The 230,686-nt window shown below is 71.9% G+C and carries 173 protein-coding genes, 11 pseudogenes and 2 riboswitches (1 of these 186 running past the window's edge); of the genes and pseudogenes, 63 read left to right on the forward strand and 121 right to left on the reverse strand.

The features are described from left to right. Positions 1-196 precede the first annotated feature (196 nt). The 3 genes from BS75_RS43240 to BS75_RS06785 all read right to left on the reverse strand — a co-directional run bounded on the left by BS75_RS43240 (position 197) and on the right by BS75_RS06785 (position 2,069). Positions 197-541: an NUDIX domain-containing protein gene (locus BS75_RS43240; RefSeq protein WP_052069249.1), complete on the reverse strand. Its 345-nt coding sequence runs from the start codon at positions 539-541 to the stop codon at positions 197-199. 155 nt (positions 542-696) lie between these two features. Then, complete coding sequence (locus BS75_RS06780; RefSeq protein WP_034087554.1) at positions 697-1,851, reverse strand: SPFH domain-containing protein; 1,155 nt, start codon at positions 1,849-1,851, stop codon at positions 697-699. 29 nt (positions 1,852-1,880) lie between these two features. Next, positions 1,881-2,069, reverse strand: a complete 189-nt coding sequence (locus BS75_RS06785) for a hypothetical protein (RefSeq protein ID WP_034087555.1) — start codon at positions 2,067-2,069, stop codon at positions 1,881-1,883. 205 nt (positions 2,070-2,274) lie between these two features. Here BS75_RS06785 and BS75_RS06790 point away from each other — a divergent pair, with 205 nt between their 5' ends. Then, positions 2,275-2,691 (forward strand): SHOCT domain-containing protein, encoded by a 417-nt coding sequence (locus BS75_RS06790; RefSeq protein ID WP_034087556.1) that lies wholly within the window; start codon positions 2,275-2,277, stop codon positions 2,689-2,691. 24 nt (positions 2,692-2,715) lie between these two features. Here BS75_RS06790 and BS75_RS51360 read toward each other — a convergent pair whose 3' ends face one another. The 3 genes and pseudogenes from BS75_RS51360 to BS75_RS06800 all read right to left on the reverse strand — a co-directional run bounded on the left by BS75_RS51360 (position 2,716) and on the right by BS75_RS06800 (position 4,951). Beyond that, positions 2,716-3,909: a class I adenylate-forming enzyme family protein gene (locus BS75_RS51360; protein WP_052069250.1), complete on the reverse strand. Its 1,194-nt coding sequence runs from the start codon at positions 3,907-3,909 to the stop codon at positions 2,716-2,718. 149 nt (positions 3,910-4,058) lie between these two features. Further along, positions 4,059-4,430: pseudogene (locus BS75_RS51365) on the reverse strand (AMP-binding protein); the annotation flags it as partial. A gap of 134 nt (positions 4,431-4,564) precedes the next feature. After that, positions 4,565-4,951, reverse strand: coding sequence for an MmcQ/YjbR family DNA-binding protein (locus BS75_RS06800; protein ID WP_034087557.1), 387 nt, complete (start codon positions 4,949-4,951; stop codon positions 4,565-4,567). A gap of 88 nt (positions 4,952-5,039) precedes the next feature. Between BS75_RS06800 and BS75_RS06805 the strand changes: the two genes are divergently transcribed. After that, complete coding sequence (locus BS75_RS06805; protein WP_081982147.1) at positions 5,040-5,549, forward strand: MarR family winged helix-turn-helix transcriptional regulator; 510 nt, start codon at positions 5,040-5,042, stop codon at positions 5,547-5,549. Then, positions 5,542-7,320, forward strand: a complete 1,779-nt coding sequence (locus BS75_RS06810) for an MFS transporter (protein ID WP_042440260.1) — start codon at positions 5,542-5,544, stop codon at positions 7,318-7,320. Before BS75_RS06805 ends, BS75_RS06810 begins: the two co-directional genes overlap by 8 nt. Positions 7,321-7,356: 36 nt before the next feature. On the opposite strand, the gene BS75_RS06815 is transcribed toward BS75_RS06810, so the two are convergent. Both BS75_RS06815 and BS75_RS06820 read right to left on the reverse strand, forming a co-directional pair. Continuing rightward, positions 7,357-7,956, reverse strand: coding sequence for a TetR/AcrR family transcriptional regulator (locus BS75_RS06815; protein ID WP_034087558.1), 600 nt, complete (start codon positions 7,954-7,956; stop codon positions 7,357-7,359). A gap of 49 nt (positions 7,957-8,005) precedes the next feature. Further along, a complete protein-coding gene (locus BS75_RS06820; protein WP_052069252.1) occupies positions 8,006-8,857 on the reverse strand; it encodes an alpha/beta fold hydrolase in 852 nt (283 codons plus the stop codon). Positions 8,858-9,187: 330 nt separating this feature from the next. Here BS75_RS06820 and BS75_RS06825 point away from each other — a divergent pair, with 330 nt between their 5' ends. Beyond that, entirely contained in the window at positions 9,188-10,591 is a 1,404-nt protein-coding gene (locus BS75_RS06825; RefSeq protein ID WP_034087559.1) for a family 2B encapsulin nanocompartment shell protein, read from the forward strand. Between the two features lie 65 nt (positions 10,592-10,656). On the opposite strand, the gene BS75_RS06830 is transcribed toward BS75_RS06825, so the two are convergent. Further along, on the reverse strand, positions 10,657-11,508 hold the full coding sequence (locus BS75_RS06830; protein ID WP_034087560.1) for a geranyl diphosphate 2-C-methyltransferase: 852 nt from the start codon (positions 11,506-11,508) through the stop codon (positions 10,657-10,659). 627 nt (positions 11,509-12,135) lie between these two features. Between BS75_RS06830 and BS75_RS06835 the strand changes: the two genes are divergently transcribed. Beyond that, positions 12,136-13,323, forward strand: a complete 1,188-nt coding sequence (locus tag BS75_RS06835; RefSeq protein WP_231607697.1) for a phosphotransferase enzyme family protein — start codon at positions 12,136-12,138, stop codon at positions 13,321-13,323. A gap of 15 nt (positions 13,324-13,338) precedes the next feature. On the opposite strand, the gene BS75_RS06840 is transcribed toward BS75_RS06835, so the two are convergent. From BS75_RS06840 to BS75_RS06850, 3 genes are all read right to left on the reverse strand, one after another. Then, positions 13,339-13,917 carry a DoxX family protein gene (locus BS75_RS06840; RefSeq protein WP_034087561.1) on the reverse strand — a complete coding sequence of 193 codons (579 nt, stop codon included), beginning with the start codon at positions 13,915-13,917 and terminating at the stop codon, positions 13,339-13,341. A gap of 119 nt (positions 13,918-14,036) precedes the next feature. Then, on the reverse strand, positions 14,037-14,534 hold the full coding sequence (locus BS75_RS06845) for a GNAT family N-acetyltransferase (protein ID WP_034087562.1): 498 nt from the start codon (positions 14,532-14,534) through the stop codon (positions 14,037-14,039). Between the two features lie 22 nt (positions 14,535-14,556). Then, complete coding sequence (locus BS75_RS06850; RefSeq protein WP_042440264.1) at positions 14,557-14,979, reverse strand: ankyrin repeat domain-containing protein; 423 nt, start codon at positions 14,977-14,979, stop codon at positions 14,557-14,559. Positions 14,980-15,323: 344 nt separating this feature from the next. Here BS75_RS06850 and BS75_RS06855 point away from each other — a divergent pair, with 344 nt between their 5' ends. The 4 genes from BS75_RS06855 (at position 15,324) to BS75_RS06870 (ending at position 19,886) form a co-directional block, all read left to right on the forward strand. Next, entirely contained in the window at positions 15,324-15,518 is a 195-nt protein-coding gene (locus tag BS75_RS06855; protein WP_034087563.1) for a hypothetical protein, read from the forward strand. A 100-nt stretch (positions 15,519-15,618) separates the two neighbouring features. Further along, the gene (locus BS75_RS06860; RefSeq protein WP_042440267.1) at positions 15,619-17,256 is read left to right on the forward strand and encodes a membrane protein; all 1,638 of its coding nucleotides are present in this window, start codon (positions 15,619-15,621) and stop codon (positions 17,254-17,256) included. Positions 17,257-17,678: 422 nt separating this feature from the next. Further along, positions 17,679-19,232, forward strand: a complete 1,554-nt coding sequence (locus BS75_RS06865) for an amino acid permease (RefSeq protein WP_081982148.1) — start codon at positions 17,679-17,681, stop codon at positions 19,230-19,232. 279 nt (positions 19,233-19,511) lie between these two features. Continuing rightward, positions 19,512-19,886, forward strand: coding sequence for an RNA polymerase-binding protein RbpA (locus BS75_RS06870; RefSeq protein WP_034087564.1), 375 nt, complete (start codon positions 19,512-19,514; stop codon positions 19,884-19,886). Between the two features lie 135 nt (positions 19,887-20,021). On the opposite strand, the gene BS75_RS06875 is transcribed toward BS75_RS06870, so the two are convergent. The 5 genes from BS75_RS06875 to BS75_RS06895 all read right to left on the reverse strand — a co-directional run bounded on the left by BS75_RS06875 (position 20,022) and on the right by BS75_RS06895 (position 26,091). Beyond that, entirely contained in the window at positions 20,022-20,588 is a 567-nt protein-coding gene (locus BS75_RS06875; RefSeq protein WP_231607698.1) for an FxsA family protein, read from the reverse strand. Positions 20,589-20,726: 138 nt separating this feature from the next. Further along, positions 20,727-21,512 (reverse strand): polyprenol monophosphomannose synthase, encoded by a 786-nt coding sequence (locus tag BS75_RS06880; RefSeq protein WP_042440271.1) that lies wholly within the window; start codon positions 21,510-21,512, stop codon positions 20,727-20,729. Further along, complete coding sequence (gene lnt, locus BS75_RS06885; protein WP_231607699.1) at positions 21,509-23,203, reverse strand: apolipoprotein N-acyltransferase; 1,695 nt, start codon at positions 23,201-23,203, stop codon at positions 21,509-21,511. Before lnt ends, BS75_RS06880 begins: the two co-directional genes overlap by 4 nt. A gap of 672 nt (positions 23,204-23,875) precedes the next feature. Then, positions 23,876-25,543 carry an amidohydrolase gene (locus BS75_RS06890; RefSeq protein WP_034087565.1) on the reverse strand — a complete coding sequence of 556 codons (1,668 nt, stop codon included), beginning with the start codon at positions 25,541-25,543 and terminating at the stop codon, positions 23,876-23,878. 104 nt (positions 25,544-25,647) lie between these two features. Beyond that, a complete protein-coding gene (locus BS75_RS06895) occupies positions 25,648-26,091 on the reverse strand; it encodes an Lrp/AsnC family transcriptional regulator (protein ID WP_034087566.1) in 444 nt (147 codons plus the stop codon). A gap of 260 nt (positions 26,092-26,351) precedes the next feature. Between BS75_RS06895 and BS75_RS06900 the strand changes: the two genes are divergently transcribed. Both BS75_RS06900 and BS75_RS06905 read left to right on the forward strand, forming a co-directional pair. Further along, positions 26,352-26,741: a hypothetical protein gene (locus BS75_RS06900; protein WP_034087567.1), complete on the forward strand. Its 390-nt coding sequence runs from the start codon at positions 26,352-26,354 to the stop codon at positions 26,739-26,741. 783 nt (positions 26,742-27,524) lie between these two features. Then, positions 27,525-29,510 (forward strand): AAA family ATPase, encoded by a 1,986-nt coding sequence (locus tag BS75_RS06905; protein WP_081983224.1) that lies wholly within the window; start codon positions 27,525-27,527, stop codon positions 29,508-29,510. 109 nt (positions 29,511-29,619) lie between these two features. Here BS75_RS06905 and BS75_RS06910 read toward each other — a convergent pair whose 3' ends face one another. From BS75_RS06910 to BS75_RS06925, 4 genes are all read right to left on the reverse strand, one after another. After that, positions 29,620-30,840, reverse strand: coding sequence for an ABC transporter permease (locus BS75_RS06910; RefSeq protein WP_034087569.1), 1,221 nt, complete (start codon positions 30,838-30,840; stop codon positions 29,620-29,622). After that, a complete protein-coding gene (locus BS75_RS06915; RefSeq protein ID WP_042440273.1) occupies positions 30,837-31,781 on the reverse strand; it encodes an ABC transporter ATP-binding protein in 945 nt (314 codons plus the stop codon). Before BS75_RS06915 ends, BS75_RS06910 begins: the two co-directional genes overlap by 4 nt. A gap of 98 nt (positions 31,782-31,879) precedes the next feature. Then, entirely contained in the window at positions 31,880-32,911 is a 1,032-nt protein-coding gene (locus BS75_RS06920) for a hemolysin family protein (RefSeq protein ID WP_034087570.1), read from the reverse strand. Continuing rightward, positions 32,908-34,257 carry a hemolysin family protein gene (locus BS75_RS06925; protein ID WP_034087571.1) on the reverse strand — a complete coding sequence of 450 codons (1,350 nt, stop codon included), beginning with the start codon at positions 34,255-34,257 and terminating at the stop codon, positions 32,908-32,910. Before BS75_RS06925 ends, BS75_RS06920 begins: the two co-directional genes overlap by 4 nt. Positions 34,258-34,504: 247 nt before the next feature. Here BS75_RS06925 and BS75_RS06930 point away from each other — a divergent pair, with 247 nt between their 5' ends. Beyond that, on the forward strand, positions 34,505-38,374 hold the full coding sequence (locus BS75_RS06930; protein ID WP_063771592.1) for a glycosyl hydrolase 2 galactose-binding domain-containing protein: 3,870 nt from the start codon (positions 34,505-34,507) through the stop codon (positions 38,372-38,374). Between the two features lie 99 nt (positions 38,375-38,473). Here BS75_RS06930 and BS75_RS06935 read toward each other — a convergent pair whose 3' ends face one another. The 9 genes from BS75_RS06935 to BS75_RS06975 all read right to left on the reverse strand — a co-directional run bounded on the left by BS75_RS06935 (position 38,474) and on the right by BS75_RS06975 (position 46,088). Continuing rightward, positions 38,474-38,941 carry a PH domain-containing protein gene (locus BS75_RS06935; protein WP_034087572.1) on the reverse strand — a complete coding sequence of 156 codons (468 nt, stop codon included), beginning with the start codon at positions 38,939-38,941 and terminating at the stop codon, positions 38,474-38,476. A gap of 15 nt (positions 38,942-38,956) precedes the next feature. Next, positions 38,957-39,805 (reverse strand): ATP phosphoribosyltransferase, encoded by an 849-nt coding sequence (gene hisG, locus BS75_RS06940; protein WP_034092552.1) that lies wholly within the window; start codon positions 39,803-39,805, stop codon positions 38,957-38,959. A gap of 115 nt (positions 39,806-39,920) precedes the next feature. Continuing rightward, the gene (locus BS75_RS06945; RefSeq protein WP_034092553.1) at positions 39,921-40,190 is read right to left on the reverse strand and encodes a phosphoribosyl-ATP diphosphatase; all 270 of its coding nucleotides are present in this window, start codon (positions 40,188-40,190) and stop codon (positions 39,921-39,923) included. Between the two features lie 89 nt (positions 40,191-40,279). Further along, positions 40,280-40,765, reverse strand: a complete 486-nt coding sequence (gene ribH, locus BS75_RS06950) for a 6,7-dimethyl-8-ribityllumazine synthase (protein WP_034087573.1) — start codon at positions 40,763-40,765, stop codon at positions 40,280-40,282. Between the two features lie 83 nt (positions 40,766-40,848). Then, entirely contained in the window at positions 40,849-42,288 is a 1,440-nt protein-coding gene (ribB, locus tag BS75_RS06955; RefSeq protein ID WP_081982150.1) for a 3,4-dihydroxy-2-butanone-4-phosphate synthase, read from the reverse strand. Further along, on the reverse strand, positions 42,285-42,977 hold the full coding sequence (locus BS75_RS06960) for a nicotinamide mononucleotide transporter family protein (RefSeq protein WP_042440278.1): 693 nt from the start codon (positions 42,975-42,977) through the stop codon (positions 42,285-42,287). The genes ribB and BS75_RS06960 overlap by 4 nt, the downstream gene beginning before the upstream one ends. Beyond that, positions 42,974-43,708, reverse strand: a complete 735-nt coding sequence (locus BS75_RS06965) for a riboflavin synthase (RefSeq protein ID WP_081982151.1) — start codon at positions 43,706-43,708, stop codon at positions 42,974-42,976. The genes BS75_RS06960 and BS75_RS06965 overlap by 4 nt, the downstream gene beginning before the upstream one ends. 173 nt (positions 43,709-43,881) lie before the next feature. Continuing rightward, a riboswitch (FMN riboswitch) is annotated at positions 43,882-44,012 on the reverse strand. Between the two features lie 115 nt (positions 44,013-44,127). Next, on the reverse strand, positions 44,128-44,799 hold the full coding sequence (locus BS75_RS06970; protein WP_034087574.1) for a response regulator: 672 nt from the start codon (positions 44,797-44,799) through the stop codon (positions 44,128-44,130). Then, a complete protein-coding gene (locus BS75_RS06975) occupies positions 44,796-46,088 on the reverse strand; it encodes a sensor histidine kinase (protein WP_052069253.1) in 1,293 nt (430 codons plus the stop codon). The genes BS75_RS06970 and BS75_RS06975 overlap by 4 nt, the downstream gene beginning before the upstream one ends. Before the next feature lie 127 nt (positions 46,089-46,215). Here BS75_RS06975 and BS75_RS46150 point away from each other — a divergent pair, with 127 nt between their 5' ends. Next, the gene (locus BS75_RS46150) at positions 46,216-46,506 is read left to right on the forward strand and encodes a transposase (protein WP_081982048.1); all 291 of its coding nucleotides are present in this window, start codon (positions 46,216-46,218) and stop codon (positions 46,504-46,506) included. Here the strand turns inward: BS75_RS46150 and BS75_RS50010 are convergent. Further along, complete coding sequence (locus tag BS75_RS50010) at positions 46,500-46,733, reverse strand: hypothetical protein (protein ID WP_231607700.1); 234 nt, start codon at positions 46,731-46,733, stop codon at positions 46,500-46,502. The genes BS75_RS46150 and BS75_RS50010 overlap by 7 nt on opposite strands. Between BS75_RS50010 and BS75_RS52145 the strand changes: the two genes are divergently transcribed. From BS75_RS52145 to BS75_RS46165, 3 genes are read left to right on the forward strand one after another with little or no spacing between them, the layout of a single operon-like run. Further along, positions 46,719-46,976 carry a hypothetical protein gene (locus tag BS75_RS52145; protein ID WP_408022586.1) on the forward strand — a complete coding sequence of 86 codons (258 nt, stop codon included), beginning with the start codon at positions 46,719-46,721 and terminating at the stop codon, positions 46,974-46,976. The two genes, BS75_RS50010 and BS75_RS52145, sit on opposite strands and share 15 nt — an antisense overlap. Continuing rightward, entirely contained in the window at positions 46,868-47,137 is a 270-nt protein-coding gene (locus tag BS75_RS46160; RefSeq protein ID WP_052069254.1) for a DDE-type integrase/transposase/recombinase, read from the forward strand. The genes BS75_RS52145 and BS75_RS46160 overlap by 109 nt, the downstream gene beginning before the upstream one ends. 30 nt (positions 47,138-47,167) lie before the next feature. Further along, positions 47,168-47,410, forward strand: coding sequence for an IS3 family transposase (locus BS75_RS46165; RefSeq protein WP_081983226.1), 243 nt, complete (start codon positions 47,168-47,170; stop codon positions 47,408-47,410). 322 nt (positions 47,411-47,732) lie between these two features. Here BS75_RS46165 and BS75_RS06985 read toward each other — a convergent pair whose 3' ends face one another. The 3 genes from BS75_RS06985 to BS75_RS46175 all read right to left on the reverse strand — a co-directional run bounded on the left by BS75_RS06985 (position 47,733) and on the right by BS75_RS46175 (position 50,882). Beyond that, positions 47,733-48,566, reverse strand: a complete 834-nt coding sequence (locus tag BS75_RS06985; protein ID WP_052070548.1) for an IS3 family transposase — start codon at positions 48,564-48,566, stop codon at positions 47,733-47,735. 192 nt (positions 48,567-48,758) lie between these two features. Further along, complete coding sequence (ltrA, locus tag BS75_RS06990) at positions 48,759-50,012, reverse strand: group II intron reverse transcriptase/maturase (RefSeq protein WP_034087255.1); 1,254 nt, start codon at positions 50,010-50,012, stop codon at positions 48,759-48,761. Between the two features lie 582 nt (positions 50,013-50,594). Further along, positions 50,595-50,882 carry a transposase gene (locus tag BS75_RS46175; protein WP_081982155.1) on the reverse strand — a complete coding sequence of 96 codons (288 nt, stop codon included), beginning with the start codon at positions 50,880-50,882 and terminating at the stop codon, positions 50,595-50,597. A 348-nt stretch (positions 50,883-51,230) separates the two neighbouring features. Here BS75_RS46175 and BS75_RS06995 point away from each other — a divergent pair, with 348 nt between their 5' ends. Both BS75_RS06995 and BS75_RS47880 read left to right on the forward strand, forming a co-directional pair. Continuing rightward, on the forward strand, positions 51,231-51,677 hold the full coding sequence (locus BS75_RS06995; protein ID WP_034087575.1) for a hypothetical protein: 447 nt from the start codon (positions 51,231-51,233) through the stop codon (positions 51,675-51,677). Positions 51,678-51,837: 160 nt separating this feature from the next. After that, positions 51,838-52,539, forward strand: a complete 702-nt coding sequence (locus tag BS75_RS47880; RefSeq protein ID WP_156164222.1) for a hypothetical protein — start codon at positions 51,838-51,840, stop codon at positions 52,537-52,539. Here BS75_RS47880 and BS75_RS52150 read toward each other — a convergent pair. The 7 genes and pseudogenes from BS75_RS52150 to BS75_RS07030 form a co-directional block, all read right to left on the reverse strand. After that, positions 52,529-52,712, reverse strand: a pseudogene (locus BS75_RS52150) (ISKra4 family transposase); the annotation flags it as partial. The gene BS75_RS47880 and the pseudogene BS75_RS52150 overlap by 11 nt on opposite strands. 24 nt (positions 52,713-52,736) lie before the next feature. Then, the gene (locus tag BS75_RS07005; RefSeq protein WP_052069255.1) at positions 52,737-53,870 is read right to left on the reverse strand and encodes a tyrosine-type recombinase/integrase; all 1,134 of its coding nucleotides are present in this window, start codon (positions 53,868-53,870) and stop codon (positions 52,737-52,739) included. Positions 53,871-53,932: 62 nt separating this feature from the next. After that, positions 53,933-55,696, reverse strand: coding sequence for a transposase (locus tag BS75_RS07010; RefSeq protein ID WP_197091908.1), 1,764 nt, complete (start codon positions 55,694-55,696; stop codon positions 53,933-53,935). Between the two features lie 156 nt (positions 55,697-55,852). Beyond that, on the reverse strand, positions 55,853-57,091 hold the full coding sequence (locus tag BS75_RS07015; protein ID WP_156164223.1) for a hypothetical protein: 1,239 nt from the start codon (positions 57,089-57,091) through the stop codon (positions 55,853-55,855). Positions 57,092-57,222: 131 nt separating this feature from the next. Further along, positions 57,223-58,452: a tyrosine-type recombinase/integrase gene (locus BS75_RS07020; protein ID WP_034086849.1), complete on the reverse strand. Its 1,230-nt coding sequence runs from the start codon at positions 58,450-58,452 to the stop codon at positions 57,223-57,225. Positions 58,453-58,520: 68 nt separating this feature from the next. Continuing rightward, positions 58,521-59,885 (reverse strand): annotated as a pseudogene (locus BS75_RS07025) (ISKra4 family transposase); the annotation flags it as partial. A gap of 75 nt (positions 59,886-59,960) precedes the next feature. Next, positions 59,961-60,506 carry a hypothetical protein gene (locus BS75_RS07030; RefSeq protein WP_034087578.1) on the reverse strand — a complete coding sequence of 182 codons (546 nt, stop codon included), beginning with the start codon at positions 60,504-60,506 and terminating at the stop codon, positions 59,961-59,963. A 191-nt stretch (positions 60,507-60,697) separates the two neighbouring features. Between BS75_RS07030 and BS75_RS07035 the strand changes: the two genes are divergently transcribed. Then, a complete protein-coding gene (locus BS75_RS07035) occupies positions 60,698-61,024 on the forward strand; it encodes a hypothetical protein (protein WP_034087579.1) in 327 nt (108 codons plus the stop codon). A gap of 118 nt (positions 61,025-61,142) precedes the next feature. Here BS75_RS07035 and BS75_RS52155 read toward each other — a convergent pair. Both BS75_RS52155 and BS75_RS49160 read right to left on the reverse strand, forming a co-directional pair. Beyond that, positions 61,143-61,634: pseudogene (locus tag BS75_RS52155) on the reverse strand (transposase); the annotation flags it as partial. After that, positions 61,520-61,879 (reverse strand): IS5 family transposase, encoded by a 360-nt coding sequence (locus BS75_RS49160; protein ID WP_034087580.1) that lies wholly within the window; start codon positions 61,877-61,879, stop codon positions 61,520-61,522. The gene BS75_RS49160 and the pseudogene BS75_RS52155, both read right to left, overlap by 115 nt. Positions 61,880-62,717: 838 nt before the next feature. Here BS75_RS49160 and BS75_RS07045 point away from each other — a divergent pair. Then, positions 62,718-63,941 (forward strand): IS701 family transposase, encoded by a 1,224-nt coding sequence (locus BS75_RS07045; protein WP_081982125.1) that lies wholly within the window; start codon positions 62,718-62,720, stop codon positions 63,939-63,941. 180 nt (positions 63,942-64,121) lie between these two features. Here the strand turns inward: BS75_RS07045 and BS75_RS47885 are convergent, their stop codons facing one another. From BS75_RS47885 to BS75_RS47890, 4 genes are all read right to left on the reverse strand, one after another. Continuing rightward, positions 64,122-64,577 carry a DUF4265 domain-containing protein gene (locus tag BS75_RS47885; RefSeq protein ID WP_152646422.1) on the reverse strand — a complete coding sequence of 152 codons (456 nt, stop codon included), beginning with the start codon at positions 64,575-64,577 and terminating at the stop codon, positions 64,122-64,124. A 108-nt stretch (positions 64,578-64,685) separates the two neighbouring features. Further along, positions 64,686-65,285, reverse strand: coding sequence for a hypothetical protein (locus BS75_RS07050; protein WP_034087581.1), 600 nt, complete (start codon positions 65,283-65,285; stop codon positions 64,686-64,688). Positions 65,286-66,202: 917 nt separating this feature from the next. Beyond that, positions 66,203-66,445, reverse strand: coding sequence for a DUF7848 domain-containing protein (locus tag BS75_RS07055; RefSeq protein ID WP_152646420.1), 243 nt, complete (start codon positions 66,443-66,445; stop codon positions 66,203-66,205). Next, complete coding sequence (locus BS75_RS47890; RefSeq protein ID WP_156164224.1) at positions 66,442-66,615, reverse strand: hypothetical protein; 174 nt, start codon at positions 66,613-66,615, stop codon at positions 66,442-66,444. The genes BS75_RS07055 and BS75_RS47890 overlap by 4 nt, the downstream gene beginning before the upstream one ends. Before the next feature lie 107 nt (positions 66,616-66,722). Between BS75_RS47890 and BS75_RS50015 the strand changes: the two genes are divergently transcribed. Continuing rightward, positions 66,723-67,202, forward strand: a complete 480-nt coding sequence (locus tag BS75_RS50015; RefSeq protein WP_231607701.1) for a helix-turn-helix domain-containing protein — start codon at positions 66,723-66,725, stop codon at positions 67,200-67,202. Continuing rightward, entirely contained in the window at positions 67,192-67,917 is a 726-nt protein-coding gene (locus BS75_RS50020; protein ID WP_231607702.1) for a hypothetical protein, read from the forward strand. Before BS75_RS50015 ends, BS75_RS50020 begins: the two co-directional genes overlap by 11 nt. Positions 67,918-68,422: 505 nt before the next feature. On the opposite strand, the gene BS75_RS07065 is transcribed toward BS75_RS50020, so the two are convergent. The 4 genes from BS75_RS07065 to BS75_RS07080 form a co-directional block, all read right to left on the reverse strand. Next, entirely contained in the window at positions 68,423-68,743 is a 321-nt protein-coding gene (locus tag BS75_RS07065) for a hypothetical protein (RefSeq protein WP_081983227.1), read from the reverse strand. After that, entirely contained in the window at positions 68,736-69,032 is a 297-nt protein-coding gene (locus BS75_RS07070; protein ID WP_034087584.1) for a hypothetical protein, read from the reverse strand. The genes BS75_RS07065 and BS75_RS07070 overlap by 8 nt, the downstream gene beginning before the upstream one ends. Positions 69,033-69,350: 318 nt before the next feature. Continuing rightward, positions 69,351-71,120, reverse strand: coding sequence for a transposase (locus BS75_RS07075; protein ID WP_197091910.1), 1,770 nt, complete (start codon positions 71,118-71,120; stop codon positions 69,351-69,353). Between the two features lie 143 nt (positions 71,121-71,263). Further along, positions 71,264-71,572, reverse strand: a complete 309-nt coding sequence (locus BS75_RS07080) for a winged helix-turn-helix domain-containing protein (protein WP_231607703.1) — start codon at positions 71,570-71,572, stop codon at positions 71,264-71,266. Positions 71,573-71,921: 349 nt separating this feature from the next. Here BS75_RS07080 and BS75_RS07085 point away from each other — a divergent pair, with 349 nt between their 5' ends. From BS75_RS07085 to BS75_RS07110, 7 genes and pseudogenes are all read left to right on the forward strand, one after another. Next, positions 71,922-73,643 carry a replication initiator gene (locus tag BS75_RS07085; protein WP_034087586.1) on the forward strand — a complete coding sequence of 574 codons (1,722 nt, stop codon included), beginning with the start codon at positions 71,922-71,924 and terminating at the stop codon, positions 73,641-73,643. After that, on the forward strand, positions 73,640-73,825 hold the full coding sequence (locus BS75_RS07090; RefSeq protein ID WP_034087587.1) for a helix-turn-helix domain-containing protein: 186 nt from the start codon (positions 73,640-73,642) through the stop codon (positions 73,823-73,825). The genes BS75_RS07085 and BS75_RS07090 overlap by 4 nt, the downstream gene beginning before the upstream one ends. Then, positions 73,825-74,256, forward strand: a pseudogene (locus tag BS75_RS07095) (tyrosine-type recombinase/integrase); the annotation flags it as partial. The gene BS75_RS07090 and the pseudogene BS75_RS07095, both read left to right, overlap by 1 nt. A 53-nt stretch (positions 74,257-74,309) precedes the next feature. After that, complete coding sequence (locus BS75_RS46190) at positions 74,310-74,597, forward strand: transposase (protein WP_081982159.1); 288 nt, start codon at positions 74,310-74,312, stop codon at positions 74,595-74,597. 582 nt (positions 74,598-75,179) lie between these two features. Beyond that, entirely contained in the window at positions 75,180-76,433 is a 1,254-nt protein-coding gene (gene ltrA, locus BS75_RS07100; protein ID WP_034087255.1) for a group II intron reverse transcriptase/maturase, read from the forward strand. 93 nt (positions 76,434-76,526) lie between these two features. After that, on the forward strand, positions 76,527-77,459 hold the full coding sequence (locus BS75_RS07105) for an IS3 family transposase (RefSeq protein WP_081982160.1): 933 nt from the start codon (positions 76,527-76,529) through the stop codon (positions 77,457-77,459). A 33-nt stretch (positions 77,460-77,492) separates the two neighbouring features. Further along, a pseudogene (locus BS75_RS07110) lies at positions 77,493-78,398 on the forward strand (tyrosine-type recombinase/integrase); the annotation flags it as partial. Positions 78,399-78,490: 92 nt separating this feature from the next. On the opposite strand, the gene BS75_RS47895 reads toward BS75_RS07110, so the two are convergent. Both BS75_RS47895 and BS75_RS44010 read right to left on the reverse strand, forming a co-directional pair. Further along, positions 78,491-78,871 carry a hypothetical protein gene (locus BS75_RS47895; RefSeq protein ID WP_152646405.1) on the reverse strand — a complete coding sequence of 127 codons (381 nt, stop codon included), beginning with the start codon at positions 78,869-78,871 and terminating at the stop codon, positions 78,491-78,493. Position 78,872: 1 nt separating this feature from the next. Continuing rightward, entirely contained in the window at positions 78,873-86,393 is a 7,521-nt protein-coding gene (locus tag BS75_RS44010; RefSeq protein ID WP_052069257.1) for a polymorphic toxin-type HINT domain-containing protein, read from the reverse strand. Between the two features lie 206 nt (positions 86,394-86,599). On the opposite strand from BS75_RS44010, the gene BS75_RS07120 reads away from it, so the two are divergent. After that, a complete protein-coding gene (locus BS75_RS07120) occupies positions 86,600-87,949 on the forward strand; it encodes an IS701 family transposase (RefSeq protein WP_034087588.1) in 1,350 nt (449 codons plus the stop codon). Between the two features lie 16 nt (positions 87,950-87,965). Here the strand turns inward: BS75_RS07120 and BS75_RS47900 are convergent, their stop codons facing one another. Next, positions 87,966-88,982: a hypothetical protein gene (locus BS75_RS47900; RefSeq protein ID WP_156164226.1), complete on the reverse strand. Its 1,017-nt coding sequence runs from the start codon at positions 88,980-88,982 to the stop codon at positions 87,966-87,968. Between the two features lie 356 nt (positions 88,983-89,338). On the opposite strand from BS75_RS47900, the gene BS75_RS07130 reads away from it, so the two are divergent. Genes BS75_RS07130 through BS75_RS07140 form a run of 3 tightly spaced genes read left to right on the forward strand, consistent with a single transcriptional unit; the run spans position 89,339 to position 96,135 of the window. After that, positions 89,339-92,161, forward strand: a complete 2,823-nt coding sequence (locus BS75_RS07130; protein ID WP_156164227.1) for a hypothetical protein — start codon at positions 89,339-89,341, stop codon at positions 92,159-92,161. Beyond that, entirely contained in the window at positions 92,145-93,905 is a 1,761-nt protein-coding gene (locus BS75_RS07135; protein WP_034087591.1) for a transposase, read from the forward strand. The genes BS75_RS07130 and BS75_RS07135 overlap by 17 nt, the downstream gene beginning before the upstream one ends. A gap of 55 nt (positions 93,906-93,960) precedes the next feature. Further along, positions 93,961-96,135 (forward strand): LamG domain-containing protein, encoded by a 2,175-nt coding sequence (locus BS75_RS07140; protein WP_034087592.1) that lies wholly within the window; start codon positions 93,961-93,963, stop codon positions 96,133-96,135. A 112-nt stretch (positions 96,136-96,247) separates the two neighbouring features. On the opposite strand, the gene ybaK is transcribed toward BS75_RS07140, so the two are convergent. Beyond that, complete coding sequence (gene ybaK, locus BS75_RS07145) at positions 96,248-96,745, reverse strand: Cys-tRNA(Pro) deacylase (RefSeq protein ID WP_034087593.1); 498 nt, start codon at positions 96,743-96,745, stop codon at positions 96,248-96,250. A gap of 133 nt (positions 96,746-96,878) precedes the next feature. Here ybaK and BS75_RS07150 point away from each other — a divergent pair, with 133 nt between their 5' ends. The 7 genes from BS75_RS07150 to BS75_RS07180 all read left to right on the forward strand — a co-directional run bounded on the left by BS75_RS07150 (position 96,879) and on the right by BS75_RS07180 (position 105,695). After that, entirely contained in the window at positions 96,879-97,685 is an 807-nt protein-coding gene (locus BS75_RS07150; RefSeq protein ID WP_034087594.1) for an SAM-dependent methyltransferase, read from the forward strand. Continuing rightward, a complete protein-coding gene (locus tag BS75_RS07155; protein WP_231607704.1) occupies positions 97,682-99,802 on the forward strand; it encodes a putative bifunctional diguanylate cyclase/phosphodiesterase in 2,121 nt (706 codons plus the stop codon). Before BS75_RS07150 ends, BS75_RS07155 begins: the two co-directional genes overlap by 4 nt. Positions 99,803-100,347: 545 nt before the next feature. After that, positions 100,348-101,097 carry a glycosyltransferase family 2 protein gene (locus BS75_RS07160; protein ID WP_042441010.1) on the forward strand — a complete coding sequence of 250 codons (750 nt, stop codon included), beginning with the start codon at positions 100,348-100,350 and terminating at the stop codon, positions 101,095-101,097. Further along, positions 101,094-102,539 (forward strand): glycosyltransferase family 2 protein, encoded by a 1,446-nt coding sequence (locus tag BS75_RS07165; RefSeq protein ID WP_052069258.1) that lies wholly within the window; start codon positions 101,094-101,096, stop codon positions 102,537-102,539. Before BS75_RS07160 ends, BS75_RS07165 begins: the two co-directional genes overlap by 4 nt. After that, positions 102,536-103,948, forward strand: coding sequence for a lipopolysaccharide biosynthesis protein (locus tag BS75_RS07170; RefSeq protein ID WP_052069259.1), 1,413 nt, complete (start codon positions 102,536-102,538; stop codon positions 103,946-103,948). Before BS75_RS07165 ends, BS75_RS07170 begins: the two co-directional genes overlap by 4 nt. Beyond that, a complete protein-coding gene (locus BS75_RS07175) occupies positions 103,945-104,883 on the forward strand; it encodes a glycosyltransferase family 2 protein (RefSeq protein WP_042441008.1) in 939 nt (312 codons plus the stop codon). The genes BS75_RS07170 and BS75_RS07175 overlap by 4 nt, the downstream gene beginning before the upstream one ends. Beyond that, on the forward strand, positions 104,880-105,695 hold the full coding sequence (locus BS75_RS07180) for a polysaccharide deacetylase family protein (protein WP_052069260.1): 816 nt from the start codon (positions 104,880-104,882) through the stop codon (positions 105,693-105,695). Before BS75_RS07175 ends, BS75_RS07180 begins: the two co-directional genes overlap by 4 nt. Positions 105,696-105,715: 20 nt before the next feature. Here BS75_RS07180 and BS75_RS07185 read toward each other — a convergent pair whose 3' ends face one another. From BS75_RS07185 to BS75_RS07195, 3 genes are read right to left on the reverse strand one after another with little or no spacing between them, the layout of a single operon-like run. Further along, positions 105,716-106,975, reverse strand: a complete 1,260-nt coding sequence (locus tag BS75_RS07185) for a glycoside hydrolase family 16 protein (protein ID WP_034087596.1) — start codon at positions 106,973-106,975, stop codon at positions 105,716-105,718. Positions 106,976-106,998: 23 nt separating this feature from the next. After that, a complete protein-coding gene (locus BS75_RS07190) occupies positions 106,999-108,849 on the reverse strand; it encodes a hypothetical protein (protein ID WP_052069261.1) in 1,851 nt (616 codons plus the stop codon). Continuing rightward, on the reverse strand, positions 108,846-110,084 hold the full coding sequence (locus tag BS75_RS07195; protein WP_042439442.1) for an NAD(P)-binding domain-containing protein: 1,239 nt from the start codon (positions 110,082-110,084) through the stop codon (positions 108,846-108,848). The genes BS75_RS07190 and BS75_RS07195 overlap by 4 nt, the downstream gene beginning before the upstream one ends. Before the next feature lie 163 nt (positions 110,085-110,247). Between BS75_RS07195 and BS75_RS07200 the strand changes: the two genes are divergently transcribed. After that, a complete protein-coding gene (locus tag BS75_RS07200; RefSeq protein WP_034087597.1) occupies positions 110,248-111,498 on the forward strand; it encodes a carboxylate--amine ligase in 1,251 nt (416 codons plus the stop codon). 78 nt (positions 111,499-111,576) lie between these two features. Here the strand turns inward: BS75_RS07200 and BS75_RS51370 are convergent, their stop codons facing one another. Further along, a complete protein-coding gene (locus BS75_RS51370; protein ID WP_034087598.1) occupies positions 111,577-114,957 on the reverse strand; it encodes a glucodextranase DOMON-like domain-containing protein in 3,381 nt (1,126 codons plus the stop codon). 466 nt (positions 114,958-115,423) lie between these two features. Between BS75_RS51370 and BS75_RS44015 the strand changes: the two genes are divergently transcribed. After that, positions 115,424-115,999, forward strand: a complete 576-nt coding sequence (locus tag BS75_RS44015) for a hypothetical protein (RefSeq protein ID WP_042439439.1) — start codon at positions 115,424-115,426, stop codon at positions 115,997-115,999. A gap of 61 nt (positions 116,000-116,060) precedes the next feature. Here BS75_RS44015 and BS75_RS07215 read toward each other — a convergent pair whose 3' ends face one another. Further along, complete coding sequence (locus tag BS75_RS07215; protein ID WP_034087599.1) at positions 116,061-117,485, reverse strand: uracil-xanthine permease family protein; 1,425 nt, start codon at positions 117,483-117,485, stop codon at positions 116,061-116,063. Between the two features lie 156 nt (positions 117,486-117,641). After that, the gene (locus BS75_RS07220) at positions 117,642-118,235 is read right to left on the reverse strand and encodes a GNAT family N-acetyltransferase (RefSeq protein ID WP_034087600.1); all 594 of its coding nucleotides are present in this window, start codon (positions 118,233-118,235) and stop codon (positions 117,642-117,644) included. Between the two features lie 203 nt (positions 118,236-118,438). Between BS75_RS07220 and BS75_RS47905 the strand changes: the two genes are divergently transcribed. Together BS75_RS47905 and BS75_RS07230 are read left to right on the forward strand one after the other, a co-directional pair. Continuing rightward, entirely contained in the window at positions 118,439-119,176 is a 738-nt protein-coding gene (locus tag BS75_RS47905) for a hypothetical protein (RefSeq protein WP_034087601.1), read from the forward strand. Further along, a complete protein-coding gene (locus tag BS75_RS07230; protein WP_052069262.1) occupies positions 119,169-119,861 on the forward strand; it encodes a class F sortase in 693 nt (230 codons plus the stop codon). The genes BS75_RS47905 and BS75_RS07230 overlap by 8 nt, the downstream gene beginning before the upstream one ends. A 160-nt stretch (positions 119,862-120,021) precedes the next feature. Here BS75_RS07230 and BS75_RS07235 read toward each other — a convergent pair. The 6 genes and pseudogenes from BS75_RS07235 to BS75_RS07260 all read right to left on the reverse strand — a co-directional run. Further along, positions 120,022-120,852 (reverse strand): annotated as a pseudogene (locus tag BS75_RS07235) (ABC transporter ATP-binding protein); the annotation flags it as partial. Beyond that, positions 120,849-121,871 carry an ABC transporter ATP-binding protein gene (locus BS75_RS07240; RefSeq protein WP_042439433.1) on the reverse strand — a complete coding sequence of 341 codons (1,023 nt, stop codon included), beginning with the start codon at positions 121,869-121,871 and terminating at the stop codon, positions 120,849-120,851. The pseudogene BS75_RS07235 and the gene BS75_RS07240, both read right to left, overlap by 4 nt. Beyond that, positions 121,871-122,752 carry an ABC transporter permease gene (locus BS75_RS07245; RefSeq protein ID WP_034087602.1) on the reverse strand — a complete coding sequence of 294 codons (882 nt, stop codon included), beginning with the start codon at positions 122,750-122,752 and terminating at the stop codon, positions 121,871-121,873. The genes BS75_RS07240 and BS75_RS07245 overlap by 1 nt, the downstream gene beginning before the upstream one ends. Then, on the reverse strand, positions 122,749-123,729 hold the full coding sequence (locus BS75_RS07250; RefSeq protein WP_267970525.1) for an ABC transporter permease: 981 nt from the start codon (positions 123,727-123,729) through the stop codon (positions 122,749-122,751). Before BS75_RS07250 ends, BS75_RS07245 begins: the two co-directional genes overlap by 4 nt. Beyond that, on the reverse strand, positions 123,726-125,414 hold the full coding sequence (locus BS75_RS07255; protein ID WP_042439431.1) for an ABC transporter substrate-binding protein: 1,689 nt from the start codon (positions 125,412-125,414) through the stop codon (positions 123,726-123,728). The genes BS75_RS07250 and BS75_RS07255 overlap by 4 nt, the downstream gene beginning before the upstream one ends. Before the next feature lie 92 nt (positions 125,415-125,506). After that, complete coding sequence (locus tag BS75_RS07260) at positions 125,507-127,216, reverse strand: amidohydrolase (protein WP_034087604.1); 1,710 nt, start codon at positions 127,214-127,216, stop codon at positions 125,507-125,509. 129 nt (positions 127,217-127,345) lie between these two features. On the opposite strand from BS75_RS07260, the gene BS75_RS07265 reads away from it, so the two are divergent. Continuing rightward, positions 127,346-128,209, forward strand: a complete 864-nt coding sequence (locus BS75_RS07265) for a TetR/AcrR family transcriptional regulator (RefSeq protein WP_052069263.1) — start codon at positions 127,346-127,348, stop codon at positions 128,207-128,209. Positions 128,210-128,400: 191 nt separating this feature from the next. Beyond that, positions 128,401-129,936 carry a flavin monoamine oxidase family protein gene (locus tag BS75_RS07270; RefSeq protein WP_052069264.1) on the forward strand — a complete coding sequence of 512 codons (1,536 nt, stop codon included), beginning with the start codon at positions 128,401-128,403 and terminating at the stop codon, positions 129,934-129,936. Between the two features lie 533 nt (positions 129,937-130,469). Here BS75_RS07270 and BS75_RS50040 read toward each other — a convergent pair. The 6 genes from BS75_RS50040 to BS75_RS07300 all read right to left on the reverse strand — a co-directional run bounded on the left by BS75_RS50040 (position 130,470) and on the right by BS75_RS07300 (position 133,300). Beyond that, positions 130,470-130,871: a nucleotidyl transferase AbiEii/AbiGii toxin family protein gene (locus BS75_RS50040; RefSeq protein ID WP_231607706.1), complete on the reverse strand. Its 402-nt coding sequence runs from the start codon at positions 130,869-130,871 to the stop codon at positions 130,470-130,472. Positions 130,872-130,919: 48 nt separating this feature from the next. Beyond that, on the reverse strand, positions 130,920-131,117 hold the full coding sequence (locus BS75_RS50045) for a nucleotidyltransferase domain-containing protein (RefSeq protein ID WP_034087605.1): 198 nt from the start codon (positions 131,115-131,117) through the stop codon (positions 130,920-130,922). Then, positions 131,117-131,437, reverse strand: coding sequence for a hypothetical protein (locus BS75_RS07285; protein ID WP_034087606.1), 321 nt, complete (start codon positions 131,435-131,437; stop codon positions 131,117-131,119). The genes BS75_RS50045 and BS75_RS07285 overlap by 1 nt, the downstream gene beginning before the upstream one ends. A gap of 94 nt (positions 131,438-131,531) precedes the next feature. Continuing rightward, positions 131,532-131,951, reverse strand: coding sequence for a hypothetical protein (locus tag BS75_RS07290; protein WP_034087607.1), 420 nt, complete (start codon positions 131,949-131,951; stop codon positions 131,532-131,534). Between the two features lie 50 nt (positions 131,952-132,001). Beyond that, the gene (locus BS75_RS07295) at positions 132,002-132,700 is read right to left on the reverse strand and encodes a class I SAM-dependent DNA methyltransferase (protein ID WP_231607707.1); all 699 of its coding nucleotides are present in this window, start codon (positions 132,698-132,700) and stop codon (positions 132,002-132,004) included. Positions 132,701-132,865: 165 nt separating this feature from the next. Beyond that, the gene (locus BS75_RS07300; RefSeq protein WP_034087608.1) at positions 132,866-133,300 is read right to left on the reverse strand and encodes a glycine-rich domain-containing protein; all 435 of its coding nucleotides are present in this window, start codon (positions 133,298-133,300) and stop codon (positions 132,866-132,868) included. 548 nt (positions 133,301-133,848) lie between these two features. Between BS75_RS07300 and BS75_RS47910 the strand changes: the two genes are divergently transcribed. Then, entirely contained in the window at positions 133,849-134,334 is a 486-nt protein-coding gene (locus BS75_RS47910; protein WP_156164228.1) for a hypothetical protein, read from the forward strand. A 12-nt stretch (positions 134,335-134,346) separates the two neighbouring features. On the opposite strand, the gene BS75_RS07310 is transcribed toward BS75_RS47910, so the two are convergent. The 16 genes and pseudogenes from BS75_RS07310 to BS75_RS07385 all read right to left on the reverse strand — a co-directional run bounded on the left by BS75_RS07310 (position 134,347) and on the right by BS75_RS07385 (position 178,120). Continuing rightward, positions 134,347-134,991, reverse strand: a complete 645-nt coding sequence (locus BS75_RS07310) for a 4'-phosphopantetheinyl transferase family protein (protein WP_034087610.1) — start codon at positions 134,989-134,991, stop codon at positions 134,347-134,349. Next, the gene (locus BS75_RS07315) at positions 134,988-135,926 is read right to left on the reverse strand and encodes a metallophosphoesterase family protein (protein ID WP_042439426.1); all 939 of its coding nucleotides are present in this window, start codon (positions 135,924-135,926) and stop codon (positions 134,988-134,990) included. Before BS75_RS07315 ends, BS75_RS07310 begins: the two co-directional genes overlap by 4 nt. Next, entirely contained in the window at positions 135,923-137,764 is a 1,842-nt protein-coding gene (locus BS75_RS07320) for a dipeptide ABC transporter ATP-binding protein (RefSeq protein WP_034087611.1), read from the reverse strand. The genes BS75_RS07315 and BS75_RS07320 overlap by 4 nt, the downstream gene beginning before the upstream one ends. Then, positions 137,761-138,654: an ABC transporter permease gene (locus tag BS75_RS07325; RefSeq protein ID WP_034087612.1), complete on the reverse strand. Its 894-nt coding sequence runs from the start codon at positions 138,652-138,654 to the stop codon at positions 137,761-137,763. The genes BS75_RS07320 and BS75_RS07325 overlap by 4 nt, the downstream gene beginning before the upstream one ends. A gap of 7 nt (positions 138,655-138,661) precedes the next feature. Continuing rightward, the gene (locus tag BS75_RS07330) at positions 138,662-139,600 is read right to left on the reverse strand and encodes an ABC transporter permease (protein WP_042439422.1); all 939 of its coding nucleotides are present in this window, start codon (positions 139,598-139,600) and stop codon (positions 138,662-138,664) included. A gap of 1 nt (position 139,601) precedes the next feature. Then, positions 139,602-141,275 (reverse strand): ABC transporter substrate-binding protein, encoded by a 1,674-nt coding sequence (locus BS75_RS07335; RefSeq protein ID WP_034087613.1) that lies wholly within the window; start codon positions 141,273-141,275, stop codon positions 139,602-139,604. A gap of 175 nt (positions 141,276-141,450) precedes the next feature. Beyond that, on the reverse strand, positions 141,451-142,191 hold the full coding sequence (locus tag BS75_RS07340; protein ID WP_034087614.1) for a chitinase: 741 nt from the start codon (positions 142,189-142,191) through the stop codon (positions 141,451-141,453). 349 nt (positions 142,192-142,540) lie between these two features. Then, positions 142,541-142,921, reverse strand: a complete 381-nt coding sequence (locus BS75_RS07345) for a hypothetical protein (RefSeq protein WP_034087615.1) — start codon at positions 142,919-142,921, stop codon at positions 142,541-142,543. Positions 142,922-143,136: 215 nt separating this feature from the next. Further along, entirely contained in the window at positions 143,137-143,544 is a 408-nt protein-coding gene (locus BS75_RS07350; RefSeq protein ID WP_052069265.1) for a nuclear transport factor 2 family protein, read from the reverse strand. A 76-nt stretch (positions 143,545-143,620) separates the two neighbouring features. Next, the gene (locus BS75_RS07355; RefSeq protein WP_034087616.1) at positions 143,621-144,049 is read right to left on the reverse strand and encodes an ester cyclase; all 429 of its coding nucleotides are present in this window, start codon (positions 144,047-144,049) and stop codon (positions 143,621-143,623) included. 59 nt (positions 144,050-144,108) lie between these two features. Then, the gene (locus BS75_RS07360) at positions 144,109-144,897 is read right to left on the reverse strand and encodes an SDR family NAD(P)-dependent oxidoreductase (RefSeq protein WP_034087617.1); all 789 of its coding nucleotides are present in this window, start codon (positions 144,895-144,897) and stop codon (positions 144,109-144,111) included. Continuing rightward, a pseudogene (locus tag BS75_RS07365) lies at positions 144,873-151,013 on the reverse strand (type I polyketide synthase); the annotation flags it as partial. The pseudogene BS75_RS07365 and the gene BS75_RS07360, both read right to left, overlap by 25 nt. Before the next feature lie 318 nt (positions 151,014-151,331). After that, positions 151,332-164,180, reverse strand: a pseudogene (locus tag BS75_RS51375) (type I polyketide synthase); the annotation flags it as partial. Positions 164,181-164,238: 58 nt separating this feature from the next. Further along, positions 164,239-173,631 carry a type I polyketide synthase gene (locus tag BS75_RS51380; RefSeq protein ID WP_081982169.1) on the reverse strand — a complete coding sequence of 3,131 codons (9,393 nt, stop codon included), beginning with the start codon at positions 173,629-173,631 and terminating at the stop codon, positions 164,239-164,241. Positions 173,632-173,775: 144 nt separating this feature from the next. Then, the gene (locus BS75_RS07380) at positions 173,776-176,625 is read right to left on the reverse strand and encodes an AAA family ATPase (RefSeq protein WP_034087618.1); all 2,850 of its coding nucleotides are present in this window, start codon (positions 176,623-176,625) and stop codon (positions 173,776-173,778) included. Between the two features lie 586 nt (positions 176,626-177,211). After that, positions 177,212-178,120, reverse strand: a complete 909-nt coding sequence (locus BS75_RS07385) for a helix-turn-helix transcriptional regulator (protein ID WP_081983231.1) — start codon at positions 178,118-178,120, stop codon at positions 177,212-177,214. A 201-nt stretch (positions 178,121-178,321) separates the two neighbouring features. Between BS75_RS07385 and BS75_RS07390 the strand changes: the two genes are divergently transcribed. The 4 genes from BS75_RS07390 to BS75_RS07410 all read left to right on the forward strand — a co-directional run bounded on the left by BS75_RS07390 (position 178,322) and on the right by BS75_RS07410 (position 183,450). Continuing rightward, positions 178,322-179,956, forward strand: coding sequence for a phosphodiester glycosidase family protein (locus BS75_RS07390; RefSeq protein WP_034087619.1), 1,635 nt, complete (start codon positions 178,322-178,324; stop codon positions 179,954-179,956). Between the two features lie 115 nt (positions 179,957-180,071). Next, the gene (locus tag BS75_RS07395; RefSeq protein ID WP_034087620.1) at positions 180,072-180,935 is read left to right on the forward strand and encodes an NAD-dependent epimerase/dehydratase family protein; all 864 of its coding nucleotides are present in this window, start codon (positions 180,072-180,074) and stop codon (positions 180,933-180,935) included. A 136-nt stretch (positions 180,936-181,071) separates the two neighbouring features. Then, entirely contained in the window at positions 181,072-181,791 is a 720-nt protein-coding gene (locus tag BS75_RS44020; RefSeq protein WP_052069267.1) for a DUF6542 domain-containing protein, read from the forward strand. Positions 181,792-181,797: 6 nt separating this feature from the next. After that, complete coding sequence (locus BS75_RS07410) at positions 181,798-183,450, forward strand: LCP family protein (protein WP_034087623.1); 1,653 nt, start codon at positions 181,798-181,800, stop codon at positions 183,448-183,450. A 69-nt stretch (positions 183,451-183,519) separates the two neighbouring features. Here BS75_RS07410 and BS75_RS07415 read toward each other — a convergent pair whose 3' ends face one another. Then, on the reverse strand, positions 183,520-183,969 hold the full coding sequence (locus BS75_RS07415; protein ID WP_034087624.1) for a carboxymuconolactone decarboxylase family protein: 450 nt from the start codon (positions 183,967-183,969) through the stop codon (positions 183,520-183,522). 82 nt (positions 183,970-184,051) lie between these two features. Here BS75_RS07415 and BS75_RS07420 point away from each other — a divergent pair, with 82 nt between their 5' ends. Then, the gene (locus BS75_RS07420) at positions 184,052-184,930 is read left to right on the forward strand and encodes a sigma-70 family RNA polymerase sigma factor (RefSeq protein ID WP_034087625.1); all 879 of its coding nucleotides are present in this window, start codon (positions 184,052-184,054) and stop codon (positions 184,928-184,930) included. A gap of 36 nt (positions 184,931-184,966) precedes the next feature. Here the strand turns inward: BS75_RS07420 and BS75_RS07425 are convergent, their stop codons facing one another. Next, positions 184,967-185,428 carry a hypothetical protein gene (locus tag BS75_RS07425; protein WP_034087626.1) on the reverse strand — a complete coding sequence of 154 codons (462 nt, stop codon included), beginning with the start codon at positions 185,426-185,428 and terminating at the stop codon, positions 184,967-184,969. 140 nt (positions 185,429-185,568) lie between these two features. Here BS75_RS07425 and BS75_RS07430 point away from each other — a divergent pair, with 140 nt between their 5' ends. Both BS75_RS07430 and BS75_RS07435 read left to right on the forward strand, forming a co-directional pair. Next, on the forward strand, positions 185,569-186,474 hold the full coding sequence (locus BS75_RS07430; RefSeq protein WP_034087627.1) for a phytoene/squalene synthase family protein: 906 nt from the start codon (positions 185,569-185,571) through the stop codon (positions 186,472-186,474). 77 nt (positions 186,475-186,551) lie between these two features. Continuing rightward, complete coding sequence (locus tag BS75_RS07435; RefSeq protein ID WP_034087628.1) at positions 186,552-187,283, forward strand: DUF5995 family protein; 732 nt, start codon at positions 186,552-186,554, stop codon at positions 187,281-187,283. Between the two features lie 108 nt (positions 187,284-187,391). Here the strand turns inward: BS75_RS07435 and BS75_RS07440 are convergent, their stop codons facing one another. The 5 genes from BS75_RS07440 to def form a co-directional block, all read right to left on the reverse strand. Beyond that, entirely contained in the window at positions 187,392-188,852 is a 1,461-nt protein-coding gene (locus tag BS75_RS07440) for a GuaB1 family IMP dehydrogenase-related protein (RefSeq protein ID WP_034087629.1), read from the reverse strand. Between the two features lie 206 nt (positions 188,853-189,058). After that, the gene (rpe, locus tag BS75_RS07445; RefSeq protein WP_034087630.1) at positions 189,059-189,745 is read right to left on the reverse strand and encodes a ribulose-phosphate 3-epimerase; all 687 of its coding nucleotides are present in this window, start codon (positions 189,743-189,745) and stop codon (positions 189,059-189,061) included. Between the two features lie 52 nt (positions 189,746-189,797). Then, positions 189,798-191,294: an RsmB/NOP family class I SAM-dependent RNA methyltransferase gene (locus BS75_RS07450; protein ID WP_042439414.1), complete on the reverse strand. Its 1,497-nt coding sequence runs from the start codon at positions 191,292-191,294 to the stop codon at positions 189,798-189,800. A 93-nt stretch (positions 191,295-191,387) separates the two neighbouring features. After that, on the reverse strand, positions 191,388-192,317 hold the full coding sequence (gene fmt / locus BS75_RS07455) for a methionyl-tRNA formyltransferase (protein ID WP_034087631.1): 930 nt from the start codon (positions 192,315-192,317) through the stop codon (positions 191,388-191,390). 83 nt (positions 192,318-192,400) lie between these two features. Further along, complete coding sequence (def, locus tag BS75_RS07460) at positions 192,401-192,946, reverse strand: peptide deformylase (RefSeq protein WP_034087632.1); 546 nt, start codon at positions 192,944-192,946, stop codon at positions 192,401-192,403. Positions 192,947-193,183: 237 nt separating this feature from the next. Between def and BS75_RS50065 the strand changes: the two are divergent. Continuing rightward, a pseudogene (locus BS75_RS50065) lies at positions 193,184-193,537 on the forward strand (hypothetical protein); the annotation flags it as partial. A gap of 333 nt (positions 193,538-193,870) precedes the next feature. Here the strand turns inward: BS75_RS50065 and BS75_RS07470 are convergent. The 6 genes from BS75_RS07470 to BS75_RS07500 all read right to left on the reverse strand — a co-directional run bounded on the left by BS75_RS07470 (position 193,871) and on the right by BS75_RS07500 (position 204,425). After that, positions 193,871-196,018, reverse strand: coding sequence for a primosomal protein N' (locus BS75_RS07470; protein WP_034087634.1), 2,148 nt, complete (start codon positions 196,016-196,018; stop codon positions 193,871-193,873). A 117-nt stretch (positions 196,019-196,135) separates the two neighbouring features. Continuing rightward, positions 196,136-197,791: an NRAMP family divalent metal transporter gene (locus BS75_RS07475; protein ID WP_034087635.1), complete on the reverse strand. Its 1,656-nt coding sequence runs from the start codon at positions 197,789-197,791 to the stop codon at positions 196,136-196,138. Positions 197,792-198,059: 268 nt separating this feature from the next. After that, positions 198,060-198,245, reverse strand: a riboswitch (M-box (ykoK) riboswitch). A gap of 96 nt (positions 198,246-198,341) precedes the next feature. Further along, positions 198,342-199,793, reverse strand: coding sequence for an APC family permease (locus BS75_RS07480; protein WP_052069268.1), 1,452 nt, complete (start codon positions 199,791-199,793; stop codon positions 198,342-198,344). A gap of 202 nt (positions 199,794-199,995) precedes the next feature. Continuing rightward, positions 199,996-201,819: a DUF7927 domain-containing protein gene (locus BS75_RS07485; RefSeq protein WP_052069269.1), complete on the reverse strand. Its 1,824-nt coding sequence runs from the start codon at positions 201,817-201,819 to the stop codon at positions 199,996-199,998. Between the two features lie 325 nt (positions 201,820-202,144). Continuing rightward, entirely contained in the window at positions 202,145-202,942 is a 798-nt protein-coding gene (locus BS75_RS07495; RefSeq protein ID WP_034087638.1) for a heparin lyase I family protein, read from the reverse strand. 535 nt (positions 202,943-203,477) lie between these two features. Continuing rightward, positions 203,478-204,425 carry a tyrosine-protein phosphatase gene (locus BS75_RS07500; protein ID WP_160312333.1) on the reverse strand — a complete coding sequence of 316 codons (948 nt, stop codon included), beginning with the start codon at positions 204,423-204,425 and terminating at the stop codon, positions 203,478-203,480. A 155-nt stretch (positions 204,426-204,580) separates the two neighbouring features. Here BS75_RS07500 and BS75_RS07505 point away from each other — a divergent pair, with 155 nt between their 5' ends. From BS75_RS07505 to BS75_RS07525, 5 genes are all read left to right on the forward strand, one after another. Further along, complete coding sequence (locus tag BS75_RS07505; RefSeq protein ID WP_052069270.1) at positions 204,581-205,189, forward strand: TetR/AcrR family transcriptional regulator; 609 nt, start codon at positions 204,581-204,583, stop codon at positions 205,187-205,189. Positions 205,190-205,821: 632 nt separating this feature from the next. Then, positions 205,822-207,819 carry a S53 family peptidase gene (locus tag BS75_RS07510; protein ID WP_152646327.1) on the forward strand — a complete coding sequence of 666 codons (1,998 nt, stop codon included), beginning with the start codon at positions 205,822-205,824 and terminating at the stop codon, positions 207,817-207,819. Between the two features lie 248 nt (positions 207,820-208,067). Beyond that, on the forward strand, positions 208,068-208,538 hold the full coding sequence (locus tag BS75_RS07515; RefSeq protein ID WP_152646328.1) for a hypothetical protein: 471 nt from the start codon (positions 208,068-208,070) through the stop codon (positions 208,536-208,538). A gap of 190 nt (positions 208,539-208,728) precedes the next feature. Further along, complete coding sequence (locus tag BS75_RS44025; protein WP_152646329.1) at positions 208,729-209,583, forward strand: helix-turn-helix domain-containing protein; 855 nt, start codon at positions 208,729-208,731, stop codon at positions 209,581-209,583. Positions 209,584-209,650: 67 nt separating this feature from the next. Next, entirely contained in the window at positions 209,651-210,019 is a 369-nt protein-coding gene (locus BS75_RS07525; protein WP_034087641.1) for a YbjQ family protein, read from the forward strand. Positions 210,020-210,118: 99 nt separating this feature from the next. Here the strand turns inward: BS75_RS07525 and metK are convergent, their stop codons facing one another. From metK to pyrR, 15 genes are all read right to left on the reverse strand, one after another. Next, complete coding sequence (gene metK / locus BS75_RS07530; protein WP_034087642.1) at positions 210,119-211,327, reverse strand: methionine adenosyltransferase; 1,209 nt, start codon at positions 211,325-211,327, stop codon at positions 210,119-210,121. Positions 211,328-211,522: 195 nt separating this feature from the next. Beyond that, positions 211,523-212,722, reverse strand: coding sequence for a bifunctional phosphopantothenoylcysteine decarboxylase/phosphopantothenate--cysteine ligase CoaBC (coaBC, locus tag BS75_RS07535; RefSeq protein WP_034087643.1), 1,200 nt, complete (start codon positions 212,720-212,722; stop codon positions 211,523-211,525). A gap of 112 nt (positions 212,723-212,834) precedes the next feature. Further along, positions 212,835-213,101 carry a DNA-directed RNA polymerase subunit omega gene (gene rpoZ, locus BS75_RS07540; protein ID WP_030248832.1) on the reverse strand — a complete coding sequence of 89 codons (267 nt, stop codon included), beginning with the start codon at positions 213,099-213,101 and terminating at the stop codon, positions 212,835-212,837. A 49-nt stretch (positions 213,102-213,150) separates the two neighbouring features. After that, complete coding sequence (gene gmk / locus BS75_RS07545; RefSeq protein ID WP_034087644.1) at positions 213,151-213,708, reverse strand: guanylate kinase; 558 nt, start codon at positions 213,706-213,708, stop codon at positions 213,151-213,153. Between the two features lie 59 nt (positions 213,709-213,767). Further along, positions 213,768-214,091, reverse strand: coding sequence for an integration host factor (locus tag BS75_RS07550; RefSeq protein ID WP_030248828.1), 324 nt, complete (start codon positions 214,089-214,091; stop codon positions 213,768-213,770). Between the two features lie 382 nt (positions 214,092-214,473). Next, on the reverse strand, positions 214,474-215,304 hold the full coding sequence (gene pyrF / locus BS75_RS07555; protein ID WP_034087645.1) for an orotidine-5'-phosphate decarboxylase: 831 nt from the start codon (positions 215,302-215,304) through the stop codon (positions 214,474-214,476). Between the two features lie 53 nt (positions 215,305-215,357). Then, positions 215,358-216,326, reverse strand: coding sequence for a dihydroorotate dehydrogenase (locus BS75_RS07560; RefSeq protein WP_034087646.1), 969 nt, complete (start codon positions 216,324-216,326; stop codon positions 215,358-215,360). Then, positions 216,327-217,178 (reverse strand): dihydroorotate dehydrogenase electron transfer subunit, encoded by an 852-nt coding sequence (locus tag BS75_RS07565; RefSeq protein ID WP_034087647.1) that lies wholly within the window; start codon positions 217,176-217,178, stop codon positions 216,327-216,329. A 4-nt stretch (positions 217,179-217,182) separates the two neighbouring features. Continuing rightward, positions 217,183-218,283: a quinone-dependent dihydroorotate dehydrogenase gene (locus BS75_RS07570; RefSeq protein ID WP_034087648.1), complete on the reverse strand. Its 1,101-nt coding sequence runs from the start codon at positions 218,281-218,283 to the stop codon at positions 217,183-217,185. Between the two features lie 101 nt (positions 218,284-218,384). Beyond that, complete coding sequence (gene carB / locus BS75_RS07575) at positions 218,385-221,690, reverse strand: carbamoyl-phosphate synthase large subunit (RefSeq protein ID WP_034087649.1); 3,306 nt, start codon at positions 221,688-221,690, stop codon at positions 218,385-218,387. Beyond that, a complete protein-coding gene (gene carA / locus BS75_RS07580) occupies positions 221,683-222,867 on the reverse strand; it encodes a glutamine-hydrolyzing carbamoyl-phosphate synthase small subunit (protein WP_034087650.1) in 1,185 nt (394 codons plus the stop codon). The genes carB and carA overlap by 8 nt, the downstream gene beginning before the upstream one ends. Further along, the gene (locus tag BS75_RS07585) at positions 222,867-223,493 is read right to left on the reverse strand and encodes a PH-like domain-containing protein (protein WP_034087651.1); all 627 of its coding nucleotides are present in this window, start codon (positions 223,491-223,493) and stop codon (positions 222,867-222,869) included. The genes carA and BS75_RS07585 overlap by 1 nt, the downstream gene beginning before the upstream one ends. Beyond that, positions 223,490-224,776 (reverse strand): dihydroorotase, encoded by a 1,287-nt coding sequence (locus tag BS75_RS07590; RefSeq protein WP_034087652.1) that lies wholly within the window; start codon positions 224,774-224,776, stop codon positions 223,490-223,492. Before BS75_RS07590 ends, BS75_RS07585 begins: the two co-directional genes overlap by 4 nt. Beyond that, positions 224,773-225,753 (reverse strand): aspartate carbamoyltransferase catalytic subunit, encoded by a 981-nt coding sequence (locus tag BS75_RS07595; RefSeq protein ID WP_034087653.1) that lies wholly within the window; start codon positions 225,751-225,753, stop codon positions 224,773-224,775. Before BS75_RS07595 ends, BS75_RS07590 begins: the two co-directional genes overlap by 4 nt. Next, positions 225,750-226,418 carry a bifunctional pyr operon transcriptional regulator/uracil phosphoribosyltransferase PyrR gene (gene pyrR, locus BS75_RS07600; RefSeq protein ID WP_269330731.1) on the reverse strand — a complete coding sequence of 223 codons (669 nt, stop codon included), beginning with the start codon at positions 226,416-226,418 and terminating at the stop codon, positions 225,750-225,752. Before pyrR ends, BS75_RS07595 begins: the two co-directional genes overlap by 4 nt. A 294-nt stretch (positions 226,419-226,712) precedes the next feature. On the opposite strand from pyrR, the gene bldD reads away from it, so the two are divergent. Beyond that, positions 226,713-227,216, forward strand: coding sequence for a transcriptional regulator BldD (gene bldD, locus BS75_RS07605; RefSeq protein WP_034087654.1), 504 nt, complete (start codon positions 226,713-226,715; stop codon positions 227,214-227,216). 205 nt (positions 227,217-227,421) lie between these two features. Here bldD and BS75_RS07610 read toward each other — a convergent pair whose 3' ends face one another. Together BS75_RS07610 and pip are read right to left on the reverse strand one after the other, a co-directional pair. Next, the gene (locus BS75_RS07610) at positions 227,422-228,093 is read right to left on the reverse strand and encodes a GntR family transcriptional regulator (RefSeq protein ID WP_081983233.1); all 672 of its coding nucleotides are present in this window, start codon (positions 228,091-228,093) and stop codon (positions 227,422-227,424) included. A gap of 259 nt (positions 228,094-228,352) precedes the next feature. After that, positions 228,353-229,315 (reverse strand): prolyl aminopeptidase, encoded by a 963-nt coding sequence (pip, locus tag BS75_RS07615; protein ID WP_034087655.1) that lies wholly within the window; start codon positions 229,313-229,315, stop codon positions 228,353-228,355. 81 nt (positions 229,316-229,396) lie between these two features. Between pip and BS75_RS07620 the strand changes: the two genes are divergently transcribed. Then, positions 229,397-229,912: a helix-turn-helix domain-containing protein gene (locus BS75_RS07620; RefSeq protein WP_034087656.1), complete on the forward strand. Its 516-nt coding sequence runs from the start codon at positions 229,397-229,399 to the stop codon at positions 229,910-229,912. Here BS75_RS07620 and BS75_RS52160 read toward each other — a convergent pair. Together BS75_RS52160 and BS75_RS07625 are read right to left on the reverse strand one after the other, a co-directional pair. After that, positions 229,897-230,058: pseudogene (locus BS75_RS52160) on the reverse strand (protein phosphatase); the annotation flags it as partial. The gene BS75_RS07620 and the pseudogene BS75_RS52160 sit on opposite strands and share 16 nt — an antisense overlap. A 6-nt stretch (positions 230,059-230,064) precedes the next feature. Continuing rightward, entirely contained in the window at positions 230,065-230,436 is a 372-nt protein-coding gene (locus BS75_RS07625; RefSeq protein ID WP_034087657.1) for a winged helix-turn-helix transcriptional regulator, read from the reverse strand. A gap of 92 nt (positions 230,437-230,528) precedes the next feature. Here BS75_RS07625 and BS75_RS07630 point away from each other — a divergent pair, with 92 nt between their 5' ends. Further along, on the forward strand, positions 230,529-230,686 hold the 5' portion of the coding sequence (locus BS75_RS07630; RefSeq protein ID WP_034087658.1) for an SDR family oxidoreductase. 682 nt of this gene lie beyond the right edge of the window; 158 of the gene's 840 nt are visible here — the first part of the coding sequence; the start codon lies at positions 230,529-230,531; its stop codon lies off the right edge, out of view.

Consider the following 230,686-nt stretch of genomic DNA (forward strand, 5'->3'; position numbering starts at 1 on the left):
CCGTAGCCCTGGGCGGCCGGCCCGGCGACCGGCCGCTGCCCGGCCCGGCTCCGTTTGCGGAGCCGGGCCGGGCCCGTTCTCAGCGCGGCATCGACACGAACGCCAGCAGGGCCAGGGCCGACCCGGACAACTTCACCCCTCCGTCCCGGACCGCCGCCACGGCCTTGTCCATCGGCCACCACTCCAGGGCCATGCCCTACGCGGCCTCGCCAGGCGTCAGGCTCGGGGAGCCGACCACCAGATCGACAGCCTCGAAGAGGTGCAGCAGCTGGGTCGAGCGTGGCATCGGTGCGAAGGTGCCCATGGACCGCCAGGTCCCGGCGGTCAGCCCGGCCTCCTCCTCCAACTCCCGTCGTGCGGCCTCCAACGGGTCCTCGCCGTCCTCGACCAGGCCGCCCGGCACGGACAGTACCTCGCCGTGGAGCGGCAGCGTGTGCCGCACCAAGGCCACGTTCCGCCGGTCGTCCACCGCGACGACCACGACCCCGTCCCGCATGGCGATGTGCTCGAACGGCTCGGTCAGGTAGGTGATCCTCGACATCCCGTCAGGTTGACAGGGCCACCGAGCCCTGCACCAATCAGCAGCTCGGACGACCCCCGGGGGGCGTATCCAGCACCCTGGGCGAGTCCGGCCGCCCAAGGCACGGGGCGAAGACGGTGTCCGGGATGCGCCACCAGCACTGGAACCGGTCGGGGCTACTCGATCTCGATCGGTCCCTCGCGGTGCTCGTCCCGCTCGGGGCGTCGGCCCTCCGGCTCGGTACGGCCCTGGGCGGGGCCGAGGTTCTGCCGGACCGAGTCCAGGATGGTCAGCCCCTGGCCGACCAGCCCGGCGGCGATCTCCCCCAGTCCGTCGGCGCCGTTGAGGACGTTGACATTGGCGCCGGCCAGTCCGGCCGCCGCCTCCTTGACGATCTGCGGCAACTGGTCGATCAGCATCCGGTCCAGCGCCACCCGGTCGTAGGAGGACGCGGCCTCGGCCTGGATCTTCATCCGGTTGGCCTCGGCCGTGGCCAGCACCCGGATCCGCTCGGCCTCCGCCTCGGCCGGCTTGACCACCTCCGCCACCAGCTGCTGCTGGCGCAGCTCGGCGGCCCGCTGGGCCAGCTCGGTCTGGGCGATCAGCACCTCGTGGGTGGCGTGGGCCTGGGCCAGCGGACCGGCCTGGGCGGCCTGCGCCTGGGCCCGGTCGACCTCCGCCGAGTACTGCGCCCGGACCACCGCGGTCTGCCGGGCGTACTCGGCCTGGTTCCGGTCCGCCTCCTGCTGCGCCTGTGCCGAGGCCTGGGTGGCCTGGGCCTGGGCGATGGCCGCCTGCCGCTGGATCGCGGCCTGGTGCGGCGCGGCCATGGCGGCGATGTAGCCGGTCTGGCCGTCGTCGATGGACTGGATCTGCAGCGAGTCGACCGTCAGCCCGATCGTCCCCATCTCGGCCTTCGAGGTCTCCAGGACCTCGGTGGCCAGCTTCTGCCGCTCGGTGACGATCTCCTCGACCGTCATCGAGCCGATGATGGAGCGCAGATGGCCGGCGAAGATCCGGCCGGTCAGCACCGACATCTGGTCCTGGTCGGAGAGGAACCGCTGACCGGCGTTGACGATGCTCTCCTTGTCGTTGCCGACCTTGAAGGCGATCACCGCGCGCACCGTCAGCGCGATGCCCTGGTGGGTGACGCAGGTCTCGTCGACCTCGGCCTCGCACATGGCCAGCGTCAGGAACCGGGTCTTGCGGAAAACCGGCAGCACAAAGGCCCCGTGCCCGGTGACCACGCGGAACGGTGCGGCTCCCATGCCGCGGGTGCCTCCCGAGATGAGCATTGCCTCATCCGGAGCGGGAACTCGATAGCCGAACATCCTAGAAGACTCCTCGGTCGGCGCCGCGGTCAGCCGCGACGGTGGGCGAACCAACCCCTGACCAGCAGCGCGAGTCCCAGCACCACGGCCACCGCGCCGATGACGGCGTACTGGACGTGCCCCGACATCGCCGAGCCGTGCACAGCCCCCGCGCCCTGCGCTATCCACACCGCACCAATGGCCACCAGGACGACCCCGACCACCCCGCGGATCCACATGCCGCACCTCGGTTCCAGCGTCCAGCGGTGGGCGCCGTCCAGCCTGTCCGACGCTCCTACCACCACCGTACGCGCCCGGGGCCCGGAGGGTTCACCGGTTGCGGTCCACCTGCGGTGACCATCCACATGCGGTGACCGGTTACCGGTGATATGTCTGGCATCTGCACCTTTTCTCGCCCAGGCGAGCCGACCAGTGGGAGCGGGAATGACGAACTACCCCTTGCTCAACCTGTTCTGGACCATGCTGGAGTTCTTCATCTGGATCCTCTGGTTCTTCCTGCTCTTCAAGATCCTCGCGGACATCTTCCGCAGCCACGACATGAGCGGATGGGCCAAGGCCGGCTGGATCGTCCTGGTGATCATCCTGCCCTTCATCGGGGTACTGGCCTATGTGATCATCCGTGGCCGCTCCATGGGCCTGCGCGACCAGGAGCAGGCCCAGAAGGCCGACGCGGCGTTCAAGCAGTACATCCGGGACGCCGCCGCGCCACCCACCGAAGGCGTCACGGCGAGCACCGGCACCCGCCATGTGGAGGAGCTCTCCAAGCTGGCCGATCTCAAGGCCAACGGGGCGCTGACCGAGGACGAGTTCCAGAAGGCCAAGGACAAGCTGCTCGGCTGAGAGCGGGAGCGGGAGCGGGACGGCTCAGACCCACTCCTCGCGCAGCCGGTTCTTGAGCACCTTGCCCGCCGCCGAGACCGGCAGCGCGTCCACCAACCGCAGGCCGCGCAACCGCGCGTAGGGGACGACCCGTTCGGCGACGTACGCGGTCAGCTGCTCCTCGGAGACCGGGCGGCTGGGACGCGGCACCACATAGGCGACCGGGATCTCGCCGACCCCCTCGACCGGGATCCCCACCACCGAGGCCTGCGCCACGTCCGGATGCCCGCAGAGCAGTTCCTCCAACTGCTGCGGGTAGACGTTGTATCCCTTGTAGATGAGCATGTCCTTGATCCGGCCCTCCAGGAAGAGGTAGCCGTCGTCGTCGAGGCGGCCGAGGTCCCCGGTTCGCAGCCAGCCCTCGGTGAACTGGCCGGAGCTGAGCTCGGAGTCGCCCTGGTAGCCGTCGGCGACCTGCGGTCCGCGCGCCCAGACCTCGCCGATCTCCCCGGGCGGCAGCGCCCGCCCGGGCTCGTCCAGGGCGCGGATCTGCACCTCGGTGTCGAAGACCGGCAGACCGACCGAGCCGAAGGGCGGCTGCGGGGTGGTCGGCCGGACCGGGCCGAGGGTGAGCGCCATGGTCGCCTCGCTCAGCCCGTAGCCCTCGGCCACCAGCGCGTCCGGGAACAGCCCCCGCAGCCGGTCCAGGGTGACCCGGTCGATCGGCGCCGCGCCGGAGCTGACCACCCGGACGAAGGAGAGGTCGCGCCCGGCCGAGGCGGCGTCCGCCAGCAGCGCCCGGAACATCGGCGGCGAGCCGACGACGGCGTTGGCCCGGTGCCGCTCGACCAGGTCCAGGTAGCGGCCGGGCTCGAACCGTCCGCACAGCACCATCGTCGTGCCCTGGACGACGGAGACGTTCATCGAGGTCAGGCCCATGGCGTGGAACAGCGGGGCAACCGCCACCACCACGCCCCGGCCGACCGGGATGTCGTAGCGGCCGGGCTCGGTGCCGAGCGGAGCCAGCCGGAGCCCGCCGGCCTCGTCCAGCTCCGGCAGCACGGCGCAGCGCCAGCAGGCGGCCTGCAGCGCGTTGGCCAGCGCGTTGCGGTGCAGCACCCGGACCGCCTTGGACCGGCCGGTGGTGCCGCCGGTGAAGCTGAGGTGCGCCAGGTCGGAGCCGTGGCGGGACGCGGCCGGTGCCGGGTCCGCCCGCAACAGCTCGTCCAGCGGCACCACGCCCGGCTCGGCCCCGGCCCGGCCCCGGCCCCGGCCCCGGCCCCGGCCCCGGCCCCGGCCCCGGCCCGGACCTCGGCCTCGGCCGCTGCCGTGGTCAGTACGGTCAGCCGGACACGAGGAGCGGCGGCCCGGCGCAGTACCAGCAGGCTGTCCGGCTGGGTGAGCACGGCGACGACGGCCGCCTCGTCCAACTGCTCGCGCAGCACGCCGGCCGGCTGCGCCGGATTGAGCGGGCTGACCACCGCGCCCGCGAGCAGCGCGCCGTAGTAGCCGACGGCGAAGCCGAGGCTGTTGGGCAGCAGCAGGCCGACGGTCTCGCCGGGCCGCAGTCCGCGCTCGCGCAGGCCCTGGGCCAGCCGGAGCGCCCGGTCGTGCAGACCGGCGAAGCTCAGCGCGGTCTCCCCGTCCAGCAGGGCGGTGCGTTCGCCGTAGGCCCGGGCAGCGCCCGCGAGCAGCGCGCCGACGCCCACGTCGGGGTAGTCGAGGGAACGGGGAAGGTCCTGCGGCCAGGCTCCGGACATGTGGGCGCTCCCAGCATCATCGCGACGGCGGGTCGAATGACCGGCAGACTAGGTCGAATACGGCCGACCCGCCAGATGTCGGACAGCGCCCCTTTCCGGATGCTGTCGACTTTCCGGATGCTGTCGACTCGGCGTCAGCCGGCCGCGAGGTAGTCCCGGGCCAGCCGCTTCGGCGCCCGGTCCAGCCAGGCCTCGACGATCAGCTCCGCCAGCTCCGAGGGGCCGATCCGGTCGAGCCGGACCAGGATCGCGGCATAGCCGTCGAAGTGCGGCGTGGTGAAGAAGACCTCCGGATCCTCGGCGACCAGGCTCCGCTTGACGCCCTCGTCGGCCACCCGGACCGCCAGCACCGGACCCTCCTGGGCGTCCAGCCCCAGCGCCTCCAGGTCCGTCCGCCGCAGCGGTCGCTCCCAGGCGAAGAGCTTGTCCTTGACCCGCCACTGCGCGGCATCGCGCTGCTCCCGCTCACTCGCCTCCGGCAGCGCCAGCGCCGCCCGGCGCACATCGTCCCAGGTCGCCATGGGCAAAAGCCTAGCCCTCCGGCAGCTGTTCGAAGCAGTCGGGAAAGGCAGCCCATAAGTATGAACTGATAAGTCTATACTGAGCATTGTGGACCCCCGCCGCAGTGCGCCGCCCGCCGACACCTCCCCCGCCGACGGGACCGGCGACGACGCGCCCGCCGCCGTCTCCCCCGACGGCTCCGCCCGCGTCGCGGCGGACCTCCGCGCCGCCCTGGGGCCCCTGTTCCGCCGACTGCGGCAGGTGCGCCCCGAGGGCGAGCTCACCCTCGCGCAGACCTCGGTACTGGTCCGGCTGGACCGCGAGGGTCCGGCCAGCGCCACCGAGCTGGCCTCCGGCGAGGGCATCACTCCGCAGTCCATGGGCACCATCGTCGCGGCCCTGCTGCTGCGCGGTCTGGTGGCCAGGGCCGCCGACCCGGACGACGGCCGACGGATGGTCCTCTCGCTGACCGACGCCGGTCGCGAGGGCCTGCTCGGGCTGCGCCGGGAACGGGCGCAGCGCCTGGCGTACGCCATGGAGGCCGAGCTCACCCCCGCCGAGCTGGAGCAACTGGCCGTCGCCATACCCCTGCTGGAGAGGATCACCCGCCATGTCTGAGCCCGCGCCGCCCGCTCCGACCGCGTCCGTACCCTCCCCGCCACCGCGCCCCGGGCACTACAAGTGGGTGGCGCTGTCCAACACCACGCTCGGGATGTTCATGGCCACGGTGGACGCCTCCATCGTGATCATCTCGCTGCCGGCCATCTTCCGGGGCATCCACCTGGACCCGTTCGCGGCCGGGAACATCAGCTACCTGCTGTGGATGATCATGGGGTACCTGCTGGTGACCGCCGTACTGGTGGTCACCCTCGGGCGACTGGGCGACATCGTCGGCCGGGTGCGGATCTACAACCTCGGCTTCGTGGTCTTCACCCTGGCCTCGGTCGCCCTGTCGTTCGACCCCTTCCAGGGCGGCTCCGGGGCGCTGTGGCTGATCGGCTGGCGGTTCGTCCAGGCGCTCGGCGGCGCGATGCTGATGGCGAACTCGGCGGCGATCATCACCGACGCCTTCCCCGCCGAGGAGCGGGGCATGGCCCTGGGCATCAACCAGATCGCGGGTCTGTCCGGACAGTTCATCGGCCTGGTGCTGGGCGGGGTGCTGTCGGTCTGGGACTGGCGGGCGGTCTTCTGGATCAACGTCCCGGTCGGGATCGTCGGCACCGTCTGGGCCTACCGCTCACTCCGCGAGACCTCCGTCCGCCAGCATGCCCGGGTCGACTGGTGGGGCAACCTGACCTTCGCCCTGGGCTGCGGGCTGCTGCTGGTGTCGATCACCTACGGCATCCAGCCCTACGGCACCGACACCATGGGCTGGACCAGCCCGAAGGTGCTGATCGGGCTCTCCTCCGGGGTCGTCCTGCTGGTGGTCTTCGCCCTGGTCGAGACCAGGGTCGCGCAGCCGATGTTCGAGCTCGCACTGTTCCGGATCCGGGCCTTCGCGGCCGGCAACGCGGCCTCGCTGCTGGCCTCGATCGCGCGCGGCGGGCTGCAGTTCATGCTGATCATCTGGCTGCAGGGGATCTGGCTGCCGCTGCACGGCTACGACTACTCGGACACCCCGCTCTGGGCCGGGATCTTCCTGCTCCCGCTGACGGCCGGCTTCCTGCTCGCGGGCCCGCTCTGCGGCTGGCTGTCCGACCGCTTCGGCGCGCTCTGGTTCACCACCGGCGGGCTGCTGCTCTACTCCTGCAGCTTCGTCGGACTGATGTTCCTGCCGATCACCTTCTCCTACTGGGCGTTCGCCCTGCTGATCGCGCTGAACGGGATCGGTTCCGGCATGTTCTCGGCGCCGAACACCTCCGCGATCATGAGCAGCGTCCCGGCCGCCTACCGGGGCGCCGCCTCCGGGATGCGCTCGACCTTCCAGAACTCCGGGATGTCGCTCTCGATCGGGGTCTTCTTCTCGCTGCTGATCGCCGGTCTGGCGAGCAAGCTGCCGCACGCGCTCAACGCCGGGCTGCAGGCCCAGGGCGTCCCGGCCGCCGTGGCCCAGCACGCCGCCTCGCTGCCGCCGGTGTCCACCGTGTTCTCCGCCTTCCTCGGCGCCAACCCGGTGCAGACCATGCTCGGGCCCAGCGGCGTGCTGAAGACCCTGCCCGCCCACAACGCGGCCGTGCTGACCGGCAACCAGTTCTTCCCCAACCTGATCTCGGCGCCGTTCCACCACGGGCTGATGATCGTCTTCGCCACCGCGACCGGGATGTCGCTGCTGGCCGCCGCGGCGTCGCTGCTGCGCGGGGGCTCCGGCGAGCGGACGGGCGCGGCACCGGCGCCGGCGCTGCCCTCCGGGCGCAAGCCCTCCCGCTCCGCGACCGAGCGGCGGTCCTGAGCGGCGCTCCTGAGCGGCCGGTCCTGAGCGGCGGCCTCAGCCGCCGACGGCGGACCCGCTGCGGGCTGCCAGGCGTCCCAGTCCGGCGGTGAGCAGGTCGGTGAGGAAGTCGAAGCTGGCGTCGAGCGGGGTCGGCAGCTGGTAGCCGGTGCCCTGTTCCAGGCTGACGAAGCCGACCACCACCACGCGCAGCGCGCGGACCGCGTGCACCAGCTCGTCGCCGTCCAGCCCGTAGCCGCGCACCGCCGCGTGGGCGGTCCCCAGCAGCCGTCCCACCGCCGCCGCCACCGCCGGATCGGTCTCCTCGCCGCCGACCGGCGGGCTTTCCAGGAGCGAGTGCCGGTACGGGAACTCGTCGGCGTAGCTGCGGTACTCGCGGAGGAAGGCGCGCAGCGCGTCGTCCCCGGCCAGGCCCATCACCCCGGCGCCGATCCGGTCGGCGGCCTCGTTCAGCACCTGCACGGTCATCAGCAGCCGCAGGTCGTCCAGGCTGCGCACGTGCTTGTACAGGGAGGGGGCGGCCACGCCCGCGCGCTCGGCCACGGCCTTGAGGGTCAGCCCGGCGGGTCCGGTCTCGTCCAGGACGGCGAGCGCGTGCGCGGTCACGATCTGCGGGGTCAGCCCGGCTCTGGCCATCGGTGGTTCCTCGTCCCTGCTCGTGGTGGCTGTCCAGTCTGTCCCATGGTCACGCGCCCGGCGCCGCCGGGTCGAAGCCGGCGATCAGGTCGGCGACCTGCCGCGCCGCGTCGACCTGCGGGTGGTGGCCGGAGCCCGCGAGCAGTTCGACCCGGGCGTCCAGCTGCTCGCCGACCCAGCGGGCCTCGGCGGCGGCGTCCGGGAAGTCCGCGTCGGCGGTGCCCATGACCACCAGCATCGGCACCCCGGAGACCCCGGTCCTGGCCCGCGGCAGCTTCGCCTCGGCCGGGGCGTGGGTGCCGGCGCACATCGCGGCGAAGGCCCGGGTGCGTCCCGGCTCCTTCAGGTTCGCGGTGACCTGCGCCAGGTACTCGCTGTAGTCGGCGGGGCGCTGCGGGAACATCTTCGGCCACCAGGTGAACCAGAGCGGGCGGGTGAGCACGGGGCGGGCGATCAGCGCCGCGCTGATCCGGCCGGCCAGGGTGGCCGGAGCGTCGCGGACGAAGGGTCCGGCGAGCACCGCGCCGCGCAGCAGTGCGGGCTCGTCGGCGGCGACGTGCACGGCGCTCGCCGCCGTGTAGGAGTTGCCGTAGAGCAGGGCCGGTCCGGCGTCCAGGTGCCGCAGCAGTGCGGCCAGGTCGCGGCCGGTGGCGGCGGAGCTGTGCTCGTCCCAGCCGGTGTCCGACTCGCCCAGGCCGCGCAGGTCGGTGCTGACCACCCGGTAGCCGGCCTCGACCAGCAGCGGGGCCAGGAAGCGGAAGGTGGCGCGGATGTCGCCCATGCCGGGCGCGAGCAGCACCAGCGGTCCGGAGCCCAGGTCGTCGTAGGCGATGCGCCCGGTCGTGCCGTCGGCGCGCGGGATTTCCAGGAACCGGGTGGCGGGGCGGATGGTGCCGGTCATGTCTTCCTCCGATTGGGGAGCGAGCTTGGCGAACTTCAGTAGCCATTAAGCTACTCAGATTAGCTTCTGGCGTCAACGGGCCCTCCGACCGAACCGCGGCTGTTAGCACGGCACATGCCAGCGGCAACAGACAGCCCCGATCGCACATTCGGATGAAACGGAGGCGGAACCCGTTCCGGCGCGCCTTTGTCATGCGCAGGTGCGCCATTGTCGGCGGGCGATCCGCTCCGCTTTGATCGACGGAGGAGGCTGGCGCACCGGCTGCGCACCGACCGGACCCAGCCCCACCGCTCGGTATCGCCACGCACCCGAATCGGGAGGGCACCGACCTTGACCACCGAAGCAGCACCGACCCCGGCAGCGGCCCAGGCCAGCCTCAGCACCGCCGCCGCCCGCAATCTCGCGACCACCACCAAGACCGAACCCCAGATGCAGGGCATCAGCTCGCGCTGGCTGCTCCGCATGCTCCCCTGGGTCAATGTGGCGGGCGGCACCTACCGGGTGAACCGCCGGCTGACCCACACCGCCGGAAGGGGCCGGGTCGCCTTCGTGCGGACCGGCTCCGAGACCGCCGTCCTCGCCCCCACCCTCCGCGAACTCCCGGCCCTGCACGGGCTGGAGGACGAGGCGCTGCTGGCGGAGCTCGCCTCCCGGTTCACCGCCAGGGAGTTCGCGGCCGGCGAGGTGCTGGCCGAGGCCGGGGCCCCGATCGGCGAGGTCCTGCTGATCGCCCACGGCAAGGTCGACCGGATCGGCACCGGCCCCTTCGGCGGAACCGCCGCCCTGGGCGTCCACGCGGACGGCGACCACCTCGGCGACGAGGTGCTCGGCCAACCGGACGCCACCTGGACGGGCACGCTGCGCGCGGGCACGGCCGGCACCCTGCTCGCGCTCCCGCGCCGGGCGTTCGAGGAACTGGCCGAGCGCTCCGAACCGCTGCGGGACGGGCTCGCCCGCCATCTGGAGGCCGGCGCCCGGCCGGCCAACCGGCACGGCGAGGCCGACATCGACCTGGCCTCGGGGCACAGCGGCGAGCCCGACCTGCCGGGCACCTTCGTCGACTACGAACTCGCCCCGCGCGAGTACGAACTGAGCGTCGCCCAGACCGTGTTGCGGGTGCACTCGCGGGTGGCCGACCTCTACAGCTCGCCGATGAACCAGACCGAGCAGCAACTCAAGCTGACCGTCGAGGCGTTGCGCGAACGCCAGGAGCACGAGCTGGTCAACAACCCGGAGTTCGGGCTGCTGCCCAACGCCGACCACGGCCAGCGGATCAGCACCCACTCCGGCCCGCCCACCCCGGACGACCTGGACGAGCTGCTCAGCCTGCGGGACGGCACCAGTCTGCTGCTGGCCCACCCCAAGGCCATCGCCGCCTTCGGCCGCGAGTGCAACCGGCGCGGCGTCTACCCGGACCGGGTCAACATCAACGGCCACGCCCTGCCGGGCTGGCGGGGCGTCCCGCTCTTCCCCTGCGGCAAGATCCCGGTGGACCGGGGCCACAGCTCCTCCATCCTGGCGATGCGCACGGGCGAGCAGAACCGGGGCGTGGTCGGGCTGTTCCAGACCGGCCTGCCGGACGAGCACGACCCCGGGCTCAATGTCCGGTTCATGGGCATCGACGAACGGGCCATCATCTCCTACCTGGTCAGCGCCTACTACTCGGCCGCCGTACTGGTGCCGGACGCGCTCGGCGTGCTGGAGAACGTCGAAGTGGCGCGCCGCGACGGCTGACCGAGGGGTCCGTGTCCGGTCCGCCCCGCCGTCGGGAGGGGCGGACCGGACACGGGTCGCAGGGGTCAGATCCGGTCGGCCGCGATCAGCAGGTACTGGAAGCTGCCGTCCTTGTAGGCCTCCAGGAACGCCTCCTCGATGCCGGTGGTCACCGAGGAGCGGGCGCGCAGCTCCCAGTAGGGGATGGTGGCCGGGGTCAGGTCGATCACGCTGACCGGCACCAGGCGGTTGGCCGCCATCTCCCGGAAGTAGGTGCTGCGCGGGTGGATGTCGCAGATGTAGTGCGCGTTGATCTGGCTGACGGCCCGGGAGGGCAGGCCGTAGGTGTCGTTGTAGCAGCCGGTGATGGTGACGTACCGGCCGCCGCGGGCGAGCAGCCGGGCGTGCTCCGCGAACAGCAGCGACAGGTCCACGTACATGGTGCTCTCGTTGTTCCAGATGCTGCGGAACGAGCCGGTCTCGAAGCCGGTGTCGAGCATGTTCTTCAGGTGGAACCGGACCTTGTCGGCCACTCCCGCCTGCTCCGCCTGCTCGTTGGCGAAGGCCACCTGCTTCTCGGAGATGGACACCCCGTCCACCCGGCAGCCGAACCGCCGGTTGGCCACGAAGCTGCCGCCGCCGCGCCCCGAGCCGGCATCCAGCAGCCGGTCATCGGGCGTGACCGCGCCGAGGTGGTCGGCCAGCAGGTCGGCCTGGGCGCACTCCAGCCGGTGCAGTTCCTTGATGGTCCGGTCGTGGCGCGTGTCCTCGGGACCTTCGAGGACCGACCAGTCGGCGTCGCCGATGCCGTAGTGGTGGTGGTAGGTGCCGTCCACCTCGCCGAGCAGGAGGTTGACCGGGTTCCGCTCGGCGTTCCAGTACGAAGCGACGGAGCGCTGGTAGGGGCTGACGACGGGCGAATCCTGAATGGCAGTCACGGCTTTTCCTTGTCGCGAGAAGAGACTGGTCACGAACTCAGTGGGACGAGGCGGCCCGGCAACGGGGGCAGGTGGCGGGAACAGCGCTGGGCCGTCCGCCCGTGCGGTCGTGTGCAGCGCACCGATCGGAACCCCTCCCCCATGGCCGCCAAGGCTTCCCGGGGGTATGGATTTCCCGGGCTCCGCCGAATGAACCGGAATGGGAAGGACGGAAAATCGCAGCGCCCGGCGCACCGGCGCGGGCCGGGGCTCGCGTCGCGGACTTCACCACCACTCGTGCAGCAGAGGCAGGTTGGCGATGGTCGAGCCCCGTTCCGACCGGAGCGACCGCCACCGCCGGAGCATTGTCCGGGGCCCGGCCCGGGGATTTCGCTTCGCGGTTCCGGTCGATCGATAGAAAACGAACAACGACACAATATGGCGATATCCGATGGGGCGATAATCCTATCGATACGGCAGGGTGCGACTCCGAATCGTCGGCACTCCGCCAGGCACTACGGGCCCGCAGGCATGAAAGCCGCGGGTGCGGGCATCACCCCCGGCCCGGTCGCCGATCCCCGCCGGGCCGATACTGGATCCTGCGCGGTCGGGAACGGTCCCCGAACGGTGGAGAGACAGGCGGATCCGATGAGCGGCACGACCCCCGTCGAGGTCTCCGACCCCTCCGGCGCCGGTCCGGAGCCGCTGCTCGCCCATGGCATGGGCACGGAGCCGGTCCCGCCGGACTGGCCGCCGCTGACCGGGGCCGAGGTCGCCGACCTGCTCGGCCGCTACCCGGGCGGCGGCCGGGCGCCGGTCCGGGTGCGCTGGCGCAGCCCGCGTCCGCTCTCGGCCGCCGCCCTGGTCGAGTCGGGTCCCGGGCGCACCCTGTTCGTGAAGCGGCACCATGTCTCGGTCCGCCGCCCGGCCGGGCTCGCCGAGGAGCACGCCTTCCTGGCCCGGCTGCGGGAGCGCGGCGCGCCGGTGGTCGAGGTCCTCCGGACCGCCGACGGCGGGACCGCGCCACAGCTCGGCGCGTGGGTCTACGAGGTCCACAGCACCGGCGCCGGTCTCGACCTCTACCGGGACGCGCTGTCCTGGTCGCCGTTCACCGCCACCGGTCACGCCCGCGCCGCCGGCGCCGCGCTGGCCCGGCTGCACCTGGCAGCGGCCGGGTACGACGCGCCCCGGCGCTCGGTGCAGCCGCTGGTGTCGTCCTTCACCGTCTTCGCCGCCGCCGATCCGCTGTCCGCGCTGGAGCGGTACCTCGCCGAACGCCCGGCCCTGGCCGAGGCGCTGGCGGAGCGCCCGTGGCGGGCGGACCTGGCGGCGGTGCTGCTGCCGTTCCACCGTCGGCTCGCACCACTGCTGGGGCGGCTCCGGCCGCTGTGGACCCACAACGACTGGCACGCCTCCAACCTGCTGTGGACCACGGAGGGCCCGGAGGCCGAGGTGGCGACGGTGCTGGACTTCGGGCTCAGCGACCGCACCACGGCGGTGCACGACCTCGCCACCGCCGTCGAGCGCAATGTCGTGCAGTGGCTGGAGCCGGGCTTCCCGGTCCGGCTGGACCATCTCGACGCGCTGCTCGACGGCTACACCTCGGTCCGCCCGCTCGACCGGGCCGAGGCCGAGGCGCTGCCCCGGCTGCTGCCGCTGGTCCATGCCGAGTTCGCGCTGTCGGAGCTGGGCTACTTCCACGGGATCACCGGCTCGGCGGAGAACGCGGAGCTGGCCTACGCCTACCTGGTCGGCCACGCCGCCTGGTTCGCCGGCCCGGACGGGACCGCGCTGCTGGAGCACCTGCGCCGGAGGCTCACGCCCGGCCTCGGCTGAGGAACTGCGGCCGGGTCAGACCCCGGCGAGGTCCCCGCCGCCGTCCTCGTCCCCGCCCTCCTCCTCCCGGGCGTCCGGGGCGGCGACCGGCGGGACCGGGGCGGTCCGGCTGGCCACCACCGCGGTCGCGGCGACCGCGCTGGCCGCGAAGGCGATGAAGACGTAGGCGGTGCGGTTGAACCAGTGCCGGGTCAGATGGTCGAGCGAGTAGCGGCCGGGACCGGCGATGCCCAGGAAAGCGGCGCTCACCCCGAGGAAGGCCGGGTACTCGTAGCCGCCGCCCATCGCGAAGAAGCCGTTGGGCCGGTGCACCGAGATCGCGCCGACCATGGTCCCGGCCGCGGCCGCGCCGGCCGCCGGGGTGGCCAGGCCGAGCGCCAGCAGCGCGCCGCCGCCGGCCTCGCCGACACCGGCCGCGAGCGCGCTCTGCCGGCCGGGGGTGAAGCCCATGTGCTCCATCGCCTGGGCGGTGGCGTCCAGGCCTCCGCCGCCGAACCAGCCGAAGAGCTTCTGGGTGCCGTGCGCCACCAGCACGCCGCCGGTGGCCACGCGCAGCGCGAGCAGACCGAGATCCTTGCGGTTCAGACGGGACATGCGGAGACCTCTCTCGGAGCCGTACCGGTCGCCGAGGTCCGGCGTCCGGCCGTGGCCCCAGTCTCCGTCGCGGCACCGGCCGCACACCGCTGCTGCTAGCCCATCCGGGAGCGCGGCGGTCAGCCGTCCGCCAGCGGCTTCGCCAGGCAGATGCACTGCTCGTCGTCGCGGTAGACGCCGAACCGCTCGGTCGGCAGGTAGCCCTCCGAGGCGTAGAGCGCCAGCGCCTCCGGCTGCTCGGTCCCGGTCTCCAGGACCATCCGCCGCCGGCCGGCCCGACGGACCTCCGCCTCCAGGTGACGGAGCATCCGCCGGGCGAGGCCGCGCCCGCGCGCGCTCGGCACCGTGTACATCCGCTTGAGCTCGGCGTCGCCGTCGGCGAGGCCGGGCTCGGTGCCCTCGCGGGCCCGCCAGGCCCCCGTCGCCAGCGCCGTGCCGTGCTGGTCGTAGGCGACCACGAAGAGGCCCTGCGGCGGCTCGAACTCCCCCGGGTCGACCGGGGTGGTGTCCATGTCGCCGTAGCGGACGACGTACTCCTGCTGCACCTCGCCGATCAGGCGCTGGGCGTCGGGGTGCCGGTAGCCCACGGCTCGGATGTCGATGGCGGATATGTCCATGGCGGCATGCTATCCGGGCTGGTCAGCGCGGTCCGAATCGCTCCAGCAGGGCGGTCCGCCGGAACATCTGGGCGGTGACGAAGGCCGAGGGCTGCCCGGCGAACGGGTCCGCGCCGCCGTCCAGCAGGGCGTCGATGACGGCGTCCTCGCCCTTGAAGACCGCGCCGGCCAGCGGGGTCTGCCCCCGGTCGTTCGGCCGGTCGGCCTCCGCACCGCGCCCCAGCAGGGCCCGGACGGCGTCGGCGTGGCCGTGGTACGCGGCGAGCATGACCAGGGTGTCGCCGCGGTCGTTGCACAGGTTGGGCGGCACCCCGGCGTCGAGATAGCCGGCCAGCGCGGACGCGTCCCCGCTCCGGGCCGCGTCGAAGACCCGCCCGGCGAGCTCCAGCACCTCCGGGTCGATCGCCTCCGGGTCGATCGCCTCCGACTCCGCAGCGTCACTCATGCCCGGTCCCTCCTGCCTCTGCTCCGCTGCCGCCACGGGTGTGGACGGCACCGTCATTCTGCCGGACCGGCCGGTCCCGGCAGCCGGCGAGGCCGAACCGGGAGACACCCGTACGGGCGAACGTGCCGCGCGCCGTCGGCCGGATCGGCGGGGGCCCGGTACACGATCGCTGACGGGGCGGCAGACGGCCGTCCCTGCGGGTCGGAGCGGCAGAACCACCCGTTTGCGCACTATGCCATCATCTTACTTTTTGTCACCGTTGAGATACATTCTGTGAGAATGCCTGGATCGGCCCGACCAGTCCCCCCGGGCCGGTCCCGTCCCGACAGCTTGAGGAGTTCCCCGTGATCCTCTCCATTTCCGGAGTCGTCCTGCTCGGCATCGTCGTCTTCCTCTTCTTCCGCAAGGACGGCCTCAAGGCCTCGCACGCCCTGGTGTGCGCGCTGTTCGGCTTCTACCTGGCCGGCACGGCCATCGCCCCGAGCATCAAGGCCGGCGGCGCGAGCGTCGCCAGCCTCCTCGGCGGCCTGCACTTCTGACGCGGAGTTCCGCCCCCGCGCCACCTGCCGCACCCGTCCCTCGGTGCCGGCCGCACCACCCGCCCAGCACCGCCGTCCCAGCACCGCCGCCGGAGAACCGATGACCTTCACCGAACATCTCGCCCGTGGGCGGGATATCGCACGCACCGCCGGCGACCACGCCACCGACATGTTCGGTCCGCTGATCACGATCGGCCGCGGGCTGCGCGCCCACAGCCGCTGGGTCGTGCAGAAGTGGAACGACACGCCCAAGGACAAGCGCGGCCCCGCCGTGCTGCTGACCGTGGCCATCGGGGCGGCCGTCGCCCTGCTCCCCTACGGGCCGCTGCTCGCACTGCTGGCGCTGATGGGCAGTGCCGCCTGGGTGGGCCGGGAGAAGGCCCCCGCCGCCGAGCCCGCGCCGGACACCTCGCACCTCAAGCTGGGCGCGATCTACACCGCGCTCACCCCCTACCTGGTGCACGAGTCCGACCCGAACCCGATCTACGCCCACGGCGGCGAGTTCAAGGACGCCTTCAGCAGTTGGGAGTTCGACGCGGACGGCCGGCTGGCCTCGCTCGACCTGCGCTACCCCGCCTACTTCACCGACACCGAGCCGCACGCCCGGGCCCGGGTCGAGCACGTGATCCACAGCAAGGCCGGACGCAGCCGTGAGTACCGCTTCACCTGGGACGAGGAGACCAACCACCTCCAGGTGGCCGCGCTGCCGCCGCTGCCGGTGGACATCGCCGCGCAGCGCTTCGTCACCGCCCACAACGAACTGGTCCTCGGCTTCACCGACACCGCCAGCACCAACCGGATGATCCCGGTGCACCAGGGCAGCGGGACCGCGCACCAGCCGCCCGTCCTCTGGCGGACCGGACCGCGCTCGGCCGAGCCGCACCTGCTGGCCCTGGGCACCCACGGCCACGGCACCTCCAGCCTGCTCCGCTCACTGGCGCTGCAGGTGCTGCCCTACGCGGACATCGTCGTCCTCGACGGGGCCGGCACCGGCGAGCACGCCTGCCTGGTCGGCCGGCCCGGCGTCTACACGGTGGAGACCAGCCTGCACGGCGCGCTGGCCGCGCTGGAGTGGGCGGCCAACGAGACCCAGCGCCGGCTGGACGCCCACAACCTGGCCAAGCGCACCGGCGCCACGCCGCCGCCGGACGCGGTCCGCCCGCTCTGGCTGCTGCTCGACCACCCCGCCGAGCTGAGCGAGCTGGCCCAGGCGGAGGGCAGGCCGGACCCGCAGGACCTGCTGGAGACCCCGTTGCGGCACGGCCGCAACGCCCATGTCACCGTCGTCGTGGCCGAGTACCTGGACGCCTTCGACCGGCTCCGGCCGACGCTGCGCAGCGCCACCCGGGCCCGGGTGGTCCTCGGACCGCTCGACCCCGACCTGGCCATGGACGTCCTCGGCGCGCCGCTCGACATCACCCCGTCCAGCCACACGCCGCCCGGGCGCGGCTACGCCCGGCTCGGCAACCACCCGCCGGTCCGGCTCCAGGTCCCGGCGACCCCGGACCCGCTGGACGAGGAGACCCCGCCGGAGCAGCGCGACGCGGTCATCGCCCTGCTGCCGCACGCCGACACCCGCACCGAGGCCCCGGCCCCGAGCCCGGCCCCGCTGTCGCTGACCAAGCCGGAGCTGACCGCGGCGGCGGTGGCCGCCCCGGCCGCGGCCCCCGCCGAGCCCGGCGAGGAGCGGACCGGCGACGTGCTCCAGCCCATCAAGCGGGCCCTGCGCTTCTTCTGACGCCGCGCCGCCGCCACCCCGATCCACCCGCCGGCTCCGCCGCGCAGCCCGGGCACCAGCCCCCGCAGCGGCGGAGCCGGCGCCGTTACCGGCGCCCGGCCACCCCGTAGTCCGCGAGCCCCGCTGTCGGCAGCCCCGCCGCGCGCCGGACGTCGAGCACCCGCAGATCCGGCTGCGGCAGGCGCTGATCCGGACCCTGCGGGTGCTGGTCCCGTGCTTCTACCTGCCCGCACTCGCCGCCTCCGTCGCCGTCACCGCCCTGGACGGCGGCCACGGGGCGGCCCTCGCCCTGAGCGTCCACGGGAACTGACACGGCATCGTCTTCACGAACCCTTGACGGCCGCCCGTCGGGGCGGGCTCAATAGTGCGCCAATGGACTGCTCTCATACCATTGAGCGGTCCGCACCCCAGCGGAGGTGCGTATGTCACCTGAGCCCGTCCCCGTCTCCCCAGCCTCCCCCACCGCCCCGGCGCCGGTCGGGGACGAACAACGGCTGCATGAACTCGGCTACGCCCAGGAGCTCTCCCGGACGATGTCGGGCTTCTCCAACTTCGCCGTCTCCTTCACCATCATCTCGATCCTCTCCGGCTGTCTGACCCTCTACGGCTACGGGATGACGACGGGCGGTCCGGCCCTGATCGTCTGGGGCTGGCCCTTCGTCGGGCTGATGACCCTGATAGTCGGCCTGGCCATGGCCGAGGTCTGCTCCAGCTACCCGACGGCCGGCGGCCTGTACTACTGGGCCGCCAAGCTCGCGCCCAGCCACGGCCCGTTCTTCAGCTGGGCGACGGGCTGGTTCAACTTCGTCGGCCAGGTCGCGGTCACCGCCGGGGTCGACTTCGGCGCCGCGCAGTTCCTCTGCGCCCTGCTGGACCTCCAGGGCTGGCTGACCGCCACCCCCGGGCACACCGTCCTGCTGTTCGGGCTGATCCTGGCCCTGCACGGGGCGCTGAACACCTTCGGCGTGCGGCTGGTGGCGCTGCTGAACAGCGTCAGCGTCTGGTGGCACCTGCTGGGTGTGCTGGTCATCGTCGGCGCGCTGGCCATCGCCCCCGCGCACCACCAGTCGGCCTCCTATGTCTTCACCCACTTCGTCAACACCACCGGCTGGCACAACTCGCTCTACGTCGCCGCCCTCGGCCTGCTGCTGGCCCAGTACACCTTCACCGGCTACGACGCCTCGGCCCACATGACCGAGGAGACCCACGACGCCGCCCGCTCCGGGCCGCGCGGCATCGTGATGTCGATCGTGGTGTCGCTGATCGCCGGCTGGGTGCTGCTGATCGGGATCACCTTCGCCATCCAGAACTACAGCGGCGAGCTGAACAGCTCGACCGGGGTGCCGCCCGCGCAGATCTTCATCGACGCGGTCGGCGCGACCGGCGGCAAGCTGCTGCTGCTGATCGCCATCGGCGCCCAGCTGTTCTGCGGGATGAGCTCGGTCACCGCCAACTCCCGAATGATCTACGCCTTCTCCCGGGACGGCGCGCTGCCGGGATCCCGCATCTGGCACCGGATCAACCACCGCACCCGGACCCCCACCAACGCGGTCTGGCTCGCCGCCGTCGGCGCCTTCCTGCTGGGACTGCCCTACCTGTGGAACGCGACCGCCTATGCGGCGGTCACCTCCATCGCCGTCATCGGCCTCTACATCGCCTATGTCATCCCGACCTTCCTGCGGCTGCGCCAGGGCGCGCGCTTCCAGCGGGGGCCGTGGCACCTGGGCCGGTGGAGCCGGCCGATCGGGATCGTGGCGGTGACCTGGGTGCTGATCATCACCGTGCTGTTCATGCTGCCGCAGGTCAGCCCGGTGACCGTGCACACCTTCAACTACGCGCCGATCGCGGTGCTCGCCGTGATGGCCTTCGCCGGGGGCTGGTGGCTGATCTCCGCGCGCCACTGGTTCACCGGGCCCAAGGTCCAGGGCAGCGTCGAGGAGCTGGCCGCCGTCGAGCGCGACCTCGGCACCATCTGAGCGTCCGAACGCCCGCACCCGAACACCTGTGCCCCGCCGGGTCCCGCCCGGCGGGGCACAGGTCCGTCACTTCGAGCAGATTTCCGACGACTTAGGGTGACATTCGCGCCTAGATGTGACAAATCGGTCAGCTATGGGTACAAACAGGGGCGGCAGGACGACGGACCGACCTCCCGGGGAAAGCCCCTCGGGAATCTTCGACGGCTGCCGCACGTTGCACAGACCGACGATGACAGCGACATCCAGTCCTGTGGGCCATAAGCCCGGGAGGCACGATTCATGAGTGAGCGAGCTCTCCGCGGCACGCGACTCGGGGCCACCAGCTACGAGACCGACCGCGGCATCGACCTGGCCCCGCGCCAGACCGTCGAATACGCATGCCAGAACGGACACCGGTTCGAGGTTCCGTTCTCCGTAGAGGCCGAAATTCCTACCGCGTGGGAGTGCCGCTTCTGCGGCAGCGAAGCACTAATGGTCGACGGCGACGAGCCGGAGGCGAAGAAGGCGAAGCCCGCCCGTACCCATTGGGACATGCTGATGGAGCGGCGGACCCGTGAGGAGTTGGAGGAGGTGCTCGCCGAGCGGCTGGCCGTGCTGCGGTCCGGACGCATGAACATCGCCGTCCACCCCCGTGACAACCGCAAGACCGCCTGAGGCCGACCGAAGGCACAGCGAGACCGGCAGGACCCGGGACGCCGCACTCGATCCGAGTGCGGCGTCCCGGGTCCTGCCGCGTCTCACCGGTCGACCCAGGCCCGGTCAGCCGAGCCCCGGTCGACCCGGTCCCGGTCAGCCGAGCTGGTCGCGGCGGCCGTAGTCGTAGGGCTGCTGGGCCCGGGACGGCCCGTCCTGGTCGACCACCTCGCCGACGATCACCTCGCCCGGGACCACCTTGCCGTCGGGGCGGTGGATGCGCAGCTGCTCCTGGAGCCGGTAGGCGTCGGCGATCGGGCCGGCGCTGCGGCGGATGAACCGGTCCGGGATCCGGCGCAGCAGCGCCGCCGTGGGCGGGAACAGGCAGGCCAGTCCGAGCAGGTCGGAGAGGACGCCGGGGATGATCAGCAGCAGCCCGCCGGCGATGCTCACCGCCGTACCCGCCTCGCCCTTGCCGGCGGTGGCGGAGCGCAGCGCGCGCAGCCCGGCTCGCTTGATCACCCAGCCGCCGACCAGCGCCGAGGCCAGCAGGTAGACGAACAGCCCGAACCAACCGACCCAACCGGTGAGCTGGATCAGCAGCCAGATCTCCAGCACCAGCCAGGCGGCGACCACCAGGGGCGCGTACCGCCACAGCCCGCGCCGCCGCTTCGGCACCGGCTGCCCCGTCCCGCTGCTCGCGTCTGCTCGTGTCCCGCTCACGGTGCCGCCCACTTCCTTCGCTCTCGCGCGGACCGCTCCTCGCACGGGTACGCCGCGCCGGTCCGCGCCCTGGTCAACGTGCGGCGGCCCGGGGGTGTTCCGCGCGGCCGTCCACCGACCAGGGTGCCACTCGCGGTCTCAGCCCTCGGGGTCCGGCACCGGGGCCGGGATCCGGCCGAGCCGGCTGAGCACGCCCCAGGCGGTGACCCGCTTGAGGGCCTCGCCGACGATGTTGCCGCTCATCTTGCTGGCGCCGAACTCGCGGTCCTTGAAGGTGATCGGCACCTCGGCCACCTTGAAGCCGGCCCGGACCGTGCGCCAGGCCAGGTCCACCTGGAAGCAGTAGCCCTGTGAGGCCACCTGGCTCATACCCAGCCCGAGCAGGGTCTGCTTGCGGAAGGCGCGGTAGCCGCCGGTGACGTCCCGGATCGGCACCCGCAGCATCAGCCGCGAGTAGGTGCTGCCGCCGCGCGAGATGAACTGGCGCCACCAGGGCCAGTTCACCACCTCGCCGCCGGGGACCCAGCGGGAGCCGAGCACCAGGTCCGCGTTGCGCAGCGCGGTCAGCAGCCGGGGCAGCTGCTCGGGGCGGTGCGAGCCGTCCGCGTCCATCTCGACCAGGATGTCGAAGCCGTGGTCGATGCCCCAGCGGAAGCCGGCCAGGTAGGCGGCGCCCAGTCCCTCCTTGCCCCTGCGGTGCAGCACCTGGAGGTTCGGGTCCTCGGCCGCCAGCACGTCGGCGGCGTCGCCGGTGCCGTCGGGGCTGTTGTCGTCCGCGATCAGGATGTGCGCCTCGGGGACGGCCGCCCGGACCCGGGCGGTGATCAGGCCGACGTTCTCGATCTCGTTGTACGTCGGGATGATCACGAGGATCTTGCCGAGGTCGCCGAAGGACTCGGCTGCCTCGATGGTGCTGTCGGTCACGGACCGGCCCCTTCTTCCACGTCAATCACTGCGTCACTCGACACCGTGCTGGCAGACCTACGATTTCGCCGTGCCGTGAACAATGCAAATGCCCATGCCAGCAGTCCGAGCACGGCCATGGCCCACTCGGGCGCCGCACCGACCCGGTCCGACACCGTCAGCGGGTCGCGGAGCGCGACCTTCGCCTCCAGCTCGGCGGCGGTGGCCAGCCGGCTGCGCTCCACCACCTGGCCGTCGGGGGCGATGACCGCGCTGATGCCGCTGGTCGAGGCGATCACCACGGACCTGCCGTGCTCGATCGCGCGCAACCTGGACATCGCGAACTGCTGGTCGGGCTGGTCGGTGTGCTCGTACGTCGCATTATTGGTCTGTACGACGATCACCCGTCCGCCCTTGGTGACCGCGTCCCTGACGATGCCGTCGTATGCCACCTCGAAGCAGATGACGTCACCGATCCTGGCCGGGCCCACCTGGAGGATACCGGTGGTCTTTCCGGCGTAGAAATCCCGTGGCACGCGCTTCAGTTCGGTGAAGTACTTGGTGAGCACCGAGCGGTAGGGGACGTACTCGCCGAAGGGCACCGGGTGCTGCTTGGTGTAGTGGGCGCCGGGGCCGCCGGTCGGGGTCCAGACGATGCCCTCGTTCTGGACATGGGTCGCGTCCGGGCCGTTGACCAGCGCGCCGACCAGGATCGGCACGCCGATGTTGTCCACCGTCTGCTGGATCAGGTCATAGGCCTGGAGGTCCTGGTACGGGTCGACGTCGGAGGAGTTCTCCGGCCAGATCACCAGGTCGGGCTTGGGCGCCTGGCCGGCGGCGATCAGTGCGGCGAGCTTGTCGGTCTCGTCGACGTGGTTCTGCAGCACCTCCATCGGGCGGCCCAGGAAGTCCATGCCGGCGTGCGGCACATTGCCCTGGATCAGCGCGATCTCGGCGGAGGCCGGCCCCCCGGCGGTGGTCCCGGCGGTCGGCAGCGGCACCGCGTAGCCGATCACCCCGACGACCACCGCCAGCGCGGTGGTGGCCAGGGCGAAGCCGCGAGCCCCCCAGCGCGGGGCCGGGCGGCGTCCGCTCAGCACCAGGACGGCGTGGGCGAGCAGCGCGCCGCTCAGCGCGACGCCGAAGGTGACCAGCGGGGCGCCGCCGATCGCCGCCAGCGGGGTGAACGGCGAGGAGGTGTTGGCGAAGGCCAGCCGGCCCCAGGGGAAGCCGCCGAGCGGCACCCGGTCCCTGGCCCACTCCTGGGCGACCCAGAGGCAGGCGGTCCACAGCGGCCAGGCCCGCAGCCGCGAGGCGGCGGCCTGCCCGGCGGCCATCAGGCAGACGAACAGGGTCTCGAAGAACGCCAGCAGCAGCCAGGCGTCCAGACCGATGACGTTCAGCCAGAAGAGCAGCCAGAGCAGGAACGGCGCGCCGAAGGCGAACCCGGTCCAGGCGGCCTGCCGACCGGTGCGCCGGTCGGTGAGCAGGGCGAGTCCGGCGACGGCGAGCACCGAGAGCGGCCACAGGCCGTACGGGGGGAACGAGAGCGCGAGCAGCACCCCGCAGACGGCGGCGAGGGCGGTGCGCGGCAGTCCGGCCCTGATCCGCGCCGACCGGGTGCGGAGCCGGCCGGGCGGGCGCGGCCCGGTGGGCTCCGGCTCCGGGGCCGGCGCCGCCTCGGGGCGTACGGGGTCGAGAGGCAAGGCCACGTTCGCCACTTTCACTCACACGGGTGTACGCGAGAGCGCGGACACCGGACTCGGGACCCGGGGGCGGGTCCGCGACGTGCCGTTCCGGCAGGCACGACGTGCGAAGACCGTACAGCGTGAACGGGCCCCGGGCGGAGTCCGGGGTCGCGGGAAGGGAAATCCACACCCGACCCCGAAGGTGCCCCACCGGGCCCGCAGCCGTGTCCACGGCGGCGGCAGCCACAGGACGCGGCCCGAACGCTCTTCGGTCCGACCTGGGATCCGCTGGCTGCGGATCGACCGAGAGCCGTTGTCTACTGAACGTTCGAGCCGTGTCCGGGTCGCACCTGCCGACCGGACCCGGTTGGCCTGCCGGCGCCCGCGCTCCCCGGGCCTAGGGCACTGGACCTGGCTGCCTGTCGGTGTCCAGCGGACGCCGCTCGTTGGCCCAGTCGTGGTCTCGGGTTTTGCGTGGAGGTGTTCCGGTCGGTCGGTCCCAGGGAGGACCCGGAAGGTGGACGCGGCCGAACCTACCCGCCTGCGACCACGTCCTGTCAACCCTCCCCCGACCTGCCACGATGGCACGTCGTTGCAGGTCAGGTCGGTGCGACCGGGGCCGGGGCGGGCTCCGGCACACCCATCGTTCGGCGGTATCCGGACACCGCACACCACTCGGACGGTCCAGGGGCCCGGTCAGTCCCGCTCGGCGAGGTACGCGGTGCGCCCGCGGACGACCGTGGCCAGGCAGCGCGGCAGCGGCCGTCCTGGGGTCAGGTCGGGCAGGCCGGGGACGCCGGCCCGGGGGTCGGTGGACCAGTTGGCGATCCGGTCGTCGGGGGCCTGGACCAGCAGCTCGGCCGGCGCCCAGACGGCGTAGGAGGCGGGCGCGCCGGGCACCAGCACGCCGGCGTCGTCCCGGCCGAGCGCGCGCCAGCCGCCGCGGGTGTGGGCGGTGAACCCGGCCCGGGCCGAGATCCGGTGCTCGGCGGTGCGGTGGAAGGCGGCGGCGCGGACGGTGCCCCAGGGGTCGAGCGGGGTGACCGGGGCGTCGGAGCCGAAGGCCAGCGGCACGCCGGCCTTGAGCAGTGCGGCGAAGGGGTTCATCGTCCGGGCGCGCTCCGGTCCTAGCCGGTCCACGTACATCCCCTCGGGTCCGCCCCAGGCGGCGTCGAAGGCCGGCTGGACCGAGGCGGTGAGGCCGAGCTCGGCGAAGGCCGCGACGGTGCCCCGGTCGAGCAGTTCCGCGTGCTCGACCCGGTGCCGCAGGGCGCGGACCCGGGCCAGCCCGACCTTGTCGGCGGTGGCGCGGACGCCCGCGACCACGGCGCCGAGGGCGGCGTCGCCGATGGCGTGGAAGCCGGCCTGGATCCCGGCCTCGGTGCAGGCGGTGACATGGTCGGCGATCTGCGCGGCGGTGAGGTACTCGGCGCCCTCGTCGGCGGTGTCGGCGTAGGGGGCGTGCAGGCAGGCGGTGTGCGAGCCGAGCGCGCCGTCGACGAAGAGGTCCCCGCCGGCGCCGACCGCGCCGAGCCGGCGGGCGGTGTCGACCGCGCCGAGCTCGCCCCAGTAGCCGAAGACCTCGGGCAGCGGCCGTCCGCCGGTGCCCGCTCCGGCTCCTCGGGCCAGGTCGAGCAGCGCGGTCAGGTCCTCGGGCGAGGAGATGTCGGGTCCGGCGCACTCGTGCACCGAGCCGATGCCGAGCTCGGCGGCCCGGTGCAGCGCGGCGGTCTGCGCGGCGCCCCGCTGGGCGGGGGTGAGGTGGGCCAGCGCGGCCCGGCGGACCAGGTGGTGGGCGTCGCGGGTGAGCGGCCCGTCGGGGTGGTGTCCGGGCGCGGCGGCGAGGTCCGGGCCGACCAGGGCGCGCAGGGCGCCGGACGCCAGTGCGGAGTGGACGTCGGTGCGCGAGAGGTAGACGGCGGCCGCGCCGCAGACCGCGTCCAGCTCGGCGAGCGTGGGGGCGCGCCGCTCCGGCCAGCGGGTCTCGTCCCAGCCGTGGCCGACCACGATCCCGCCCTCGGCGCGCTGTCGGCCGACGAAGTCGGCGATCCGGCGCAGGGCCTCGGCGAGGTCGGGGCAGCCGGTCAGGTCGAGGCCGGTCAGCGCGAGCCCGGTGGAGGTGGCGTGCACATGGGCGTCGACGAAGGCGGGGGTGACCAGCGAGCCGCCGAGGTCGACCACGGCGTCGGCGTCGCGGGCGTAGCTGTCGGCGGCGCTCTCGGCGCCGACCCAGGCCACCTGACCGTCCTGCACCAGCACCGCGGTGGCGAAGGGATCGGCGGGGCTGTAGACGTGGCCGCCGCGCAGCAGCAGGGTGCGCGGGGCGGACTCGTCCGGGGCGGGGAGGGAGGGGCGCGGAGTCATGGCTGACAGTCTGCCTCCTCGCGCTCCCGCCCCTCCGGTCCGGGTTCGGGCGCAAGCCCCTGCGGGAGGCGGGCGCACGGGGCGCGGACCCACGGGGCGCGGGGTCAGGGCAGGCGCGGGGGGCGGGACTCGTACGGGGTGCTGAGCACCACCGTGGTGCGGGTGGAGACGCCGGCCGCGGTGCGGATCCGGGCGAGCAGGTCCTCCAGGTCGCCCGGGCTGGGGACCCGGACCTTGAGGATGTAGTTCTCGTCGCCGGCGACGCTGTGGCAGGCCTCGATCTCCTCCAGGCCGACCAGCCGGTCCGGCACGTCGTCCGGGGCGCTCGGGTCGAAGGGCTTCACCGAGATGAACGCGGTCAGCGAGAGCGCCACCGCCTCCGGGTCGACGATCGCGGCGTAGCCGCGGATCACCCCGCGCTGCTCCAGCCGACGGACGCGCTGGTGCACCGCCGAGGTCGACAGCCCGGTGGCCTTGCCCAGGTCGGTGTAGCTCATCCGGCCGTCGGCGACGAGCAGCTGCACAATCTGTCGGTCCAGTTCCTCCACGACACGCGAGGCTATCCGACTCGGCGGCCCGGTGCGGGCCGGACGCCGGGCCTGCGCGGACGGGCGCCGGTGGGCACCACGGGCCGCGGCTCCGAACACCGGTCCACCTGTGACGAAGGCCACACGGTCCGAATGGCGGGATGCCGGGTCCCAGGGATTACCGGTCGTCGCGGTTGGGCAGTCCTGGCAATGACTCCTCCGCCGCCTGGGGACCGTGCCGCGGGGTGGAGCCGATCCGTCCGTCGTCGAGGGGGACCACCATGTCTGTGATCCAAGAACTTCAGCCTGCCGTCCCGGCCTACTCCGAGGCTCCGGGCACGGACCCGGGCGAGGGCGAGACCTGGGACATCGTCAGGCTCTGCTGCCCCGAGTGCGACCGTCCGATCGCCCTGCTCGGCGACGAGGAGCGGTTCCCCCAGCACGCCCTGCTGCCGACGGCCTGGGCCCCGTTCTCCCCCGCGATCTGCTCCGGCTCCGGCCTCTCGGTGGACGAGGCCGACGAGCTGGACGACGAGCCCGACTTCGACCCCGAGCCCTCGCTGGAGGCGCTGCTGACGCTGCCGCCGGAGCTGGACTGGCGCCGCCAGCCCTTCTCCCACGTCGGCGGCGCCGGCTCACGCCCGGTGCGGGTGGCCGAGCAGCGTCACTGACGGTTCGTCAGAACACCTTCAAGCAACCCGCCCTGGCGCCCGACCGGACCGGTCGACGGCGCGCTCCGGCGTCCGCGCGCCCTCGAAGTCGGCCCGAGCCGCCGAGGGCGCGCCGTCATGTGCGCCCGCGGGCGCCCACGCCCGTGCCGCGCAGCGAGTATGCCCCGTGGCGGGTTCCGCCTCCCGGGGCATACCCGCCCGAACACTCCGGCAGTAATCTGGGACGCCCCCAAGAATCCCCTTCGCACAGAGTCCGCCCATTTGCTGACTCAGGGTAATCGGGACAGCCTGGGGCACCTTGGCTGTCCGCGAGCCAATCTAGGCAAGTCCGCCCGGCCCGGCCGCCGTCGCGCTCCGGCCGCGATCCGCCGGATTCGACCCCGCCGATCCCCTTGACCTGCGGTGCGGACAGCTACTACGTTCGGTTCAGCGCACTACGGAGTGACAGTGCGCCACACGATCACAAGACGCCGGCCGTTCCCCCGTGGCCGGCGTCTTGTTCGTTTTTCGAACACCCACACAGATCATCTTCGTGACTCCCCGTGTTCGCACCGGTGACGTCCCCGCCCACCAGGGCCCACAACTACCAGCCAGAGTCCGGTTGTCCCCGCGTGACACCCTTTCGGATCAGCACTCCGCCGGTACGATGCCCTACAGGGCCTGGTGGCTCGGGTCGGGGGCGGCCGGTACGGCGACGTGCAGCGGGGGGACTGACCGGTGGTTAGTGACGACAGCGACAGCAGGGCCTCCCGCAGCCTGGCCGACCGCGCCTGGCTGCGGGCCATGGACGCGTACGCGGCCGGTGCCTACACCCGCGCCGAGGAGGAGTTCCGCGCCGCCGTGCGGATCGACCCCGGCATGGCCGACGCCTGGCTGGGACTGCACGCGCTGCGCTCGGACACCTCCGCCGCGCTGCTGGCCATGCAGCGCAACCGCGACCGCTTCGGCGAGCAGCGCCGCCGGCACCGCCGTCCGCTCAGTTCCTGGTACTGGCTGGGCTGGTGGGTCCAGCCGGTGCTGGAGGACTCCCGCGACCTGGCCCTCGCCCACGCCTCGCACTGGCTGGACGGACGCCACCTGCCGGAGCTGGAGCGGGCGCTGGCGGACTGCCGTCCGCCGGACCAGGACCGCTCGGTGCGGTTCCTGCACGCCTGCCGCTCCTACCTGTTGAAGGACTGGGAGCAGCTGATCCGGGACACCGACGGCCTGCTGGACGACCAGCTGCTGGGGATCGAGGCGGGACTGTTCAGCGGGATGGCCCGGGTCCGGCTGGACATGTGCGGCCAGGCCGAGCTGCCGCTGGCGACCTCGCTGGCCCGCTGCCGCTCCGAGCAGCCGCAGCGCAAGGAGCTGCGCTACTGGCTGGCCCGGGCGTACGAGGGCGGCGGGCGCAGCGCCGCCGCCGTGTCGCTGTACCGGGCGGTGCACCGGGTCGACCCGGGCTTCATGGACACCGCCGCCCGGCTGGCGGCGATCGCGGCCGAGGACGGGCTCGATCCGGCGCTGCTGGAGTCCCCCGCCCCGCCAGGCTTCCAGCGCCCGCGCCACGCGGGCGACCCGGTCGCGGCCGGGCCGCGCCCGGAGCCGGGCGGACCGGGTCCGGGCGCCAACTCCGTACCGGGCACCGCCGAGGGGCCGTACGAGGGCGACTACTTCGACGCGCTGACGGACCCGACCACCGACACCGGCGGCGCACTGCTGCCGGGACGGATCGAGCAGGGCCCGCTGCTGCCCGGCCAGGTGGACCCGGGACAGTTCCCCGGGTACCCGGAGCCGGAGGGCACGCCGGGCCTCGACAGCGGGCCCGAGGGCGACGCCGACGGGGAGGCCGGCGGCGGCCCGGTCGGCAGCGCCCGGCACCGCGCACTGTCCTCGGCGCTGCCGCTGCCGCCGGGCACCAGCGCCCAGCCGGACCGGCCCCGGCTGGAGGCCGCGCTGGCGGAGCTGGAGCGGATGGTCGGCATGGAGCCGGTGAAGCGTCAGGTCCTGGCGCTGTCGGCGCAGTTGCGGATGGCCCAGCTGCGCTCGGACCAGGGCCTGCCGGTGCAGCCGCCGAAGCGCCACTTCGTCTTCTCCGGCCCCTCCGGGACCGGCAAGACCACCGTCGCCCGGATACTCGGCCGGGTCTTCTACGCCCTGGGGCTGCTCTCCGGCGACCACCTGGTCGAGGCCCAGCGGGCGGACCTGGTCGGCGAGTTCCTCGGCCAGACGGCGGTGAAGGCGAACGAGCTGATCGACTCGGCGCTGGACGGCGTGCTCTTCATCGACGAGGCCTACAGCCTGGCCAACTCCGGCTACAGCAAGGGCGACGCCTACGGCGACGAGGCGCTGCAGGTGCTGCTGAAGCGGGCCGAGGACAACCGCGACCGACTGGTGGTGATCCTGGCCGGCTACCCGGAGGGGATGAACCGGCTGCTGGCCGCCAACCCGGGGCTGAACTCCCGCTTCACCAGCCGGGTCGACTTCCCCAGCTACCGCCCGGCCGAACTGACCGCCATCGGCCAGGCCCTGGCCGGCGCGGACGGCGACGCCTGGGACGAGGAGGCCACCGAGGAGCTGCGCAGCATCAGCGCCCACGTGGTCCGCGAGGGCTGGATCGACGACCTCGGCAACGGGCGCTTCATGCGCACCCTCTACGAGAAGTCCTGCGCCTACCGCGACCTCCGCCTCTCCGTCCTCAGCGAACCCCCCACCCGCCAGGACCTGGCCACCCTCCGCCTGCCCGACGTGCTCCAGGCCTACGGCGAACTCATCGACGGCCGCAGCTGAGCCGCTCCGCCCCTGGGACGCTCCTCGGCCCCGCCCCTCTGCCGTGGGGCGGCGCCGAGGGACGGGGCCGGTGAAGCGGGGCCGGTGAACAACCTGCGGGCGCGGCGCCTCAGGCGGCCTTGAGGGCCTCGCGGAGCGGGACCCGGGAGCCGCTGCGGAGCACGGAGTTGCGGTAGATCCGGGCCGCGAAGCGGAGCAGCAGGCCGGCGAAGCCGACGGCCAGCAGCGCCGACAGCAGGACCTGCCACATCGGGGCGACGCCCATCGCGATCCGCATCGGCATCAGCACCGGTGCGGTCGGCGGGATCATCGACAGCCAGGTCACCAGCGGGCTGCCGGGGTCGGTCGGCACCACCGAGATGCCGATGACCCAGGCGGCGATCAGCGGCATGACCGCCGGGAAGGTCAGCCCCTGGACGTCCTCCTGCCGGGAGACGGTGGCGCCGAGCGCGGCGAACACCGTGGCGTAGATGGCGAAGCCGAGGGCGTACCAGAGCAGCGCCCAGGCGACGCTGCCGACCGAGCTGGACAGGGAGATGTTCAGGGTCTTGGTCGCTATCCCGACGCCGACCCCGAGGACGGCCGGCACCAGCATCTGCAGCAGGCCGAGCAGGCCGGTGCCGATGACCTTGCCGGCCAGCAGCTGCCAGGGGCGGAGCGTGGCGAGCAGCAGCTCGACCACCCGGCTGGACTTCTCCTCGACCACGCCCTGCGCGACCATCTGCCCGACCAGCATCAGCGACATGTACATCAGCAGGCCGGCCGCGATGGCGATGGTGATGTGCTGGCCCTGCTTGGGGTCGGTCTGCTTCAGCGTGGTGACCTGCACCTGGGCCGAGGCGACGGCCGCACCGACCTTGGCCGGGCTGCCGCCCAGCGCGGTGATCTGGTCGCTGAGCGCCTGCTGCTGCTCCACGGTCTGGAACAGCTGGCGGACCGAGGTGTCCAGGCTGGTCTTGACGGTGGTCGCGATGCCGGTGCCGCCGGCGCCGGTCTCCGCGAGGGCGCTGACCGAGCCGTTGCTGACCTCGGCGACGCCGGCCGCGTGGTCGGCCACCGGGACGAGGGTGATCTTCCCGCCCAGCTCGGTGGCGGTGCTCTGCAGCGAGGCGGACAGGCTGGTGTCCGACCGGAGCACGGCGATCTTCGTCGGCCCCGAGCTGAGGTTGACGAAGTGCAGGATCAGCGGGAGCGCCACCGCCGCGAGGGCGGTGACGGCCAGGGTGATCAGGAAGGCCTTGGTCCGGATCCGGACGGTGATCTCGCGTCCGGCGACCAGGGCCACCGCGTCGCGGGAGCCCACCGGGAGCCGTTCTGCCGGGGCGGTCATGCCGTCGCTCCTTCGTTCTCGGCAGCGCTCGCGCCGGTCGGATCGGTACTCACCACGTGCCGGAACAGTTCCGTCAGCGAGGGCAGTCGGCGGGCGAACTCGCGGACCGGGCCGGTGGCCAGCGCGGCGCGGAGCACCGCCTGGTCGTCGGCGTCCGCGCCGAGGGCCAGCACGGTGCGGGTGCCCTCGCGGCCGGTGAAGCTGACGCCGGCCAGTCCGTCGGCCCAGCCGTCGGGCGCCTCGGGGGCGTCCACGACCAGCTCCTCGGTGCCGCTGCCGCGCAGCTCGGGGACGGTGCCGGAGGCCACCATGGCGCCGGCCCGGACGATGCCGACCCGGTCGCAGAGCCGCTCGACCAGCTCCAGCTGGTGGCTGGAGAAGATCACCGGGACGCCGTCGTCGCACTTCTCCCGGAGCACCGCGCTCATCACGTCCACCGCCACCGGGTCGAGCCCGGAGAAGGGCTCGTCCAGCACCAGGATGCTCGGGTTGTGCACCAGTGCCGCCGCGAGCTGCACCCGCTGCTGGTTGCCCAGGCTGAGGGTCTGCACCTCGTCGCCGATCCGGCCCGCCACGCCCAGCCGCTCGGTCCACTCGCGGGTGGTCCGGACCGCCTCCGCGCGGCTCAGTCCGTGCAGCCGGGCCAGGTACTCCAGCTGCTCGCCGACCCGCATCCTCGGATAGAGGCCGCGCTCCTCCGGCATGTAGCCGATGTGGCTGCGGGTCTCCAGGGTCACCGGGCGGCCGTCCCAGCGGACCTCGCCCGCGTCGGCGGCCAGGACGCCGAGCATGATCCGCATGGTGGTGGTCTTGCCCGCGCCGTTGCTGCCGACGAAGCCGAAGATCTCACCGGCCTTCACCTCGAAGGCCATGTCCCGCAGCGCGACGGTGTCGCCGTAGCGCTTGGAGACGCCGTCGACCTCTAGTTTTCGATCACTCATCTGTTTCGTGCTCTCCCCCGGGAGGAGGCGGTCTCCTCCACCGTGCCGATCCTCCCCCACACCCCGAACGGCTGTCCGGGACTTGAGGCTGTATTGAGCTACTGCTGGTGGTCGGGGTCGTGCACCTCCCCCACCAGTTCCTCCAGCACATCCTCCATGGTGACCAGCCCCAGCGTCACCCCTTGGCCGTCCACCACCGACGCCAGGTGCGAGGCCGCCCGGCGCATCGCGCCGAGCGCGTCGTCCAGCGGCAGCTCCTCCGGCAGGGCGATGATCGGCCGCCACAGCGCCCTCGGCACCGGGGCCTGCTGGTCCTCCAGCTCCAGCACGTCCTTGACGTGGAGGTAGCCGAGGAAGGCGCCGCCCGCGCCGCGCACCGGGAACCGGGAGAAGCCGGTGCGCACCACCAGTTCCTCGATCTGCCGGGGCGTCGCCCCCGGCTCGGCGGTGACCAGCTCGCCCGGCGGCAGCAGCACCTCCCGCACCGGGCGCAGCCCCAGCTCCAGCGCGTCCTCCAGCCGTTCCTGGACCAGGCTGCCGAGCAGGCCCGCGTCCCTGGAGTCGTGCAGCAGGTTGGCCAACTGCTGGCTGGTGTAGGCCGACTCGACCTCGTCCACCGCGCGGACGCCGAACAGCCGCAGCAGCAGGTTGGCGAAGGCGTTGAGCAGGTGGATCACCGGCCGCAGCGGTCGGGCCAGCCGGGCCAGCGCCGGGCCGAGCAGCAGCGCGGAGCGCTCCGGGCCGGCCAGCGCGATGTTCTTCGGCACCATCTCGCCGACCACCATGTGCAGGCTGACCACGATCGCCAGCGAGATCAGGTAGCCCAGCAGATGGGTGAGGTCGTCGGGGACGCCGAAGGCGTGGAAGGGGCCCTCCAGCAGGTGGGCGATGGCCGGTTCGGCCAGCGCGCCGAGCAGCAGCGAGCAGACGGTGATGCCGAGCTGCGCCGCCGCCATCATCGCGGAGACGTGCTCCAGCGCGTAGAGCACGCTGCGGGCCCGCCGGTCGCCGGCCTCGGCCTGCGGTTCGACCTGGCTGCGGCGGACCGACACCAGGGCGAACTCGGCGCCGACGAAGAAGGCGTTGCCGAGCAGCAGCAGGACGGAGAAGCCGATCTGGAGGAAGCTCATGCCTCGGCTCCCTCGGTGCTGTCCGCGCCCCGGTCCGCCCACTCAGCCGTGTGCACCAGCAGCACGCTCTCGGTGCGGTGCCGTTCGACCGCGAGCACCCGCAGCCGCCAGCCGGGCAGCTCGCAGCTGTCGCCCGGCTCGGGGAGCCGGCCGAGCAGGTCGGCGACCAGTCCGGCGACGGTCTCGTAGGGTCCGTCCGGCGGGTGCAGGCCGACGGCGGCGAGCTGGTCGATCCGGCAGCGGCCGTCGGCCTCCCAGGCGGGGTGGCCGTCGACCGGCGCGGCCGGGCCGAGGTCCGGGTGCTCGTCGGTGTCGTGCTCGTCCTGGACCTCGCCGACCATCTCCTCGACGATGTCCTCCAGGGTCGCCACCCCGGCGGTGCCGCCGTACTCGTCCACCACCACCGCCATCGGCTGGGTCCGGCGCAGCAGTTCCAGCAGCCGTTCCACCGGCAGCGTCTCCGGGACCAGCAGCGGCGGCGAGGCGAGGCTGTCCACCAGTACCGCGTGCCGCTGCCCGACCGGGACGGCGAGCGCGTCCTTGAGCGTGACCACGCCGATGACCTCGTCGATGCTGTCGTGGAAGACCGGGAACCGGGAGAACCCGGTGGCCCGGGTGAGGTTGACCACGTCGGCGGCGGTCGCCGAGTCGTGCAGGGCGGAGACGTCGACCCGGGGCGTCATCACGCTCTCCGCCGTCAGTTCGCCCAGGCCCAGGGCGCGGACGAAGAGGTCGGCGGTGTCCGCCTCCAGCGCGCCCTCGTGCGCGGAGTGCCGGGCCAGGGCGATCAGCTCCTCGGCGCTGCGGGCGGAGGCCAACTCCTCGGCGGGCTCCAGTCCGAGCGCCCGGACGATCCGGTTGGCGGCGCCGTTGAGCAGCACGATCAGCGGTCGGCAGACGGTGGAGAAGAGCCGCTGCGGCCCGGCCACCACCCGGGCGACCTGGAGCGGCTTGGAGATCGCCCAGTTCTTCGGCACCAGTTCGCCGACCACCATCTGCAGCACCGTGGCGACCAGCATCCCGACCACCACCGCCAGCGGGTGCACCAGTCCGGAGGGGACGCCCAGGTCGCCGAGGGGAGGGCCGAGCAGCTGGGCCATGGCGGGCTTGGCCAGCATGCCGACCAGCAGTGAGGTGACGGTGATCCCGAGCTGGGCGCCGGAGAGCTCGAAGGAGAGGGTGCGCAGCGAGGCCAGCACGCCCGCGGCGCGCCGGTCGCCGGCGGCTGCGGCCCGCTCGACCTCGCCGCGCTCGACGGTGACGAGGGCGAACTCGGCGGCGACGAACAGCCCGTTGCCGAGGATCAGCAGTACGGCCAGTCCGAGCAGCAACCAGGCGGTGGTCACGACAGTCCCATCAGCAGCGATTCATCATTTTATTACTCATAACCTACGTGATGAGTCATCAAAGATCGCGCCGCCGTGTCGTTGTCCGGTGCGCGGCGCCCCTTGAACGGGGCACATCACATCGTTACGCACCACTCGTTGACCGCGCCCTCACGCCGCCGTTACCGTCACCGATATCTAGTTAATTAACCTAACTAACGCGCTCGGTTGCTCCGCCCCCGGGCTTCGGGGCGCCGAAGGAGGCTCCGTGAGACACAGAACGGCGCACATCCGTCTAGCGATACCCCTGGCGGCCGCGGTCGCGCTGCTCGGCGCGACCGGTGCCACCGGCCGGGCCGCCACCCCTGCGAACACCCCGGCCCAGGCCCGTGCCCAGGCTCCCGCGAAGGCCGCCCCGGCCCGGGCCGCGGCGAAGGCCGCTGCGGTGCCGCAGACCACCTCGTCCGCGATCACCCTGGGCAGCGGCGGCTGGCAGGTGCTCAGCAGCGCCACCGCCACCCAGGGCGGCGCGGCCATCTCCGCGCCCGGCTTCTCCACCACCGGCTGGCTGCCCGTCACCAACGACGACGGCGGCGCGCCCGGAACCGAGATCGAGGCGCTGCTGCAGAACGGTGCCTGCCCCGACGTCTACTACTCCACCAACATGAAGACCTGCTTCGGGTCGATGACGAAGATCGGGGCCGACACCGTCGCCAAGTTCGACGTGCCCTGGTGGTACCGCACCGACTTCACCGAGAGCCTGACCAGTGGTCAGACCGCGAGCCTGGTGGTGAACGGGGTCGTCGGCCAGGCCGACGTCTGGGTGAACGGCACCGAGGTGGCCACCCAGTCCACCGTCGAGGGCGACTACACCCGCTACACCTTCAGCGTCACCAGCCTGCTGAAGTCCGGCGCCAACAGCGTGGCGCTGGAGGTCTATCCGAACAACCCGAACACCATGCTGACCCTGGACGACGTGGACTGGAGCCAGATCCCGCCGGACAACAACACCGGCATCCAGTTCCCGGTGCAGCTCCAGGTCTCCGACGGCCTGAGCAACGCCGACTCGCACGTGGTCGAGGCCAACGCCGCCAACCTCAGCTCCTCGGCGCTGACGGTCAGGACCAACGTCACCAACAACAGCTCCACCGCCGAGACCGGCACGGTGTCGGCGACGATCACCGCCCCGGCCGGCGGCGCCGCGCCGATCACCGTCTCGCAGTCGGTGACGGTGCCGGCCGACACCACCCAGACGGTCTCGTTCACCCCCTCCGCGTACCCGGCGCTGACCGTCAGCGACCCGCAGGTGTGGTGGCCCTACCAGATGGGCTCCTCGCCGCTCTACACCCTGGCCACCTCGGTGACCCAGGGCGGCGTGGTCTCCAGCTCGACCTCCGGCACCTTCGGCATCCGGACGGTGACCTCCTCGCTGGTCGGCTCGGGCCCGGTCGACTCGCTGGGCGTGCGCCAGTACGCCATCAACGGCGTGCCGTTCGTGGTGCGCGGCGGCGGCTTCACCGAGGACCTGTTCCTCCACTACTCCTCCGCGAGCATCGCCCAGCAGATCACCCTGTTGAAGAACATGGGCCTGAACATGATCCGGCTGGAGGGCCACGAGTTCCCGGACGACTTCTACGAACAGATGGACGCCGCCGGGATCATGATCGACTCCGGCTTCCAGTGCTGCGACGCCTGGGGCAACAACCTCAGTGGCAACCTGCTGACGGTGGCCACCCTGTCCTCGCTGACCATGGCCGAGAACCAGGTCGACCACCCCAGCGTGGTCACCTTCAGCTGGAGCGACAACGCCCCGGGCACCGCCAACGAGGCCGACACCCTGGCCGCGTTCAAGACCGCCGACTTCGACGTCCCGGTGGTCTCCTCCGCCGAGGAGAACAGCAGTCCGATCCTCGGCGACTCCGGTGAGAAGGAGGGGCCGTACGACTGGGTCCCGCCGAACTACTGGTACGACACCACCCACAACCAGCCCGACGACAACCAGACCAACGCGGGCGGTTCCTGGGGCTTCGACAGCGAGGAGAGCGCCGGGGACACCATCCCGACGATGGACTCGATCAACCGCTTCCTCTCCCCCGCCGAGCAGACCGATCTCTGGTCCTCCAGCACCTACAACCAGTACCACCTGAACTACGAGAACGGGCACGGCCAGTACCAGTTCGGCACGCTCTACAACTTCGACCAGGCACTGGACGCCCGCTACGGCACCCCGACCAGCCTGCCGGGCTACGTCGAGGAGGGGCAGGTAGCCAACTACGAGAACACCCGGTCGCAGTTCGAGGCGTTCATCGACCACTCGACCAACTCCTCGACCCCGTCCACCGGCACCATGTACTGGCAGGTCAACAAGGGCTGGCCGACCCTGCTCTGGGACCTCTACAACGAGGACGGCGACCAGGCCGGCAGCTACTTCGGCGCCAAGAAGGCCAACGACACCGTCCACGCCATCTACACCCAGGACAACGGCACGGTGACGCTGGACAACCTCGGCGGCACCACCCAGAGCGGGCTGTCGGTCGAGTCCAAGGTCTACAGCGCGGCCGGAACCGTGCTGGACGACCGGACCGCGAGCGGCCTCAGCCTGCCCGCGCAGAAGGTGACCAACTCGGTGCTGACCCCGAAGGTCCCGGCCGTGACCACCACCAAGTCCGCCGCACAGAGCTACTTCGTCGAGCTGACGATCCGTCAGAACGGCAGTGTGGTCGACCGCAACGTCTACTGGCAGTCCACCTACCCGGACGTCGTCAACTGGTCCTCGACCAACGGCAACGACAACGCCACGATGACCCAGTACGCCAACCTGACCGGTCTCAACTCCCTTCCGGCAGGCAGCGTCACGGCCACTGCGGCGTCCAGCGCCCAGGCGGGGCCCAACGGTTCGGACAGCGTCACCAAGGTCACCCTGACCGACACCTCGTCCACCGCCGTGGCCTTCTTCCTCCGCACCGACCTGCGCCGCGGCTCGGCCGCGGGCGTCCCGCAGACCGGTGACAACGAGGTGCCCTCGGCGCTGTGGAGCGACGACGACATCACCCTCTTCCCGGGCGAGTCGCAGACGGTCAGCGTCACCTACAAGTCCTCCGACCTGAACGGCGCCACCCCGGTCGTCAGCCTCTCCGGCTACAACGTGGCGGCGCAGGACGTCGCCGCCCCGCTCGGCGGCTCCACCAACACCCCGCCGAGCGTTCCGACCGGGCTGAGGACCACCTCGGTCACCGCCGGCGCGGTCGGCCTGGCCTGGACCGCCGCCACGGCCGGCAGCAATGCCGTGGCCGGCTACGACATCTACCGCAACGGCACCCTCACCGGGACCAGCGCGACCACCTCCTACACGGACAGCTCGGTGACGGCCGCGACCGCCTACAGCTACACCGTGGCCGCCTACGACTCGGCCGGCAACACCTCCGCACCGAGCACGGCGCTGGCGGTCACCACCCCCAGCGGCGGCACGACCAGCCCGCCCTCCGTCCCGACCGGACTCGCGAGCGGCACGGTCACCTCCGGCAGCGTCCCGCTGACCTGGACTGCGAGCACCGACAGCGGCGGCACCCTGGCCGGCTACGACATCTACCGCAACGGCACGCTGCTCGGCACCAGCACCACCGACTCCTACACCGACTCCAGCGTGGCGGCGTCGACGACCTACAGCTACACCGTCGCCGCCTACGACACGACCGGGAACACCTCCGTCCAGAGCGCATCGCTGTCGGTCACCACCCCGGCGGCGGCCTCCGGCGGCAACACCTACCTGGCCGCCTCGGCGGCCCTGGCCAACGGCGCCGCCGTGACCAGCTGCACCGCCTGCACCGGCGGCGAGAAGGTCAGCAGCATCGGCGGCGGCAGCGACGGCACCGCGACCTTCACCGGCGTCTCCGAACCCTCCGCCGGCAGCTACACCATGACGGTGTACTACCTGGCGGTCGGCGAGGCCAAGCCGGCCACCGTCACCGTCGACGGCGTCGCCCAGACGGTGAGCTTCCCGGAGACCTCCTCCAGCAGCTACTCCGTCATCGGCAGCTACACCGTCACCGTCAAGCTCAACGCCGGCAGCTCCAACACCGTCGAGTTCTCGGCCGACGGCACCAAGGGCGCACCCGACCTGAGCAAGATCACAGTCTGACCCGGCACAGCGCACAGGGCGCCCGGTCCGCCACGGACCGGGCGCCCTCCCCTGTACCGACCGTCAGCGCTGTACCGACCGTCAGCGCTGTGCCGACCGTCAGCGCTGTGCCGTCCCGTAGGCGTCGACGCAGGCGCGCAGTTCGCGGGCGGCCCGGATCGCCTGCCGCCGCCCCGAGCCCGGCTGGATCGCGACGACCGCGAGGGTCGTCCCGTCCGCCAGGTCCAGCAGCACCCAGGGATCCCCCTGGCGCAGGTTGACGCCGAGGATCTCCGCCCACTCCAGCCGCCGCTTGCGGACGAAGTTGACGACGGTGACCCCGTCCCGGTCGGCCCGCGCCACCGGCCGCGCCAGCAGCGCCAGCACCAGCGCGAACAGCAGCCCGACGACCGCGATGCCGACCCGGTCGTGCTCCTGCCAGTCGTCCGGGCCGAGCGCCGCCATCCCGCAGAAGAACACCAGGCTGACCAGCGCCAGGCCGAGCAGCACCGAGCAGGTCAGCAGCGGCCTCCAGGCAGTGGGGAGCGTCGGCGGGTCGACGCGGGTCCGGATCGGGTGAGCACTCATACGGGGCCCCGTTGACTACAGGCGGCAGGCGTGGATGTTGGTCACCAGGATGGCGCGCGCACCGATGGCCCACAGGTCGTCCATGATCCGCTGGGCCTCCTTGCGGAGCACCATCGAACGCACGGCGACCCAGCCCTCGCTGTGCAGCGGCGAGACCGTGGGCGACTCCAGTCCGGGCGTGAGCGAGACCGCTTCCGCGACCCGCTCGGCCCGGATGTCGTAGTCCATCATCACGTACCGACGGGCCACCAGGACACCCTGCAGACGCCGCAGAAACTGGTCGACCCGGACATCCGACTCGGCGCCGGTCGGCCGGACCACGACCGCGTCGGAGACCAGGATCGGCTCACCGAAGACCTCCATCCCGGCGTTGCGCAGGCTGGTGCCGGTCTCCACCACGTCCGCGATCACGTCGGCGACCCCGAGCTGCACGGCGGTCTCGACCGCGCCGTCCAGCTTGGTCAGCGCCTCCGGGGTGACCTGGTGCTCGGCCAGGTACTTGGCCACCAGGCCGGTGTAGGAGGTGGCGATCCGCTTGCCCTGCAGGTCCTTGACGCTGTCGGCGGTCCCGGCCGGAGCCGCGAAGCGGAAGGTGGAGCCGGCGAAGCCGAGCGCCAGCACCTCCTCCGCCTCGGCGCCGGAGTCCAGCAGCAGGTCGCGGCCGGTGATGCCGACGTCCAGCCGACCGGAGCCGACGTAGATGGCGATGTCGCGCGGGCGGAGGAAGAAGAACTCGACCTGGTTCTCCGGGTCGACCAGCACCAGCTCCTTGGAGTCCTTCCGCTGCCGGTAGCCCGCCTCATGGAGCATCGCGGACGCCGGCTCCGACAGAGAACCCTTGTTGGGAACGGCGATGCGCAGCATGGTCTGGTGCCTTTCGTGGGTGGGGCAGAGCTGGAGGAAGAAGTGTCCGAACATGCGAAGAGCGGGGCACCGATCGTGCTCGGTGCCCCGCTCCCGGAAAACTCAAGGGCGGGGTCTACAGATGGGCGTAGACGTCCTGCAGGGTGATGCCGCGAGCGACCATCATCACCTGCACGTGGTACAGCAGCTGGGAGATCTCCTCAGCGGTCTGCTGGTCCGACTCGTACTCGGCGGCCATCCACACCTCGGCGGCCTCTTCGACCACCTTCTTGCCGATGGCGTGCACGCCGAGGCCGACCAGCTCTGCGGTGCGGGAACCGGCAGCGCCGGTCGCGGCCTTCTGCTGGAGCTCGACGAAGAGCTCCTCAAATGTCTTCTGCGCCATGATGTGCCCCACCCTACGCCGTCCCTTTCGCACGCTGCGCAGCCGTCCCAGAGAACGGACGGCGAATGCTCACGGAACGGCTGCCCCGGCTAGCGGCGGTGGACGGCCAGGTCGCGCAGCAGCACGGCGGTGGCGAGCGCGGCGGTCACCGACTCGTGGCCCTTGTCCTCGTTGGAGCCCTCAAGGCCGGCCCGGTCCAGCGCCTGCTGCTCGTTGTCGCAGGTCAGCAGGCCGAAGCCGACCGGGATGCCGGTGTTGACGGAGACCTGGGTGAGCCCCATCGTCGCCGCCTCGCACACGTAGTCGAAGTGTGGCGTGCCGCCACGGATGATGACGCCGAGGGCGACGATCGCGTGGTAGCCGTGGTCGGCCAGCCCCTTCGCCGCCACCGGCAGCTCGAAGCTGCCGGGCACCCGCACCACGGTCGGGTCGGTGACGCCGTACTCCTTCAGCGCCCGCAACGCACCGTCGAGCAGGCCGTCCATGACCTTCTCGTGCCACTGCGCCGCCACGACCGCGACCCGCAGGCCCTCGCAGTCGGTCACGCTCAGCCTGGGTGCTCCCTCGCCGCTCACGGGCGTCTCCTTCTCGTACTCACGATGTTCGACAGGTCGTCAGAAAAAGCTGATCGCCGAATGGCTGTTCAGAAAGGGTGGGGCTAGGCGAGCCAGGGCAGGTCGTGCCCCATCCGGTCGCGCTTGGTGCGCAGGTAGCGCAGGTTGTGCTCACCCGCCGGGGTCTGCACCGGGACCCGGCCGGTGACCGCCAGACCCTGCTGCTCCAGCGCTATGTGCTTCTCCGGGTTGTTGGTCAGCAGTCGCAGCGAGCGCACGCCCAGGTCGTCCAGGATCCGTGCGGCATCGCCGTAGTCGCGGGCGTCGGCCGGCAGGCCGAGGTCCAGATTGGCGTCCACGGTGTCACGCCCGGCCTCCTGCAGCTGGTAGGCGCGCAGCTTGTGCACCAGGCCGATGCCGCGCCCCTCGTGGCCGCGCAGGTAGAGCACGACGCCGCGGCCCTCCGCGCTGACGCTGCGCAGCGACGCCTCCAGCTGCGGTCCGCAGTCGCAGCGCAGCGAGCCGAGGACGTCGCCGGTCAGGCACTCGGAGTGGACCCGGACCAGCACGTCCTCGCCCTCGGGCAGCCGCCCGTCGGCGCCCAGTCCGCCGGCCACCAGGGCGATGTGCTCGACCCCGTCGGCCGCGCTGCGGTAGCCGACGGCGGTGAAGTCGCCGTGGGCGGTGGGCAGCGCGGTGACGGCGGCGCGGACCACCGCGGCCGGGGCGGGGGTCCCGGCGGACTGCGGCGCCTCGGCGGACATCGGCACCTCGGCGGACTTCGGCACCTCGGCGGACATCGGCACCTCGGCGGACTTCGGCACCTCGGCGGGCTGCGCGGTCTCGGTCCGCCGCCGGTAGGCGATCAGGTCCTCGATGGAGACGATGGCCAGGCCGTGGCGGCGGGCGAAGGGCACCAGGTCGGGCAGCCGGGCCATGGTCCCGTCCGGCTTGGCGATCTCGCAGATGGCCGCGACCGGGCTCAGCCCGGCCAGCCGGCACAGGTCGGGGCCGGCCTCGGTGTGCCCGTTGCGGGTGAACACCCCGCCCTCCTTGGCCCGCAGCGGGAAGATGTGCCCAGGGCGGGCGAAGTCGCCGGGCACGCTCGCCGGGTCGGCCAGCAGCCGCATGGTGCGGGCCCGGTCGGCGGCGGAGATGCCGGTGGTGATGCCCTCCTTGGCGTCCACCGAGACGGTGAAGGCGGTGCCGTGGCTCTCGGTGTTGTGCTCGACCATCTGCGCGAGCTCCAGCCGGTCCAGGTCGGCGCCGGTCATCGGCACGCAGACCAGGCCCCGGCACTCGTTCATGGCGAAGGCGACCAGCTCCGGGGTGGCCAGCTCGGCCGCGAAGACGATGTCGCCCTCGTTCTCCCGGTTCTCGTCGTCGACGACCACGATCGCCCGCCCGGCGGCGAGTTCGCGGATCGCCAGCTCGATGCTGTCGAGGGTCAGGTCCTCGGCGCCGAGGCCCGCTTCGTCCAGGTCGGTGAGGTCCCCCGCCAGACCGGCGGTCAGCTCCTCGCTGGTTTCGATGACGACGCTCATGTCGTGATTCCTTCCGGGGTGGACGCGCGGCTCTTCCCGGACGGGGAGGACTGCGGCGGTGCGGGCGGCTGCGGGGCGCGGGTGCGCAGCCACCAGGCCCGCATCCCCGCGATCACCAGCAGGAAGTAGAAGACGTAGACCAGGCCGGAGAAGGCGAGCCCGCTGTTGAAGGCGAGCGGCACGCCGACCAGGTCGACGGCCAGCCAGGCGAACCAGAACTCGACCCAGCCCCGGCCCTGGGCGACCATCGCGGCCAGCGTCCCGACGAAGATGTAGGCGTCCGGCCAGGGCGCCCAGGAGAGGTTGTAGTGCTGGAAGAGCAGCGCCACCGCGACCGTGCCGACCCCGGTGCCCACGACCAGGAGGCCGCGCTCGCGCCAGGTCGCGAAACGGATGGCCAGCTCGCCGCCGGTGCGGTTGCTGCCGCGCCGCCACTGCCACCAGCCCCAGACCGAGACCGCGATGACGACCAGCTGCTTGCCGACCCCGCCACTGAGGTGCGCCGAACTGTAGGCGGCGACCAGGACCACCCCGGAGAGCAGCTGCACCGGCCAGGTGACCACGGAGCGGCGCCAGCCCAGGGCGAGGGCGGCCAGCCCGAGCAGGTTGCCGATCATGTCGGACCAGATGACGTGCTCGCCGAGGACGGTGAACGCCCGCCCGTTCAGGTCGTGGAGGAGGCTGCTCATGGCGTCTCGGCTCCCGTCCCCGCGCCCGTCCCCGCGCCCGTCCCGGCACCCGTCTCGGCTCCCGTCTCGGCGCCCTCGGCGCCGAGGATGCCGACGGCCCCCGCGCGGTCGCCGAGCAGCCGCTCGACGTACTTGGCCAGGACGTCGACCTCCAGGTTGACCTGGTCGCCGATCTCCTTGCCGCCCAGCGTGGTGTGGGTGAGCGTGGCCGGGATCAGGCTGACGGAGAAGGAGTCGGCGGGGGCGTCGACCACGGTGAGGCTGACGCCGTCCACGGTGATCGAGCCCTTCTCGACCAGGTAGCGCGAGAGCGAGGCCGGGAGGCTGAAGCGCAGCACCTCCCACTGCGGGATGCCGTCGGCGCCGGGCTCGCCGGGGCTGCGGGACAGCAGCACGGCGGTGCCGTCGACATGGCCCTGGACCAGGTGTCCGCCGAGCCGGGCGCCGAGCGCCATCGCGCGTTCGAGGTTGACCCGCGAACCGGGGCGCAGCGCGCCGAGACTGGAGCGGTGCAGCGTCTCGGCCATCACGTCGGCACTGAACTCGCCAGGCGCGTCGGCCAGTTGGGCGTCGGTGTCGAGAACGGTGAGGCAGACGCCGTTGACGGCGATGGACTGTCCCTCACGGGCGTCCTGGGTGGTCAGCGGGCCGCGCAGGCGGATCCGCGAGGAGTCCCCCAGGTCCTGGATCGAAAGGACCTCGCCCAGCTCTTCGATGATTCCGGTGAACATGCAGCTCTCCTCCGCGGGCCCGGTGTGCGGAACTCCGGGGCTCTGGGAAGAGAGGAGCGGACGGCGGGGTACGCCACGGGAGACGCCGCAGCGACGGCGGAAACGCAGCCCGGCCCACCACCGGACACGCCGGGGAGGCGGGAGCGCACGCCGGAACGGCACAACCCTGTCCGCCGCGCACTGCCTCCCATCCGGACTTTCACCGTCGGTCCAGGAATCTCACCTGGTCAACCGGCCGCTGGAAGCGGTCGGGTCGCGGACTATAACCGCCGGTTCGGAATTACACCGACCCCGGAGTGCGCAAACGTCTACTACGTCAGCCAGTCTGCCATGATCCAAGGCCGAAAAGGCAAGTCGTGGGCGCCCTTCCTGCTGTGGGGTGCGTCACGCCGCTCCGGCGTTTGGACGTCGCCCCCGCGTCAGCGCTCGCCCGCGCGCACCAGCCCGGTCTCGTAGGCGATGACCACGAGTTGGGCCCGGTCGCGCGCCCCGAGTTTCAGCAGGGCCCGGCTGACGTGCGTCTTCACCGTCAGCGGGCTGACCGCGAGGCCCTCGGCGATGTCGTCGTTGGAGGCGCCGCCGGCGACCAGGACGACGATCTCGCGCTCGCGCTCGGTGAGCACCGAGAGCTTCTCCGGCGTGGGCGCGGGGGTGCGGTCGGGCTGGGACAGGAAGCGGGAGATCAGGCTGCGGGTGGCGATCGGCGAGAGCAGCGACTCGCCCCGGGCGACCACCCGGATGGCGTCCAGCAGGTCGCCGGGCTCGGCGCCCTTGCCGAGGAAGCCGCTGGCGCCGGAGCGCAGCGCCTCGAACACGTAGTCGTCGACCTCGAAGGTGGTCAGCACCAGCACCCGGACCCCGGCCAGGTCCTCGTCGGCGGTGATCTCGCGGGTCGCGGCCAGTCCGTCCAGCTCCGGCATCCGGATGTCCATCAGCACCACGTCCGCGCGGGCCTCGCGGGCCAGCCGGACGGCCTCGCGGCCGTTCGCGGCCTCGCCGACGACCTCCAGGTCGGGGTCGGAGTCCACCAGTACCTTCAGGCCCGCCCTGACCAGGACCTGGTCGTCGGCGAGCAGCACCCTGATCGTCATACGTATCCGTTCGCCGTGCTCCGGACCGCGTTCGCGGTCGCGGTCGTGCTGGTACTGGTGCTGGTGCTGTTGGCACCGCTGCCGCCGTCCCTGCTCCCGGCCGGGCGGGGCACCCGGGCCAGCGGCAGCTCCACCCGGACCCGGAAGCCGCCGTCGGCCCCGGGCCCGGCCCGGAAGGTGCCGCCGACCGAGGCCGCGCGCTCGCGCATCCCGATCAGCCCGTACCCGCTGCCGCCGACCGGCTCGGCCGCGCCGGGCCCGCTGTCCTCGACCTCGATGCCGAGGCCGTCCCGGCGGTAGGTCAGCCGCAGCGAGGCGCTGGAGGTCCCGGCGTGCTTGCGGACATTGGTCAGCGACTCCTGGACGATCCGGTACGCGGTGAGGTCCACGGCGGTGGGGACGTTGGTGGGCTCGCCCTCCTCCACCCGGTCGACGTGCAGCCCGGCCCGGTCGAAGCTCTCCAGCAGCGCGTCCAACTGGTGCAGCCCGGGCGTGGGTTCGGTCGGCGCGTCGGTCTCGTCGCCCTGGCGCAGCACGCTGACCGTGGCGTTGAGCTCGGACAGCGCGGACCGCCCGGCCTCGCGGACGTGCGCGAGCGCGGCCCTGGCTTGGTCGGGCCGGCTGTCCAGGAGGTGCGAGGCCACCCCGGCCTGGATGTTTATCAGCGCGATGTGGTGGCCGACGATGTCGTGCAGCTCACGGGCGATCCGCATCCGCTCCTCGGCCACCCGGCGCCTGGCCTCCTGCTCGCGGGTGTGCTCGGCGCGCAGCGCGCGCTCCTCGATCGCCGCGACGAACGCGCGCCTGCTGCGCACCGCCTCGCCGACGGCGACCGCCAGCGCGATCCAGGCGAAGACGATGGCGTTGACCGACTTGTTCCACGCCTCGGTCGACCGGTCCCAGCTGGTGATCCCGAGCGCCAGCACCGACAGCCAGCCCACGGCCTGTGCCAGCCGCCGCTCCACCGTCGCGCAGACGGTGTAGACGGCGACGGTCGCACCGAGCAGGATCGGGCCGCGCACCGGGCCGATCACCATGTAGCCGATGGTCGCCGCCACCGTGACCGCGAGCACCGCCACCGGGTAGCGGCGGCGCCAGACCAACGGCAGGAAGACCGGCACCCCGGCGACGCCGAGAACCAGCCGGGGATGCAGCCCGGACCACTCCCTGAGCACCGGGTCCAGCGGCAGGTTGAACATCGTCACTGCGTAGAGCACGACGGCCATCAGCCCGTCCGCCCAGTACGGATGGGTGCGGGCCGCCGCGCGGCAGCGATCGAAGAGGTGCATGCCCTCTACCGTAGCCAGCCCCTGCAAACCACTCGTCCTACCGGACGGTGACCCGGTCGTACTGGACCCCGACCACTTTCGTGGACACTGGAAGTAGTTCATCGCAGTGTCAAGTGGGAAGTGCACGATGGTTTCAAAGCGGAAGAAGTACGCTCCGGAATACAAGGCAGAGGCCGTAGAGCTTGTAGTGAGCTCCGGCCGGCCCGTGGCTGAGATCGCCCGGGACCTCGGCCTGAACGAGGGAACCCTCGGGAGCTGGGTAAATGCCGCAAAGAGGAGCGGAAGCATCAAAGACAAGCCGCTTACTATCGATGAGCGCGTCCATATGAAGGAACTCGAAGAGGAAAACCGAAAGCTCCGAATGGAGCGGGATTTTCTAAAAAAAGCAGCGGCGTGGTTTGCGAGCCAGAATCAATAAAGTTCGCCTTTATCCTGCAAGTCAGAGACGAGCAGGCTGGCAAGCCGCGCCGCTTCAGGTATCCCATCAACTTCATGTGCCAGATGCTGCATGTATCTCGAGCCGGCTTCTATGCGTGGATCGACAGGGAGGAGTCCCGGCACGCGCGGCGCGATGTCGAGCTCACGCGACTCATCATCGCCATCGACAAAACGAATAAGGGAAGGTACGGAATCGATCGGATACACGCCCAGCTGGCCCGCCAGGGCGAGCGCGTGTCGCCCAAGCGCGTCCGGCGCCTGGCCAGGCTGGACTGGCCTGCGTCCACCCCAGCCCCTACAGGGCCACTACCCTCCAGGACCCCGCGAACCGACGGGGCCTGGTGGATCTCGTCGAGCGCAACTTCGTCCCGGAAAAGAAAGACCAAATATGGTACGGGGACATCACATATATTCATACCGCAGAGGGCTGGGCCTATATGGCCACGGTGATCGACGGATACTCGCGCAAGCTCATCGGCTGGTCCATCGCTGACAATATGCGTGAAGACATGGTGGTCCAGGCGATCGATATGGCCATCCGCAACCGCCGGCCAGGCCAGGGAGAAGCCGTGATGCACACGGATCGTGGCAGCCAGTACACCGGCAGTTGATTTCGCGACCGCTGCCTTGACAACGGGGTCATCCCTTCGGTAGAGAAGACGGGGATCTGCTTCGACAACGCTGCGGCCGAGTCCTTCAACGCAACCCTCAAGAAGGAACTCATTCACCTGCATGTATGGGCAACAATCAAGCAGGTCAAAACCGCCATATTTGAATATGTCGAGTCCTACTACAATAGAAGCAGGATTCAACGGGAACTTGGCTACCTATCGCCCTATGAATTCGAGAGCAGGTCTACATTTAGAGTGTGTCTCATGTGGTGAGTTTGGCCAGCTTCTTGTAGCAGGTCAGTGCGGCGGCGAGGCCGAGGAAGGCGAGGAAGTGGCTGCTTTCGCGTTGGGTGCGGCTCCTCTGGAGGGAAGGGCTGAGTTGCGAGGGCTGTGCTCGGGGCGGTTCCTCTCTACCGTGAAGGTGTGGAGGAGGGCGTCTGATGGGTTCGCTGTTCGAGGAGTTGGAGGCCCGCGAGGGGGCCGCCCGGGCGCGGGTGGAGGCGTTGGAGGTCGAGCTCGCCGAGGTGTCCGGGAGACTGGGTGCGGCTCGGGCGGGGCTTGAGAGTGGAGGCCGACCGATTTCGAAGACAGTCTTCTATGCTGCTAGTGCTGCGCTAAATGTAGACCTGCTCTCGAATTCATAGGGCGATAGGTAGCCAAGTTCCCGCTGAATCCTGCTTCTATTGTAGTAGGACTCGACATATTCAAATATGGCGGTTTTGACCTGCTTGATTGTTGCCCATACATGCAGGTGAATGAGTTCCTTCTTGAGGGTTGCGTTGAAGGACTCGGCCGCAGCGTTGTCGAAGCAGATCCCCGTCTTTCCTACCGAAGGGATGACCCCGTTGTCAAGGCAGTGGTCGCGAAATCTACTGCCGGTGTACTGGCTGCCACGATCCGTGTGCATCACGGCTTCTCCCTGGCCTGGCCGGCGGTTGCGGATGGCCATATCGAGCGCCTGGACCACCATGTCTTCACGCATATTGTCAGCGATGGACCAGCCGATGAGCTTGCGCGAGTATCCGTCGATCACCGTGGCCATATAGGCCCAGCCCTCTGCGGTATGAATATATGTGATGTCCCCGTACCATATTTGGTCTTTCTTTTCCGGGACGAAGTTGCGCTCGACGAGATCCACCAGGCCCCGTCGGTTCGCGGGGTCCTGGAGGGTGGTGGCCCTGTAGGGGCTGGGGTGGACGCAGGCCAGTCCAGCAGCCCTGGCCAGGCGCCGGACACGCTTGGGCGACACGCGCTCGCCCTGGCGGGCCAGCTGGGCGTGTATCCGATCGATTCCGTACCTTCCCTTATTCGTTTTGTCGATGGCGATGATGAGTCGCGTGAGCTCGACATCGCGCCGCGCGTGCCGGGACTCCTCCCTGCCGATCCACGCATAGAAGCCGGCTCGAGATACATGCAGCATCTGGCACATGAAGTTGATGGGATACCTGAAGCGGCGCGGCTTGCCAGCCTGCTCGTCTCTGACTTGCAGGATAAAGGCGAACTTTATTGATTCTGGCTCGCAAACCACGCCGCTGGTCGGGTGGCCCGGAGGAATCACACCTCCGGGCTCCCACAGATCCCGGCGTGACAGTCTCCCGTCACCGGGCTCCTATTGTCCTGGTCACCAGAACGAATGGACCCACTTCCACTGCGCGAACAGAAGCGGCCACATCTTGGTGGTCCCCTTCCACGCCTTGTGGAACTTCTTGAAGGTCTTCAACCGCCGGAACTTCTTACGGACCCAGCGCATCAGGTAGTGATTGATGCGCCGCAGGAGGGGATACAGCTCGGTGCGGTAGAACGCCCCGTAATACTGCATCCAGCCGCGCACGATCGGATTGATCCTGCGGGCCAGTTCTGCCAGCGTGAGGCCGATGAGCCGATGAAGCCGCCAGGAGCGGACCTCCGCGCTCATCTTCTTCAGGGCATCCTTGCTGACCGCGGGCAGGAACGAGGTGAACAACTCCCCGTTCCGGTCCTTGGCCGCTCGCGGCTGGAAAGTGAACCCGAGGAAGGTGAACGATCCGGCGGTCACTCCGCCGGCCCGCCTCCCGGTCCCGCAGTACACGATCCTGGTCTTGGCCGGGTGCAGTTGCAGCCCGACCTCCTCCATCCTGTGCGTCAGCGCCACCAGCACCTCGCGGGCCTGGTACTCACTCACGCAGTGCACCACCGCGTCGTCCGCGTAGCGCTCGAACTGCACGCCCGGATACTCCCGGGCCAGCCACATGTCGAACGCGTAGTGCATGAACAGGTTCGCGAGGACGGGCGAAACCGAAGACCCCTGCGGGGTTCCCAACGTCCGCTCGCGCAAGGTCCCGTCGGGCAGTTGCAGTGGGGCGGCGAGCCATCGCCGCACATACAGCAGCACCCAGCGGGCATCGGTGTGCGCCTCCACCGCCTTGACGATGAGGTCCCAGCGCACGGTGTCGAAGAATTTGGCGACATCGAGATCGATGACCCAGTTCTTCTTCCAGCAGCGCTCCCGGCAGGCCGCGACCGCGTCCAGGGCCGACCGTCCGGGGCGGTAGCCGTAGGAGTCGGGATGGAACACCGGTTCCACCCGTCTCTCCAGATGGGCTGCCACCACCGTCTGGGCGATCCGGTCCGCGACCGTGGGCACTCCGAGCAAACGAACCCCTCCGCCGTTCGGCTTGGGGATCTCCACCGCTCGCACCGCAGGCGGAAAGTAGCTTCCCGAGGACATCCGGTTCCAGATCTTGTAGAGCTTCCCCTTCAGATCCTTCTCGAACTCCTCGATCGAGCAACCGTCAACCCCCGGTGCACCCTTGTTGGCCTTCACTTTCAGATACGCCTCCCAGACTTCCCGCTTCGAGATATCGAACGGCCTGTCTGGAGACTTCAGCTCGCTCACGCAGCTCCTCCCAGGGAACTCCTGGTTGACCAAACAAACGAACCACGGACAATCCGGCCCCTTCGCTCCGCTCCCACCGCGCCCAGCAGGAGCTTCACCGCTACTACGAACCGGTCCGCCAACACGACCTGCCTCGGTACTCAATCCCTCACGAGGTCTTCGCTCGGGAGTCTCCCTTTCGCCGACCGTCCGCCGAAGCAGCCGGTCGGACGGCATCAGGCCGTGCCTTCCCACGTTCCGCACAGAAGCCGCAGATCAGGATCACGTCACCTCCACGCCGGGCACCACCTGGCCAATCGACGGGCACCCGCCAGGCTGATCCCGGGCCAAAAAGTAACACCCGGTTTTGATGCCGTTTCATCAATAACGACGCGTCAACAGTGGCCCCCCGAAAGGGGTTGCGCTCCGTCTTCCTGATCCCCACCTGACGCCTCTTGGACGCCTTTTCCACAGTCGCTCACCACGGTCGCGTCACCGCTTCCGCAGCATGTGGCGGTTTGAAGCCTCCCCCCGCAGGGCGGCTCCGAAGGGCCATCGGTCCTTCATCTCCTGTGCAGCACCGCGCTCAGCTACTTGACTACCTCAAGCCGCCTCCCGCGTTCGTGGCACACCTTTTTTTAGAAAATCCCGCTTCATTCGGAGCTTTCGGTTTTCCTCTTCGAGTTCCTTCATATGGACGCGCTCATCGATAGCAAGCGGCTTGTCTTTGATGCTTCCGCTCCTCTTTGCGGCATTTACCCAGCTCCCGAGGGTTCCCTCGTTCAGGCCGAGGTCCCGGGCGATCTCAGCCACGGGCCGGCCGGAGCTCACTACAAGCTCTACGGCCTCTGCCTTGTATTCCGGAGCGTACTTCTTCCGCTTTGAAACCATCGTGCACTTCCCACTTGACACTGCGATGAACTACTTCCAGTGTCCACGAAAGTGGTCGGGGTCCACTCATTGCGGGGTCTGTACGCTCAACGGTGGGACTCCACCGCTGGAAGGCAGCCCTCAACGCCTTCGACATCGCCTTCGACGGCCGCCTCACCACCAACCGCCGCTAACAGAAGTCCCACCACTCGCTGGACAGACCCCCCGTTCGCGGTATAGACCCATGCCTTACCCCTGCGGTCAAGAGCTGTGATCACTGTGTCCGAACTCGCCGGTTCAACCTTGAGTACGCCAGGATGGTGTGATGGCTTCCGTAGGAGGGGCTTTGGTACGAAGGGGTAGTGGCCGATGGCGATGACCTTGGTTTTGGGGCACGAGCAGGGACTGGAACGAGCGGCTGGGTACGCCATGGAGCGTTTCGGGGCGATAGAGGGCATCCGGTGCGCGTCGCGTGCGGAACTGATCGACGACCGGCGCCACCCGCGGCACCCTCGGCGCCTCTACTCGCGATACCTGGCCGGTGAGCTGGTACCGGTCGAGTTCGACGGGTATGTCGTTGACGTTGACGACATGGCCGACCTCGGCGGCGAGAACCAGTGCTTCGACCTGGCGCGGGACAGTATTGTCGACACCTTCGGCGTGGCCGGGGACATCGGCTACTACGCCATTGGAACCCGCGTCCTCGTACGATGGCTCGAAGATCCCCCCAACCGGGAAAGGGAATACCTAGAGATATGGGTGGACCTCAACAAGTGGGACAATCCCATCGTGACCAATCCCAACCTGGGGCAGTAAATTCATGTTCTCTTCTGGCCTAGCGGTGCCTGTATTAGGATACAATTTTTTCGACCACGCCGGCCCATTTTAGGACCCAGGCCATTGAAAAGAAATTCGATATGGTGCCATTGCCGCGCAAGTGGAAATTCAACTTAGTTGACCCCGGATCAGCCCAACCTTGGCGAGGATCGTCAGCGAGGCCCGCGCACGGGTCACCCGTCGCGCCGAGGCGAAAGGCCGGCCCATGGGCCGACGAACCCTTCTGGGAGGCGCTGCAGCAATTGGCGCCGGTACCGCCCTCGCCACCGCGGCGCCTACCGCGTTCGCCGCCGAGCGCCCGGCCGGCGGACTGGTTCCCGCTACCCCGGGCATCCGCGGTCAGGCCCTGGCCACCACAGTTGCCGAAGAGGCGGTGACGAAGTGGGGTGCCGTGGGAACGGCCCACGTCTTCACCACGCGGGACGCCGCCGGGGACGACTTCATCCTGCTCTTCCACCAGGGAACGGGAGCGATGACGGTCTACCAGCAGACGGCCTCCGGTCCGGAGGGAGCGGTGACCGTGACCGTCGACGTGCAGAAACAGGCACTTCTCTACCATCTGCCGACCGGGGAGGAGCTCGCCGAGCTCACAGTCGCCGACGGCAGGGTCGTGGTGAAGCCGGCGTCAGCCAGCGACTTCGCCTACTGCTTCGCGGCCTGCCTGGGCGGCAACGTCGACGAGGGCTGCGTCGTCAACTGCGCCACCTGCGCGTTGGGAGGGCTCTCGTCCTTGGTCGACTGCGGGCTCTGCGCCTACTGCGCCGGCCCCAAAGCGGTCGGCTGCGCAAGGAAATGCATCGGGTGCGGTTCGTTTCGAGTGAAGCTCGCGATCAAGCAGTGAGGGTGTAGCTCCGCTGGTCGGGGGGGGTAGAGCCGCTCCTGCTCGCGGGCGAGGTGGTAGCGCCAGTAGGCGTGAAGGTCGTTGTTGGAGACGAGGGTGCGCAGTCGCAGGACGGCTTCGGCGCCGGGCAGGCCCCAGCGGGCGCCGGTGATGTCGAGGCGGTCGGCGATCATTATCTGAACCAGCGCGTGGCCGTTTCAGGTGCCGGGATCGGGGTGCGGGCCGGTGTTCGGGGTGATGGTGTGCGGGGCGACGTCGTGGAAGCGGGGCATGCCGAGGTCGGTGGTCCGGTGTGCTGACTCTTGGAGTTGGGCGATCTTGTTGTTGGCGGCGGAGAGGCTGACGTTGAGGCCGTCGACCTCGCCGAGCCAGCCGTGTTCGCGGGCTTCGTCGATCCGGGCGAGGAGGTTGTCGCGGATCTCGATGAGCCGGGGCAGCTGGGCGGGGTCGGTCCGCAGAAGTGGGCAGCGGATGCAGGCGTGCTCGTGGATGCAGCCGGTGCCGTAGGCTCGCCCGCAGCTGCCCAGGGAGACTTTCCGGTGCTCGAAATGACCGAGGAATTCCTCCCACTCCTCATCCGTAGGGGACCGGTATTCGGTGGAGGGCCGCAGGTCACGGCGGCGGGCGAGGTAGGCCCGGTGGCCGGTGATGGCCTCCTCGGGGTAGACGGCCTTGTAGCCCATGGTCGTGTTGATGTTCGCGTGACCCATGATCAGCTGGCAGATGTGGGGCGGCATCCCGTTCATGATCGCTTCGGTGGCGAAGATCCTGCGGAAATCGTGGGGCTTGAAGTCCAGCAGCGCGCCCGAGGCATCCGTCACGCCCATGCTGTTGGCCGCGTCGGTGATCCAGCGGCGAAGGGTCGTCGCGCTGATGGGGCGGGCGTCGGCGCCGTGGCGGTGCTGGAAGAGGACGGGCATGGCCGGGGTGAACTCGTGCTCGTGGACGTCGTAGGGGACGACGATCGGGACGGCGCCGACCTCGTCGCGGATGCGGTGGATGATCGCGGCCAGGACGTCGGCGAGCTCGGGTGAGATCACAAGCAGCCGTTCGAGGTCGTTCTTGGACGGGGCGACGTGCAGCAGCGGCACGAGTTCGCCGGTGGAGGGCAGCCGGTATTGGACCAGGCTGTGGTGGGACAGTTCGGTGAGCTCCTCGATGCGGATCCCGGTGGCGTGCAGGACTTCCACTGCGGCCCAGGTCCAGAACGCGGTGTCGTCCTCGCGCGTGAGATCGCGGCGTGTGCCGGTGGCGGGGTCCTCGGCCCAGGTGCGGGAGGTGCCGGTGGCGATCCGGGCTCGTCGCAGCACGATGGTGGGGTGATCGATCATCTCGCCGGGTGGTGTCCGGTCGGCTGCTTTGAGCAGGGCGGCGACTCTGCTGCGCTATTCGGTTATGCGGTGAGTCGGTAGCTGAGGTGGGTGAGTCTGCTGGCGCGTGACAGTGCAGGTGGGGTTCCTTCGGTGCTCCAGTGGGCGTCGAGGCGGATGACGTTGAGTGCGGCGGCGGAGAAGGCGTGCTGGAGACGGACCTTGGGCAGGCCGCGGTAACGGGCCCGGCGGATTCCGGTGACGTCCAGGGCCTGGTTGATGGTGCCCTCGATCCCGGCGCGCAGGGCGTACTTGGCTTGCCAGGTATCGGTCTTCTGCTCGGTGCGGGCGGCGGTCAGTGCCTGGTGGAGCTCGCGGGGCTGGAGCGTGAGCATGCGGGTGCCGCGTCGCGAGGCGGTGCACTGCTCGCGTGCGGGGCAGGGCCGGCAGTCGCTGCGGGCGAAGTCGACGACGATCGCGTCGTGGCCGTGCTGCCGGACCGGGTACCAGCCGCTGCTTGTCCTGCCTTCGGGGCAGCGGACCTGGCGGGCCTTCCAGTCGATGCGGAAGGCGTCCTTGGCGTAGCCGGTGTCGGCCCTGGCCTGGGGCGAGGTGTCGGGCCGGAGCGGGGTGACCATGGTGATGCCCTGCTCGGAGGCGGCCCGGACCAGCGCGGCGGAAGGGTATCCGGCGTCAAGGTAGTGCTCGCCCGGTGCCAGGCCCCGCGTCGCCAGGTTCTCCTGGACCGGCGCGGTGGCGTTCACGTCCGGCACGGTCGCGTCGGTGGTGTACACATCCGTGATCAGCCGCACCGGCAGACGCCCGGGCGACGGCTCACCACCGGCTTCGGCTTCGGCTTCGGCTTCGGCTTCGGCTTCGGCTTCGGCTTCGGCTTCGGCTTCGGCTTCGGCTTCGGCTTCGGCTTCGGCTTCGGCTTCGGCTTCGGCTTCGGCTTCGGCTTCGGCTTCGGCTTCGGCTTCGGGAGGAGCATCGCAGCTCTCTGTCAGATGGATCTTGTATCCGCACCAGAACAGGTCCTCGCCTTTCGCCGCCCAGCGCGCGTCCGGGTCGTACGGAGAGGCGAGGCGCGTATGGCCGGGCGGGACGCCGTCACTGTCGGCCTCCCGCTTGCGGATCACCTCCCGTCCCCGGGTGTCGGTGGCAACCAGGTACGTTTGCACCGTGATCCGCCGCAGCAGCGCAACGGGCTCCAGGGTCCGCAGCACCGGAGGGGCTGTCGGTGCCCACACCGCCCGCAGCAGGGCGACGGCGTCCTGCCCGAACACCGTGGCCAGCCGTTCCCGCTTGACCTGGGAGGAAGGTATCTTCCAACCGTTCACCCGCTCGCCGTAGCGCAGCGCGAGCTCGGGCACGTTCACTGCCTGGGCCAGCCAGGCCGGAGCGACCACCGCCAGCGCTTCCAGCGCCGCGCGCACCGATTCCCCAGCCAGCTCGAGGCGGTTCAGGTCACGCACCGCGCTGATCACGTGCGTGGAGTCCGTGCGCTGCTTGCCCCCGGCCCCGACCAGGCCCTGCCCGCGGCACCAGTCCAGCAGCCGGTCGAAGACCACACGCTCCATCCCGTGCTCGACCAGCCGCGCCCGGAACCGGGCCAGCACACTGTCATCGAAGCCGGTCGCGCCCAGCTCCATCCCCATCGCGTACTTCCAGTCGATCGCGCGAACCGCCATCGCCGCCGCCTGCCGATCCGTCAGGTCCTCGGCGAACTGCAACACCGTGACCAGCGACAACAAGGCCGGCGACAGCCCCGGGGCACCCCGGACCCCGAACGCACCCGCGAACGGCTCGTCCGCGAAGACCTCACCAAGCCTGTCCCGCACGCTCATCGCCAGCGACCCCTGCGGAAACGCCGACCGTGCCACCCGGACCGTATCCGCCGGAATCTCCGGCAAGCCCCTAACCTGCAACGACATCGCACCACCCCCTGCGACCCCACGACAGGACAGTGGCCGCAGAAGCGATCATCCCCTCAACCATCATGCTCATGCAGCGAATTGCGCAGCAGAGTCGGCGGCCGCCTGGAGGCGGGCGTCGTCGACGTGGCGTCGCAGGGAGGGCAGGTGGGGCAGGCGCTCGCGGGTGCGTTGGTCCATCCGCGACTTGCGGCGGGCGGCGTCCTTGGTGGCGCCGATGTCGGTGCGGCGGATCGGGCATGGGACCGCCCAGGCGGCCCAGCGCTCGGGTTCCTCGCTGGCCCAGTGGGACAGGTCGAGGTAGAACGCGCGGACCGTGACCAGCAAGGAGGCGGCGTCGGTGCGGGGCTCGGTCGTCTCCACCCGGCGGCCGTCGGCGGTGCGGACGGTGACGGTCTTCCTGGAGGTGCGGCTCTTCCAGGCGGTGGCGACGTCCGGCGGCAGCCGCAGGGAGTCGATCCCGGGGTGGTGGTTCTCCAGGTCTTTCCAGAAGAGTTTCACCAGGTGGTAGGCGAGTTGCTTGAGCGTGGCGTAGTCCAGGCGGGGGCGGTGCTCGGCGAGGTAGGCGACCAGCAGGTCACGCACCGGTCGGCAGGCCGGTGCGTACTGGTCCACGAGTTCCTCGACGCTGAGCTGGTGGCCGAAGCGGCGGTCGAGCATGCGCAGGGTGGTCGGCGCGTCGGGCGGGAAGTGTCCGAGCGCGTAAAGGAGTTGGTAGAAACCCCATCCCGGATGGCCGGCGCCTTCGGCCTTGCGCTGGTCGCGCAGTTCGATCAGCTCCAAGCAGTCCCCGACGGCGATATCGGCGATGGTGCCGCCCTTGGCGGTCAGAATCACGGAGACCTGCTCGGCAGCGTGGCGGCGCTGGTCGAAACTCAGCCCTGCCGCGGTGGCCTGCACGGCGAGCGCGGCGAAGCCGCGCGGATCGCGCAGGCGAGGGATCTCCCGGCCCAGGGGGAACCGGATCGGGCTGGTCACGAGCCAGGCCATCGGTGGGCGTAGGACGTCGGCGTAGATGAGCTGGCCCAGGCCGGAGGTGAGCGCGGCGGCGAGTCCCTCGTGCCCGATCGTGCCGGTGCGTCCGCGGTCCTGGAGCCACTGTGCCGCAGCCGTGCGCCAGTCGGCGCGCGGGTCATCGGCGATTCCGCTGGACTGCCAGCGTTCCTGCCAGTTCCCGCCGGGGTGTTGCTCCAGCCAGTCCAGGAACAGGACGGCGGCACGTCGTCGGCGCCGCTGGTTCGAGGGCGTGCCCACCGTCAGCGGCGGGGCGGCCAGCCGGGACAGCACCATCGCGCGACTCCAGGACATGGCCGGCCAGCACGTCGGTGACGGTCGTGGCGGGAACCGGCGACGCAGATCCTGCGAATCCCGGCCCCGGGGCGATCGCTCCGGCGGCGGGGCGATGACTGGCGTGCCGAGCGGTGCCGGCGCCCTGCTCGTCACGCCGGTCCCCGACCGAAGAGGACGTCGAGTGACTCGCTCCGGTAGCCGGGGGCGGTCGGCGCCGGCGGCGCGGCGGCGCGGTCGGCTGCCCGGCGGTGGTGTGCCAGCACCGAAGCGATCACGTCCTCCGGAACAGGAGAGAGATAGAGCTGCGTGGTGGTCAACTGGGCGTGTCCCAGGACCCATTGAACATCGGTCAGCGGCATCCCCGGGTCCCTCGCCATCCGGTAGGCCGCGGTATGCCGAAGATCATGAAGGCTCCAGTTCGCTCCGATCATGGCGTTGACCCGCTGGAACATCCGATATGCCGCCGGATAGGACAGCGGCCGGAACGGGCGGCGCAACGTCCACCACAACGGAGCATCCACCCCTGTCTCGATGAGCCCGTCCATCTGCGCCTGGTAGAGGCGCAACCACACCAGCGCGTCCGGGGACGTGGGAAGCGCTTGCAGAGCCCGGCTGCCCTTGCGCACCACGGTCACCAGCTGCTGGCCCGGGTCCACTTCCCCGCCCCGCACCCCCAGCAGCTCCGACGCCCGGGCCCCCGTCGACACCCACAACGCCACCAGCGCCCGGTCCCGGTGCGAAGGCAGCCGGGAGAACAGCTCGTCGAACCGGTCGTCCGGGATCCGCCGCGGGGCCTGCTGGGAGATCTTCGGGCGGTAGAGACCGCTGCGGTCGAACCGCACCGGGGCCGTCGGAGTCCGGTGAGCCCCCGCTCGTTCCCCGTCTCTGCCTCTGACCAGCGGGAACGGGTTGACCAGCGGACCGCTCCCCATCTCCAGATGGAAGGCGTAGAAGCTGCGGAGCACCGTCTCGCTGTGTGCCCGCGTCCGCGGCGCGTACTGGCGCCCGGGACCGCTCTTGCCGGTCACCGGGTTCACGCGTCCCCGCGGGATCGCGCCGTCCCTCTTCGGCTTCTCGGCCACCTGCAGCCACCTGCTGAAGTCCCTCGCCTCCACCCTGGTGGCCTGCTGCCAGGGCACCTCGACCGCCCACAGGAACCGGAACCACCTCAGCAACGCCAGCGCATACGAGCGCTGCGTCGTCGCCGGCCGCCCGATCGCCTGCAAGTCCTTCAAGTACTCCGCGACCGGGCCGACCGCCGCCCCGGAAGCATCCAGCAGCTGGTACGGCTCCCAAGGATCGGCGGTCTCCACCACCGCCCCCACCGGCGGCACCACCAATGCCGCGACCTCACCGGAGCCTTCACGCGCCTCAGACATGCGTCCAGACGGTAGCCACAACAACACACCCCCATGCTGTGAACTGCGAAGATTGGAGTGGTAGTTCAGTCAACAGTCAGGTGGCGGCAGGCGCCCTCGACCGCGCCGGTGGCGATCGGCCAGCCCTGGTCGAGGGCGGTGTCGTAGTGGAGCTGGTCGAGGTGGCCGGCCAGGTAGCGGTGGCAGGCGGCGACGGCCTCGCGTCGGGCAGCCGGCAGGTGCTCCCGGTCGGCCTCGGCGGTCATCTCACCGGCGGTGCGGGCGGCGTGGCCTGCCAAGATCGCGGTCAGATGGTCGGCGGCCCAGGTCTCGGCCCCGGTGGTGCCGGGCTTGTGGAAGGCGTGGGCCGCAGTCCAGACGTACTCGGCGACGTGGACGAAGTCCAGCAGCACCTGCACGGTGACCCCGCGTCGGAGAGTCTCGGCGGTGATCAGGTCGAGTTGGTGGCGGGCGCCGTCGACCAGCACGACCCACGGTCGCCGATGCTGCGGGTCGCGGGCTTGGGCCTGATCGAAGGCGTCGGCGATGACCTGTTCGGGCGGGCGGACCAGGGAGGCGGTGCACCACTTGTTCTCGGCCCGCGGCCCCGGGCGGACGGCCCGCTCCTCGCTGCGGCCTCCGGGTGGGTGGATCACGTCATGGGGGCGTCTGGGGGCGGGGCGGGTGTCGAAGACGCAGGCCACCGTCGCCATCCGCTTCCGGTTGGGCTTCTCGCCCGGCGCGAGCCGGCCGCGATGGCCACCCCCGGCGGCGGCTTTCTCGGCGGCGCGTCGGGTGGCCTCGCGCAGGGCCTCGGGCCGCATGACCACGCCCTTGCCGTCCACCTGCAGGACCAGCGGCATGTCGCGGCTGCACGGGACCGGGATCCTGGTGCGGTAGAAGGCATCGACGTCGACGGCTGCGGCGACCACGAGTTCTTCCAGGCGCCGCTTGCCCAGCACGTTCCCGCAGCGGCGTGTCACCGCTTCCTGGGCCTGGTCGAAGGAGCCGCGCACCGCTTCGGTGACCGCGAGCCGGCGCAGGCCCATCGAGTGCCGGCCGGCGGGCAGGGACAGCGCGGCATCGGCGGGATGGACGTTGCGGGCACTGGGGCCGCGGTGGGCGACCCGGGTGACCCGGACCGGCCCGAACACGGTGGCGAGCCAGCGGGCATGGCCCGGTTCGCGCCAGGGCCTGGGCCGCCCCTCGGGTCCGACCACGACCGGTCGGGTGCCGGCGCGGACCTGGTCCTCCTCGCGGAGAGTGCGCAGGTCCAGGTGGTCCTGCAGCAGTTGCCGCAACAGGTCCCGCCCGGCCGCATCCAGGTGTTCCTCCAACTCGGCATGGGTCCACGTGCCGGCCTGGCCGCCCGACAGGGTGCCTGTCAGCGTCTCGAAGGCACTGACCGAGCGGGCAAACGGGTCAGTGGTGGCATGAGTGTCGTAACGTTTCATCTCCGGGGCTCTTCTCGTCCAGCATCCGATTGGGTCGCACCTTCGAATGTAGGCGGAAGAGCCCCACTGGCCCATCTACGGGCGAGAGTTGGGTGAAGTATCGGTCCGGCGACGGGCCGGGGTGAACAAGCCGGGGGCGTCCTCGTCCAGCCAGCCTCGCCCCACCAGCCGCTTCAGCTTCGCCCGCGTTCCCTCGATCTTCGCGGCCGAAGCAGGCAGCCCGATCCTGGGCACGATCTGCTTGGCGCGGACCGGCCCCGGCGCGTCGGCCACCACCTCCACGATGTCCCGGTAGTCCGACGGCAGCACAACCGCCCCCATCCCGGGCTGCCAGTGCGGCACCGTCAGCACCCCGATGACCTGCCGCTCGGCCCCCGCATACGTCGACACCACCCACTCAGCCGCAGGCGACTCACCGATATCGGCCGTCCCCGCGGGCATCTGAGGCGCCATCTCGGCGAGGACTTCGGCGACCGTCTCCCGCGCGATCCGCAACCTCTCAAGCCCCGCCCGAGCCGCACCCAGTCTCCCGGACACCTCGGCGAGCTCGACCTCCAACGCCTCCACCCGCGCCCGGGCGGCCCCCTCGCGGGCCTCCAACTCCTCGAACAGCGAACCCATCAGACGCCCTCCTCCACACCTTCACGGTAGAGAGGAACCGCCCCGAGCACAGCCCTCGCAACTCAGCCCTTCCCTCCAGAGGAGCCGCACCCAAAGGACATCCCGACCTGCTGAGCCCCTCGCCAGAGTGCCATGATCAGTCGCCGGCGGGCGCTGCCCGGTTCGATGGTTCGTCAATGCGAGGAGTTGCCGTGAAGCTCATGTACTGCGCGCACTGCCAGGACATCGTCCGCCTCTTTCCGGAGAAGCGATCATGCAAGTGCGGCAAGTCCTGGGGACACTACCTGGAGGACAAGTCCACGACCGTTCAGACCTGGCCGAGCCTTTCGATAGGCATAGCCAACCCCGACTTCGTACAGGCCGAACGGGCGTTCGCCTCCGCACCGAAGACCTTCTCGCCGGAAATCACCATGCGCTGCTGGATCAATCCCGTCTCCGAACCGGACGTGACCTTCGTCCAGGGCGTGCAGGCCGAGGAATCGCCGGCCGCCGCGGAGCAGACCGGTCCGCCCCAGTGAGCCGCAGGCGCCCAACCCGACGAGTCCCGCTGCCAAGCGCCGCGGCGTCGTGGGGGCAGGTCTTCTCAACACTCACTGCCTGATCAGCAGGCTCCCTGCAGAAGAGCCACACCCTTTCGCGTTCGTATCGGATGGTCAGGCGCCGGTAGCCGAAGGTCCAGGCGATGGTGCGTTCGATCTTCCAGCGATGGCGGCCGAGGCGGGTGGAGGTCTCGATGCCCGGTCTGGCGATGCGTGGGACGATTCCGCGTTCGCGTAGCCAGGAAAGGTGGTCGGCGGAGTGGTAGGCCTTGTCGCCGCGGAGTTTGGAGGGGCGTCGGCGGCGTGGCCCTCGACGGGAGCGGATCGCCGGCAGGCCCAGGACCAGGGGCTTGAGGGCCTGGCTGTCGTGGGTGTTCGCGGCGGAGACCCCAACGATCAGGGGTATGCCCTGCGCTTCGGACAGGATGTGCAGCTTGCTGCCGGGTTTGCCGCGATCGACCGGATTCGGCCCGGTCAGCGAGCCCCTTTTTTCGCCCGCACCGACGCACCGTCGATGATGGCCGAGGTCCAGTCGAGCTCGCCCAGCGCGCCTAGTCGATCCAGGACCGCTCGGTGCAGCCGCGGCCACACGCCGGCTCTGGTCCACGCCGCGAACCGGCGGTGCGCGGTCGCGGGCGAGACCCCGAACGACGGCGGCAGATGCCGCCAGGCACACCCGCTGGTCAGCACGTACACCACCGCCGTGAACACCGCCCGGTCGTCCAACGGCGCACTCCCACCACCCTGACGACGCGGTGAGAACACAGGCAACAACGGCTCGGCAAGCTCCCACAGACCGTCAGGAACCAGCCGCTGCGACAGATCAACCCCCATGAAGGTCAATCATGCCGCATGTCAGCCAGCCACCACATGAGACACACTCTTAGCGCAGCACTAGCAGCATAGAAGACTGTCTTCGAAATCGGTCGGCCTCCAGAGGCCCGCTGGAACTACGCCTTCTGGATCCAGAACCAACTGGTCGTAGTCGGTGACCTCACCAGCGACCCCGCAGGAGCCACGGCCCGCCGGGAATGGATCAGCGAACTCGGACTTTGGTACGACGAGCCGGCAGCCCCCGCAGACTGGATCACGACAGTCGGGCCGCTTGCCACACAGATCGAGGCCCACTTCAACCAAGCCTGCTGGCAGCTCGCCCGAACCCTCCACGAGACCGGCGTCGTCGAGAGGTCCCTGGGCAGACCCGTGCCCGTGATCGTCCACGAGTTGGAGTACTACGAGGGGATCGCGCGCCGAACCGAGCTGGCCAACCCGCCGGGACTCGCCGACGACTTCACCGCCTGGGTCCGCACCGGCTGAGGCATTCGGACGGTTCCAATACCCGACGTCACCATTACACGTCCGGCTCCGACTCCAGCGCCAAGCCATCGACACCCTCGGCGACGCACTTCGAGCGCCCGAAGTCCCTGACGACCCGCCAAGTGCAGAACCTGTCCGCTGACGTTGCCGTCAGCGTTGCCGTCAAGGCACTCAAGAGCCCCTCCGAGCAGCTGCTCGGAGGGGCTCTTGACGTCAGTTCGAGTTCTCTAATATTGACCTACCGAGGCGAATTTAGAAAGCCTTCTTACCTCGCGTCAAGTAGACCTACTAGTACTACAGCCGGTTGTTCACGTGACGTGATGGCGGCTGGCTCGTTACTCCATTCGTGGGAGTGATGCTGCCGCCAGGTGCGGTGCCGACGGGCGAGTTGAGCGAGGCTGATGTCCGTTCCATGGAGGGTGAGTTGGAGGCGCTGTGTGCCTCGGTGGACGATGTGTTCGCCCGCCCGGCCTCGCGGGAGAACCTGCGGGCGATGATGCGCGGGCTGCTGGCTGAGGTGCCGCGCAAGAACCTGTGGCAGCTGGCCGAGTTCGCCGGTCACCCCAACCCCGACCGGCTGCAGGGCTTCCTGGCCAAGGCGGCGTGGGACGCGGACGAACTGCGCGACCGGGTCCGGGACTATGCCGTCGCCGCCCTGACCGCCCCGGATGCGGTACTCATCGCGGACGAGACTGGTGACATCAAGAAGGGCACCAAGAGCGCCGGGGTGCAGCGGCAGTACACCGGAACCGCAGGCCGGATCGAGAACGCCCAGGTCAGCGTCCACCTGTCCTACGGATCCAGCCGGGGTCGGACACTGATCGACCGCGAGCTCTACCTCGGGAGGACATGGGCTGGAACCACCGCCGAACATGAACGGCGCAGTGCCGAGCAGGGCATCCCGCCCGAGCGCGCCACGCAAGTGGCCACCAAGCCGGAACTGGCCCGGCGGATGGTGGAACGCGCCGTGCGGGCAGGGGTCCCGTTCTCCTACTTCCTGGCTGACGAGGTCTACGGCCAGGCCCGCGCCCTGCGTGCCTGGCTGGAGGAACAACGCATCCGCTACGTGCTGGCCATCCCCAAGGACGAGGCGCTGCCACTGCCCGACGGGCGCACCCGCCAGGCCCGCGAACTGTACGCGGCCGTGCCCGAGGACGTCTTCGAGCGCCGTTCGTGCGCCGACGGCGCCAAGGGCCCGCGCGACTACGACTGGGCCATCGTCCAACTCGCCCACACTGATCTGGAGTTGGAGCGCCACCTGTTGATCCGGCGTTCCACCGTTCCGAACAAGGTGAACAAGAAGACCGGCGAACTGGTCCGCGAGGTCGCCTACTTCCTGTGCCACGCCGACCCCGGCACCACCCTGGCCGCCCTGGTGACCGCCGCCGGGCAGCGCTGGATGGTCGAGGAGTCCTTCCAGGTGGCCAAGGGCCAGGTCGGACTCGATGAGCACGAGGTACGCAAATGGTGCTCGTGGTACCGGCACACCACCGTATGCATGCTCGCCATGGCCTTCCTGGCCGACGTCCGGAGCCGGCTAATACCGCACCGTCCACCGACAGTCGACCCCCGACCGTGAACGAGATCCGCCGCCTGTACGACCGCATCGTCCAGGCACCAGTGCGCACCGCCCGCACCTGGCTGACCATGCACTGGCACCGCTGGCGCACCCGCCACCAAACCCGGGCCCGCCACAGCCACTACCGCACCCGAACCGCCCGCGCTCACTCACCGTAAAACCACCGGCTGTAGTACTAGTTCAATCTTTATTCCCAAACCACCAATGGGCTCCCCCTTCGGACTCCGCCCAGGAGTCAAGCAATTCCTCTAGGTCCTTGTTTGCCCCTGCGCGAGGGACTGTAACCACGGCGAATCGCCGATCAGACGGCGACTCAACCACTCCTCTTGCGCGGCTCGCAATTTCCGATAGCTTTTCGAGCGAAGCTTCCGAGAAAGGGCCACCGCGATATACCTGGATGCAGTAATTGGGCCCTCGGCGTTCCACAGAAAAGCGACCATCGGGAGCGCGGCGAATGACGTCGCCCGCTGCGCATCCCAAGGTCAATCCGGGACTGCCAGTGAGCTCGAAGAGATCAACGCCCAGCGGAACAGCCGGAAGGACTTCAAAGACAGGCTTTCCCGCTGCGGTCAGATCAGCCAACAGCGTGACGTGATCTTGCTTGGGGTCGGGCTGAGCTTGCGACATGCGCATCATGATGCCATACCTCCTCCAGGCGCGGCCCTTCGCCGGGCCAGCCGGAGTATCAGGAACCGATGCTCCGGCTGGCCCAGCATGGGAATCGTTAGCAGGGCCCACCGAAAATCAGCGCGAGCTCAGCGACTCTCGGGCAGCGGCCGCTACGTCATCCCTAGGGCCGGCAGCGCAATCCTCCAAGAAGCGAAGGGATACTTCACCCTCCCAGCGTCTTGCTGCAAGCGCGGCCCAATAACGCACGCCAGCATGCGGATCCTGGCTGAGCAAGTAGTCCACCAGCCAGCTGGAGAGATCGGGGTCAAGGCTGACCCCCTCGTCCCACATCGCCTTCATCGCGCCATCGACCAAGTCCGGCCGAGCCAGCTCAAGACACCAGCGCAGTTCTTCCTCAAGGCGACCATCGGCAAGCGAGATTCGGATAATGGAATCACCCACCGCGCCATATAGGGAATCAAATTTGAATCCCGCATCGGCGAGAGACTTAAGGAAGGGAACAGCGGCGCTGCACCTACAGGAGCCGAGCGCGACGATCATCTCATACTGAGTCTCCCAGGTTCGCGCATCTGCAGCCTCGACCTCAAGCACCTCCAGCAGGCTATAACCGGCCGCAGGATCTCCTAGCTTTCCGATCTGCTTGGCGGCAGAGCGGCGCCGAGCAGACCTGCTGTCGCGAAGCTGGTGAATCAGCCCATCGAGCTTGGCCGACAAGAATCCACCTCCTATTCGAATCGCCCAAACCCTGCACCACATCCACCACGTTCAGCACACGACTTCCCTGGTGATGGTGCACCTCTATTTTGCGCACTGCTATTGCATGCCGCGCCTTCGATGCAGAGATTGCGCGGATCAAGATTTCCGCCATTTGCGCGCGGGGTATTTACGTGCCCGATCTGCATGTCTGCAGGGTTAGTGCTGGTATGGCCGCACCGCCAGCATTGATAGTAGCCTCCGGTCCGATCCAATTCGTCCGCCAGCATCTGATCACGAATACTACTCGGGACACCTTGCCTCGCAGTTGGGCCACCAGTGCTCGCAGCCCTATCAGCGGCCGTCGAGAGCTCGCCATCCTTCAGTACAAACAGCGGCAGCTGGCATGCATCTGGAGAAACTCCATTCGCATTGTGAACGAGGACCGGCGTAGTCCCTGCCAGCACATAGTACGTGTGGCTTGCAGCCCCTCGCTACCTGCATTTTCACTGGTCAGGGGCTATTTGACGGTACATCGGGGTGTGCGGTTGTGCGCTGGTGTGCGTGGTTGTTGCCGTCACTACTGCCGTCATAGGTCTAGACCACTCGGTGCTCGACACCTCGCTGGTCAGCGCGGAGGGGGTCGTGCGTCAGCTGGCCTGGCGGCGCGAGGACCGGGGCGGGAGGGGCCGTTGGGCGGCGGGTCGGCTGGGAGCTTCGCTCCCCGTCCCGGCAGTGCCAGCCACCCGCCCACCGGTGGCTCCGGCGATGCAAGGCCCGCCCCCGGGTCGGCCCTCTTCCCGTTGGATAGCCCGTTGGGATATCCAACGGGACAACTTGCTGCGCCAGCAGCCCGGTTCCGGTCAGCCCGGCGAGCTTGCCGGTTACCCGGTCGGCTCGATGTCCAGCAGCGTCTGGCTTGGCCTTCTGGCGTCGGATCAGTGGAAGTCGCCGGGTTCTGCAGTGGCGTAGTCAGTGGCGGTGCGGCGGTAGCAGTGGTGTCCGGTCTCGGCGGCGTGCTTGGCGATCAGGGCGGTCACGTCATCGGCGCGGGTGCGCTCGCCGCTGGTCCACCGGCACTGCTCCTCGTCGGTGACGCAGACGGCTTCGCGGACCGGGGTCGCGGTCTGGTCGGTGCGGACGTGGTAGTCACGGAACCGCATCCGCTTGCGCACGCTCATGCCGCCTGCCCGTGCTCGGTCTGTCGGTGGCGGTTCTGCATGACGCGTACGTCGCTGAGCCGGGAGCGGTCCCCGCACAGCGAGGCGGCTCGGGCCTGTTCGCGGAGTCGGCCGCACTCCTGGCACACCGGGCCGGGGCGTTCCCGCCACATTGCCGTCTGCTCGTCCATCTCCCGCTCCTTCGCTCCCGCTCGGCTCTCTTCAGCCAGGGTCTCGTTTGGCTGGAACCTTCCGGAGGAGCCAGCGTGTCTGCCCTGGTGTCTGCCAAGCTGGCCAGGTGCGGGAGACGGTCGGGGAACTGGTGCGGCGGTTACGCCTGGCGCGCGGGTGGAGTCAGCAGCGGCTCGCCGACGCGCTGGCCCAGGCCGCCCCCGGCAGGGTTCCAACGACGCGCAACGACGTGTCCCGGTGGGAGATCGGCACGCGGTCCCCGCGCGAGTGGCTGCCTTTCCTCGCCCTGGTGCTGGAGGTCCCGCGCGAGCTGCTGGAGGCGGCCAAGGCCGTCGCAGCGGCCGAGCCCGCCCCGCGCGTCCTGAGCGTGGCCGACTTCCTGCCCGAGAGCGACCCGCTGGCTGCCAGGACCGGCCGGCGCATCGGAGCCGGGCAGGTCGCCGACCTGGCCCGGCGGGTTCACGGCCTGCGGCTGGCCGACGACGTGGTCTACGGCAAGGACCTGATCGGCCCGGCCCTGCGGGAACTGCGGGCGGCGGTCACGCTCTACCGAGGGGGCACCCAACACCGAGCAGGTGGGCCGTGAACTGCTAAGGGCCATTGGCGAGCTGGCGCAGATCGCCGGTTGGGTGGCCTCCGACGCGGGCGAGCACGCCGAGGCGGAGCGGATCTACCGGCTCGGGATCAGCGCTGCCCGCGCCGCCGGGGACGGCGTCCTGGTGGGCAACGTGGCGGGCTCGCTGGCCTACCAGTGGAGCAACACCGGACGCCCCCGCGACGCCGTCGACCTCGCTGCCGCCGCCGTGCAGGAGGCCGGTCCCGATGCTCCGGCGAAGGCTCGCGCGCTGTACTTGGACCGGGTGGCCTGGGCGCACACCCGCGCCGGGCAGGACCGACCGGCGATGGCCGCGCTCGGAGAGGCCAGTGAGGCCATGGCCCAGGACTCACCCGGTACCGAGTCGCCGTCGTACCTGTACTGGATGGACGCCGGGGAACTGCGGGTCATGGAGGCCCGCGTGTACACCGAGCTGCACCGGCCGCTGCGCGCGGTGCCGCTGCTGACGGACGTCCTTGGGCGGTACGACGCCAGTCACGCGAGGGAGTTGGCGCTGTACCTGTCGTGGCTGGCCGTGGCCTACGCCGACGCGAACGAGCCCGAGGCCGCAGCCGGGACCGCCGCCCGGATGCTCGCCCTGGGCCAGAGCGGCAGCGAACGCACCACCGAGCGCACGCGCATCGTGCTGGACCGGCTGCGAGCGTTCCGCGACGTTCCCGAAGTCGCCGAGCTGCTGGCGTCCTGATCGTCGCGATCGCGGGGGCTCGAGTTCGGACTGCTGATGGCGGGCGTCTCGGCACTCGGCGGCCTTGCGCACGGTCTGGTCGCTCGGCACGGGGAGCGGTCGGCGGTTCGGCGGGGCTCCTGCGCTGCGAAGCCGGGGCCACGTCGGACAGCGCCCTCGGCGGGTCCGACGGGAGAAACGGAGGGTCGGACCCCTGGCCGACCCTCTTGCCTGCGATCCGACCGTAGGACGGTCGTCGGCGACAACTTGCTCCGCCAGGAGCAAGGGAGTCCCTACCCCACAACTTGCTCCCACCGGGCAGCAGTCGAAGCTCACCCAGAACCTGACGGACCGCTGATCACCGACGCCGGTACAAGCCTCGGGTGCTGCCGCCGTCCTGGGCCGGTCGGCGACGTCGGGCCAGTTCCAGCGGGCCTGGCCCGCCTTGAACCTCGTAGAGAAAATCTGGACGCACACCCGCGACTGGCATGGTGGGGTTGGGAGCTCGCCTGTGTGGGGTGGACGGTCAGTAGAGCTGCACGCGCGTGATGACGCAGTGGGGTTCGGGGGCGTCGGCGACGATGACATACTCGGCGACGCCGAGGGAGCCACCAGGCCCCAGAGGGATACGCCTCTGCTGGGGCCAGCGCTCGGAGGCTGTGCTGCCGGGCACCAGGCCGCGCGTAGTGTTGATCCGCACGGTGGCGGAGACGATGGCACTGAAGACCTCGCCGGTCACGGCCGGGTCCTGCAACAAGGCCTCGACCTCCGGGGACAGGTAGCAGGGCCACCCGTCGTCGTCCACCCCGTCCTCGCCGTCGTCGTACGGGGTTCCGGAATCACTCAACGGGCAGCCCCGCCGCACGCCGGGCCTCGACCGCGTCGGCCACGCCTCTCAGGGGCAGCGTGCCGGCCAGGGCGGCAGCGGCGAGCTGGTCACCACGGGCTTGGTCGGCGTCGAGCACCGCCTCGCACCACCAGTGCCGCAGTACCGCCTCGGCATCCTGCGGAGCCGCTGCCAGCAGCTCGCGGTAGAACTCCATCCGCCGCGCCCCGGACAGCGCCGCAGCGATCCCCTCGGCGTTGCGCGGCACCGGAACGTCCGCGCCTTCTATGTGAACGGACTGCACCGACACGGCCGCCTCCCTATCTCTGCCAATACTCCGGCCAGTCTGCCTCCCCGGCGCCCCTGGCGTCGACACGACCACCATCCCGGCGGGGCCCTGAACCCGAGCCGACCCTATCCGGGTCACGCACGCGACGCGCCGAGGGCCGGGAATCTCACCCGATCCAGTGACCCGTGAACGGATATACCCAGGTCAAATCTGGTGTGTGCCGCTCAGCTCCAGGGCTTCGACGCGGTCGCGCAGACCGGCGAGCTGTTCGAGCGCCTCGGCCAGTGCCAGCTCCAGCACCTCGACGCGAGCCACCGTCGACTCTGCTGCGCTATTCGGTTATGCGGTGAGTCGGTAGCTGAGGTGGGTGAGTCTGCTGGCGCGTGACAGTGCAGGTGGGGTTCCTTCGGTGCTCCAGTGGGCGTCGAGGCGGATGACGTTGAGTGCGGCGGCGGAGAAGGCGTGCTGGAGACGGACCTTGGGCAGGCCGCGGTAACGGGCCCGGCGGATTCCGGTGACGTCCAGGGCCTGGTTGATGGTGCCCTCGATCCCGGCGCGCAGGGCGTACTTGGCTTGCCAGGTATCGGTCTTCTGCTCGGTGCGGGCGGCGGTCAGTGCCTGGTGGAGCTCGCGGGGCTGGAGCGTGAGCATGCGGGTGCCGCGTCGCGAGGCGGTGCACTGCTCGCGTGCGGGGCAGGGCCGGCAGTCGCTGCGGGCGAAGTCGACGACGATCGCGTCGTGGCCGTGCTGCCGGACCGGGTACCAGCCGCTGCTTGTCCTGCCTTCGGGGCAGCGGACCTGGCGGGCCTTCCAGTCGATGCGGAAGGCGTCCTTGGCGTAGCCGGTGTCGGCCCTGGCCTGGGGCGAGGTGTCGGGCCGGAGCGGGGTGACCATGGTGATGCCCTGCTCGGAGGCGGCCCGGACCAGCGCGGCGGAAGGGTATCCGGCGTCAAGGTAGTGCTCGCCCGGTGCCAGGCCCCGCGTCGCCAGGTTCTCCTGGACCGGCGCGGTGGCGTTCACGTCCGGCACGGTCGCGTCGGTGGTGTACACATCCGTGATCAGCCGCACCGGCAGACGCCCGGGCGACGGCTCACCACCGGCTTCGGCTTCGGCTTCGGCTTCGGCTTCGGCTTCGGCTTCGGCTTCGGCTTCGGCTTCGGCTTCGGCTTCGGCTTCGGCTTCGGCTTCGGCTTCGGCTTCGGCTTCGGCTTCGGCTTCGGCTTCGGCTTCGGCTTCGGCTTCGGGAGGAGCATCGCAGCTCTCTGTCAGATGGATCTTGTATCCGCACCAGAACAGGTCCTCGCCTTTCGCCGCCCAGCGCGCGTCCGGGTCGTACGGAGAGGCGAGGCGCGTATGGCCGGGCGGGACGCCGTCACTGTCGGCCTCCCGCTTGCGGATCACCTCCCGTCCCCGGGTGTCGGTGGCAACCAGGTACGTTTGCACCGTGATCCGCCGCAGCAGCGCAACGGGCTCCAGGGTCCGCAGCACCGGAGGGGCTGTCGGTGCCCACACCGCCCGCAGCAGGGCGACGGCGTCCTGCCCGAACACCGTGGCCAGCCGTTCCCGCTTGACCTGGGAGGAAGGTATCTTCCAACCGTTCACCCGCTCGCCGTAGCGCAGCGCGAGCTCGGGCACGTTCACTGCCTGGGCCAGCCAGGCCGGAGCGACCACCGCCAGCGCTTCCAGCGCCGCGCGCACCGATTCCCCAGCCAGCTCGAGGCGGTTCAGGTCACGCACCGCGCTGATCACGTGCGTGGAGTCCGTGCGCTGCTTGCCCCCGGCCCCGACCAGGCCCTGCCCGCGGCACCAGTCCAGCAGCCGGTCGAAGACCACACGCTCCATCCCGTGCTCGACCAGCCGCGCCCGGAACCGGGCCAGCACACTGTCATCGAAGCCGGTCGCGCCCAGCTCCATCCCCATCGCGTACTTCCAGTCGATCGCGCGAACCGCCATCGCCGCCGCCTGCCGATCCGTCAGGTCCTCGGCGAACTGCAACACCGTGACCAGCGACAACAAGGCCGGCGACAGCCCCGGGGCACCCCGGACCCCGAACGCACCCGCGAACGGCTCGTCCGCGAAGACCTCACCAAGCCTGTCCCGCACGCTCATCGCCAGCGACCCCTGCGGAAACGCCGACCGTGCCACCCGGACCGTATCCGCCGGAATCTCCGGCAAGCCCCTAACCTGCAACGACATCGCACCACCCCCTGCGACCCCACGACAGGACAGTGGCCGCAGAAGCGATCATCCCCTCAACCATCATGCTCATGCAGCGAATTGCGCAGCAGAGTCACCGTCCCGCCCAAAGGCGCGCTCCCCACCTCCGAGTCATCGGCGTCGGCGTCGGCGTCGAGGCGGGCGACGAAGGCTCCTTTGCCGGGGCGGGAGATCGCGTAGCCGTCCTGCTTCAGCAGGGCCATGGCCTTCTGCACGGACAGGCTGGAGGCCCCGAACTCCGCCATCAGTACCGCCTGCGTCGGCAGCGCGTCCCCCGGCTTCAGCCCACCGGAGCGGATCTGCCCCCGCAGGGCCTCGGCGATGACCTCGAACGTCAGCAGCACCGTGCTTCCCGCCGCTCTGCGTCCTTGCCGCCCTGTTGTCACCGCAGGTCACCTGCCCTCTCCACGCCACTACCACCGAAATCCGGCCCGTCCAAAACGGGAAACCGGGTCCACACTGCCCGCATCCCAACCGCCCACCGAAACAGATGAGGAGGGATGCACTTGAATGCGCGCTTGAAGCGATGCTACCTTCACGCACCGCTGGTGAACACCACCGCTGACCAGGCCAGACGTCCCCGGCCTATCGTCTGCGCCCGCTGTCAGCCACCCCGTTCCCCCGTGTGCTGACCATCCGGGTCCTCTCTCTGCCATCCCCTCTTCTCTCGACCCCTGCCGGAGGTCTGTCTCCATGCCCGCACAGCTCCAACTCCCCACCCCACCATCCGCATCCGCGCACTCGATCGCGCCGTTCACCGAACCAGCGCACGACAGGAAGGCCGACGCCTCCGCGAACAGCGGCTCGGCGCTGGAACGCCGGGCGCGGCTGACGGCCAGGCTGGCCAAGCTCGCCGCCACCGGACACCTCGCGCCCCTGGCCCGGCAGATCGGCTCACTCGGCGGCTGCGCCCGCCCGATCCGCATGACCGGACACCGCACCCGCCTGGACACCGCCACCGGCCAGATCCTCGACCACCTCGACACCCGCCGCCTGCCCGCCGGCCACCTCCTGGTGCGCTGCGGCAACCGCCGCGCCACCCGCTGCCCCGCCTGCTCCACCCTCTACCGCTACGACACCTACCAGCTCATCGCCGCCGGACTGCGCGGCGGCAAGACCGTCCCCACAACCGTCGCCACCCACCCCCGCGTCTTCGCCACCCTCACCGCCCCCGGCTTCGGCCCCGTCCACAACCAACCCGGCACCGCCCCCTGCACCTGCGGCACCCGGCACGGCGACGGCGACCCGCTCCTCGGCACACCGCTGAACCCGGCACGGTACGACTACACCGGCGCGGTGCTCTGGAACGCCCACGCCCCAGCCCTGTGGGCCCGCTTCACCACCCACCTACGCCGCGAGATCGCCCACGCCGCCGGACTCACCCAACGCACCCTGCGCCACCACGCCACGCTCTCCTACGCCAAGGTCGCCGAATACCAAAAGCGCGGCCAGATCCACTTCCACACCGTCATCCGCATCGACGGACCCACCGGCCCCACCAGCACCCCACCCGCCTGGGCCACCACCGAACTCCTCGACCACGCCGTCCGCGCCGCCGCCAAACGCACCCGCGTCCAGCACCTCTCCGGGGCCGGGGACGGCCACAGGGCACAACCCCCTGAGCCCACGGTGTTCCGGTTCGGGCGGCAGATCGACGTCCGCGCGATCCGCAGCACCGACTTCACCGGCGACGCCCCCGTCACCGACCGGCACGTCGCCGCCTACATCGCCAAGTACGCCACCAAGGGAGCCGAGACCACCACCGGCACCCTCGACCGCCGACTCCGCCTCCTGGCCGAACTCGCCCAGCACGACCTCACAGACCACGCCCGCCGCATGATCCACACCGCCTGGCACCTCGGCACCCAGCCCCAGCACGCCCACCTGCGCCTGCGGCAGTGGGCCCACATGCTCGGCTTCCGAGGCCACTTCTCCACCCGCACCCGCCACTACTCCACCACCCTCACCCACCTCCGAGCAGAACGCACCACCTGGCGCACCCGTCAACCCGCAGCCGCCGCCTTGACGGCGGCCGACCCGGCTCTGGTCGGCCGATCCGCCGAGCAGGGACCAGTGCGCGAGGGTCGCCCGGTCACTGACCGGCACGGTGACCGCGATGACCGCAGTGACCTGACCGCCGGTCACACCGACTCCGGCCCCGGTCACCGCACCGGTCAACACGACAAGCGCGGGCGATCCGGCGACGCGGACACGACCCTGGTGATCTCGCACTGGCAGTACGCCGGAACCGGCCTCCTGCCCGAACTCGCCCACCTCGCCGACCTCCTGGCCGCCACGCCGAAGCCCCAGCCCGAGCACCCGGACCGTCCTCGGCGCGCACGGCGCACCAGTGACCGGGCCGGTGACTGGTGCGGCCCGCTGACCGCCACCGTCCAGACGGAGGCGACCTCGTGACCACCGACGCCGAACTCCTCACCGTCCCCGAGGTCATGGCCCGCCTCAAGATCAGCCGCTCCACCGTCTACGACCTCATCCGCACCCGCCAGCTCGCCTCCATCACCCTCGGCCGCGCCCGCCGCATCCCCGCCCACGCCCTGACCGCCCTCATCCACCACCACCTCGAAGAGGCAGCCTGATGACCAACTCCGGCACCAACCCCGCCTCCACCCCCGGTACCGGCTCGCGCAGGGTCCGCGCCAACGGCGACGGCACCGTCTACCAGCGCAAGGACGGCCGCTGGGAAGCCGCCGGATACGTCCTCGCCACCGGCGACACCCGCAAGCGCATCCACGTCTACGGCACCACCCGCAAGGACGCCCTGGCCCAGCTCACCGAGAAGATCGCCACCAGCAACCGCGGCGTCCCCGCCCCCTCCGCTCAGGGCAGCCTCGGCACGTTCCTGGCCTACTGGCTGGAGACCGTCGCCGTCCACCGACTCCGCGAGAACACCCACACCCGCTACACCGCCGTCGTCCGCCTCTACCTCCTCCCGGGCCTGGGCAAGAAGAAACTCGCCAAGCTCACCGCCAAGGACGTCCGCACCTGGCTCGACCACTGGACCCCGACCACTTTCGTGGACACTGGAAGTAGTTCATCGCAGTGTCAAGTGGGAAGTGCACGATGGTTTCAAAGCGGAAGAAGTACGCTCCGGAATACAAGGCAGAGGCCGTAGAGCTTGTAGTGAGCTCCGGCCGGCCCGTGGCTGAGATCGCCCGGGACCTCGGCCTGAACGAGGGAACCCTCGGGAGCTGGGTAAATGCCGCAAAGAGGAGCGGAAGCATCAAAGACAAGCCGCTTACTATCGATGAGCGCGTCCATATGAAGGAACTCGAAGAGGAAAACCGAAAGCTCCGAATGGAGCGGGATTTTCTAAAAAAAGGTGTGCCACGAACGCGGGAGGCGGCTTGAGGTAGTCAAGTAGCTGAGCGCGGTGCTGCACAGGAGATGAAGGACCGATGGCCCTTCGGAGCCGCCCTGCGGGGGGAGGCTTCAAACCGCCACATGCTGCGGAAGCGGTGACGCGACCGTGGTGAGCGACTGTGGAAAAGGCGTCCAAGAGGCGTCAGGTGGGGATCAGGAAGACGGAGCGCAACCCCTTTCGGGGGGCCACTGTTGACGCGTCGTTATTGATGAAACGGCATCAAAACCGGGTGTTACTTTTTGGCCCGGGATCAGCCTGGCGGGTGCCCGTCGATTGGCCAGGTGGTGCCCGGCGTGGAGGTGACGTGATCCTGATCTGCGGCTTCTGTGCGGAACGTGGGAAGGCACGGCCTGATGCCGTCCGACCGGCTGCTTCGGCGGACGGTCGGCGAAAGGGAGACTCCCGAGCGAAGACCTCGTGAGGGATTGAGTACCGAGGCAGGTCGTGTTGGCGGACCGGTTCGTAGTAGCGGTGAAGCTCCTGCTGGGCGCGGTGGGAGCGGAGCGAAGGGGCCGGATTGTCCGTGGTTCGTTTGTTTGGTCAACCAGGAGTTCCCTGGGAGGAGCTGCGTGAGCGAGCTGAAGTCTCCAGACAGGCCGTTCGATATCTCGAAGCGGGAAGTCTGGGAGGCGTATCTGAAAGTGAAGGCCAACAAGGGTGCACCGGGGGTTGACGGTTGCTCGATCGAGGAGTTCGAGAAGGATCTGAAGGGGAAGCTCTACAAGATCTGGAACCGGATGTCCTCGGGAAGCTACTTTCCGCCTGCGGTGCGAGCGGTGGAGATCCCCAAGCCGAACGGCGGAGGGGTTCGTTTGCTCGGAGTGCCCACGGTCGCGGACCGGATCGCCCAGACGGTGGTGGCAGCCCATCTGGAGAGACGGGTGGAACCGGTGTTCCATCCCGACTCCTACGGCTACCGCCCCGGACGGTCGGCCCTGGACGCGGTCGCGGCCTGCCGGGAGCGCTGCTGGAAGAAGAACTGGGTCATCGATCTCGATGTCGCCAAATTCTTCGACACCGTGCGCTGGGACCTCATCGTCAAGGCGGTGGAGGCGCACACCGATGCCCGCTGGGTGCTGCTGTATGTGCGGCGATGGCTCGCCGCCCCACTGCAACTGCCCGACGGGACCTTGCGCGAGCGGACGTTGGGAACCCCGCAGGGGTCTTCGGTTTCGCCCGTCCTCGCGAACCTGTTCATGCACTACGCGTTCGACATGTGGCTGGCCCGGGAGTATCCGGGCGTGCAGTTCGAGCGCTACGCGGACGACGCGGTGGTGCACTGCGTGAGTGAGTACCAGGCCCGCGAGGTGCTGGTGGCGCTGACGCACAGGATGGAGGAGGTCGGGCTGCAACTGCACCCGGCCAAGACCAGGATCGTGTACTGCGGGACCGGGAGGCGGGCCGGCGGAGTGACCGCCGGATCGTTCACCTTCCTCGGGTTCACTTTCCAGCCGCGAGCGGCCAAGGACCGGAACGGGGAGTTGTTCACCTCGTTCCTGCCCGCGGTCAGCAAGGATGCCCTGAAGAAGATGAGCGCGGAGGTCCGCTCCTGGCGGCTTCATCGGCTCATCGGCCTCACGCTGGCAGAACTGGCCCGCAGGATCAATCCGATCGTGCGCGGCTGGATGCAGTATTACGGGGCGTTCTACCGCACCGAGCTGTATCCCCTCCTGCGGCGCATCAATCACTACCTGATGCGCTGGGTCCGTAAGAAGTTCCGGCGGTTGAAGACCTTCAAGAAGTTCCACAAGGCGTGGAAGGGGACCACCAAGATGTGGCCGCTTCTGTTCGCGCAGTGGAAGTGGGTCCATTCGTTCTGGTGACCAGGACAATAGGAGCCCGGTGACGGGAGACTGTCACGCCGGGATCTGTGGGAGCCCGGAGGTGTGATTCCTCCGGGCCACCCGACCAGCGGCGTGGTTTGCAAGCCAGAATCAATAAAGTTCGCCTTTATCCTGCAAGTCAGAGACGAGCAGGCTGGCAAGCCGCGCCGCTTCAGGTATCCCATCAACTTCATGTGCCAGATGCTGCATGTATCTCGAGCCGGCTTCTATGCGTGGATCGGCAGGGAGGAGTCCCGGCACGCGCGGCGCGATGTCGAGCTCACGCGACTCATCATCGCCATCGACAAAACGAATAAGGGAAGGTACGGAATCGATCGGATACACGCCCAGCTGGCCCGCCAGGGCGAGCGCGTGTCGCCCAAGCGTGTCCGGCGCCTGGCCAGGGCTGCTGGACTGGCCTGCGTCCACCCCAGCCCCTACAGGGCCACCACCCTCCAGGACCCCGCGAACCGACGGGGCCTGGTGGATCTCGTCGAGCGCAACTTCGTCCCGGAAAAGAAAGACCAAATATGGTACGGGGACATCACATATATTCATACCGCAGAGGGCTGGGCCTATATGGCCACGGTGATCGACGGATACTCGCGCAAGCTCATCGGCTGGTCCATCGCTGACAATATGCGTGAAGACATGGTGGTCCAGGCGCTCGATATGGCCATCCGCAACCGCCGGCCAGGCCAGGGAGAAGCCGTGATGCACACGGATCGTGGCAGCCAGTACACCGGCAGTAGATTTCGCGACCACTGCCTTGACAACGGGGTCATCCCTTCGGTAGGAAAGACGGGGATCTGCTTCGACAACGCTGCGGCCGAGTCCTTCAACGCAACCCTCAAGAAGGAACTCATTCACCTGCATGTATGGGCAACAATCAAGCAGGTCAAAACCGCCATATTTGAATATGTCGAGTCCTACTACAATAGAAGCAGGATTCAGCGGGAACTTGGCTACCTATCGCCCTATGAATTCGAGAGCAGGTCTACATTTAGCGCAGCACTAGCAGCATAGAAGACTGTCTTCGAAATCGGTCGGCCTCCACACCTCCGCACCACCTGCCAGTGCTGCGCACGCGGCCTCGACACCGCCCGCGACCAGCCCCAGTGCTGCGCGATCGACAAGTGCTGCCGCAAGCGGCTCTCCGCGCTGACGCTGGCCTACGTGCACTCCGTACTCAAGTCCGCCCTGGAGCACGCCGTCCGTGAGGAGGAGATCCCGCGCAACGTCGCCAGGAACGTCCGCATGGGTACGCCCCGACCCCGCCGGTTCGAGCCCCTCACCGCTGAGGAGGCGCGCGCGTTCCTGTCCGCCACGAGCGGCCACCGGCTGAGCGCGCTGTTCGAACTCGCCCTGCGCACCGGACTGCGCAAGGGTGAACTCCTCGGCCTGCGCTGGGAAGACCTTGACCTGGCCGGCGCAACCGCCAGCATCCGCCGCACCTTGCAGCGCACCAACTCCAGCGGCCTGACGGCCCTACCGACGAAGACACGGAGCTCGGAGCGGCGCATCGCCCTGCCCACCGAGTGCCTGCGCTCACTCGAACAGCACCGCGACCAGCAACGTCAGGAACGCGAAGCAGCAGGGGCGGGCTGGAAAGCGAGCGGCTACGTCTTCACCCGGCCCGACGGCTCCCCGATCGAGGGAGCAACACTCACCCGGCACTTCAACACCCTGCTCCGCCGGGCCACTCTCCGCCGCATTCGCTTCCACGACCTCCGGCACTCGGCGGCGACCCTGCTCCTGGAGCAGGGCGTCGAGCTCGTCGTGATCAAGGAATTGTTGGGTCACGCCCACATTGGCGTGACCGCGACGGTATACGCCCACGTCCGGCTCCGCCTCCAGCGCGACGCCATCGACCTCCTCGGCCGCGCCCTCCGCGAGCCCGCGCAGCCCACCAGGCGACGCGACGACGGCGACGAACCACCGCTTTGTGCAGCCCTCGTCCGCTGACGTTGCCGTCAACTACTGCCGTCAGACACTGCAGTGTCCCACCGGAAACCAGATCCCGGTGGGACACTGTGCGGCTTCCCCTCCCCGGGGTATTACTCGGGACCGGCGTTGGAGCCGCCTTCGGGGGAGGAGCCAAACCCTAGGCATCCGACTACTTTGAGCGGTTGTGGATCCAAGTAGAGGGGAAATAGGTATCCGGCACGTTCGCGATCGTCCACGTAGGCCACAAGAAGTCCCTGCTCGCCCTTTTCGGCAAGACTCGCAAGGCATTCAGTAACCCCGACAATCGGCTTACCACGCCGCTGCAGGCTTCTCACCCTCCCGCGAAGGATACCCCGAAGCCTCGACGCCGGAAGGGGATCGAGCCAGATCTCGAAAGGCGCTCCAGAAATCAATGCATTCTTGGCCTGGATGCCGGCCTCGGAATCGGAATCGAACGCGGCGATCAGTTCACTCGCGGAAACTTCGTTCATCTCATTGCCTCCTGACGGGCGACCAGGTCTCCCCGAAGTCGGTGCTTATATCGTCAGCCAGGATTTCACCAGAGATGAGATGTTCGTCTTCGAAGAACCTTTCATACTGGGTCCCGTGAATCTGAATGACTCTTGACGAATCGATACCTTCCACCCTGACGCGCAGCATCACACCTTCCCCGACATAGTTGTCCCCCAGATTTTCGGCGCCGAACTGGGCGACTTCGGGGTCGTCCGACCATGAAGTGTAGATGGTATCAGTCGCATTTCCACCCGTGTGAGCATCGATGTCCGTGCTGGTTCCGCGAGGCACCGCACGGCCTTGCGCAGCGGCGTCATATTCATGATGACCCTTAGCGAGTCCACGGTACAAATAGCCATCGTTGAGATCGCACATGCCGGAATTGGTATTGTGCACCAAGATCGGCGTGGTGCCCGCGAGTACATAGTACGTGTGGGTGAAGGCGACCGTCAGGTCGTGGGTGAGGTAGGCATGGTGGAAAGTGTGAATGGCAAGCACTGAGGTGGCGGTCCCGCCTGCGGTGAGCAGGGCCATGCCGGGCTTGAGGTTGCCGGCGTCGATCCACGCGTGGTAGCTGATCACCCAGAACGGGTGGGTAACGGTCGCCGTGAGGTGCGCAGGCCCCTTTGTGGTGGCGATGGTCAGGTCGGCGAAGTTCTGGTCCTCCGGAGTGGTGATCAAGTCTGTGACAGGTCGGGCGACGGACTTCCCTGTGAGCGGGTCTGTCGCGAGGACGTTGTCCCCGGGCTTGATGTTCTTGATTTCCCTGACTGTGCCATCCGCCATGAGGACTTCAGTGTCTGGCAGGAAGCTGTGACAGCCCGTACCCGCGGTGCTATCCACAACGGCGTCGGAAGTCTTGGTACTTCCTGTGCCTGTTGCCGGATCGGTCGGAGTAGTAGCCGGGTCCGTTCCAGTACCGCTCGAAGTAGTGCTATGCCCCGATGTAGTACTGTGCCCCGATGCACTTGGCGGCGTTCCACCATCATCGCTCGAGGTGAGCAGTTTTAGTTCATTTCTGAGCTTCGTTATCAAACGTGAACCCGTGATCGCGTCAAGGATGTCCCCGGCGACGGATGCGGCATCGACTGCAGCCCCGCCCCAATAGCCGAGCTTATACGCACCAGAATTCTTATCTACGCCAAGAACGTCGGCAAAGGGTGTCGAACTAGTCGACATGGTGGGCGAGGCTACGCCAATGGTGCCACTGACATTGGAGGTGTAGTTGGCCAGATTGGCACACGGATTGTTTTTGTTGAGCCATCCAATGGCCTGGTCCATGTAGCCGGCCACGACGCCCTTGAATTCGTGGCCTGTCGCCCCCCATGCCGCGGCGGTGCTGCTGCCACTGTACGAACCCGAATCAGCAGGGGGCGCGGGCTGGATTGGGCCGGAGGATGAGCCGTCCGATCCTTCCAATTCGAGGCCGGAGGGGTCGCTGCCGGTGGCTGGGTTGTCTCCGGAGTAGGTGTAGCCGCCCATCTGGTTGGGGTCACCGGCTTCGAAAACGGGGTCCGGGGTAAGGAAACGGCCCTGGGCGGGGTCGTAGTTGCGCGCACCGAGAAGGTCGAGGCCGCTATTGGTGTCGGTGGGCTGGCCGAGGTAGCCGTGGTTCTCGCCAGCCGCGATCCAGGTGGTGGGTTGGGCACCGCGGGGGTTGCCGTAGGGGTCGTAGGCACGACGGGTGACTGCGAGGGTAGTGGCGTTGATCGCGGTGGTGGCGGTGCCCTGGAGATTCGCTACCTGGTAGGCGATGGCGCCGGTGTTGGTGCGCGTAATGGTGGTGCCGTCTGGTCCGGTGTAGTTCCGCAAGGCGGTGCAGGACTTGTTGGGCACGGCTTGCGTGATCTGCTCGGCTCCGCCGAACAGATAGAGGATGAGGGTGCTGGCGGCACCGTTGACGCTGGAGCCCTGCTCGAGGAGGTCGCCTTCCGCGTCGTAGAGGTAGCTGCTGGTCTGTGTCGCTGCACCGTTGGCGGTGGTGACCGATGCGGTCGTCTCGTCGAGGTTGTAGGTCAGGGTCTGGTCGGTGCCGGGTGCGATGGCGCTGGTGGCGCCGATGGTGGTCCAGATCTGGCCGGCGGCACCGCAGGCGGCGATGGTCAGTCCCACGCCGTTGTTGGTCTTGCCCGACGGGTCTGTGAGGCAGAGGTTCGACGCGATGTTGACGAGTGTGTCGCCGGTCCCGACCTCCCACTTCTGGGTCGCGTCCGCACTGTTGCAGGTGTTGATGACCACGGCGGTGCCGGCACTCTTGGCTTCCCCGGCAGTGTCGACGCACATGCCGACAACCTTCAGGGTGCCGTCGGAGCCGAGGGTGTAGTTGTAGCTGGCACCCGGGTGGCAGGGCCAGGTGACCTGGACGGTGCCGACGGTGGCGCTGCCTCCGGAGTCCGAGGCGCACAGCGCCTGGCCGACGGTGCCGCTACTCGTGGACTTGAGTCCGGAGTTCAGCGGGCCGCTGGTGGCGGTGCGGGTCATGGTGTTGCCGGCGTTCTGGTTCGCCACCGGGGTGCTGCTGGGGTCGGCGTAGGTGGGGGTCTGCACCGAGGTACCCACGCTGGGGTTGGAGGTCGTGACTGCCCCGGCCTGATCGGGGTCGGACGCCGCGGAGGTGGTCGCGTTGCTACCGGCGTAGGTGATCGACTGCGTTGTGTCGTTCAGTGCGTTGCCGGTGGTGTCGTGGTTGACCATGCCGGTGCGGTCGCCGAGCAGGTCGTAGGTGTAGGTCTGCCAGTAGGCGTCCCCTGCTGTGTCGCCGACGCTGGTGGGGTTGATGGGGCTGGTCGTGGTGGTCTGCGGGGTGGCTGTGTAGCAACTGCCCACACCGCCCACGGGGGCGCTGGTAGAGCTGGTGATGCCAGCGGTGTCGGTCCACGCCTGGGTCAGGCGCTGGAAGGAGTCGTAGGTGAAGCACTGGGTGTCGGTGCTGGTGTTGTTCTGCACGTCGGAGACAGCGGTGATGTCCCCAGCCTGGTCATAGCGGTAGTTGGTGGTATCCAGTGCGGTTGTGGAGTTCTGCAGCAGGCTGCTGGTCTGGATGACCCGGCCGGTGGTCTGGTCGTAGGCGGCGTAGTTGGTCAGTTCGCTGCCGCTGTTGCCGTAGTTGGTCTGCACGACGCGGCCGAAGTCGTCGTGGTCGGTCTGGTCTAGGTAGTTGGTGGTGTTGGTGGAGGTGATGAACCCTCCGAAGCCGTTCAGGTCGCCCTGCTGGTTGTAGCCGTAGGTGATCCGCTCGGCGGGCAGCCCGCCATCGTTGCCGTAGGTGCTGGTGTCCAGCAGGCCGATGTTCGTTGTGTAGGTGAACTCGTTGACGAACAGCGTCTGTCCGGCCGGTACCTTGATCCCGGACGGGAGTGTGGGCTGCGGGAACCCGTCGCTCGACGGGACGCTCTCGCTCTCACCGGTGGGCTGGTAGGCGGTGTTGTAGCCCAGGACCGCCTCGGTGTATGCCTTGCCAGTCGTGCCGGATCCGCCCACGTACCGTGTGGAGGAGGTGGGGTAGCCGTCTACGAGGGTGTCGTAGGTGTATCCGGCCAACTGGTTGTTCGCGCTCGGGCTGCCCGTCCCCGTCCAGCCGTACTCCCCCACCACCCGGTTGTCCCAGTCGTACTGGTAGGACAACGTCTGCCCGCGCGGGTCGGTGGTCTGCTCCAGGTTTCCCATGTTGTCGTACGGTCCGTAAGTGGTCGTCCCCATGTTCGGGTCCGTCGCCGAGGTCTCCTGGCCGAGCAGGTTGTAGTTGTAGGTCCAAGTGTTCTGGGCCGCGTCCGTGACCGTCGCAACCTGACCTGCGGGCTTGTAGGTGTAGCTGGTCGTCGCGTCGGCCTCGGAGGCGTCGTTGGCGGTGTTGCTCGCCCACACGGATGTCCCGGCGCTGTTGTAGATGACCACGTTGGCGTCGTTCTGGATCTGCAGCACGGTGCCGGTGCCGGCCGCCAGGCCGCTGGACCACAGTTGCGTGCCAGTGGTGCTGTAGACCGCCAGGTTGCCGTCGGACCCGAACTCGGCCCAAGCCCCACTACTCGAAGTAGCGGATGACCACAGGACACTGCCCGAGACCAAGCCAGTCAGCACCAGGTTCCCGCTGGCCTGCATCGTGAGCCGCACCGTACCCGAGGTCAACGACGTCCCCGACGGAATGACCTGCCCGGGAGTCAACTTCACCACGGCGTCAGTGTCCTTGACCGTGGTGGCGGTGGTCTGCCCAAGCGCGTTGGTGAACGTGTCCGTGGTCGTGCTGCCAGCTGGTCCGGTGGCCTGGGTCTCGTCCGCGCCGGAGTAGGAGGCGGTGGACTGCCACTGCAGGATACCCGTGTGGTAGAGCTGATCGGCTGTGTCGCGGCCCTGGCCGTCGTACTGCGTGACCGTCTCCGAGGGGACGTCGGTCTCGTTCGCTGCGAATATCGTCGTGGACGGGCTGATGCTCGGCTCGTCGTAAGAGGCGTAGGAGACCTCGGGCCAGCCATGCGAGTCGTAGAAGTCATCCGACACCACCGTCCCCGAGTTCAGGTCGCCCTGAGCCTGGGTCTGGGTCTGCCTCGGCTGCAGCATGCCGTCGTAGATGGTGACCGATGTCGCGTAGGTACCGTCATCACGCAGAGTCCGTGTGGTCACCGCATTCGGGGCACCGCCGTTGGTGATCGTGCCGCCCGGAGCGGGCACGGCGCCAGGGTTGATCGAATAGGTGAACGTCTCGTCTGCGCTCTGCCCAGCCGCCTTCGAGCGCCCCGGCAGCCATACCGCAGTCCTGCGACCGAGCGCATCGTAGGTGGTATCGGTGATCCGGCCGTTGGGGTCGACGCTGTCGGTAGTCAGCCCGCGCAGGGGGTCGAGGGTCGAGGTGGTGGGCCAGCCCTGCGAGTTCGTGGTGATCATGGTGGTCGGGGTGGTGTTGCCGCCGGCGCTGGTCCACGCGGGTTCGAACTTGGTCGCGGTGGGCCTTCCGTTGCTGTCCAGGATCTGCGTTGTCCGGCCGGCACCGTCGTAGGTCATCGCGGCGGTGGTCTGCCAGGTCTCGGCCCCTGCTTCACTGATATTCGTGGCGGTCCTGCTTGCGGTCAGCTGCCCGGCCGCGGGAGCAGTGGGAGGGCTGGACTGGTCCAGCTGCCCGAAAGTTCCCAGAGCCGAGAGTGTGCCGTTGCCGTCGTAGTACATCTGCTTGTCCGACAGCAACGTGGAGCTGGTCGCGGCCACGCAGCCACCCGAGACACTGGTGACCTGGTCCGGAAAGCCCAGCATCATCGGGTTCATGGCGGAGGGCGCGGCGTAGGTGGTGGTGGTGCACTGCTCCTGGGACGGCACGCTGACGTCGCCCAGGTTGTCGACGGTAGACACACGGCCCTGCGTGTCGTAGTTGGTGACTATCTTCGTCTGGCGCCAGGTCTTACTGGCCAGGAGCGCGTAGCCGCTACTGGTGGTGGACTTGACGCGGTAAGCGGTCAGGTTGGGCAGCGTGGACAGGGTTGGCTGCGTTGCCGGCGGCGGGTCGTCGGTGCTGTTCCAGTCCGTCCACGGGGTCTGTGCGACGCTCGCAGTGGCGGCGAAAGCGAACGGGCCGGTCACGGTTTCGGCGTCGATCGTGCCGCCGGCGGCGGTGTAGGTATCGGTCTCCAGTGGTGTACCGGCCAGGTGGTCGGAGTCAGTGATCGATTCGACGGTGTTTCCGGCAACCTTTGCAAGCACGGTCACGCTGCGCTGGGACCCGTCGGCGAGGTAGTCGCCGTCCATACCCTGCAGGTAGGTGGTGACCGACTGGGTGACTGGATCCGGAGCTGCGCCGGTCTGGACCGTGACCGTACGGAACCCGCGGAACTGGTCCCAGGTCCGGTACTGGTCGTCGGTCTGCGCGGAGTCGTCGCGGTGCCAGGCCGCGCCGCTGTAGGCGTAGGTCGATACCTGTGGTGCGGAGCCGGCCGGGATCTTTGTGGAGTTCGGTGTGTACTGCGAGGCCAGGGTCAGGTCGGAAGCGATCACCGTGTGAACCGTGATCTTATTGAACCAGTCCGCGATCGGCTGGGATTCACCGGTCGGAGTCCAGTAGACCGGATAGCAGGAGTTGGTGTTGGTGTCCGCATTCGCCATGGACAACGTCAGCCCCTGGCAGGGCGTGAGGTTGTAGTTGACCGCGATGCTCTCACCGGTCTCGGTCTGGATCGTGAGGATCCGAGGGTGGTAGAGCGGAGGCGCGGAAGGTTCCACGTCGTTGACCCGATTGTCGATCTCGATGCCGGTGAAGGAGACCTGGTTGAGCGTGATCGGACTGCTGCCGCCGGCGGCGGCGTCCGCGTCGCCGGTGTGCTGAATGGACTGCAGCCACATCACTGCCTGCAGCGATCCCGTGTCCTTCGGGTCCACCGTCGTGCCCGTCACCGGGTCAACGGTGCCGCCGGCAGCGGAGTACACCTGCCCGAGCTGGTACGAGTCCACTGGTGTCAGGCCGCTGCCCACCACATTCACCTTGGTGGTGATTGAGTCCAGTCGCGTGGTGGACCAGAACGTCGGCGACGCCGTGACGCACACATTCGCCGGAACTGTGGTCGAACCCGACGGCAGAGTGGTGCTGTCGGTCGACGGGCAGTCCAGGTCGTACGGCACATCGGGCCAGTTGGGCGCTGTGGTCGCGTTCAGGTTGCTGGCGGCGCAGTCCGCTGCCGTGAACGTGGAGGAGGTCTGACAGCGCTGCGCGGAGGCAAAGTCCACCTGCGCCGCAGGGGTGCGTCCGGCCAGCTCGTCAGCCAGCCGATAGCCGTAGGAAATCGTGGTGAGCGTCCCGCCACGGGTGTAAGCGGTCAGGGTCCCCGATCCGTTGGACGCGGCGACCTGCCCGCCGCCCAGGTCGTAGTAGTTCGTCTCGGGAGAGTAGTCGTAGCGCTGCACGAACCCGGTGGGCGAGACCGTGAAGTCCAGGTTCCAGCGCCAGCCCTCGTTCCCTGAGCACTTCGACGCCGTCCCCGTGGACGAGCTGTAGCACGGGTCGCCTGTGACCGGGTGCATCACCGGCACACCCCATGCCGAGTTCGTCGACGCGTCGGTCGGCGTACCGGTCTGCATCGCAGCCTGCGTGCCGACCCCGGTCGGGGCGTGCTCCGCACCGAAGTACGCCGCGGTGCCGTCAGTAGTCAGTACACGGTAGTAGACACCCTGATACAGGCCGTTCTGCGCCCCCGTCAGCTCCTGCACCACCGTGCCGTCATCGGTCTGGAAGACCCACTGCTGCACCACGCTGCCGCCAGTAGGCGCCGCGATCGTGGTTGCCGTGGGAACCAGCACCCCCGAGTAGGCACCGAAGGAGATGGTGGCGTTGTCTCCGCCCCAGCACTCGTCGCCCGAGCCCTTGAGTACGTGGTTGCCCGAGGAGTCCAGCAGCGACCCGCACGAGCGGTAGGAGCGCTCGATGAACCCGGGAGCGTAGTCCCAACCGTCACCGATCCACGACGACTGTGAATTACGGGCTGAGGTCTCGCCGTCGACGGACTGCGAGTCGTAGTTCAGCGACACCGAAGGGCCCGATATGCCCAGCGCCGTTGGAACGTCGATGGGGTACGAGTAAGTGAACGCCCCCGCGCCTGTGGTCTGCCAGGTTCCCGACGCGTTCAAGGACGTACACGGCAGCTGTAGATCGTGATCTCGGTGGTGTTGCTCCTGGTCAGCGAGGCCGGGGCCGTCTGCGGGCATGAGGACAGCCGCCGCGATCATGACGAGATGTGACTCAACATCAGTACGCGGCGGCTGCCGCGCCGACGATAGCGCATGACTGGCACCGTGAGCTCTTCGAGGACCTCATGGGCGCTGTGGCCAGCGGTTTTCCCCGCCGGGAGACGCGTTCGACGTTCCGCCAGCTCGCCGAGGGGCTGCTGATGGAACTGGAGAACGTCAACTGCTGGACCCTGGCCGAGGCGATCGGCCACAGCGGCCCACACCGCCTGCAGCACCTGCTCTCCCGCGCGAGCTGGGACGACGAAGCGGTGCTGGACGCGGCCGCCGCCTGGGCCGTCGCCGCGCTGGACGACGGCGACGCGGTGCTGATCGCGGACGAGACCGGCGACGCGAAGTCCTCCACCGACGCGGTCGGCGCCGCCCACCAGTACTCCGGCTCGCTCGGCGGGATCGGCCTGTGCCAGGTCGCCGTCCACCTCACCTACGCCACCAGCCGCGGCCACACCATCGTCGACCGCGTCCACTACCTCGGCCGTCAGTGGGCCGCCGACGAGGAGCGTCGCGAACACACGGGCGTGCCAGAGGAGTTGATGTTCGCAACCAAGACCGCCCAGGCCCAGGCCATGCTGGAGAAGGCGCACGCCGCCGGGGTCCGCGCGAGCTTCTTCGCCGGGGACGAGGTCTACGGCGCCAAGGCCCTGCGGACCACCTGCCGCCGGCTCGGCCTCGGCTACGCAGTCGCGGTCCGCAGCAGCCACCACCTCACCCTGCCCTCGGGCGCCAGGCTGTCCGCCGCCAAGGCGAAAGCCCTGGTCCCCAAGGGGGCCTGGCAGCGGATGCGCACCGGAACCGGCAGCAAGGGCGCACGCGACTACGACTGGGCCATGCTCGACGTCCACCCCGACGACACCCCCGCCGACCACGCGGAAGGCGGGGTCTCGGTGCTGCTGGCCCGCCGCCACCGCTACACCGGAACCGTCTCCTACTACCGTTGCTGGAGCCCGATACCGGCGAGCCTGGCGCGGCTGGTGGGCATCGTGTGCCTGCGCTGGAAGATCGAGGAAGACTTCCAAGCCGCGAAGAACACCGTCGGCCTGGACAAAGGCCAGGTCACCACCTGGACCAGCTGGCACCGCTGGTCCACCGCCGCCCTGGTCGCCTACGCATTCCTCGCCGTCGCCACCGCCCTCGAAGCAGGCGAACCCACACCCGCCGGGCTCGAGCTGGTCCCACTCAGCAGCTTCGAACTCCTGCGCCTGCTCCGGCTACTGATCCTCCCCACGCCCCGCCGGGACGCCGGCCACGTCCTGCGCTGGTCCGCCTGGCGACGCCGCCACCAACACCGCGCCCGCGCCTGCCACCAACGCTGGCACGCCTACGCCGACAGCACCCCATGAACCCAAAGATCACGATCTACAGCTGCCGTGACGTAGCCGCATAGTTGCCCTGCGAACCCGACGTCCCCGAGATCACCTCCAGTCCCGTGCCAGCCGCCTGCGCGGACAGCGCCGACCGCGCCGACCCGGAGGAGAGAGGCGACTGTGCAGCCGTCGCGCTGGCCCGCTGGACGGACAGCGGAAGGGTGGCAGTGAGCTGGTCGGCATTGGCACGGTTACTGAAGGCGACCGGGGTACGAGTACGACAGGCCACGACCTGGGGCGTCGTCAGCGCGCAGGCCGGGACCACAACGAGTTCCAGCCGAGAGCCGAATCCGCCGCCGTATGCCTTGACCAGCGTTGAGTAGTCGATGACCACCTGCACCGATCCGGCCGCCGTCCTGCCGTCCGCGCGCGCAACCTCCAGCAGCATCCCGTCTGCGCCGGCCGCCAACGTCTGCGCGTGTGACGCGACCTGCACCCGCACCTGTGCCGGCGCCTGTGCCCCCACCAGAGTTGCACTGCGTTTGCCACCGGTCGCAGTTGCGGCAACAGGTGCCACCCAGACCGGAAGCGAGCCCGCCTTCACCGGACCAGACACCGGCACCACCTGCGAGACCACCGCGGACGGCAAAGGCGACGATGTGGCCGCAGGTGAAGCCGGCGAGGGGGAGAAGAGTCGGGCCGTACCTGTCTTCGCTCGGCTCCCTATGCCGGGAACTGACGGCGAGGCGGTCTTGGCGACTGCCGACGAAGGGGCGCCTGCGGACGCGGCGGTCCGCACTGCAGTGACGGTGTGGGTCAGGGCGACGGTGGCGGTTCCGGCGGCGGGCCACACCGGCGCGGTCGCCTGATAACTGCCCAGTGCCCTGTAGTCCTTGGGGTGGGTAGTCGCTGTCCGTTTGGTGAGCGCATGACCGCTCACGACCGGCGCTGCCGGCAGCGCCTTCGGATTCCACACCGTTCCCTTGAAGTGGTAGGGGCCCAGGTCCTGCGCCACCGCCGTCGGCGCGGTCAGCGCCAGCACCACGGTTGCGGTCGTGGCATAGGTCAACGCCCGCCCCCAGAAGCGGTACTGCGTACTCGCGAACCAGCGACGCCTGCCTGCCACCGAACAACCCCCACCCAGGCACGCACATGTGTCAGCGCGTGACGTACAAGGCCGTACGCGGTGTACGGCCACCGGGACGCTATTGATTCGGCAGGACTGGGCGCAATACCCTGTCCAGCCGCCATGACCTGGGCGTCTGCAAACTTAGTGTCAGTTATGTCCGCTCTATGCAGAGCACGAACAACAACACTCGCAGGCAAATCGGTCAGCGCGAACTCAATTGACTCCATCCGCATCCCAGTGAATGTGTCAAAGGTCACAAGTGCATCGTTCGCTGGAAAACCAAGGAGTACCGCCTCGTGTTGCCCCCGTATGCCGCCCGACGCCCTGCGCGTCGATCAAAACGGCGCAAACTCGCGCTGATCCCAGCCCTCGCCGGACTGCTACTGGCCGGCACCGCCGTTCCGGCCGTCGCCGACAGCGCGTCAGGCACCAACCCGACCAGCTCCGCGATGGCTGCCGCACAGACCCAGGCCCTCTCCACAGGGCAGGCAGTACCGGTCACCTCGCTGACCACACAGACACAGACCGTGACCGCCAACACCGACGGAACGTTCACCTCCACCAACAGCAACCAGCCGGTGCGCGTGCAACAAAACGGCGCCTGGACGCCGGTCAACGCCACCCTGGCCGCGAACCCCGGGAGCACCTACTCGCCGACCGCCACCCCCGACGCAATCGCCCTCTCCGGCGGCGGCAGCGGACCAGTTGTCACCATGACCGACCCATCGGGCAACACCCTCGCCCTGACCTTGCCGTTCACCCTGCCCGCGCCCGCCGTCAGCGGAGACACCGCCCTGTACTCGTCCGTCCTACCCGGAGTCGACCTCTCGCTCACCGTGACGAACCAGGGCGGGTTCAGCGACGTCCTGATCGTCCACAGCGCGGCAGCAGCGGCCAACCCGCTCATCACCCAACTCACACTCGCCGCCTCCACCAACGGTCTGACCCTGTCCGGCACACCGTCAGGTGGTTTCTCCGCCACGGCATCCGACGGCACCACGTCCTACACCAGCCCTGCTCCGCTCATGTGGGACTCCAACACCACGGCCAGCTCTTCCATCGCAAGCGCCACCGCATCCACAGCAGCGAGCAGCACAGCCGCTGGCAGCAGCGTCACTACGCGTCATCAAGCTCTGCGGGCCGACAACGCCGTCGCAAGCACCACCTCCAGTGCCAGCGCGACTGACGCACCGAGCACCAGTGCGACGTCCACCCCGGTCTCGGAGACCTCAGCCTCCTCGGTAGACGGGCCGGGCTCCGACGCACAGGTCGCCCCGCTCACGATGACCACCACCAGCACGGCCATCACCCTGACCCCGGACAACACGCTGCTCACCTCGCCGGACACCATGTATCCGGTCTACCTCGACCCCGGCGTCGCCACCAACGGTTCAGGCAGCTTCGACCAGGTCTACTCCAGCAGCACCTGCTCCGGCACCCCGCAGTACAAGATCGCACAGACGTGGGGACTGGGCGTTGGCTACCAGAGCCAAGGCGGCACCTGCGGCGACGGCTTCGAACGCGCTCTGTACAACGTCAGTACCACGAACCTCAACAGCACAATGAATGTGTCAAGCGCCCTCGTCACGGTCCAGGCCACCTACGCGGCTGACTGGGACTGCTCCCAGAAGGAGCCAGTCACCCTGCACACCGGCATCGGCCAGGTCGACTCAGGAACCGACTGGCACAATCAGCCGTCCCTCGACGACAAGAACTTCGCCGCAGTACCCACCACTGTCACAAGCGCCCACAACCCCAACAGCACCTGCAGCGACAATGACGCCAGCTTCACTGTCACCACCCAGGCCAGAACTATCGCCGGGAGCAATGCTCCGTACTGGACCATGGTCATGGTCGGCGACGAGAACACCAGCGACGGCAACAACTACTTGCGCCTGTCAACCACCCTGGTGCTGACCACCACCTACGACATCGCGCCGACCATCGGCGCTCTGACCATGAACCCCCTGCCCCAGACCAGCGCAACCAGCGCCGGTGTGTGCAGTCCCAGCAGCAGTGGCTGGATCGGTGCCAGCGCTGTCACCGGTAGCAGCAGTGACATCCACCTCAACGCCACCGTAACCGCCAAGGCACCGGGCGAGAACGTCGGCGCCTGGTTCAACGTATTCGACGACACCACCAATGACGGCGCCGGCAACCCGAAACTCATGAACGTCCCAACCAGCGGCCTGGTGGCCTCTGGCACCAGCGTCAACACCGCACTGGGCTTCGTCGTCCAGGACGGCCACACCTACCAGTGGGACACCTGGGCCAGAGACACGACCGGCCTGGTCTCCCCCACCGCAACCGGCTGTCACTTCTCCATTGACGCAACCCCGCCCAACACCCCGACCCTGACTCCGGATACGGCCACCAGTGCGTCCTTCCCACCTGTGGGCTCCGGCGCACCCAAGCCCGTGGTGTACGCCGGCACAGAGGTCAACGGCCAGCTCGTCACCCTGAATTTCGCAGTGACCGCCACAGACCCACTCCCGGCGAGCACCTGCACCCGTGGCAGCTGCACCGCCAGCGGCATCGACCACTTCGTCTACCGGCTCGACTCCGAACCCACCACCTCCGTCGGGCTCTCTCTCCCCACCACCAGCACCGGAACCGACGGCAGCAACGATCCCACCGCCAGCGCCACCCTCAACCTCCCCATTCCGAACTGGGGGGTACACACCCTGTACGTCATGGCCGTCGACAAGGCCGGCAACCCGTCACAGGCTCCAGCCTCCTATACCTTCACTGTCCCGTGGAACCCCAACTCCAAGGTCACCCCCGGTGACGTCACCGGCGACGGAGTCCCCGACCTGGTCTCCACCACCAGCACTGGCGATCTCGAGGTGATCCCGGGCAACACCGACACCGCCCAGAGCGCCACCGCCCAGACCCAGCCCCAGGCAGCCGCTGCCTACACCGCACCGGTCCTGGTCTCCGTCCCAACCGACAGCCCCACCAAAGACACCTGGAAGAACTACCTGGTCGCCCATCGCGGCAGCCTGAGACTCTGCTGCGCAATTCGCTGCATGAGCATGATGGTTGAGGGGATGATCGCTTCTGCGGCCACTGTCCTGTCGTGGGGTCGCAGGGGGTGGTGCGATGTCGTTGCAGGTTAGGGGCTTGCCGGAGATTCCGGCGGATACGGTCCGGGTGGCACGGTCGGCGTTTCCGCAGGGGTCGCTGGCGATGAGCGTGCGGGACAGGCTTGGTGAGGTCTTCGCGGACGAGCCGTTCGCGGGTGCGTTCGGGGTCCGGGGTGCCCCGGGGCTGTCGCCGGCCTTGTTGTCGCTGGTCACGGTGTTGCAGTTCGCCGAGGACCTGACGGATCGGCAGGCGGCGGCGATGGCGGTTCGCGCGATCGACTGGAAGTACGCGATGGGGATGGAGCTGGGCGCGACCGGCTTCGATGACAGTGTGCTGGCCCGGTTCCGGGCGCGGCTGGTCGAGCACGGGATGGAGCGTGTGGTCTTCGACCGGCTGCTGGACTGGTGCCGCGGGCAGGGCCTGGTCGGGGCCGGGGGCAAGCAGCGCACGGACTCCACGCACGTGATCAGCGCGGTGCGTGACCTGAACCGCCTCGAGCTGGCTGGGGAATCGGTGCGCGCGGCGCTGGAAGCGCTGGCGGTGGTCGCTCCGGCCTGGCTGGCCCAGGCAGTGAACGTGCCCGAGCTCGCGCTGCGCTACGGCGAGCGGGTGAACGGTTGGAAGATACCTTCCTCCCAGGTCAAGCGGGAACGGCTGGCCACGGTGTTCGGGCAGGACGCCGTCGCCCTGCTGCGGGCGGTGTGGGCACCGACAGCCCCTCCGGTGCTGCGGACCCTGGAGCCCGTTGCGCTGCTGCGGCGGATCACGGTGCAAACGTACCTGGTTGCCACCGACACCCGGGGACGGGAGGTGATCCGCAAGCGGGAGGCCGACAGTGACGGCGTCCCGCCCGGCCATACGCGCCTCGCCTCTCCGTACGACCCGGACGCGCGCTGGGCGGCGAAAGGCGGGGACCTGTTCTGGTGCGGATACAAGATCCATCTGACAGAGAGCTGCGATGCTCCTCCCGAAGCCGAAGCCGAAGCCGAAGCCGAAGCCGAAGCCGAAGCCGAAGCCGGTGGTGAGCCGTCGCCCGGGCGTCTGCCGGTGCGGCTGATCACGGATGTGTACACCACCGACGCGACCGTGCCGGACGTGAACGCCACCGCGCCGGTCCAGGAGAACCTGGCGACGCGGGGCCTGGCACCGGGCGAGCACTACCTTGACGCCGGATACCCTTCCGCCGCGCTGGTCCGGGCCGCCTCCGAGCAGGGCATCACCATGGTCACCCCGCTCCGGCCCGACACCTCGCCCCAGGCCAGGGCCGACACCGGCTACGCCAAGGACGCCTTCCGCATCGACTGGAAGGCCCGCCAGGTCCGCTGCCCCGAAGGCAGGACAAGCAGCGGCTGGTACCCGGTCCGGCAGCACGGCCACGACGCGATCGTCGTCGACTTCGCCCGCAGCGACTGCCGGCCCTGCCCCGCACGCGAGCAGTGCACCGCCTCGCGACGCGGCACCCGCATGCTCACGCTCCAGCCCCGCGAGCTCCACCAGGCACTGACCGCCGCCCGCACCGAGCAGAAGACCGATACCTGGCAAGCCAAGTACGCCCTGCGCGCCGGGATCGAGGGCACCATCAACCAGGCCCTGGACGTCACCGGAATCCGCCGGGCCCGTTACCGCGGCCTGCCCAAGGTCCGTCTCCAGCACGCCTTCTCCGCCGCCGCACTCAACGTCATCCGCCTCGACGCCCACTGGAGCACCGAAGGAACCCCACCTGCACTGTCACGCGCCAGCAGACTCACCCACCTCAGCTACCGACTCACCGCATAACCGAATAGCGCAGCAGAGTCGCCTGACCGGCCAAAGCGTCGACGACCTGTTCGCAATGGACACCGCCACTGTCCCCAATCAGCTGTACGCAGTCGAGAACGATGCCAACATCACTGCAGGCACCTACGGCTTCTTCGACCAGGACAACAAGTCCATCACCAAGCCGACCGCCTGCGAGACGATCGACACCAGCCGATGCGACCCGTCCACTTACCAGACCACCTGGGACAGTTCGGACCAAGTGGCCCAGATCGCAGCCCCCGGCTACGTGTACAACACCGCCGCTCACGATCCCGACCTGATCACCATTGAGAAGAACACCGCGACCAGTACCCACCAGCTCTGGCTCTATCAGGGCATGGGCGGAACGACATTGGCCAACCCCATTCTCCTGGGAACCGGCGACTGGTCCGGCAGCACCTTGATCGCCCCGGGCACCATCGCCGGTACCCCCACCCTCTGGGCACGACTCGACTCCACCGGCCAGCTCTACAGCTACTCCCTGGCCATCAACGCGACCACCGGGCTGCCACCCCTCCTGGTCCCACCGGGCGTCGCCCCCGTCTCGGGAGACGAGTCCGGAACCACCTTCGGCCCCAGTCTGCCCAAGTCCAACTACCCCTTCATCGCCTCCCCCGGCGACATCAACGGCACCATCAGCCAGACCAACCCCACTGGTACCCCCGACGGAATCCCTGACCTCTACGTCACCGACACCAACGGCCAGCTCATCGAATACCCCGGAGCCACTGACAACCCAGCCAGCACCATGGCCGCCCATGGCCCCGCCGCCCTACCCACTCACTGGTGGACCCTGACCGACGGCAACACCACTACTACAGCCAACGACGACGCCTACGCTCCGTCAACCAGCCTCCCGCTCACCCTGAGCAACTCCGGTGCGCAGTGGAGCACTGACGCAGCTCTGGCCACAGCAGACACCGCTCCAGGAACCAGCAACCAGAGCGGCACGGCCCTGACCTTCAACGGCAACGGCTACGCCGCCACCAACGGACCCGCCGTAAACACCAGTAACAGCTACACCGTGTCCGCCTGGGTCAAACTCACCACCCTGGGCACCACCGACCAATGGGCCGTCGCCCAAAACACCGCCAACCACCAGGCGTTCCTGCTCGGATACAGCGGAACCGCCAAAACCTGGGCCTTCGACACCAGCACCAGCGATACCGCCGGCCCCACCACCTACGCCGCAGCCACCTCAGGTACCCCCGCGACCGCCGGCACCTGGACACACCTCGTCGGCACCTACGACGCATCCACCGGCACGATGGACCTGTACGTCAACGACGCCCTGGCAGGTACAGGAAGCAACACCACCCCCACATACAACTCCAGCGGGATCGTCACGATCGGCTCCACCGCGACCGCCGGAACCACCCCGAGCCTCTACGGCCAGATCGTCGGTTCCGTCTCCGACGTCCGCGTGTACAACAGCGCCGCCAACGCCACCAGCACGCTGAGCAGCGCCGTCCCCCTGTCCCCCCTCAGCAGCACCGCCACCAACTGGTGGGAGCTGGACGACAACACAAGCCCCGCCGTCGACAGCATCAGCGGCAACAAGGCCACACTCACCACCACTGGAGCGATCTGGGCCACCGACCCGACCCTCACCACTGCCAACCCCGGCCTCCTCGCCGCCAACCCCACCAGCACCGTCCTCTCGCTCGACGGCACTACCGGCTACGCAGCCACGACCAGTCCCGCAGTCAACACAACGGGCGACTACACCGTCTCGGCCTGGGCCAAACTCAACAGCAGCTTCAACAGCAACGACTACTACACCGTCGTCGCCCAACGCGACACCGCCGGCGTGCGCAGCGGCTTCTACCTCCAGTACTCCGCCGCCTACAAGAGCTGGGCACTGGTCATCCCCAACACCGACTCCGCCAACGCGCCCGTCTACTACCATGCCAACGGCAGCACAACCGTCGCAAACCAGTGGTACCACCTGGTCGCCACCTACCAGGCCGCCACTGGATCCATGTCCCTGTACGTCAACGGAAACCTCGTCGGCACCGGCACCGACACCGGAACCCCCTGGGCCGCCACCGGCCCACTGCTCATCGGCGGAGCCGACGGCGGCACCACTCCGGGCAGCGCCGCTGATTTCCCGGGCCAGATCGCCGACCTCCACATCTACGACACCGCCCTGCCCGCCGCCGACGCGGCAGCCCTCGGCGACTCCACGCCCATCACCGGCCTGAACTGAGCTGAACTGAACTGAATACGCTGCTCTGCCCCGACGGGATGCATCCCGTCGGGGCAGAGCAGTTCCATCCACGGCCGAAAGACCCGCCTGCGGCGGTGCCCCGGCCGACCGGCTAGGCCCGCCCCACCTCGGCGGTGACCGCTGCGGTCAGCTCCACCAGCTGCTGCGGCGCCAGCTCGACCTCCAGGCCGCGGCGGCCGGCCGAGACGAAGACGGTCGGGTGCGCCAGCGCGCCCGTGTCGACCACGGTGCGCAGCCGCTTGCGCTGGCCCAGCGGGGAGATCCCGCCGCGCACGTAGCCGGTGCTGCGCTCGGCGGCGGCCGGGTCGGCCATGGCCGCGTGCTTCCCGCCGACGGCGGCGGCCAGCGCCTTCAGGTCCAGCTGCCCGGCGACCGGCACCACGGCCACCACCAGCACCCCGTCGACGTCGGCGAGCAGGGTCTTGAACACCCGCTCGGCGGAGACCCCGAGCACCCGAGCCGCCTCCTCCCCGTAGGAGGCCGCCGCCGGGTCGTGCTCGTACGCGTGCACCGTGTACTCCACCCCGGCCGCCTCCAGCACCACCGTCGCCGGCGTCCCCTGCCCGCCCCGCTTCGCCTTCTTCGCCATGGCCGTACGCTATCGGCCCCGCACAGCGCGCCACGCCCCGGGCAGGGCGGTTGCAGGCGGTTTGCAAGAGTAGGAGGCTTTTCATGGTTACTGTCATGAATTCTCCCGGCAGCTGGGAACGAGGAGGCGCAGCATGACGCGACCGCAGTGGGTTCCCCCGGGCACCGATACCGAGAAGCCGAACGCGGCCCGGGTGTACGACTACTACCTGGGCGGTTCGCACAACTTCGCGGTCGACCGGGAGCTGGCCCGGCGGGCGGTGGAGCTCTGGCCGGAGCTGCCGATGATCATGCGGGCCAACCGGGCGTTCCTGCGCCGGGCCGTGCACTACGCCGCCGAGCAGGGCATCACCAGGTTCCTGGACATCGGCTCGGGCATCCCGACCTTCGGCGCGGTGCACGAGATCGCCCGGGAGACCGCACCCGGGGCCGAGGTGGTCTACGTCGACCAGGACCCGGTGGCGGTGGCGCACAGCGAGCTGCTGCTGGCGGACGACCCGCTCAGCCAGGTGGTGCAGGCCGACCTCCGGCAGCCCGCCGACCTGCTGACCAGGCCGCCGGTGGCGGCGCTGCTGGACGCGGGCGAGCCGGTCGCGGTGCTGCTGGTGGCGGTGCTGCACTTCATCACCGACGCCGAGGACCCGGAGGGGATCGTCCGACAGCTGCGGGCGGCCATGCCGGCCGGCAGCATCCTGATCCTGTCCCATGCCTGCCTTGAGGGCCGCCCGGACCAGACCGGCCCGCACCAGGACCTCTACGCCCGGACGCCGACCCCGCTGACGATGCGCAGCCGGAAGCGGATCAGCGGGCTGTTCGACGGCTTCGACCTGGTCGAGCCCGGGGTGGTCTACCTGCCCGAGTGGCAGCCCGAGAACCCGGGGGCGGTGGGTTCCCACCCGGAGCGGTTCACCGGGATGGCGGGCGTCGGGCGCCTGCCGTGAGCGCCGCCCCGGCCCCGGCCCGCGAGCCCGCCGACTCCTTCGGCGAGGCCTGGGCGGCGCTGCTGCACGAGAGCCACGGGGGGATGCTGGCCCCGGCCGTGATCCGGAGGCTGGTGAACCGGACCACCGAGCTGCTGCGGGAGGCCAGGAACGGCGACCCGTTCGACCCCCGGCCGGCCGAGGAGGTCGGGGCGCTGCTGGTGCACGCCCGCTACACCGACCCCGGGGTGCTGGCCCGGGTGGTCACCCTGTTCCAGCGGCAGCCCCTGGACGGGCCCCGGGGCCCGGCCCTGGCCGGGGCCTTCGCGGCCGGCTGGGCGGTGGCGCTGCGCGAGAAGACGCTGCGCGAGCAGGAGAGCATCCGGCTGGCGGCGGACTCCGCCCGGAAGGGCGCGGAGCGGGCGCTGTACGCCTCCGAGGCGCGGTTCCGGGCGCTGTTCGAGAGCGCCGCGATCGGCATCGGGATCGGCGACCTGGAGGGCCGGATCCTGGAGGTCAACCCGGCGCTGCTGGAGCTGTTCGGCGCGCGGCCGGAGGACCTGGCCGGCCGGCGGGTGGACGACCTGGTCCACCCGGAGGACACCCCCGGCGTCTGGGACGCCTACGGCGAGCTGATCGCCGGCAAGCGGGACCACTTCCAGTTCGACAAGCCGTACTACCGGCACGACGGCGAGGTGGTCTGGACCCACCTCACGGTGACCCTGATCCGGGACCAGCAGCAGCGGCCGCAGTACCAGGTGGCGATGCTGGAGGACATCACCGACCGCTACCGGCTGCAGGAGCGGCTGCGCTTCCAGGCCACCCATGACGAGCTGACCGGGCTGCTGAACCGGGCGGCCTTCTTCGAGCGGCTGGAGGCGGTGTTCGAGGCGCCGGAGCCCGGCGCCCGGTTCGGGCTCTGCTACGTCGACCTGGACGGCTTCAAGGTCATCAACGACAGCCTCGGCCACGACGCCGGGGACCAGCTGCTGGCGGCCGTGGCCGCCCGGCTGGCCGCCGTGCTCACCCCGCTGGGCCATGTGGTGGCCCGGCTCGGCGGGGACGAGTTCGTGGTGCTGCTGGAGAACTGCAGCGGCGCGGAGGAGGCGGTGGCGGTCGCCGAGACCCTGCTGGAGGCCCTGGACGGCCCGGTGGTGGTCGGCGACCACCGGCTGTCGGTCGGGGCCAGCGTCGGGGTGCTGGAGCGGACGGTGGCGACCACCACCCCGATGGCCGCGGTCCGGGCGGCCGACCTCACCCTGTACCGGGCGAAGGAGGAGGGGCGCGGCCGGTGGACGCTGTTCGACCCCCGGCAGAACGCCCGCGCGGTCAACCGCTACGCCGTCTCGGTGCGGATGCCGGTGGCGCTGGACCGGGGCGAGTTCTTCATCGACTACCAGCCGCTGTGCTCGCTCGCCGACGGCTCGCTGGCCGCGGTCGAGGCGCTGGTCCGCTGGCGCCACCCGCAGTTGGGGGTGCTCGGTCCGGAGGAGTTCGTGGCGACCGCCGAGGAGACCGGTCTGATCATCCCGCTGGGCCGCTGGGTGCTGGAGCAGGCGTGTGCCCAGGCGGCCGACTGGTCGCGCCGGTTCGGCGCGGCGGCGCCGCAGCTGAACGTCAACCTGGCGGCCCGTCAGGCCCGGACCGCCGGGCTGGTGTCCGATGTCGCCGACATCCTGGCGTCCACCGGCCTGGACCCCGGGCTGCTGCAGCTGGAGATCACCGAGAGCGCGGTGGTGGGCCGTGACGACGAGTCGCTGCCGGCCCTGCACGCGCTGGTCGGCATGGGCGTGTCACTGGCAGTGGACGACTTCGGCTCCGGCTGGTCCAACCTGGCCTACCTCCGCGACCTGCCGGTCTCCGGGCTGAAGATCGCCGGCTCCTTCGTCGCCGACCTGCACGACCCGGAGAAGGACGAGCAGCTCGGCTGGCGGATCGTGGGCGCGATGGTCTCGCTGGCGCACACCCTGGGCCTGGTCGTCACGGCCGAGGAGGTCGAGTCCGAGAAGCACGCCGAGCGGCTGCGTTCGATGGGCTGCGACTGGGCGCAGGGCTGGTACTTCGGCCGACCGGTGCGGCCCTCGGAGATCACCGTCCGCATCGCCGACGGAATCGCGCAGCGCGGCTACCGGCAGTGACGAGTGTTCGCCGGACCGACCTGCAGAACAGGGCAAATAGCCTTATTAGCCGGAAAGTTCCGGAAAGCACTTGACTCTGCGTGAGGAATCCACAGATGATGGGGTCCTGGCGCCCCACTGGTCACTAGTGCGGACAGTACATTTGCCAGTCGTTTTGTTCGACGCTTCGGCGTCCGAGATCGAGCGTCGCCTCCGGGCGGACGCGGCAGTGCCCCGTCACGGGTCCGCCGCTCTCCTCGATCGTTTCCCCACCCAGACGAGGGTCCGGCCTGCGTCCAGCAGCGGCCGGTGCCCGGCCGGTCCTCCGGCCCGGGGCACACTCTCGTCCCGGGCGTGATGCGCTCTCCCCCCGCGCGTCCGCCGCCTCTGGAGAGGCCTCACTCGATGAGTACCACCGTTCCCCCCGCCCCTCCGTCCTCCCCTTCCCCGCCGCCCCGTTCCCCATCGCTCCCCCCGAGCGTCGGCGCGGCAACCGCGACGGCCGGCCCGGACGCCGGGCCACCGACTCCGCGCCCGCCCCGGCCTCCGCCGCCGACCGCCACCCGCTGCGCCGGGCCACCGACACCGCTCCGGTCCGACACACCGTCAGCCTGGTGGTGCCGGCCCGGAACGAGGCCCGGAACATCCCCTGGGTGTTCGAACAGATCCCGTCCTGCGTGGACGAGGTGATCCTGGTCGACGGCGGCTCCGTCGACGCGACCGTGCGGATGGCGGCGGAGTGCCGGCCGACCGTGCGCAGCGTCCGGCAGCGCGGTCGGGGCAAGGGCGACGCCCTGCGCACCGGCTTCCGCGCGGCCACCGGCGAGTACCTGGTGATGCTGGACGCCGACGGCAGCATGAGCCCCGGCGAGATCCCGCACTACCTGCACTTCCTCGACCACGGCTTCGACCTGGTCAAGGGCTCGCGCTACGTCGCGGGCGGCGGTTCGCAGGACCTCACCCTGACCCGTTCGCTGGGCAACCGGGCGCTGCTGGCGGTGGTCAACCTGCTCTACGACGCCGCGCTGACCGACCTCTGCTACGGCTACTGCGCCTTCCGCCGCAGCTTCCTGGACGAGCTCGACCTGCGCGCCACCGGCTTCGAGATCGAGGCCGAGCTGATCGCCCACGCGCTGCGGTCCGGACTTCGGATCGCCGAGGTCCCCAGCCTGGAACTGCCGCGCCGCAACGGCCGCTCGCACCTCCACGCCGTCTCCGACGGCCGCCGGGTGCTGCGGACCCTGCTGACCGAGCGCCCCGGCGCGCGGCCGGCCCGGACCGCCGGCGCGGGTCGGCCGGGAACGGCCCCACGATGAACGGCCCCACGGTGAACGGCCCCACGATGAACGGCTACGACCGGCCCGCCGACGCGGCCTGCCCCTGCCTTGTCGCCCGCGACTCGCCCTACACACCCGTGCGGATCGCCGAACTGGACCTGGACGAGCCCGGTGCGCCGCGCTCCCCCGGGGACACCGGTCCGGTCGATGCGGAGGGACGCGTGTTGGCGTTGGTGCGACTGCACGGACACCCGCTCGGACTGGTGACCGCCGACGGCGCGACCGGCGACACCGCCGGACTGCGCCGGGCGCTGGTCGACGCCGCCCACCGCGATCTGGCCGACCCGATCGCCCGGCACCTCGCCGCCGACGCGGCGGCCGCTGCGAAGGCCCCTGCGGAGGGACGCGCGGCGGCCGGTACGGAGCCCCGCGCCGATGCGGCGCCGTGCCGGGCCGGCCGGTCCCGGCTGCTGGCCGACCCGCCCGCCGTGAGCGTGGTGGTGGCCACCCACAACCGGCCCGAACTGCTGCGGCAGTGCCTGGACTCGCTGCTGCGGACCGGCTACCCCCGGCTGGAGGTGCTGGTGGTGGACAACGCCCCGGCCGACGACGCCGCCGAGCGGCTGGTGCGCGGCGGCCGCTACCCGGCCCGGGTCCGCTACCTGCGGGAGCCGGTCGCCGGGCTGGCCCGCGCCCACAACCGGGCGCTGGCCGAGGTCCGGGGCGAGATCACCGCCTTCACCGACGACGACACCCTGGTCGACCGGGACTGGCCGACCGCACTGGCCGCGGCCTTCGCCGGGTCGGCCGGGATCGGCTGCGTGACCGGGCTGATCCTGCCCGCCGAGCTGGAGACCAGGGCGCAGGCCCGGCTCCAGCAGCACGGCGGCTACGACAAGGGCTTCGGGCCGCGCAGCTGGTCGCTGGCCGACCCGCCGGCCGACCCGCTCTTCCCGTTCACCGCCGGGCGCTTCGGCTCCGGGGCCAACATGGCCTACCGGACCGGTCTGCTGCGGCGGCTGGGCGGCTTCGACCCGGCCACCGGCACCGGCACCCCGGCCCGGGGCGGCGACGACCTGCTCGGCTTCTTCCGGGTCCTGGTCGCCGGCGCCACCCTCGCCTACCGTCCGGACGCCCTGGTCTGGCACCGGCACAGCCGCAGCCCGGACGCGCTGCCCGCACAGGCCTTCGGGTACGGCGCGGGCTTCGGCGCGTTCCTGGCCGCCGCCGTCGCCGCCGAGCCGGGCATGCTCCCGGCCCTGGCCCGCAGGCTGCCGCGCGGCGCGGTGTTCGCGGCCACCCGCCGCAGCGGTGCGGCCGGGGCCGGCGGGACCGGAACCGACGCCGGGTCCGACACCGGCGACTGGAACCGCCGGCTCACCGCGCTGGAGCTGCGCGGGCTGCTCTACGGCCCGCTCGGGTACCTGCGCAGCCGGCGCCAGGACCAGCGGCTGCGGCACGCGGAGCCGAGCCCGCCATGACCACCCGGGTCGAGGCAGCACCCACGACGCAGCTCCGGCCGAGCCGCGCCCCGGCCGGGGACGCCGACGTCCGGGTCACCCCGGCCGTCCTGTCCGCGCCGTCCGTCCAGACCGCGCCCGCCACCGCGCCCGCCGTCCCCGGCACCGCCCGGGACGGCGCCCGGCTGCTGCGCAACGGGCATGTGCTGACCCTGAGTTCACTGCTGACCGCGACCCTGGGCGCGGGCTTCTGGATGGTCGCCACCTCCTGGTACAGCACCGCCTCGGTCGGCCGCAGCTACGCCGCGATCTCGGCGGTCTCGCTGCTCTCCGGCTTCGGCCAGCTCAACCTGGCCGATGTGCTGGTCCGCTTCGTACCGGCGGCCGGACGGCACACCCGTCGGCTGGTGCTGCGCTGCTACGCCGCCAGCGCGCTCTTCAGCACCCTGCTCGCGGGCCTGTTCCTGCTGCTGGTGCCGGTGCTCGCGCCGGGGCTCGACTACCTCCGCAGCCCGCTCGGGGCCGCCTGCTTCATCGCCGCGACCTGCGGCTACTCGATCTTCGTGCTCCAGGACGGGGTGCTCACCGGGCTCCGCCGGGCCGGCTGGGTCCTGGGCGAGAACGCCCTGTTCGCCGCCGTGAAGACGGGGCTGCTGCTGGCCTTCGGGATCTGGGCGCTCAGTGCGGGCGTGCTGCTCTCCTGGGCCGGGGCGCTCGCCGTGGCGATGGCCATGACCAACTACTACCTGTTCCGCCATGCCGTGCCCCGGCACCAGCGGGCCGGGGCCGGCGCCCCCGCGCCGCACCGGCTGCTGCGCTACGCGGCGGCGGACTACCTCGGCGCGCTGTTCCGGCTCAGCGCCTACAACGTGGTGCCGCTGATCGTGCTGAACCGCTACGGCCCGGTCGGCAACGCCTACTTCTCGCTGGCCTGGGTCGTCGGCTACAGCCTGTTCCTGGCCGCCTACAACATGGGCAGCTCGATGATCGTGGAGGCGGCTCGCTGCCCCGAGCGGCTGGAGGAGAACGCCCGCCGGATCCTGCGCCACAGCGGCCTGCTGATGGCCGCCGCCGCGGTGCTGATCGTCTGCTGCGCGCCATGGGTGCTCGCGCTGTTCGGACCCGAGTACTCCGCCCACGGCACCACGCTGCTGCGGCTGCTGTCCCTGGCCGCGCTGCCGAACCTGCTGCTGGGCATCGCCATCGACGTCGCCCGCGCCCGCCGCACCCTGGGCTGGGCGGTCGGGCTGCAGGCCGTGCTCTGCGTGCTGGTGCTCGGCCTGACCGCCTGGCTGCTGCCGGTGTTCGGGATCGCCGGGGTCGGCGTCGCCTGGCTGCTCGCCGAGTGCCTGCTCGCCGTGCCGCTGCTGCTCACCCTGAACCGTTGGCTGCCGCGCCGCCCGCCGCCGCCCGGAAGGAGCACGCCATGACCACCGCCCCCGCGACCGCACTGCCCTCCCTCTCGGTGGTGGTGTGCGCCTACACCACCGACCGCTGGGACGACCTGCGGGCCGCCGTCGCCTCGGTCCTCGCCCAGCGCGAGCCGGTCGACGAACTGCTGCTGGTGGTCGACCACTGCCCCGAACTCGCCCGCCGTGCCACGGCCGAACTCCCCGGCGTGCGGACCCTGGTCAACACCGAGCGCCGGGGGCTCTCCGGCGCCCGCAACAGCGGCGTGGCCGCCGCCCGGGGCGAGGTCGTCGCCTTCCTCGACGACGACGCCGCCGCCGAACCCGACTGGAGCCGACGGCTGCTGGACGGCTACCGGGACCCCCGGGTGCAGGGCGTCGGCGGCCTGGTCCGACCGGCCTGGGACACCGGCCGGCCCCGGTGGTTCCCGCCCGAGTTCGACTGGGTGGTCGGCTGCTCCTACCGGGGCCTGCCCGAACACCCGTCGCCGGTACGGAACTTCATCGGCGCCAACATGTCGTTCCGGCGGGCCGCGCTGCTCGCCGCCGGCGGCTTCCGGACCGATCTGGGACGCGTCGGCCGCCGACCGCTGGGCTGCGAGGAGACCGAGCTGTGCCTGCGGCTGAGCTCCCACGACCCCGCCGCCGTGCTGCTCTACCAGCCCGCCGCGGCCGTCCGCCACCATGTGCCGGAGGCCCGCAGCGGCTGGTCCTACTTCCGCTCCCGCTGCTATGCGGAGGGGCTCTCCAAGGCCCGGGTCGCCCGCTACGCCGGACGCGGACCGGCCCTCGCCAGCGAGCGGACCTACCTCCGGTCGACCGTGCCGACGGCCGTCGTCCGGGGGCTGCGCCCCGGCTCCGGCAGCGCGCCGGGGACGGTCGCCGCGCTGGCCACCGGCGTCGGCGCGACCCTGCTCGGCTACGCCGCCGGGCGGCTGCACGGCGGCGCGCCGTGAACGCCCCGGTGCCGGTCTTCCTCTACCACTCGGTGTCGACCGATCCGGCGCCCTGGATCGCCCCGTTCACCGTGGCGCCGAGGACCTTCACCGAGCAGTTGGACCAACTCGCCGCCAGCGGCCGCACCGTCGTCCCGCTGCGCCGGCTGGTCGCCGCGCTGCGCGGCGGGCCGCCGCTGCCGGCGAACTCCGCCGTGCTCACCTTCGACGACGGCTTCGCCGACTTCTACTGGACGGTGGCGCCGCTGCTCGGCGCACGGGAGCTGCCGGCCACCCTCTTCGTCACCACCGGGGCGGTGCACCCGCCCGGCGGCCGGGCGGCGGGCAGCCTGCTGCCGCCCGCCGACATGCTGAACTGGCGTCAGCTGGCCACCCTGGACGCCTGCGGCATCGAGATCGGCGGCCACAGCCGCACCCATCCCCAGCTGGACACCCTGGGCGGCCGGAGCGTCTGCGCCGAGGTGGCCGGCTGCAAGCGGGAGCTGCAGGAGGTGCTGGGCCACCCGGTCACCGCCTTCGCCTATCCGCACGGCTACTCCAGCCCGGCGGTGCGCCGCCGGGTCCAGAAGTCCGGCTGGACCTCGGCCTGCGGAGTCGGCCGTGCCTTCAGCTCGGCCGCCGACGACCCGCTGGCCATCTCCCGGCTGATGGTGATGGCGGACACCCCGCCGGAGCTCTTCCGCAGCTGGACCCAGGGCGGCGGCGCGCCGGTGGCGCCGTTCCCGGAGCGGCTGCGGACCCGCGGCTGGCGCGCCTACCGCCGGGCCAGGGCCGCGGTGCACTGTCCGGTCGGCGGGCCGCCGGCCTGCTGAGCGCGGACCGGCGGGGGTGGTCAGTGCTGCCAGACCCGGACCCAGCCGACCCGCATCACCGCCGACTGCAGCGTCGGGGCCGGGGCCGAGGGGTAACCGACAGCCAGGTTGAGCAGCAGCTCCATCGGGACGTCCGGCACGTTCTCGGTCACCCGGTTGCGCACCACGCCGTCGACGTACCAGGTCAGCGAGGTCTTCTCCCAGTCGACCGCGAAGACGTGGAACCCGGCCGGGAAGTCCACCGGCCCGTAGCGCTGCTGGGCGTGGGCGTCCGCGCCGCCGGGGCCGGCCCAGTGGACGGTCATCTGCACCGAACTGGCGTCGCCGGTGAACTCGGCGATGTCCAGCTCCGGAGGGGTGGTCCGGGTGTCCGGCATCAGCCAGAAGGCGGGGAAGGTGCCCGGGTCGCCGGGGACCTGGATCGAGGCCGCGAAGTAGCCGCCGGTGAAGGTCCGGCGGGGGGTGCCGAACCAGGAGTCGCGGCCGGTGGAGACCATGCCGGAGGTCCACGGGTAGGTGGTGCCGTCCGAGCCGGGGGTGGCCCGGCGGACGGCGGTCAGGCTGAGCCTGCCGCCGCCGACGGCGACCTGGCCGGGCAGGTACCACTCGCTCTCGTGGTTCCCGGCATTGGTGCACCCGTTCAGGTTCCAGTCGTAGCAGGTGGTCCACCGGGCCGGGTCGAGGGCGGTCCCGGTGAAGTCGTCCTGGAAGACCACGTGCCAGTTCCCGGGCGCGGCCGGGACGGTGGACAAGTCGGCCGGCGGCGCGCTCGGCTGCGGCGCACTCGGCTGCGTCGCGGGCCGCGCTGCGGGCGGGCCCCGGCGCAGCCGGCGGCGGCCAGCAGACCCAGCACCAGCAGTGCCGGCCCGGCCCGGCGCCGGGCGCGGCGTCCGGGCCCGGGTCGGGCCGGGCCGGGCGTCGGCGGCGTCGGCGTCGGCGGGGCGCGGCCAGCGGTACCGGAGCAGCGCCATCAGGGTGGTCAGCGCGGCCAGCGCGGCGAGGGCCCCGACCGTGGTGTAGCTGCGGCTCAGGTAGAAGCCCTCGGCCACCACGGTGTCGAGGGACAGGCTCAGCGCCACGGTGAGCACGGCCGCCGCCGGCCGGACCGGTGCCCGCTCCCGGCGCAGGCCGACCAGCCGGACCGCCGCCCCTCCGGGGCAGAGCACCAGGAACACCGCCAGCAGCAGCACCCGCAGCGGATCGGCGGCCGGCAGCGCGGTCGCGGCCAGCGCGATCCAGCCGGAGACGGCCAGTGTCGGGCCGAGGAACGTCCGGTGCATGGGGGTCGGCCTCCGTACGGGTGTCAGGGCGCGATCGGAGCGGGCACGGGTGCGGGCGGGACCGGGACCGGGAGCGGCGGGACGGGGACGAGGGGCACCGGCACGAAGCGGTAGACCACCGCGTCCGGGTTGCGGTAGACGGTGGTGAAGCCGGGTCGGCCGGCGACGGCCGCCTCCAGCCTGGCCATGGTGTCGGCGGGCAGGATCCCGGTGAGGTAGCACTCGGCGGCCTGGGCCCGGGTCAGCACCAGGTAGGCCGGGGTGCCCGGCGGGGTGGCCGAGAGTGCCTGCCGGAGGCCCGCGAGCGGGTCGTGCACCAGCAGCGCGACTGCCTCCCGGCCCTGCTGGCCGAGCTGCACCAGCGGGTGGTCCTCGTAGTGCTCGTAGATGCCGGGGACGTTGTCGGTCAGCGCGACCAGCACCGCGCCGACCGGGGCGGTGCCGGTGACGTACCGGGCGGCGTCGACCTCGCCGGTGGTGAACCGGTTCATCTCCTCCTTGCTGTCGTAGCCCAGGAAGAGCCCGCAGAGCAGCGCCAGCAGCAGCCCGAGCGCGCCGAGCAGCCGCAGGTCGGGCCGGGGGCGGGGGCGCAGCACCAGCGCGGCGGCCAGGAAGGCGGTGGCCGGCAGCGCGAACAGGTAGACCCGGAAGAGCATCTCCCCGCCGTAGCTGTTGGCGGCCAGCAGCGGGATCGGCGAGAGCGCCACCAGCGGCAGCCCGGTGCGCCGCACCCACCGGCGGCGGAGGAAGGAGAGCAGCGCCAGCAGCAGCACGGCGGCCGAGAGCGCCCGGTCGGCCCAGTCCACCACCACCTGGCCGGGGGCGGCCGAGGACAGCCCGGCGAAGCCGGAGACCGCGTTGGTGTCCGGGCTGAGCAGCGCCGCGCTGAAGTTCTTGAGGTTGCCCGCGATGTACGGCCGCGCCACGGTCAGCCCCCAGAGCAGCTCCATGGCCAGGGCGCCGCCCAGCAGCGGCAGGGTGACCCGGCGGTTCGCCCGCGGCAGCGAGAGCGCGGCCAGGGCGGTGATCAGCATCAGCGGGGTGAGCTGGTGCGAGGAGATGATCACCGCCTCGATCAGCAGCAGCGGCGCCAGCCGGGCCGCCGTCCAGCCGCGCACGGCGACCCGGTCCGCGGCGGGAGCGTCCGCGGCGAGGTCGTCCGCGGCCTCCGGGTTCCCCCGGGCCGGGGGCAGCTCGCGGAACACCACCGCCAGCAGCACCACGTAGAGCAGGAAGGCGAACGCCTGCGGCGAGAAGTAGTCCTGCCCGACCCAGGAGCAGCAGTAGAAGATCCAGGCCCCGCCCCAGACCAGGGTGCGCTCCCGGCTGACCGACCGGTAGAGCAGCAGCAGCGGGCCCAGCAGCAGGGCGTTGGCCACCGGCGGGGTCCAGGCGGCGTAGCCGAGCGGCGAGTGCAGCCCGGTCGCCCGGAGGAAGAGCCCGTTCAGGTTGAAGAAGCCGGGCCACTGGTTGTAGATGGCCAGCGGTCCGGCGTCGGGCACGGGTCCGTTGTGCCGGATCATCGCGTTGATCACCGCGACGTGCTTCCAGGCCCAGGCGTAGCGCATGTTGGCGTAGAGCACCGCCGGGGTCGCGTGGATGACCGCGATCAGTCCCAGCACGTACGCGGCCAGCCAGGCCCGGCCGACCCCGCGCAGGTAGAGCGCGACCGTGAAGCCGACCGTGAGCAGCAGCACCGCCGCCCAGTAGAGCGCCGGCAGCACCTGGAGCAGGCCGAGGTCGCCCATCCGGTCGAGGTCCACGTGCCGCAGCGAGAGCAGCCACAGCAGCAGCGCCAGCGGCAGGGCGCCACGGGCGGCGCAGCGCAGCGGCAGCGCGGGCCGGTGCCCGGGGGCGGCCTCGACGGCCGTCATCCGCCGGCTGCCACGGCCACGCCGATGCGTCGGGAGGCGAAGCCGGTGCCGCAGACGAAGCGCAGCACCGGGCCGAAGGTCGCGGCGGCGGCCAGGCCGGTGAAGTACAGCCCCGGGACCGAGGACTCGAAGCCGGCGGAGAGCGCCGGGGCCCGGCCGGTCCGCCGCACCGCCGCGCGCAGCTCGGGCGAGAGCAGCTCGATCCGGTCGACGTCGACCCGGTAACCGGTGGCCGCGAGCACGTGGTCGGCCTCCAGTACCCGGACCGCGCCGTCCCGGTCGGCCAGCTCCAGCCGGGCGCCCGGGCCGCTCGGCACGGCGGAGAGGATCCGGTGGCCGGTGAGCAGGTCGACCCGGCCGATCACCCGCTCGCGCAGCCACCAACCGCCGGAGGGACCGAGGACGGTGCGCAGCAGGTGGCCGCGGACCGGCTCCGGCAGGTGCCGGTAGGCCCCGGCGGCGCGGCTGTAGGCCAGCATCGACCAACCGGGGCCGAGGGTGGTGTCCGGCTTGGCCAGGCGGCGGAGCGGCGGACGCGAGCGCGGGCGCTCGCCGGTCGGCGGCGCGGCGAAGGCCAGTTCGGCCGTCCGGGCGACGAGGACCGGCTCGGCCCCGGCCTCCAGCAGCAGCGCGGCGCTCTCCAGCGCCGACTGCCCGGCCCCGACCACCGCGACCCGCTGCCCGGCGAAGCCGGAGAGGTCGGCGTGTTCCGCCGAATGGGTGGCCGCCCCCGCCGCGACCAGCTCCGCCAGCTCCGGCGGCACGTACCCGAACGGGCCGAGGCCGTTGGCCATGACCACGGACCTGCTGGCGAGGACCTCGCCGTCGGCCAGCTCGACCCGGAAGGCTCCGCCGCTCGCCCCGATCCGGCGCACCCGGGTCCGCTCCAGCGCCGGCACCAGCCGCTGCTGGAACCACGAGCCGTAGCGGACGAACTCGTCCAGCGGCACCGGGTGCAGGTCACCGCCGGGTTCGCGGCCCTCGGCCGCCCGGAACCGGGCCAGCGTGCCCGTGCCCCAGGGGTCGGCGATGGAAGAGGCCGAGGGGGTGGACTTCAGGTACATCCCGGCGGGCATCCGCTCGCGCCAGCTCTCCATCGGATCGCCGAACACCCGGAAAGGTACGCCGCGCACCCGTAGGTGCGCGGCGGCGGCGAGGCCGTAGGGGCCCGCGCCGACCACGGTGACCGGCAGTACATCCCCCGCGCCGCTGCGACGATCGTCCGGACCTGCCATCGGAGGTCATCCCCTGTCGTGGTCGATCCTGTCGTGGGAGGTCGCAGCCGTCCCGCTCGCGCGCGGTCGGACCGCCCCGGAAAATAAGCGTCAGGGCCGGGCCAGCGGCTCGCAACCGGACCGGCTGCGGCCGGCCGGGCCGCCGAACCGGATCGAGGGCACCATGCACGGAACCGGCCCCGAGCTGGACCGCACCGTCCCCGCGCTGCTGGTCAAGGTCGGCCGCTACCCGGAGCACCACGGCGGGGTCGGCGTGATCCGGACGCTCGGGCGGCGGGGCGTGCCGGTGCACGCCATGGTCGAGGACCGGTTCACCCCGGCGGCGCTCTCCCGCTACACCGCCCGGCGCTTCGTCCGGCCGACGACCGGCCGGGAGGAGCCGGCGGCGCTGGTCGACGCACTGCTCGCGATCGGGCGCGAGATCGGTCGCCGCAGCGTCGCCGTACCGACCGACGACGAGGCGGCGGTGCTGCTGGCCGAGCACGCCGGGCGGCTGGGCGAGTGCTTCCTGCTGCCGCCGGTCCCGTCCGGGCTGCCGCGCGCGCTGGCCGACAAGGGCGGGCTGCACCGGCTCTGCGTCGAGCACGGGGTGCCCACCCCGCGCGCCCTCGTCCCGGACGGCCACGGGGAGCTGCTCGCGGCGGCGCGGGAGCTGGGCTATCCGCTGGTGCTGAAGAACCTGGCGCCGTGGACGAGGCTGCGGGCCCCGGTGGTCTCGCACACCACCGTGGTCCACGACGAGCGCGAGCTGCTCGCGGCCTGCCCGCCGGGCACGGACCCGTCCGTGCTGGTCCAGGAGTACCTGCCGGCGGAGGCGGCGGAGGACTGGTTCACCCATCTCTACTGCGCCGCCGACGGCCGGGTGCAGCTGGTCTTCACCGCGCTGAAGGTCCGCTCCTGGCCGCCGCAGGCCGGGGTGACCGTCCGCGCCCGGACCCTGGACAACCCGCGACTCGCCGAGCAGGCCGCCGAGTTCTGCCGACGGATCGGCTACCGGGGGGTGGCCGACCTGGACTGGCGCCTCGACCGCCGGGACGGCCGCTACAAGCTGGTCGACTTCAACCCCCGGACGGGGGCCCAGTTCCGGCTGTTCGAGACGGTGTCGGGGGTCGACGTCGTCCGCGCCCTGCACCTGGACCTCACCGGCCGACCGCTCCCCCCGGGGCCGCCGGACCTGCGCCGCAGCTTCCGGGTCGGCCAGCTGGACCTGCCCGCCGCCGCGGCCTGGTCCTGGCGGGAGCGCCGGCTCCCGCCCGACCTGCTGCCGCACCGCGCCACCGAGCGGGCCTGGCTCTGCGGCGACGACCCCCTCCCGGCCGCGGCCGAGGCGGCCCGCTTCACCGCCACCGCCGCGCGCCGCGCCGTCCGCGCGCTCGGCCGGGCGCGGGGGCGGGCCGGGGCGCCACGGGCGTAACGGACGACACGCGGGCGCGCGGCCGCCCTCCGGGGAGGGACGGCCGCGCGCCCGAGGTGCGGGGAGCGTGTCGGGACGCTAGGGGACGGTCACCCCCTGGAGGACGACCGGGCCGAGGCTGCTGTCGAGCTCGGTGGCCTGGGAGACGCCGGGCGGGGTGATGGTGTCCATCACCTTGCCGACGGTGCTCGGGTCGGCCGAGCAGATCCGCTCGGCCCCGCCGACCGGGCAGACCCCGAAGGAGTAGGCGCCGGGGGTGGCGGTGAAGGCGCGGGCCAGGTCGGAGCTGTAGCCGTCCTGGCCGGCCAGGGCCAGGGTGAAGGTCCAGCCCGAGGTGGGCGTGCCGAACTCGGACTCCGGCAGGGCGATGGTGACGGTGTTGGAGACCGAGGAGGCGACGACCGCGCTCGGGGTGCCGACCTGGTTGTTCCCGGCGTCCACCCACACCGGGGAGGCGAAGCCCTGGACCTCCAGCCGCTGGCTCCAGGCGTCGGCCGGGGCGACGGTGTAGTTCCGCGAGGGGTAGGGCGCGGCGGTGGAGGTCGAACCCGCCGCCGGGTCGTGGACGTAGATGTCGAGCAGCTGCGCGCCCATGGTGTTGCCGAAGGTCGGGGTGAGCGACTTGAGCGTGGTGCGCAGATAGACCGTGCCGCCCTGGGTGATCACCTGGAACCGGGTCAGGTCGAAGGAGCCCGGGGTGAAGTCCGAGGCGGTCGGGTACTGGTAGGTGCCCGGTCCGTTGTCGTCGCCGACCGGGTCGGTGACGTCGAGGACGGTGGTGCCGCCGGTGATGTCGCCGACGACGGCGGTCTGGGCGTAGCCGGTCGCGCCGGCCGGGGTGGTCGCGGCGACGGTGATCTCGTCGGTGCCGAAGCCGATGGCGACCGGGACGGAGAAGGCGCCGCTCGCGTCGGCGTTGGTGCTGACGGTGGTTGCCGCCCCGCCGGTGTCGGTGTCGTCGGCCTCGACCACCACGGAGGAGCCGGGGGTGGTGGTCCCGGTGACGGTCGTGGTCGAGGACTCCACCGTGGTGCCGGAGCCGGGTGCGGTCAGGGTGACCGTGGCCGCCTTCGGCGCACCGTGGGTGACGTAGCGGGCGGTGGTGATCGAGGGGCGGTCGACGGTGCGGCCCTGGCCGAGGTCGACGATCAGCCGCAGCTCCTGGGCCTGGGCCCAGGTCAACGGGGAGGCGGAGCCTGCCGCCTGGCCGTCGGTGAAGCCGATCGACGCGGTGGTCGGGTCGCTGCCGTAGGGCGACGCGGGCAGGTTCGGGTCCTCCCAGACCTGCTCGGGCACCAGCCCGACGCCCGAGGCCGACTTGATCATGAAGGAGAGCAGCGCGGAGGCGGTCGCCGGGTCGCCGGTGGCGATCGCGGACTCGGCCCGCTCGCCGGACAGCACCGGCCACAGGTGGCCGGTGCCGACGTCGGTGGTCGGCCACGGCTCGCCCGCCGTGGTGCAGCCGGTCTGGCTGTCGGTGGTGGAGCAGTCCCCGTAGCCGTCCGCACTGCCGGCGCTCGCGGCGTCGCCGTAGCGGTAGTAGCCGGTTCCGGAGGGGGTGCTGACGGACAGTTGGTTGTCCAGCACCTTCAGCGAGTTGGTGAAGGCGCTGTCGGTCGGCGCGATCTCACCGAGCCGCACCAGCTCCTGGAAGCCGCCGTCCACGACCGAGTCCTGGGCCAGGGTCGGCGCCCCGTTGCCCAGGTTGTAGCTGGTGGTGGCGTTGGGGTCGCCGGTCTTGGAGAGCCGGAGGAAGTACGGCGAACCGCTGTCCGGGCCGGTGCTGGTGACGGTCCAGCTCTCGATGTTCCGCTGGAAGTCGTCGGCGGTGGCCTGGTAGAGCTGGGCGTCGGCCCTGTCGCCGTGGAGCGCGGCGATGGACGAAGCGGCGGTCAGCCCGGCGATCTCGGCGGCGATGGTCGAGGGCGAGTAGCCGGACTGCTCCTCCCAGCGCTCGACGCCGTAGGACGGGCCGTGCGCCACCAGGTAGTCGGCGGCGGGCTTGATGTGGCCGGTCCACAGCGCGGTGTCGCCGGAGAGTCCGGACAGGTACGCCATCAGGATCGGGTAGGCGGTCTCGTCCAGCTGGTCGCCGCCGGTGTCCGGCGCGGCCTTGCCGTTGACCAGCGAGTTGCGCGGGATCTCGCCGGTCGGCAACTGCTGCTGGTCGAAGAGGAACAGATCCGCGTCCCGGGCGGTGGCGATGTCGCCGTCCGCCATCAGACCGGTGAACGCCTCGTAGAGGTCGCGGCCGAAGACCTCGCGGTAGGAGCCGTAGTAGACCGGCTTGCCGTTGACCAGCGTCCCGGCGTTGACGGCCTGCCCCCAGGGCGAGGCCAGCGAGGCGACGATGGCGCCCGGGTAGGTCTTGTCCTCGCTGGCCTTGAGCACGTCGGCGTCGAGGTAGTAGGTCTTCCGAACCGTCGCGGCGGCGATCCCCGGGGCCGACTTCGGCGCGCGGTTCAGCGTGCTGTCGTAGGCGTGCCAGCCGTCCGTGTAGTCCCGGGCCACCTGGGCGAAGGGGGTGCGCAGCGAGGCGGCGGCGGTGCTCACCGCCTGGGCCTGGGTGCGTCCGAAGCCCAGTGCCAGGGTGATGTCGTCACTGTGACGGGGCGTCACGTCCTCGGTGGCGACGATGTGCCCGTCCGGCGCGGAGGTGGCGGCGGTCGCGGCGGTGATGGCGTGGGCCGCGTCGAGCTGGGTCAACCCGTCGCTCGCGGCGCCCGCGTAGCCGACGGAGGCGGTGCCGACGGTCGACGCGTCCAGGTCCATGTAGGTGGGGACGGCGTAGTCGCGGTTGGCGGCCTCGGTCACGGTGTTGCTGCTGTAGACCACGGCGGTCCCGGAACTGTGGTCCACCACTCCGCTGTTGCCGCCGGCGTTCTGGGTGCCACCGCCGCCGTCGCCGTTGGCGTGCGCGTCGAGCCGCGCGTAGACGTGCAGCGCACGGACGTCGACGCGGCTGCCGGGCAGCGCGGTGAGCTGGGTGTGCATCAGCACCGTGTCGCGGGCGGGGTCGGTGACGTACTGGGTGCGCAGCTGGAAGCCGTGCTTGGCGTCGGTCGAGGTGACGGTGCAGGCCATGTCGGTGTCGTCGGCCTGGACCGTGTACGTCATGTCGCGGGTCTGCAGGTCGGTGAAGGTGGAGCCGTCGGTGACGACGTACTGCAGGGTGCTGACGTCGCTGTTGTCGACGGTGGGCTCGTACACGTCGGACAGCACTCCGTCGGCGACGGTGTACCAGACCTTGGAGGTGCTGTTCCTGGCGGTGCCCAGGCAGTCCTTCCGGGCGAGGTCGAAGTACGACGCCGCGCCGGGAGCACCGGTGGCGACGCCGGCTGCCGTGGCGGCGGCGGCCGGTCCTGGCGACGCGGCGCGCGCGGTTCCGCCCGCCGTCGCGATCAGCGCCAGGGCGGCGGCCGAGGCGAGCGCGGCGGCCACGCGTGGGTGTCGGGTCATGATTCCCCTCAGAGTGACGGAAATGGTCACATACCAGTGGAGGCTCACTTGACCGCTCGGCGGTTCGAGGGGGGAACCGGAGTTCTTGCGAAAGCCGTTGCAAGAACTCGCGATGAAAGTACCCGCAAGTGACTTGCGAGTAAAGGGCGGCGGCACGGCTCGTCCCCGGACCGACCCGCCCGGCGGATCGCAGGTCAGCAGGGGGAGCGCTCTCCCGGCTCGGGCCGGCAGGCCGGGGCCTCGGCAGCGCGCCGCGCATCGGCCGCCGTCCACGGCCAGGTTCGCCGACGGTCCGTCAGCACGGCCCGGCGGCCCGGAATTCCGGACCCGGTCGAGCACCTGGACCGGCCCGATCCGAGGCAGCGTCAGTACGGGTGCGCGCAGCGCCGGTTCGACGCCGTCACCCGGTGACTGGTAGAATTACTGTGGAGCGTCCGTCACCGCGAGGTGTCGAGACGCTTTTTTCATGCCCACAGCACCCGCATCCGCGCCATCCGTCACGCCCCGGCCCCGCGTCCGGGGGACCCTCTTCCACACGGCCGTCACGGCTCCGCGCGGCGAGGAACTACTGCCGCTCTCGGCCCTCCGGGAGCAGCACCCGGACCTCTACCTCCGTCATCGCGCCAAGTACACGGGCCGGGAGAAGCGACTGCTCGAACGGGTGATCCCGCTGGACTGCGCCTGGGAGGACGTCGTCTTCCTCTCGCCGATCGACTCCTCGGTCCTGTTCGAGGCGATGCGCAGCTCCGGTCGGCCGGTGCCGGAGATCACCATGTGGCCGCTGGACGCCGCGCAGCTGGATCCCCGACGCTGCTGCATCCGGCTCATGCGGGTGACCCGCGGCGAGCGCAGCGCGGACCCGGGCGACGCGGACGACTACCTGCCGCTGACCACCGCGACGCTGCGGGCGGTGTCCCAGGTCACGGACCGCGCGCTGACGCGGCTGCGCACCCTGGGCCCCGACGAGCCGTCACTCCCCTGGGGCGACGTCCCGCACATCCTCCATCGCGGACCGCTGCCGCTGAGCGTCTTCCGCCGCTGAGCGCGGACCGCCCCGGGTCGGCCCGCGCAGGGTCGGCCCGGGGCGGGTCGTTCGGCGCGGGTCACTCCCCGGCGGGTCGCTCCCCGGCGGACCGCTCCCCGGCGGACCGCTCCGGCGCGGCCGGGGCGGTGGCCACTGCGGCGAGCGGGGCGTCGGCCTCCGCGCGCATGTAGGCCGGGGCGAGCCGGCGCAGCCCGTGGTAGCCGACCAGGACCACGATCGTGCCCAGGGCGATGCCGCCGAGCTCGAAGTTCTTGCTGATGTGCAGGGTGACGCCACCGATGCCGACGATGATCCCGGCCGCGACCGGCACCAGGTTGACCGGATTGGAGAGGTCGACCCGGTTGCGGACCCAGATCTGCGCGCCGAGCAGCCCGATCATGCCGTACAGGACGACGGTGATCCCGCCGAGCACCCCGCCCGGGACCGCGGCGACCACCGCGCCGAACTTCGGGCACAGCCCGAACAGCAGCGCGAAGCCGGCGGCAGCCCAGTAGGCGGCGGTGGAGTAGATCCGGGTCGCCGCCATCACCCCGATGTTCTCGGCGTAGGTGGTGGTGGCCGGTCCGCCGAGCGCGGTCGACAGCACGGTGGCCGCGCCGTCGGCGGCGATCGCCGTGCCCAGCTCGTCGTCGAGCGGATCGCCGGTCATCTCCCCCACCGCCTTCACATGGCCGGCGTTCTCGGCGATCAGCGCGATCAGCACCGGCAGCGCCACCACGATCGCGCTCGCGCTGAAGTGCGGCGCGTGGAACTGCGGCAGCCCGATCCAGTGCGCGGAGCGGACGGCGGACAGGTCCAGCCGCCAATGGTCCGTCACCTGTCCGGCGCCGTTCACCGAGTGGATCTTTCCGAGGGTCTCGTCCAGGACCCAGGACAGCAGGTAGCCGAAGACCAGCCCGAGGAAGATAGCGATCCGCGACCAGAAGCCGCGCAGCGCCACCAGCGCGAAGCCGGTGAACAGCATCACCGCCAGGGCGGTCCACTGGTCCTGGGGCCAGTAGGTGCCGGCCGTGACCGGCGCCAGGTTGAAGCCGATCAGCATCACCACGGACCCGGTCACCACCGGCGGCAGCACCGCGTGGATCACCCGCGCGCCCAGCGCACGGACCACCAGGCCGCAGACGAACAGGGCGACGCCGACGCTCAGCAGCGCGCCGGTGACCGTCGCCGAGGTCCCCCCGGCCGCCCGGATCGCCGCCGCCACCCCGACGAAGGAGAGGCTGCTGCCGAGGTAGCTGGGCACCCGGCCCCGGGTGGCGAGCAGGAAGATCACCGTGGCGACGCCCGACATCATGATCGCCAGGTTGGGGTTCAGCCCCATCAGCACCGGTGCGACGAACGAGGCCCCGAACATCGCCACCACGTGCTGGGCGCCGAGCCCGATCGTCCGGCCCCAGCTCAGCCGCTCGTCCGGCCGTACCACCGCCCCGGGCAACGGCGGCCGACCGCCGTTGTGGAGCTTCCAGCCGAAACCCGAACCCACGCCCTACTCCCATCACCGGCCCCGACATACAGTCCCGACAGTATGCCAACCGGACAATCCCCCTGGTCACCCCGGTGGTGTGTCCGTCCTGCGCGCCGCCGGACGGCACCACTTCGCCGGGGCCACGGTCGGTCCAGGAGGAGGAGGGCGTCAACGTCAACGGGCGGGCGGGCCCGCCTGTCGGCGGAAGTCCAGCGCGTAGAGGACCTTGTCGTAGCGACGGGCGCCGACCGCCACGAAGTCGTGGAGTCGGCCGTACTCGGAGAAGCCCAGTGAGCGGTAGAGCCCGAGCGCGCGCTCGTTGTCGCCCCGGGCGTCCAGGGTGAGCACCTCCACGCCCGCCGCCCGGGCGTCCTCGACCAGCGCGGCGGTCAGCGCCCGGCCGACGCCACGGCCGTGAACCGCGCCGTCCACGGCGAGCTTCTCCAGATCGGCGTGCGGGCGGTGGGTCGGCCGGGCGTAGCGCAGCCAGTAGCCCAGCCCGACCAGCCGACCGTCCAGGAAGGCCACCCGCAGGGCCCCATCACCGGCCCGCGCCCCGGCGAGGACCCGGTCCAGCAGTTCGGCCACCTCGTCCGGCCCGGGCGGGTCGACCCATCCCAGCGCGGCGCCCGCGGCGACCAGGTCGGCCAGCAGTCGCCGGGCCGGCCCGGCCAGCGCCGCCACCGTCCCCTGACGCCAGGTCAGCTCCGAAGCGCCGAGCAGCACGAGCCCGTCGGCGGACGCGCCGGTGATCGATTCCAGGTCCATGCCCCGCACCCTGACCGGGCGTACCGGCCAGGAACCACCTGGTCCGATCGTGTGGGGCGGTCACCCCGGGCGGGCGGATTCTCGGGCACTCGGAGTACTCGTCAGTTTAACGTGGTGATGATTTCCATATTCCTCTCCTGAAGCAGGAGTGGGGCGCGGTGCCGGAAGCGCTCCGGCCGCCCCCTCCGGAAGGAGAGAACCCGATGGCCAGCCTCCAATCGGGGCTCGTCGGCGCTGCTGCGGCCGCCCTGGTCCTCAGCCTCGGAGGTACCGCCCACGCGGCCACCTCGGACGGGCCCACCTGGTGCGACGAGCACCCCGACAGCTGCACCGGCGCCCCGCCGTCGACCGGCGGCGCGCACTCCCCCTCGCCACCGGCCCGGCCCGCCGCCCCGCGTCCCCGTCCCACCGTCGCCGCGCCCCCGGCGCCGGTGCTCCCGGCACCGGCCCCGGCGCCCGGCGATCCCGGCGGCGCGGACCCGGGCATCCCCCTGCCCGGCGTGCGCTTCAGCATCGAGATCGACCCGAGCACCACCGTGCCCGGCGGCCATGTCAGCCTCGTCTCCTTCCACGGCTGCGACGACGCCTCGGACCCGCTCGCCGTGTCACCGGCCTTCAGCCGCTCGGTGCCGTTCCGGCACGCGGACGGCCGTCGGCTGCTGGCCGGGGCCACCGTGTCGCCGGACGTCGACCCCGGCAGCTACGCCGTCGACGAGCAGTGCCACGGCCGGACCGTCGGCTCCGGTCGGCTCCGCGTCGTGCCGCTGACCTCGCTCGCCACCGGCGGCGGCTGGGGCGGCACGCAGCAGTCCCTGGTCCCGGCGGTCCCGGCCGACGACCTCGCCGCACCCCTCGGCTGGGCCCTCACCGGGGCGGCCGGCGCCCTCGGGGCCCGGACGCTGCTCCGCCGCAGGCCGGGCGGAAAGGCCGCCCGTGGCTGAGCGCGGGCCACGCCCGCTGCGGCTCGCGCTGGAGGCGCTCTCCGCGGCCGTGCTGCTGGTCGCCGTCCTCGGCGCGACCCTGGGCAGCACCGTCCCCCCGCAACCGCCGCTCCCGCCGTCCGGACCCTCCCGGACCGCCGATGCCGTGCAGTCCACCGGACCACAGTCCGGGGCCGTACCCGCCGATGACGCCGGGTCGGGTCCCACCACCGCGCACGCCCCGCTGGAGCCTTCCACGCCGCTGTGGATCGCCGTCCCCTCGATCGGGCTCCGGGCACCGCTGCTCGCCCTGGGCATGGACGGAAACGGCCGTCCCGAACTGCCGCCGTTCTCCACCCCCGCCACCGCGGGCTGGCTCCGCGACACCCCGGCCCCCGGCGCCCTCGGCGCCGCCGTCCTGGTCGGGCATGTCGACACCACGACCGGTCCCGCCGTCTTCTGGAGCCTCTCGGCGGTCCGGCGCGGCGCGGTCGTCCGCGTGGGCCGGATCGACGGCAGCACCGCCGAGTTCACCGTGGACGCGGTACGGATGTTCCCCCGGGACCGGTTCCCCTCCGCCCTCGTCTACGGGCCGACCCGGGCAGCCGAGTTGCGCATGGTCACCTGTGGCGGCGCGTTCGACCGCGCCGCGCACGAGTACACCGGCAACGTGGTGCTCTTCGCCCATCTGAGCGGCGCGTCCTGAGTCCCCGGTAGCAGCGGAGGGCCCCACCGCAGGTATCCCGTCGGCCCGGTGCATCCCCACCGGACCGACGGGGCCGCCCCACCCGCCGGGCCGCCTCAGCCGGCGGCCCCGGCGCCCCGTCGGCCCCGGCGGTCCCCTCCGCCCCCCGGGCCGCCAGTTCGCGCCTGCGGGCGGCGATCGCGTCCGGGTCCCAGCCCGGACGCGGCAGCGAGGCCAGCAGCAGCCGGGTGTAGGGGTGTTCCGGCCGGGCCAGCAGCTCCGGGACGGGCCGGTGCTCCATCGTCCGGCCCCGGCGGAGCACCAGCGCCTCGTCGCAGATGTAGCGGACGACGGCCAGGTCGTGGCTGACGAAGACCAGCCCGATGCCGGTGTCGCGGCGGATGTCCGACAGCAGGTTCAGCACCTGCGCCTGCACCGACACGTCCAGCGCCGACACCGCCTCGTCCAGTACCAGCACGGCCGGTTCGACCGCCAACGCCCGGGCGATCGCCGCGCGTTGCCGCTGTCCTCCGGAGAGCCCGCGCGGCAGCGAGGCCGCCTCCCGCTCGCCGAGGCCGACCTGCGCCAGCAGCTCGGCGACCCGGGCGGCGCGCGCCGCCCGGTCGGCGAGGCCGTGCAGCCGTAGCGTGCCGTCGATGGTCGCCCCGATGGTGATCCTGGCGTCCAGCGACAGGTAGGGGTCCTGGAAGACGATCTGGACCGCCTTGGCGCGGGCCAGTCGGGCCTCCCGGCCGCGGGCGGCGGCAGCCAGCGGCTTGCCCTGGACCAGGATCGTGCCGGCGTCGGGGCGTTCCAGGCCGACCAGCATCCGCGCCGTGGTGGTCTTTCCCGACCCGGACTCACCGACCAGGCCCAGCGCCCCGCCTGCGGGCAGCTCGAAGGAGAGGTCGTCCACGGCGGCCACCGCCCCGCCGCCGGCCGTGCGGTAGCTCTTGTGCAGGCCGCTGACCTGGAGCAGCAGCGGGTGCCCCGGTCCGGTCGGATCGGTCATAGCTCGGCCTCCTGAACGTGCGGCGGTTCCTGGGTCAGCAGCGGTTCCTGGGTGAGCAACAGCTCCTGGGCGCGCAGGCAGGCGACCTGGCCCGGGCCGTCGCCGTGGGGCACGAGCGGCGGGGGCGCCTGGTCGCACAGCCCGACCAGGGCGTGGCGGCAGCGGGGCATGAAGGAGCAGCCCGGCGTGGATTCGAGCAGGCCCAGCGGCACCCCGCGCACGGGGGTGAGCCGGACCAGCGGTCCTTCCAGGGCCGGGGTGGAGTCGAGCAGGCCCCGGGTGTAGGGGTGGCGGGGGGCCGCGAAGAGCTCCGCCGAGGTCGCGCTCTCGACGATCCGGCCGGCGTACATGACGTAGATGCGGTCGCTGGTGGCGGCCGCGAGGTCGATGTCATGGGTGATCAGGAGCATTCCGAGGCCGCGCTCCCGCTGGAGCCGGCCGAGGACGGCGAGGATCTCGGCCTGGGTGGTGACGTCGAGGGCGGTGGTGGGTTCGTCGCAGAGCAGCAGCTCGGGCTCGGCCGCGAGCGCCCCGGCGATCATGACGCGCTGGAGCATGCCGCCCGAGAGCTGGTGCGGGTACTGGCGCAGATGGCGCGGCGGGTCGGGCATGCCGACGGCGGTGAGCAGTTCGGCGGCGCGGGCCTCGGCCCTGGCCCTGGTCCAGCCCTGGCCGAGGCGCAGCGACTCGGTGAGGAAGTCGCCGATGCGGCGGACCGGGTTGATGCCGGCCCGGGGGTCCTGGAAGATCATGGACGCCCGGCCGCCGCGTACGGTGGCCAACTCCGCTGCGGTGGCGCCGACCAGGTCGGTGCCGTCGACCCTCACCTCCCCGGTGATCACGGCGCGGGGCGGGAACAGGCCGAGGGCGGCGCGGGCGGTGACCGACTTCCCGGAACCGGACTCGCCGACCAGCGCGACGACCTCGCCGGCCTCGACGCCGAGGCTGACCCCGTCCAGGACCGGACGGGCCATCCCGGGGAGTTCGACGTGCAGTGCGTTGATGTCGAGCAGTGCCATCAGGACTCCCGTCCCGCGAGCCGGTCGCCGAGGTGTTCCCCGACGACGTTGAAGGCGACGACGACCACGACCACGGCGGTGGCGGGGACGACCGCGGAGAGCGGCTGCCCCTGGAGGATCGCCGCCTGCGCCTGGTTGATCATCGCGCCCCAGTCCGAGGTGGGCGGTTGGACGCCCAGGCCGAGGAAGGAGAGCGCCGCCAGGTCCAGCAGGGCGTAGCCGAAGTTGACGGTGGACTGGGCCAGCACGGTCGGGCCGATGTTGGGCAGCAGCCTCCGTACCGCGGTGAACACCGGGGAGTGGCCCTGGACCCGGTAGGCCGCGATGTACGGCCGGGTCTTCTCCTGCACCGTCAACCCCCTCACCAGCCGCGCGGTGTAGGGCATGTAGGCGACGGCCATGGCGAGCACCGGGGCGGTGATGCCCTTGCCGAACAGCGCCACCGCGAGGATCGCGAGCAGCAGTGAGGGGAAGGCGAACAGGATGTCCAGCACCCGGCTGACGGCGGCGTCGACCCAGCCGCCGCACCAGGCGCTGAACAGGCCGACGGCGATGCCGGCGACGGTGGAGGAGAGCACCACGGCGAGCGGGCCGACGAGGCTGGTGCGGGTGCCCTCGATCAGGGCGGAGAAGGTGTCGTGGCCGCCCTGGTCGGTGCCGAGCCAGTGGGCGGCGCTCGGGCCGACCAGGGTGTTGTCGAGGTCGCCGAAGGTCGGGTCCTGCGGTGCCAGCAGCGGCCCGAGGGCGGCGGCGATCACGAACAGCACCAGGACCACCGCGCTGACGCGGACCAGTGGGGTGCCGCCGAGCAGCCGCAGGGCACGCAGGGCGCGCGGTGCGCGCGGCCCGGTCCGGACCGCGACGGGGTGGGTGTCGGTCATCGCGCGCTCCCTGCGGACGCGACCCGTGGGTCGATCAACGGATACAGCAGGTCCACCAGCGTGTTGACGACGACGAAGGCGGCGACCACCAGCAGCACGATCGCCTGGACGACCTGGAAGTCCAGCTCGTCCACGGACTGCACCAGCAGCGAGCCGATGCCGGACATCCCGAACGCGGTCTCGACGATCGCGGTGCTCACCAGCATCCCCGAGACCAGCAGGCCCGAGACGGTGACGACGGGGCCCAGCGCGTTGCGGAACACATGGCGGCGGATCACCGTCCGCCGTGGCAGCCCCCGGCTGAGGGCGACCTCGACGTGTTCCCGGCGCAGTTCGTCGAGCATCGCCGAGCGGGTCACCCGGGTCACCAGCGCCATGAAGGTCACCGACAGCGCGACCGCCGGCAGCACGATGTGGTGCAGCCGGTCGACGACCCCGGTGCCGTTGCCGATGGTGGGGAACCAGCCGAGGCGGACGCCGAGCACCGAGCGCAGCAGGATCGCCGCGACGAACGAGGGCACGGCCGCACCGACGGTCACCAGCAGCAGGACCGCCGAGTCGGTACGGCTACCGTGCCGCAGCGCACCCACCACGCCGGCGCCGATGCCCACCACCGCGATCATCAGCGTGGACACCGCGACCAGCAGCAGCGTCGAGGGCAGCCGCGACCAGATCACCGAGGCCACGCTCTGGTGGAACAGGTAGGACTCGCCGAAGTTGCCGTGCAGGACCCCGTCCAGCCAGTTCCAGTAGCGCACCGGGAACGGCTTGTCGAAGCCGTATCGATGACGGAGCGTCACCAGTTCCTGGGGGTTGGGGCTGCGTCCCTTGATCAGGAAGCTCACCGGGTCGCCCGGTGCCAGGTACAGCGAGGAGAACACCAGGAAGGAGGTCACCAGCAGGGTCACCGCCATGCCGGCGATCCGGCGCACCGCCGCCGTGGCGATCGCGCGGACCCGACCGTACCCGCCGCTCACGCCTTGGCTCCGATCTGGGCGGCCCACGGGTAGTAGAGGTAGTCGATGGAGGGCTGGAGGCCGGTGATCCGGTTGCCGAGGAACACGCTGACCGGTTCCGAGTACAGCGGCAGCCAAGGCAGTTGCTGCATGGCGATCTGCTGGGCGGCGGCGGTGTCGGCGGCGTGCTGGGCCGGGTCGTAGGCGGCGACGGCCTTGTTCAGCGCGGTGTCGAAGGCCGGGTCGGACCAGTTGCCGTAGTTGCTGAACTGGCCGGTCTCCAGGGAGGAGTACATGTCCAGCGGGTCGGTGATGTTGGTGTACCAGAAGGTGACGAACAGGTCGATGCCCTGGCGCGCCGCCGGGTCGGTGAACAGGGCGGTGTACTTGTCCGCCGAGACGGTGTCGATCACCGGCTTCAGGCCGATGGCGGTCGCCGCCTGGGCGACGGCCTGGGCGGAGATGGTCGTCTCGCTGTCGAGCGGACTGGTCGCGATCACCACCGTCTGTCCGTGGACCCCCGCCTTGGCGGCCATCGCCTTGGCCTTGGCCGGGTCGTAGGCGTAGTTCGGCAGGGCGTCGAGGTAGCCCTTGACGACCGACTGCGGCACCCCGGTCCAGGTGTTGGGGGTGACCATGGCGTTCGCGACGTCGCCGACCCCGTCCACCCCGGCCTTGATCAGGCCCTTGCGGTCGATGGCCATCAGCAGCGCCTGGCGCACGGTGGGGTTGCCGAGCGGACCCTTGAGGTTGTTGACGACCTCCTCGGCGACGGTGGTGTTGCTGCCGAAGTAGAGCTTGCCGGCCTTGCTGGACTCCAACTGGCCGAAGGCGTCCGGCGGCAGCATCCAGCCGCCGTCGACCTCACCGGTCTGGAAGGCGTTGACCCGGGCCGTGGGGTCCGACAGGAAGACGAACTTCACCTGCGCGGACTTCGCCCTGAGCTGGGGGTCCCAGTAGTCGTCGAAGCGCTTGAGCACCAGCGACTGGCCCGGCGTCCAGGAGGAGAACTCGAAGGGACCGGTGCAGTTGACCCCGTCGGTCGGATTGCCGTAGTCGGTGCCGTCCTTGGCCAGGGTCGCTGCGGACTCGACCGTGCCGGGGGCCGTGGCCATGTACTGGTTGAAGGTCGAGTCGGGGCTCCGCAGGGTCACGGTGACCTGCATCGGGCCGGTCTGGGCGATCGACTTGACGTTGCGGTAGGCGTAGGACCAGTCGCTGCCGACGCTCGGGTTCATGTTGCGGCTCAGCGAGACCACGACGTCGTGGGCGGTGAGCAACGTCCCGTCGTGGAAGTGGACGCCGGGGCGGATCTGGTACACCCAGGTGGTGGGCGTCGGGTTGGCGTAGGAGGTCGCCAGGCTCGGCGAGTAGGTCAGGTCCGGGTTCCAGCGCAGCAGGCTCTCGCAGACGTTCGCGAGGATCTGGTTCGGCGGGTAGTCGTAGGACTGGGCGTAGTCGATCGAGGTCGGCTCGGCGAAGATCGACCAGGTGAAGGAGCTGATGTCGCCGGCCGGGGCCGGAGTGCGGGCGGTGAGCCGGTAGGCCGCGGCTGCGGCCGAGGAGGAGGACGAGGCGCCGCCGTTCGCGACACCGCTGCAACCGCTCGCGGTGAGGGCGCCGACCGCCGCGAGCGCGGTGGCGAGCAGGCGGCGGCGCGGACGGCGCGGGGTTGGTCTCGGGGCTCCTGGGCGGGGTGCGGACATGGTGTTCCTCCGGGTCAGGGACGGGAGTTGGAGCGTGAAGGGCGGGCGCGGAGCGGGCGGGGTGCGGGTGGGGTGCGCGGAGCGGGCGGGGGTCAGCCGTTCTGCGCGCTGTCGGCCAGGTACACGAGCTCCCCGTCGATGTAGGTGCGGAGCACCCTGGTGTCGCCGATCTCGGCGGCCGGGTGCTCGAACGGGTCCCGGTCCAGGACGACCAGGTCGGCGTGCTTGCCGGGCTCGACGGTGCCGGTGACCGCGTCCAGGTGGTTGGCCCAGGCGCTGCCCGCCGTGTACGCGGTGAGGGCCTGCGCCAGGGTCAGCGCCTGCTCGGGCAGGAAGGGCGGACGGTTGCTGCGGTCGCTCGACGCGTTGGGCGCGTCCAGCGGGACGGCCCGGTTGACCGCGACATGGATGCCCCACAGCGGGTTGGGGCTGCTCACCGACCAGTCGCTGCCCGCGACCAGCCGCGCGCCGGCCCGTTGGAGGTCCCCGAAGGGGTACTGCAGCGCGGAGCGCTCGTCGCCGAGGAAGGGGATGGTCAGCTCGTCCATCTGCGGCTCGTGCGCGGCCCACAGCGCCTGGATGTTGGCGGCGGCGCCGAGTTCGGCGAAGCGCGGGATGTCGTCCGGGTGGACCAACTGGAGGTGCGCCAGGTGGTGGCGGTTGTCCCCGCCGCCTCCGGACGCCTGGTGCGCGGCGGCCAGGGCGTCGAGCGCCTCGCGGACGGCGCGGTCGCCGAGGGCGTGGAAGTGGATCTGGAAGCCCAGGGCGTCCAGCGTGCAGACGGCCTTGACCAGCGTGTCCGGGTCGATGAAGGTGAGGCCGCGGTTGGCGGTGGCACAGCCGCAGCGGTCGAGGTAGGGCTCCAGCATGGCGGCGGTGAAGTTCTCCGCGATGCCGTCCAGCATGATCTTCACGGTGGTGGCGTTGAACCGGCCCACCTGGCCGGTGCGGCGGCGCTCCTCCAGGTCGGGGATCTGCTCCGCCCCGCGTTCGCGGTCCCACCACAGGGCGCCGACGACCCGGGCCCGGAGGTCGCCGGTCCGGGCGGCCCGCCGGTAGACGTCGAAGTTGTCGGGGTTCCCGGGGAAGGTCCCGATCATGGCGTCCTGCCAGGCGGTGACCCCCAGTGAGAACAGGTGCTCCTGGGCGACCAGCAGCCCGGCGTACGCGTCCTCCGCCGTCGCGACCGGCATGAAGTCGCCGACCAGGTCCATCGCGCCCTCCTGGAGGGTGCCCGAGGGAGTGCCGTCGGCCTCGCGGTCGATCCGGCCGTCGGCCGGGTCCGGGGTGTCCTGGTCGACCCCGGCGAGCTGCAGCGCCCGGGAGTTGACCCAGGCGCCGTGCCCGTCGCGGACGGTGAGCAGCACCGGCCGGTCCGGGACGATCGCGTCGAGCATGGCCCGGGTCGGCAGTCCGTCGGGGAAGACGTCCATGGACCAGCCGCCGCCGGTGATCCAAGGGGCCTCCGGGTTGGCCTCGGCGAAGGCCGAGACGGCGGCGAGGTACCCGTCGGGCGAGCGCTGCCCGGACAGGTCGCAGCGCAGCATCTGCAGGCCGGCCACGGCCGGGTGGACGTGGGCGTCCTGGAAGCCGGGGACGAGCAGGCCCCCGGCCAGGTCGACCACCTCGGTGTCCGTGTCCGCGAGTGCCCGGACGGCGGCGTCGTCGGAGACGGCGATGATCCTGCCGTCCGCGACGGCGACGGCGGCCTCGATCGGGGTCGAGGAGGTGGCGGTGAACACCCGTCCCCCGACGAAGACCGTGTCTGCCCGCTGTCGCGCGGTGCCCGTTGTGCTCGCCATTGACGATTCCTCCAACTCGGCGGTGTGACCCGCTGGGTGCGTTGTTGAGGAGGATTGAACGGCTGGCGCAACAGTGATGTCAACACTGTTGCGCTCCAGTGCTCCCAAATCGATACACTTGGCGACACCATGACGAACCCACCCCGCCACCCCGCCACCGGCCCGGCTCGGACCCCCGCCGCAGCCCCGGCTACCACCTCGGCCGCCACCTCGGCTCCCATCCCGACCGCGACGCCGACGGCAGCCCCGGCCCCGGCCCCGGCGGCAGCCGCGGCTCCGGCCCCGGCTGCGGCCCCGACGCCCGGCCTGGCGCCCGCCCCGGCCCGGCGCAAGCGCGCCGGCGCCCAGCTCACGCCCGAGGCCATCATCGAGGCGAGCCTGCGCATCGCCGCCCGGGGCAGCGCGGACGCCTTCACCGTCCGCCGCCTCGGCGAGGAGCTCGGCGCCGACCCGACCGCGGTCTACCGGCACTTCCGCGACAAGGACGAGCTGCTGCTCTCCGTCGCCGATCGCACCCTCGGCGAGGTGCTGGACAGCATCCCCGAGGGCCTGGACTGGAAGGACCGGCTGCGGGCGCTCGCCGCCGGCTCGCTGGCGGTCGCGCTGAAGTACCCGGCCGTCGCCTCCGCCATGGCGAGCCGAACCACCCGCCGCGCCAACGAGTTCCGGGTGGTCGAACTGATCCTGGGAGCGGTGACCGAGGCCGGGCTCGAAGGGGTCGAGGCGGCCGTCCACTACCGCATGGTCGGCGACTCGCTGCTCGCCTTCACCGGCCAGCGCGCCGCCTACCTGCTGTTCGACCCGGACGTCCGCGCCGGGGACGAGTCCTCCTGGAGCCGCGAGTACCGGCTGGTCGACGCCGTCGGCTTCCCGCACATCACCCGACTCGGCACCGAGCTGGCCGAGGTGACGCACGATCAGGTCTACCACGCCCGGGTCGAGGCGCTGATCACGGCGATCGAGCGCCAGGCCGGATCCACGCCGAGCGCCTGACCGGACACCGGCCGGAGACACCGGCCGGACGGGCAACCGGGCGGTCAACCGGGCACATGACGGGGCGGGTAACCGGGGGTGTCCTGGGGGCAGATTGCGCAACACCGTTGACAGCGGCATTGCGCCAGCGGTTCACTCACCACCGACACCCCCAAGGAACCAGCCACCGCAGTCCCGAGAAGAGGGATCCCATGCGCAAGGCACCCATCAGCATGCCCATCACCCGGCGTCGGCTCCTCGGCACCGCGACCGCCGCAGCGGCGGGCGCCGCCCTGTCCGGAGCGTTGCTGAACCCGACACCGGCCGTCGCCTCCCCGGCCACCGCCTCGACCGGCGCCGCCGCGCCACGGATCGTGATCGTCGGAGCCGGCCTCGCCGGGCTCCGGGTCGCGCACAGTCTGTGGACCCAGGGCAGCCCCCTGGCCTCGACCGTCTACGAGGCCGACACCAGCCATGTCGGCGGCCGCTGCTGGTCGCTGCGCGGCTTCTTCGCCGGCGGCCAGGTCAGCGAGCACGGCGGAGCGTTCATCAGCTCCACGGACACCTCGATCCTCAATCTGGCGAGCAGCCTCGGCCTCAAGACCGAGCTCGCCAACGGCGGTGCCCTGAACTCCGGCAACTACACCTCCTGGATCAACAACAGCACCTACAGCGGCGCCCAGCAGCAGGACGACTGGACCGCCCACGCCTACAACGCCTTCAGCGCCTCGTACACCGCCATGGGCAACCCGCGCTACAACAGCTACACCGCGACGGCACGGCAGTTGGACCAGATGTCCTGCCTGGACTACCTGGACCAGATCGGCCTCAGCTCCGGCTCGCAGCTGGACCAGCTGATCCAGTCCATCCAGCTGCAGTCCGGCGGCGATCCGGCCCAGTCCTCCGCCGTCGGCATGATCGGCTTCCTGGGCGGCTCCTCCGTCTTCGACGGCGGCACCGGCTTCGACGAGAAGTACCACCTCGTCGGCGGAAACGACCAGTTGGTCAGCGGCATGGTCGCGCAGCTGCCGACCGGCACCGTCCAGCAGGGCTACCAGCTGATCGCGGTGCGGCAGAACAGCAACGGAAGCTACACCTGCACCTTCGACCAGAACGGCAGCACGGTCAGCGTCGGCGCTGACCACCTGGTGCTGGCACTGCCCTTCAGCACGCTGCGCAACGTGGACCTGTCGAAGGCGAACCTCTCCGCACTCAAGACGACGGCTATCCAGCAGCAGGGGATGGGCCAGAACGCCAAGCTGGTCACCCAGCTCACCAAGAAGACCTGGCCCGCGCTGGGCTTCAACGGGATCACCAACACCGGGCCGCAGGGCTACCAGACGGCCTGGGACGGCTCGGTGCAGCTGGGCGCGCACGGCTCCCCGGCACTGCTGGTCAACTTCCCCGGCGGCGCCGTCGCCAGCAGCACCCTCACCGGCGCGGCCCACGGACCGGCCCCGGCGGCGGACGTGAACTGGTTCCTCTCCCAGATCGAACACCTCTACCCGGGCACCACCGCCGCCTACAACGGCCTTGCCTACGAGGACCACTGGTCGCTCGACCCCTGGCACCTGGGCGCCTACCACTACTACAAGATCGGCCAGTACACGACCATCGCCGGCTACGAGGCCGTCCAGGAGGGCCGGGTCCACTTCGCCGGCGAGCACACCGACGTCGACAACATGACCCTCAACGCGGCCGTCGCCTCCGGCGAGCGGGTGGCCGGCGAGATCAACAGCCAGGTCTGACCCGCGCACCGAGCCCCGCACCGAGCCCCGCCCGGACACCAGCCCGGGCGGGGCCCGCCGTCGACGGTCCGGCTCGCTGTCAGCGACGAGAATCGGGCCGATCCTGGGAACTCGATGAAGCGCGGCGCTCGCCCCAGGAACAGCACCAGTGCGGTCTCGAACAGGGCGATCGTGGCGAGCGTCGAGCACGCCCCGAGGATCTGAAACCGGCGGGCGCGACCGGTGCGCTTGTCGCGCAGGAGCCACCAGAGCCAGAGCAGGGCCAGTCCGCTGTCACGCAGCAGACGGTGCGCGGATCGGTCCCGGGCGACCACCGGATGCGCCGCCTTCAACTCGGCGCTCGGCGGCGCTCGGACGGAGCACTATCGCTGGAGCACCGCGCGGGCCGGGCCGGGCACCAGCGACACCCGGTTCACTCAGGACCCTGGTCGGTTGGCGGACCAGCAGAGAGTGGCTGACCAGCACCAATGCGGCCGCGACGCGATACCGGCCCGCTGGAGACTCCGACCGACCTGGTTCGCACCGTGCACCACTCACCCAAGTTGCCCGAGTTCCTTGCGCCAGTCTGCGAACTGGGACCGGATTCCCCTCACCCGCTCAGCAGTCACACCGTAGATGGTGAACTGGCGGTCGTTGAAGCGGCTCACGCTGCCGAACATTTCGGCGAGTACAGCTAGGTCGAAGCCTGCATCTCGCTGAGCAGCGAGCTGGATCAACCGCTGGCGGCTGTATCCCGCTCCCAAGAGGGCATCCACATCGATGAAGTCACGGGCCTCCGCGCGAGTGAAGAGGGCCTCCATCTTGCCTGCCGCGACATCGTCACGATGCAGGACAGGACCCAACTCTGATGCAACGGGACCGTGTTGTAGGAACTCGGCGACCAGTTCAACCTTGGACGTGGCACCGGATTCCGGATCGGTGACCTGGAGGCGCACATATGTGTCGGAGCAGTGACCGCGCTCGACCTGAAAGCCGGCTTCCTCTTACGCACCCACGATTCGCTCGGTGGCCGCAGGCATCTCGCCGCGGCGGTCGATCGGGGTGAAGAGGTCCACATCGTCGCTGAGTCGTTGGACGATGTGGTGGGCCTGAATGGCGTAGCCACCCGCCAGGGCGTAGCCGAAGTCGACTGCGAGTGCGTCCAGCCCGACCTTGATCAGGCGGTGGTGCAGTTCTTCCACTACGCCGCAGCCGCCTGTCGGGCCAGTTCCGGGAAGCGGGCCTCCCACACCATCCGTGCAGGTGCGGGAATGATCAGACTCGGCCACAAGCGTCGCAGCGTAGCTGCGTCCAGAAAGGCGGCCAGGTCCTCCGCTGTCTGGGATTCGCGGATCACGCGCTCGTACATCACCGCGAGGTCGGCGCTGTCGGCCAGCTCATAGCCGTAGTCCGGCCCCCAGTCGATATGCCGAGGCAGCCGGACGACACCCTCCGTCGGCCCGGTCAGTTCGGCGAGAGAGATCGGAACCGCGTACGGCTTCGCCGCTGCATACCTGCTCATGTTCCCAGGATGCCGCATCCAGCCGCGGAGCGGCAGGACATCCACGGATGCCACGCCTGCAAGTGATCGCTACTGACCGTAGTCACCTTGCTGCTCAACGCTCCGAGGAGTTCCGGCCCAGTCGGCGGGACGTCAGGCCGACGGCTATGCGGCCTGCCAGGCAGCATGCCGCAGCCGCGGCCCAGGCGATGCACGGAACGAACGCCCCGATCGGGTCGCCGGGCGCTCGCCCCAGGAACAGCACCAGTGCGGTCTCGAACAGGGCAACCGTGGCGAGCGTCAAGCACGCCCCGAGGATCTGAAACCGGCGGGCGCGACCGTTGCGCTTGTCGCGCAGGAGCCACCAGAGCCAGAGCAGGGCCAGTCCGCCGCACACCAGGACGAAGCCGATCACGGCGGCCGGTGCGGACGGGGCCGATGCGACCAGCGCACCGGCGGCCGGCAGGACAATGGCTGCTCCGAAGAGCATCGCTGTGCGGTAGGCCCACAGCGGGCCCGAGTAGTAGCCGGTCACCGCCGGATTCTGACAGCTCAGCAGGTGGCAGGCGAGAGTCCCGTCAGGATCTACCCGGCGGACGTCTTGGGCGCACTTGGGCTGCCGCTGCCGGCGTCCTGCGGCGCATAGGCACGGACCATGAGTGTGCCGACGTCCCGGGGGTCGGGAGCGTCCAGGATCGTGGCCTCGATGCCCGTGAATCCTTCGCGTTTGAGTAGGTCCGACCACTGCTCGGGGGAGTGGGACCAGCGCAACACTGTGAGTTTGCGGCCGTTGAAGCCGTTGCCGTACATGCCTTCGACGCCGTAGTGGCCCTCAAGGGGCTCGGCATGGGCGAACGCGAACACGCCGCCCGGGGTGAGGTGTCGGCGGACGAGTGGGAACAGCTCCTCCGGGTCGGTGAACCAAGCCGCGCCCCAGACGCTGTAGATCGCATCCCAGCGCAGGTCCGTCGCTGCGAGGAAGGCGCACGCCTCGGCCTGCACGATGTCCAGCCCGGGCGTCCCGCACCACCAGGAGCGGGCTCGCTCGACCTGCGCGGCGGAGAAGTCCAGGACTGTGACGTGCACCCCGAGGCGGGCCAGGTGGACGGCTTCTTTGCACTCCGCCGCGCCCAACTCCAGAGCGGTACCCGGTCTGCCCAGCCACTCGGCTCCGGGGCCGTGGCCGTGCTGCGTCCACTCGAATACATCTGCCGCCGGAGCCGGCGCATTGCTGTCGCGGCTCGGCTTGTAGGCGTCCCAGTACTGCTCGATGGTCTGCGACACACGGGGCACGTGGGTCCTCCGGAGGACGACAGTAGCTAGAGTGCTGGACACCGTAGCCGGGCCGCCGGGCGCGCCGCGGGACGTTGGGGCGACTTTCACTCCCAGGTGGCACGCAAAAGGCCCGGCACCCTGCGATGGGTGCTGGGCCTGAGCATTACGGATGATTCAGTGGCAGTTCTCGCCCGGTCGGCACGGACCGCACTTGCCGTAGTCACGCTCCCACAGCTTCCAGTCCACGGGGAAGCCGTTGTCGGCGATGATCTGCGCGGTGCGCTCGACCGACCCGTCGTACTTGAACTCGATCTCGGGGATGTGCTCCAGGAACCGGCCGTCGAAGTACTTGTGGCTGAACTCCCGGTAGTTGCGGGTGTCGAGGATGAATGCGTGGACGGCCGTGTCGACCAGCCGTCCGCAGCACATCTCCAGCCCCTGGCCCCACTTCTCGATGGCGGTGATCAGGTAGGAGATCGCGGCGGCGAACAGGCGCTCCGCCATGACCTCGTCGAAGGGGTTGTCGCGGACCAGGAGCTGGATCTCACGCTGCCACACCTCGGGGGTGACGAACTCGCGGGGGTCTCGGAGTTGCACGGCTGTGGTCATGGTGTGCCTCCCTGGGTTTCCGGCCCGCCGGTCGGACCGTGGTTCCACCGTCCGCGCCGAACGCGTTGCCGTCATTGCCGGGTCCGAGGCCGGACATTGACAGTTGTCGTCAATGCCTGCCCCTGCCGATCACTTGCGCGGCTGGCTACCGTCGAGGGGCGGGCATCGGCGGGTCGGGGGTGTGCGATGGCGATCGTCACCAGGGCGCGTCGGGCGCAGATCCAGCGCGAGGCCGCCGTGCTGCGGGCCCGCTGCCAGCGGGACCGGCTCCCGGTGGAGCGCACGGTGGCCGCGCTGCGCTCGCAACTGCCAGAGGTGAGCGCACTGGAGGCGTGGCGGCTCGCGCTGGGCTGGTCGCGGGCGCAGGCAGTCGGAGAGGTCGCTGCGGTCTACCGATCCGACGGCCTACTGCCGCCGGGCCTGTCCGAGGCGATGCTGTGCCGGTACGAACACGGGCATGAACATCCGGGGCCGGAGTACAAGCAGATGATCGCCCGCGCCTATGGTGCGCGCGTGGATCAACTGGGCTGGGCGACACGCTGTTCAGCGTGCAACACCACCTGCACCGTGCCTTCGCGCGCAGGGCGGTGGAGCGCAGTGCGGCCGGGCGCGGAGAGGCGGACGGCACCGAGCGGGACTCGCAGCCTGACCCCCACAGCGTGTTCGCCCGGAGCCTCGACCGCACGGTCGGCGCCGCACTGCGCGAGGGCATCGCGCCGGACTCGCCTGCGGCGGCGGAGGTCGTCGACCGCCTGCTCGACCATCCCGGCCCCGAGCGCCGCGCCGCCGTCCGGGCCCGCATCCGGGCCCAGCTGGACGCAGGCATCGACGGGCGCCTGGAGCGCTACCGCCGGCTGCTGGCGATCCTGCAGGACCAGCAGCCGCCCACCCCCCCGCACCGCCGCCTGGTCCTGGCTGGCCGACGCGATCGACGCAATCGACGCAATCGACGCGCGCGGGAGCCGGTCCTGACGGGACCAGGTGGCGGGCATCGAGCACTCGTAACGTGCGTCACCAACAGCCACCACCAATGATATGACGATCCGTCACTTCACTTGCTGCACCACTGCGGTCAGCAGGTGGGCGGCGCCGGCCAGCCAGCGGCCGGTGAAGCCGTCCGGGCCGGCGGCGGCCGGGTCGGCCAGGACGCGGGCGGTGAACGTGCCGTCGGGGCGGAGCTCGATCTCCGCCTCCTCGAAGCCGAGCAGCCGCCCGCCGGTCGGATACCAGGCCTTGTAGACGGACTCCTTGGCGGAGAAGAGCAGCCGGTCCCAGGCGACCAGCGGATGCGCCGCCTGCAGTTCGGCGATCCGGCGGCGTTCGGACGGGAGCGCTATCGCCTCCTCGACGCCTGCGGGCAGCGGCAGATGGGGTTCGGCGTCGATGCCGACGGCGCGGACTTCCGCCGCGTCGGCGAGCGCCGCGGCCCGGTAGCCGAGGCAGTGGGTCATGCTGCCGACCAGGCCCGGGGGCCAGCCCGGGGCGCCGCCCGGGCCGGGCACCAGCGGCACCGGGGCCCGGCCGATCCTGGCCAGCGATCGGCGGGCGCAGACCCGGACCGAGGTGAACTCCCGGCGCCGGCCGTCCTCCGCGTTGGCGATGGCCTCCTCCTCCTCGGGGAAGAGGACCGCGACGGAGTCGCCGAAGAGCTCGGCCGAGACCACGGCGTCGGGCAGCAGCTTCTCGATCATTCCGGTTCCGTTCTGCTGGGCGGGCGGGGGCGGACCGGACGGTCCGGGAGCGCGTTCGGGAGCACGTCCCGGAGCAGCGGGCGGACGGTGGTGCGGGCCTGCCACTCGCGCGGGTAGCCGAGCGAGACCTCCTCGAAGCGGACGCCGTCGTGCCAGGTGGTCCGGGGGATGTGCAGGTGCCCGTAGACCATGGCGGCGACCGGGAACCGCAGGTGCCAGTCGGCCGTGGCCACGGTCCCGCACCACTGGGCGAACTCCGAGTAGCGCAGGATCCGGGTCGGTTCGCGGACCAGCGGATAGTGGTTGACCAGCACCAGCGGCGGCCCGTCCGGGTCGGCCGCGACGCACTCCGCGAGCCGCTTCTCGGTCGCCGCCACCCGCAGTCGGCACCATGCCTCCCGGCTCGGATGCGGATCGGCGTGCAGCAGGAACTCGTCGTTGCAGACGACGCCGGTGCGGTGGGCGTAGGCCAGTCCCTCCTCGGTGGTCCGGGCGCCCGGTGGCCGGAAGGTGTAGTCGTAGAGCAGGAACAGCGGGGCGACCCGCACCGGGCCGCCGTGCCCCTCGAACACCGGGTAGGGGTCCTCCGGGGTGAGCACACCCAGCCCCCGGCAGAGTTCGACCAGGTGCCGGTAGCGCTGCTCGCCGCGCAGATCGAGCGGGTCGCCCGGGTAGGTCCAGAGCTCGTGGTTGCCCGGCGCCCAGACCACCTGGGCGAAGCGGTCGGCCAGCAGTCCGAGCGCCCAGCCGATGTCCTCGGCCTGCTCGCCGACGTCCCCGGCGACCAGCAGCCAGTCCCCCGGGGTGGTCGGCCTGACGCCCTCGACGACGGCGCGGTTCTCGGGGTGACCGATGTGGAGGTCGCTGACGGCCAGCAGCCGGGGGGCGGCCGGATCCGACGGGTACGCCCCGGGGAGGGGCCGGCCGGCGCTCATGCGAGGACCGCCGCCAGCAGCTCACGGGTGTAGTCCTCGGTCGGTCGCGAGAAGACCGCCTCCACCTCGCCGGACTCGACCACCCTGCCGCCCTGCATCACCACGACCCGGTCGCTGAGGTGGCGCACCACCCCGAGGTCGTGGGAGATGAACAGCAGCGCCACCCCGAGGTCGCGCTGGAGGTCGGCCAACAGGTCGAGGATCTGCGCCTGGACCGAGACGTCCAGCGCGGAGACCGGTTCGTCGCAGACGATCACCTCGGGGCCGGGCGCGAGGGCGCGGGCGATGGCGACCCGCTGGCGCTGGCCGCCGGACAGCTCCAGCGGCCTGCGGCCCAGCAGTCCGGCCGACAGGCCGACCCGGTCCAGCAGTTCGGCGACCCGGGCCCGGCGCTCGCGGCCCCGGGCCACGCCGGTCCGGGCGACGGCCTCGCCGACGACCCGCTCCACGGTGAAGCGCGGGTCGAAGGAGCCGAGCGGGTCCTGCTGGACCGCCTGGATCCGCAGTCGGGAGGGTCGGCGGCGACGCTCCGGGATCCCGCTCCAGGGCTGACCGGCGAAGCGGACGCCGCCCTCGTCGGGTTCCAGCAGGCCGAGCACGATCCGCGCGGCGGTGGTCTTGCCCGACCCGGACTCGCCGACCAGCCCCAGGGTCTCGCCCGCGTGCAGCCGGAAGGAGACCTCCCGCACGGCGTCGTAGGACGAGCCGTCAGGGGAGCGGTAGCGCTTGGTGATCCGGTCCGCCTCCAGCACCACGTCGGCCTCGGCGGCGGCGACGACCGTGGCGGCGACGGCGACCGTGGCGGCGACGGTGACGGCCTCGGCGGTGGCGGTGACGGCGGCGGTGCGGACGATCGGCTCGGCCACGGCCACCGCCTCGCCCGCCTCGCCCGCCTCGCTCCGCGCCGGGAGCGGGTGCCAGCAGAGCGTGCCGGTGGAGTCGGGCGCGGGCAGCGCGCTGCGGCAGCGGTCGTCGGCCGCCGCGCAGCGCGCGGCGTAGGGGCAGCCGTCCGCCTCCGCCGCCGGGAAGCCGCCGGCCGGGGCGGACAGCCGGGTGCCCCGGCTGCGGGTGGTCGGGACGGCGTCGAGGAGGGCCCGGGTGTAGGGGTGGCGGGGCTGCTCCAGCACCTGGCGGGTCGGCCCGGTCTCGACGATCCGGCCGCCGTACATCACCGCGACCCGGTCGGCGAGCCGGCCGACCACGGACAGGTCATGGCTGATCAGCAGCAGTGCGGTGCCCTGCTTGCGGAGCGAGTCGAGCAGTTCCAGCACCTGCGCCTGGACGGTCACGTCCAGCGCGGTGGTGGGCTCGTCGGCGATCAGCAGCTGCGGCTCGCCGGCGATGGCGGAGGCGATCAGCGCGCGCTGCCGCAGCCCGCCGGACAGCTGGTGCGGGTACTGCTCGGCGCGGCGGGCCGGGTCGGGGATGCCGACGCCGTCCAGCAGTTCCAGCACCCGGGGGCGGATCCCGGGGCGCGGCACCAGCCGGTGCACCCGGAGCGGTTCGGCGACCTCGGCGCCGACGGTGCGCAGCGGGTCGAGCGAGACCAGGGCGTCCTGGAGGACCAGGCCGATGCGTCGGCCGCGCAGTCCGCGCCACTGCTTCTCGGTCTGCGCGGCCAGGTCGTGGCCGTCGAAGTCGAGGGTGCGGGCGCTGGTGGTGGACTCCCCGCCGACCAGGCCGACCAGGGTGCGGGCGGTGACGGTCTTGCCGGAGCCCGACTCCCCCACCACGGCCAGGCACTCGCCGGCGTCCAGGGTGAAGGAGACCTCACGGACGGCGCGGACCGGGCCGAAGGAGACGTTCAGCCCGTCCACGGTGAGCAGGGGCGGCGTCATCGGGCGGTCCTCCGGGTGAAGCCGGCCTGCGCGCGGCGGCCGACGGTGTTGACGACGAGGGCGGTGAGGGTGATCGCCGCCCCCGGAAAGATCCCCAGCCACCAGGCGGTCTGCAGGAAGTCCCGGCCCTCGGAGAGCATCGCGCCCCACTCGGGCGAGGGCGGCTGGGGTCCCAGGCCGAGGAAGCTCAGCCCGGAGGCGGCGATCAGCGCGGAGCCGAAGCCGACGGTGGCCAGGACCAGCATCGGCCCCAGGGCGTTGGGCACGATATGACGGACAATCAGCAGCGGTCGGCGGAGCCCGAGCCCGACGGCCGCCTCGACATAGCCGGAACGCCGGATCACCAGCGCCTCGGCCCGGACGATCCGGGCGTAGCCGGGGACGAAGGCGATCGCGATGGCGATCATCACATTGACCGAGCCGCTGCCGAGGATGGTCACCGCGAGCAGGGCGAGCAGGATCGGCGGCAGCGACAGCAGGATGTCGGCGACCCGCATCAGCACCTGGTCGGCGACGCGCCCCCCGAGCGCGGCGGCCAGGCCGAGCAGCGCGCCCCCGGCGGCGGCCAGCACCGTCGAGCCGCTGCCGAGCAGCAGCGAGGCCCGGGTGCCGTAGACGACGCGGGTGAAGATGTCGCGGCCGAGCTGGTCGGTGCCGAACCAGTGCGCGCCGCTCGGCGGGGTCAGTGCGTGGATCGGGTCGGTGTCGATCGGCGAGGCGCTGGTGAACAGGCCGGGCTCGAAGGCCACCAGCACGATCAGCAGCAGCACGGCCGAGGCGAGGTACAGGGTGGCCCGCCCGGTACGGCGGCGGCGGACGCGGGTCGGCCGGGCGGGCGCGGCCGGCGGCGCCGCTGCCGCCGCCGGGGGCGCGGTGTCGAGCTCGGTCATGGCGTGATCACCCTGTCCTCAGGCGCGGGTCGATGACGAGGTAGAGCAGGTCGACCAGGGTCGAGAGCAGGACGAAGACCAGGGCCGAGAGCAGGACCAGGCCGATGACCAGCGGCATGTCCTTGTTGGTGGTGGCCTGGAGGACCAGCGCGCCGATGCCGGGCCGACCGAAGACGGTCTCCACCAGCACCGCACCGCCGAGCAGCGAGCCGGTCAGCCATCCGGTGAGGGTCACCAGCGGGACCGCCGCGTGCCGCAGCGCGTGCCGCAGCCGGACGGCGGTGACGCTCAGCCCGCGGGCACGGGCGGTCACCACGAACGGCTGGTCGAGCGCCGCCTCCAGCCCCTCCCGCAGCACCTGGGCCAGCACCCCGGTCAGCGGGAGGGCCAGGGTGACGGCCGGGAGCACCAGGGCGGCGAAGCCCTGGTCGCCGACGACCGGGAAGACGTGCAGCTGGAAGGAGAAGGCGGTGAGCAGCAGGATGCCGATCCAGTACGAGGGGCTGGACACGGTCAGCAGCTCGATCAGCGAGGCCGCCGCCCGCAGCGCCGGCCGGCGGCCGGCGGTGGCCACGGCCACCGCCACCGCCAGCACCAGGGCCAGCACCAGGGCCGCGAGTCCGAGTTGGACGGTCGGGCCGAGCTGCTCGCCGATCAGCGCCGATACCGGCCGCTGGAGCTGGTAGGACTCGCCCAGGTCGCCCCGGGCGAGGTTCCCCAGATAGTGCAGGTACTGCAGGGCGACCGGCTGGTTCAGTCCGAACTGCGCCCGGATCTGCGCGCGGACGGCCGGACTGGCGGCGTTGCCGGGCCCCAGCATCACCGTGACCGGGTCGCCGGGTATCAGCTGGAGCGCGACGAAGGCGACGGTGGCGGCCCCGAGCAGCACGGCGACCGCGCCGGCCAGCCGCTTGGCGACCCCTCTGACCACGGTGGCGGCGGTCACGTCACTTACCCAGCCAGGTGTCGTGGAAGTCGAGCCAGGTGTGCGGGTCGAAGGTGAGCCCGTGCACCTTGTCCGAGGCGCCGTCGATGGTGGTCTCGACGTAGATCGGGATGTCCAGGGCGAGGTTGGTGACCCGCTGTTGGACCTGGTCGTAGTCCTGGGCCCGGGCGGCCGGGTCCAGGGTCGCCTGGCCCGCGTTGGTCAGGGCGTCGAGCTGGGCGTCCTTGATGAAGGTCGCGTTGGCGCCGCCGGTGGACGGCTGGCTGGCGCTGTTGAAGTAGAGCTGCAGCACGTCCGGTCCGGCGCTGGCCCAGCTGTAGTCGGCGATGGACTCCTGGCCGCCGTAGACCTTGGCGAGGTAGGTGCCGATGTCGAGCCGGGGGCGGTCGACCGCTATGCCGATCTTCTTCAGGTCGGCCTGGATCGCCTGGCCGAGGATGTCACGCTGTTCGCGGATGAACTGCTGGGGCATCAGCGGCCACTCGACGGTGAGCTGCTTGCCGTCCTTGGTGCGGTAGCCGGCGGCGTTGCGGCCGGTCCAACCGGCCTCGTCGAGCAGCTTGTTGGCGAGCGTCGGATCGTAGGGCCAGCTGTTCTCCAGGGACTTGTCGTAGTCGGCGGTGGCCGGGGAGATCGGGCTCCAGGCGCGCGGGTAGACGCCGAAGTAGACGCTGTTGACGTCGGTGCTGATGTCGATGCCGCGCTGCACCGCCTGGCGCACCAGCGGGTCGTTGAAGGGGGCGATCGAGGCGTTCAGCATCAGGCTGTAGACCGCGCCCGGGGCCGTCTTGGACAGCACCTGCAGTCCGGACTGCGCCTTCAGCGCCTTCACGTCGACCGGCGGCACGGCGGAGGCCACCTGGACCTGGCCGCTCTGCAGCGCGCCGATCCGGGTCGAGTCCTGCGGCAGGAAGCGGAAGACCAGTTGGTCGAGGTAGGCCGGGCCCTGGTCGGGGTCGCCCTGCGGCGCCCAGTCGTAGGCCGGGTTGCGGGTGAGGACGGCGCTCTGGCCCTTGGTGTAGCTGGTGAACTCGAACGGCCCGGTGCCGACGTCGACCGCACCGCCGGAGCCCAACTGGCCGCCGTTCTTCGCGATCGTGGCCGGCGAGTAGAAGCCCAACTGGGGAGCGCTCGCGTCCTGGAGGAAGGGCGCGTAGGGCTTGGTGAAGGAGACCTGGACGGTGTCGTCGTCGATGACCTTGGTGCCGGCGTAGGGGCCGAGCAGGCTGACCGCGTACTGCGACTTGGTCGCGGGCGCCGCGATCCGGTCGAAGTTCACCTTGACGGCGGCGGCGTTGAAGGGCGTGCCGTCGGTGAACTTGACGTCGTCGCGCAGGTGGAAGGTGTAGGTCTTGAGGTCCTTGGACACCGTCCAGGACTTGGCCAGCCACGGGTGGAACGCGCCGCTGCTGTCCTCGTAGACCAGCGAGTCGACGATGTTGCGGTCGATGGCGGCGGTGACGTCCTGCTGGTTGACCTGGATGTCGAAGGAGATCGGCTCGGTGTCGATGGCGTAGGTGAGGGTGCCTCCCTTCACCGGCGTGGACGACGCGCCCTTGGCGACGTCGGCCGTGCTGCTGGAGCTGCAGGCGGCAAGGAGCAGGACCACAGCCGTACTTCCGGCGAGCAGCGGGATGCGTCCCGATCTGGATCGGACGGCGCTGGATCGGGGCATGCTGGAACTCCGTGGGTCTCGGGGTGGTTTGGTCGGCGCGTTCGTCGAACGAAGCCGGGACCCTCACGGGTCCCGGGGATGCCTCGAACCTAACGAGGGCTCCCTGCGCCGCCGTACCCCTAGACCACCCCTAGCGGACCCTTACCCCGACCGCCGGGCTGCCTCGCGGGACGGCTCAGCAGGAGAGATTGCCGCCGCCGACGTCGGTGCCCAGGTCGGCGACGAACCTCTTGTAGAGGTTGATCCGGTCGTTGCGCTCATCCGGGTTCTTGCCGTTGCACTCCAGGTCCCCGTTGATGCTGCGGATCGTCTCACCGAAGCCCCTGCCGTTGACCATGGCGTTGTGCGGGGTCGTCGACCCGGCGCCGGTCTGGCTGTTCCAGAACCACAGGCCGGTCTTCCAGGAGACGGTGGCGTCCCGTTCCACCTGGTACGGGTTGTCCAGCAGGTCGATGTGCAGGGCGTCACCGGCCGCCTTGTAGTTGTAGTTCCAGCTGAGCTGCAGCGGACCGCGGCCGTAGTAGGCGCTCGGGCCGGCCGGACAGTGGTACGGCCGGCCCTGGTCGCAGTAGTGGCTGTAGTTGGCCTTGTTCTGCTCCACGACGTACCGCAGTCCGCCGGTCTCGTGGCTCACATTGGCCAGGAAGGCCGCGGCCTCGCGCTTGCGCACCGCGTCGCTTCCGGTGGTGGTGAAGCCGGGGTAGGCGCTCAGCGCGCCTACCAGGCCCTGGTAGGTGTAGAAGGGGTTCCGACCCGGGAACATCCGGTTGAACTGCGCCTCGCTGACCACGAAGGACCCGTTGGCGGCGGCGGGTGTCGCCGGAGCGGCGACCGCCAGGCCGCTCGCCACCACCGCGGCGCTCAGCACGGCCAGAAAGCGGGACCGGAATCGGGACACGACACGGGATACGGACATCTGCGCTCCTTCGGCGGCGGGGACCTGCCCGCCCTGCTCACTCGGGTCAGCTGAATGGCAAACCAGTTGCTTCGAAGACGAAGCACTGGTGCCAGCATCGCGCAAGTTCGAGCACAGATGCTCCGACATGGCGGCAAATCACTCGCAGGAGGCCGTTTCGACCGTGGGTTGACGGACCGGCACCCGGAATTCGACCGCACACCCCCGCGGATTAAGACAGTTGAATGACAGTCGAACGTTTCACCAATATCTCGACCGGGGAGCCCGGGCGCAGCGCCCGAACTCCCCGGCATCGACGAAACCCGACCCGCCGCCCGGAGCCCCCCGACTCCCGGCGCGAAGTCACCTGCTAGCCGAGCTTGACCAGGTGGGCGCTGTTGGTCTTGCCCTCGGCGGCACCGCTCCACCCGGCACCGGCCTTGAAGTGGACCTGGCCGACGAGGAACTTGGCGTGGTGGCCCGTGTTGTAGAGACCCCAGACGTCCCCGTAGGTGGTGGTGCTGAGGACCGGGAGCGACTGGCAGTGGCCGGGGGTGATCAGCACCGTCGCGAACCCGCCCTGCTGCGGGATGGACGCGAACGCGGTGTAGTTGCCCTTCGCGCAGAGCTTGAAGACGTGGGGCGTGGCCGCGGAAGCCATTCCGGAGGTCGCCAGCACGGCCGTTCCGGCCAGCAACGTGGCCGTCCCGGTGGCCAGCGCGGCACGCTTCAGCTTCGACATGACGCTCATGTGCACACTCATTTCTCTGGATCTGCACGCGCCTCCTGCGAGGCGCAGTGATCTAGGGCTGCACGTGACAGTTCCGGAGCGGCCCACGAGTTGTGGAGCCTTTCCGGAGCGCACACTGAGAATCACGTAGGCGCGTCGGCGCACGGTTCAACGGCCGGCCGAAAGAATTGCCCGGTCTTTTCAAAACCGATCGGATCCGGGCTCGACCCCCGGGGCTACTCGGCGGCCGGGGCCGGGTAGCGGGGGACGGAGCGGCGCAGCGCGATGCGCCAGCCCTCAGGGGTGCGGCGGAGGACGTCGAGGTAGTCGCCGTTGTGGATGCTGCCGTCGGCGAGCAGCGCCAGGTAGCGGCTGCGGCCCCGGACCGTGCCGTCCGCGTCGACGGTCAGCACGGTGTCCAGGGTGTGGTGGTCCGGGGACTGCGGGCCGAGGAGCTTGTTGAAGTCCTTGATCGCGTCCAGGCCGTGGAAGAACCTGCTCTCGCTGCGGACCAGTTCGATGGTGCCGTCCTCGGTGAAGACCTGGTCCAGCTGCTCCCGTTCGCCGTTGTCGAAGACGTGCGCGAAGCGGGCCAGCAGCTGCCGGATCTCTTCGATGTCATGGGTCGTCAGTTCGGTTGCCATCGGCTCTCCTGGTCTCGCCGGGGTCGGCGGAACGCCCGGCCGGAGGACTCCGGCCGGGCGGCGGGCGGGGTGGGGATCAGGCGGACTCGCCGGTCAGCTGCTGGATGATGCCCAGCCGGTCGGGGAGCACGTTGTAGCGGACGACCTTGCCGTCACGGATGGTCAGCGTGCTGATGCTGCGGCCGCGGAAGTGCCGGCCGGTGCCCTCCAGGCCGAAGACGAAGCCCTCGTGGATGCCGTCGATGGTCCAGAAGGCGATCACCCGGTCCCCCTCGGCGACGACGTCGTCCAGGGTCACGGTCAGCTCCTTGACGCTCTTCCACAGCCACTCCAGGTGGTCCTGGAAGTCCGAGCGGGTGCCGGTGCCGCCGATGCCCACCCGGGCCTCGTCGGCGGCGTCGGCGGCCACCAACTCCTCCAGCAGCTCCAGTCGCTGACCGTTGACCAGCTCCTCGAAGTACCGGCGGGCCAGGGCCTTGTTGCTCTCGATCGTGTCGTTGCTCATGAGTGGTCTCCTCGAAGTCGATTGGTCAGGACGGGTATGAGGGAACGGGACGGAAGGGGTCAACGGGCCGGCGGCGGGAGCAGGATGCCGCCGTTGGCGCTCAGGCCGCCGTCGACCGGGACGGTCACCCCGGTCACGTAGGAGGCCGCCGGGGAGGCGAGGAACCAGACCACCTCGGCCTGCTCCCGGGGATCGGCCCAGCGCTGGGCCGGGATCCGGCGGGTGACCTCCTCGCCCAGCTCCGGGTGCGCCAGCACCCCGCTGGTCAGCGCCGTGACGGTGCCGCCCGGCGCGATGGCGTTGATCCTGATGCGCTGCGCGGCGTAGTCGATGGCCGCGCCGCGCACCAGGTTGATCACCGCCGCCTTGGTGGCGTTGTAGCCCCAGGTCCCCGGGTCGCCCCGGAGGCCGGAGACCGAGGAGGTGGCGACGATCGCGCCGCCCCCGGAGGCCCGCAGGGCCGGCGCCGCGGCCCTGATGCCGAGCGCGACGCTGCGGACGTTCACCGCGAACAGCCGGTCGAAGCGCTCGATGGCGCCCTCGGACTCCAGCGGCCCGGATCCGCCGATGCCGGCGTTGAGCACCGCGACGTCCAGCCGGCCGAAGCGCTCCACCGCCAGCCGGACCGCCTCGGTGCTGGTCTCCGGCACCGCGACGTCACCGGCCAGGGTCAGCACGCCGTCCAGGACCGCGAGTTTCGCCAGGCCCTCGGCGTCCTGGTCGACGGCCACCACCCGGTGCCCGCGCTCCTGGAACAGTCGCACCGTCGCCTCGCCGATGCCGGAGGCGGCTCCGGTGACGACCGTGACCGGCGAGACCTCGGTTACCGGGCTGACTGGGCTGACCATTGCTGCTCCTTCTTCTCGATCCACTGCCGGACGGCGTGCGCCGTCGTCGGGGTGTGCTGCTCCAGCAGGGTGAAGTGGTCGCCGGTGACGTCCACCGCCTCGTGCGGGAGGGGCCAGTAGGCGCGCCAGTCGTGGCGGGCCGTCGGGTCGACCACGGTGCCGCGCAGCGGCGTGTCGGCGCGCACGGAGAGGATCGGCGCGTCGACCGGCTCCGGCTGCCAGGTGGCGAAGACGTTGTTGTAGCCGCCCATCGCGGTCAGGCTGGCGTCGCTCCAGACCATGTCGTAGCGCTCGATCCGGTCGAGCATCCCGGTGAGCATGGCGTTGAGCCACCACTCCCCCATGCCCTCGCGGACGGCGCTGTCGATCGGGTAGGCGTCGATCAGCGCCAGTCCGGCCACCGGGCGTCCCTGCCGCTCCAGCCTGGCGGTGACCGCGTGCGCCACGCAGCCGCCCATGGAGCGTCCGACGACCACGATCGGCCGGTCCGGGCCGACCAGTTCCAGCACGGCCTCGGTGTGCAGCCGGAGGAAGGCGTCCAGGTCCTGCGGCAGGTGGTCGTCCTCCTTCCAGCCCGGCGAGGGGAGCACGAAGACGTCCCGCTCGCCCTGGAAGTCGTGCCCGAAGCGGGCGTACTCGTGCGGGCCGGAGATGGCGCTGAGCGCGGGGAAGCAGACCAGGGCGGCCTGGGCGTCACCGGACGCCAGCCGGATCGGCGGCAGGGCGTGCACGGCCCGCTCCGCCGTCGCGAAGCGCGGACGGAGGTGCGAGGCGACCCCGATCAGCGCCGAGGCCTCGGCGAACTTGCCCTGGGCGGCGAGCCGTCGGTACAGCTGGGAGAGCGGGTCGGCCGCCCCGGACGCTGTCGCCGGCGCGGACGAAGGCGCCGGGGACGACGGCGCGACCGTCGGCAGGTCGGTGAGCAACCGGGCGATGTGCGTGGTGAGTTCGGCCGGAGTCGGATGGTCGAAGGTCACCGTCGGCGGCAGCCGCAGGCCGGTCGCCGCAGTCAGCCGGTTGCGCAGCTCGACCGCCGTGAGCGAGTCCAACCCCAGCTCGTTGAAGGGACGTTGGGCGAGCACCGAGTCGGGCTCGGCGCCCAGGACGGCGGCGACCCCGGTCCGGACCAGTTCCAGCAGCGCGGCCTCACGGCCCTCGCCGTCCAGCCCGGAGAGCCGCTGCGCGAGCGAGGGCCCCTCGGCGACGGCCGCCCGCGCGCTCCGGCGTGCGGGGCGGACCAGTCCGCGCAGCAGCGGATGGACCGCCGTGCCGCGCAGGGCGTTCAGCGCCAGCGGGGCCGGAACCAGGTAGGCGTCGCCCACCAGCGCTGCCGCGTCGAAGAGTTCGACGCCCCGGGCGGAGCTGATCGGCCGCACCCCGGCCCGCGCCGCGCGGCGCAGGTCGGCCTCGCCCAACTGCGCGGTGACGCCGCTGACCTCGGCCCACTGGCCCCAGGCCAGGGACTGGCCGGGCAGGCCGTTGGCCCGCCGGTGGACGGCGAGGGCGTCCAGGAAGGTGTTGGCGGCGGCATACGCGGACTGGCCCGGGCCGCCGAACACCGCCGCGACCGAGGAGTAGAGCACGAACGCGGCCAACTGTGGCTGGTCGAGCGTCAGTCGGTGCAGGTTCCAGGCGCCGTCCAGCTTCGGACGGAGCACCGTGTCCAGCCGCTCGGGTGTCAGTGAGCCGATGACGCCGTCGTCGACCACGCCGGCGGTGTGGACCACGGCGGTCAGCGGGTGCTCGGCCGGGATCGCCGCCAGCACGGCGGCCAGCGCCTCCCGATCGGCGGTGTCGGCCGCCGCGAACGCCACCTCGGCGCCCAGGGCGGTGAGTTCCGCCCGCAGCTGCTCCGCGCCCGGGGCCTCGGCCCCACGGCGGGAGAGCAGCAGCAGCCGTCGTGCCCCCCGGGTGGCGACGAGGTGCCGGGCCAGCACTCCGGCCAGCACCCCGCTGCCGCCGGTGATCAGCACGGTGCCGTCCGGGTTCCAGGACACGGGGGCGGCACCGGTCGGGGCGGCGGTCCTGGCCAGCCTGGGCACCCGGGCCTCGCCTATGCGCAGGGCGAGTTGCGGCTCACCCGCCGCGATGGCGGCCGCCACGGCGGCGGGCAGCGCGGCCTCCGAGTCGGGGTCGTCGTCCAGGTCCACCAGCAGCAGCCGATCAGGGTGCTCGGCCTGGGCCGAGCGGAGCAGACCCCACAGCGGGGCGGAGGCCGGCGCCGGCCGCTCCTCCGCAGCGGCGGCCACGGCGCCCCGGGTGACGACGACCAGCCGCGCGGACTGCGGGTCCGGGTCGGCCAGGTGCGCCTGCACCGCCGTCAGGGTGCTCAGCAGGACGGCCCGGGCCGCCTCCGGGACGTCGGCCGCGGAGTGCTCCTCCACCAGCAGCTCGGTCCAGGGGACGGACGGGAGGGGCGAGTGGGCGGGGAGCGGCAGCGGCGTCCAGTCGAGTCGGAAGAGCTCGTCCCGCAGCGCGGCGTGGGCGGTGGCGGCCTGCGCGGAGGCGAGCTGCGCGGCGGTGACCTGACGGGCGCGGAGCGCGGCGACGGAGGCGACCGGTGCCCCGGTCGCGTCCGCGGCCTCCACCGAGATGGTGTCGGCGTCGGTGTGCCGGAGCCGCACCCGGAGTTCGACCGCGCCGGTCGCATGCACCTGCACGCCCTCGTAGGCGAACGGGAGCAGGCTGGAGCCCTCCGGCGTACCGGCGAGATTGTGATGGGCGGTCAGGTGGACTGCGGCGTCCAGCAGTGCGGGGTGGAGGCCGAACCGGGCGGCCTGCTCGCGCCGGTCCTCCGGCAGGGCGACCTCGGCGTAGAAGTCCTCGCCGTCGCGCCAGGCGGCCCGCAGTCCGCGGAAGGCGGGGCCGTAGTCCAGGCCGGCGGCCGACAGCGTCCCGTACACGCCGTCCACGGCCAGCGGCTCGGCCCCGGGCGGCGGCCAGGTGGTCGGCGCGAACGGGGGCCGGGCCGGCTCCACCGGTGCGGCCAGCAGGCCCGAGGCGTGCCGGGTCCAGTCGGCTCCGTCCTTCCCCTCCTCCCCGCCCTCGGCCGCGTGCTGCGCCGGACGCGAGTGCAGGGTGACCGGGCGGGCGCCGGTCGGGTCCGGGCTCCCCACCGCAACCTGGAGGTGGATGCCGCCCTGGGCGGGGAGCAGCAGCGGGGCCTCCACCACCAGTTCGTCCAGCAGGCCCGCGCTGACCTCCTCGCCGGCCCGGATGGCCAGTTCCAGCAACGCCGTTCCGGGGACGACGACGGTGCCCTGGACGGCGTGGTCGGCGAGCCAGGGGTGGCTGCGGAGGGAGAGGCTGCCGGTGAGCAGCACCCCCTCGCCGTCCGGCAGGACCACGGCCGCGCCGAGGAAGGGGTGGTCCACGGTGCCGAGGCCGAGACCGGCGGCGTCCGCCGGGCGGCCGGCCGGCTCCAGCCAGTAGCGGCGGCGCTGGAAGGGGTAGGTCGGCAGGTCGACGCGCGGTGGCTGCTCGCCGGTGAACAGTGCGTTCCAGTCGACGGCGTGGCCCTGGACGTGGACCTGGCCCAGCGCGGTCAGTGCGGTGGCCGGCTCGTCGCGGTCGCGGCGCAGCAGCGGCACCGCGACCGCGTCCGGCAGCGCCTCCCGCACCAGGGCGGTGAGGGTGGCGTCCGGGCCGAGCTCCACGAAGGTGGTCACCCCGGCGGCTGCCAACTCCGCCACCACGTCGCCGAAGCGGACCGGCTCTCGAACCTGGCGCACCCAGTAGCCGGGGTCGGTGAGCTGCTCGGTGGTGGCGGACCGACCGGTGACCCCGGAGAGCACCGGGATGGCCGGAGCCGCGTAGCCGAGGGTCGCCGCGACCGCGCCGAACTCCTCAAGCACCGGGTCCAGGTGGTGGGAGTGGAACGCATGGCTGACCCGCAGCCGCCGGGTCCGGTGCCCGCGCACCGCGAACTCCTGGCCGAGCGCCAGCACCGCCTGCTCGTCGCCCGAGACCACCACCGACGCCGGGCCGTTGACGGCGGCGACGGCCACCCCGGTGCCGTGGTCGGCGAGGACCGCCAGCACCTCGGCCTCGGTCGCACCGATCGCCGCCATCGCCCCGCCCTCCGGCAGCGACTGCATCAGCCGCGCCCGAGCCGCCACCAGCACCGCAGCATCCGCCAGCGAGAACACCCCGGCCACATGCGCCGCCGCCAGCTCACCGATCGAATGACCCGCCACGAAGACCGGCCGCACCCCCCACGACTCCAACAACCGGAACAGCGCCACCTCCACCGCGAACAACGCCGGCTGCGCATACCCCGTCCGGTCCAACTCCTCACCCGAGGAGAGCAGTTCCACCAAAGGCCGGTCCAGCAGCGGCTCGAACGCCGCAGCCACCGCATCGAACGCCACCGCATAGGCCGGATGCGCCGCATACAACCCACGCCCCATCCCCACCCGCTGACTCCCCTGCCCGGTGAACAGGAACGCCAGACCACCCACACCCGCCGAGGAACCGACCACCACCTCCGACACCGACTCACCCCGGGCCAGCACCCGCAGCGCCTCGGCGCCGCCGAGCACCACCGCGCGCTCGCTCAACAGGGCCCGGCCGGCCAGCAGCGAGTACGCCACCGCCGTCCGGTCGGGGGCGTCCTCGGCGTCCAACCGGTCGGCCAGCAGCGCGGCCTGGTCCCGCAGCGCCTCCGGCGAGCGGGCGGAGAGCAGCAGCGGCAGCGGCGAGGACGGGGACGGGGACGGGGACGACGACGGGACCGGCGGAGCCGGCTCCGGCGGCGGGGCCTGCTCGATGATCACATGGGCGTTGGTGCCGCTGGCACCGAAGGCGGAGACACCCGCGCGGCGCGGGCCCTCCGTCTCCGGCCACTCCCGGGCCTCCGTCAGCAGCCGGACGGCGCCGGCCGTCCAGTCCACATAGGGGGTGGCCTCCTCGGCGTGGAGGGTGCGCGGCAGCACCCCGTGGCGCAGCGCCTGCACGGTCTTGATCACGCCGGCCACCCCGGCGGCCGCCTGGGTGTGGCCGATGTTGGACTTCAACGAGCCCAGCCACAGCGGCCGGTCGGGCTCCCGGTCCTGGCCGTAGGCGGCGATGATCGCCTGGGCCTCGATCGGGTCGCCCAGCGAGGTCCCGGTGCCGTGCGCCTCCACCGCCTGGACGTCGGCGGCGGTCAGCCGGGCGTTCTCCAGCGCCTGCCGGATCACCCGCTGCTGGGCCGGGCCGTTGGGCGCGGTCAGGCCGTTGGACGCGCCGTCCTGGTTGACCGCCGAACCGCGCAGCACCGCCAGCACCTCGTGCCCCAGCCGCCGGGCGTCCGAGAGCCGCTCCACCAGCAGCAGCCCGACCCCCTCCGCCCAACCGGTCCCGTCCGCACCCGCGCCGAAGGCCTTGCACCGGCCGTCGGCCGAGAGTCCGCGCTGGCGGGAGAACTCGACGAAGCCCTGCGCGGTGGACATCACGCTGACGCCGCCGGCCAGCGCCAGGTCGGACTCGCCGGAGCGCAGCGACTGGGCGGCCAGGTGCAGCGCCACCAACGAGGAGGAGCAGGCCGTGTCGACCGTCACCGCCGGACCCTCGAAACCGAAGGTGTAGGAGATCCGCCCGGAGGCCACACTGTCCAGTCCGCCGATGCCGAGGTAGCCCTCCAGCTCCGGCGGAGCGTCGTGCAGCCGGGGGGTGTAGTCGCCGCCGGCGATGCCGGCGAAGACCGCGGTCCGGCTCCCGCGGAGGCCGGTCGGGTCGATCCCGGCCCGTTCGAAGGCCTCCCAGGCGGTCTCCAGCAGCAGCCGGTGCTGCGGGTCGGTGGCCAGGGCCTCGCGCGGGGAGATGCCGAAGAACTCGGCGTCGAAGTCGGCGACGGTGTCCAGGAACCCGCCGTGCCGGGTGTAGGAGGTGCCGCTGTGCTCCGGGTCGGGGTCGTAGAGGCCGTCCAGGTCCCAGCCCCGGTCGTCGGGGAAGGAGCTGATCACGTCCCCGCCCTCGGCGACCAGCCGCCACAGCTCCTCCGGCGAGGCGACCCCGCCGGGGAGCCGGCAGGCCATGCCGATGATCGCGATCGGCTCCCGGCGGCCGGCCTCGACCTCCTGCAGTCGCTTCTGGGCGTGCCTGGCGTCGTTCAGCGCACGCTTCAGGTACTCGCGGAGTTTCTGGTCGTTCGACATGGCAGTGGGGGCCTCTCAGGGTTGCGGAAAGCGGGGGGGTGGTCAGAACTGTTCGGACTGGCGGTCCATGAGCTCGAAGAGCTCGTCGTCGGTCGCGGTCTCCAGGTCGAACTCCTCGTCCAGGGCGCTGAGCAGGCCTCCGTCCTCGCCCCAGCGGTCCACCAGGGCGCGGAGCCGGGTCAGGACCGCGGCGCGCTCCTCGTCGCCGGCGGCGGGCGGAGCGGCGAGGAGCTGCTCCAGCGCGGCCAGCGAGGCCGCCACGGTCGGCGTGCCGGTGTCCGTCCCGCCGTCCGCCGGGAGCTCCGCCAGCAGGTAGGCGGCGATGGCGGCCGGTGTCGGATGGTCGAAGACCAGCGTCGCCGGGAGTTCGAGGCCGGTCCCGGCGCCGATGCGGTTCCGCAGCTCGACCGCGGTGAGCGAGCTCAGGCCGAGGTCGCGGAAGGCCCGGTCGGCGACGACTCCGGCACTGCCGGTGTGGCCCAGCACCACGGCCACCTCGGCCCGGACCAGGTCCAGCAGGGCCGACTCGCGTTCGGCTCCGGCCAGCCCGGCCAGCCGCAGCGGCCAGGCCGGTCCGCTGCCGACGCTCTGCAGCTGGGCGAGCGAGGCGGTGACCGTGCCGTTGCCGACGACGGCGTCCAGCCAGTAGCGCTCGCGCTGGAAGGCGTAGCCGGGCAGCGCGGTCCGACGCGGCGTCACCCCGGCGAAGACGGAGGACCAGTCCACCCGCACCCCGCGCACCTGGAGTTCGGCCACGGAGGTGAGGAAGCGGCGCAGGCCGCCGTCGTCCCGGCGCAGCGAGCCGACGACCGCGCCGGTGCGTGCCGCACCCGCCGACTCCAGGGTCTCCTGGATCGGGACGGCCAGCACCGGATGCGGGCTGACCTCGACGAACGTGCCGTGGCCCGAGGCGGCCAGGGCCCGGACCGCCTCCTCGAAGCGGACCGTGCGACGCAGGTTGGTCACCCAGTAGTCGGCGTCGAGTCCGGCGGTGTCGACCCAGTCGCCGGTGACCGTGGACAGCATCGGCACCGAGCCGGTGCGCGGCCGGACCGGGGCGAGCAGGTCGAGCAGCTCCTCGCGGAGGTCGTCCACCTGGGCCGAGTGCGAGGCGTAGTCGACCTGGACCGTCCGGGCCCGGACGTGCTCGGCCCGGTACTCGGCGACCAGGGCCGCCAGGGCGTCCGGGTCGCCGGAGACCACGACCGAGGCCGGGCCGTTGACCACCGCCACCGAGAGCTCGGGCCGGTCGGCGATCCGCGCCTCGACCTCGGCCGCCGGCAGCGCCACCGACGCCATCCCACCGCGCCCGGACAGGGCCAGGATGGCCCGGCTGCGCAGGGCGACCACCCGGGCCCCGTCGTCCAGGCCGAGCGCCCCGGCCACCACGGCCGCCGCGATCTCCCCCTGGCTGTGGCCGACCACGGCGTCCGGGCGGATCCCGTAGGAGGTCCACAGCTCGGCCAGGGCGACCATCACCGCCCACAGCGCCGGCTGGACCACGTCGACCCGGTCCAGGCCCGGCGCTCTCTCGGCGCCGCGCAGCACCTCCAGCAGCGACCAGTCGGTGTACGGCGCGAGGGCGGCGGCGCACTCGGCGATCCTGGCGGCGAACACCGGTGCGGTGTCGAGCAGTTCCTCCGCCATCGCGGGCCACTGCGAGCCCTGGCCGGGGAAGACGAACACGGTCCGGCCGGCCAGGTCGGCCGTGCCGGTCACCAGGCCGGGGGCCGGGTCGCCGAGGGCCAGCGCGCGCAGCCCGGCCAGTCCGCGCGGGTCCTCCGGGCCGGTGACCAGCACCGCCCGCTGCTCCAGCGCGGCCCGGGTGGTGAGCAGCGCGTGCGCGGCGTCCACCGGCTCCGGGGCGCCGTCCCCGGCGAGGTGCTCGGCCAGCCTGGCGGCCTGGCCGCGCAGCGCCTCCGGCGTCCGGGCGGAGACCACCAGCGGCAGGTGGGCCGGGGCGGAGCCCCGGTCCTCGGCCGGCTTCCGGTCCACCGGCTGGAGCGACTGCGGCGCCTGCTCGATCAGGACGTGGGCATTGGTGCCGCTGACGCCGAAGGAGGACACCCCGGCCCGGCGCGGCCGTCCGGTCTCCGGCCAGGGCCGGGCCTCGGTCAGCAGCTGGACGCCGCCGTCCTGCCAGTCCACGTACGGCGAGGGCTCGTCCACGTGGAGTGTCTGCGGCAGCAGGCCGTGCCGGATGGCCTGCACCATCTTGATCACGCCCACCGCCCCGGCGGCGGCCTGGGTGTGGCCCACATTGGACTTCAACGAGCCGAGCCAGAGCGGCTGTTCGGGGTCGCGCCCCGATCCGTAGGCGGCGATCAGGGCCTGCGCCTCGATCGGGTCGCCGAGGGTGGTACCGGTGCCGTGGCCCTCCACCGCATCGATCTGACCCGGCGTCAGCCCGGCGTTGTCGAGCGCCTGCTGGATCACCCGCTGCTGGGACGGACCGCTGGGCGCGGTGAGGCCGTTGGAGGCCCCGTCCTGGTTGACGGCGGTGCCCCGGACCAGCGCCAGCACCGGGTGGCCGAGCCGCCTGGCGTCGGAGAGCCGCTCGACCAGCAGCAGCCCGACCCCCTCGCCCCAGCCGGTGCCGTCCGCCGCACCCGCGTAGGCCTTGCAGCGGCCGTCGGCCGAGAGCGCGCGCTGGCGGCTGAACTCGACGAAGGTGGTCGGCGTCGACATCACCGCGACGCCGCCGGCCAGGGCCAGGTCGCACTCGCCGGAGCGCAGCGACTGGGCGGCCAGGTGCAGCGCCACCAACGAGGACGAGCAGGCCGTGTCGACCGTCACCGCCGGACCCTCGAAACCGAAGGTGTAGGAGATCCGCCCGGAGGCCACACTGCCGGCGCTGCCGTTGCCGAGCCAGCCCTCCAGCTCGGCCGGGACCTCGCGGACCCGGGGGGCGTAGTCGTGGTACATCACCCCGGCGAAGACCCCGGTCCGGCTGCGGCGCAGGCTCTCCGGGTCGATCCCGGCGCTCTCCAGCGCCTCCCAGGTGGTCTCCAGCAGCAGCCGCTGCTGGGGGTCGGTGGCCAGGGCCTCGCGCGGCGAGATCCCGAAGAAGCCGGCGTCGAAGTCGGCCGGACGCCGGAGGAAGCCGCCGTGCCGGGTGTAGGAGGTGCCGGGGTTCTCCGGATCCTCGGAGTAGAGCGCCTCCAGGTCCCAGCCCCGGTCGTCGGGGAACTCGGAGATGGCGTCCCCGCCCCGGGCGACCAGCTCCCACAGCTCCTCGGGGGTGGCCACGCCGCCCGGCAGCCGGCAGGCCATGCCGACGATGGCGATCGGGTCCTCGGTGGGATCGGGTGTCGAGCCGTGCTGAACCTCCGTCACCGGGGCTGCTGCTCCCAGCAGTTCGGTCAGCAGGTGGTCGGCGAGCGCCCCGGGGGTGGGGTGGTCGAAGACCAGGGTGGCGGACAGCCGCAGGCCGGTCGCGGTGGCGATCCGGTTGCGCAGCTCCACCGCGGTGAGCGAGTCCACGCCGAGGGCGGTGAAGGCCCGGTGCACGCCGACCGATCCGGCGTCGGTGCCGAGCACGGTGGCGATCTCCCGGCGGACCAGCTCCAGCAGCAGCGTCTCCTGCTCGGCCCGGTCCGCCAGCTCGGCCAGCCGTCGGCCGAGGGCGGACTCGGCGCCGCCGTCGGCCACGGCGGCGGCGGCCGTCCGCCGTGCCGGGCGGACCAGACCGCGCAGCAGCGGCGGAACCCGGCCGCCGGCCGAGGCCAGGGCGGCGGTGTCGAAGGGCGAGGGCACCAGCACCGGGCGGGACGCCAGTGCCTCGGCGGCGTCGAAGAGCCGGAGCCCCTCGTCCGAGCCGAGCGGGCGGATGCCCAGCCGCAGCAGCCGGGCCAGGTCGGTCCGGCTGAGGTGGCCGGTGATCCCGCTGGCCTGCTCCCACTGGCCCCAGGCGAGGGACCGGGCGGGCAGGCCGTTGGCCCGCCGGTGGACGGCGAGGGCGTCCAGGAAGGTGTTGGCGGCGGCGTAGGAGGACTGGCCCGGGGAGCCGAGCACCCCGGCGACCGAGGAGTAGAGCACGAAGGCCGCCAACGGCGCCCGGTCGAGCGTGAGCTGGTGCAGGTTCCAGGCGCCGTCGGCCTTGGCCCGGAGCACCGCGTCCAGCCGCTGGGGCGTCAGTGAGCCGATGACGCCGTCGTCGACCACGCCGGCGGTGTGGACCACGGCGGTCAGCGGGTGCTCGGCCGGGATCGCCGCCAGCACGGCGGCCAGCTCCTCCCGGTCGGCGGTGTCGGCCGCCGCGAACTCCACCTCGGCGCCCAGGGCGGCGAGTTCCGCCCGCAGTTCCTCCGCGCCGGGCGCGGCGGCGCCGCTGCGGGAGAGCAGCAGCAGGTGCCGCACTCCGCGCTCGACGACCAGGTGCCGGGCCAGCAGCGTGCCGAGCACACCGGTGCCGCCGGTCACCAGCACCGTTCCCCGCGGGTCCCAGGCGCGGGCGGCATCGAGGTCCGCCGGACCCGGGGCCGGCGCCCTGACCAGTCGCGGCACGGACAGTGCCCCTTCGCGCAGCGCGAGTTGGTCCTCGTCGGCGGCCGAGGCGGTCGCCAGGGCGGCGTCCAGGGCGGCGGCGGAGGAAGCGTCACCGCCATCCAGGTCGAGCAGGACGAAGCGGCCCGGGTTCTCCGTCTGCGCGGAGCGGACCAGCCCCCAGACGGCGGCCGCGACCGGGTCGGGATCGGCGCCCGGGGTGACCGCGATCGCGTTGCGGGTGACCAGGGCCAGTCGGCTCGCGTCGGCCGGCCACTCCTGCAGCAGGCCCAGGACCCGCTCCAGCGCCGACCGCAGCCGGGTCGGCAGGTCGGCCCCGTCCGGTCCGGCCACGGCCTCGACCACCACCGGGGCGGGCTGCGTCGTGCCCTGGCCCGCCGCGCGGAGGGCGAGCGGGGTCCACTCCACGGTGTGGAGCCCGTCGTACTGCGCGACCGCCCGAGCGCCGAGGCGCTCGCCGGCCACCGGACGGGTGGTCAGCGCGGCGATGGAGACCACCGGCGCACCGGTGCTGTCGACCGCCTCCAGCGCGAACTGCTGCGGACCGGTGACGGTCAGCCGGACCCGCAGTCCGGTCGCGCCGGCCGCATGGAGGGCGACCCCCCGGTAGGCGAAGGGCAGTTGCGCGCCCGCCTCCGGACCGGCGGCCAGACCGGGCAGTTGCAGCGCGGCGTCGAGCAGCGCCGGGTGCAGGCCGAAGTCTCCGGCCTGCTCGCGCGGGCCCGCCGGGAGTTCGGCGGTCGCGTAGTAGCTGTCGCCGTCCTGCCAGACGGCCTGCAGGCCCCGAAAGGCCGGGCCGTACTCCAGTCCGGAGGCGGCCAGCGCCGCGTACACCTCGTCGACCGGGACCGGCTGTGCACCGGCCGGGGGCCACGCCCCGGCGGCGAACTCCGGCACCGGCGGCGCCGACGGCGACGCGGCGGCCAGCACGCCGGTGGCGTGCCGCACCCAGTCGCCGCCTCCGCCGGGCCGGGAGTGGACGGTGACGGAGCGGAAGCCGGACCCGTCGGGGGCGCCGACGGCGACCTGCAGCTGGAGGCTGCCCGAGGCGGGCAGCAGCACCGGCGCCTCGACCACCAGTTCGTCCAGGGCGGATGCCCCGACCTCGTCCCCGGCCCTGACGGCCAGCTCGACCAGCGCGGCCCCCGGCAGGATCGCCGTGCCCAGGGCGACGTGGTCGGCGAGCCAGGGGTGGGTGCGGAGGGAGAGGCTGCCGGTGAGCAGCACCCCGTCCGCGTCGGGCCGGGTCAGCGCCGCGCCCAGCAGCGGGTGGACGACGGTGTCCAGGCCGAGGCCGCCGGCGTCGGCCGCCGGGACGGCGGGCTCCAGCCAGTAGCGGCGGCGCTGGAAGGGGTAGGTCGGCAGGTCCACCCGGCGCGCGGGCCGGGCCCGGCCGAACAGTGCCGCCCAGTCGACGGCGTGGCCGTGCACATGGATCCCGCCGAGCGCGGTCAGTGCGGTGGTCGGCTCGTCGCGGTCGCGGCGCAGCAGCGGCACCGCGACCGCGTCCGGCAGCGCCTCCCGCACCAGGGCGGTGAGGGTGGCGTCCGGGCCGAGCTCCACGAAGGTGGTCACCCCGGCGGCTGCCAACTCCGCCACCACGTCGCCGAAGCGGACCGGCTCGCGAACCTGGCGCACCCAGTAGGAGGGGTCGGTGACCTCGTCTGCCGTGGCGATGCGTCCGGTGACCCCGGAGAGCAGCGAGAGCTGCGGGGCGCCGTGGCCGAGGGTCGCCGCGACCGCGCCGAACTCCTCAAGCACCGGGTCCAGATGGTGCGAGTGGAAGGCGTGGCTGACCCGCAGCCGCCGGGTCCGGTGTCCACGCGCCGCGAACTCTTCCGCCAGTGCCAGCACCGGCTGCTCGTCGCCCGAAATCACCACCGAGGTCGGGCCGTTGACGGCGGCGACGGCCACCCCGGTGCCGTGGTCGGCGAGGACCGCCAGCACCTCGGCCTCGGTCGCACCGATCGCCGCCATCGCGCCACCCTCCGGCAGCGACTGCATCAGCCGCGCCCGAGCCGCCACCAGCACCGCAGCATCCGCCAGCGAAAGCACCCCGGCCACATGCGCCGCCGCCAGCTCACCGATCGAATGACCCGCCACGAAGTCCGGCCGCACCCCCCACGACTCCAACAACCGGAACTGCGCCACCTCCACCGCGAACAACGCCGGCTGCGCATACCCCGTCCGGTCCAACTCCTCACCGGACACCAGCAACTCGGCCAACGGCCGGTCCAGCAGCGGCTCGAACGCCGCAGCCACCGCGTCGAACGCCACCGCATAGGCCGGATGCGCCGCATACAGCCCACGCCCCATCCCCACCCGCTGACTCCCCTGCCCGGTGAACAGGAACGCCAGACCACCCACACCCGCCGAGGAACCGACCACCACCTCCGACGCCGACTCACCCCGGGCGAGAGCGCGCAGCGCCGCCGGGTCGCCGACGACGACCGCGCGCTCCTCCAGCGCGGCCCGGGTGGTGGCCAGGGCCCTGGCGGCCGCGGCGGGTTCGGGTGCCTCGGCGTCCAGCCAGTCCGCGATCCGCTCCGCCTGGGCGGCCAACGCCTGCGGGGTGCGGGCCGAGAGCACCCAGGGCAGCAGCTCCGCCGGAGCCTGCGCGGGGTCTAGCCCGGGGGCCTCCTCCTGTGCCTCGGCCGGGGCCTGCTCGATGATCACATGGGCATTGGTGCCGCTCACGCCGAAGGCGGAGACGCCTGCGCGGCGCGGCCGGTCGCTGGACGGCCACTCCTGCTCCTCCGTCAGCAGCCTCACGCCGCCCGCCGACCAGTCGACGAAGGGCGAGGGCGCGTCCACGTGGAGGGTGCGCGGCAGCACGCCGTGCCGGATCGCCTGCACCATCTTGATCACACCGGCCACCCCGGCCGCCGCCTGGGTGTGGCCGATGTTGGACTTCACCGAGCCCAGCCACAGCGGCCGGTCTGCGGGGCGGTCCACGCCGTAGGTGGCGATCAGCGCCTGGGCCTCGATCGGGTCGCCGAGCCGGGTGCCGGTGCCGTGCGCCTCGACCGCGTCGACGTCGCCGGTCGCGAGTCCGGCCGAGGCCAGGGCCTGCCGGATCACCCGCTGCTGCGAGGGGCCGCTGGGGGCGGTCAGGCCGTTGGACGCGCCGTCCTGGTTGACCGCCGAACCGCGCAGCACCGCCAGCACCTCGTGCCCCAGCCGCCGGGCGTCCGAGAGCCGCTCCACCAGCAGCAGCCCGACCCCCTCCGCCCAACCGGTCCCGTCCGCACCCGCTGCGAAGGCCTTGCAGCGGCCGTCCTCGGACATCGCCCGCTGGCGGCTGAACTCGACGAAGGTGGTCGGGGTCGACATCACCAGGACGCCGCCGGCCACCGCGAGGTCGGACTCGCCGGAGCGCAGCGACTGGGCGGCCAGGTGCAGCGCCACCAACGAGGAGGAGCAGGCCGTGTCGACCGTCACCGCCGGACCCTCGAAACCGAAGGTGTAGGAGATCCGCCCGGAGGCCACACTGGCCGCGTTGCCGATGCCGAGGTAGGCCTCCAGCTCGTCGGGGACCTGCTGGGCGGCGGTGGCGTAGTCCCGCCCCGAGGTTCCGGCGAAGACGCCGGTCCGGCTGCCCCGCAGCGACTCCGGGTCGATCCCGGCCCGCTCCAGCACCTCCCAGGTGGTCTCCAGCAGCAGCCGCTGCTGGGGGTCGACCGCAGGCGCCTCGCGCGGCGGGATGCCGAAGAACTCGGCGTCGAAGTCGGCGGCGGAGTCCAGGAATCCGCCGTGCCGGGAGTAGGAGGTCCCCGGACGGTCCGGGTCGGCGCTGTAGAGCCGCTCCAGGTCCCAGCCCCGGTCGGTCGGGAAGCCGGTGAGGGCGTCCACGCCCTCGGAGACAGCCCGCCACAGGTCCTCCGGCGAGGCGACCCCGCCGGGGAAGCGGCAGGCCATGCCGACGATGGCGATCGGGTCCTGGTCGCTCGCGGTCACCGTCGCGGGCAGCGGCGCGGCGGCGGCCGGGGCGGTGGCGCCCCACAGCTCCTCGGCCAGCCAGTCGGTGAGCGCGGCGGGAGTCGGGTGGTCGAAGACCACGGTGGCCGGGAGCCGGCGTCCGGTGGCGGCGCCCAGCCGGTTGCGGAACTCCACCGCCGTCAGCGAGTCGAAGCCCTGGTTGCGGAAGGCCCTGGCCGGGTCGATCGCCTCGGCCGAGCTCTGCCGCTGGACCAGCGCGGCCTGGGCGCGGACCAGCGCCAGCAGTCCGCGCCGCCGCTCGGCGGCGGGCAGCGCGGCCAGTCCGGACAGCCCGTCCGCGAGCTCGGCGGCGGGGACGGCGGGCGTCGCGGCCGCCGAGGCCCGCCGCAGGCCCGGGAGTTCGGCGGCCAGCGGGTGGCTGCGGCCCCGGTAGAACGCGGCCCAGTCGACGTCGGCGACGACCAGGTGGCTCTCGTCCCGGTCCAGCACCTGGCCGAGCACCTCGACCGCCGGACCGGCCGGGAGCGAGGCGAGTCCGTGCCGGAGCAGCTGCTGCTCCGCGCCGTCGGCGGCGATGCCCGCCCCGGCCCAGTGGCCCCAGGCCACGGCGGTCGCCGGCCGTCCCGCCCCCCGGCGCTGGGCCGCGAGCGCGTCCAGATAGGCGTTGCCGGGGGCGTAGTTGGCCTGTCCGGGGATGCCGCAGAGTCCGGCCAGGGAGGAGAACAGCACGAAGGCGGAGAGGTCATGATCGAGCGTCAGTTCGTGCAGCAGCCGGGCCGCGCCGACCTTGGCGCGCAGCGCCCGCTCCAGCCGGTCCGGCGTCAGCGCGGAGATCAGCGAGTCGTGCAGCTCCGCCGCCGTGTGGACCACGGCCCGCAGCGGCCGGTCCGCCGGTATCCCGGCCAGCAGTGCCGTCAGTTCGGCGCGGTCGGCGACATCGGCGGCGGCGAAGGCCACCTCGCTGCCGAGCGCGGTGAGTTCGGCCGCCAGCTCGGTCGCGCCGGGGGCGTCCGCGCCGCGCCGGCTGACCAGCAGCAGCCGCTCGGCGCCCCGGCCGGCCAGCCAGCGGGCGACATGGCCGCCGAGCGCGCCGGTGCCGCCGGTGACCAGGGTGGTGCCTTCGGGCGTCCAGGCGTCCGGCTCCGCGCCGACCGCCGCCGACAGCGGTGCCGGGACGAGGCGGCGGGCGAAGGCCCCGGCGGCGCGCAGCGCCACCTCGGCCTCGCGGTCCGGGCCCCGGTCCGCCAGCAGCCCGGCCAGCTGCTGCCGGCTGCGGGCGTCGGGCTCGGCCGGCAGGTCGACCAGCCCGCCCCACTGGGCCGGGCTCTCCACCGCGAGGATCGCGCCGAAGCCCCAGACCAGCGCCTGGGCCGGGTCGGTCACCGGGTCGGCCGGGCCGGTGGAGACCGCCCCGGTGGTGAGGTACCAGACCGGCGCGGCGACGCCGAGGTCGTCCAGGGCCTGGGCCAGCGCCACATTGGCGGCGTAGGACCAGGGGACGGCGGGGTGGTCGGGGTGGTCGCCGGCACCGAGGCCCAGCAGCGAGACCACGCCGGCCACCGGCCGCTCGCCCGCCGCCGCGCCCAGCGACCCGGCGAGCAGCGCGCGTTCGGCGCCTGCCTCGGTCACCGCGACCGGCAGCACCCGGGCGCCGTGCGCGCCCAGCAGCCGTTCCAGCGCCACCGCCCACGGGTGCCCGGTCCGGCCCTCGGGCACGGCCAGCAGCCAGTCCCCCGAGAGCCGTTCGGCCGCCGTCACCGGGACCGGGCGCCACTGCACCCGGTACCGCCAGGAGTCTGCGGCGGAGGCGCTGAGCCGCCGGTCGTGCCAGGACGCGAGCGCGGGCAGCACCGGGTCCAGCTGGGCGCCGTCGACGCCGATGGCCTCGGCGAGGCGGGCGGCGTCGCCGTCGGTGACCAGTTCCCAGAACCGCTCGTCCGAGGCCGCCGCCGGGGCGCCCTGGGCCAGCTCCGGCGAGCGGGTGGCGTCGAGCCAGTAGCGCTCCCGCTGGAAGGCGTAGCTCGGCAGCTCGACCTGGCGCGGCGTCACTCCGCGGAAGGCGGGCGTCCAGTCGACCCGCACGCCGTGGACGTGGAGCTCGGCGACGGAGGTCAGCCAGCGCTCCCGGCCGCCGTCGTCCCGGCGCAGTGAACCGGTCACCACCGGCTCGCGGGCGTCGACCGCCGCCAGGGTGTCCTCGACCGCGCCGGTGAGCACCGGGTGCGGGCTGACCTCGACGAAGACCGTGTGCCCGTCGGCCGCGAGGCCGCGCACGGCCTCCTCGAAGCGGACGGTGCGGCGCAGGTTGGCGAACCAGTAGTCGGCGTCCATCCCGGCCGTGTCCTGCCAGTCGGCGGTGACCGTGGAGAACAGCGGGATCTCCCCGGCGACCGGCCGGACGCCGCCCAGCAGCGAGGTCAGCTCCTCCCGCAGCACCTCGGTCTGGACCGAGTGGGAGGCGTAGTCGATGGCGACCGGGCGGGCCCGGACGCCCTCGGCGGCGTACTGGGCGGCGAGTTCGGCGAGCGCCTCCGGGTCGCCGGAGACCACGGTCGACGCCGGGCCGTTGACCACGCCGATCGACAGCCGCTCGCTCCGGTCCGCGATCCGGGCCTCGACCTCGGCGACCGGCCGGGCCACCGCGAGCAGTCCGCCGCGACCGGAGAGCGTGCCGAGGGCGCGGGCCCGCAGCGCGACGATCCGGGCGGCGTCGTCCAGGCTCAGCCCGCCGGCCACGTAGGCGGCGGCGACCTCTCCCTGGCTGTGGCCCACCACCGCGTCCGGGCGGACCCCGTAGGAGGTCCAGAGCGCGGACAGGGCGACCATCACCGCCCACAGCGCGGGCTGGACCACGTCGACCCGGTCCGGGTCCGGGGTGCCCCCGGCCCCGCGCAGCACGTCCAGCAGCGACCAGTCGGTGTAGGGCGCGAGGGCGGCGGCGCACTCCGCCAGCTTGGCCGCGAACACCGGCTCGGCGTCCAGCAGCGGGGCGGCCATGCCGATCCACTGGGAGCCCTGGCCGGGGAAGACGAAGACGGTCTTGCCGGGGGTGCCGGCCCGGCCGAGGACCAGCCCGGGGGCCTCCTCACCCCGGGCCAGGGCCTGGAGCCCGGCCGGGTCGCCGACCAGGACCGCGCGCTGCTCCAGCGCGGCCCGGGTGGTGGCCAGCGCCCGGGCGGCGTCCGCCGGTCGGGGCGCGTCGGCGCCGTCCAGGTGCGCGGTCAGCCGGGCGGCCTGGGCCCGCAGCGCCTGCGGGGTCTGCGCGGAGACCAGCCAGGGCAGGACCGCCGGGACCGGGCCCTCGGGCTCCGCGGGCTGCTGCGCCGACTGCTCGGCCGGCGCCTGCTCGACGATGACATGGGCGTTGGTGCCGCTGACGCCGAAGGCGGAGACCGCCGCCCGGCGCGGCCGGTCCAGTTCGGGCCAGGGCCGGGTCTCGGTCAGCAGCCGCACCGTGCCGTCGGACCAGTCGACGTGCTCGGACGGCCGGTCGACGTGCAGGGTCCGGGGCAGCACGCCGTGCCGCAGCGCCTGCACCATCTTGATCACCCCGGCCACCCCGGCGGCCGCCTGGGTGTGGCCGATGTTGGACTTCAACGAGCCCAGCCAGAGCGGCTGTTCGGCGGTGCGTCCGGCGCCGTAGGTGGCGATCAGCGCCTGCGCCTCGATCGGGTCGCCGAGCCGGGTGCCGGTGCCGTGCGCCTCGACCACGTCGACGTCGCCCGCGCCGAGCCCGGCCGACTCCAGCGCCTGCCGGATCACCCGCTGCTGGGACGGGCCGTTGGGCGCGGTCAGCTGGCTGCTGCGGCCGTCCTGGTTGACGGCGGAACCGCGCAGCACGGCCAGCACCGGCCGCCCCAGCCGCTGGGCGTCGGAGAGCTTCTGCAGCACCAGCACCCCGGCGCCCTCGCCCCAGGCGGTGCCGTCGGCCGCGTCGGCGAAGGGCTTGCAGCGGCCGTCGGGGGCGAGCCCGCGCTGGCGGCTGAACTCGATGAACATCCCCGGCGCCGCCAGCACCGTCGCCCCGCCGGCCAGGGCCAGGTCGCACTCGCCGGAGCGCAGCGACTGGGCGGCCAGGTGCAGCGCCACCAACGAGGAGGAGCAGGCCGTGTCGACCGTCACCGCCGGACCCTCCAGGCCCAGGGTGTAGGCGATCCGGCCGGAGGCGACGCTGGTGGTGCTGCCGGTCAGCACATAGCCGTCGGTCTGCTCGGCCGGCAGGTGGTGCAGGCTCGGTCCGTACTCCTGGGCGATGACGCCGACGAAGACTCCGGTGCTGCTCCGCCGCAGGGTGGTCGGGTCGATCGCGGCGTGCTCCAGCGCCTCCCAGGAGGTCTCCAGCAGCAGCCGCTGCTGGGGGTCGGCGGCCAGCGCCTCGCGCGGCGAGATCCCGAAGAAGCCGGCGTCGAACTCGCCCGCGCCGTAGAGGAACCCGCCCTCCCGGGCGTAGCTGCGGCCGAGGTGGTCCGGGTCCGGGTCGTAGAGGTGGTCCAGGTCCCAGCCCCGGTCGGCCGGGAACGGGCCGACCACGTCCCGCTCCTCGGTGACCAGTCGCCACAGGTCGTCGGGCCCGGCCGCGTCGCCGGGGTAGCGGCAGGCCATCCCGACGATCGCGATCGGCTCGTCCTGCTGCGCCCGGGACGCGGCCAGGTCCTCGGCCGCGCGCAGTCGGCCCCGGGTCTCGTGGAGCTCGGTGGCGACCCGGTTGAGGTAGTCGCGGAGCTTCGCCTCGTTCGTCGTCATCGGTGATCGGCCTCTCTCAGGAAATTCCGAGCTCGTTGTGCAGGAAGTCGAAGATCTCGTCGTCGCCGACGTCGGCGATCCGTTCCGCCAGGTCGTCGGTGACCAGGGGTTCGGGCGCCGGTGCGGGCGCCGGTTCCGGTGCGGCCGCCGGGGGCGGGTCGGGGACCAGCCGTTCGCGGAGGTGCGCCGCCAGCGCCGACGGCGTGGGGTGGTCGAAGAGGGCGGTGGTCGGCAGCCGCAGCCCGGTCACGGTGTTGATCCGGTTGCGCAGCTCGATCACGCCCAGCGAGTCGAACTCCGCCTCCATGAAGCCGATGTCGGGCCTCACCGCCTCCGGCCCCGGGTGCCCGAGCACGGTGGCGGCGCTGCTGCGCACCAGGCCCAGCAGCAGCCGCTCCTGCTCGGCCGGGGGCTTCCCGGCCAGCTGCCGCAGCAGCGCCTCCGCCTCGGAGACCAGCAGCGCGGGCGCGGCGGCCGGAGCGGCCGCCGGCCGGGCCCGGACCAGCGACCGGAGCACCGGCGCCAGGTCACCGGCCGGCCTGCCGCCGGTCTCCAGCGCGGCCGTCGCCAGCAGGGCGTGCGGGCTGCCGAGGGCGGAGTCGAACAGGCCGAGGGCGTACGCGTTGTCCATCGGCGCGAGCCCGGTCCTGGCCAGTCGCTCGCGTTCGGTCCGGGTCAGCGCTCCGGCCAGTCCGCCCGCCTCGGCCCAGTGGCCCCAGGCCAGCGACACCGCCGGCAGCCCGCGCGCCCGGCGGTGCTGCGCCAGGCCGTCGAGGTAGGTGTTGGCGGCGGCGTAGCCGGCCTGGCCCGGGTTGCCGAGCAGGCCGACCGCCGAGGAGAACAGCACGAAGGCGGCCAGGTCCAGGTGTTCGGTGGCGCGGTGCAGGTTCAGCGCGCCTTGGGCCTTGGGCCGGAGCAGTGCCGCCAGCCGGTCCGGGGTGAGCGAGTCCAGCAGGCTGTCGTCCAGCACCCCTGCGGCGTGCACCACTCCGGTGAGCGGGTGCTCCCCCGGGACGGCGGCCAGCAGCGCCGCCAGTGCCCCGGCGTCCGCGACATCGGCCGCCACGACCGTCACCTCAGCGCCCAGGTCGGCGAGTTCGGCGCGCAGCCGCTCCGTCCCCGGCGCGGCCGGTCCCTGACGCCCGGTCAGCAGCAGGTGCCTGACCCCGTGCCGCTCCGCCAGCCGGCGGGCGACCAGCCCGCCGAGGACTCCGGTCCCACCGGTGACCAGCACCGTGCCCTCGGGGTCGAGCGGGGCCGGCAGGGTCAGCACCAGCTTGCCGGTGTGCCGGGCCTGCCCGAGCCGGCGGACGGTGTGCCGGGCGTGCCGGACGTCCTCGGCCCCGACCGGCAGCGGGCTCAGCGCACCGCTCTCGAACAGCCCGCCCAACACCGTCAGCATCTCCGCGATCCGGTCCGGATCGACGTCGAAGAGGTCGAAGGCCAGGTAGGAGGCGTCCCGGTGGGCGGCGGCCACCTCGGCCGGATCGCGCGGGTCGGTCTTGCCCATCTCGACGAACCGGCCGCGCGGGGCCAGCAGCCGCAGCGAAGCGTCGGTGAACTCCCTGGCCAGGGAGTTGAGCACGACGTCGACGCCGCGTCCGCCGGTCGCCGCCAGGAAGGCGGCCTCGAAGTCCAGCGTCCGGCTGGAGCCGATCCGCTCGTCCGGCAGCCCCTGCGCCCGCAGGGTGTCCCACTTGGCCGGACTCGCCGTGCCGAAGACGTCCACTCCGTGGTGCCGGGCCAGCTGGACCGCCGCCTGGCCGACGCCGCCGGTCGCGGCGTGCACCAGCAGGGACTCCCCAGGCCGCAGCCCCGCCAGGTCGAAGAGTCCGTGGTAGGCGGTCAGGAAGACCACCGGCACCCCGGCCGCCCGGGCGAAGGACCAGCCCTCGGGGATCCGGGCCAGCAGCCGCCGGTCGGTCACCGCGACCGGTCCCAGCGTGCCCTGGACCAGGCCCATCACCCGGTCCCCCGGCGCCAGGCCGGTCACCCCGGGGCCGGTCTCCAGCACCGTTCCGGCGCCCTCGGCGCCGATCGCGGCGCCGCCCGGGTACATCCCCAGCGAGATCAGCACATCGCGGAAGTTGAGCCCGGCCGCACGCAGCGCGATCCGGACCTCGCCCGGTCCGAGCTCGCGCTCGGCCTCCGGGGCGGGGAGCAGTTCCAGGCTGTCGGCGCTGCCGGGGGCCCTGGTGTCGAGCCGCCAGGCCGGTACCGACGGCGGGACCAGGGCGTCCCCGGCGCCGGCCGGCACCAGCCGGGGCACCAGCACCTCGCCCTCGCGCACCGCGAGTTGGGTCTCGTCGGCGGCCAGCCCGGCCGCCACGGCGGCGGGCAGCGCGGCGGTGGAACCGGCGCTGCCGTCGAGGTCGAGCAGCAGGAACCGGCCCGGCTGCTCCGCCTGGACGCTGCGCACCAGGCCCCAGACCGAGGCCGCGTCCGGTTCCGGGACGTCCTCGCCGAGGTCGGCGGCGACGGCCCGCCGGGTGACCAGCACCAGCCGCCCGTCGGCGAAGCGCGGGTCGGCGGTCCAGGAGCGGAGCAGCGCGAGTGCCTCGGCGGCGTCCCGGACCGGGGCCAGGGTGAGCTCCGCCGGAGTCGCCCCAGTGAGCTCCCGGGCCGAACTGACGGTCCGTCCGGCCAGTGCGTCCAGCAGCGGCCCTGGCTCGCCGACCACGGCCCAACTGCCGGGTTCCGCAGGGTCGGTGACGGCAGTGATCGGCTGCCAGCCGAGCCGGTGCCCGGCGTCCGGCACCGGTTCGGCCGCTGCCCGCAGGGTCAGCGCCGAGACGGTGGCCACCGGTGCGCCCGCTGCGGTGGCCAGGTCGAGGGCGACCGCGTTCGGGCCCACCGGCCGGATCCGGACCCGCAGTTCGCCGGTGCCCTGCTGATGGAGCGTCACGCCCTGCCAGGAGAAGGGGATCCGGGGCCGGTCCGGAACGCCGCCGGGTCCGGCCGGGAGCAGGCCGACCACGGCGTGCAGGGCCGAGTCGAAGAGGGCGGGGTGCACCCGGTGGCCGTCGGTGCCGGGCGCCGTCTGCCCGATCGGGCCGACCGTGGCGTAGAGCTCCTCGCCCGAGGCCGACCGCCAGGCGGCGGTGAGCCCCTGGAACGCCGGGCCGTAGCCGTAGCCGAGGTCGGCCAGACGGCCGTAGAGGTCGCCGGTGTCGACCGCGACCGCCCCGGCCGGGGGCCAGGCCCCGGCTTCGAAGCCGCCCACGGCGGCGTCGGGGGCCGCGATCGTGCCGGTGGCGTGCCGGGTCCACTCGCCGGGCCCGCCCCCGGCCGGTGCCTCCGGCCGGGAGTGGATGCGCAGCGGCCGGCGGCCCTCGGCGTCGGCGCCGCCCACGGAGACCTGGAGTTGCACGGCCGTGCCGAGCAACAGCGGTGCCTCCAGGTCCAGTTCCTCGACCCGGTTGGAGCCGCTGCGGACCGCCGCGTCCAGGGCCAGGTCGAGCAGGGCCGTGCCGGGCAGCAGGACCCGGCCGCCGACCGCGTGGTCGGCCAGCCAGGGATGGGTCCGCAGCGAGATCCGACCAGTGAGCAACCTGCCGCCGTCCTCCGGGAGTTCGACCTCCGCACCGAGCAGCGGGTGCCCGGCGGAGGCGAGGCCGACGGCGGCCGGGGCGGCGGGTGCGGGCTGCTCCATCCAGTGCCGGGTGCGCCGGAACGGGTAGGTCGGCAGCTCGACCGCGCGGCCCGGCGCGGCGTCCACGGCGGCGGAGCCGGGGTCGGAGCCGGCGGCGGAGCCGGGGCCGGGGGCGGCAGCGGTGAAGGCAGCGGTCCAGTCCACCGGGACGCCGTGGACGTCGAGCCGGGCCAGGGCCTCGGTGAAGGTCTCGGCCTCGTCCCGGTCCGCCCGCAGCGAGGCGGTGACCGCGCGCTCCGGGCCCTCGCCGTCCAGCGCCTCCGCCACCAGTGCGGTCAGCACCGGCCCCGGGCCGAGCTCCAGGTAGGCGTCCGTGCCCAGGGAGTCCAGGGTGCGGACCCCGTCGTGGAAGCGGACCGCCTCGCGGATGTGGCGCACCCAGTACTCCGGGTCGCGCAGTTGCTCGCCGGTCGCCAGCCGGCCGGTGAGGTTGGAGACCACCGGGATCAGCGGCTCGGCGTAGTCGAGACCGGCGGCCACCTGCCGGAAGTCCGCCAGTGCGGCGTCCATGTGGGCGGAGTGGAAGGCGTGGCTGACCTGCAGCAGCTTGCTGCGGCGGCCCTTCGCCCGCCAGCTCTCGGCGAGCGCGCGCACCTCCGCCGCGTCGCCGGAGACGACCAGCGACCCGGGGCCGTTGACGGCGGCGAGGTCCACCCGTCCGGCGCGGTCGGCCAGCAGCGGCTGCAGCTCCTCCTCCGTGGCCTGCAGTGCGGCCATGGCGCCGCCGGTCGGGAGGGCCTGCATCAGCCGTCCCCGGGCGGCGACCAGGGTGACCGCGTCCGGCAGGGTGAGCACCCCGGCCAGGTGGGCGGCGGTCAGCTCGCCGATGGAGTGGCCGATCAGCCGGTCGGCCCGGACCCCGAAGGACTCGGCCAGCCGGAACAGCGCGACCTGGAGCGTGAACAGGGCCGGTTGGGTGTAGCCGGTGGTGTCCAGCAGCGCGGCCTCGGCCGTACCGGGCGCGGCGAACAGCACCCGGCGGAGCGGTGTCTCCAGCTCGGCGTCGAACAGCTCGGCCGCCGCGTCCAGGGCGCGGGCGAAGACCGGGAACGCGGCGTACAGCCCGCTGCCGGCGCCGGCTCGCTGGCTGCCCTGCCCGGAGAGCAGGACGGCGGTGCTGACGCCGCGTCGGGCGGTACCGGTGACCAGGCCCGGCGCGGGATCCCCGGCGGCGAGCGCACGCAGCTGTCCCTCCAGCCGGTCCCGGTCGCCGCCGAGCAGCACGGCCCGGTGGTCGAAGCGGGTGCGGGTGGTGGCCAGCGCGCGGCCGACCTCGGCGACGGGCGCCTCCGGGATCGTCCCCAGCCGGGTCAGCAGCCTCCCGGCCTGGACCCGCAGTTCCTCCTCGCCGCGCGCCGAGAGCAGCCACGGCGTCGCAGGGCCGGGGACGGCGGACGCGGGGGCCGTGGCGGGCTCGGTCGGCGCGGCCTCCAGGATCAGGTGCGCATTGGTGCCGCTGATGCCGAAGGAGGAGACACCGGCCCGGCGCGGTCCGGCGGCCTCCGGCCAGTCGGTGGTGGCGGTCGGCAGCAGCACCGTCCCGGCGCTCCAGTCGACGTGCGGGGTGGGCCGGTCCAGGTGCAGCGTCCCCGGCAGCTCGCCGTGGTGCAGCGCCTGGACCATCTTGATCACGCCGGTCACCCCGGCGGCGGCCTGGGTGTGGCCGATGTTGGACTTCAACGAGCCGAGCAGCAGCGGACGGTCGGCCGGGCGGTCGGCGCCGTAGGTGGCGATCAGCGCCCGCGCCTCGATCGGGTCGCCGAGGGAGGTCCCGGTGCCGTGCGCCTCGACGACCTGGACGTCGGCGGCGGTCAGCCCGGCATTGGCGAGCGCCTGCCGGATCACCCGTTCCTGGGCCGGGCCGTTGGGGGCGGTCAGCCCGTTCGAGGCGCCGTCCTGGTTGACGGCGGAGCCCCGGACGACGGCCAGCACCCGGTGTCCGAGCCGACGGGCGTCGGAGAGCCGCTCCAGCAGCACCAGACCGACGCCCTCGGCCCAGGCGGTGCCGTCCGCGCCCGCCGAGAAGGGCTTGCAGCGGCCGTCGGCGGCGAGTCCGCCCTGACGGCTGAACTCGGTGAACATCCCCGGCTCCGACATCACGGCGGCCCCGCCGGCGATGGCCAGGTCGCTCTCGCCCCGGCGCAGCGACTCGGCGGCCAGGTGCAGCGCGACCAGCGAGGAGGAGCAGGCGGTGTCGATGCTCAGCGCCGGGCCCTCCAGCCCCAGCGCATAGGCCAGCCGCCCGGAGGCGACGCTGGTCAGACTGCCGGTCAGGGCGTGGCCCTGGTAGCCGTCCGGGGTCTGGTGCAGCCTGGGCCCGTAGTCCTGCGGCGTGATCCCGACGAAGACGCCGGTGCGGCTGCCGCGCAGGTCGGCCGGGAGCAGCCCGGCGCGCTCGCACAGCTCCCAGGCGGACTCCAGCAGCAGCCGCTGCTGCGGGTCCATGGCGTCCGACTCGCGTGGGGGGATGCCGAAGAACGCGCCGTCGAAGCGGTCGGCGTCGAGCAGGAATCCGCCCTGCCGGGTCGAGGAGGAGCCGGGGCGCAGCCCTTCCGGGTCGTAGAGGGCGTCCAGGTCCCAGCCCCGGTTGTCGGGGAAGTCGCCGATGGCGTCCCGGCCGGAGCGCAGCAGCTCCCACAGCGCCTCCGGGCTGTCCGCGCCGCCGGGCCAGCGACCGCTGAGCGCGACGATCGCGACCGGATCCCCGTCGGGACCGACGGCGGCCTTCCGGGACGGGGCGTCGGTTCCGCTGCCGCCGCGCAGGTAGTCGGCGACCGCGCGCGGGGTGGGCCGGTCGTAGGTGAGGGTGCTGGGCAGGGTCAGCCCGGTCGCGGCGGCCAGCCGGTCGCGGAACTCGACGGCGGCGACCGAGTCGAAGCCCAGGTCCTTGAAGGTTCGCTCGGGGTCGACCGCCGAGGCCGACGGCTGTCCCAGGATGATCGCGGCGCTCGCCAGCACGGCGTCCAGCGGATCGTTCACCGGAGCCGGAGCCGGAGCCGGAGCCGGCGCAGTGCCAGGGCCGGACGGCACGGCAACGGACCGCACGGGGACGGACGGCGCGGGAATGGACGGCGCCGCGTCGAACCAGAGCTGGCGCCGGTCGAAGGCGTACGTCGGCAGCTGCACCGGGCGCGGCCGCGCGCCGTAGTGACCGGAACGGTCGACGGCGCCGCCGCGCACCTGCCACTCGGCCAGCGCGGTGCGGAACTGCCGCAGCCCGCCGTGCTCCCGGCGGAGCGTGCCGGTGACGGCGGCCGCACCGTCGAGGATCCGGTCCAGACCGACCGTCAGCACCGGGTGCGGGCTGATCTCCAGGAACGCCCGGTGGCCCTCGGCCGCCGCAGCCAGGACCGCCCGCTCCAGCTCCACCGTCTGCCGCAGGTTGCGGAACCAGTACTCGGCCGTCAGTTCGGTCGGGTCCAACCGGCCGCCGGTGACGGTGGAGTAGAAGACGGTGTGCCCGGTGCGGGGCCGGATCCCGGCCAGTAGTGCGGGCAGCCGCTCGCGCAGCGGCTCGACCTGCGGTGAGTGCGAGGCGTAGTCGACCGGGACCACCCGCACCCGGACGTCCTCCGCCTGGTAGCCCGCGACCAGCTCCTCCAGGGCGTCGCGGTCGCCGGAGACCACGGTCGCCGTGGGCCCGTTCGCCGCCGCGACGCCGAGCCGTCCGTCCCACCGCACCAGCCTGGCCCTGACCTCCGCCTCGGGCAGCGGGACCGAGGCCATGCCGCCGGTGCCGGAGCCGCCCAGTCCGGCGATGGCCCGGGAGCGCAGCGCGACCACGGCGGCGGCGTCCGCCAGTGACAGCGCGCCGGCCACCGTGGCGGCGGCGATCTCACCCTGCGAGTGGCCGATGACGGCGTCGGGGCGGACGCCGGACTGCTGCCAGAGCGCGGCCAGGGAGACCATCACCGCCCAAAGCGCGGGCTGGAGCACGTCGACCCGGTCCGGGTCGGGCGCGCCGGGACGGCCGAGCAGCACGTCCGGCAGCGACCAGTCGGTGTGCGGGGCGAGCGCGTCGGCGCAGTCGCGGATGCTCTCGGCGAAGGCCGGTGCGGTGGCCAGGAGTTCGCGGGCCATGCCGGCCCACTGGGAGCCCTGGCCGGGGAAGACGAACACCGTGCCGGGGCGGTCCCCGGTGGGGGCGATCCCCTGCACCAGCCCGGCCGCCTGCCGTCCCTCCGCCAACGCCCGGAGCCCGTCCAGGAGTTCGGCGCGGTCGTCGCCGAGGACCACGGCCCGGTGCTCGAAGACGGTGCGCGTGGTGGCCAGCGAGTGGCCGATGTCGGCCGGGTCCGCCGCCGGGTCCGGCCCGAGCCGGTCGAGCAGCCGCTCGGCCTGCCCGCGCAGCGAGGCCGCGCTCCGGGCCGAGAGCGGCCAGGCGACCGGACCTGCGGGACGCCCGGTCGTGTCCGCCGCCACCGGCTCGACCGGTTCCGGCGCTGCCACCGGTTCGACCGCCGGTGCCTCGGCCACCACCACATGGGCGTTGGTGCCGCCCACGCCGAAGGAGCTGACCCCGGCGACCAGCGGCCGGTCGGCGTGCGGCCACGGTCCGGACTCGGTGCGCACCCGCAGTCCCAGCCGGTCGAAGGCGATCTCCGGGTTGGGGGTGTGGAAGTCCAGGCTGGCCGGCAGCCTGCGGTGACTGACGCTCAGCACCACCTTCAGCAGCCCGACCAGGCCGGCCGCGCCCTCCAGGTGGCCGACGTTGGTCTTGGCCGAGCCGACCAGCAGCGGCTCGTCCCCGGGACGGCCGCCGCCGAGCGCGGCGCCCAGTCCGGCGGCCTCGATCGGGTCGCCGACCCTGGTGCCGGTGCCGTGGAGCTCGACGTACTGCACCGCCTGCGGGTCGGTGCCGCTGCGGCCGACCGCCGTCCTGACCACCTCCGCCTGGGCGGCCGCGCTGGGCACGGTCAGCCCGTCGGTGGCGCCGTCGCTGTTCACCGCGCTGCCCAGCAGCACCGCCCGGACCGGGTCGCCGTCGGCCAGCGCCCGCGCCAGCGGCTTGAGCACCAGCAGCACCCCGCCCTCGCCCCGGACGTAGCCGTTGGCGCGGGCGTCGAAGGTGAAGCAGCGGTTGTCCGGCGAGAGCGCGCCGAAGCGGTCCACGGTGAGCGTGGAGTCGGGCGCGAGATTGAGGTTGACCCCGGCGACCAGCGCCACCTCGGACTCGCCGCTGCGCAGGCTCTCCAGCGCCAGGTGCACCGCGACCAGGGAGGAGGACTGCGCGGAGTCAACGTTCAGGCTGGGCCCGCGCAGGTCGAGCCGGTGCGAGAGCCGGTTGGCGAGGATCCCCCGGTTCAACCCGGTCAGGCTGTGCCGGGTGACGGCGGCGGCCGCCTGCTGGTGGACCAGGGTGGCGTAGTCGCCGGCGATGGAGCCGACGAAGACGCCGGTCCGGCTGCCGCCCAGCCGTGCGGGCCGGACACAGGCGTCCTCCAGGGCCTCCCAGGCGAGTTCGAGCAGCAGCCGCTGCTGCGGGTCGGCCGCCGCCGCCTCGGCCGGGGAGAGGCCGAAGAACTCCGGGTCGAAGCCGTCGACCTGCTCCAGGTAGCCGCCGGGGCGGACCTCGGCCCCCTCCGGGAAGCGTCCGGGCGGCGGCGGACCGACGGCCTGGCCGCCGCGCTCCAGCAGTGCCCAGAAGGCGTCGGGGTCGGCCGCGCCGGGGAGCCGGCAGGCATACCCGACGACCGCGACCGCCGCCGCTGCGACGCCGGTCGACTCGGCTGTCTTCGTCAGTTCCTGGCGTGCCATCGCGCGCTTCCACCCCTAAGAAAGGCCACCTCTTACGGTTGCCGAGTCTTCTGGAGCCGGAGTTCCGCGATAACCCCTCACCCACCCCTACGGACCCCCTACGCCGGTCCGGGCAGGGGGCCCGCAGGCCGGCGAACGGGCTGCTCAGCCCGCCAGTTCGCGTCGCCGGTCGAGGGCGTGCCGCAGGTCGACCCGGCGGCGGACGCCCAGCTTCCGGTAGACCCGGGTCAGGTGCTGCTCGACCGTGCTGACGGTGATGTAGAGCCGTCGGGCGATCTCCCGGTTGGTCAGCCCGCGCACCGCCAGTTCGGCGACCTTCCGTTCCGCGTCGCTGAGTTGGGTCGGGTCGCCCGACCCGGTCCCGTCCGGCTCCGCCCGCCGGCCCGCGCCGCCCAGCGGTGCGCCGACCACGGGGGAGCCGACCGCCGTGGCGCCGACCACCGGCACACCACCGCCGCCGCTCCGCAGCGGTGCCGCGAGGCCGAGGACGGCGGTCGCGGCGGTCCGGCGCGAGGGCTCCACCGTGCGTATCGGCGGATCGAGGTGCAGCAGCCGGGAGGACAGCTGCCGCGCCCGGCGCTCGGACGAGCGGGCCCGGCCCGGATCGCCCTGCGCCCGGTGCGCCCGGCCCAACTCGGCCAGCGCGGCCGAGGTCTGGGCCTGGTCGCCGGCGGCCTCCAGCGCCTCGACCGCCTGCTCCAGCAGCCGGGCCCGCTCGGGTCCGGTGCCCGCCGCCGCGCGGATCCGCAGCGCCATCCCGCGCACCCGGGGCTGGCCGGACGCCCCCAGGTCGGTGAGCTGCCGCTCGACCAGCGAGGCCGCCGCGTTCGGCCGGTCCAGCGCCAGCTCGGCCCGGGCGGAGCCGAGTCGCCAGGGCACCATCCCCGGCAGGTGGTTGATGCCCCAGCGGGCCATCGTCTCGCCGCAGGCCCGGAAGTCGGCGAGCGCCTCCTCGGCCCGGCCGACGGCCAGCAGGTAGCTGCCGCGCGCGTCCAGGTAGTGCACCCCGGCCGGGGTGCGGAACATCTCTGCGGGGACCGGCAGCGCCAGATAGCGCTCGGCGTCCTCGTAGCGCCCCAGGGCGGTCCGCACCGCGATCATGGTGGCCAGCGGGATGCCGACGGCGACCCCCCAGTCCTCGGGCCGGATCCGGGCGAAGGCGGCCCGGGACGCCTCGTCCGCCGTCCGCAGGTCGCCCTGGCGCAGCGCGGCCTCCGCCTGCAGCGCGGAGAAGACCGCCTGGGCGACGGCGTTGCCGTGGACGTCGGCCTCCGGGACCAGCCGGCCGCACCAGTGGCCGACCCGGTCCGCCCGGTCGGCGTAGACCAGCACCAGCAGCGCCGAGGTCAGCGACTCGACCGGGGTCCGGCCGAGCCGGGCCTCGCGCAGCACGGCCTCGGCCCGGACCACCGCCTCCCGCTGCGGCAGGCCGGCGAACAGCTGCGCGAGCAGCCGCAGCCCGCAGCCGATCGTGCCCGCGCCCGCAGCGTCCCGATCGTCGACGGGCGGCAGCAGCGTGGGGTACCAGTAGTCGAGCCAGGGGCGCAGCACCGGACCGTGTCGCTCCTCGAACCGGCCGAGGGCGGCCAGCCCCTCGGCCACCTTCCCCTGCCAGAACAGGTACTTGACGTCCTGAGCCCCCTCCGCCCGCGCCTCGACGGGTTGGTGCCCACTGTCGTCGCAGGTCCCGGTCGCGGGCCCGGGCCCGGTCCCGGTTGCTGGCAGCGAGGGCACGCAGCGGATCACCACCGCGTCCTCGGCCGTCGGCGCCGTCGGCTCGTCCTCGGCGGGGCCGCCGATCCGGGTCACCCCGGGCCGCGTCCAGGGCTCCCGGGCGTGGCCGTCGGCGGCCCGCAGCTGGTCGTCCACCCGCTCGGGCGGCGCGCCCGCCGCATGCAGCAGCCGGGCCGCCCGGCGGTGCAGCGCCGCCAGCTCCTCCGGCTGCATCGCCGCCAACAGGTCCCCGCCGCCGGTGGGATGGCGGAACCCGCCGTCCCGGAACAGCCCGGCCGCGTGCAGCAGGTAGAAAGCCCGGGTCAGCGACTCCGGGGCGAGCAGCAGCAGATCGGCGAGGAGCTCCGGCTCCCCGGCCCGGCCGAGGACGGCGACGCCGCGCGCGCAGCGCAGCGCCAGCGGGTCCATCCGGTGCAGGCAGTACATCAGCGCCCGGCGGTAGTTCTCCCCGGCGACCAGCTCGCCCCCGCCCCCACCGTCCTCCTGATCCTCCATCAGGGCCTGCAACAGCAGCGGGTTTCCGCCGGTCAGGGCATGGGCGTCGGCGGCCAGTCGGCGCGCCGCGTGCTCGCCGACCCGGCCCCGGAGCACCTCCGCGACCAGTCCCGGCTCCAACACCCGCAGCTTGACGCCCCGGTGGTGCGGCTGGCGGGCCAACTCGACCTCGAAGAACGGGTTCGGCGGGGTCATCGTCTCGCGCGAGCTGAGCAGGGTCAGCACCCTGGCCCCCCTGGTCCGGCGGACCAGGTAGAGCAGGAACTCCAGCGACTGGGCGTCGGCGTCCTGTCGGTCGTCGACCGCCAGCAGCAGCGGTGTCCGCTCGGCCAGCCGCAGCAGCAGCGAGGAGAGACCGTGCAGCGCACGGGCCGAGGGGCGCGGCGCGCCCTCCGCCGAGGTCCTGGCCCGTGCCTGCGGATCGGCCGGGACCAGGTCCTCCAGCAGCGGCGCGACCGCGTCCCGGTCCTCGGGGCCGAGGCCGGCGCTCTGGAACAGCTGGCGGACGATGCCCAGCGGGAACTCCCGCTCCAGCGGCGAGCCGGTGGCCGTGAGCACCCGGACGCCGCTGTCGGCGGCGAACTCCGAGAAGGCGTGCACCAGTTCGGTGCGGCCGCTGCCCACCGCGCCGTTCAGGGCGACGACGCCGCCACGGCCGGCCAGGCAGCGGTCGAGGGCCGCGCCGAGCTGGGCGAACTCGGGGTCGCGGCCGTGCGGGACGAAGGGGGCGGGGTTGCCGGCGAGAGTGACGGGAGACGTGGACATCCGCTCTCCTGGAGCAGGGGCAGGACCCGGGCGCGCGACATTGCGCGCCCTGTCGTGCAGGGGCCGGAAAGGGGGTGCAGCAATGCATGGCCGATCGGAACCGCGTCACGCGGGCCTGGCCGTGAACCTCGGCGAAGGCCGGGCCCGCCGTCGTCGGCGGGCGGCCGGACGGTTCAGCTACAGAGGCAGCTGGCGCGGCGGACGAGGTCGATGTCCAGCCTGGCCACCAGCATGAGCTGAACGGCAGGGCTGCCGTGCACTCGCTGCATGACCGTCTCCCCATCCCCGGTGTGTCGGGGTCTCTCCCACTGGCAGCATGGGGCCCATGCCACCCAGCGCCTCCCCGGTCCCGGATCGCGGCTGAAGCCGCTCCGGTGCACCTGGGTACCGCATTCGATGTGTGTTGCGTGCCGAGTGTAGGAATGCCCGGCGGGCCGCGTCAATCGGCGCGGCCCGCCGGACCGGCCCTGACGTCGCGCTACGGCCGTTCCACGCCCGGCAATCGTCCTTGATCAACCGTCAGCGACGGTTCCTCCGAGGCCACTTCTCGGCCCGCCCCACCCGCCCGGACGACTTGCCCCAGGAATCAGCCTCCCTGGGCGATCGGGCGGGCCTCGGACGCGGTGGCTGCCGGGGCGTCCGGGCCCGGTTCCGGGCGGGAGAGGTCCTGGAGGCCGACCACGCGCAGCAGGTCGAGACGGGCCTGGGACTCGCTGCCGGGGCGGGCGGTGTAGACGACCAGCCGCTGTCGGTGGTCGCCGCTGAGCATCACCTCGCAGCTCACCTCGATCGCGCCGACCAGCGGGTGCAGCACCGTCTTGGTGTCGCCGCGCCGCACCGCGACATCGTGCTCCGCCCAGAACGCCGCGAACTCGGGCGAGGCCGCGAGCAGTCGGCGCACCAGCGCCGCCGCCCCGGTGTCGTCCGGCCGGGCCGCGACCACGGCCCGGAGCTGGGCGGAGTGGATCCGGCCCAGCCGCTCGTGCTCGGCAGGGTGGAACCGGCTGCGCCCGCCCGGCACGGCGAACCAGCGCCAGATGATGTTGCGGTCCTCCGGCGGATAACCGGTGTTGTCGCCGAGCAGTGCCGCCGACATCGGGTTCTGCGCCAGCACGTCGCCGGTGTCGGAGGTCACCTGCGCCGGGGTGTCGTAGAGCCGGTCCAGGATCAGCAGCAGCCCCGGGCGGACGTGTCCGTCGCCGCCGCCGTTCGCACGCGGCGGGGCCTGCCCGGCCAGGTGGTGCAGATGGTCCCGCTCGTCGCCGGTGAGCCGCAGGGCCCGCGCCAGCGCGCCCAGCAGCTGTGCCGAGGGGCGCGGCCCCCGCGCCTGCTCCAGCCGGGTGTAGTAGTCCACCGACATTCCGGCGAGCTGGGCGACCTCCTCCCGGCGCAGCCCGGGCGTCCGCCGCCGCGCCCCGTCGGGCAGGCCGACGTCGGCGGGTGCGAGGCGGCTGCGCGAGCGGCGCAGGAAGTCGGCGAGCTGAGCACGGTCCATGCCCACCAGCATCCCCGCTCCCGGCCGCGCCATCCAGGGACCGCCGGTCCCTGGATCAGCGGCCCCGGACGCTGTTCTTCCTGATTTCGTGGCCCCGCCATGATCCGGACGAGAGTGATTACCGTTGCCGGGATGTGATCCTGGGGCAGCGTCAGCTGGTCTCAACCAGTGGGCATTCGCCGGACATGAACGAGGGAACACATGGCAAGCAAGCAGCACGGTCGCGCCCGGTCGATAGCGACCGCCACAGCCGCATTCACCGTCCTGGCGTCGCTGGGCCTGTACGGCTCCGCGCCGGCCCTGGCCGCCGGGTCCACCCGCCCCGGGGCGGCCGCGGTCCGCACCGGCGTGGCGGACACCGCGCTGGGCCAGGAGCACTGGTCGACCACGACGGCCGCCCCGGGCGTCCAGGTGAGCACGGTGACGCTCAGCAACGCCGCTTCGCCGTTCTGGACCGTCACCCTTGAGCAGCCGGTCACCAGCAAGGTGACCGGCTCGGCCGCCGACGCCGAGGTGGAGAGCGGCTCCTGGGTCACGGCCACCGCCTCCCGGCTGGCGTCCTACGGCTACGAGCTGCGGGTCGAGCCGGTGGCGTGGCCCGCCTACTCCGACACGCCGCACGGGCTGATGGGCTACCGGCTGCGCGTGGGCGAGTTCCCGACCCAGGCCGCCGCCGCGACCGCAGCCGCGGCGATCGCCGCCGACGGCTTCACCACCACGACCGAGTGGACCGGCTACGACGCCTCCACGCCGGCCACCCTGGAGAACATCCACGTCGCCGTCATCGACCCGAAGGTGTTCACCGGCACCGTCGAGGGCACCCACGACGGTGCGCTCGCCCAGCGGCAGACCCCCTCCGCCGTGGCCGACCAGCTCGGCTCGCTGGTCGCCACCAACGGCGGCTTCTTCGTCATCGGGTCGGGCGACGGCATCCCCGGCACCCAGTCCGGCCTGGGGGTGTACAACGGCAAGCTGGAGTCGCTGGCCTCCGGCGCGCGGGCGGCACTGGTCATCCAGGACAACGGCCGGAAGTTCCAGGTCGCCGACCTCACCAGCTCGGTGGTCGCCCAGGTCGGCGGCTCCCGCTACGCCGTGCACGGCGTGAACCGGGTGCCCGGCACCGTGCGCGACTGCGGCACCGCCGGCGCCACCCCCACCACCCACCCGGAGCAGGACGTCGACTGCTACGAGACCGACGACCTGGTCGAGTTCACCGGCGAGCTCGGCGCGGCGCTGCCCACCGGCGCCGGCACCCAGGTCGTGCTCGACCACTCCGGCCGGGTGCTCTCGGTCGGCGCACGCGGCGGCTCCGTGCCCACCGGCGACACCGTTCTGCAGGGCATCGGCACCGCCTCCACCTGGCTGGGCCGGCAGGCGCTGGTCGGCAGGACGGTCAAGGTCGACGCGTCGGTCCGGAACGCCGCCACCGGCGCCTCGATCCCGCTGACCGCCGGGACCAGCATCGTCAGCGCAGCCCCGCTGCTGGTCCAGAACGGCCGGACCGACATCGACGCCGCCGCCGAGGGCGTCGTCGACCCGCAGGACCTCTCCTTCAACTACCAGTGGGCCGACGCCCGGCAGCCGCGCACCATCGCCGGCGTCGACAAGCACGGCGACCTGATCCTGGTCACCGTCGACGGCCGGCTGACGGCCGGCAGCGAGGGCTTCACCCTCGCCGAGGAGGCGACGTTCATGCGCTCCCTCGGCGCCGTGCAGGCGCTCAACCTGGACGGCGGCGGCTCCACTGCCATGGCCGTGGGCGGCAACCTGGTCACCAACCCCTCGGACGCCACCGGTGAGCGCCCGGTCGGCGACACCATCCAGGTCCTGCCGTAGCGGAGAGCGGGTGGGAGGGACCGGCGATCCCCCGATCGACAGGTCCCTCCCACCCGACCGGTCCCGGGACCAGGGTGGAGGTCGGAAGGCGAACGAGGACTCTTGAGGAGCAGCCATGACGACGACCCTGGTGACCGGCGCGACCGGGCAGGTGGGACAGCGGCTGGTACCGCGCCTGCTGCAGTGGACCGCCCCCGGCGGAACGGTGCGGGTGCTGGTCCGGGACCGCGCCCGGGGCGAGCGCCTCGCCGCGCTCGGGGCCGAGGTGGTGGTCGGTGACCTGCGCGACGCCACCGACCGGGCCAAGGCCCTGGACGGCGTGGACGCGGTGGTCAACACCGCCGCCGCGTTCCGGAACGTCCCCGACGAAGAGGCCTGGGCGGTCAACCGCGACGCCGCCGTCGAACTCGGCCGCCAGGCCCTGGACGCCGGGGTCCGCCGCTTCGTCCAGACCGGCACCAACCTGGTCTACGGCGGCGGTCTGGGCCGACCGGCCCGGGAGGAGGACCCGCTGCGCCCCGGCGCGGACTGGGGGGTCTACCCGGCGTCCAAGGCCGAGGCCGACACCGCACTGCTGGAGCTGCACCGGACCAAGGGCCTGCCACTGGTGATCGTCCGGCTGGCCTTCGTCTACGGCGAGGGAGACCCGCACCTCCGCGAGGCCGTGGCGCGTACGGCGGACTGGGCCGCGCACCGGCGCCTGCCGATGGTCCACCATGCCGACGTCGCCCGGGCCCTGCACCGGGCGCTGGTCACCCCCGGCATCGAGGGGCGGGCCTTCAACGCCGCCGACGACGCCCCGGTCTCCGCCTTCGACGTCCACCGGCTGGCGGGGCTGGAGCTGCCCGAGGGGGCGTCGGACCGCCAGGACCCCGACCCCTGGTTCGGCTGGTCGGACACCCTGCCGCTGCGCGAGGAGCTCGGCTGGCGTCCGGTGCACCCCACCGTCTGGACCGCCCGCGACGCCGGCGCGCTGTAGCTGCAGCTGTCGAAGGGCTGAGAACCAGCCCTGCAGGAATTGCTTGCGCAACTCTGCAACCGTCCATGTGTGCGGAGCGTCTCTCGGATGTACGCGGGTGCCGAAAGTCGCAGGAGTTGCGAAAAGAATGGGAACAATGTCCGACGCGTGGGGTAGCCCTCCTTCGGGAGGCGGCTGGCAGGGTGGCGGCGAGTATCCGGACGCCGGTGGCCACCGGCCGCAGGGTGCGCCGGTCCAGGCCGCCGACCCGATGAGGGTCCCGCTCTTCGACGACGGGGCCGCGACCGGCTACCCGCCGTCCTACCAACGGCACGGCGCTGAACGGCCGGACGCGCGCTACGCCCCGGAGCAGAGCTATGCCCCGGAGCAGTCCTACGCGCCCGAGCAGACCTACGCGCCCGAGCAGACCTACCTCCCCGAGCAACGGGGAGAGGAGGAGACGGCGGACGGCCGGGCCCGACGTCGCCGCGGGTCTACCGCCCTGCCGCAGCAGCAGCAGCGCCGCCGCCCGGCCGCGCTCTCCGCGGCCGCGCTGATAGCCCTGCCGCTGGTCGCGGCGCTGATCAGCGGCGGGAGCGGGCTGGTCTTCGATGCCGGGGCGGTGCTCGGCGCGGGGGTCGCGGCGGCGCTGTGCTCGCGGCCCGGCGCGTGGTGGGTGTCCACCGCGACGCCGCCGGTGGTCCTGCTGATGGCGCTGGCCGGGCTCTTCGTGCGCGACTCCTCCGGTACGACGGGGAAGTTCGCCACGAATCTGGCCAAGTGCGTCGCCGGGGCTTTCCCGGCGATGGGCGTGGCGCTGGCGGTGGCGGTCGTCGTGGGTGTGGCGCGGCTCGTCGCCGCGCGTCGGGGCCGGTGAGCGGTCATGGGTGAGGGCAGCGAGGAGCAGCGCGGCATGGGCAGGGCACGGCGGGGCGGCAGCAACGCGGCAGGACGAGGCAACACGGTCGGGCGCCCCGGCCGGGCGTCGAAGGCCGTGCTGGCCGCCCGCGCGGCGGCGGTGGTCGGTTGCGCGACGGTGCTGGTGGCGTCCGGGGTCACCTGGTACGGCTACCACCAGTTGACGACGGGCGTGCTCAGCTCGGACGCGCTGAGCGTGTCGAGCAAGAACGCGCCGCCGAAGCTGGACAACTCGGTCAACATCCTGCTGATCGGGCTGGACAGCCGGAAGAACAACGACGGCTCGGACCTGCCGGGCTGGTTCGTCCAGGACGAGCTGCACGCGGGCTCGTCGAGCGACGTGGGCGGCTACAACACCAACAGCCTGATCCTGCTGCACATCCCGGCGGACGGCAGCGCCAAGGTCGAGGCGGTGTCGATCCCGCGTGACGACTACGTCATGACCTACAACGGCGACGGCTCCCAGCAGGGCATGCACAAGGTCAAGGAGGCCTACGGCCTGGCCAAGGCCGCCGCCATGTCGGGCCTTGAGGCCAAGGGCCTCAAGGGCGCGGCGCTGGAGCAGGCCAGCCGCGAGGTCGGGCGCGAGGCGACGCTGACCACGGTGCAGAAGTTCCTGAACGTCCACATCGACCACTTCGCCGAGGTCAACCTGATCGGCTTCTACGACATCGCCAAGGCGATCGGCCCGGTCACCGTCTGCCTCAACCACGCCACCTCCGACCCGGCGGAGGAGGGCCAGGGCTCCGGCGCCAACTTCACCGCCGGCGACAACGTGCTGCAGACCCCGGCCCAGGCGCTCTCCTTCGTGCGCCAGCGCCACAACCTCACCAACACCGACGGCGACGGCAACGGCGGCGACTTCGCCCGCACCCACCGTCAGCAGGCGTACATCACCTCGGCCGAGACCCAGCTCAAGAAAGACGGCGTGCTGTCCGACCTGACCAAGCTGCAGGGGCTGCTCAACGTGGTGAAGAAGGACGTCGTCATCGACGACCAGTGGTCCATCCTCGACTTCGCCCAGCAGGCCCCGAACCTGACCGGCGGCAAGGTCACCTTCAACACCCTGCCCATCACCGGCCTGCCCAACGTCTACATCCCGGGCGAGGGCGTCCAGTCCGTCAACGCGGTCAGCGTCCCGCAGGTCCAGCGCACCGTGCAGGCCCTGTTCACCGACGCCCCGGCGCCCTCCACCGCGGCCTCCTCCGGTGCGAGTGCACCCGCCGGCCCGGCCGCGCCGGCGCACGCGATCGTCGACGTGCTCAACGCCTCCGCGCCCACCGGCTCGGCCGGGGTCGAGTCGGCGGCGCTGGTCGCGGCCGGCTACACCAAGGGCCGGGTCGGCGACCACTCCCCGCGCAGCAGCACCGAGGTGCTCTACGGCGCGGGGTCGCAGACCGCCGGCCAGCAGATCGCGGCCAAGCTGGGCGCCGGCTCCGCCACCGCCAGCAGCGCGGTGGCCGCCGGTCACGTCGAGGTCGTCCTCGGCGCCAACTACACCGCGCCGACGAGCGGTTCCGGCGGCAACAGCAGCCCGAGCCCGGCCAGCACCGCGAACCTGGTCTTCCAGGGCCCGGCCGTCAACGGCGGCGGCAAGGGCATCCCCTGCGTCGACTGAGCAGGTTCGCCGGGGCGTCGGCCCCTGCTCCGGGCGGCATCCGGAGCAGGGGCCGACGCCACGCTCGACTCACCAGCTCTTGCCGGCCTGCTCCCGGATCGTGCGGTTGATCCGGTTGAAGAAGTTGGTCGTCCCGATCTCCAGGATGATCGCGCTCAGCTGCTCCTCACTGAAGTGGCCGGCGACGTCGTCCCAGATCTCGTCGGTCACGCCCTCCGCGCCGTCCTGGAGCCGGGTGGCCGCCTCGGTCAGCGCCAGCGCCGCCCGCTCCGCGTCGGTGAAGAACGGCGTCTCGCGCCAGGCCGCCACACTGTGCAGCCGCTCGTCGGTCTCACCGGCCTTCTTCCCCGCCCCGACGGCGGCGTAGACGCACGGCGCACAGCTGTTGATCTGGCTGGCCCGCAGGTGGACCAGCGCCAGCAGCCGCGGGTCCACTCCCCCGGCGGCGATCGCCTTGTGCAGGTGCTTGATCGCCGTCATCACGTCGGGGTTCGGCGCGCTCTTGATACGTGCTTCCATCGTCCTGCTCCCTCATCCGTTACCTGAGCCCGTCCGGGCCCGTCATCACCCATGACGGAGCAGATCCGAGGAAGGTAACAACATGAGCGAGAGCAGCCCGGCGGACCCGCTGGCCCAGGCGTTCGAGTCCCAGCGCGACCGACTGCACGCGGTCGCCCTACGCATGCTCGGATCGCACGCCGACGCCGAGGACGTGGTCCAGGAGGCCTGGCTGCGGCTCTCCCGCCAGGACGCGGCCGCCATCCACAACCTCGGCGGCTGGCTGACCACGGTGGTCGGCCGGATCAGCCTCGACGTCCTGCGGTCGCGCCAGGCCCGCCCCGAGGCGCTGTTCGACGACAAGCTGTCCGAGGTGGTGGTGACGCTCGACGACGGCCCCGCCCCCGAGGAGGACGCGGTGCTCGCCGACTCGGTCGGGCTCGCGCTGCTGGTGGTGCTCGACTCGCTCCGGCCGAACGAGCGGCTGGCGTTCGTGCTGCACGACCTGTTCGCGGTGCCGTTCGAGGAGATCGGCCAGATCCTCGGCAAGTCCGCCGACGCCACCAAGATGCTCGCCAGCCGCGCCCGCCGGAAGGTGCAGGCGACCACTCCGCCCACCGGCGCCGGACGGGAGCAGCGGGCCGTGGTCCACGCCTTCCTGGCGGCGGCCCGCGGCGGCCGTTTCGAGGAGCTGCTGCGACTGCTCGACCCCGAGGTGCGGCTGACCGTCGACACCCCGGCCGGCCTGGTGGTCACCCTCGGCGCCACCAAGGTCGCCGCCGGCGCGCAGTTCGGCGCCGCAGCGGCGGCGATGGGCCGCGCGGTGCTGGTCGACGGCCGCCCCGGTCTGGTCGCCTGGCGCCCGGACGGCACCCCGGCCTCGCTCCTCGCGTTCACCGTGGCCGACAACCGGATCACCGGGATCACGGCGGTGATCGACCCGGCCAAGCTCGCCCTGATCCGTCTGCCCGACCCGGCCTGACCCGGCCTGACCCGGCGGTCCGGCAGCGCGAGGACCTCAGCGACCGTTGGCCCTGGCGGTGTTGCGGATCCGCCGGGTGCGTCCGCACTCCGCGAGGATCCGGACGGCGTCGCCGTTCCCCGCTTCGGCTGCCCTGAGCTGAAGCCAGTCGGAGGCGTCGAGCAGCGCCTCCCGGCGCCAGGGCAGCCCCAGCGCGACCGCCCGGAACAGGGACCACTCCGCCAGGCGGCCGGTCAGGAAGGGGCTGCGGACGGTGGCCGCAGCCACCGATGCGGCCCACCCTTCGTAGCCAGGCCCGGGGTACAGCTCTCCGGCCCGGCGGTCCAGGTGCCGTACGACGGCGGACCGGGCCATCGCCCGGTCCGGGTCGGCGAGTACCTCGCTGATCAGGTCGGCCTCGTCGGCGTCGGCGACCCGCTCCAGTCGGCCGAGGTAGGCCGCGAAGCGGAGGTGCTCGGCCGGTTCCTCCGGCGGCGCCGGGGCGTCGTCACGGTCCATCCGCCGAGTCTCCCACCACGGGCGGAGCACGGCCCCATGGATGCGATGGGGCGGTTCCGCCCGGCGGTGGTGGAGGACCTCAGCCGGGTGCCACGGCCGCTGGAGCGACTGTTCGCGCATCTGTGCGAGGCTAGGCGATCGTGAGCAACTGGAGCAGAGCCCTCGACGCGGCCGACATCACTTCGCCGGTGCTGCGCGAGGACTACACGGCGGCGCGGCGGACCGTGGCCCGGTTCCGGCGCGAGGCGTACGTCGCCGTGCGGCTGCTGGTGCCACCGGCGCTGGTGCCGGACGTGCTGGTCGCGACGGCCTTCATGCACCACACCGACAACCTGCTGGACTCCGGCCGACCGGAGCAGCGGATCGCGGCCTTCGGCGGCTGGGAGCGGGAGGTGCGCGCCGCGCTGGCCGGATCGGGCGCGGAGCTTCCGCTGGCACGCGCCCTGGCCTCCGGCGCCGGTCGGCATCCGACCCTGGGCCGACACGCCGAGGCGTTCCTCGACACCGCCCTCACCGACCTGGAGTTCACCGGCTTCGCCGCCGAGGCGGACTACCAGCGGTACGTCGACGCCTACTCGCTCCCCGCGCTGATGGTCGTGGCGTGCCTGCTCGGACCGCAGGAGCCGGACGCGGACGGCGCCTACCGCGCCGCCTGCCGCAGCTTCATCGACGGCAGCCAGCGGCTGGACTTCGTCAACGACCTGGCCGAGGACCTGGCGGCCGAACGGCTGACCGTGCCCGAGGACGTTCTGAAGGAGCACCGGGTCACCCGGGCCGACCTGGCCGCCGGCCGCGACACCACCGAGGTCCGGGCGCTGCTGGCGGACCTGCTGGCGCGGGCCCGGGCGAGCCTGCTGGACGGGGGCGAACTGGTCCGGTCGGCCCCGCCCGCCGGTCGGCCGATGGTCCGCGCCCTGGTCGGGCTGGAACTGCTGACGCTGAAGGCCGCCGAGGCCAAGGGGCCGGCGCTGCTGCGCGGCTCTGCGCGACCGTCGCTCCCGGCCGCAGCCGCCCTGCTCCTCCGCGAGTACCGCGCCCGCCGTTGAAGGGCTGCTGCTGAAGGGCCGCCGCTGACGGCCGCCGTCGCCGCGCGGGGCGGAACACCACCGGTCAGGCTGGGTCCATGACCACCAGCACCGCCCCGGCCGGCGAGGTCGGAAGCATCGTGGAGCGGCTGCGGGCGCTCGTCGCGGGGCTGCCGGCCCAGGACGGGGTCGCGGTCTTCGGCGGGGTGTACCTCACCGTCACCGAGGCGGTCGCGACGCACCTCGCCGCCGGTGACGTCTTCGCCGACCCGGCGGCCGTGGCCCGGCTGGACGTGCTCTTCGCCGACCGGTTCCTCACCGCCGTGGATGCCGCAGCCGCAGCCGCACCCGCACCCGCAAGCACCGCAGCCCGCGCGCGTCCGGCCGCCTGCTGGCGGCCGCTGCTGGAGCTGCGGCGGCACCCGGGCATCCTGCCGGTGCAGTTCGCGCTGTCCGGGATCAACGCCCATGTCGAGCACGACCTGCCGCTCGCCCTGCTGGACACCTGCGCGGTGCTGGGCTGCGCCCCGGACGACCTCTCGGCCGACTTCCACCGCGTCAACGACGTGCTGGCACAGGTCGAGGCGCAGGTGCGGGAGCGGCTGGCGCCGGCCCCGGCGGAGCTGGAACCGGACGGGCCGCTGCTGCACCTGCTGTCGTCCTGGAGCATCGACGCCGCCCGCGACGCGGCCTGGGCCAGCACCCTGACCCTGTGGGAGCTGCGGGAGCGGCCGGTAGCGCTGGCGGCCGCCTCCGGGGCGTTGGACGATGGAACCGGGCTGGTGTGCCGCTGCCTGCTCACCCCGCTGGCCGGCCCCGGGCCGCACTGAGCGGACGGTCCCGGAGCGGGTCGGACGGGAGCGGGCAGGCAGCGGTTGCCGGCCCTGTCGGCCTTGCCGCCTTGGCCGGCCTTGCCGCCTCGGCCGCCCTGTCGGCGACTACCAGCTGGCGTGCAGCGGCTTGCCCTCGGCGTAGCCGGCCGCGCTCTGCACGCCGACGACGGCCTTCTGGTGGAAGTCCTCCAGCGAGTGCGCGCCCGCGTAGGTGCAGGAGCTGCGGACGCCGGCGACGATCGAGTCGATCAGGTCCTCGACGCCGGGGCGGGCCGGGTCCAGGAACATCCGGGAGGTGGAGATGCCCTCCTCGAACAGCGCCTTGCGGGCCCGGTCGTAGGAGGACTCCTCGGAGGTCCGGTTGCGGACGGCGCGCGCCGACGCCATGCCGAAGCTCTCCTTGTACTGGCGGCCGTCGGCGGTGGTCTGCAGGTCGCCGGGCGACTCGTAGGTCCCGGCGAACCAGGAGCCGATCATCACGTTGGACGCACCGGCGGCCAGCGCCATGGCGACGTCGCGGGGGTGGCGGACGCCGCCGTCGGCCCAGACGTGCTTGCCCAGGCGGCGGGCCTCGGCGGCGCACTCCAGCACGGCGGAGAACTGCGGGCGGCCGACGCCGGTCATCATCCGGGTGGTGCACATGGCGCCGGGGCCGACGCCGACCTTGAGGATGTCCGCGCCGGCCTCGACCAGGTCGCGGACGCCGACGGCGGCGACCACGTTGCCGGCCACGATCGGGACCTGCGGGTCGAGACCGCGCACCGCGCGCAGCGCGGTGATCATCGACTCCTGGTGGCCGTGCGCGGTGTCGACGACCAGCACGTCGGCGCCGGCCTCCAGCAGCGACTTGGCCTTGCCGGCGACGTCGCCGTTGATGCCGACGGTGGCGGCGATCCGCAGCCGTCCCTCGCCGTCCACGGCCGGGGCGTAGAGGGTGGCGCGCAGCGCGTTCTTGCGGGTCAGCAGGCCGACCAGCTCGCCGTTGGCGTCCACGACCGGGGCGAGCTTGCGGTGGGCCTCGCTCAGCCGCTCGAACGCGGCACGCGGGTCCAGGCCCTCGTCCAGCAGCAGCAGGTCCTTGGACATGACCTGGGCGAGGCTGGTGAAGCGGTCGACGCCCTGGCAGTCGTGGTCGGTGACCACGCCGACCGGCTTGCCGTCCTCGACCACGACCAGCGCGCCGTGGGCGCGCTTGGGCAGCAGCGAGAGCGCGTCGGCGACGGTCGCGCCGGGGGCCAGCGTGATCGCGGTGTCCACCACCAGGTGGCGCTGCTTGACCCAGCTGATCACGTCGGAGACGACGTCGAAGGGGATGTCCTGCGGGATGGCGACCAGGCCGCCGCGGCGGGCCACGGTCTCGGCCATCCGGCGTCCGGCGATGGCGGTCATATTGGCGACGACCAGCGGGATGGTGGTACCCGTGCCGTCGTTGGAGCTGAGGTCGACGGCCTGGCGGGAGCCCACGGCGGAACGGCTGGGCACCATGAACACGTCGTCGTAGGTCAGGTCGTACGGCACCGCCGGGCGCTCGTCGTAGCTGCCGGTCTGGGGGTTCAAGAAGCGCATGAAGGGGCTCTCTGCGAGTTGGTAGACCTCTGGTGCGGCTGGAACCACGCACCGGGGCGGTCCGCACCCAACGTTCGATTGTCGTACACCCGGCGGAGGAGTGCCAGCTCAGCGGCGCTTCCTGCAGGTAGCCACAAGTCCGCCACCCGGAAGGACCACAGGGCTTGTGGTTTCCCACAAGCCCCGTGCGACCCGGCGGTACGGGATCAGTGCCGATCCAGCCACGGCGCAGCGTCGGTCGCCGTCTGCGCCAGCGCGCGGAGCCTGCGGACCGCCTCGGCCGGGTCGTCCGCGCCGTAGACGGCGGAGCCGGCCACGAAGACGTCCGCGCCGGCGTCGGCGCAGCGCTCGATGGTCTCGGCGGACACTCCGCCGTCGATCTGCAGCCAGAGCTGGAGGCCGTGCCGGTCGATCAGCTGCCGGGTGCGGCGGATCTTGGGCAGCATGATGTCGAGGAAGGACTGGCCGCCGAAGCCGGGCTCGACCGTCATGATCAGCAGCATGTCCAGCTCGGGCAGCAGGTCCTCGTAGGGCTCGATCGGCGTGGCCGGCTTCAGCGCCATCGACGCCCGCGCGCCGAGCGAGCGGATCTCCCGGGCCAGCCGGACCGGCGCGGCGGCGGCCTCCACGTGGAAGGTCACCGACCCGGCGCCGGCCTCGGCGTACTGCGGGGCCCAGCGGTCCGGGTCCTCGATCATCAGGTGGCAGTCCAGCGGGATGTCCGTGGCCTTGCGCAGCGACTCGACCACCGGCAGGCCGAGGGTCAGGTTGGGCACGAAGTGGTTGTCCATGACATCCACGTGCAGCCAGTCGGCGCCGCGTACGGCCTCGGCCTCCTCGGCGAGGCGGGCGAAGTCCGCGGACAGGATGCTGGGGCTGATCTGGGGGCTCATGGCATCAGTATCGTGCAGACGGCCGAGCCGACGGGCCCCCGACCCGGCCCGCTCAGCCCCGCTTCCGCAGCAGCGCCAGGTACATGGCGTCGGTGCCGTGCAGGTGCGGCCACAGCTGGACGTCCGGGCCCTCGCCCAGGCCGGGGACGCCGGGCAGCAGCGGCCGGGCGTCGATCCACTCCAGCTCCTCGCCGTACTCGCGCAGCACGTCGTGGACCACGACCCGGGTCTCGGCCAGGTGCGGCGAGCAGGTCGCGTAGCCGACGACGCCGCCGGGACGGACCGAGTCGACGGCCGAGCGGAGCAGGTTCCGCTGCAGCGGGCCGAAGGCGGCGACGTCCTCGGGACGGCGGCGCCAGCGCGACTCCGGGCGGCGGCGCAGCGCGCCGAGGCCGGTGCAGGGGACGTCGACCAGGACCCGGTCGAAGCTGCCCGGGCGCCAGGCCGGGCGGGTTCCGTCGGCGGTGACCACCGCGTAGGGACCGGGGTTGCCGTCCAGCGCGCGGGCCACCAGTGCGGCCCGGTGCGGCTGCGACTCGGAGGCGACCAGCGCCGCCCCGCGCTGCGAGGCCAGTGCGGCCAGCAGCGCGGCCTTGCCGCCGGGGCCGGCGCAGGCGTCCAGCCACAGCCGGTCCGCGCCCTCCAGCGGGGCGGCGGCGAGGGCGGCGGCGACCAGCTGGCTGCCCTCGTCCTGCACCCCGGCCCGGTTCTCCCGGACCGCCTCGACCAGTCCCGGCTCGCCGCCCTCGATCAGCCGCACCGCGTACGGGGACCAGTGCCCCGGCTCGCTGTCCTCGGCCGGCAGCGAGTCGCGCAGCTCCTGCGCGGTGGAGCGGCCGGGACGGGCGACCAGGGTGACGGCGGGGCGGGCGTTGTCGGCGGCGAGCAGCTCGGAGACGGCCTTGCGGCCGCAGGCCTCGGGCTGCCAGACGCCGAGCGAGTCCCAGAGCGCGGCGACCACCCAGCGCGGGTGCGAGTGGAGCACCGCGAGGTGGTCCTCGGCGTCCTCGTCGTAGGGCGGCGCGACCTGCTGCAGCCAGGTGTCGAGGTCCTGGGTGCTGATCTTGCGCATCACCGCGTTGACGAACTTGGCGCGCCCGTCGCCGAGCACGGCGCGGGCCAGCTCGACCGTGGCGGAGACGGCGGCGTGCGGCGGGATCCGGGTGCCGAGCAGCTGGTGCGCGCCGAGCGACAGCACGTCGAGCACCGGCGGGTCGATCTTGCTCAGCGGCCGGTCGACGCAGGCGGCGATGATCGCGTCGTAGCTGCCGCGCAGCCGCAGGGTGCCGTAGACCAGCTCGGTCGCGAAGGCGGCGTCCCGGCGCTCGAAGCCCTCCTGCGCCTCGGCCTTGCGCAGCAGCGAGGGCAGGATCAGGTTGGCGTAGGCGTCGCGCTCGTCCACGGCGCGCAGCGCCTGGAAGGCGACCATCCGGGCCGGATCCTTCTTCGGCCGCCGGTGCGGCCGCGGCGCGCCCTGCGCCGCCTTGGGGGCGTGCTTGCTCCTGCCCTTCGGGGCGCTGCCGGACGCGGGTGCTGCGGGGGTGCTCATTCGGGGCCTCATTCGAAGGTGCTGGCGTTGGTTATCGACTCGATCCTGCCGCGCCCGGCCGACCTGGACAAACGCGGTCGGCGGCGGGCGGCGCTACGCGCCCAGGCGCTCGCCCGGCTCCAGCCGCGAGCCGCGCGCCCAGTCGGCGGCCGCCATCCGCTTCTTGCCCTGCGGCTGGACCTCGCCCAGCTCCACCTCGTGGCTGCCGGTGCCGACCCGCACGGTGTTCTTCACCACCTCGATCTCGCCCGGCGCCAGCTCCGCGCGGCCCACCGCCAGCCGGACCGGTCCCAGCTTCAGCCGCTCGCCGCGGAACAGCGTCCACGCGCCCGGCGCGGGCGTGCAGCCGCGCACCACCCGGTCGATCCGCAGCGCCGGGACGGCCCAGTCGACCCGGGCGTCCTCCACGCTGATCTTCGGGGCCAGGCTGACCCCGTCGATCGACTGCGGCAGGGGCGTGAGGTCCCCGGCGTCCAGTCCGTCCATGGTCGCCGCCAGCAGCCGCGCGCCCGAGCGCGACAGCCGCTCCAGCAGGTCGCCGCTGGTGTCGTCGAAGCGGACCGTCTCGGTGACCGTCCCGTAGACCGGGCCGGTGTCCAGGCCCTCCTCGATCAGGAAGGTCGACGCGCCGGTGATCTCGTCCCCGGCCAGCACCGCGTGCTGCACCGGGGCCGCGCCGCGCCAGGCCGGGAGCAGCGAGAAGTGGAGGTTGACCCAGCCGAAGCGAGGGATGTCCAGCGCCGCCTTGGGCAGCAGCGCGCCGTAGGCGACCACCGGGCAGCAGTCCGGGGCGATCTCCGCCAGCCGCGCCAGGAACTCCGGCTCGCGCGGGCGGACCGGCTTCAGCACCTCGATCCCGGCCTCCTCGGCGAGCTGCGCCACCGGGCTGGCGACGAGCTTGCGTCCGCGCCCGGCAGGGGCGTCCGGTCGGGTGACGACGGCCGCGACCTCGTGCCGGGAGGCGATCAGCGCCTCCAGCGCGGGCAGGGCGGGCTCGGGGGTTCCGGCGAAGACGAGCTTCATGCGGTGCGGTGCCTCTCGGTCGGAAACGGCGGAACGGCAGAACGGTGGAACAGCGGGACGGAACGACGGGACGGGACGGCGGGCTAGAGCGCCCGGCCGAAGGTGCTGTGCGGGGAGAGCTTGACCGTCGGCGCCGCCTCCCGGGACCACTCCGACTCGCGGATGGCGCGGAGCGCGGCGCGGCGCTGCTCACGGTCGAGCCGGTCGATGAAGATCACCCCGTCCAGGTGGTCGGTCTCGTGCTGGAGGCAGCGGGCCAGCCGCTGGGTGCCCTCCAGCACCACCGGGTCCCCGTACTCGTTGAAGCCCTTGGCCACTACCCCGAAGGCGCGCTTGCAGTCGTAGGTCAGGCCGGGGAGCGACAGGCAGCCCTCGGGGCCGTCCTGCTCCTCCTCGCTGAGGTCCAGGCTCGGGTTGATCAGATGACCGGTGACGCCCTCGACGTGGTAGGTGAACACCCGTAGCGAGACCCCGATCTGCGGGGCGGCCAGGCCGGCCCCGGGGGCGTCCTGCATGGTCTCGGTGAGGTCCTTGACCAGGGTGCGCAGTTCCTTGTCGAACACGGTCACGGGTTGGGCGGTGAGCCGCAGTACCGGGTCGCCGAAGAGTCGGATGGGCTGGATCGCCACGTGCGGGCTCCCGTCATGTCGCGCTCGAATACGCCTGGGTGCGTGCAGAAGTACCTCGTGCACAGGCGAACCAGTCTATCGAGGCCCGGGGGCACATCGGCCCGCGATTGCGCACGCCCCCCGAGCCGGTCACGCGCGCCCACGCGCCCCTGGCCCGGCCGTTGGCGTGACCCGACGGCCCTCTGCGCCGTTGGTCAAGGCAGATTGACTGCCGTTTTCGAAAGGCTGAACTTCATCATGGCCGAACACGCCACCCACGACGCCCGTGCCAGGGCCAGCCTGCACCTGCTGGTGCGGGACATCGAGCGGGTGCGCCGCCAGGTGGACGCCCTGCGCACGCTCACCGCCCAGCTCGGCAACGTCTACCGGCCCCGCCGCCCCACCACCGCAGCCGGCTTCGTGGTCTACGGCCGCGCGCCCGCGCCCACCGTCCGGCTCGCCCAGGAGCTGCGCGACAGCGTCGAGGGCCTGGTCGCCGCCGCCGTCGAGTTCGACCGCTCGCTCGGCTTCTCCTGGGACTCCGTCGGCTCCGCCCTCGGCGTCACCAAGCAGGCCGTGCACCGCCGTTACGGCGTCCGCCGGCAGGCCGCCGGCGAGGGCGAGCAGCACGCCGGGCCCCGCTCCGCCGCCGCCGCGCTGACCGAGGTGCTGACCGGTCCGGCGCCGCAGGAGTCCTCGGCGGTCCCCGGCGGCCTGTCCCGCACCGTGCCCACCGCCCGGCGCGAGGCCGCCCCGCGCCCGCCCCCTCGGCCGCCGAGCTGTAGCGCCCGGTGCCGCCGCGTCCGAACCCGACCGCCGTCGACACCCGACGGATATCCGCCCCCGGCCGTCGCCGGGACCGAAGCCCGACCACTGCAACGTTCAACCGCTCCAACGCCGACCGCTGCCACGTTCAACCGCTCCGGCGTCCGACCGATCGAGCGCTCAGCCGATGTCCGGCGGGTCGATCCGGATCCGTACCGGGTCGGTCTGCCTGCGGGCCAGCCGGGCGGCGTGGGCCGCCTTCAGTGCGGTCGCCAGTGCCGCCCCCCGGCCCGGGGCGACCCGCAGCAGCACCCGCTCCAGCCGCTCCGGCGCCACCGCGGCCGCGTCAGCCCCCTCCTGCGCCCGCGCGGCGCGCGGCGCCGCCACCTCCACCGGCCCGAGCACGTCCGCACCCTCCGGCAGCCGGATCAGCGACAGCAGGTCCGCGACCGCTGCCGGACTGCCCGTCAGCGAGGCCATCCGCGACACCGGCGGGAACCCCAGCTCGGCCCGCTCGGCCAGCTCGATCCCGGCGAAGCCCGACGGGTCCCAGCGCACCAGCGCCTGCACCGGCCGCAGTGCGGCGTCCGCCACCACGACCACCCTGCCCCCCTGCTCCTGCGGGCGGACCAGCGCCGCCGCGCCCAGCCAGCGGCGCAGCGCCTCCTCCCCCGCCCGCAGGTCGGGACGGTTGAGCAGGGCCCAGGCGTCCAGCAGCAGCGCCGCCGCGTAGCCGCCCTCGGCGACCGGCTCCGCGCCCGGGGTGGACACCACCAGCGCGGGCGTGCCGGGGACGGCCGCCAGCACGCCGTCCCGGCCCGAGGTCCGCACCGGCACCGCCGGGAAGGCCCGGCCCAGCTCGTCCGCGGTCCGGCGGACGCCGACCACCTGGGCCCGGAGCCGGGTCGAGCCGCACTCCGGGCAGTGCCAGTTCGCCTCGGGCCGCCCGCACCACGCGCAGTGCAGCACCGCGCCCGCGTCCCTGGCCTCCAGCGGCCCGGCGCAGGCGGTGCAGCGCGCCTGCTCCCGGCAGCGGGCGCAGGACAGCCGGGGGACGTAGCCCCGGCGCGGCACCTGCACCAGCACCGGACCCTGCAGCAGCGCCTCGCGCGCGGTCCGCCAGGCCAGCGTCGGCAGCCGGGCCGCGTGCGCGGCGGCGTCCGCCGCCTGCTCGAAGTCGGTGACCGTGCGGACCAGCGGCGCGGCCCGGCGGACCTGCTCCCGCTCCCCGGCCAGCGGCCCGGCCCAGCCGGTCCGCAGCAGCTGCGCCGACTCGACGGTCACCGCGAAGCCGCCGATCAGCACCGCCGCCCCGGCCTCGGCGGCGCGCAGCAGCAGCACGTCGCGGGCGTGCGGGTAGGGGGCGTGCGGGTCGCTGTGGCTGCTGTCGCCGTCGTCCCAGACCGCGACCAGCCCCAGGTCGGCGACGGGCGCGAACATCGCCGCGCGGGTGCCGACCACCGCCCGGACCGTGCCCCGGCTGACCGACAGCCAGCGCCGGTAGCGCTCCTCCGGGCCGTGCTCGGCGGTCAGCGCGACATGGCGGCCGGGGCCGAGCTGCTCCCGCAGCGCGGCGTCCAGCTGGGCCACCGCCCGGCCGTCCGGCAGCAGCACCAGCGCGCCGCGCCCGCCGGACAGGGCCGCTGCCACGGCACGGGCCAGCTCCTGCGGCCAGCCGCCGCCGGGCAGCGCCGTCCAGACCGCGCGCGGCGGCTCCCCGGCGGCCAGGGCGGCGAGGAACTCGGGGCCGTTGGGGTAGCGGGACCAGCCGCCCGGCGCGGGCGCCGGCGGCGGCGGCAGCGGCTCGGCGGCCGGCTCGGCCTCGGGCCGGTTGTGCTTCGGCGGGATCGCCAGCTGGAGGACGTCGGCCAACGTCCCGGCGTAGCGGTCGGCGACCGCCCGGCACAGCCGGAGCAGCTCGGGGGTGAGCACCCGCTCGGGCGAGAGCACCTGGCTGAGCGGCGCCAGCGGCCCGGCGAAGTCGCTGGTGGCCCGGCGCTCCACCACGTAGCCGTCGATCAGCGTCCCGCCCTCGCGCCGCCCCTGCCCGCTGACGACCCGTCCGCCGAAGCGGACCCGGACCCGGACGCCGGGCTGCGCCGCCTCGTCCAGCCGCGCCGGGACGGAGTAGTCGAAGAACTGGTCGAGGTGCGACAGGCCCTTGTCGACGACGACCCGGGCCACCGGCAGCCGGGTCGAGGAGGCCGCCTGCTTCGGCTTCGACCTGGCCCGCCGCAGCTCGGCGCGGACCAGCTCCAGCTGGACCGGGGCGCTGTCGCCGGGATCGGCCGGGGCGGGGTCGGGGGCGGTGGGGTCGGCGGTGGGCATCACTCCAAGTCCTACCAGAGGACGCCGACATTCCCGCTGCCCGCTCCGCCGGGTGGATGCGGCAGGGGTGGGACACCGGGGTGTCCCACCCCTGCGGGCGGCGCTGCCGACGGAGCGTCAGCCGCTGACGGCCACCTGGACGATCTTGACGATGACCAGGATCATCGCGACCGCGAGGTAGCTGCGGAGGGCGCTCATGCCGATCTTGCGGCCGGTGGCCATGACCGGGCGGGTCAGCGTCTCCAGCGGCGGCATCCGCCAGTCGTCGCGACCGGAGCGGTCCAATGGGGCCTCCCCGCCGAAGGCAGGGGAAGGGTCCTCCTTGGTGGCGGTGCGGCGCCGGGTGAAGGCGTAGCCCGCGGCCAGCACCCCGGCCACGCCGCAGGCGGCCATGATGTCGAGGATGGCGCCGGCGGTGATGTCAGGGAACAGCACCGAGGCGGTGAGGATGACGGACAGGGTCACCAGGATGCCCACGACCGCGGCGGTGAAGGCGTTGGTCCGCGGGCCGTTCACCCACGGGCCCAGCACCTGGCGGTCGTTGCAGAGCAGCAGCAGGAAGACCGTGGCGGACGGCAGCAGCACCCCGGCCAGGGTCTGCACGCCCTCGGTGAGCAGGCCCAGCGGCGAGCCGGGGATCAGCACGATGGCCGCGGCGGCGGCCACCAGGGCGGCGTAGACGGCGTAGAAGCCCTTCGCGCCCTGCACGCCCCGGTGCAGCGAGTGCTTGATGCCGAAGACGTCGCCGATGGCGTAGGCGGTGGAGAGCGAGACGGCGAAGGCGCCGATGATCGAGGCGTCCAGCAGCGCGATGGCGAACAGCACCCCGGCCACCTTGCCGGCGTGGGCGGCGATGCCGGTGGCCAGCCCGCCGGCGTCGGTGAAGCCACCGAAGTCCTTGGTGCCGGCGAAGGCCGCGGCGGTGGCGCCCATCAGGGCCGCGCCACCGATGACGACGATCACGATGCCGATCCACAGGTCGGCCTTCTCGTACTTCATGAAGCGCGGGGTGATCCGCTTGTCGATGACGTAGGACTGCTGGAAGAAGAGCTGCCACGGGGCGACGGTGGTGCCGACGATGCCGATGATCAGCAGCATCACCGTGGACAGCTGGCCCGCGCCGCCCGGCATGTCGGGCACCACGAAGTCGTGCGCCATCTGCGAGGTCTTCGGGTGGACCAGGAAGTAGATCGGCACCAGCAGCAGCGACCCGGCGCACAGCACGATGGCGATGCGCTCGAAGCGGCGGAAGGAGCCGGTGAACGCGGAGGCGATGATGATCGCCGCGGCCAGCACCACCGCGGCGGTCCTGGGCAGGCCGAGGTAGCCGGCCGCCAGGGTGATCCCGATGAACTCGGTGACCAGGGTGAGCGCGTTCAGGATGAACAGGTCGATGACCGAGAAGGCGCCCCAGAACTTGCCGAAGCGCTCCAGGATCAGCCGGGCGTGGCCGACGCCGGTGACCGAGCCCAGCCGCAGCACCATCTCCTGGTTGACGTAGAGGACCGGGACCAGCAGGGCCAGGGTCCACAGCAGGTGGGTGCCGTAGTTCTGCCCGGCCTGGCCGTAGGTGGCGAACGCGCCGGCGTCGTTGTCGCCGACCATCACGATCAGGCCGGGGCCGACGATCGCCAGCAGCGTCCTGAGCTTGGCGGACAGACCCCGGCGCTCGCCGTGGTCGCCCAACTTGATGGTGCCGAGCGCGCCGTGGATGTCACCGAGGTGGGCGTCGTCCAGTACCGCGGTGCGGGTCGTGTCGATGGTGGTGGTCATGATGATCCCTCCCTGACCCCCGTCGGGGGCGGTTGGAGGGCATGCAGCAGCCATCCGTCCTGCGGCGGCGGACGCGCAGGACAGGCCGATCGCCCGGGGGGCGCAGGGACAGGTGGTTACCGCATGCCGGAAGAAGACAAGGTCAGGCATGGTTGACGGGGGCGTTTGTGCCCCGGACTATCGCAGTCCATCTCTCGCCTCCCTCCGGTCGGGACGCGACGCGCGCGCCCATGCGGCAGGGGGAACGCCAGGAGCGCACAGCACTCCCGACACACCCCAACTCGTCAGAGCTTTGGCACTCCACGGCGTAGCGCGAGCCCCCGGAGGGTCCGCATGCGCAGCCACTTGGCCTCAACCCTTAGGTCGGGAAGAGGTGTCCTGATCCGGAGCGTCTCTCGACGGGTGGGATCAGTGGCCTGTGTCCGTGAAGACGCCTCACCGAACGAGGTGTCTGTTGAAACAACCTTCGCATTATGAGCCTCTGGGGAGCGACCGGTCAACTCGACCCCGCGGCTCCCCGGTGCCCGGCGCTCCGGTTCGTGAGCAGTCGTCAGCTCTTGGGTCCGGCGGCGGCCGTGGCAGGGGCGGCGGGGCGCCGGGCGGGGACGCCCAGGTCCTGGCCCTCGAAGTGGTGGGCCTCGCCGCGTCGGCGGGTCAGCACCGCGAACAGCACCCCGGCGCCGATCAGCACCAGCAGGATGTAGTCGATCGAGGGGCCGATGGCGGTGGGCCCGTAGACGAAGAACCCGATCAGGGAGGCGCCGAACATCGCCGTGGCCAGGGCCGAGGCCACCAGTAGCGCCCGGTGCCGGTGCGGCGGCGCGTCCGTCTGCCCGTGGCCCTGCCGGTGGCTCTGCTGGTGGACGCGGCGGAGGAACACCGTCGCGGTGAGCGAGTCCAGGAAGAACTCGGCGACCAGGAAGAACCCCGCGGCGGAGAGCACCACGCCGAAGAAGGTGGAGACCGAGGGGAAGAGCAGCTCGGCGGCGACCACCGCGAGCGCCGCCCCGAGGGTCCAGAGGGTGGCGGCCTGCGGAACCCGGCGGGCGTTGACGCGGCCCAGGCTGCGCGGCAGCAGTCCCTCGCGGCCCATGGAGAACAGGGCGCGGCTGAGGATGTAGGTGGTCAGCCACAGCCCGCCGGCGGTGGAGGCCAGCACCGGCACGAGCATCAGCCAGGGTGCGCCGGGCACCAGCCGGTCGCCCCACACCGCCATCGGGTTGTCGGCCCCCGCCAGGTCCTTCAGCGGGGTCTCGGCGAACATCAGCGGGTAGAGGAGGGCGTAGAAGCCGAGGGCGAAGAACACCCCGACGATGCCGCCGGTGCCGGGGTCGGTCCGGGGCCGCTGGGCCTCCTCGGAGGCGAAGCTGTCGATCTCCCAGCCGTCCAGGATGGTCGCGGCGACGACCGTCACGGTGACGATCCCGCCGATCGGCGCCGGGCCGAAGTGCACCGGCACGTGCAGCGCGGGCCAGCGCACGGCGCCGATGACCACGAGCGCGGCGACCGCCACCAGCTCCAGGACGAGGAACGCCTTGGTGATCCGCGCGGTGGGACTGGCTCCGCCCAGGAGCGGGATCAGCGCGAAGCCGACCCAGCCGGCCCCGACCGCGAGTTGGACCAGCGCGGAGGGGTGGCCCGAGGGGTCGAGCAGGGTGGTGGTGTAGGTCGCCGCGGGAATGATGATCGGCGGGATCGAGGCGAAGTAGGCCAGGATCAGGATCCACGCCTGGAAGCGGGAGGCGCTCGGCCCCATCACCCGGCGGGACCAGTGGTAGGACGCCCCGGCGTGCGGGAAGTGCCGGTTGAGCAGCCGGAAGACGAAGGCGGCGATCACGAACGGGACGGTGATCACCAGGATGGCCGGCAGGGTCCACCAGCCCGCCAGGCCGGCCATCACCCCTCCGGTGGCGGCGATGCTGAACAGCGGCCCGACGCTGGAGACGGACAGTGCCACCAGGTCACGGAAGTGGTGGACCTGCGCCAACCCCTGCTCGGCCATCCGAACCATCCCCACCCTGCGAACGCGCCACCCCTGCGGCGAGGAAGGAGGCCTGGACCCGGCGCCTTCGAGCCTCGCGGCGGCGCCGGGCAGACCTTATCTACCGTTTATACGCTATTGCAAGATTGTCGCAATAGCCCCGCCCGGGGTGGCTACCCGCGCCGGGTCCGGCCGACACCCCCGTGTCGGCCGGACCCGGACCTCAGCGGCGCGGCAGCCGGCGGCGGTAGCGCACCAGCCCGAACCCGGCGAGGAGCAGCGCCCCGCCGAAGGCGGCGGCCGGAAGCACGGTGGCCCCGGTGGCCGCGAGGCCCGGCCGACCCGGGAAGCCCGGGAAGCCCGGGAAGCCCGGGTGCCCCGGGTGGCCCGGGTGGCCCGGCTGGTGTCCACGGTGGTGCAGCACCGGGATGTGGACCCGGCAGCCGGGGTCCTTGGAACCCTGGGCGCAGTTCGACTGGCCCGAGACCACCAGGTTGTTCAGCGACTCCATGGTGTGGAAGGCCTTGTGCACCCGCACCTGGTACTGGAAGTACGCGTGCCGGCCGGCCTGGATCTCGCCGGTCCAGACGATCCGCTTCTGCGCGGCCTGGAAGACGGCGCTCGGCAGGCTGGAGGTGAGCGACCCCGGCACGAAGTCGGCGTAGTTCAGCACGCCGCCCAAGTAGTCCGTGACCACCGGCAGTTCGCCGGCCGGGAAGTCGTTGTCGCCGATGTTGGCGAAGGCGACCCGGTAGGTGACCAGCTGGCCGGGCGCGGCCACCGCCCGGTTGGCCGACTTCTTGACGATCAGCTTGGGCTCGTCGGCGGTGACGTCACAGCTGTCGGTCACCGGGTTGACGGTGCAGGCTTCGATCAGCGGAACGGTGCTGGTCGGGTCCCCCGGCTGGACCGGGGCCCGCCGCGGCAGCTGCAGCGCGAGCGGCATCGAACGCTGGTTGGCCCCGTGCTGGACCAGCGGCGGCAGGGGGTCGCTGAGGTCGGTGCCGCCGTGGTGCGGGTAGAGCGCCCGGACGATGTTCTCCAGCACGCTGGTGTGCGGGGGAAGCGCCTCGGCCCGGATGGACAGCTTGATGGTCACGGTGTCGCCGGCAGGCAGGTCACCCCGCCACTCGACGTAGGGCTTGTCGACGGTGACCGTCCCGGTGGAGGCGGTGGCGTCGGCGTCGTAGACGGAGTCCTTGACGATCAGCGACATGTCGTCCTCAAGGCCCGCCTGCCGGACGCCGGTGAAGTCGACGGTGCCGGTGTTGTGCGCCGTGATGACGTAGTCGATGTGGTTGCCCGGCTCGACGTCCTCCGTGTTCTCACGCTTGGTCACGATCCAGCTCGGCGAGCCGAGCTCGACGTGGCAGCCGGCCTCGGCCCCGGTGAGGCAGTTGCTGTTCGGCGCGGTCACGGCGTCGACCAGGCGTCGCGGGCCCAGGTCGGGGTCGTTCGCCACGACGGTGTAGGTCATGGTGACCGTCTCCCCGGGAGCCAGCGCGCCCGTGGTCCACACCAGGTCCGGCCGGTGGTAGCGGACGTGGCCGCTCGTCACCGCGGCGTTGTTCTGGTAGACCCCGTCGCTCAGGTCACCGCGCAGGTGGTCGGTGACCGTGGCCGGCGGGCACGGGTCCGTGCCGGCGTCGGTGACGGTGACCGTGTACCGGACCGTCTGGCCGGGGAGGTAGTAGTCACGGTCGGCCCGCTTGTGGACCACGATGTGGCAGTTGGTGGGGCAGGGCACCCCGGCGCTCGAAGCCGGCGCGGCGGGGTGCGCCCCGACGGCGGGCGCGGCGGCGAGCGGCGCGCGCACCGCGGGTGCGACGGCGGGTGCGGCGGCCGGCGAGTCGGCCGGGGCGGGCTGGGCCGCGGCCGGAGCCTGGTTCGAGGCCGGGGCCTGGGCCTGGGCCTGGTCCGAGGCCGGGGCCTGGGCCTGGTCCGAGGCCGGAGCCGGAGCCGAGGCCGGAGCCTGGTCCGTGCCCGAGGGCTGGTCCGCTCCCGGAGCGGAGGCCGAGCCCGAACTCGGGTCCGCGGCGCTGGGCACAGCTGCGGCGGGAGCGGCCGCCGGATCGGCGCCGTCTGCCGGAGTGCTCGCTGCCGAACTACTGCCACTGGACGCGGTGGTGGCTGGAGTTGCTGCTGGGGCCGGAGCGGCTCCCAGCATCGCGGCACCGATCGCGCACAGGAGCCATGGGGTCACCCACCGCCCGGTTCTACCTCTTGCGCTGCCCATTCTCTGTCGTCCTCCTCATGCAGAGCACTCTGACGCCCTCAGCATGAGGAGGAGATGTCCATTTAATTGCACTTATGAATGCATTTCGGAGTTTTTTCGGTCGGACTTCACCCGATCAGCGGTCCGAGCCCTTTCCTCACTGGGCCACCGAGGCCAGGGTGGTGCCCATCCTGGGGGTGGTGAGCCACTGGGTGGCGCTGCCCTTGGAGGGGTGGTAGAGGCCCCACTTCAGGTAGTCCACGGTGCCGTCGTAGGTGGTCCCGGTGTAGGTGTCGGAGCCGTTGGAGAGCTTCTGCTCCACGCCGTCGTACCAGAACTGGATGGTGCCGTCGGTCCGGCCCTCGGAGATGCGGAGCGCGTAGCTGCTCCACTTGTCGTTGACCGCCGGGGTGCTCCACAGCACGACCGAGGTGTGCTTGGGCGTCCAGTCCTCCAGTTCGATCCTGCCGTTGACGTCCTCCAGCACGACCGGGTGGTTGGCCGTCCCGGTGCTCGGGTCGCACTTGAGCTGGAAGAGGTAGCGGCTCATCCCGTCGGTGATGTCGAACTTCGACGACCAGCCGAGGTAGTAGCTGCTCTTCAGGGTGACGTCGGGACCGAGTCCCTCGCAGCGCTCCAGGTGCGCCGGCTGGACCACCTGCCACACCTCGCCCAGCCGCTTGTCGGCCACGGCGGTGAAGGTGTCGGTCGCGCACTGGACGGAGGCGAACGCCTTCAACCCCTTGGCCGGGGCCGCGGACCAGAGCAGCTTCCCGACGGCCGGCGGGGCGGTCGGCGGGGCGGCGGGGCCGGGCCCGTAGGGGTGGTGGGTGGCGGCCTGGTGCGTGGCGGCCTGGGCGTCGGCCAGGATCGCGGCGCCACCGGCCACGGCGACGCTCACCGCCGCAGCCAGCCACACGCGGGTGCGACGGGAGGGTGTACGTCGTCGGTTCATGGGGTCCTCAGGGTCTGGCAGCAGTGCTGTCAGCAGCGCTGTGTGACGGGTGCGCCGACGGGAGGCGCCGGAATGCCTCCGCGACAGCGGTCGACCGCACCCCGTTTCCCTCCGCATCGGCAGCGAGAAGGACGCCAGATTACAAGCGCCGAACCGGTTTTGGAGGGGATTGGAAAATCCTTGCACCAAGACCCCGGCACCGGAGCCAAGAAACCACCGTATTCGCTGGTCAGGGGCGTTGTCCGGGCGCAGCCTGCGCCGACGTGCCAGGTAGGAAAACCTTGACTCCGACAGTCCCGAGGGGCTGCTTCGGGGAAATTCTCCGCAATCGGGCACCCGGTGACCACGCTCCGGAAAAACGCCGGAATCACGACCGTGACGGCATGACTTCGTGCACGGCCCGGTGAGGAGGCGGCAACAGTCGGTGACCAGGTGCAGGTCGGAGCACCGGCCCGGGCACCGACTCGCCGCCTCCGCCCGGCGCGCCCGCCACCCGCCGAGCAACCGCAGCCGACCCGGCAGCGCAGGAAGCCGGTCAGCCGTTGGTGAGCAGCCGGGCCTGGAGCCTGGCGACGGTGGTCGGACCGATGCCCAGACCCGTGCGGACGAAGCCGGCGAAGGAGCCGTAGTCCGCGTCCGCCTGCTCGAATGCCGCGGTCAGGTAGTCGGCCCGGACCCCCATCATGGGTTCCAGCAGGGAGGGGTCGGTCACCAGGCCGGCCTTCTCCAGCTCGGCCAGCTCGGCCTGGTTGGACTGGTCGAGGTCGGTATTGGAGGCCAGGTAGTCCTGGTAGACCGTCGGTGCGGGCACCCCCAGGATGGTGAGCAGGATCGCGCTCATCCAGCCGGTGCGGTCCTTGCCCGCCGAGCAGTGGTAGAGCACGGGTCCGGTGCTGTCCGCGATGTCCGTCAGCGCCGTGCCGAACTGGGCGCGGGCGGTCGGATCGGTCACCAGCCAGCGGTAGTAGGCCTCCATGATCTGGACGTTCCTGCCGTCGCCGAGCACCTGCTGCTGGACGGCGGGGCCGCCCTCGATCGTCCGGTTCAGCAGCGTGAAGAGGTCCGACTGGGGGTTGTACACCGGCAGGTTCACATAGGTCGCGTCGGCGGGCAGCCGGTCCGGCGCGGCCGCGATCTCGTCGGGCCCGCGGAAGTCGATGACCGTCAGCGGGCCGAGCGCGCCCAGGGCGGCGACCTCGGACGGGTCCAGCTGGCCCAGCGCGTCGGAGCGGAGGACCAGTCCGGTGCGCACCTTGGCACCGGTCCAGGTGGTGTAGCCGCCTGCGTCACGGGCGTTGGGCGCGTCGGGGAGGTTCAGCGACGCCCCCTGGGCCTGGGCGGCGCGGATGCTGACGGAGGGCGCCGCCGGCGCGGCGGCGAGGGCCTGGGCAGGCAGGGCCGTCGCGAACAGCGCGACCGTGACGGCCGCTCCCACCGCGGTGCGGGTAGCTGCGGTGCGGGTCAGGGCACGGGACATGTTCATGGGTCTGTCCTCTCCGAGGTGGTGAAGCAGCCTGGAACCTGAGTGCCCGGGCAGGCTAGCACTTAGATGCAGAGGATGCATTAATGCAGAGACTGCATCCAGGTGGAAGGCGGATCGGGAAGTCGGGGAGCCGCCCCCCGAGGCATAATGTGCGGATGGATCAGCAGGTCATCGGGCTCCGCGAGCGCAAGAAGCGACAGACCCGCGAAGCGATCCAGACCGCCGCGTTCCGACTGTTCGCCGAGAACGGCTTCACCGGCACCACCGTCGACGACATCGCCGCGGCCGCCGACGTCTCGGCGCGCACCTTCTTCACCCACTTCGCCTCGAAGCACGAGGTGGTCCTCGGGCTGTTCTCGGAGAAGGTGGAGGCGCTGCGCCGCCGGCTGCAGGAGTACCCGGCCGATGCCGACCCCCTGGAGATGGTGCGGGACGTGCTGCGCTCCCTCTCCGCCTCCTTCGACAGCACCCGGCGACTGTCCTTGTTCACCGGACTGGTGGAGAGCGAACCCGCGCTCCGGGCCCGGGTCCTGGAGCAGTTGGACGTGATCGAGCACGTCCTGGCCGAAGCCGTCGGCGAGCGACTGGGCACCGACCCCGACACCGATCTGCACACCCGGCTGATCGCCTCCGCGGCGACCACCACCGTCCACATCGCCGTATCGGTGTGGCACCGCAGCGGCGAGAGGAACGACCTGGCCGCACTGGTCGAGCAGACCTACGACCTGACCACCGCCGGCCTCCAGGGCCGTCCGAGTCGGTAGCCCGCGCCGCACGCGCGATCCACGGCCGCCCGACCGACGAATCCTCCGCCCCCGGAAAATACGCCAGGGCAATGCGCGGGAAAGAATGCCGGAGAATATCCGGCGGCAGCGCCATCGGAATTCTCCGCACTGCCGCAGCGCCGGAATCTTCCTGTCCCCATCCTCTGGGGTGGCAGAGCTGCGGCAGAACCCCCGAAAGGCGGGAGTCCATCCCCTGAGTGGGGGGAAGAGAGTCGGCCGCCACCCCTTCCCGAGCCTCCTCCGATCGCCAGTTTTCGTCCATCAGTCTTTGCCTGTACGGCATATGACATATAGTCAGCCCAGTTGGGCCACCACCCCTGACCGGGGGGTTAACCCGGCACGGAGATCACGGCAAGCGTGCGGCAGCGTCCCGGCGGGTTTGCCCGGCCGTTCCCGGGCGAAATTAATAACTTTCCCAGGAAACCCTTGCGAAGCGATTACCGACGCGTGTACACATCACCCAGGGCTGTTTCGGTCCGCCTTTTCCAAGCAGGCGCCGGGCATCCCGTCCCCTCTGAGCACTCACTCCTGGAGTCGTCATTTCCGGCATCCTTCCCTCCAGCGGTCGCCGTCGCCGAATAGCGGCTGTCGCCTCCGTCTCCTTGGCCCTGGTGGCCGGGACCGTGGCACTGGCCTCGCCCTCGCAGGCGTCGACCCCCGGTCCTGCGGTGAAGACCCTCGCCGGTACCCACCCGGACTGGGCCAAGCCCTCCGCCGACAAGGGCGTGACGCCCGCGAAGGACCAGCTCACCGCCCGCGTCTACCTGGCCGGCCGCAACCCGGCCGGGCTGGCCGCGTACGCCCGGGCCGTCTCCTCTCCGGGCAGCGCCGAGTACGACCAGTTCCTCACCCCCGCCCAGAGCCAGCAGCGCTTCGGGGCGACCGCGGACCAGATCGCGGCCGTCCGCGCCTGGGCGACCAGTGCGGGCCTGACCATCACCGGCACCAACGCCCACTACCTCGATGTGCACGGCTCCGCCGCCGACGTCGACCGCGCCTTCGGCACCCACCTGCACGAGTACGCCGTCCAGGGCAAGCTGCTCAAGGCGCCGGCCAGCAATGTGGTGCTCCCCGCCGCCGTCGCCTCCGCCGTCCTCGGCGTGACCGGGCTCAGCGACGACGCGCCCACCATGCGCGCCCAGAGCCAGCCGGTCGACGGCCCGCTGAGCTTCGGCACCGACGCCAAGGGCAAGCCGAAGCCCAAGCCCAAGCCCAAGGCGGGCCTGCCCACGGTCGCCACCTGCTCCTCCTACTGGGGCCAGAAGACGGTCAGCGGAGCGCCGAAGGGCTACACCGCGAAGAACACCTTCGACCAGTGCTCCCTCACGCCGGCCCAGCTGCGCAAGGCCTACGGCGTCACCGCCTCCGGCCTGACCGGCAAGGGCGCGACGGTCGCCATCGTGGACGCCTACGGCTCCTCGACCATGCTCGCCGACGCGAACCACTTCGCCGTGAACCACGGTGACAAGGCGTTCCGCAAGGGCCAGTACAGCGAGGTGGTCACCCCGAAGCTGTGGACGCAGACCGGCGCCAACGACGGCTGCGGCGGCGGCCCGGCCGGCTGGGCGGGCGAGGAGGCACTGGACGTCGAGATGGTGCACGGGCTGGCCCCGGACGCCAATGTCGTCTACGTCGGCGCCAACTCCTGCTCCGACCAGGACCTGATGGCCGCGCTCAGCACGATCGTGGACAAGCACCTGGCCGACGTCGTCTCCAGCTCGTGGTCCGGGCTGATGCACACCACGGCGGGCGACGAGAGCCCCACCACGATCGCCGCCTACGAGCAGATCTTCGAGCAGGGCGCCGCCGAGGGCATCGGCTTCGACTTCGCCGCCGGCGACTGCGGCGACAACTCCCCGGGCGCCGCGGCCACCGGCTCCAACTGCGACAAGACCACCACCGAGGCGCAGGCCGGCTTCCCGTCCTCCGACAACTGGGTGACGGACGTCGGCGGCACCGCCATCGGCATCAAGGACGCGTCCGGCACCTACGGCTTCGAGACCGACATGGGTACCGACCGCTCCGTGCTCAGCGCCGACGGCAAGAGCTGGAGCCCCTTCCCGGGCACCTTCTACTTCGGCGGCGGTGGCGGCACCAGCCAGGACTTCGCCCAGCCGTGGTACCAGGGCCCGGTGGTGCCGAGCACCCTGGCGCACACCCTGATGACCGGCGCGGTCAGCAAGACCGCGCAGCGGGTCACCCCCGACGTCGCCATGAACGGTGACCTGTACACCTCGGTGCTGGTCGGCATGTCCGACGGCAACCCGTACAGCGAGGGCGGCTACGGCGGCACCAGTGTCGCGGCGCCGGAGTTCTCCGGCATCCAGGCCGACGCGATCCAGGCCCGCGGCGGCCGTTCGATCGGCTTCGCCAACCCGTCCATCTACGAGCGGGCCGGCGGCGCCGACTTCCACGCCGTCGTCAACAACACTCTGGGCAAGGGACAGCAGCCGCTGAACTCCGTCGCCGACCTGGGCGTCGTCGGCGGCTCCCTGCGGGTCCGGCTGGTGGCCTTCGGCCGGGACTACGGCCTGGCCGCGACCAAGGGCTTCAACAACGCGACCGGCGTCGGCTCGCCCGACGAGAAGTACCTGCTCTCCTTCAAGTAGATCTGACAAGTAGATCTGAGCAGTAGGCCCGTGGTGCCCGGCGGAATTCCGCCGGGCACCACGTCGTTGTGCCCGCGCGGCCCACCCCGCCCGGGGGTTGACCGTCGCCGCGGGTCATAGGCCGTCGCCGGGGACGGACAACCGGCTGCCGCCTACAACAGGACGAGTACCGCCGACGAACGGCGGTGCTGGCGGGAAGACCGGTCGAGGCCTCCTCCCGCCGCCGAGTCCCAGCCCCAGGAGTCCACATGCGAATCAGGACGAGCCGGATGACCCGCCGTCTGCTGCTGCTCGCCGCCCTGCCGACCGCGCTGGCCGTGGTCCTCCCCGGAACCGCCATGGCCGCCAGTGCCGGTGACCCCTCGGTGGGCACCCCCGCGTGCGACACCCAGTCGGTCTCCGAGCACGACAACATCAGCATGTACGACCCGTCCGACGGCGCCTACATGGGCACCGCCTACCTGGTCTACTCCTCGGGTTGCCAGACCGAGTGGGTGACCGTGCACGCCGTCGGCACCTACGACCCGGAGCCGTCGGTCTGGCTGCAGAACCGGACCGGCACCGATCTGTACGAGACCAACACCAGCGGGGACCCCCAGGGAACCTACTGGACCTACCAGTTGGGCGACATGCGGGACCAGACCGCCTGCGGCGGCGTACAGATGTACAACGACCTCAACGGTGCCTACGTCAACTGGAACTACATCGGCTGCTACTGAGTCGGCGCCGTGACCGCGGGGCCCCGGGGGGACGGGTGCCCCCTGGGGCCGGTGGTGGTGCACGGACTGCTCCCCCCTCTTCCTCCGGTGCCGTGGAAACGCCATAGTCGAGTCATGCGGTCCGTGCGTGCCCTCCCGGGCGGGCGGCCCCGGTGCGACAAGCGACGGTTCCGGCTCACGGGGGAGAGCAATGCCGCGTCCACAGCGCCCTCTGGATCCGCTGGCAGGCCCGGTGCAGGCCTTCGCCGCCGAGCTCCGGCTGGTGCGCGAGAAGGCGGGCAATCCGAAGTTCCTCCAGATGGCACGGGCGTCCGGTCGGTCGAGAACCGCCCTGGCCGAGGCAGCGGGCGGCGATCACCTGGCGACCTGGGAGACCGTCGAGGCGTTCCTGACCGCCTGCGGCCAGGACCCGCGCCACTGGTACGGGCGCTGGGAGGCGGTGCGCACCGCCACCGCCGCGAAGGAGCCCGGCCGAACGCCCGCGCCGCCAGACCTGGCCGTCGAGTCACGGCAGCAGCCCGGTCCGCCGCCCGTGCCGCCGCGGCCACCCCGGTGGCGCCGCCCGCTGGTCGCGGCCCTCGCCGTGGTCGCCGCCGCCGGTCTGCTCGTCGCCTTCCTGGACAGCCCGGACAACGGCGGCAGGGAGCCGGGTCGCGGCGCCTCGCCGTCGCCGCTTCCGGCCGGACCCGTCACGGTCGTCGTCCAGAACAAGGTGGCGGTCGGCGCGTCGGGCCTGTTCGAGGACAGCACTCCGGTCTACCTCTCGACCAGGCCGGTGCCGTTCTGCTCACGGGAGGGCTGCGAGGTCGCCGACACGAGGATGTGGAGCGGCGCGGTCCTCCAGGTCCTCTGCCAGGAGCAGGGCGCCGTGATGACCAACGAGGACGCCGCCACCGCCGGGATCACCCACAACCCCGGCGCGGTGACCTCCGCGCTCTGGTACCAGGCCGAGATGCCGAACGGTACCGACGGGTTCATCTCCGAGGTCTACCTCACCCCGGCCTCCCGCGGCGGCCGGGGCCTTCCCGCCTGCGCGCCGCCGTAGCACCGGCCGTGGCATCCGCCGCCGCGCCGTCTGCCCTCCGGGCCCGGTCTCGGCGAGAATCGCTGCCATGACGAACATTGACGAGTACGGCGGCGGACAGCACACCCCCGACGTCCTGGTGGTCACCACCAACGACGTCCCCGGCTACCGGGTCGACAAGATCATCGGCGAGGTCTTCGGCCTCACCGTCCGCTCCCGGAACATCGGCAGCCAGCTCGGCGCCAGCTTCAAGTCGCTGGCCGGCGGCGAGCTGCGCGGGCTGACCAAGACCCTGGTCGAGAGCCGCAACCAGGCCATGGACCGGCTCATCGAGCAGGCCCGCGCCCGCGGCGGCAACGCCGTCCTGACGATGCGCTTCGACGTCACCGAGGCGGGCGGGAACGGGACGGAGATCTGCGCCTACGGCACCGCGGCCGTCATCAGCCCGCTCGGCTGAACGCGGAGCCGGGCCGAACCGAGAACGGGGCCGCCCCCGGACCGAAGTCCGGGGGCGGCCCCACCGGCGCGTGCGCCGGATACGTACCGGTCGACTGCGTCAGACGCCGAGGACGCGCTTCAGCTCGGCGGCGCGGTCGGTGCGCTCCCAGGTGAAGTCCGGCAGCTCACGGCCGAAGTGGCCGTAAGCGGCGGTCTGGGCGTAGATCGGCCGGAGCAGGTCCAGGTCGCGGATGATCGCGGCCGGGCGCAGGTCGAAGACCTGGGTGACGGCGTCCTGGATCTTCTCCACGGCCACCGTCTCGGTGCCGAAGGTCTCCACGAACAGACCGACCGGCTCGGCCTTGCCGATGGCGTAGGCGACCTGGACCTCGGCCCGCCGGGCCAGGCCCGCCGCGACGATGTTCTTGGCGACCCAGCGCATCGCGTACGCCGCGGAGCGGTCGACCTTGGACGGGTCCTTGCCCGAGAAGGCGCCGCCGCCGTGACGGGCCATGCCGCCGTAGGTGTCGATGATGATCTTGCGGCCGGTCAGGCCGGCGTCGCCCATGGGGCCGCCGATCTCGAAGCGGCCGGTCGGGTTGACCAGCAGCCGGTAGCCGTCGGTGGCCAGCTCGATGCCCTCGTCGGCCAGCGCCTTGAGCTCCACCTCCACCACGAACTCGCGGATGTCCGGGGCGAGCAGCGACTCCAGGTCGATGTCGCTGGCGTGCTGCGAGGAGACCACGACCGTGTCGAGCCGGACCGGCTTGTCGCCGTCGTACTCGATGGTGACCTGGGTCTTGCCGTCGGGGCGCAGGTAGGGGATGGTCCCGTTCTTGCGCACCTCGGACAGCCGCTTGGCCAGCCGGTGGGCGAGGGTGATCGGCAGCGGCATCAGCTCGGGCGTGTCGTCGCACGCGTAGCCGAACATCAGGCCCTGGTCGCCGGCGCCCTGCTTGTCGAGCTCGTCCTCGTCGCCCTCGACCCGCGTCTCGTACGCGGTGTCGACACCCTGGGCGATGTCGGGGGACTGCGATCCGATGGACACCGACACGCCGCAGGAGGCGCCGTCGAAGCCCTTCTTCGAGGAGTCGTAGCCGATCTCCAGGATCCGCTCCCGGACGAGGGCGGCGATCGGCGCGTAGGCCTTGGTGGTGACCTCGCCCGCGATGTGGACCTGACCCGTGGTGATCAGGGTCTCCACGGCGACCCGCGAGGTGGGGTCGTCCTTGAGCAGGGCGTCGAGAATGGTGTCGCTGATCTGGTCAGCGATCTTGTCGGGGTGACCTTCGGTCACGGACTCCGAGGTGAAGAGGCGGCGAGACACAGCGCTCCCTGGGTTGCAGCGGCTGCTGACTGAACAGTCGCCCCGGCGGCCGAGGCCCCGGGGTGTGCTGTCCGGAAAGACTTGGGTAGGCGGTTACGGATGGGAGTCTAGCCAACCCGGGGGCGGAAACGTCCACCGGTCTCAGCAAATGAGTCAGCAGGCGGACAAAGTCGCTGCTCCGGACGGACCGACCGCTCAGGCCAGCCGGGCGGCGACCAGATCCCAGAGCTGATCGGCCAGCTGCGCCTTGGGGCCGTACGGCACCGCGGTCTCCCCGCCCTCGGCGGAGAGGATCACCGCCTCGTTGTTGGCACTGCCGAAGGCCCGGTCGGCGCCGACCTCGTTCACCACCAGCAGGTCGCACCCCTTTCGGATGAACTTCTCCCGGCCGTGCCGCAACGCGTCGTCCGTCTCGGCCGCGAAACCCACCACCACCTGCCCGGGCACCGCCCGGTGCGCCGAGATCTCCGCCAGGATGTCCGGATTGCGGACCAGCGCCAGCGGGGCGGGCTCCACCCCCTCCACCTTCTTGATCTTCACGGAGATGTAATCCGCCGGGCGGAAGTCCGCGACCGCCGCCGCCATCACCACCGCGTCGGCGTCGGCCGCCGCCGCCAGCACCGCCTCGCGCAGCTCCAGCGCGGTGCCGACCCGGACCAGGTCCACCCCCGCGGGCACCGGCAGCTCGGCGTTGGCGGCGACCAGCGTCACCCGGGCGCCGCGCGCGGCGGCGACCCCCGCGATGGCGAAGCCCTGCCGCCCGGAGGAGATGTTGCCCAGGAACCGCACCGGGTCCAGCGGCTCGCGCGTCCCCCCGGCGGAGACCACCACATGGCGGCCGGCCAGGTCCGCGACACCGGCGTCCGCGCCGCGCGCCAGCACCCGGCGACAGAGCTCGAAGATCGCCTCGGGGTCGGGGAAGCGCCCCTTGCCGGTGTCGGCGCCGGTCAGCCGGCCCACCGCCGGCTCGATCACGATCGCGCCCCGGCGGCGCAGCGTGGCGACGTTCTCCTGGGTGGCCGGGTGCTCCCACATCTCGGTGTGCATCGCCGGGGCGAAGACCACCGGGCAGTGCGCCGTCAGCAGGGTGTTGGTGAGCAGGTCGTCGGCGCGTCCGTGGGCGGCCTTGGCCAGCAGGTCGGCCGTGGCGGGCGCGATCACCAGCAGGTCCGCCTGCTGGCCGATCCGGACGTGCGGGACCTCGTGGACGCTCTCCCAGACCTCGGTGGAGACCGGCTGCCCCGACAGCGCGGACCAGGTCGCCGCACCGACGAAGTGCAGCGACGCGGCGGTCGGCACCACTCGGACCCGGTGCCCGGACTCGGTGAAGAGGCGCAGCAGTTCACACGCCTTGTAGGCGGCGATCCCGCCGCTGACGCCCAGCACGACGTTCATTGCCCCACCGCTTTCGCTGACCCGGGCCGACGCGCCGGACAGGCGAAAGCCGCGGCCCGGATGAGCTGTACCAGCTCCGGACCGCGGCGTTCACCAGGCAGGATGTCGAGACCTACTGCGCGTCGATCGCCTCGGCGGTGAGCATACCGGCGTTGATCTCGCGGAGCGCGATCGAGAGCGGCTTCTCGTGCACGTGGGTGTCGACCAGCGGGCCCACGTACTCCAGCAGGCCCTCGCCGAGCTGCGAGTAGTAGGCGTTGATCTGGCGCGCGCGCTTGGCGGCGTAGATCACCAGGCTGTACTTGGAGTCGGTGGCCTCGAGCAGCTCATCGATCGGCGGGTTGATGATGCCTTCGGGCGCTGTCATCGAAGAGGACACGCGGAAACCTTCCGGAAGATGACTGGAGAGAAGAGCGGGCCGAAAGAAATCAGACCACGTTGAGCAAGGCTAGCAGCTCGCTCGCTACACCCTCGACCGAGGTGTTGACCAGAGTCGTGTCGAACTCGCTCTCGGCCGCCAGCTCGACCCGGGCCGCGCGCAGCCGCTCGTCGATGACGTCCTGGGGCTCGGTGCCGCGACCGGTGAGGCGGCGCACCAGCTCGTCCCAGGAGGGGGGCGCGAGGAAGACCGACTGCGCCTCGGGCATCGATTCGCGCACCTGGCGCGCGCCCTGGAGGTCGATCTCCAGCAGCACCGGCACGCCGGCGGCCAGCCGGTCGAGGACGGCCCGGCGGGGGGTGCCGTAGTGGTTGCCGGCGAACACCGCCCACTCCAGCAGTTCGCCGTTGGCGACCATCTTGGCGAACTGGTCGTCGTCGACGAAGTGGTAGTGGACCCCGTCCTTCTCCCCCGGACGCGGCTTGCGGGTGGTGGCGGAGACGGACAGCCAGACCTCGGGGTGCTGCTGGCGCATATGTGAGACGACCGTGCTCTTGCCGACACCGGAGGGGCCGGAGAGCACGGTCAGCCGCGGACGTTCACTCATGTACCGATTATCCAGGAACCGCGGGGGTTTCCGAACCATCGGGCCCGGAAGGGGTACGACTAGGCCGGAGCCCCGCCGAACTCCCGCTCCAGGGAGGCGATCTGGTTCGTACCGAGGCCGCGCACCCGGCGGCTCTCCGAGATTCCGAGCCTCTCCATGATCTGCTTGGCCCGGACCTTGCCGACACCCGGAAGCGACTCCAGCAGAGCCGAGACCTTCATCTTGCCGATGACGTCGTTCTCCTGGCCGGCCTTGATGACCTCGTGCAGGGAGGCGCCGCTGTGCTTGAGCCGGTTCTTGATCTCGGCGCGCTCCCGGCGAGCCTCAGCTGCCTTGGCGAGCGCAGCGGTGCGCTGCTCAGGGGTAAGGGGCGGAAGTGCCACGCCGTTCACCTCAGTGATTTCGAACGAATGGGACAGGACAGTACGGGACCGACGGGAAACCTAGCGGCTCTGACCTGCATGAGCAACGAGGAACCAACCCCCCGAAGGACCTAACGCCGGACACTACCCCTCCCGCCGGTCCCCGTCAGGAAAAACAGCAGAAAAGTCCTGGTCAGCCTCGGCCGACCAGGACTTTTCCGGACATACCCCCCGTGAAGGCGGGGAGCAGCACTCGCCGATACCCGGCCGGTCCATCATCCGTGGACCATCCCTGCTTGCGCAGGGAACATCTTCGGACCGTATCCGCTGGTCAGGCCCTCACAAGCAATTCACGAAACCATCACACCAACGAGTGGCGGAAGCGCCTCTTTAAGTCGAATTTTCAACCGATTGCCGCACGCACCTCGTCCACGAACCGTGCGGCCGCCTCGCGCAGCGCCGCGACCGACGGGCCGTGCTTCAGCACGTCCCGGGAAACGCTCGGCAGGACGTTGCCGGCGACCGCGCCGAAGACCACCGGAATGTCGGCCGCGGTCGCCCCCTGGGCGCCCACGCCGGGGGCCAGCAGCGCGCCGTTGATGTCGAGGTCGGCGTCGATGTCCTTGAGCGTCGCGCCGACGACCGCGCCGAAGGAGCCGAGCGGATGGGCGTCGGCGTTCTCGGCGGCCAGCTGCCGCAGCACCGACTGGGCCACGGTCAGCCCGTCCTCGCCCACCGCGTGCTGGACCTCGTGGCCCTCCGGGTTGGAGGTCAGTGCCAGCGCGAACACGCCGGAGCCGCTGGCCCGCGCCGCGTCGAAGGCCGGGCGCAGCGAGCCGAAGCCCAGGTAGGGCGAGACGGTGACGGCGTCCGAGAACAGCGGGCTGGTCGGGGCGAGGAAGGCGTCGGCGTAGGCGGCCATGGTGCTGCCGATGTCGCCGCGCTTGGCGTCCATCAGCACCAGCGCGCCGGCCGCGCGGGCGTCCGCGACCGAGCGCTCCAGCACCGCGATGCCCCGGCTGCCGAAGCGCTCGAAGAAGGCGGCCTGCGGCTTGAGCACGGCGACCTCCCCGGCCAGCGCCTCGACCACGGTGCGGCTGAACCGCTCCAGTCCGGCCACGTCGTCGCCGAGGCCCCAGGCCTCCAGCAGGGCGGCGTGCGGGTCGATGCCCACACAGAGCGGGCCGCGGGTGTCCATGGCCTCGCGCAGCCGGGTGCCGAAGGGGGCGGTCATCACAGGTCTCCTCAGTGGTGCGGTACGTGCGGCAGGTCGGTGGAATCCGGCGGTCAGGGGTGGTGGGCCAGGCCGACGGCGTCGGTGAAGCGGGTGAAGCCGCGCTCGGCCAGGGCGGCGCGCAGCTCGTCCAGCACCCGGAGCGGGGCCGAGGGGTCGTTGAAGACCGTGGTGCCGACGGCCACGCCGGAGGCACCGGCCAGCACGAACTCCAGCGCGTCCAGGCCGGTCCGGATCCCGCCCATGCCCAGGATCGGCACCTCGGGCACGGCCCCGGAGCGCATCGCCGCATGGACCTGGTAGACGCAGCGGACCGCGACCGGGCGGATGGCCGGCCCGGAGAGGCCGCCGACCGTCCCGGCCAGCGCCGGGCGCATGGTCGTGGTGTCGATGGCCATGCCCAGCAGAGTGTTGATCATGGAGAGTCCGTCCGCACCGGCCTTGACGCAGGCCGCCGCGATCTCGGTGATCGAGGTGACGTCCGGGGTCAGCTTGGCGTAGACCGGCAGCGCCGGGTCCGCCACCTCGCGCACCGCCGCGATCACGTCGTAGGAGGTGGCCGGGTTGCAGCCGAAGGGCAGGCCCCGGTTGGCGGCGTTGGCGCAGGCGATGTTGGCCTCGATGCCGACGACCCCGGCCCGGCCGTTGAGCTGCTGCACGGTCTCGGCGAACTCCTCGACCTGCTCCCCGCCGATCGAGACCAGCACCCGGGCGCCGCGCTCGGCCAGCCAGGGCAGCTCCTGCTCGACGAACTGCTCGATTCCCGAGCCCGGCAGCCCGACGGCGTTCAGCATGCCGCTGGGCGTCCCGGCCGTCCTCGGCGTCGGCCGTCCCGCCCTGGGCCGCGCCATGATCGTCCGGGTGGTGATCGAGCCCAGCTCCGCCAGCGGCTGGAACTTGGCGATCTCGCGCCCGTAGCCGGCGCAGCCGGCCGCCGTGGTGACCGGGTTCGGCAGCGTGCCGCTGCCGAAGGGGGCGGTGAGGTCGACCGCGTCCGGTGCTGGAGGGGCCTGCAGGTCCATCTACCGCGCTCCCATCGCTTCCGCGCCGTACAGGTCGGGCGGTACCGTCCCGATGTCGGACCAGCGCACCCGGGAGCCGTCGAAGCACGGCCCCTCGACACAGGATCGTACGAACCGGCTGACGCCGTCCTCCCCCACCACCGGCAGCACGCAGCCCAGGCACAGACCGACGCCGCAGGCCAGGTCCTGCTCGACCGAGCAGAAGCTGCGCACCCCCTCGTCGGTCGCGATCCCGGACACCGCCCGCAGCATCGGCACCGGGCCGCAGGCGTAGACGGCCTCGGCCGAGATGGCCTTCAGCGCCTCCGCCAGCGGCAGGGTGACCTGGCCCTTTATCCCGGTGGAGCCGTCGTCGGTGGTCACCAGCACGTCCGGGGTGAGCTGCTGGGCCTGGTCGACCCCGAACAGCCGGTCGGCGCCGGCGGCGCCGAGGATGAAGCCGACCGAGCCGCCCTGCTCCTTGATCAGCTCGGCCAGCGCGAACAGCGGCGCGCTGCGGGCCCCGCCGGCCACCAGCAGCGCGGTCAGCGGCCCCACCGGCAGCGGGAAGGCCGTGCCGAGCGGGGCCACCAGGTCGACGCTGTCGCCGACCCGGCAGGCCAGCAGCTCCCGCGCGCCCGGCGCGTCGCCGCCGACGACCAGCGAGACGGTGTCGGCCGCCGGGTCGGCCCGGTGGATCGAGAAGGATCGGCGCAGCAGCACGGCGCTCTCCGGTCCGCCGACCGCCAGGGCCGCGAAGTGCCCCGGTCGGAACCGGTCGGCGACGCCCGGAGCCCGCAGCACCAGCCGGTGGTGGGCACCGACCGGCGTCAGTTCCAGGATCTCCGCCTGGACCTGGACGGGATGCGCCATGCGATCACCCTCTCGTGGACGCGCCGATTGCTTCGCCCAGGGTGCCATGGCCGCTGGACCGCAGCCGCGCCGAGAGGCCGCGGTGCAGTCGGCGGCACCAGAAGGGGCCCTCGTAGATGAAGGCGCTGTAGCCCTGGACCAGGGTGGCCCCGGCCAGGATCCGCTCCCAGACGTCCTCGGCGGTCTCGATGCCGCCGACCGACACCAGCGTGAGCCGGTCGCCGGTGCGCGCGTGGAGCCGGGCCAGCACCTCGACGGCGCGGCTCCTGAGCGGCGCGCCGGAGAGCCCGCCGGCGCCGGCCGCCTCGACCTTGGCGGCGTCGGTGCGCAGCCCCTCGCGGCCGATGGTGGTGTTGGTGGCGATGATCCCGTCGAGCCCGAGCTCCAGCGCCAGGTCGGCGACCTCGTCGATGTCGGCGTCGGCCAGGTCGGGGGCGATCTTGACCAGCAGCGGGATCCGGCGCTGCGGGACCTCGGCGTCCAGCGTGGCGCGGACGGCGCTGAGCAGCGGCCGGAGCTGGTCGACGGCCTGGAGGTTGCGCAGTCCCGGGGTGTTCGGCGAGCTGACGTTGACCACGAAGTAGTCGGCGTGGCGGGCCAGCCGCTCGGTGCTGGCGATGTAGTCGGCGACGGCCTCGGCCTCGGGGACGACCTTGGTCTTGCCGATGTTGACGCCGACGACGGTCTTCGAGCGCGCGGGCCGGACCGCGAGGCGGGCGGCGACGGCGGCCGAGCCCTCGTTGTTGAAGCCCATCCGGTTGATCAGCGCCCGGTCGTCGATCAGCCGGAACAGCCGCGGCTGCGGGTTGCCGGGCTGGGGCTGGGCGGTGACGGTGCCGATCTCGACGTAGTCGAAGCCGAGCATGGCCAGCCCGTCGATGCCGACGGCGTTCTTGTCGAAGCCGGCCGCGAGGCCGAACGGGCCCGGCAGGTCGAGACCCAGGGCCTTGACCCGCAGCGCGGGGTCCTTCGGCGCGAGCACGGCCGCGGCCAGCGTCCGCAGCCCGGGCACCGAGGAGGCCAGCCGGATCCAGAAGAAGGCCAGGTGGTGCGCCTTCTCCGGATCCATCCGCCGGAAGACGAGATTGAACAGCAAGCGGTACAAGACAACGCGCCTTCCAGTTGCACTTTGCCAGGGGCGCGGGGAACGGCGCGACCAACCATCATCGAAGCCGCACACTTCCCCGCGCCCCTGCGGTACTTCCCTCAGCGAGAGGCGTTCAGCAGAGCCGCGTGCTCCTGCAGGCTCCGCACCCCGACCTCGCCGCGGATCAGCGCGTCGATGCCCTGCACCGCCGCGCCCATCGCCTGGACCGTGGTCAGGCAGGGCACCGAGCGGGCGACCGCCGCGGTCCGGATCTCGTAGCCGTCGAGCCGGCTGCCGGTGCCGTAGGGGGTGTTGATGATGAGGTCGACCTCACCGTCGTGGATCAGCTGGACGATGGTCCGCTCGCCGTCCGGGCCCTCGCCCTCGCTGTGCTTGCGCACCACCGTCGCGCCGATCCCGTTGCGGCGCAGCACCTCCGCCGTGCCTGAGGTGGCCAGCACCTCGAAGCCGAGCTCGACCAGCGCGCGGGCTGGGAAGACCAGGTTGCGCTTGTCGCGGTTGGCGACCGAGACGAAGACCCGGCCGCTGGTCGGCAGCGCGCCGTACGCGCCGGCCTGGGACTTGGCGTAGGCGGTGCCGAAGTTGGTGTCGAAGCCCATGACCTCGCCGGTGGAGCGCATCTCCGGGCCGAGCACGGTGTCGACGCCGCGTCCGTGGATGTCGCGGAAGCGGCTCCACGGCATCACGGCCTCCTTGACCGCGATCGGCGAGCCGATCGGCAGCGTGCCGCCGTCGCCCTCGGCCGGGAGCATGCCCTCGGCCCGCAGCTCGGCGATGGTCGCGCCGAGCGAGATCCGGGCCGCCGCCTTGGCCAGCGGCACCGCCGTGGCCTTGGAGGTGAACGGCACGGTGCGGGAGGCGCGGGGGTTGGCCTCCAGGACGTAGAGGATGTCCCCGGCCATGGCGAACTGGATGTTGATCAGGCCGAGCACGCCGACGCCGCGGGCGATGGCCTCGGTGGAGGCGCGGAGCCGCTTGATGTCGTAGCCGCCGAGGGTGATCGGGGGCAGCGCGCAGGCGGAGTCGCCGGAGTGGATGCCGGCCTCCTCGATGTGCTCCATCACGCCGCCGAGGTAGAGCTCGGTGCCGTCGAAGAGCGCGTCGACGTCGATCTCGATGGCGTCGTCGAGGAAGCGGTCGATCAGCACCGGGTGCTCGGAGATCAGGCCGGCGTGGCGCTTGAGGTAGTCGGCCAGGGAGGGCTCGTCGTAGACGATCTCCATGCCGCGTCCGCCGAGGACGTAGGACGGGCGGGCCAGGACCGGGTAGCCGATCTCGTCGGCGATGGCCTTGGCCTCGTCGAAGGAGAAGGCGGTGCCGTGCTTGGGGGCCGGCAGTCCGGCCTCGCGCAGGACCCGGCCGAAGGCGCCGCGCTCCTCGGCCAGGTCGATGGCCTCGGGCTGGGTGCCGACGATCGGCACGCCGTTGTCCTTGAGCGCCTGTGCCAGGCCGAGCGGGGTCTGTCCGCCGAGCTGGACGATGACGCCCGCGACCGGACCGGCCAGGGTCTCGGCGTGGACGATCTCCAGCACGTCCTCCAGCGTGAGCGGCTCGAAGTAGAGCCGGTCGGAGGTGTCGTAGTCGGTGGAGACGGTCTCCGGGTTGCAGTTGACCATCACGGTCTCGTAGCCGGCGTCGCTGAGCGCGAAGGAGGCGTGGACGCAGGAGTAGTCGAACTCGATGCCCTGGCCGATGCGGTTCGGTCCGGAGCCGAGGATCAGCACGGCCGGCTTGGTGCGCGGCGCGACCTCGGACTCCTCGTCGTAGGACGAGTAGAAGTACGGGGTCTTGGCAGCGAACTCGGCGGCGCAGGTGTCGACGGTCTTGAAGACCGGGCGGATGCCCAGGGCGTGCCGGACCTCGCGGACGACGTCCGAGCTCAGGCCCCGGATCTCACCGATCTGCAGGTCGGAGAAGCCGTGCCGCTTGGCGTGGCGCAGCAGCTCCGGGTCGAGCTTGTCGGCCTCGGCGAGCTCCTCGGCGATCTCGTGGATCAGGAAGAGCTGGTCGACGAACCAGGGGTCGATCTTCGTGGACTCGAAGACCTCCTCGGCGGTGGCGCCGGCCCGGATCGCGTCCATGACCGTGTTGATCCGGCCGTCGGTCGGGATCGCGGCCTTGGCCAGCAGCTCGGCCTTGTCGCCGACCGGGCTGACGAAGTCGAACTGCGAGCCCTTCTTCTCCAGCGAGCGCAGCGCCTTGTTCAGCGCCTCGGGGAAGTTGCGGCCCAGGGCCATGGCCTCGCCGACCGACTTCATGGTGGTGGTGAGGGTGGCGTCCGCGCTCGGGAACTTCTCGAAGGCGAAGCGGGGCACCTTGACCACGACGTAGTCGAGCGAGGGCTCGAAGGAGGCCGGGGTCTTCTCGGTGATGTCGTTGGGGATCTCGTCGAGGGTGTAGCCGACGGCGAGCTTGGCCGCGATCTTGGCGATCGGGAAGCCGGTGGCCTTCGACGCCAGCGCGGAGGAGCGGGAGACGCGCGGGTTCATCTCGATCACGATGATCCGGCCGTCGACCGGGTTGATCGCGAACTGGATGTTGCAGCCGCCGGTGTCGACGCCGACCTCGCGGATGATCGCGATGCCGATGTCGCGCAGCCGCTGGTACTCGCGGTCGGTCAGCGTCATCGACGGCGCGACGGTGATCGAGTCGCCGGTGTGGACGCCCATCGGGTCGAAGTTCTCGATGGAGCAGACGACCACGACATTGTCGTTGCGGTCGCGCATCAGCTCCAGCTCGTACTCCTTCCAGCCGAGGATGGACTCCTCCAGGAGCACCTCGGTGGTCGGCGAGAGGGTCAGGCCCTGGCCGGCGATCCGGCGCAGGTCCTCCTCGTCGTGGGCGAAGCCGGAGCCGGCGCCGCCCATGGTGAAGGAGGGCCGGACCACGACCGGGTAGCCGCCGAGGGTCTCGACGCCGGCGAGGACGTCCTCCATCGAGTGGCAGATGACCGAGCGGGCGGACTCGCCGTAGCCGATCTTCGCCTTGACGGCCTCGACCACGCCCTTGAAGAGCTGGCGGTCCTCGCCCTTGTTGATCGCCTCGACGTTGGCGCCGATCAGCTCGACGTCGTACTTCTCCAGCGTCCCGTCCGCGTGCAGCGAGATCGCGGTGTTGAGCGCGGTCTGGCCGCCCAGGGTCGGGAGCAGGACGTCGGGGCGCTCCTTGGCGATGATCTTCTCGACGAACTCCGGGGTGATCGGCTCGACGTAGGTGGCGTCGGCGATCTCCGGGTCGGTCATGATCGTGGCCGGGTTGGAGTTGACCAGGATCACCCGCAGGCCCTCGGCCTTGAGCACCCGGCAGGCCTGGGTCCCGGAGTAGTCGAACTCGGCCGCCTGGCCGATGACGATCGGGCCGGAACCGATCACCAGGACGGACTGGATATCGGTGCGCTTAGGCACGCTGGCCCTCCATCAGGGTTACGAAGCGGTCGAACAGGTAGGCGGCGTCGTGCGGACCGGCCGCCGCCTCCGGGTGGTACTGGACGCTGAACGCGGGCTGGTCGAGGCACTGCAGGCCCTCGACCACGTCGTCGTTCAGGCAGACGTGCGAGACCTCGACCCGGCCGTAGGGCGTGTCGGAGACCCGGTCGAGCGGCGCGTCCACGGCGAAGCCGTGGTTGTGCGCGGTGACCTCGACCTTGCCGGTGCTGCGGTCCTGCACCGGCTGGTTGATGCCGCGGTGGCCGTACTTCAGCTTGTAGGTGCCGAAGCCGAGCGCCCGGCCGAGCAGCTGGTTGCCGAAGCAGATCCCGAAGAACGGGGTCTTCCGCTCCAGCACCTCGCGCAGCACGGCCACCTGGCCGTCGGCGGTGGAGGGGTCGCCCGGGCCGTTGGAGAAGAAGACACCGTCGGGGTCGACCGCGAAGACGTCCTCGGCGGTGGCGTTGGCGGGCAGGACGTGCACCTCGATGCCGCGCTCGGCCATCCGGTGCGGGGTCATCCCCTTGATGCCCAGGTCCAGGGCGGCCACGGTGAACCGCGCTGTGCCGATGGGCAGGGCTTCGCCGCCGGGCCCTATGGCCGGGACGACGTAGACCTCGTCCGTGGCGACCTCGCCGCAGAGGTCCGCGCCGGCCATCTCGGGGGCCTGCCGCACCCGCTCCAGCAGCGTCGCGTCGTCCGCGAGCGCCGAGCCGGAGAAGATGCCGCAGCGCATCGCGCCGCGCTCGCGGAGGTGGCGGGTGAGGGCACGGGTGTCGATGCCGCTGATGCCGACGACGCCCTGCGCCGTCAGCTCCTCGTCCAGCGAGCGCTGCGAGCGCCAGTTGGAGGCGACCCGGGAGGGGTCGCGGACGACGTAGCCGGCGACCCAGATCCGGGAGGACTCCGGGTCCTCGTCGTTGACGCCGGTGTTACCGATCTGCGGGGCGGTCATCGCCACCACCTGCCGGTGGTACGAGGGGTCGGTCAGGGTCTCCTGGTAGCCGGTCATGCCGGTGTTGAAGACGGCCTCGCCGAAGGTCTCACCGATGGCGCCGTACGCCTGGCCGCGGAAGATCCGCCCGTCCTCCAGGACGTAGACCGCCGGGACTCGCGCGCGGCGCGTGGCCGTGGGGGTGGTTGCCGGTGCGGTCATCATGCGCCTTCCTTGCTTTCCGTACGTTCGGTGCTGCTCGTGCTGCTCGTGCTGTCGCTGGTCACCTTGGTGTGGGCCCGCATCAGGAGCTCTATCGCGGTGACCCAGCTCTCGTGCTCGTCCGGGTGGTCGGCCCGGAAGCCGGTGTCCAGTTCCTGGCCGTCGTGCGCCCAGGTGACCACCAGCAGTCCGCCCTCGGGCATGACCTTCCCGGCCATGGCCCGGTCGGTGCGGGCGCCGCGGAGGGCGGCCACCGGGACGAAGAAGTCGGTCGACGCCGGCCGGACCACGGTCAGGCCCTCCGCGCTGAGGGTCAGCTCGACCAGGCTGCGCATGCCCAGGTGGTGGGCGACGATCCGGTCCAGCCAGTTCCCGGCGGTGGTGGTGCCGACGTACTTGCCCTCGAGCTCCAGGATCGGCTCGCTGGTGCGGGTCGGCGCGACCGGCAGCGGGGCCAGCCCGGACTGCTGGGTCTTCCGCCACTGCCAGCCCTGGCGCATCAGCCAGTAGACGATGCCGACGATGATCAGCAGCCCGATGGTCCAGCCGACGGTGTCGCTCACATGGGTGACCGGCGCCGAGTGCGGCGCCTCCGCCAGCAGGTTCCATCCTGTCGGCGCGGTCATACGAGCTCACCGTCCAGGACGGTGGCCCGGCCGCGCAGGAAGGTGGCGACCACGCGGCCGGGAAGCTCACGGCCTCGGTACGGGGTGTTGCGGCTGCGGGTGGCGAAGGCGTCGGGGTTCACCGCTCCACGGTACGCGGGGTCGACCAGCACCAGGTTGGCCGGCTCGTCCACCGAGACGGGGCGGCCCTGTCCGGCGAGACGGCCGATGACGGCCGGGCGGAAGGACATCCGCTCGGCGACCTCGGCCCAGCTCATCAGGCCGGTGTCGACCATCGTCTGCTGGACCACCGGCAGCGCGGTCTCCAGGCCGACCATGCCCATGGCGGCGGCGGCCCACTCGCAGTCCTTGTCCTCGGACGGGTGCGGCGCGTGGTCGGTGGCGACGGCGTCGATGGTGCCGTCCGCCAGCGCCTCGCGCAGCGCCAGCACGTCGGCCTCGGTGCGCAGCGGCGGGTTGACCTTGTAGACCGGGTCGTAGGAGCGGACCAGCTCGTCGGTGAGCAGCAGGTGGTGCGGGGTGACCTCGGCGGTGACGTCCCAGCCCTTGGACTTGGCCCAGCGGATGATCTCGACCGAGCCGGCCGTGGAGACGTGGCAGACGTGCAGCCGCGAGCCGACGTGGGCGGCGAGCAGGACGTCCCGCGCGATGATCGACTCCTCGGCGACGGCCGGCCAGCCGGCCAGGCCGAGCTCGCCGGAGACCGTGCCCTCGTTCATCTGCGCGCCCTCGGTGAGCCTGGGCTCCTGGGCGTGCTGGGCGACGACGCCGCCGAAGGCCTTCACGTACTCCAGCGCCCGGCGCATGATCACGGCGTCGTCGACGCACTTGCCGTCGTCGGAGAAGACCCGGACGGCGGCGGCGGAGTCGGCCATCGCGCCGAGCTCGGCGAGCTGCTTGCCCTCCAGGCCGACGGTGACCGCGCCGACCGGCTGGACGTCGCAGTAGCCGGACTCCCGGCCGAGCCGCCAGACCTGCTCGACCACGCCGGCCGTGTCGGCGACCGGGAAGGTGTTGGCCATGGCGTGGACGGCGGTGAAGCCGCCCTTGGCGGCGGCGCGGGTTCCGGTGAGGACGGTCTCGGCGTCCTCCCGGCCGGGCTCGCGGAGGTGGGTGTGCAGGTCGACCAGGCCGGGCAGGGCGATCAGGCCCTCGGCCTCGACCACGGTCTCGCCGTCGGCGGCCAGTCCGGTGCCGATCTCGGCGATGACGCCGTCCTTGAGGCGCAGGTCCTGCGGCTCACCGCCGAGGATGCGGGCGTTGCGGATCAGGTAGCTGGTCACTTGGTGTGCTCCTCGGTGGGGCTGGCGGCGGTGGTGATGGCGGGCTCGGACCCCCCGAGCAGCAGGTACAGCACGGCCATCCGGACGCTGACGCCGTTGGCGACCTGCTCGACGATGGTGGAGCGGGCGGAGTCGGCGATCTCGGAGGCGATCTCCATGCCCCGGACCATCGGGCCCGGGTGCATCACGATGGCGTGGTCGGGCAGGACGGCGGCGCGGCCGAGGTCCAGGCCGTAGCGGCGCGAGTACTCGCGCTGGGTCGGGAAGAAGGCGGCGTTCATCCGCTCGCGCTGGACCCGGAGCATCATCACCGCGTCGCTCTTGGGCAGCGCCGCGTCCAGGTCGTACGAGGTCTCGCAGGGCCAGCTGTCGACGCCGAAGGGCATCAGCGTCGGCGGGGCCACCAGGGTGACCTGCGCGCCCAGGGTGTGCAGCAGGTGCACGTTGGAGCGGGCGACCCGGCTGTGCAGCACGTCGCCGACGATGGTGATCCGGCGGCCGGCCAGGTCCTTGCCGCGTCCCGGGTTGAGGTGGCGGCGCATGGTGAAGGCGTCCAGCAGGGCCTGGGTGGGGTGCTCGTGGGTGCCGTCGCCGGCGTTGACCACGCTGCCGTGCAGCCAGTCCGAGTCGGCCAGCCGCTTGGGCGCGCCGGAGGCGCTGTGCCGGATCACGACCGCGTCCGCGCCCATGGCCTGGAGGGTCAGCGCGGTGTCCTTGAGCGACTCGCCCTTGGAGACCGAGGAGCCCTTCGCGGAGAAGTTGATGACGTCGGCGGACAGCCGCTTCTCGGCGACCTCGAAGGAGGTGCGGGTGCGGGTGGAGTCCTCGAAGAACAGGTTGACCACGGTGCGGCCGCGCAGGGTCGGCAGCTTCTTCACCGCGCGGGTGGAGATCTGCGCCATCTCCTCGGTGGTGTCGAGGATCAGCAGCGCGTCGTCCCGGGTGAGGTCGGCGGTCGAGACGAGGTGTCGCTTCACTGGGTGCTCCCGGCGTTCTTGTCGCTGCTGTCGCTGTGCTGCTGGTCCTGCTGTCCGCCGGGCGGAGGCTGCTCGCCGTGGGAGGGCTGCTCCTCACGGGCGCCGAGCAGGACCGCGTCGAGGCCGTCCGTCTCCACCAGCTTCACCTTGACCGCCTCGCGCAGCGAGGTGGGCAGGTTCTTGCCGACGTAGTCGGCCCGGATCGGCAGCTCGCGGTGGCCCCGGTCGACCAGCACGGCGAGCTGCACCGCGCGCGGGCGGCCCAGGTCGCCGAGGGCGTCCAGCGCGGCGCGGATGGTGCGGCCGGAGAAGAGCACGTCGTCGACGAGGACGACGAGCTTGCCGTCAAGACCGGCGGCCGGGATCTCGGTGTGCTCCAGCGCGCGGGCCGGCTTCAGCCGCAGGTCGTCCCGGTACATGGTGATGTCCAGGGTTCCGATCGGGATGTCGCGCCCGGTGATCTGGGCGAGCCTGGCGTGCAGCCGGCGGGCCAGCAGGATGCCCCGGGTGGGAATGCCGAGCAGGACGACGTCCTCGGCGCCCTTGGCGCGTTCGACGATCTCGTGGGCGATCCGGGTCAACGAGCGGGAGATGTCACCCTCGTCGAGCACTCGGCGCGTACTGCTGCTGTTCGTGTTGCTGCTGTTGTTGCTCATGCTGTTCATGGTCATGCCGAAGCCGACCTCCTTCCCCGCCTCACTGGACGGGCCTTAAAGGATGTCTGTGGACGGCCGCCCCGATCGTGGCGGAGGCCGTCGTCAACCCTACCAGGGCGATCTTGGCATCAGCGTTCGCACGACTGCCCCATTCGGCTTGACGAACTCATATCACTCTGCGTAACCTCACAGTGAGTTACGGCCGGGCGACGGAGCCCACTGCACCCCTCACCGGGGTGTCGCTCGGACTCAGCCGTCGCCGGCTGTTCACCGCGTCATACGATTCACGTCCGGGGAGACCATTTGTCCAGCGACTACGCGAAGCAGCTTGGTGGCAAGCTGCGTGCGATCCGCACCCAGCAGGGTCTTTCCCTGCACGGCGTCGAGGAGAAGTCCCAGGGCCGCTGGAAGGCTGTCGTGGTCGGCTCGTACGAGCGCGGCGACCGCGCCGTCACCGTCCAGCGTCTGGCCGAGCTCGCCGACTTCTACGGCGTCCCGGTGCAGGAGCTGCTGCCCGGCGGCACCCCGGGCGGTGCGGCCGAGCCGCCGCCGCGCCTGGTGCTCGACCTGGAGCGGCTCTCCCAGGTGCCGTCGGAGAAGGCCGGTCCGCTGCAGCGCTACGCGGCGACCATCCAGAGCCAGCGGGGGGACTACAACGGGAAGGTGCTGTCGATCCGCCAGGACGACCTGCGCACTCTCGCCGTCATCTACGACCAGCCGGCCTCGCTGCTGATCGACCAGCTGATCACCTGGGGCGTCCTCGACGCCGACGCCCGCCGCGCGGTGCGCGAGGACGACTCGGTCTGATCCGACCGTTTTCGCGCACATACGTGCAGAAACGTCACGGCACGGTGTATTCGGGCCGATGACAGGGCCGAGCCCCGGGGGGGTCGACCCAAGGCGTTCCAGCGCACCGAGTTCCAGCACACCGAGAGGGGTGCCCCGCCGGGGGCACCCCTCTCTGCTGTACCGCCGCCCGTCGCCGCCCGTCGCCGCGCGGTCATCCCTCCGGTCATCCCTCCGGCGGAACGGCCCAGGAGGAGCGCAGATGACCGAAGTGATTGCCCATCAGCTTCCTTACCCCGTCCACATCCTGAGTCAGCATCAGGTTCAGCAGCTGCTCGTGCTCCTTGGCCGAGGCCAGTAGCCGACCGCTGGCCACCAGCGACGTCAGACCGAACAGCCGTGCCCGCTTGCGCAGTTCACGGACGACGCCGACGAGGTGCCGATTGCCGGTCAACTCCAGCAGTCCCAGGTGGAATCGCCGGTCGGCCTCGGTGTAGCCGGCCAGGTCCCCGGCCTTCGCCGCCTCGACGATCTCCCGTGCCACCGGCCGCAGCGGCTCCAACTGCTCGCGCTTGGCGCAGCGGGCGACCTGGACCGTGGCGGGGATCTCGATCAGTGCCCGGATCTCGTTGAAATCCTGCAGATCGTGGTCGGTGACGCCGATGATCCGGAACCCCTTGTTACGGACAGTCTCGACCAGCCCCTCCCGCACCAGGTCCAGCATCGCCTCGCGGACCGGCGTGGCGGACACCCCGAACTCGGCCGCGAGCGCCGGCGCCGAGTAGACCACCCCCGGGCTCAGTTCCCCGGTGACCATCGCGGACCGCAGCGCCTGGGTCACCTGCTCGCGCAGGCTCCGGCGCGGATGGACGACGGGCCGGTCGGGCCCGTCGGAGATTTCGGGTGCGATCTCGTCCTCCTCGAACGCGCCGGGCCGACGCGTGGGGGTCCGACCTCGTAGATGACGCACTGTCAGTATACCGGGGGTGGCATATGCCGCACCTTACTGCCGAGTCCGGATGCCTCCACCTTCAACCAGGCCCCAAGGGAAGCTGAAGCGAGCCCTATGGCGAGGCCGGTCAGGACGGGCCGGACCGGACCGCCCGTCCAGGCCCGTTCAGGCCAGGCCAGGCCAGGCCCGTTCAGGCCAGGCCAGGTCACCGGGCGAAGGTATCCAGCGCGGCACGCTGACGGGCGCTCATCGTCGGGCTGCCGGTGTGCCCGGAGTCGTCGACCACCACCAGACTCGCGTCCGGCCAGGCCCGCGAGAGCGCCCAGGCGGTGTCGATCGGTCCGCCGAGGTCGAGCCGACCGTGGATCAGTACGCCGGGGATCCCGGCGAGCCGCCCGGCCTCGCGGAGCAGCACCCCCTCCTCCAGCCACGCCCCGTGGGCGAAGTAGTGCGCGCAGAGCCGGGCCCGGGCGATCAGCGCGGGCAGCGGACGATCGCTGTGCGCATCCGGCTTGCCGTTCGGCTCCAGGGAGACGGTGGCGTCCTCCCACCAGGACCACTCGCGCGCGGCCCGGGCCCGCACCTCCGGATCGGGGTCGGCGAGCAGCTCGGCATAGCCCGCCGCCAACTCGGCGCCGCTCTCCCCCACGACGGCCGGAACCGCGCGCCGGAACCGCTCCCACTCCTCGGGGAAGTACCGGCCCACCCCCCGGTACAGCCAGTCGATCTCGCTTCGGCGGGTGGTGGTGACGCCGGGGATCACGATCTCGGACACCCGCTCCGGGTGCGTCTCGGCGTAGGCCAGGGCCAGCGTGCTGCCCCACGAACCGCCGAACAGCAGCCACCGGTCCAGGCCGAGGTGGGAGCGCAGCTGCTCCATGTCGGCGATCAGGTGCGCGGTGGTGTTACTGCCCAGGTCGGTGGCCGGGTCCTCGGCGCGCGGGGTGCTGCGCCCGCAGCCGCGCTGGTCGAACAGGACCACCTGGTAGCGCTCCGGGTCGAAGTACCGGCGCTGGTGCGGTCGGCAGCCCGAACCTGGGCCGCCGTGGAGCACCACGGCCGGCTTGCCCTCCGGGTTTCCGCAGACCTCCCAGTAGATCCGGTTGCCGTCGCCGACATCCAGCATCCCGGAGGCGTACGGCTCGATCGGCGGGTAGAGCTCGGTCATGGCAGCAACCTCCCGGTAGGGCGCGGAGAGAACCGCGCTGATATGTAAGCACTGTTATATCAGCGCTGTTACATTGTCCGGGTGAGAGCTTCCGACCCGGCAGTCCCCGAACGCGCCGCCCCCGGCCCCGAACTCCTCGGCACCCGACTGCGCCATCTCCTGGACCTCCTGGACGGCGACGTGGCCGAGGTCTACCGCGATCTCGGCCTGCCCTGGTTCCGCCCCCGCTTCACCCCGATCGTCCGGATGCTGGCCGACGCCGGCCCCAGCCCGATCCGCGCCATCGCCCGGGCCATCGGCGTGACCCACTCGGCGGCGAGCCAGACCGTCACCCAGATGGCCAGGGAGGAGCTGGTCCTGCTCACCCCCGGCGCGGACGCCCGGCAACGGATCGTGCGGCTGGCGCCACGGGCCGAGGCCCTGCTGCCGACCCTCGACGCCGAATGGCAGGCGACGACGGCAGCCGCTGCCGCCCTCGAAGCCGAACTCCCCTATCCACTGACCCGCCTGATCGCCGAGGCCCTGGACGCCCTGGAGCGCAGACCCATGCGACAGCGCATCGCCGAGGCGGCCGATCCGGACTATCCCCTGACCTGACCGCCGAAGCCGAGGACATACCGCCGCTGCCACGGCGTCTCCACCGCGCGCCGCCGGTAGTGCTCGCGGACGTAGGCCACGGCATCCCCGGCAGGCACTCCGTCCAGCACCGCGAGGCAGGCCAGCGCCGTGCCGGTACGGTGACGGGCGGGCTATCCCGCGTCGCGCAGTGAGAGCCGCTGCGTGATCCGGTTGAACAGCTCCGCCAGCGGCTCGCCGACGTCCCGGCCGAACTCGGTCAGCCCGTAGCTGACCTGAGGTGGCGTCGTCGGCTCGACCTCCCGCCAGACCAGACCGTCCTGGACCAGCGCGCGCAGGGTCTGGGCGAGCATCTTCTCGCTGATGCCCTGGATGCTCTCGCGGAGTTCGAAGAACCGAAGGTCGTTGCTCCGCAAGGAGATCAACACCCAGATGCCCCACCTGCTGGTCACATGGTCGACCATGTCGCGGGCAGGGCAGTCGGTGTGAAACACGTCATACCGCTTCCCCGCTTCGGCCCGTGTGTGCTGCACGCTTCCCGTCATGTGATGAGCTTACCCAAAGGTATGTCCTTACCAAGAGTTAGTCCCTGCTCCTAGCGTGACGACCACAGAAGACCTGTGACAAGGAGCTGATCATGATCGTGGTGACCGGGGCTACCGGAAATGTGGGCCGTCCGTTGACGCGGGCGCTGGCCGAGGCGGGGCAGCAGGTGACGGCCGTGTCACGGCATGCGGCGGCGGTGCCGGACGGCGTCCGCCACCTGGTGGCCGACCTGGCCGAGCCGGCCGACCT

This window comes from Streptacidiphilus albus JL83 (assembly GCF_000744705.1).
GTDB classification, from domain to species: domain Bacteria; phylum Actinomycetota; class Actinomycetes; order Streptomycetales; family Streptomycetaceae; genus Streptacidiphilus; species Streptacidiphilus albus.

What these genes read in the sequence shown, in the direction of transcription:
- BS75_RS43240 (WP_052069249.1), bottom strand. Translation starts at nt 541, where the DNA reads ATGTCGAGGATCACCTACCTGACCGAGCCGTTCGAGCACATCGCCATG.
- BS75_RS06780 (WP_034087554.1), bottom strand. Translation starts at nt 1,851, where the DNA reads ATGTTCGGCTATCGAGTTCCCGCTCCGGATGAGGCAATGCTCATCTCG.
- BS75_RS06785 (WP_034087555.1), bottom strand. Translation starts at nt 2,069, where the DNA reads ATGTGGATCCGCGGGGTGGTCGGGGTCGTCCTGGTGGCCATTGGTGCG.
- BS75_RS06790 (WP_034087556.1), top strand. Translation starts at nt 2,275, where the DNA reads ATGACGAACTACCCCTTGCTCAACCTGTTCTGGACCATGCTGGAGTTC.
- BS75_RS06800 (WP_034087557.1), bottom strand. Translation starts at nt 4,951, where the DNA reads ATGGCGACCTGGGACGATGTGCGCCGGGCGGCGCTGGCGCTGCCGGAG.
- BS75_RS06810 (WP_042440260.1), top strand. Translation starts at nt 5,542, where the DNA reads ATGTCTGAGCCCGCGCCGCCCGCTCCGACCGCGTCCGTACCCTCCCCG.
- BS75_RS06815 (WP_034087558.1), bottom strand. Translation starts at nt 7,956, where the DNA reads ATGGCCAGAGCCGGGCTGACCCCGCAGATCGTGACCGCGCACGCGCTC.
- BS75_RS06820 (WP_052069252.1), bottom strand. Translation starts at nt 8,857, where the DNA reads ATGACCGGCACCATCCGCCCCGCCACCCGGTTCCTGGAAATCCCGCGC.
- BS75_RS06835 (WP_231607697.1), top strand. Translation starts at nt 12,136, where the DNA reads ATGAGCGGCACGACCCCCGTCGAGGTCTCCGACCCCTCCGGCGCCGGT.
- BS75_RS06840 (WP_034087561.1), bottom strand. Translation starts at nt 13,917, where the DNA reads ATGTCCCGTCTGAACCGCAAGGATCTCGGTCTGCTCGCGCTGCGCGTG.
- BS75_RS06845 (WP_034087562.1), bottom strand. Translation starts at nt 14,534, where the DNA reads ATGGACATATCCGCCATCGACATCCGAGCCGTGGGCTACCGGCACCCC.
- BS75_RS06850 (WP_042440264.1), bottom strand. Translation starts at nt 14,979, where the DNA reads ATGAGTGACGCTGCGGAGTCGGAGGCGATCGACCCGGAGGCGATCGAC.
- BS75_RS06860 (WP_042440267.1), top strand. Translation starts at nt 15,619, where the DNA reads ATGACCTTCACCGAACATCTCGCCCGTGGGCGGGATATCGCACGCACC.
- BS75_RS06865 (WP_081982148.1), top strand. Translation starts at nt 17,679, where the DNA reads ATGTCACCTGAGCCCGTCCCCGTCTCCCCAGCCTCCCCCACCGCCCCG.
- BS75_RS06870 (WP_034087564.1), top strand. Translation starts at nt 19,512, where the DNA reads ATGAGTGAGCGAGCTCTCCGCGGCACGCGACTCGGGGCCACCAGCTAC.
- BS75_RS06890 (WP_034087565.1), bottom strand. Translation starts at nt 25,543, where the DNA reads ATGACTCCGCGCCCCTCCCTCCCCGCCCCGGACGAGTCCGCCCCGCGC.
- BS75_RS06900 (WP_034087567.1), top strand. Translation starts at nt 26,352, where the DNA reads ATGTCTGTGATCCAAGAACTTCAGCCTGCCGTCCCGGCCTACTCCGAG.
- BS75_RS06905 (WP_081983224.1), top strand. Translation starts at nt 27,525, where the DNA reads ATGGACGCGTACGCGGCCGGTGCCTACACCCGCGCCGAGGAGGAGTTC.
- BS75_RS06910 (WP_034087569.1), bottom strand. Translation starts at nt 30,840, where the DNA reads ATGACCGCCCCGGCAGAACGGCTCCCGGTGGGCTCCCGCGACGCGGTG.
- BS75_RS06915 (WP_042440273.1), bottom strand. Translation starts at nt 31,781, where the DNA reads ATGAGTGATCGAAAACTAGAGGTCGACGGCGTCTCCAAGCGCTACGGC.
- BS75_RS06920 (WP_034087570.1), bottom strand. Translation starts at nt 32,911, where the DNA reads ATGAGCTTCCTCCAGATCGGCTTCTCCGTCCTGCTGCTGCTCGGCAAC.
- BS75_RS06935 (WP_034087572.1), bottom strand. Translation starts at nt 38,941, where the DNA reads ATGAGTGCTCACCCGATCCGGACCCGCGTCGACCCGCCGACGCTCCCC.
- hisG (WP_034092552.1), bottom strand. Translation starts at nt 39,805, where the DNA reads ATGCTGCGCATCGCCGTTCCCAACAAGGGTTCTCTGTCGGAGCCGGCG.
- BS75_RS06945 (WP_034092553.1), bottom strand. Translation starts at nt 40,190, where the DNA reads ATGGCGCAGAAGACATTTGAGGAGCTCTTCGTCGAGCTCCAGCAGAAG.
- ribB (WP_081982150.1), bottom strand. Translation starts at nt 42,288, where the DNA reads ATGAGCGTCGTCATCGAAACCAGCGAGGAGCTGACCGCCGGTCTGGCG.
- BS75_RS06960 (WP_042440278.1), bottom strand. Translation starts at nt 42,977, where the DNA reads ATGAGCAGCCTCCTCCACGACCTGAACGGGCGGGCGTTCACCGTCCTC.
- BS75_RS06965 (WP_081982151.1), bottom strand. Translation starts at nt 43,708, where the DNA reads ATGTTCACCGGAATCATCGAAGAGCTGGGCGAGGTCCTTTCGATCCAG.
- BS75_RS06970 (WP_034087574.1), bottom strand. Translation starts at nt 44,799, where the DNA reads ATGACGATCAGGGTGCTGCTCGCCGACGACCAGGTCCTGGTCAGGGCG.
- BS75_RS06975 (WP_052069253.1), bottom strand. Translation starts at nt 46,088, where the DNA reads ATGCACCTCTTCGATCGCTGCCGCGCGGCGGCCCGCACCCATCCGTAC.
- BS75_RS46150 (WP_081982048.1), top strand. Translation starts at nt 46,216, where the DNA reads ATGGTTTCAAAGCGGAAGAAGTACGCTCCGGAATACAAGGCAGAGGCC.
- BS75_RS06985 (WP_052070548.1), bottom strand. Translation starts at nt 48,566, where the DNA reads ATGTGCCAGATGCTGCATGTATCTCGAGCCGGCTTCTATGCGTGGATC.
- BS75_RS46175 (WP_081982155.1), bottom strand. Translation starts at nt 50,882, where the DNA reads ATGGTTTCAAAGCGGAAGAAGTACGCTCCGGAATACAAGGCAGAGGCC.
- BS75_RS06995 (WP_034087575.1), top strand. Translation starts at nt 51,231, where the DNA reads ATGGCGATGACCTTGGTTTTGGGGCACGAGCAGGGACTGGAACGAGCG.
- BS75_RS07005 (WP_052069255.1), bottom strand. Translation starts at nt 53,870, where the DNA reads ATGATCGATCACCCCACCATCGTGCTGCGACGAGCCCGGATCGCCACC.
- BS75_RS07010 (WP_197091908.1), bottom strand. Translation starts at nt 55,696, where the DNA reads ATGAGCGTGCGGGACAGGCTTGGTGAGGTCTTCGCGGACGAGCCGTTC.
- BS75_RS07015 (WP_156164223.1), bottom strand. Translation starts at nt 57,091, where the DNA reads ATGTCCTGGAGTCGCGCGATGGTGCTGTCCCGGCTGGCCGCCCCGCCG.
- BS75_RS07020 (WP_034086849.1), bottom strand. Translation starts at nt 58,452, where the DNA reads ATGTCTGAGGCGCGTGAAGGCTCCGGTGAGGTCGCGGCATTGGTGGTG.
- BS75_RS07030 (WP_034087578.1), bottom strand. Translation starts at nt 60,506, where the DNA reads ATGGGTTCGCTGTTCGAGGAGTTGGAGGCCCGCGAGGGGGCCGCCCGG.
- BS75_RS49160 (WP_034087580.1), bottom strand. Translation starts at nt 61,879, where the DNA reads ATGGGGGTTGATCTGTCGCAGCGGCTGGTTCCTGACGGTCTGTGGGAG.
- BS75_RS07045 (WP_081982125.1), top strand. Translation starts at nt 62,718, where the DNA reads ATGCTGCCGCCAGGTGCGGTGCCGACGGGCGAGTTGAGCGAGGCTGAT.
- BS75_RS47885 (WP_152646422.1), bottom strand. Translation starts at nt 64,577, where the DNA reads ATGATGCGCATGTCGCAAGCTCAGCCCGACCCCAAGCAAGATCACGTC.
- BS75_RS07055 (WP_152646420.1), bottom strand. Translation starts at nt 66,445, where the DNA reads ATGAGCGTGCGCAAGCGGATGCGGTTCCGTGACTACCACGTCCGCACC.
- BS75_RS47890 (WP_156164224.1), bottom strand. Translation starts at nt 66,615, where the DNA reads ATGGACGAGCAGACGGCAATGTGGCGGGAACGCCCCGGCCCGGTGTGC.
- BS75_RS07075 (WP_197091910.1), bottom strand. Translation starts at nt 71,120, where the DNA reads ATGAGCGTGCGGGACAGGCTTGGTGAGGTCTTCGCGGACGAGCCGTTC.
- BS75_RS07085 (WP_034087586.1), top strand. Translation starts at nt 71,922, where the DNA reads ATGCCCGCACAGCTCCAACTCCCCACCCCACCATCCGCATCCGCGCAC.
- BS75_RS46190 (WP_081982159.1), top strand. Translation starts at nt 74,310, where the DNA reads ATGGTTTCAAAGCGGAAGAAGTACGCTCCGGAATACAAGGCAGAGGCC.
- BS75_RS47895 (WP_152646405.1), bottom strand. Translation starts at nt 78,871, where the DNA reads ATGAACGAAGTTTCCGCGAGTGAACTGATCGCCGCGTTCGATTCCGAT.
- BS75_RS07135 (WP_034087591.1), top strand. Translation starts at nt 92,145, where the DNA reads ATGTCGTTGCAGGTTAGGGGCTTGCCGGAGATTCCGGCGGATACGGTC.
- BS75_RS07140 (WP_034087592.1), top strand. Translation starts at nt 93,961, where the DNA reads ATGGACACCGCCACTGTCCCCAATCAGCTGTACGCAGTCGAGAACGAT.
- ybaK (WP_034087593.1), bottom strand. Translation starts at nt 96,745, where the DNA reads ATGGCGAAGAAGGCGAAGCGGGGCGGGCAGGGGACGCCGGCGACGGTG.
- BS75_RS07150 (WP_034087594.1), top strand. Translation starts at nt 96,879, where the DNA reads ATGACGCGACCGCAGTGGGTTCCCCCGGGCACCGATACCGAGAAGCCG.
- BS75_RS07165 (WP_052069258.1), top strand. Translation starts at nt 101,094, where the DNA reads ATGAACGGCCCCACGGTGAACGGCCCCACGATGAACGGCTACGACCGG.
- BS75_RS07170 (WP_052069259.1), top strand. Translation starts at nt 102,536, where the DNA reads ATGACCACCCGGGTCGAGGCAGCACCCACGACGCAGCTCCGGCCGAGC.
- BS75_RS07175 (WP_042441008.1), top strand. Translation starts at nt 103,945, where the DNA reads ATGACCACCGCCCCCGCGACCGCACTGCCCTCCCTCTCGGTGGTGGTG.
- BS75_RS07185 (WP_034087596.1), bottom strand. Translation starts at nt 106,975, where the DNA reads ATGCACCGGACGTTCCTCGGCCCGACACTGGCCGTCTCCGGCTGGATC.
- BS75_RS07190 (WP_052069261.1), bottom strand. Translation starts at nt 108,849, where the DNA reads ATGACGGCCGTCGAGGCCGCCCCCGGGCACCGGCCCGCGCTGCCGCTG.
- BS75_RS07195 (WP_042439442.1), bottom strand. Translation starts at nt 110,084, where the DNA reads ATGGCAGGTCCGGACGATCGTCGCAGCGGCGCGGGGGATGTACTGCCG.
- BS75_RS07200 (WP_034087597.1), top strand. Translation starts at nt 110,248, where the DNA reads ATGCACGGAACCGGCCCCGAGCTGGACCGCACCGTCCCCGCGCTGCTG.
- BS75_RS51370 (WP_034087598.1), bottom strand. Translation starts at nt 114,957, where the DNA reads ATGACCCGACACCCACGCGTGGCCGCCGCGCTCGCCTCGGCCGCCGCC.
- BS75_RS44015 (WP_042439439.1), top strand. Translation starts at nt 115,424, where the DNA reads ATGCCCACAGCACCCGCATCCGCGCCATCCGTCACGCCCCGGCCCCGC.
- BS75_RS07220 (WP_034087600.1), bottom strand. Translation starts at nt 118,235, where the DNA reads ATGGACCTGGAATCGATCACCGGCGCGTCCGCCGACGGGCTCGTGCTG.
- BS75_RS47905 (WP_034087601.1), top strand. Translation starts at nt 118,439, where the DNA reads ATGGCCAGCCTCCAATCGGGGCTCGTCGGCGCTGCTGCGGCCGCCCTG.
- BS75_RS07240 (WP_042439433.1), bottom strand. Translation starts at nt 121,871, where the DNA reads ATGGCACTGCTCGACATCAACGCACTGCACGTCGAACTCCCCGGGATG.
- BS75_RS07245 (WP_034087602.1), bottom strand. Translation starts at nt 122,752, where the DNA reads ATGACCGACACCCACCCCGTCGCGGTCCGGACCGGGCCGCGCGCACCG.
- BS75_RS07255 (WP_042439431.1), bottom strand. Translation starts at nt 125,414, where the DNA reads ATGTCCGCACCCCGCCCAGGAGCCCCGAGACCAACCCCGCGCCGTCCG.
- BS75_RS07260 (WP_034087604.1), bottom strand. Translation starts at nt 127,216, where the DNA reads ATGGCGAGCACAACGGGCACCGCGCGACAGCGGGCAGACACGGTCTTC.
- BS75_RS07265 (WP_052069263.1), top strand. Translation starts at nt 127,346, where the DNA reads ATGACGAACCCACCCCGCCACCCCGCCACCGGCCCGGCTCGGACCCCC.
- BS75_RS07270 (WP_052069264.1), top strand. Translation starts at nt 128,401, where the DNA reads ATGCGCAAGGCACCCATCAGCATGCCCATCACCCGGCGTCGGCTCCTC.
- BS75_RS07285 (WP_034087606.1), bottom strand. Translation starts at nt 131,437, where the DNA reads ATGAGCAGGTATGCAGCGGCGAAGCCGTACGCGGTTCCGATCTCTCTC.
- BS75_RS07300 (WP_034087608.1), bottom strand. Translation starts at nt 133,300, where the DNA reads ATGACCACAGCCGTGCAACTCCGAGACCCCCGCGAGTTCGTCACCCCC.
- BS75_RS07310 (WP_034087610.1), bottom strand. Translation starts at nt 134,991, where the DNA reads ATGATCGAGAAGCTGCTGCCCGACGCCGTGGTCTCGGCCGAGCTCTTC.
- BS75_RS07315 (WP_042439426.1), bottom strand. Translation starts at nt 135,926, where the DNA reads ATGAGCGCCGGCCGGCCCCTCCCCGGGGCGTACCCGTCGGATCCGGCC.
- BS75_RS07320 (WP_034087611.1), bottom strand. Translation starts at nt 137,764, where the DNA reads ATGACGCCGCCCCTGCTCACCGTGGACGGGCTGAACGTCTCCTTCGGC.
- BS75_RS07325 (WP_034087612.1), bottom strand. Translation starts at nt 138,654, where the DNA reads ATGACCGAGCTCGACACCGCGCCCCCGGCGGCGGCAGCGGCGCCGCCG.
- BS75_RS07335 (WP_034087613.1), bottom strand. Translation starts at nt 141,275, where the DNA reads ATGCCCCGATCCAGCGCCGTCCGATCCAGATCGGGACGCATCCCGCTG.
- BS75_RS07340 (WP_034087614.1), bottom strand. Translation starts at nt 142,191, where the DNA reads ATGTCCGTATCCCGTGTCGTGTCCCGATTCCGGTCCCGCTTTCTGGCC.
- BS75_RS07345 (WP_034087615.1), bottom strand. Translation starts at nt 142,921, where the DNA reads ATGAGCGTCATGTCGAAGCTGAAGCGTGCCGCGCTGGCCACCGGGACG.
- BS75_RS07350 (WP_052069265.1), bottom strand. Translation starts at nt 143,544, where the DNA reads ATGGCAACCGAACTGACGACCCATGACATCGAAGAGATCCGGCAGCTG.
- BS75_RS07355 (WP_034087616.1), bottom strand. Translation starts at nt 144,049, where the DNA reads ATGAGCAACGACACGATCGAGAGCAACAAGGCCCTGGCCCGCCGGTAC.
- BS75_RS07360 (WP_034087617.1), bottom strand. Translation starts at nt 144,897, where the DNA reads ATGGTCAGCCCAGTCAGCCCGGTAACCGAGGTCTCGCCGGTCACGGTC.
- BS75_RS51380 (WP_081982169.1), bottom strand. Translation starts at nt 173,631, where the DNA reads ATGGCACGCCAGGAACTGACGAAGACAGCCGAGTCGACCGGCGTCGCA.
- BS75_RS07380 (WP_034087618.1), bottom strand. Translation starts at nt 176,625, where the DNA reads ATGTCCACGTCTCCCGTCACTCTCGCCGGCAACCCCGCCCCCTTCGTC.
- BS75_RS07385 (WP_081983231.1), bottom strand. Translation starts at nt 178,120, where the DNA reads ATGGACCGTGCTCAGCTCGCCGACTTCCTGCGCCGCTCGCGCAGCCGC.
- BS75_RS07390 (WP_034087619.1), top strand. Translation starts at nt 178,322, where the DNA reads ATGGCAAGCAAGCAGCACGGTCGCGCCCGGTCGATAGCGACCGCCACA.
- BS75_RS07395 (WP_034087620.1), top strand. Translation starts at nt 180,072, where the DNA reads ATGACGACGACCCTGGTGACCGGCGCGACCGGGCAGGTGGGACAGCGG.
- BS75_RS44020 (WP_052069267.1), top strand. Translation starts at nt 181,072, where the DNA reads ATGTCCGACGCGTGGGGTAGCCCTCCTTCGGGAGGCGGCTGGCAGGGT.
- BS75_RS07410 (WP_034087623.1), top strand. Translation starts at nt 181,798, where the DNA reads ATGGGTGAGGGCAGCGAGGAGCAGCGCGGCATGGGCAGGGCACGGCGG.
- BS75_RS07415 (WP_034087624.1), bottom strand. Translation starts at nt 183,969, where the DNA reads ATGGAAGCACGTATCAAGAGCGCGCCGAACCCCGACGTGATGACGGCG.
- BS75_RS07420 (WP_034087625.1), top strand. Translation starts at nt 184,052, where the DNA reads ATGAGCGAGAGCAGCCCGGCGGACCCGCTGGCCCAGGCGTTCGAGTCC.
- BS75_RS07425 (WP_034087626.1), bottom strand. Translation starts at nt 185,428, where the DNA reads ATGGACCGTGACGACGCCCCGGCGCCGCCGGAGGAACCGGCCGAGCAC.
- BS75_RS07435 (WP_034087628.1), top strand. Translation starts at nt 186,552, where the DNA reads ATGACCACCAGCACCGCCCCGGCCGGCGAGGTCGGAAGCATCGTGGAG.
- BS75_RS07440 (WP_034087629.1), bottom strand. Translation starts at nt 188,852, where the DNA reads ATGCGCTTCTTGAACCCCCAGACCGGCAGCTACGACGAGCGCCCGGCG.
- rpe (WP_034087630.1), bottom strand. Translation starts at nt 189,745, where the DNA reads ATGAGCCCCCAGATCAGCCCCAGCATCCTGTCCGCGGACTTCGCCCGC.
- BS75_RS07450 (WP_042439414.1), bottom strand. Translation starts at nt 191,294, where the DNA reads ATGAGCACCCCCGCAGCACCCGCGTCCGGCAGCGCCCCGAAGGGCAGG.
- fmt (WP_034087631.1), bottom strand. Translation starts at nt 192,317, where the DNA reads ATGAAGCTCGTCTTCGCCGGAACCCCCGAGCCCGCCCTGCCCGCGCTG.
- BS75_RS07470 (WP_034087634.1), bottom strand. Translation starts at nt 196,018, where the DNA reads ATGCCCACCGCCGACCCCACCGCCCCCGACCCCGCCCCGGCCGATCCC.
- BS75_RS07475 (WP_034087635.1), bottom strand. Translation starts at nt 197,791, where the DNA reads ATGACCACCACCATCGACACGACCCGCACCGCGGTACTGGACGACGCC.
- BS75_RS07480 (WP_052069268.1), bottom strand. Translation starts at nt 199,793, where the DNA reads ATGGCCGAGCAGGGGTTGGCGCAGGTCCACCACTTCCGTGACCTGGTG.
- BS75_RS07495 (WP_034087638.1), bottom strand. Translation starts at nt 202,942, where the DNA reads ATGAACCGACGACGTACACCCTCCCGTCGCACCCGCGTGTGGCTGGCT.
- BS75_RS07500 (WP_160312333.1), bottom strand. Translation starts at nt 204,425, where the DNA reads ATGAACATGTCCCGTGCCCTGACCCGCACCGCAGCTACCCGCACCGCG.
- BS75_RS07505 (WP_052069270.1), top strand. Translation starts at nt 204,581, where the DNA reads ATGGATCAGCAGGTCATCGGGCTCCGCGAGCGCAAGAAGCGACAGACC.
- BS75_RS07515 (WP_152646328.1), top strand. Translation starts at nt 208,068, where the DNA reads ATGCGAATCAGGACGAGCCGGATGACCCGCCGTCTGCTGCTGCTCGCC.
- BS75_RS44025 (WP_152646329.1), top strand. Translation starts at nt 208,729, where the DNA reads ATGCCGCGTCCACAGCGCCCTCTGGATCCGCTGGCAGGCCCGGTGCAG.
- BS75_RS07525 (WP_034087641.1), top strand. Translation starts at nt 209,651, where the DNA reads ATGACGAACATTGACGAGTACGGCGGCGGACAGCACACCCCCGACGTC.
- coaBC (WP_034087643.1), bottom strand. Translation starts at nt 212,722, where the DNA reads ATGAACGTCGTGCTGGGCGTCAGCGGCGGGATCGCCGCCTACAAGGCG.
- gmk (WP_034087644.1), bottom strand. Translation starts at nt 213,708, where the DNA reads ATGAGTGAACGTCCGCGGCTGACCGTGCTCTCCGGCCCCTCCGGTGTC.
- pyrF (WP_034087645.1), bottom strand. Translation starts at nt 215,304, where the DNA reads ATGACCGCCCCCTTCGGCACCCGGCTGCGCGAGGCCATGGACACCCGC.
- BS75_RS07560 (WP_034087646.1), bottom strand. Translation starts at nt 216,326, where the DNA reads ATGGACCTGCAGGCCCCTCCAGCACCGGACGCGGTCGACCTCACCGCC.
- BS75_RS07565 (WP_034087647.1), bottom strand. Translation starts at nt 217,178, where the DNA reads ATGGCGCATCCCGTCCAGGTCCAGGCGGAGATCCTGGAACTGACGCCG.
- carA (WP_034087650.1), bottom strand. Translation starts at nt 222,867, where the DNA reads ATGACCGCACCGGCAACCACCCCCACGGCCACGCGCCGCGCGCGAGTC.
- BS75_RS07585 (WP_034087651.1), bottom strand. Translation starts at nt 223,493, where the DNA reads ATGACCGCGCCGACAGGATGGAACCTGCTGGCGGAGGCGCCGCACTCG.
- pyrR (WP_269330731.1), bottom strand. Translation starts at nt 226,418, where the DNA reads ATGAACAGCATGAGCAACAACAGCAGCAACACGAACAGCAGCAGTACG.
- pip (WP_034087655.1), bottom strand. Translation starts at nt 229,315, where the DNA reads ATGACCGAGCTCTACCCGCCGATCGAGCCGTACGCCTCCGGGATGCTG.
- BS75_RS07625 (WP_034087657.1), bottom strand. Translation starts at nt 230,436, where the DNA reads ATGACGGGAAGCGTGCAGCACACACGGGCCGAAGCGGGGAAGCGGTAT.